At 67.2% G+C, this 226656-nt stretch carries 209 protein-coding genes, 7 tRNA genes, 2 pseudogenes and 1 riboswitch (2 of these 219 running past the window's edge); of the genes and pseudogenes, 138 read left to right on the top strand and 80 right to left on the bottom strand.

Annotation, left to right across the window (positions count from 1 at the left end):
- On the bottom strand, positions 1 to 1299 hold the start of the coding sequence (gene gyrA, locus KF780_08785) for a DNA gyrase subunit A (GenBank protein ID MBX3561896.1). It extends 1425 nt beyond the left edge of the window; only the first 1299 of its 2724 coding nucleotides appear in the window; it begins with the start codon at positions 1297 to 1299; its stop codon lies beyond the left edge, outside the window.
- Positions 1300 to 1614: 315 nt separating this feature from the next.
- Between gyrA and KF780_08790 the strand changes: the two genes are divergently transcribed.
- The 3 genes from KF780_08790 to KF780_08800 all read left to right on the top strand — a co-directional run bounded on the left by KF780_08790 (position 1615) and on the right by KF780_08800 (position 5906).
- A complete protein-coding gene (locus KF780_08790) occupies positions 1615 to 2832 on the top strand; it encodes a hypothetical protein (GenBank protein ID MBX3561897.1) in 1218 nt (405 codons plus the stop codon).
- Between the two features lie 58 nt (positions 2833 to 2890).
- Positions 2891 to 4165, top strand: coding sequence for a hypothetical protein (locus KF780_08795; protein ID MBX3561898.1), 1275 nt, complete (start codon positions 2891 to 2893; stop codon positions 4163 to 4165).
- Between the two features lie 106 nt (positions 4166 to 4271).
- The gene (locus KF780_08800) at positions 4272 to 5906 is read left to right on the top strand and encodes a HAMP domain-containing histidine kinase (protein MBX3561899.1); all 1635 of its coding nucleotides are present in this window, start codon (positions 4272 to 4274) and stop codon (positions 5904 to 5906) included.
- Positions 5907 to 5918: 12 nt separating this feature from the next.
- Here KF780_08800 and KF780_08805 read toward each other — a convergent pair.
- The 4 genes from KF780_08805 to KF780_08820 all read right to left on the bottom strand — a co-directional run bounded on the left by KF780_08805 (position 5919) and on the right by KF780_08820 (position 10114).
- Positions 5919 to 5995: transfer RNA gene (locus KF780_08805), tRNA-Pro, on the bottom strand.
- A 99-nt stretch (positions 5996 to 6094) separates the two neighbouring features.
- Positions 6095 to 6169: transfer RNA gene (locus KF780_08810), tRNA-Ile, on the bottom strand.
- A gap of 60 nt (positions 6170 to 6229) precedes the next feature.
- A complete protein-coding gene (locus KF780_08815; protein ID MBX3561900.1) occupies positions 6230 to 7612 on the bottom strand; it encodes a M20/M25/M40 family metallo-hydrolase in 1383 nt (460 codons plus the stop codon).
- Positions 7613 to 7669: 57 nt separating this feature from the next.
- Positions 7670 to 10114, bottom strand: coding sequence for a S9 family peptidase (locus KF780_08820; GenBank protein ID MBX3561901.1), 2445 nt, complete (start codon positions 10112 to 10114; stop codon positions 7670 to 7672).
- A gap of 103 nt (positions 10115 to 10217) precedes the next feature.
- Between KF780_08820 and ettA the strand changes: the two genes are divergently transcribed.
- Entirely contained in the window at positions 10218 to 11891 is a 1674-nt protein-coding gene (ettA, locus tag KF780_08825; GenBank protein ID MBX3561902.1) for an energy-dependent translational throttle protein EttA, read from the top strand.
- A gap of 7 nt (positions 11892 to 11898) precedes the next feature.
- Here the strand turns inward: ettA and KF780_08830 are convergent, their stop codons facing one another.
- From KF780_08830 to KF780_08840, 3 genes are all read right to left on the bottom strand, one after another.
- On the bottom strand, positions 11899 to 12654 hold the full coding sequence (locus KF780_08830; GenBank protein ID MBX3561903.1) for a hypothetical protein: 756 nt from the start codon (positions 12652 to 12654) through the stop codon (positions 11899 to 11901).
- A 71-nt stretch (positions 12655 to 12725) separates the two neighbouring features.
- Positions 12726 to 13139 carry a PIN domain-containing protein gene (locus KF780_08835; protein MBX3561904.1) on the bottom strand — a complete coding sequence of 138 codons (414 nt, stop codon included), beginning with the start codon at positions 13137 to 13139 and terminating at the stop codon, positions 12726 to 12728.
- Positions 13139 to 13387, bottom strand: a complete 249-nt coding sequence (locus KF780_08840; protein MBX3561905.1) for a hypothetical protein — start codon at positions 13385 to 13387, stop codon at positions 13139 to 13141. Before KF780_08840 ends, KF780_08835 begins: the two co-directional genes overlap by 1 nt.
- Positions 13388 to 13512: 125 nt before the next feature.
- Between KF780_08840 and KF780_08845 the strand changes: the two genes are divergently transcribed.
- Complete coding sequence (locus KF780_08845; protein MBX3561906.1) at positions 13513 to 15324, top strand: gamma-glutamyltransferase family protein; 1812 nt, start codon at positions 13513 to 13515, stop codon at positions 15322 to 15324.
- Here KF780_08845 and KF780_08850 read toward each other — a convergent pair.
- Both KF780_08850 and KF780_08855 read right to left on the bottom strand, forming a co-directional pair.
- Positions 15318 to 15755: a GNAT family N-acetyltransferase gene (locus KF780_08850; protein MBX3561907.1), complete on the bottom strand. Its 438-nt coding sequence runs from the start codon at positions 15753 to 15755 to the stop codon at positions 15318 to 15320. The two genes, KF780_08845 and KF780_08850, sit on opposite strands and share 7 nt — an antisense overlap.
- A gap of 2 nt (positions 15756 to 15757) precedes the next feature.
- Positions 15758 to 16477 (bottom strand): NYN domain-containing protein, encoded by a 720-nt coding sequence (locus KF780_08855; GenBank protein MBX3561908.1) that lies wholly within the window; start codon positions 16475 to 16477, stop codon positions 15758 to 15760.
- Between the two features lie 128 nt (positions 16478 to 16605).
- Between KF780_08855 and KF780_08860 the strand changes: the two genes are divergently transcribed.
- From KF780_08860 to KF780_08870, 3 genes are read left to right on the top strand one after another with little or no spacing between them, the layout of a single operon-like run.
- The gene (locus tag KF780_08860; GenBank protein ID MBX3561909.1) at positions 16606 to 17793 is read left to right on the top strand and encodes a hypothetical protein; all 1188 of its coding nucleotides are present in this window, start codon (positions 16606 to 16608) and stop codon (positions 17791 to 17793) included.
- A gap of 35 nt (positions 17794 to 17828) precedes the next feature.
- Positions 17829 to 18920 (top strand): DUF2336 domain-containing protein, encoded by a 1092-nt coding sequence (locus tag KF780_08865; protein ID MBX3561910.1) that lies wholly within the window; start codon positions 17829 to 17831, stop codon positions 18918 to 18920.
- Positions 18917 to 20284 carry a HAMP domain-containing histidine kinase gene (locus KF780_08870; GenBank protein MBX3561911.1) on the top strand — a complete coding sequence of 456 codons (1368 nt, stop codon included), beginning with the start codon at positions 18917 to 18919 and terminating at the stop codon, positions 20282 to 20284. The genes KF780_08865 and KF780_08870 overlap by 4 nt, the downstream gene beginning before the upstream one ends.
- Positions 20285 to 20290: 6 nt before the next feature.
- Here the strand turns inward: KF780_08870 and KF780_08875 are convergent, their stop codons facing one another.
- The 3 genes from KF780_08875 to KF780_08885 are packed head-to-tail and all read right to left on the bottom strand — an operon-like array spanning position 20291 to position 23393.
- On the bottom strand, positions 20291 to 20674 hold the full coding sequence (locus KF780_08875; protein MBX3561912.1) for a GFA family protein: 384 nt from the start codon (positions 20672 to 20674) through the stop codon (positions 20291 to 20293).
- A 4-nt stretch (positions 20675 to 20678) separates the two neighbouring features.
- Positions 20679 to 21962 carry a citrate synthase gene (locus KF780_08880; protein MBX3561913.1) on the bottom strand — a complete coding sequence of 428 codons (1284 nt, stop codon included), beginning with the start codon at positions 21960 to 21962 and terminating at the stop codon, positions 20679 to 20681.
- Between the two features lie 3 nt (positions 21963 to 21965).
- Positions 21966 to 23393, bottom strand: coding sequence for a glutamate--tRNA ligase (locus KF780_08885; protein MBX3561914.1), 1428 nt, complete (start codon positions 23391 to 23393; stop codon positions 21966 to 21968).
- 11 nt (positions 23394 to 23404) lie between these two features.
- On the opposite strand from KF780_08885, the pseudogene KF780_08890 reads away from it, so the two are divergent.
- Positions 23405 to 25588: pseudogene (locus KF780_08890) on the top strand (ComEC/Rec2 family competence protein).
- Here the strand turns inward: KF780_08890 and lexA are convergent.
- The 3 genes from lexA to KF780_08905 are packed head-to-tail and all read right to left on the bottom strand — an operon-like array spanning position 25572 to position 28813.
- Positions 25572 to 26222, bottom strand: a complete 651-nt coding sequence (lexA, locus tag KF780_08895) for a transcriptional repressor LexA (GenBank protein ID MBX3561915.1) — start codon at positions 26220 to 26222, stop codon at positions 25572 to 25574. The pseudogene KF780_08890 and the gene lexA sit on opposite strands and share 17 nt — an antisense overlap.
- 55 nt (positions 26223 to 26277) lie before the next feature.
- Positions 26278 to 26856, bottom strand: coding sequence for an aminodeoxychorismate/anthranilate synthase component II (locus KF780_08900; GenBank protein MBX3561916.1), 579 nt, complete (start codon positions 26854 to 26856; stop codon positions 26278 to 26280).
- A 10-nt stretch (positions 26857 to 26866) separates the two neighbouring features.
- Positions 26867 to 28813 (bottom strand): peptidyl-prolyl cis-trans isomerase, encoded by a 1947-nt coding sequence (locus KF780_08905; GenBank protein ID MBX3561917.1) that lies wholly within the window; start codon positions 28811 to 28813, stop codon positions 26867 to 26869.
- 117 nt (positions 28814 to 28930) lie between these two features.
- Here KF780_08905 and tpiA point away from each other — a divergent pair, with 117 nt between their 5' ends.
- The 3 genes from tpiA (at position 28931) to KF780_08920 (ending at position 31874) form a co-directional block, all read left to right on the top strand.
- Positions 28931 to 29680, top strand: coding sequence for a triose-phosphate isomerase (gene tpiA / locus KF780_08910; GenBank protein MBX3561918.1), 750 nt, complete (start codon positions 28931 to 28933; stop codon positions 29678 to 29680).
- A gap of 75 nt (positions 29681 to 29755) precedes the next feature.
- Positions 29756 to 30142, top strand: a complete 387-nt coding sequence (secG, locus tag KF780_08915; GenBank protein ID MBX3561919.1) for a preprotein translocase subunit SecG — start codon at positions 29756 to 29758, stop codon at positions 30140 to 30142.
- Positions 30143 to 30236: 94 nt separating this feature from the next.
- Positions 30237 to 31874, top strand: coding sequence for a CTP synthase (locus KF780_08920; protein ID MBX3561920.1), 1638 nt, complete (start codon positions 30237 to 30239; stop codon positions 31872 to 31874).
- Between the two features lie 229 nt (positions 31875 to 32103).
- Here KF780_08920 and KF780_08925 read toward each other — a convergent pair whose 3' ends face one another.
- Entirely contained in the window at positions 32104 to 32700 is a 597-nt protein-coding gene (locus KF780_08925) for a helix-turn-helix transcriptional regulator (GenBank protein ID MBX3561921.1), read from the bottom strand.
- A 589-nt stretch (positions 32701 to 33289) separates the two neighbouring features.
- On the opposite strand from KF780_08925, the gene KF780_08930 reads away from it, so the two are divergent.
- The 5 genes from KF780_08930 (at position 33290) to KF780_08950 (ending at position 39011) form a co-directional block, all read left to right on the top strand.
- Positions 33290 to 33832: a hypothetical protein gene (locus KF780_08930; GenBank protein ID MBX3561922.1), complete on the top strand. Its 543-nt coding sequence runs from the start codon at positions 33290 to 33292 to the stop codon at positions 33830 to 33832.
- A 120-nt stretch (positions 33833 to 33952) separates the two neighbouring features.
- Positions 33953 to 34609: a hypothetical protein gene (locus tag KF780_08935; protein MBX3561923.1), complete on the top strand. Its 657-nt coding sequence runs from the start codon at positions 33953 to 33955 to the stop codon at positions 34607 to 34609.
- 184 nt (positions 34610 to 34793) lie between these two features.
- Positions 34794 to 35543 (top strand): fimbria/pilus periplasmic chaperone, encoded by a 750-nt coding sequence (locus KF780_08940; GenBank protein ID MBX3561924.1) that lies wholly within the window; start codon positions 34794 to 34796, stop codon positions 35541 to 35543.
- Position 35544: 1 nt separating this feature from the next.
- Positions 35545 to 38058, top strand: coding sequence for a fimbria/pilus outer membrane usher protein (locus tag KF780_08945; GenBank protein MBX3561925.1), 2514 nt, complete (start codon positions 35545 to 35547; stop codon positions 38056 to 38058).
- Positions 38055 to 39011 (top strand): hypothetical protein, encoded by a 957-nt coding sequence (locus tag KF780_08950; GenBank protein MBX3561926.1) that lies wholly within the window; start codon positions 38055 to 38057, stop codon positions 39009 to 39011. Before KF780_08945 ends, KF780_08950 begins: the two co-directional genes overlap by 4 nt.
- A gap of 19 nt (positions 39012 to 39030) precedes the next feature.
- Here the strand turns inward: KF780_08950 and KF780_08955 are convergent, their stop codons facing one another.
- Positions 39031 to 39459: a hypothetical protein gene (locus KF780_08955; GenBank protein MBX3561927.1), complete on the bottom strand. Its 429-nt coding sequence runs from the start codon at positions 39457 to 39459 to the stop codon at positions 39031 to 39033.
- Between the two features lie 940 nt (positions 39460 to 40399).
- Between KF780_08955 and KF780_08960 the strand changes: the two genes are divergently transcribed.
- The 17 genes from KF780_08960 (at position 40400) to KF780_09040 (ending at position 62269) form a co-directional block, all read left to right on the top strand.
- Positions 40400 to 40924 (top strand): hypothetical protein, encoded by a 525-nt coding sequence (locus KF780_08960; GenBank protein ID MBX3561928.1) that lies wholly within the window; start codon positions 40400 to 40402, stop codon positions 40922 to 40924.
- A gap of 72 nt (positions 40925 to 40996) precedes the next feature.
- A complete protein-coding gene (locus KF780_08965; protein ID MBX3561929.1) occupies positions 40997 to 41701 on the top strand; it encodes a hypothetical protein in 705 nt (234 codons plus the stop codon).
- A 125-nt stretch (positions 41702 to 41826) separates the two neighbouring features.
- Positions 41827 to 42594 (top strand): molecular chaperone, encoded by a 768-nt coding sequence (locus KF780_08970; protein MBX3561930.1) that lies wholly within the window; start codon positions 41827 to 41829, stop codon positions 42592 to 42594.
- Positions 42595 to 42845: 251 nt separating this feature from the next.
- Positions 42846 to 45200, top strand: a complete 2355-nt coding sequence (locus tag KF780_08975) for a hypothetical protein (GenBank protein MBX3561931.1) — start codon at positions 42846 to 42848, stop codon at positions 45198 to 45200.
- Between the two features lie 557 nt (positions 45201 to 45757).
- Entirely contained in the window at positions 45758 to 46126 is a 369-nt protein-coding gene (locus KF780_08980) for a hypothetical protein (protein ID MBX3561932.1), read from the top strand.
- 146 nt (positions 46127 to 46272) lie between these two features.
- Positions 46273 to 46647 carry a hypothetical protein gene (locus KF780_08985; GenBank protein MBX3561933.1) on the top strand — a complete coding sequence of 125 codons (375 nt, stop codon included), beginning with the start codon at positions 46273 to 46275 and terminating at the stop codon, positions 46645 to 46647.
- 379 nt (positions 46648 to 47026) lie between these two features.
- Positions 47027 to 48331, top strand: a complete 1305-nt coding sequence (locus tag KF780_08990; GenBank protein MBX3561934.1) for a proline--tRNA ligase — start codon at positions 47027 to 47029, stop codon at positions 48329 to 48331.
- Entirely contained in the window at positions 48328 to 49578 is a 1251-nt protein-coding gene (locus KF780_08995) for a lipoprotein-releasing ABC transporter permease subunit (protein MBX3561935.1), read from the top strand. Before KF780_08990 ends, KF780_08995 begins: the two co-directional genes overlap by 4 nt.
- Positions 49571 to 50242: an ABC transporter ATP-binding protein gene (locus KF780_09000; protein ID MBX3561936.1), complete on the top strand. Its 672-nt coding sequence runs from the start codon at positions 49571 to 49573 to the stop codon at positions 50240 to 50242. The genes KF780_08995 and KF780_09000 overlap by 8 nt, the downstream gene beginning before the upstream one ends.
- Positions 50243 to 50325: 83 nt before the next feature.
- Positions 50326 to 53814, top strand: a complete 3489-nt coding sequence (gene dnaE, locus KF780_09005; GenBank protein MBX3561937.1) for a DNA polymerase III subunit alpha — start codon at positions 50326 to 50328, stop codon at positions 53812 to 53814.
- Between the two features lie 39 nt (positions 53815 to 53853).
- On the top strand, positions 53854 to 55437 hold the full coding sequence (locus KF780_09010) for a long-chain fatty acid--CoA ligase (protein ID MBX3561938.1): 1584 nt from the start codon (positions 53854 to 53856) through the stop codon (positions 55435 to 55437).
- An 84-nt stretch (positions 55438 to 55521) separates the two neighbouring features.
- On the top strand, positions 55522 to 56694 hold the full coding sequence (locus KF780_09015; protein MBX3561939.1) for a GNAT family N-acetyltransferase: 1173 nt from the start codon (positions 55522 to 55524) through the stop codon (positions 56692 to 56694).
- Complete coding sequence (locus KF780_09020; GenBank protein ID MBX3561940.1) at positions 56691 to 57545, top strand: cupin-like domain-containing protein; 855 nt, start codon at positions 56691 to 56693, stop codon at positions 57543 to 57545. Before KF780_09015 ends, KF780_09020 begins: the two co-directional genes overlap by 4 nt.
- A complete protein-coding gene (locus tag KF780_09025) occupies positions 57542 to 58516 on the top strand; it encodes a polysaccharide deacetylase family protein (protein MBX3561941.1) in 975 nt (324 codons plus the stop codon). The genes KF780_09020 and KF780_09025 overlap by 4 nt, the downstream gene beginning before the upstream one ends.
- 60 nt (positions 58517 to 58576) lie before the next feature.
- Positions 58577 to 59626: an extracellular solute-binding protein gene (locus tag KF780_09030; protein ID MBX3561942.1), complete on the top strand. Its 1050-nt coding sequence runs from the start codon at positions 58577 to 58579 to the stop codon at positions 59624 to 59626.
- Between the two features lie 89 nt (positions 59627 to 59715).
- Positions 59716 to 61230, top strand: a complete 1515-nt coding sequence (locus KF780_09035; protein MBX3561943.1) for an iron ABC transporter permease — start codon at positions 59716 to 59718, stop codon at positions 61228 to 61230.
- 7 nt (positions 61231 to 61237) lie between these two features.
- Positions 61238 to 62269: an ABC transporter ATP-binding protein gene (locus KF780_09040; GenBank protein MBX3561944.1), complete on the top strand. Its 1032-nt coding sequence runs from the start codon at positions 61238 to 61240 to the stop codon at positions 62267 to 62269.
- Between the two features lies 1 nt (position 62270).
- Here the strand turns inward: KF780_09040 and KF780_09045 are convergent, their stop codons facing one another.
- The gene (locus KF780_09045) at positions 62271 to 63866 is read right to left on the bottom strand and encodes a M20/M25/M40 family metallo-hydrolase (GenBank protein ID MBX3561945.1); all 1596 of its coding nucleotides are present in this window, start codon (positions 63864 to 63866) and stop codon (positions 62271 to 62273) included.
- Positions 63867 to 64037: 171 nt separating this feature from the next.
- Between KF780_09045 and KF780_09050 the strand changes: the two genes are divergently transcribed.
- From KF780_09050 to clpP, 5 genes are all read left to right on the top strand, one after another.
- Entirely contained in the window at positions 64038 to 64292 is a 255-nt protein-coding gene (locus tag KF780_09050) for a hypothetical protein (protein ID MBX3561946.1), read from the top strand.
- Between the two features lie 93 nt (positions 64293 to 64385).
- Positions 64386 to 64470 (top strand) — tRNA-Leu (locus KF780_09055).
- Between the two features lie 63 nt (positions 64471 to 64533).
- The gene (gene tig, locus KF780_09060) at positions 64534 to 66042 is read left to right on the top strand and encodes a trigger factor (protein ID MBX3561947.1); all 1509 of its coding nucleotides are present in this window, start codon (positions 64534 to 64536) and stop codon (positions 66040 to 66042) included.
- Between the two features lie 75 nt (positions 66043 to 66117).
- Entirely contained in the window at positions 66118 to 67035 is a 918-nt protein-coding gene (locus KF780_09065) for a glycosyltransferase (protein ID MBX3561948.1), read from the top strand.
- 91 nt (positions 67036 to 67126) lie between these two features.
- Complete coding sequence (gene clpP / locus KF780_09070; protein MBX3561949.1) at positions 67127 to 67765, top strand: ATP-dependent Clp endopeptidase proteolytic subunit ClpP; 639 nt, start codon at positions 67127 to 67129, stop codon at positions 67763 to 67765.
- Positions 67766 to 67903: 138 nt separating this feature from the next.
- On the opposite strand, the gene KF780_09075 is transcribed toward clpP, so the two are convergent.
- Positions 67904 to 68155: a hypothetical protein gene (locus KF780_09075; protein ID MBX3561950.1), complete on the bottom strand. Its 252-nt coding sequence runs from the start codon at positions 68153 to 68155 to the stop codon at positions 67904 to 67906.
- Positions 68156 to 68351: 196 nt separating this feature from the next.
- Between KF780_09075 and vsr the strand changes: the two genes are divergently transcribed.
- Positions 68352 to 68804, top strand: a complete 453-nt coding sequence (gene vsr / locus KF780_09080; GenBank protein MBX3561951.1) for a DNA mismatch endonuclease Vsr — start codon at positions 68352 to 68354, stop codon at positions 68802 to 68804.
- Positions 68773 to 69729 (top strand): HNH endonuclease, encoded by a 957-nt coding sequence (locus tag KF780_09085; GenBank protein MBX3561952.1) that lies wholly within the window; start codon positions 68773 to 68775, stop codon positions 69727 to 69729. The genes vsr and KF780_09085 overlap by 32 nt, the downstream gene beginning before the upstream one ends.
- Before the next feature lie 29 nt (positions 69730 to 69758).
- On the opposite strand, the gene KF780_09090 is transcribed toward KF780_09085, so the two are convergent.
- The gene (locus KF780_09090; protein MBX3561953.1) at positions 69759 to 70535 is read right to left on the bottom strand and encodes a DNA cytosine methyltransferase; all 777 of its coding nucleotides are present in this window, start codon (positions 70533 to 70535) and stop codon (positions 69759 to 69761) included.
- 727 nt (positions 70536 to 71262) lie between these two features.
- On the opposite strand from KF780_09090, the gene clpX reads away from it, so the two are divergent.
- Together clpX and KF780_09100 are read left to right on the top strand one after the other, a co-directional pair.
- On the top strand, positions 71263 to 72528 hold the full coding sequence (gene clpX / locus KF780_09095; protein MBX3561954.1) for an ATP-dependent Clp protease ATP-binding subunit ClpX: 1266 nt from the start codon (positions 71263 to 71265) through the stop codon (positions 72526 to 72528).
- 53 nt (positions 72529 to 72581) lie between these two features.
- Complete coding sequence (locus KF780_09100) at positions 72582 to 73652, top strand: ionic transporter y4hA (protein ID MBX3561955.1); 1071 nt, start codon at positions 72582 to 72584, stop codon at positions 73650 to 73652.
- Here KF780_09100 and KF780_09105 read toward each other — a convergent pair.
- The 3 genes from KF780_09105 to KF780_09115 form a co-directional block, all read right to left on the bottom strand.
- A complete protein-coding gene (locus KF780_09105; GenBank protein ID MBX3561956.1) occupies positions 73625 to 76690 on the bottom strand; it encodes a DUF3857 domain-containing protein in 3066 nt (1021 codons plus the stop codon). The two genes, KF780_09100 and KF780_09105, sit on opposite strands and share 28 nt — an antisense overlap.
- Positions 76691 to 76833: 143 nt before the next feature.
- On the bottom strand, positions 76834 to 77607 hold the full coding sequence (locus tag KF780_09110; protein MBX3561957.1) for a hypothetical protein: 774 nt from the start codon (positions 77605 to 77607) through the stop codon (positions 76834 to 76836).
- Between the two features lie 5 nt (positions 77608 to 77612).
- Positions 77613 to 78128, bottom strand: a complete 516-nt coding sequence (locus tag KF780_09115; protein MBX3561958.1) for a hypothetical protein — start codon at positions 78126 to 78128, stop codon at positions 77613 to 77615.
- A gap of 173 nt (positions 78129 to 78301) precedes the next feature.
- Between KF780_09115 and lon the strand changes: the two genes are divergently transcribed.
- The 7 genes from lon (at position 78302) to KF780_09150 (ending at position 83047) form a co-directional block, all read left to right on the top strand.
- Positions 78302 to 80710, top strand: coding sequence for an endopeptidase La (lon, locus tag KF780_09120; GenBank protein ID MBX3561959.1), 2409 nt, complete (start codon positions 78302 to 78304; stop codon positions 80708 to 80710).
- Positions 80711 to 80851: 141 nt separating this feature from the next.
- Entirely contained in the window at positions 80852 to 81127 is a 276-nt protein-coding gene (locus tag KF780_09125; protein ID MBX3561960.1) for an HU family DNA-binding protein, read from the top strand.
- Between the two features lie 83 nt (positions 81128 to 81210).
- Positions 81211 to 81285, top strand: a tRNA-Val gene (locus KF780_09130).
- Positions 81286 to 81297: 12 nt separating this feature from the next.
- Complete coding sequence (locus KF780_09135; protein ID MBX3561961.1) at positions 81298 to 81615, top strand: DUF167 domain-containing protein; 318 nt, start codon at positions 81298 to 81300, stop codon at positions 81613 to 81615.
- A 62-nt stretch (positions 81616 to 81677) separates the two neighbouring features.
- Positions 81678 to 81827 carry a hypothetical protein gene (locus KF780_09140; GenBank protein MBX3561962.1) on the top strand — a complete coding sequence of 50 codons (150 nt, stop codon included), beginning with the start codon at positions 81678 to 81680 and terminating at the stop codon, positions 81825 to 81827.
- A gap of 64 nt (positions 81828 to 81891) precedes the next feature.
- Positions 81892 to 81968, top strand: a tRNA-His gene (locus KF780_09145).
- Between the two features lie 29 nt (positions 81969 to 81997).
- Positions 81998 to 83047, top strand: a complete 1050-nt coding sequence (locus KF780_09150) for a Glu/Leu/Phe/Val dehydrogenase (protein ID MBX3561963.1) — start codon at positions 81998 to 82000, stop codon at positions 83045 to 83047.
- Here the strand turns inward: KF780_09150 and KF780_09155 are convergent.
- On the bottom strand, positions 83044 to 83919 hold the full coding sequence (locus KF780_09155; GenBank protein MBX3561964.1) for a DMT family transporter: 876 nt from the start codon (positions 83917 to 83919) through the stop codon (positions 83044 to 83046). The genes KF780_09150 and KF780_09155 overlap by 4 nt on opposite strands.
- A gap of 116 nt (positions 83920 to 84035) precedes the next feature.
- Between KF780_09155 and ccmC the strand changes: the two genes are divergently transcribed.
- Genes ccmC through KF780_09190 form a run of 7 tightly spaced genes read left to right on the top strand, consistent with a single transcriptional unit; the run spans position 84036 to position 88883 of the window.
- Positions 84036 to 84758: a heme ABC transporter permease CcmC gene (ccmC, locus tag KF780_09160; protein ID MBX3561965.1), complete on the top strand. Its 723-nt coding sequence runs from the start codon at positions 84036 to 84038 to the stop codon at positions 84756 to 84758.
- Positions 84755 to 84886, top strand: a complete 132-nt coding sequence (gene ccmD, locus KF780_09165) for a heme exporter protein CcmD (protein MBX3561966.1) — start codon at positions 84755 to 84757, stop codon at positions 84884 to 84886. Before ccmC ends, ccmD begins: the two co-directional genes overlap by 4 nt.
- On the top strand, positions 84883 to 85320 hold the full coding sequence (gene ccmE / locus KF780_09170; protein ID MBX3561967.1) for a cytochrome c maturation protein CcmE: 438 nt from the start codon (positions 84883 to 84885) through the stop codon (positions 85318 to 85320). The genes ccmD and ccmE overlap by 4 nt, the downstream gene beginning before the upstream one ends.
- Complete coding sequence (locus tag KF780_09175) at positions 85317 to 87275, top strand: heme lyase CcmF/NrfE family subunit (protein ID MBX3561968.1); 1959 nt, start codon at positions 85317 to 85319, stop codon at positions 87273 to 87275. The genes ccmE and KF780_09175 overlap by 4 nt, the downstream gene beginning before the upstream one ends.
- Entirely contained in the window at positions 87272 to 87802 is a 531-nt protein-coding gene (locus KF780_09180; GenBank protein MBX3561969.1) for a DsbE family thiol:disulfide interchange protein, read from the top strand. Before KF780_09175 ends, KF780_09180 begins: the two co-directional genes overlap by 4 nt.
- Complete coding sequence (locus KF780_09185) at positions 87799 to 88209, top strand: cytochrome c-type biogenesis protein CcmH (GenBank protein ID MBX3561970.1); 411 nt, start codon at positions 87799 to 87801, stop codon at positions 88207 to 88209. Before KF780_09180 ends, KF780_09185 begins: the two co-directional genes overlap by 4 nt.
- Entirely contained in the window at positions 88209 to 88883 is a 675-nt protein-coding gene (locus KF780_09190; protein MBX3561971.1) for a tetratricopeptide repeat protein, read from the top strand. The genes KF780_09185 and KF780_09190 overlap by 1 nt, the downstream gene beginning before the upstream one ends.
- Before the next feature lie 10 nt (positions 88884 to 88893).
- Here the strand turns inward: KF780_09190 and ald are convergent, their stop codons facing one another.
- Entirely contained in the window at positions 88894 to 89994 is a 1101-nt protein-coding gene (ald, locus tag KF780_09195) for an alanine dehydrogenase (protein MBX3561972.1), read from the bottom strand.
- Positions 89995 to 90119: 125 nt separating this feature from the next.
- Here ald and KF780_09200 point away from each other — a divergent pair, with 125 nt between their 5' ends.
- The 3 genes from KF780_09200 (at position 90120) to KF780_09210 (ending at position 93094) form a co-directional block, all read left to right on the top strand.
- Positions 90120 to 90572, top strand: a complete 453-nt coding sequence (locus KF780_09200; protein MBX3561973.1) for an Lrp/AsnC family transcriptional regulator — start codon at positions 90120 to 90122, stop codon at positions 90570 to 90572.
- 111 nt (positions 90573 to 90683) lie between these two features.
- The gene (locus KF780_09205) at positions 90684 to 92594 is read left to right on the top strand and encodes a potassium transporter Kup (GenBank protein MBX3561974.1); all 1911 of its coding nucleotides are present in this window, start codon (positions 90684 to 90686) and stop codon (positions 92592 to 92594) included.
- The gene (locus tag KF780_09210) at positions 92591 to 93094 is read left to right on the top strand and encodes a 2'-5' RNA ligase family protein (protein MBX3561975.1); all 504 of its coding nucleotides are present in this window, start codon (positions 92591 to 92593) and stop codon (positions 93092 to 93094) included. Before KF780_09205 ends, KF780_09210 begins: the two co-directional genes overlap by 4 nt.
- A 207-nt stretch (positions 93095 to 93301) precedes the next feature.
- Here KF780_09210 and KF780_09215 read toward each other — a convergent pair whose 3' ends face one another.
- A complete protein-coding gene (locus tag KF780_09215; protein MBX3561976.1) occupies positions 93302 to 93724 on the bottom strand; it encodes a DUF3775 domain-containing protein in 423 nt (140 codons plus the stop codon).
- A gap of 174 nt (positions 93725 to 93898) precedes the next feature.
- On the opposite strand from KF780_09215, the gene KF780_09220 reads away from it, so the two are divergent.
- Positions 93899 to 93975: transfer RNA gene (locus KF780_09220), tRNA-Met, on the top strand.
- On the opposite strand, the gene KF780_09225 is transcribed toward KF780_09220, so the two are convergent.
- On the bottom strand, positions 93954 to 95195 hold the full coding sequence (locus tag KF780_09225) for a hypothetical protein (GenBank protein ID MBX3561977.1): 1242 nt from the start codon (positions 95193 to 95195) through the stop codon (positions 93954 to 93956). The two genes, KF780_09220 and KF780_09225, sit on opposite strands and share 22 nt — an antisense overlap.
- A gap of 85 nt (positions 95196 to 95280) precedes the next feature.
- Positions 95281 to 95466 (bottom strand): hypothetical protein, encoded by a 186-nt coding sequence (locus KF780_09230; GenBank protein MBX3561978.1) that lies wholly within the window; start codon positions 95464 to 95466, stop codon positions 95281 to 95283.
- Between the two features lie 158 nt (positions 95467 to 95624).
- On the opposite strand from KF780_09230, the gene KF780_09235 reads away from it, so the two are divergent.
- On the top strand, positions 95625 to 96002 hold the full coding sequence (locus KF780_09235) for a helix-turn-helix transcriptional regulator (GenBank protein MBX3561979.1): 378 nt from the start codon (positions 95625 to 95627) through the stop codon (positions 96000 to 96002).
- A gap of 71 nt (positions 96003 to 96073) precedes the next feature.
- Here the strand turns inward: KF780_09235 and KF780_09240 are convergent, their stop codons facing one another.
- Positions 96074 to 96577 (bottom strand): hypothetical protein, encoded by a 504-nt coding sequence (locus KF780_09240; GenBank protein MBX3561980.1) that lies wholly within the window; start codon positions 96575 to 96577, stop codon positions 96074 to 96076.
- Here KF780_09240 and KF780_09245 point away from each other — a divergent pair.
- Positions 96576 to 96833, top strand: coding sequence for a hypothetical protein (locus KF780_09245; GenBank protein MBX3561981.1), 258 nt, complete (start codon positions 96576 to 96578; stop codon positions 96831 to 96833). The two genes, KF780_09240 and KF780_09245, sit on opposite strands and share 2 nt — an antisense overlap.
- 143 nt (positions 96834 to 96976) lie before the next feature.
- Positions 96977 to 97603 carry a lysozyme gene (locus KF780_09250; protein ID MBX3561982.1) on the top strand — a complete coding sequence of 209 codons (627 nt, stop codon included), beginning with the start codon at positions 96977 to 96979 and terminating at the stop codon, positions 97601 to 97603.
- Positions 97604 to 97643: 40 nt separating this feature from the next.
- Here the strand turns inward: KF780_09250 and hppD are convergent, their stop codons facing one another.
- On the bottom strand, positions 97644 to 98714 hold the full coding sequence (hppD, locus tag KF780_09255) for a 4-hydroxyphenylpyruvate dioxygenase (protein MBX3561983.1): 1071 nt from the start codon (positions 98712 to 98714) through the stop codon (positions 97644 to 97646).
- A gap of 146 nt (positions 98715 to 98860) precedes the next feature.
- Here hppD and trxB point away from each other — a divergent pair, with 146 nt between their 5' ends.
- Entirely contained in the window at positions 98861 to 99841 is a 981-nt protein-coding gene (gene trxB, locus KF780_09260) for a thioredoxin-disulfide reductase (GenBank protein MBX3561984.1), read from the top strand.
- Here trxB and KF780_09265 read toward each other — a convergent pair.
- From KF780_09265 to KF780_09280, 4 genes are read right to left on the bottom strand one after another with little or no spacing between them, the layout of a single operon-like run.
- A complete protein-coding gene (locus KF780_09265) occupies positions 99829 to 100629 on the bottom strand; it encodes a hydrolase 1, exosortase A system-associated (GenBank protein ID MBX3561985.1) in 801 nt (266 codons plus the stop codon). The two genes, trxB and KF780_09265, sit on opposite strands and share 13 nt — an antisense overlap.
- Positions 100614 to 101231, bottom strand: a complete 618-nt coding sequence (locus tag KF780_09270) for a hypothetical protein (protein ID MBX3561986.1) — start codon at positions 101229 to 101231, stop codon at positions 100614 to 100616. Before KF780_09270 ends, KF780_09265 begins: the two co-directional genes overlap by 16 nt.
- A gap of 53 nt (positions 101232 to 101284) precedes the next feature.
- Positions 101285 to 101557: an acyl carrier protein gene (locus tag KF780_09275; protein MBX3561987.1), complete on the bottom strand. Its 273-nt coding sequence runs from the start codon at positions 101555 to 101557 to the stop codon at positions 101285 to 101287.
- A gap of 43 nt (positions 101558 to 101600) precedes the next feature.
- On the bottom strand, positions 101601 to 102605 hold the full coding sequence (locus KF780_09280; protein MBX3561988.1) for a GNAT family N-acetyltransferase: 1005 nt from the start codon (positions 102603 to 102605) through the stop codon (positions 101601 to 101603).
- Positions 102606 to 102655: 50 nt separating this feature from the next.
- Between KF780_09280 and KF780_09285 the strand changes: the two genes are divergently transcribed.
- From KF780_09285 to KF780_09340, 12 genes are all read left to right on the top strand, one after another.
- On the top strand, positions 102656 to 104161 hold the full coding sequence (locus KF780_09285) for an acyl-CoA ligase (AMP-forming), exosortase A system-associated (GenBank protein ID MBX3561989.1): 1506 nt from the start codon (positions 102656 to 102658) through the stop codon (positions 104159 to 104161).
- The gene (locus tag KF780_09290) at positions 104158 to 105393 is read left to right on the top strand and encodes a pyridoxal-dependent decarboxylase, exosortase A system-associated (protein ID MBX3561990.1); all 1236 of its coding nucleotides are present in this window, start codon (positions 104158 to 104160) and stop codon (positions 105391 to 105393) included. The genes KF780_09285 and KF780_09290 overlap by 4 nt, the downstream gene beginning before the upstream one ends.
- A 168-nt stretch (positions 105394 to 105561) precedes the next feature.
- Positions 105562 to 106200, top strand: coding sequence for a polysaccharide export protein (locus KF780_09295; protein MBX3561991.1), 639 nt, complete (start codon positions 105562 to 105564; stop codon positions 106198 to 106200).
- A gap of 41 nt (positions 106201 to 106241) precedes the next feature.
- The gene (locus KF780_09300; protein ID MBX3561992.1) at positions 106242 to 107771 is read left to right on the top strand and encodes a chain-length determining protein; all 1530 of its coding nucleotides are present in this window, start codon (positions 106242 to 106244) and stop codon (positions 107769 to 107771) included.
- A 7-nt stretch (positions 107772 to 107778) separates the two neighbouring features.
- A complete protein-coding gene (locus tag KF780_09305; GenBank protein ID MBX3561993.1) occupies positions 107779 to 108756 on the top strand; it encodes a P-loop NTPase in 978 nt (325 codons plus the stop codon).
- Positions 108743 to 110437 (top strand): hypothetical protein, encoded by a 1695-nt coding sequence (locus tag KF780_09310; protein MBX3561994.1) that lies wholly within the window; start codon positions 108743 to 108745, stop codon positions 110435 to 110437. The genes KF780_09305 and KF780_09310 overlap by 14 nt, the downstream gene beginning before the upstream one ends.
- A 25-nt stretch (positions 110438 to 110462) precedes the next feature.
- Positions 110463 to 111536 carry an XrtA-associated ATPase gene (locus KF780_09315; protein ID MBX3561995.1) on the top strand — a complete coding sequence of 358 codons (1074 nt, stop codon included), beginning with the start codon at positions 110463 to 110465 and terminating at the stop codon, positions 111534 to 111536.
- A gap of 8 nt (positions 111537 to 111544) precedes the next feature.
- Complete coding sequence (locus KF780_09320) at positions 111545 to 112390, top strand: DUF3473 domain-containing protein (GenBank protein ID MBX3561996.1); 846 nt, start codon at positions 111545 to 111547, stop codon at positions 112388 to 112390.
- Positions 112387 to 113421: a FemAB family PEP-CTERM system-associated protein gene (locus tag KF780_09325; protein ID MBX3561997.1), complete on the top strand. Its 1035-nt coding sequence runs from the start codon at positions 112387 to 112389 to the stop codon at positions 113419 to 113421. The genes KF780_09320 and KF780_09325 overlap by 4 nt, the downstream gene beginning before the upstream one ends.
- Positions 113418 to 114629: a TIGR03087 family PEP-CTERM/XrtA system glycosyltransferase gene (locus tag KF780_09330; protein MBX3561998.1), complete on the top strand. Its 1212-nt coding sequence runs from the start codon at positions 113418 to 113420 to the stop codon at positions 114627 to 114629. The genes KF780_09325 and KF780_09330 overlap by 4 nt, the downstream gene beginning before the upstream one ends.
- Complete coding sequence (xrtA, locus tag KF780_09335; GenBank protein MBX3561999.1) at positions 114626 to 116155, top strand: exosortase A; 1530 nt, start codon at positions 114626 to 114628, stop codon at positions 116153 to 116155. Before KF780_09330 ends, xrtA begins: the two co-directional genes overlap by 4 nt.
- A gap of 4 nt (positions 116156 to 116159) precedes the next feature.
- Positions 116160 to 118106, top strand: a complete 1947-nt coding sequence (locus tag KF780_09340; protein MBX3562000.1) for an amidotransferase 1, exosortase A system-associated — start codon at positions 116160 to 116162, stop codon at positions 118104 to 118106.
- Here KF780_09340 and truA read toward each other — a convergent pair.
- The gene (gene truA / locus KF780_09345; GenBank protein ID MBX3562001.1) at positions 118048 to 118797 is read right to left on the bottom strand and encodes a tRNA pseudouridine(38-40) synthase TruA; all 750 of its coding nucleotides are present in this window, start codon (positions 118795 to 118797) and stop codon (positions 118048 to 118050) included. The two genes, KF780_09340 and truA, sit on opposite strands and share 59 nt — an antisense overlap.
- Complete coding sequence (fmt, locus tag KF780_09350) at positions 118794 to 119699, bottom strand: methionyl-tRNA formyltransferase (protein ID MBX3562002.1); 906 nt, start codon at positions 119697 to 119699, stop codon at positions 118794 to 118796. The genes truA and fmt overlap by 4 nt, the downstream gene beginning before the upstream one ends.
- 231 nt (positions 119700 to 119930) lie before the next feature.
- Between fmt and recR the strand changes: the two genes are divergently transcribed.
- Positions 119931 to 120527: a recombination mediator RecR gene (gene recR / locus KF780_09355; GenBank protein ID MBX3562003.1), complete on the top strand. Its 597-nt coding sequence runs from the start codon at positions 119931 to 119933 to the stop codon at positions 120525 to 120527.
- Positions 120528 to 120558: 31 nt separating this feature from the next.
- Entirely contained in the window at positions 120559 to 121101 is a 543-nt protein-coding gene (def, locus tag KF780_09360) for a peptide deformylase (GenBank protein MBX3562004.1), read from the top strand.
- Positions 121102 to 121260: 159 nt separating this feature from the next.
- On the opposite strand, the gene KF780_09365 is transcribed toward def, so the two are convergent.
- Positions 121261 to 121764, bottom strand: coding sequence for a hypothetical protein (locus KF780_09365; protein ID MBX3562005.1), 504 nt, complete (start codon positions 121762 to 121764; stop codon positions 121261 to 121263).
- A 110-nt stretch (positions 121765 to 121874) separates the two neighbouring features.
- Here KF780_09365 and rmuC point away from each other — a divergent pair, with 110 nt between their 5' ends.
- On the top strand, positions 121875 to 123203 hold the full coding sequence (gene rmuC / locus KF780_09370) for a DNA recombination protein RmuC (GenBank protein MBX3562006.1): 1329 nt from the start codon (positions 121875 to 121877) through the stop codon (positions 123201 to 123203).
- A gap of 2 nt (positions 123204 to 123205) precedes the next feature.
- Here rmuC and KF780_09375 read toward each other — a convergent pair whose 3' ends face one another.
- Genes KF780_09375 through KF780_09410 form a run of 8 tightly spaced genes read right to left on the bottom strand, consistent with a single transcriptional unit; the run spans position 123206 to position 129009 of the window.
- Entirely contained in the window at positions 123206 to 123883 is a 678-nt protein-coding gene (locus KF780_09375) for an META domain-containing protein (protein ID MBX3562007.1), read from the bottom strand.
- On the bottom strand, positions 123880 to 124677 hold the full coding sequence (locus KF780_09380; protein ID MBX3562008.1) for an RNA methyltransferase: 798 nt from the start codon (positions 124675 to 124677) through the stop codon (positions 123880 to 123882). Before KF780_09380 ends, KF780_09375 begins: the two co-directional genes overlap by 4 nt.
- A gap of 3 nt (positions 124678 to 124680) precedes the next feature.
- Positions 124681 to 124947 (bottom strand): HPr family phosphocarrier protein, encoded by a 267-nt coding sequence (locus KF780_09385; protein MBX3562009.1) that lies wholly within the window; start codon positions 124945 to 124947, stop codon positions 124681 to 124683.
- Positions 124947 to 125354, bottom strand: coding sequence for a PTS sugar transporter subunit IIA (locus KF780_09390; protein MBX3562010.1), 408 nt, complete (start codon positions 125352 to 125354; stop codon positions 124947 to 124949). Before KF780_09390 ends, KF780_09385 begins: the two co-directional genes overlap by 1 nt.
- Positions 125355 to 125410: 56 nt before the next feature.
- Entirely contained in the window at positions 125411 to 126325 is a 915-nt protein-coding gene (gene rapZ / locus KF780_09395) for an RNase adapter RapZ (protein ID MBX3562011.1), read from the bottom strand.
- Positions 126322 to 126765: an HPr kinase/phosphatase C-terminal domain-containing protein gene (locus KF780_09400; protein ID MBX3562012.1), complete on the bottom strand. Its 444-nt coding sequence runs from the start codon at positions 126763 to 126765 to the stop codon at positions 126322 to 126324. The genes rapZ and KF780_09400 overlap by 4 nt, the downstream gene beginning before the upstream one ends.
- Positions 126762 to 128261, bottom strand: coding sequence for a sensor N-terminal transmembrane domain-containing protein (locus tag KF780_09405; protein ID MBX3562013.1), 1500 nt, complete (start codon positions 128259 to 128261; stop codon positions 126762 to 126764). Before KF780_09405 ends, KF780_09400 begins: the two co-directional genes overlap by 4 nt.
- 40 nt (positions 128262 to 128301) lie before the next feature.
- Complete coding sequence (locus KF780_09410) at positions 128302 to 129009, bottom strand: response regulator transcription factor (GenBank protein MBX3562014.1); 708 nt, start codon at positions 129007 to 129009, stop codon at positions 128302 to 128304.
- Between the two features lie 150 nt (positions 129010 to 129159).
- On the opposite strand from KF780_09410, the gene KF780_09415 reads away from it, so the two are divergent.
- From KF780_09415 to KF780_09430, 4 genes are all read left to right on the top strand, one after another.
- Positions 129160 to 130797, top strand: coding sequence for a phosphoenolpyruvate carboxykinase (locus KF780_09415; GenBank protein ID MBX3562015.1), 1638 nt, complete (start codon positions 129160 to 129162; stop codon positions 130795 to 130797).
- Positions 130798 to 130870: 73 nt separating this feature from the next.
- A complete protein-coding gene (locus KF780_09420) occupies positions 130871 to 131329 on the top strand; it encodes a hypothetical protein (protein MBX3562016.1) in 459 nt (152 codons plus the stop codon).
- A gap of 49 nt (positions 131330 to 131378) precedes the next feature.
- A complete protein-coding gene (locus KF780_09425) occupies positions 131379 to 131522 on the top strand; it encodes a hypothetical protein (GenBank protein MBX3562017.1) in 144 nt (47 codons plus the stop codon).
- Positions 131523 to 131586: 64 nt separating this feature from the next.
- A complete protein-coding gene (locus KF780_09430; GenBank protein ID MBX3562018.1) occupies positions 131587 to 131901 on the top strand; it encodes a hypothetical protein in 315 nt (104 codons plus the stop codon).
- 138 nt (positions 131902 to 132039) lie between these two features.
- Here the strand turns inward: KF780_09430 and KF780_09435 are convergent, their stop codons facing one another.
- Complete coding sequence (locus tag KF780_09435; protein ID MBX3562019.1) at positions 132040 to 132510, bottom strand: NfeD family protein; 471 nt, start codon at positions 132508 to 132510, stop codon at positions 132040 to 132042.
- Positions 132510 to 133478, bottom strand: a complete 969-nt coding sequence (locus tag KF780_09440) for an SPFH/Band 7/PHB domain protein (protein MBX3562020.1) — start codon at positions 133476 to 133478, stop codon at positions 132510 to 132512. The genes KF780_09435 and KF780_09440 overlap by 1 nt, the downstream gene beginning before the upstream one ends.
- 78 nt (positions 133479 to 133556) lie before the next feature.
- On the opposite strand from KF780_09440, the gene KF780_09445 reads away from it, so the two are divergent.
- The 7 genes from KF780_09445 to KF780_09475 all read left to right on the top strand — a co-directional run bounded on the left by KF780_09445 (position 133557) and on the right by KF780_09475 (position 140413).
- On the top strand, positions 133557 to 134366 hold the full coding sequence (locus tag KF780_09445) for a CoA ester lyase (GenBank protein MBX3562021.1): 810 nt from the start codon (positions 133557 to 133559) through the stop codon (positions 134364 to 134366).
- 78 nt (positions 134367 to 134444) lie between these two features.
- Positions 134445 to 135029 (top strand): hypothetical protein, encoded by a 585-nt coding sequence (locus KF780_09450; protein ID MBX3562022.1) that lies wholly within the window; start codon positions 134445 to 134447, stop codon positions 135027 to 135029.
- Between the two features lie 299 nt (positions 135030 to 135328).
- Positions 135329 to 136843: a M28 family peptidase gene (locus tag KF780_09455; protein ID MBX3562023.1), complete on the top strand. Its 1515-nt coding sequence runs from the start codon at positions 135329 to 135331 to the stop codon at positions 136841 to 136843.
- 5 nt (positions 136844 to 136848) lie between these two features.
- Positions 136849 to 138303: an IMP dehydrogenase gene (guaB, locus tag KF780_09460; protein ID MBX3562024.1), complete on the top strand. Its 1455-nt coding sequence runs from the start codon at positions 136849 to 136851 to the stop codon at positions 138301 to 138303.
- A gap of 95 nt (positions 138304 to 138398) precedes the next feature.
- Positions 138399 to 138662 carry a hypothetical protein gene (locus KF780_09465; protein ID MBX3562025.1) on the top strand — a complete coding sequence of 88 codons (264 nt, stop codon included), beginning with the start codon at positions 138399 to 138401 and terminating at the stop codon, positions 138660 to 138662.
- A 15-nt stretch (positions 138663 to 138677) separates the two neighbouring features.
- Positions 138678 to 139862, top strand: a complete 1185-nt coding sequence (locus KF780_09470) for an RsmB/NOP family class I SAM-dependent RNA methyltransferase (GenBank protein ID MBX3562026.1) — start codon at positions 138678 to 138680, stop codon at positions 139860 to 139862.
- 29 nt (positions 139863 to 139891) lie between these two features.
- Positions 139892 to 140413: a tetratricopeptide repeat protein gene (locus KF780_09475; protein ID MBX3562027.1), complete on the top strand. Its 522-nt coding sequence runs from the start codon at positions 139892 to 139894 to the stop codon at positions 140411 to 140413.
- On the opposite strand, the gene rsmA is transcribed toward KF780_09475, so the two are convergent.
- The 4 genes from rsmA to KF780_09495 all read right to left on the bottom strand — a co-directional run bounded on the left by rsmA (position 140410) and on the right by KF780_09495 (position 146003).
- Positions 140410 to 141261, bottom strand: a complete 852-nt coding sequence (gene rsmA, locus KF780_09480; protein MBX3562028.1) for a 16S rRNA (adenine(1518)-N(6)/adenine(1519)-N(6))-dimethyltransferase RsmA — start codon at positions 141259 to 141261, stop codon at positions 140410 to 140412. The two genes, KF780_09475 and rsmA, sit on opposite strands and share 4 nt — an antisense overlap.
- A complete protein-coding gene (pdxA, locus tag KF780_09485; GenBank protein MBX3562029.1) occupies positions 141234 to 142313 on the bottom strand; it encodes a 4-hydroxythreonine-4-phosphate dehydrogenase PdxA in 1080 nt (359 codons plus the stop codon). The genes rsmA and pdxA overlap by 28 nt, the downstream gene beginning before the upstream one ends.
- Positions 142225 to 143553 carry a peptidylprolyl isomerase gene (locus KF780_09490; protein MBX3562030.1) on the bottom strand — a complete coding sequence of 443 codons (1329 nt, stop codon included), beginning with the start codon at positions 143551 to 143553 and terminating at the stop codon, positions 142225 to 142227. The genes pdxA and KF780_09490 overlap by 89 nt, the downstream gene beginning before the upstream one ends.
- Positions 143554 to 143618: 65 nt before the next feature.
- Positions 143619 to 146003: an LPS-assembly protein LptD gene (locus tag KF780_09495; GenBank protein ID MBX3562031.1), complete on the bottom strand. Its 2385-nt coding sequence runs from the start codon at positions 146001 to 146003 to the stop codon at positions 143619 to 143621.
- Between KF780_09495 and KF780_09500 the strand changes: the two genes are divergently transcribed.
- Positions 145962 to 147440 (top strand): leucyl aminopeptidase, encoded by a 1479-nt coding sequence (locus KF780_09500; GenBank protein ID MBX3562032.1) that lies wholly within the window; start codon positions 145962 to 145964, stop codon positions 147438 to 147440. The two genes, KF780_09495 and KF780_09500, sit on opposite strands and share 42 nt — an antisense overlap.
- Before the next feature lie 78 nt (positions 147441 to 147518).
- On the top strand, positions 147519 to 147941 hold the full coding sequence (ndk, locus tag KF780_09505) for a nucleoside-diphosphate kinase (GenBank protein MBX3562033.1): 423 nt from the start codon (positions 147519 to 147521) through the stop codon (positions 147939 to 147941).
- A 133-nt stretch (positions 147942 to 148074) separates the two neighbouring features.
- Here the strand turns inward: ndk and purN are convergent.
- Both purN and purM read right to left on the bottom strand, forming a co-directional pair.
- A pseudogene (gene purN, locus KF780_09510) lies at positions 148075 to 149060 on the bottom strand (phosphoribosylglycinamide formyltransferase).
- Entirely contained in the window at positions 149053 to 150159 is a 1107-nt protein-coding gene (gene purM, locus KF780_09515; protein MBX3562034.1) for a phosphoribosylformylglycinamidine cyclo-ligase, read from the bottom strand. The pseudogene purN and the gene purM overlap by 8 nt, the downstream one beginning before the upstream one ends.
- Positions 150160 to 150234: 75 nt before the next feature.
- Here purM and KF780_09520 point away from each other — a divergent pair, with 75 nt between their 5' ends.
- Genes KF780_09520 through KF780_09535 form a run of 4 tightly spaced genes read left to right on the top strand, consistent with a single transcriptional unit; the run spans position 150235 to position 155717 of the window.
- Positions 150235 to 151431: a heavy-metal-associated domain-containing protein gene (locus tag KF780_09520; protein ID MBX3562035.1), complete on the top strand. Its 1197-nt coding sequence runs from the start codon at positions 150235 to 150237 to the stop codon at positions 151429 to 151431.
- A 4-nt stretch (positions 151432 to 151435) separates the two neighbouring features.
- On the top strand, positions 151436 to 152059 hold the full coding sequence (locus KF780_09525; protein ID MBX3562036.1) for a chromosomal replication initiator DnaA: 624 nt from the start codon (positions 151436 to 151438) through the stop codon (positions 152057 to 152059).
- Complete coding sequence (locus tag KF780_09530) at positions 152059 to 154242, top strand: RNA degradosome polyphosphate kinase (protein MBX3562037.1); 2184 nt, start codon at positions 152059 to 152061, stop codon at positions 154240 to 154242. Before KF780_09525 ends, KF780_09530 begins: the two co-directional genes overlap by 1 nt.
- Positions 154243 to 154253: 11 nt before the next feature.
- Positions 154254 to 155717 (top strand): Ppx/GppA family phosphatase, encoded by a 1464-nt coding sequence (locus KF780_09535; protein ID MBX3562038.1) that lies wholly within the window; start codon positions 154254 to 154256, stop codon positions 155715 to 155717.
- Here the strand turns inward: KF780_09535 and KF780_09540 are convergent, their stop codons facing one another.
- Both KF780_09540 and rnd read right to left on the bottom strand, forming a co-directional pair.
- Positions 155718 to 156005 (bottom strand): hypothetical protein, encoded by a 288-nt coding sequence (locus tag KF780_09540; GenBank protein MBX3562039.1) that lies wholly within the window; start codon positions 156003 to 156005, stop codon positions 155718 to 155720. It abuts the gene before it with no gap.
- The gene (gene rnd, locus KF780_09545; protein ID MBX3562040.1) at positions 156002 to 157183 is read right to left on the bottom strand and encodes a ribonuclease D; all 1182 of its coding nucleotides are present in this window, start codon (positions 157181 to 157183) and stop codon (positions 156002 to 156004) included. The genes KF780_09540 and rnd overlap by 4 nt, the downstream gene beginning before the upstream one ends.
- Positions 157184 to 157288: 105 nt before the next feature.
- Here rnd and aspS point away from each other — a divergent pair, with 105 nt between their 5' ends.
- Both aspS and KF780_09555 read left to right on the top strand, forming a co-directional pair.
- The gene (gene aspS, locus KF780_09550) at positions 157289 to 159070 is read left to right on the top strand and encodes an aspartate--tRNA ligase (protein MBX3562041.1); all 1782 of its coding nucleotides are present in this window, start codon (positions 157289 to 157291) and stop codon (positions 159068 to 159070) included.
- Between the two features lie 165 nt (positions 159071 to 159235).
- Complete coding sequence (locus tag KF780_09555) at positions 159236 to 160027, top strand: polyphosphate kinase (GenBank protein ID MBX3562042.1); 792 nt, start codon at positions 159236 to 159238, stop codon at positions 160025 to 160027.
- Here the strand turns inward: KF780_09555 and greB are convergent.
- Positions 160015 to 160497, bottom strand: coding sequence for a transcription elongation factor GreB (gene greB, locus KF780_09560; protein MBX3562043.1), 483 nt, complete (start codon positions 160495 to 160497; stop codon positions 160015 to 160017). The genes KF780_09555 and greB overlap by 13 nt on opposite strands.
- 153 nt (positions 160498 to 160650) lie before the next feature.
- The gene (locus KF780_09565; protein MBX3562044.1) at positions 160651 to 162636 is read right to left on the bottom strand and encodes a lytic transglycosylase domain-containing protein; all 1986 of its coding nucleotides are present in this window, start codon (positions 162634 to 162636) and stop codon (positions 160651 to 160653) included.
- Between the two features lie 130 nt (positions 162637 to 162766).
- Between KF780_09565 and dapA the strand changes: the two genes are divergently transcribed.
- From dapA to KF780_09595, 6 genes are read left to right on the top strand one after another with little or no spacing between them, the layout of a single operon-like run.
- On the top strand, positions 162767 to 163642 hold the full coding sequence (dapA, locus tag KF780_09570) for a 4-hydroxy-tetrahydrodipicolinate synthase (protein ID MBX3562045.1): 876 nt from the start codon (positions 162767 to 162769) through the stop codon (positions 163640 to 163642).
- Positions 163642 to 164124: an SsrA-binding protein SmpB gene (gene smpB, locus KF780_09575; GenBank protein ID MBX3562046.1), complete on the top strand. Its 483-nt coding sequence runs from the start codon at positions 163642 to 163644 to the stop codon at positions 164122 to 164124. Before dapA ends, smpB begins: the two co-directional genes overlap by 1 nt.
- Positions 164117 to 164677: a DUF2062 domain-containing protein gene (locus KF780_09580; GenBank protein ID MBX3562047.1), complete on the top strand. Its 561-nt coding sequence runs from the start codon at positions 164117 to 164119 to the stop codon at positions 164675 to 164677. Before smpB ends, KF780_09580 begins: the two co-directional genes overlap by 8 nt.
- Positions 164635 to 167055 carry a response regulator gene (locus KF780_09585; protein MBX3562048.1) on the top strand — a complete coding sequence of 807 codons (2421 nt, stop codon included), beginning with the start codon at positions 164635 to 164637 and terminating at the stop codon, positions 167053 to 167055. The genes KF780_09580 and KF780_09585 overlap by 43 nt, the downstream gene beginning before the upstream one ends.
- Positions 167056 to 167114: 59 nt before the next feature.
- Entirely contained in the window at positions 167115 to 167474 is a 360-nt protein-coding gene (locus KF780_09590; GenBank protein MBX3562049.1) for a response regulator, read from the top strand.
- Between the two features lie 19 nt (positions 167475 to 167493).
- A complete protein-coding gene (locus KF780_09595) occupies positions 167494 to 168324 on the top strand; it encodes a hypothetical protein (GenBank protein MBX3562050.1) in 831 nt (276 codons plus the stop codon).
- Between the two features lie 627 nt (positions 168325 to 168951).
- Here the strand turns inward: KF780_09595 and KF780_09600 are convergent.
- Positions 168952 to 169467, bottom strand: a complete 516-nt coding sequence (locus KF780_09600; protein ID MBX3562051.1) for a phosphoribosyltransferase — start codon at positions 169465 to 169467, stop codon at positions 168952 to 168954.
- Entirely contained in the window at positions 169467 to 170486 is a 1020-nt protein-coding gene (locus KF780_09605) for an adenosine deaminase (protein MBX3562052.1), read from the bottom strand. The genes KF780_09600 and KF780_09605 overlap by 1 nt, the downstream gene beginning before the upstream one ends.
- Before the next feature lie 153 nt (positions 170487 to 170639).
- Between KF780_09605 and recA the strand changes: the two genes are divergently transcribed.
- Positions 170640 to 171710 carry a recombinase RecA gene (gene recA / locus KF780_09610; GenBank protein ID MBX3562053.1) on the top strand — a complete coding sequence of 357 codons (1071 nt, stop codon included), beginning with the start codon at positions 170640 to 170642 and terminating at the stop codon, positions 171708 to 171710.
- A gap of 41 nt (positions 171711 to 171751) precedes the next feature.
- Here the strand turns inward: recA and KF780_09615 are convergent, their stop codons facing one another.
- Complete coding sequence (locus KF780_09615) at positions 171752 to 173071, bottom strand: multidrug effflux MFS transporter (protein ID MBX3562054.1); 1320 nt, start codon at positions 173069 to 173071, stop codon at positions 171752 to 171754.
- A gap of 32 nt (positions 173072 to 173103) precedes the next feature.
- Here KF780_09615 and KF780_09620 point away from each other — a divergent pair, with 32 nt between their 5' ends.
- Complete coding sequence (locus KF780_09620) at positions 173104 to 173727, top strand: glutathione S-transferase (protein ID MBX3562055.1); 624 nt, start codon at positions 173104 to 173106, stop codon at positions 173725 to 173727.
- A gap of 81 nt (positions 173728 to 173808) precedes the next feature.
- Complete coding sequence (locus KF780_09625; GenBank protein MBX3562056.1) at positions 173809 to 175077, top strand: dicarboxylate/amino acid:cation symporter; 1269 nt, start codon at positions 173809 to 173811, stop codon at positions 175075 to 175077.
- Positions 175078 to 175081: 4 nt separating this feature from the next.
- Here KF780_09625 and KF780_09630 read toward each other — a convergent pair whose 3' ends face one another.
- Entirely contained in the window at positions 175082 to 177106 is a 2025-nt protein-coding gene (locus KF780_09630; GenBank protein ID MBX3562057.1) for an elongation factor G, read from the bottom strand.
- Between the two features lie 155 nt (positions 177107 to 177261).
- On the opposite strand from KF780_09630, the gene alaS reads away from it, so the two are divergent.
- Positions 177262 to 179922 (top strand): alanine--tRNA ligase, encoded by a 2661-nt coding sequence (alaS, locus tag KF780_09635; protein MBX3562058.1) that lies wholly within the window; start codon positions 177262 to 177264, stop codon positions 179920 to 179922.
- On the opposite strand, the gene KF780_09640 is transcribed toward alaS, so the two are convergent.
- Positions 179919 to 181694 carry a cation:proton antiporter gene (locus tag KF780_09640; protein MBX3562059.1) on the bottom strand — a complete coding sequence of 592 codons (1776 nt, stop codon included), beginning with the start codon at positions 181692 to 181694 and terminating at the stop codon, positions 179919 to 179921. The two genes, alaS and KF780_09640, sit on opposite strands and share 4 nt — an antisense overlap.
- 74 nt (positions 181695 to 181768) lie before the next feature.
- Positions 181769 to 182992 carry an NADP-dependent isocitrate dehydrogenase gene (locus KF780_09645; protein ID MBX3562060.1) on the bottom strand — a complete coding sequence of 408 codons (1224 nt, stop codon included), beginning with the start codon at positions 182990 to 182992 and terminating at the stop codon, positions 181769 to 181771.
- A 126-nt stretch (positions 182993 to 183118) separates the two neighbouring features.
- Here KF780_09645 and KF780_09650 point away from each other — a divergent pair, with 126 nt between their 5' ends.
- The 14 genes from KF780_09650 (at position 183119) to fabZ (ending at position 196566) form a co-directional block, all read left to right on the top strand.
- A complete protein-coding gene (locus KF780_09650) occupies positions 183119 to 183859 on the top strand; it encodes a phosphatidylserine decarboxylase (GenBank protein MBX3562061.1) in 741 nt (246 codons plus the stop codon).
- Positions 183856 to 184734: a CDP-alcohol phosphatidyltransferase family protein gene (locus KF780_09655; protein ID MBX3562062.1), complete on the top strand. Its 879-nt coding sequence runs from the start codon at positions 183856 to 183858 to the stop codon at positions 184732 to 184734. Before KF780_09650 ends, KF780_09655 begins: the two co-directional genes overlap by 4 nt.
- A gap of 247 nt (positions 184735 to 184981) precedes the next feature.
- Positions 184982 to 185410: a hypothetical protein gene (locus KF780_09660; protein ID MBX3562063.1), complete on the top strand. Its 429-nt coding sequence runs from the start codon at positions 184982 to 184984 to the stop codon at positions 185408 to 185410.
- A 168-nt stretch (positions 185411 to 185578) separates the two neighbouring features.
- Positions 185579 to 186337 carry a 30S ribosomal protein S2 gene (rpsB, locus tag KF780_09665; GenBank protein MBX3562064.1) on the top strand — a complete coding sequence of 253 codons (759 nt, stop codon included), beginning with the start codon at positions 185579 to 185581 and terminating at the stop codon, positions 186335 to 186337.
- A gap of 143 nt (positions 186338 to 186480) precedes the next feature.
- Positions 186481 to 187425 carry an elongation factor Ts gene (locus KF780_09670; protein ID MBX3562065.1) on the top strand — a complete coding sequence of 315 codons (945 nt, stop codon included), beginning with the start codon at positions 186481 to 186483 and terminating at the stop codon, positions 187423 to 187425.
- Positions 187426 to 187524: 99 nt separating this feature from the next.
- Positions 187525 to 188241: a UMP kinase gene (gene pyrH, locus KF780_09675; GenBank protein MBX3562066.1), complete on the top strand. Its 717-nt coding sequence runs from the start codon at positions 187525 to 187527 to the stop codon at positions 188239 to 188241.
- 18 nt (positions 188242 to 188259) lie between these two features.
- Entirely contained in the window at positions 188260 to 188817 is a 558-nt protein-coding gene (gene frr / locus KF780_09680; protein ID MBX3562067.1) for a ribosome recycling factor, read from the top strand.
- Between the two features lie 5 nt (positions 188818 to 188822).
- The gene (locus KF780_09685) at positions 188823 to 189566 is read left to right on the top strand and encodes an isoprenyl transferase (GenBank protein ID MBX3562068.1); all 744 of its coding nucleotides are present in this window, start codon (positions 188823 to 188825) and stop codon (positions 189564 to 189566) included.
- Positions 189563 to 190429, top strand: a complete 867-nt coding sequence (locus tag KF780_09690; GenBank protein ID MBX3562069.1) for a phosphatidate cytidylyltransferase — start codon at positions 189563 to 189565, stop codon at positions 190427 to 190429. The genes KF780_09685 and KF780_09690 overlap by 4 nt, the downstream gene beginning before the upstream one ends.
- Positions 190426 to 191586, top strand: coding sequence for a 1-deoxy-D-xylulose-5-phosphate reductoisomerase (locus KF780_09695; protein ID MBX3562070.1), 1161 nt, complete (start codon positions 190426 to 190428; stop codon positions 191584 to 191586). Before KF780_09690 ends, KF780_09695 begins: the two co-directional genes overlap by 4 nt.
- The gene (rseP, locus tag KF780_09700; GenBank protein ID MBX3562071.1) at positions 191583 to 192713 is read left to right on the top strand and encodes an RIP metalloprotease RseP; all 1131 of its coding nucleotides are present in this window, start codon (positions 191583 to 191585) and stop codon (positions 192711 to 192713) included. The genes KF780_09695 and rseP overlap by 4 nt, the downstream gene beginning before the upstream one ends.
- A gap of 141 nt (positions 192714 to 192854) precedes the next feature.
- Complete coding sequence (bamA, locus tag KF780_09705; protein MBX3562072.1) at positions 192855 to 195455, top strand: outer membrane protein assembly factor BamA; 2601 nt, start codon at positions 192855 to 192857, stop codon at positions 195453 to 195455.
- A 113-nt stretch (positions 195456 to 195568) separates the two neighbouring features.
- A complete protein-coding gene (locus KF780_09710) occupies positions 195569 to 196093 on the top strand; it encodes an OmpH family outer membrane protein (protein ID MBX3562073.1) in 525 nt (174 codons plus the stop codon).
- A complete protein-coding gene (fabZ, locus tag KF780_09715; GenBank protein MBX3562074.1) occupies positions 196093 to 196566 on the top strand; it encodes a 3-hydroxyacyl-ACP dehydratase FabZ in 474 nt (157 codons plus the stop codon). The genes KF780_09710 and fabZ overlap by 1 nt, the downstream gene beginning before the upstream one ends.
- On the opposite strand, the gene KF780_09720 is transcribed toward fabZ, so the two are convergent.
- From KF780_09720 to KF780_09735, 4 genes are read right to left on the bottom strand one after another with little or no spacing between them, the layout of a single operon-like run.
- Entirely contained in the window at positions 196556 to 197233 is a 678-nt protein-coding gene (locus KF780_09720) for an ABC transporter ATP-binding protein (GenBank protein ID MBX3562075.1), read from the bottom strand. The two genes, fabZ and KF780_09720, sit on opposite strands and share 11 nt — an antisense overlap.
- The gene (locus KF780_09725; GenBank protein ID MBX3562076.1) at positions 197230 to 198198 is read right to left on the bottom strand and encodes an iron ABC transporter permease; all 969 of its coding nucleotides are present in this window, start codon (positions 198196 to 198198) and stop codon (positions 197230 to 197232) included. Before KF780_09725 ends, KF780_09720 begins: the two co-directional genes overlap by 4 nt.
- Positions 198195 to 198968, bottom strand: a complete 774-nt coding sequence (locus tag KF780_09730) for an ABC transporter substrate-binding protein (GenBank protein ID MBX3562077.1) — start codon at positions 198966 to 198968, stop codon at positions 198195 to 198197. The genes KF780_09725 and KF780_09730 overlap by 4 nt, the downstream gene beginning before the upstream one ends.
- Positions 198958 to 200814 carry a TonB-dependent receptor gene (locus KF780_09735; protein ID MBX3562078.1) on the bottom strand — a complete coding sequence of 619 codons (1857 nt, stop codon included), beginning with the start codon at positions 200812 to 200814 and terminating at the stop codon, positions 198958 to 198960. The genes KF780_09730 and KF780_09735 overlap by 11 nt, the downstream gene beginning before the upstream one ends.
- Before the next feature lie 95 nt (positions 200815 to 200909).
- Positions 200910 to 201078: riboswitch (cobalamin riboswitch) on the bottom strand.
- Positions 201079 to 201183: 105 nt separating this feature from the next.
- On the opposite strand from KF780_09735, the gene rpmE reads away from it, so the two are divergent.
- Positions 201184 to 201414, top strand: a complete 231-nt coding sequence (rpmE, locus tag KF780_09740) for a 50S ribosomal protein L31 (protein ID MBX3562079.1) — start codon at positions 201184 to 201186, stop codon at positions 201412 to 201414.
- Complete coding sequence (locus tag KF780_09745) at positions 201415 to 201951, top strand: GNAT family N-acetyltransferase (GenBank protein ID MBX3562080.1); 537 nt, start codon at positions 201415 to 201417, stop codon at positions 201949 to 201951.
- Here the strand turns inward: KF780_09745 and KF780_09750 are convergent.
- Both KF780_09750 and KF780_09755 read right to left on the bottom strand, forming a co-directional pair.
- Positions 201948 to 203051, bottom strand: a complete 1104-nt coding sequence (locus tag KF780_09750; protein ID MBX3562081.1) for a CoA transferase — start codon at positions 203049 to 203051, stop codon at positions 201948 to 201950. The two genes, KF780_09745 and KF780_09750, sit on opposite strands and share 4 nt — an antisense overlap.
- On the bottom strand, positions 203051 to 204241 hold the full coding sequence (locus tag KF780_09755) for an acyl-CoA dehydrogenase (protein ID MBX3562082.1): 1191 nt from the start codon (positions 204239 to 204241) through the stop codon (positions 203051 to 203053). The genes KF780_09750 and KF780_09755 overlap by 1 nt, the downstream gene beginning before the upstream one ends.
- 150 nt (positions 204242 to 204391) lie before the next feature.
- On the opposite strand from KF780_09755, the gene KF780_09760 reads away from it, so the two are divergent.
- Complete coding sequence (locus KF780_09760) at positions 204392 to 205261, top strand: pirin family protein (protein ID MBX3562083.1); 870 nt, start codon at positions 204392 to 204394, stop codon at positions 205259 to 205261.
- 56 nt (positions 205262 to 205317) lie between these two features.
- Here KF780_09760 and KF780_09765 read toward each other — a convergent pair.
- Positions 205318 to 205407: transfer RNA gene (locus tag KF780_09765), tRNA-Ser, on the bottom strand.
- A gap of 116 nt (positions 205408 to 205523) precedes the next feature.
- On the opposite strand from KF780_09765, the gene KF780_09770 reads away from it, so the two are divergent.
- The 9 genes from KF780_09770 (at position 205524) to mazG (ending at position 214001) form a co-directional block, all read left to right on the top strand.
- A complete protein-coding gene (locus KF780_09770; GenBank protein ID MBX3562084.1) occupies positions 205524 to 206570 on the top strand; it encodes a lytic murein transglycosylase in 1047 nt (348 codons plus the stop codon).
- Positions 206571 to 206600: 30 nt separating this feature from the next.
- Positions 206601 to 207776 (top strand): D-alanyl-D-alanine carboxypeptidase, encoded by a 1176-nt coding sequence (locus KF780_09775; GenBank protein ID MBX3562085.1) that lies wholly within the window; start codon positions 206601 to 206603, stop codon positions 207774 to 207776.
- A complete protein-coding gene (gene tmk / locus KF780_09780; protein MBX3562086.1) occupies positions 207773 to 208396 on the top strand; it encodes a dTMP kinase in 624 nt (207 codons plus the stop codon). Before KF780_09775 ends, tmk begins: the two co-directional genes overlap by 4 nt.
- Positions 208393 to 209415 (top strand): DNA polymerase III subunit delta', encoded by a 1023-nt coding sequence (locus tag KF780_09785; GenBank protein MBX3562087.1) that lies wholly within the window; start codon positions 208393 to 208395, stop codon positions 209413 to 209415. The genes tmk and KF780_09785 overlap by 4 nt, the downstream gene beginning before the upstream one ends.
- 43 nt (positions 209416 to 209458) lie before the next feature.
- On the top strand, positions 209459 to 211018 hold the full coding sequence (gene metG / locus KF780_09790) for a methionine--tRNA ligase (protein MBX3562088.1): 1560 nt from the start codon (positions 209459 to 209461) through the stop codon (positions 211016 to 211018).
- Positions 211019 to 211022: 4 nt separating this feature from the next.
- The gene (locus KF780_09795) at positions 211023 to 211796 is read left to right on the top strand and encodes a TatD family hydrolase (GenBank protein ID MBX3562089.1); all 774 of its coding nucleotides are present in this window, start codon (positions 211023 to 211025) and stop codon (positions 211794 to 211796) included.
- Positions 211796 to 212560, top strand: coding sequence for an MBL fold metallo-hydrolase (locus tag KF780_09800; protein ID MBX3562090.1), 765 nt, complete (start codon positions 211796 to 211798; stop codon positions 212558 to 212560). The genes KF780_09795 and KF780_09800 overlap by 1 nt, the downstream gene beginning before the upstream one ends.
- On the top strand, positions 212557 to 213162 hold the full coding sequence (locus KF780_09805; GenBank protein ID MBX3562091.1) for a TIGR02281 family clan AA aspartic protease: 606 nt from the start codon (positions 212557 to 212559) through the stop codon (positions 213160 to 213162). The genes KF780_09800 and KF780_09805 overlap by 4 nt, the downstream gene beginning before the upstream one ends.
- Before the next feature lie 77 nt (positions 213163 to 213239).
- Positions 213240 to 214001 carry a nucleoside triphosphate pyrophosphohydrolase gene (mazG, locus tag KF780_09810; protein MBX3562092.1) on the top strand — a complete coding sequence of 254 codons (762 nt, stop codon included), beginning with the start codon at positions 213240 to 213242 and terminating at the stop codon, positions 213999 to 214001.
- A gap of 152 nt (positions 214002 to 214153) precedes the next feature.
- Here the strand turns inward: mazG and hflX are convergent, their stop codons facing one another.
- The 5 genes from hflX to dusB form a co-directional block, all read right to left on the bottom strand.
- Complete coding sequence (gene hflX, locus KF780_09815) at positions 214154 to 215470, bottom strand: GTPase HflX (GenBank protein MBX3562093.1); 1317 nt, start codon at positions 215468 to 215470, stop codon at positions 214154 to 214156.
- Positions 215467 to 215964, bottom strand: coding sequence for an RNA chaperone Hfq (gene hfq, locus KF780_09820; protein MBX3562094.1), 498 nt, complete (start codon positions 215962 to 215964; stop codon positions 215467 to 215469). Before hfq ends, hflX begins: the two co-directional genes overlap by 4 nt.
- Before the next feature lie 82 nt (positions 215965 to 216046).
- The gene (locus tag KF780_09825; GenBank protein MBX3562095.1) at positions 216047 to 217438 is read right to left on the bottom strand and encodes a sigma-54-dependent Fis family transcriptional regulator; all 1392 of its coding nucleotides are present in this window, start codon (positions 217436 to 217438) and stop codon (positions 216047 to 216049) included.
- Between the two features lie 5 nt (positions 217439 to 217443).
- Positions 217444 to 219594, bottom strand: a complete 2151-nt coding sequence (locus KF780_09830; GenBank protein MBX3562096.1) for a HAMP domain-containing protein — start codon at positions 219592 to 219594, stop codon at positions 217444 to 217446.
- 183 nt (positions 219595 to 219777) lie between these two features.
- A complete protein-coding gene (gene dusB / locus KF780_09835; protein MBX3562097.1) occupies positions 219778 to 220776 on the bottom strand; it encodes a tRNA dihydrouridine synthase DusB in 999 nt (332 codons plus the stop codon).
- Between the two features lie 63 nt (positions 220777 to 220839).
- On the opposite strand from dusB, the gene KF780_09840 reads away from it, so the two are divergent.
- Together KF780_09840 and KF780_09845 are read left to right on the top strand one after the other, a co-directional pair.
- Positions 220840 to 222000 (top strand): bifunctional 2-C-methyl-D-erythritol 4-phosphate cytidylyltransferase/2-C-methyl-D-erythritol 2,4-cyclodiphosphate synthase, encoded by a 1161-nt coding sequence (locus KF780_09840; GenBank protein ID MBX3562098.1) that lies wholly within the window; start codon positions 220840 to 220842, stop codon positions 221998 to 222000.
- Positions 221997 to 222530: a CinA family protein gene (locus KF780_09845; protein ID MBX3562099.1), complete on the top strand. Its 534-nt coding sequence runs from the start codon at positions 221997 to 221999 to the stop codon at positions 222528 to 222530. The genes KF780_09840 and KF780_09845 overlap by 4 nt, the downstream gene beginning before the upstream one ends.
- Here KF780_09845 and KF780_09850 read toward each other — a convergent pair.
- Positions 222476 to 222952, bottom strand: a complete 477-nt coding sequence (locus KF780_09850) for a type II toxin-antitoxin system RatA family toxin (protein MBX3562100.1) — start codon at positions 222950 to 222952, stop codon at positions 222476 to 222478. The genes KF780_09845 and KF780_09850 overlap by 55 nt on opposite strands.
- A 5-nt stretch (positions 222953 to 222957) precedes the next feature.
- A complete protein-coding gene (gene lipA, locus KF780_09855) occupies positions 222958 to 223893 on the bottom strand; it encodes a lipoyl synthase (GenBank protein MBX3562101.1) in 936 nt (311 codons plus the stop codon).
- A gap of 65 nt (positions 223894 to 223958) precedes the next feature.
- On the opposite strand from lipA, the gene KF780_09860 reads away from it, so the two are divergent.
- Positions 223959 to 224594, top strand: a complete 636-nt coding sequence (locus tag KF780_09860) for a carbonic anhydrase (GenBank protein MBX3562102.1) — start codon at positions 223959 to 223961, stop codon at positions 224592 to 224594.
- 271 nt (positions 224595 to 224865) lie between these two features.
- Here KF780_09860 and KF780_09865 read toward each other — a convergent pair whose 3' ends face one another.
- On the bottom strand, positions 224866 to 225480 hold the full coding sequence (locus KF780_09865; GenBank protein MBX3562103.1) for a peptidylprolyl isomerase: 615 nt from the start codon (positions 225478 to 225480) through the stop codon (positions 224866 to 224868).
- Between the two features lie 9 nt (positions 225481 to 225489).
- Positions 225490 to 226656, bottom strand: the 3' portion of a protein-coding gene (locus tag KF780_09870; protein MBX3562104.1) for an amino acid permease. It continues 243 nt past the right edge of the window; only the last 1167 of its 1410 coding nucleotides appear in the window; its start codon lies beyond the right edge, outside the window; the stop codon is at positions 225490 to 225492.

The following is a 226656-nucleotide window of genomic DNA, read 5'->3' on the forward strand; positions in this document are numbered from 1 at the left end:
CGCCTCGACCAGGCGGATATAGGGTGCGATCTCGGCGATCGGCCATTCGCGGGCGAGCAGGGCGGCGCGCGCCTCGGCGGGGGAGGCGGAGCCGCGGATGATGCGCACCACCTCGTCGAGATTGGTGACGGCGATGACGAGGCCGAGCAACAGGTGCGCCCGGTCGCGCGCCTTGGCGAGCTCGAACTTGGCGCGGCGGGTGATGACCTCCTCGCGGAAGCTGACGAAGCTGGCGATGATGTCGCGCAGGTTCAGCGTCTCCGGCCGGCCGCCGCGGATCGCGAGCATGTTGGCCGGGAAGGAGGATTGGGCCGGAGTATGCCGCCAGAGCTGGTTCAGCACCACCTCGGGCGTGGCGTCGCGCTTCAGGTCGATGACGATGCGCACGCCGTGGCGGTTCGATTCGTCGCGGATGTCGCTGACGCCCTCGATACGCTTGTCCTTGGCGGCCTCGGCGATGCGCTCGACCAGGCCGGACTTGCCGACCTGGAAGGGAATGGAGGTGAGCACGATCGAGCGGCGGTCGCCCCGGCCTTCCTCGATCTCGTGGCGGGCGCGCATCATGATCGAGCCGCGCCCGGTCTGATAGGCGCTGCGGGCGCCGGCCTGGCCGAGGATCAGCGGCCTGGTCGGGAAATCCGGGGCCGGGACATGCTCCATCAGCCCTTCGACGGTGATGGCGGGATCGTCCATATAGGCCTTGCAGGCGCTGATCACCTCGCCGAGATTGTGCGGCGGGATGTTGGTCGCCATGCCGACCGCGATGCCGCCCGCGCCGTTGACCAGCAGGTTCGGGAAGCGCGCGGGCAGGACCTGCGGCTCCTCGCGCGAGGCGTCGTAGTTCGGCGTGAAATCGACCGTGTCCTTATCGAGATCGTCGAGCAGGGTCATCGCGACCCGGTTGAGCCGCGCCTCGGTGTAGCGCATCGAGGCGGGCGGATCGGGATCCATCGAGCCGAAATTGCCCTGGCCGTCGATCAGCGGCACGCGCAGCGACCAGTCCTGGGTCATGCGGGCAAGCGCGTCGTAGATCGCGCTGTCGCCGTGCGGATGGTAATTGCCCATCACATCGCCGACGATCTTGGCCGACTTGCGATAGGCGCGCCCGGCGACGAAGCCGCCTTCCTGGCAGGCGTAGAGGATGCGCCGGTGGACCGGCTTCAGCCCGTCGCGCACGTCCGGCAGCGCGCGCGCGACGATCACCGACATCGCGTAATCGAGATAGGACGTCTTCATCTCGTCGACGATGGAGACGGGGGAAATATCGGAAGGTTCGATGGTCGGCGGTACGCTGGCCAAGTTTCGGGTTCCTGGATCGGTGGGACATGGGTAAGGCGCGTCACGCGCCAGCGAAGGGCGACCCTAGCCGATGGCACCGGTGGACGCCACCCCGCGCGTGCGCGCGTGCGCGCGAGGAGATTCGGCAGCCCAGCCCTTCCCCGGATCGCCAGCCGCCTGTTTTTCCCGGGCTTTTCGCCTTGGCGCGGTTCAAGCCGGGTTCATTGCCCGCCCCCTAGCAAGCCCGGGCCGATAACGGTAGAAGCCGGCCCCCGAGGCAAGCGTCCGGCGGGGATTCGCGCGGGTGAAAACGCACTGTTCGAGGAGAGCCCACCGATGACCGTTTCGAGGATCGCGCTGGCCACCCTGCTTGCCGCTTCCGCCGCGCTGGTCCCGCCCGCCGTCAATGCGCAGAGCCATGCGTTCACGGTGACGCAACAGGAAAATGCCGCGCTCCAGGCGCTCCAGACCGCTGCCGCCGGCGCCGACCGGGCCGCGCAGGACGCCGCTCTGGCCGCGGCGCGCGCCGTCGCGCAGAGCGCCTCGGCACGTTATGCCGTCGCCAATTACCAGTTCCAGATCGGCCGCACGCGCGGCGACGGGCAGATGCAGAACCAGGCGATCGACGCCCTGGTCGCCAGCGGCGTTCCGCAGGGCGCGGAGCTGGCCAGCCTGCTCGCCGCCCAGGCCAGCCGCACCTACAGCGCCAACGATTTCCAGGGGACGGACCGGCTGCTTGCCCGGGTCGTCGAATTGCAGCCTAACAATGCCGCGGCCATCGCCGATTATGCACAATACAAGGCGCGGATTGGCGATCGCGCGGCGGCGGTGGCCTTGTTCCAGCGTGCGATCGAGGCGCAGCAGGCCGGCGGCCAGGCGGCGCCGGAAAGCTGGCACCAGCGCGGCCTGGCGCTGGCCTTCGACGGGCGGCTCGCGCCGCAGGCGCTCGCGCTCGCGCGCGGGCTGGTCGCGGCCTATCCGACCCGATCCAACTGGCGCGATGCCCTGTACGTCTATCGCCAGCTCGCCGCCGGCGATCCGGCGCTGGAGCTGGACATTCGGCGCCTCGCGCGCGCCAGCGGCGGTGTCGCGGGCGAACGCGACATATTGGAGACGGTGCGGGCGTTCGACAGTGCCGGCATGCCGGGCGAGGCGAAGGCGCTGCTCGACGAGGCGGTGTCGCGCACCATGCTCGACGCCAGCGAGGCGCAGGTGCGTCAGCTCGTCACCAGCACCACGCGCACCGCGACCCAGGCGCGCGCCGGCCTCGCCCGCGCGCGCACGCAGGCTCTGGCCGCCGAAACCGGCGCCGCCGCGCTGGCCGCCGGCGACGCGCATTACGGCTTCGGCCAATATGCCGAGGCCGCCGAACTCTATCGCGCCGCATTGCAGAAGGGCGGTGGGGATCCGAATCTCGTCAACACGCGCCTGGCCGCCGCGCTCGCGCTGGCCGGCCAGCGCGCCGAGGCCGAGGCCGCGCTGGTCGCGATCACCGGCCCGCGTGCCGAGCTGGCGGGCTTCTGGACCACCTGGCTCGCCCGCCCGCCCGCATGATGGGACGGAACCGGAATGATCGCAGCGCGTAGCTTCGCGCATAAGGAGATTGCCGCAAATGAAAATGCCGAAAACCACGATCGCAGTCGCGGCCGCGCTTGTCGCGGCTGGGGCCTTCGTCCAGTTCTCCGCCGACGCTCAAGGCCTCAAGATGCGCGACCGCGAAAAGCAAGAGCGCGGCAAGGCGCAGGGGCAGCCCCGGCTTCCCAACACGACGCGCGCGGAAAACGAGGCGATTCTGCCGCTGTATCAAGCCGTTCAGGCGCAGGACTGGACGGCGGCACGCGCCGCGGTCCCGGCCGCGCAGGCCGGCGCCGAATCCCCGGCGAACCGCTATCTGGTCGGCCAGCTCATGCTGAACACGGGGCGTGGCGCGGAGGACGCGCGGCTTCAGGCGCAGGCTGTCGATCAGATGGTCGCCAGCGGCGGGGCGCCGGCGGAGCAGATCGGCACTTTGCTCAATGTCCAGGCAGATCTTGCGATCCAGGCCCAGAACTGGGCGGCGGCGGAAGCGCCGCTGACGCGGTTGCTCGCGAGCGATCCCAACAATGTCCAGCGGATCACGACGCTTGCCCAGGTCAAGCTGCGGCTCAACCGTGGCGACGAGGCGCAGGCCTTGTTCCAGCGCGCGCTGGATGCCTCGACCGCTAGCGGCCAGGCCGCGCCGGAGGACCTGTATCGCCGGCTGCTCGCGACGGCCTATGAAGCGCGGCAGCCGCGACAGTCGATCGATCTGTCGCGTCAGCTCGTGCGGGCCTATCCGAACACGACCAATTGGCGCGATGCTTTGCTCATCTATCGCCAGCTCAGCAATATCGACGGCGCGCTGGATCTGGATTCCCGCCGCCTGATGCGGGTTGTGGGCGCTCTGGAGAGCGAAGCCGATTATGTCGAGTTTGCCGATCAGCTCAGCCGCGCCGGCCTGCCGGGCGAAGTGAAGGCGGTGCTCGACGACGGTGTGGCGCGTGGCAAGCTGCCTGCGGGCGGCCCGCATGCCGAGTTGCTGACGCGTGCCAACGGCCTCGTCGCGGAAGATCGCGCGGGGCTCGCCGGCCAGCGTGCCGCCGCGCTTGCCAGCGCCGAGGTCCGCCCAGTCCTGGGCCTTGCCGACGCTCTCGCGAGTTACGGACAGTTTGCCGAAGCGGCCGAACTCTATCGCGCCGCGCTGGGCAAGTCGGGCGCGGACGCCAATCTCATCAATACCCGGCTCGGCGCCGCGCTGGCGCAAGCGGGGCAGCGTGCCGAGGCCGAAGCGGCGTTCCGGGCGATCAGCGGTCCGCGGGCCGAGCTGGCCGCGTTCTGGCTGCTCTGGCTGGAGCGTCGCCCCGGCTGATCGGCGCTTCCCGGCCCGTCGCAAATCGGGACGGGCCGGATTGCGCTCTTCCCCCGCTCTCGCGGTCCGGCTACTTCCGATGACGGCCGACAAGAGCGGATGGGGTATGCGTTACGACGACAGGATCGCGACGGTGCTGGCGCAGCCGGCCGACCGGCCGGACCGGATTGCGGCGCATTGGCGGCAGCTCGTCGATCTGCTTGCGCAGGGGCAGGGCGATTCGGAAGAAACGCTGTCGCGGCGCGCCTTCGCTTTCCTGCGTGAACGGCGTGGCGCGGTCGATCCGGCCCTGCGCCGCCGCGTCGCCGAAACGCTTGCGGGCCGCCGTGTCGCGCCCGATCTGGTCGCCTGTTTCGCCGAGGACAGCCCCGCCATCGCTGCGCCGCTGATCGCTGGCGCGCGGCTGACGACGGACGAATGGCTGGCGTTGCTGCCCAGGCTAGCGCCGCCCGCCCGCGCCCTGCTTCGCCATCGGCGGGATCTTCCCGCCGAAATCGTCCAGGCACTGGCCGCGTTCGGCCCCAGCGATTTCGCGCTTGAAGGTGGCATTGCGATGGCGCCCGCCGCCCAGGACCGCGGCGATTCGCAGATTCGCGAACTGGTGGCGCGGATCGAAGCCTATCGGCGTCAAAAGGAAGCGATGCCCCCGCCCCCCGTCGTTCCCGCATCCCCCGCCGCGATTGACCAGTTTCGCTGGGAATCGACCGCCGACGGCACGATCCGCTGGATCGACGGCGCACCGCGCGGTGCGCTGATCGGACAGACGATCGCAACGATCGCCGGTCCCGGCCAATATGGCGTGGACGGACAGGCTGCAGGTGCGTTCGAGAAGCGCGCACCGTTCCGCGACGCCCGTTTCCGAGTGGCGGGGGAGGGATCGGCGGCCGGCGACTGGCGCATTTCGGGCGTACCCTTCTTCGAACCCGCGCGCGGGAGCTTCTTGGGCTATCGCGGCACCGCGCGACGGCCCCGGCTGGACGAGATCGCCAGCAGCCCGGCGGCCGGCGGTGTGTTCGGCACGCATTTTCCCGCCGACGCGCTGCGCCAGCTCATTCATGAGCTGCGCACGCCGCTGAACGCCATCATCGGCTTTTCGGAAATGATCGAGGGCCAGTATCTCGGCCCGGCCGCCACCAGCTATCGCGGTCGTGCCGCCGATATCATGAGCCAGGCGCGACGGTTGCTTTCGGCGGTGGACGATCTCGACACGGCGGCGCGGATCGAATCGCACCGGCTCGACATCGACGACAGCGCCGTCGACGCCGCCGCGTTGCTCAACCGGCTGCATGAATCCTATGCACGGGTGGCCGCCGCCCGCAGCGCTCGCCTCGCGCTCGACATCGCGCCGGACCTGCCGCTCGCATCCGTCGCCCCGGCTGCGGCCGAGCGGATGATCGCCCGCCTGCTCGCCGCCACGATCGGTCTGGCGAGAGAAGGCGAGGAGATCGCCACGGCGCTGGTGCCGGCCGCGCGTGGGGAACGGATCGTGCTGCGCCTGTCGCTCGATCGCCCCGGGGCGATCGCGGATATCGCGGAAACCGAGCTGCTCGATCCCGGCTACAGCCCCGATGGCGACTGGCCGGCCGCGCCGGTGCTGGGGCTCGGTTTCGCGCTCAGGCTGGTGCGCAACCTTGCCGAAGCAGTGGGCGGCGCGCTCGACATCGGCGCGGCACGCATTGCGCTCGATCTGCCGGCGCTGATCGAGGAGCCGGCCGATGCCGAAGGCGCAGGCGGCGCCTGATCCGGCGTGAAATGGTCGGGGAGACAGGATTCGAACCTGCGACCCTCTGCTCCCAAAGCAGATGCGCTACCAGGCTGCGCTACTCCCCGATCATCGGACCAAAGTGGTACTTTGGCCCGGGGCAGGAAGGAAGCAGAAAGGGCGCCCTTCGCTTCCCTCGATCGAAGTGTCGTTTCGATCGAAACTTCTGGTGGGCCCGGCAGGATTCGAACCTGCAACCAAGCCGTTATGAGCGGCCGGCTCTACCGTTGAGCTACAGGCCCGTCCCGAAGCCGGCGCCGCGATAGCCGAGCGGGCAGCGCAACGCCAGCCCACGCCCGTCTTCAGCGCGGGCCGGGGTGCTCGATCGCTTCCGGCGCGTTGGCGACGGCGGCCAGCATCGCCGTCCAGGCGGCGACCTGCTGGCGCAGCTGTTCGGGATCGACCTTGTCGAGCGTGTCGTCCGGCGTGTGATGATAATCGAAATAGCGGCTGCCGTCCGGAGAAAGGTCGATGGCGGCGAAGCCGGCGCGCGCCCAGGCGCCGAGATCCGCGCCGGCGCCGGCGGGCTGGCGGCCGCGCACGATGCCGAGCGGAGCGATCAGGGCGGCGACGCGATCGGCAAGCGCGGCATTGGCGGGCGCCAGATTGAACTGCGCGCGCCAGACCCGGTCCGCGCCGAAATCGGATTCGGCGACCAGCACGACATCGCCCGCCGCGCTGTGCCGCGCGAAATAGGCCGCGCCGCCATGCACGCCGGTCTCCTCCGCGCCGAACAGGACGACGCGGATCGTGCGGCGCGGCTGGCCGGAGCGCATGATCCGGTGCGCGGCCGCGGTGGTGATGGCGACGCCGGCCGCATTGTCGAAGGCACCGGTGCCCAGATCCCAGCTGTCGAGATGGCCGCCGATCAGGATCACGCCGGCGTCGGGATCGCTGCCCGGCACTTCGGCGACGACATTGCCGGACTGGCCCCGCCGTTCGCGCGGCGTCAGCGTCAGGCGCAGCTGGACCGGCTGGCCGCGCGTGAAGATGCGCGCGAGCTGATCCGCGTCCGGATTGGCCAAAGCGGCGGCGGGGATGGCGCGCACGCCTTCGGGCCAGTTGGTGCCGCCGACATGGGGATTGCGGTGATTGTCCGTGCCGATCGAGCGGATGACGGCGCCGACCGCGCCCTTGGCGGAGGCGACGGCGGGGCCGCGAAAGCGCGCCTGGCCATATTGGCCGTAGCTCGATCCGTCCTGGGTGCGGCTCATGTCGTGATCGATGAAGACGATCCGTCCCTGCACGATCGCGTCCGGGGCGGCCTCCAGATCGGCGAGGCTGTCGAAACGGACGACCTGCGCCTCCAGACCGCCGCGCGGCGTGGCGGCACTGTTGCCGAGCGCGGCGAGCACCAGCGGCTGCGGGAAGGGGGCGATGATCTCGGCCCGTTCCTCGCCCCGCTCCCAGACGGGCAGATCGAACGGCTCGACCCGGACATTGGAAAAGCCGAGCGCGGTGAGGCGCGCCACCGCCCACGCGCGCGCGCGCGCTTCGGCCTCGGTACCGGCGAGACGCGGGCCGATCTCCGTAGTCAGCCCCTCCATGAGCTCCCAGGCGAGATCGTCCCGCAACGCCTGATCGCGCAGCGTCGCGGCCGGATCGGGCGCGGGCGGCGGAGGGATGGCGGCGGCGGGCGTGAGCGAGAGGGTGGCGGCGAGCGCGAGCGTAAGAAGCTTTTTCATGTGGCAAGGCTTAGGACGTGGCCCGCCCCTTGCCAATGGTCGCTCCGACGAAGGCGGTCAGGGCGCCGACGAAGGCGCGTCGCTGCCGCGCAGGTGCAGGTCCAGCCAGCGGTTCATCTCCCATAGCGCGTGGCCGACCGACTCTCGCGCCCGATAGCCGTGCGCTTCCAGCGGCAGGACGACATAGCGGGTCGTGGCGCCATTGCCCTTGAGCGCCGCGTAGAAGCGTTCGGTCTGGACCGGGTAGGTGCCTGTATTGTCGTCCGCCTCGCCGTGGATGAGCAGGATCGGCTCGTTGATCCGCCGGACATGGGTGAAGGGGCTCATCTCCGTATAGGTCTCGATCGCCTCCCAATAGCTGCGCTGCTCGGCCTGGAAGCCGAAGGGCGTGAGCGTGCGGTTATAGGCGCCGGAGCGGGCGATGCCGGTGCGGAAGATGTCGCTGTGGGCGAGCAGGTTGGCGGTCATGAACGCGCCGTAGCTGTGGCCGCCGACCGCGATCCGGTCGCGGCTGGCGACGCCGCGCGCCACCACGGCGTCCGCTGCGGCCTGGGCCGAGGCGACGAGTTGCTCCACATATGTGTCGTTGGGCTCGGCGCCGTCGCGGCCGACGATCGGCATGGTCGGATTGTCGAGGATCGCATAGCCCTGGGTGAGCAGGAAGAGATGGCTGGAGCCGCCCGGCCGCACGAAGCGGTTGGCGGTGTCGACCACCTGGCTGGCGACGGCCGCGTCGGTGAACTCGTTGGGATAGGCCCACATCAGCAAGGGCAAAGGCCCGTCGCGCGCCGCGTCATAGCCGGCGGGGAGATAAAGCGTGCCGCTCAATTGCACGCCGTCGGCGCGGGTGTAAGTGATCAGCTCGCGCTGCGCGTCGGCGAATTGCGGCGCGGGATCGGGGAAGCGGGTGAGCTGGATCGGTTCGCCGCCGCCGATCGTCCGCAGGAAAAGGTTGGACGGATCGGTCCGGCTCTCGCGCGCCGTCAGCAGGCGTTCGCCACTTTCGTCGGCCAGTGCGACGACCGATTCATGCCAGGGCATCTCGCTGCGCCACAGGATGCGCGATTCGCCGTTGCCGAGGTTCATCCGGGCGAGGAAGGGTAAGGCGCCTTCCCGGGTCGCGCCGGGCGCGGTGAGGAAGATGCCGCTGCCGTCCGGCGTGAAGTGGAGCACGCGGTGGCCGGTGGGCGTTGGGCGCGTCACCGGCGCGCCGGGATCATTGTAGCGGTCCTGGAAATTGCGCTGGAGCAGCAGGCGCAGCTCGCCGGGCCGCGAGGGATCGGCGGCATGACGCGTCTCGCGCCGGTCGTTCCACCAGCGTGAGAAGATCAGCGCGAAATCGTCCCGGCCCCAGGCGATGCCGGCATAGCGATCGGCGAGGTTGGCGAGGATTTGCGGGGCTCCGGTGAACGGCGCGTCGAGCGTATAGATGCGGTCGCGCACCGCCGCCTCCCGGCGGATGTCGCCGCCGTCCTGCGCTTCGGCCCAGGCAAGTGTCGCCGGCCGGTCGGCGCGCCAATGGACGTTGCGCGGGCCGGGCGCCACCGCGTCGAACTGGGTGGGGATGTCGTCGCGCAGCGGCAGGTCCGCGACGCGATGCGTCACGCGGCCGTCGAGATCGGTCACGAAGATTTCGGTCGGGAACAGGGCCGCCGGCACGACATAGGAGAAGGGTCGCTTCACCCGGGTCTGCAGGATGTGCCGTCCGTCCGGCGACAGCGTCGCGCCCATCACCAGCCCCGGCGCGCCGATCGTGCGCGCGCGGCCGCCGTCGACCGGCACAAGCGCGAGCTGGCTGGTGAAATAATGATCGAACAGCGCCTCATCATTCCGGTTGGCGAGCAGGTCCTGATAGGTGCGCACCGGCGCGGCGCGGCCGGCATTTTCCTGGACGATCGGGCCCGACGGCGCCGTCGCGTCCGCCGGGGCGGAACCGCGTCCGGTCGGGACGAGGCGGACCAGGATGGCGCGGCTGTCCGGCGTCCAGTCGATCCCGGTGCCGAATGCGGCGTTGACCTGCGGCCCCGTCAGCCGGCGCGCGCGGCCGGTCGCGACCTCGGCAACCCACAATTCGAGGCCGCCTTCCGCGCCGCGCAGCATGGCGAGGCGCGATCCGTCCGGCGACCAGCTCGGCGCCAGAAAGCGGAAGCTCGCGGGCAAAGCGACGTCGCGGGTCTGGCGGGTGGCAAGGTCCTGGAAGGACAAAGCGGTCAGCCAGCCGACCCGGCTGTTCGCCGGGCCGTTGTTGCGCGGATTGATCCGGTAGCCGGCGAGGTGGAGCTGCGGCTCGGCCAGCTCGGCGATCGGCGGCAGATTTGAGCGGCCGAGCAGCGCGATATGGGCGCGCGTCGGACTGATCGAGGCGGTCGGCGTCGGCGGCGCGTCGAGAATCTGCGCGATCGGCGCGGGCGGATCGCGATAGGGTTCTGCGGCGTCCTCGGTCTGGGCATGGGCGGGAAAGGCGATGGCGAGCGCGGCGAGCGCGAGCAGGGTCCGTTTCATGATCGCAACGCTATTGATCCCCACCGGGTTTGCCAATCCCGGGCCGGGGCACTAGGTAAGCCGCAATTCCGCCGACATCACCATTTTCGGAGAGCAGCGACCCATGGCCGCCCAGTACGCCTTCGTCATGAAGGACATGACCAAGACCTTTCCCGGCGCCCCGAAGCCGGTGCTGAACAACATCAACCTGCAATTCTATCAGGGCGCGAAGATCGGCATCGTCGGCCCCAACGGCGCCGGCAAATCGACGCTGATGAAGATCATGGCGGGGATCGACAAGGAATTCACCGGCGAGGCCTGGCCGGGCGAGAACATCACCGTCGGTTATCTCCCGCAGGAGCCGCAGCTCGATCCCAGCAAGACCGTGCTGGAGAATGTCAGGGACGGCGCGCGCGAGACAGCCGACATGGTTGAGCGCTTCAACGAGATCAGCGCATTGATGTGTGAGCCGGACGCCGATTTCGATGCGCTCGGCGCTGAGATGAGCGAGCTTCAGGACAAGATCGACGCGGTCGATGGCTGGACGCTCGACAACCAGCTCGAGCTCGCGATGGAAGCGCTGCGCTGTCCGCCGTCGGACGCGTCCGTCGCCAATCTTTCGGGCGGCGAGAAGCGCCGGATCGCGCTTACCCGGCTGCTGATCCAGAAACCGTCGATCCTGCTGCTCGACGAGCCGACCAACCATCTCGACGCGGAGAGCGTCCAGTGGCTGGAGAGTCATCTCAAGGAATATCCGGGCGCGGTGCTGATGATCACCCACGACCGCTATTTCCTCGACAATGTCGTCGACTGGATTCTCGAGCTCGATCGCGGAAAGTACTTCCCCTACGAAGGCAATTATTCGACCTATCTGGAGAAGAAGGCCAAGCGGCTCGAGCAGGAGGACCGCGAGGAATCGGGTCGCCAGAAGGCGATCAAGGACGAGCTCGAATGGATTCGGCAGGGCGCCAGGGGCCGCCAGACCAAGTCCAAGGCCCGTATCGCCCGGTTCGAGGAGCTGGTCGAAGCGCAGGAGAGCCGCACGCCGGGCAAGGCGCAGATCGTCATCCAGGTGCCCGAGCGCCTCGGCGGCAAGGTCATCGAGGTGAACAACATCTCGAAGGCCTATGGCGACAAATTGCTGTTCGACAATCTGTCCTTCACCCTGCCGCCCGGCGGCATCGTCGGCGTGATCGGCCCGAACGGCGCCGGCAAATCGACCCTGTTCAAGATCATCACCGGCGTCGAGCAGCCCGACAGCGGCACCGTCGATATCGGCCACACCGTTCACCTGGGCTATGTCGACCAGAGCCGCGATCACCTCAACGACAAGAACAACGTCTGGGAGGAGATTTCGGACGGGCTCGATTACATGAAGGTCAACGGCCACGACCAGTCGACCCGCGCCTATGTCGGTGCGTTCAACTTCAAGGGCCCGGACCAGCAGAAGAATGTCGGCAAGCTGTCTGGCGGCGAGCGCAACCGCGTCAACATCGCCAAGATGCTGAAGCGCGGCGGCAATGTCCTGCTGCTCGACGAGCCGACCAACGATCTCGACGTCGAAACGCTGGGCGCGCTCGAGGAAGCGATCGAAAATTTCGCGGGCTGCGCCGTGGTCATCAGTCACGACCGCTTCTTCCTCGACCGCCTAGCGACCCACATCCTCGCCTTCGAGGGCGACAGCCACGTCGAATGGTTCGAAGGCAATTTCGAAGCTTATGAGGAAGACAAGATTCGGCGGTTGGGGCCCGAGGCGGAGCGTCCGCACCGTGTGACGTATCGAAAGCTGACGCGGTAGCGGTACGCTAAGCAGCCTTATTTCGGGTTCTTAGAGCTTTCATAGATGACATGATAAGTTCTTCAACTGCACGAAAATACGCTTCGATCTGGTCTATCGGGACACCTGCTGCTGTCGCTGAAACGTGTCGAGTATCGTGTAAGTCTCCTATCAGGATCAATTCATGCGTAAGGGCATTTCTTGTTTTAAAGAGATCGTCGAGAGCACTCTCACACTCTGACGGCATCGAGAAATTTGGCATGTAGAATTGTATCATCTCTTCAAAACGTTTGACTCTCCTTTCGTTTGGAATTGATCGCTCCCAACTCCTCACTGACCTTCGTACGTCTCGTGGATCCCGAATATCCTTCGGCTTGCGTCCACTTAAAATACGAGTCACTTCGCCTGTGTCATCGAGATAGCGCTTATAGGTCGCTATCAGTGTTTCGACGTAGTTTTCTGCCAAATCCGCTAAGCAAATGATCGTACGACGCTTTACGGTTTCAAAATCGAGCTTGCGTTCCCTAGAAGAAACATCTTCGTATGTTTTGATGTCTGCATACCATTTTTGAAGAGTCTTCTTAGTATGGTCATCCAAGGTCTTCGCTGGCCCGGCCCAAGCCAGAAGGAAAAGTCCCTCTAGATTCGAAGCCATATATATCGAGCGGATGCAGAGAAAATGATGCATCCGTTCATTGGTCACCAAATCGATAGCTCGAGCCATGGCCCGCTGCAAAGCGTTGACCAAGTCCAGAGCTATTTTTTCCTCGCCACGAGTCGTCACCCAACCGATTCAACGGCTGACTATGGAACATGTCAAGAACAAAAATGGCTGGATGGCGTGATCATAGCCGTTCAAAGGAACGGATTCTCGATCCGAACGCCGTTCACCACCTGTTCGTGGTTGAGATCCTCCGAATAAAGGAGGTCGCAGCCCTGTGCCTTGGCGGCGGCGATGATCGCGCTGTCCCAGTAGGACAATTTGTGGCGCCGGCGGATGTCCACGGCATCGACGAACAGCGCCAGCGTCATATCCTGCACCGGCCGGCGGCAGAGCAAATCGATATAATCGAAGATCGCCGCGTCGGTCAGCGCGCGGCGGGCGCCGCCGCGCGTCGCATTGACGAAGAATTCCTGCAAAACCTGCACCGAGCAGGACCAGTCCATCCGCGCGATCAAATTTTCGGCGATGCGCTGCTTGCGCTTCTCGTCGGGATGAATGCCGATGGCATAGAGCAGGATATTGGTGTCGAGGAACGGGCGCGGCATCAATGGCGACGATCGTGAACCTCATCGCGCGACAGGCGATCCGCGGCACGGAAGCCGGCGGGCACCTGCTTGCGCAACTCTTTCAGCCGTGCGCGGACATCGGCCTCCGAAAGTCCTTCTTCATTGCGTTCGGCCTCCGCAACTAGCAATTCCCGTACCAGCGCCGACAGGGATGTGCCGAGCTCCGCCGCGCGGATGCGGGCGCGGCGATGGGTTTCGTCGTCGAGGCTGATGGTGACGTTCTTCATGCGATTCACAATATCACAGTTTCACGGAAACACAAAGATACGAAGGCCGCGCCGCCGCCGGCCTTGGTTGTCAAATGGCGGGCAGAGTCTAGGGTTCGGCCAAACCGACATCAGGGGAGATTCGCATGCGCCGTCGCACGTTCATCGCCGCCGCGCCTTTGGCGGCGGCCGGGCTTGCCGTGAAGGCGGGGGCGCAGGCGTCCGGTCCGGCATCGGTGCCGCGCTACCAGCCGGCGGGCGAGGAGAGCTTCGCGCGTCCCGATGTCCATGCCGGCGACCGGCCGCTGGGGGCCACCTTCGCCTCGCGCTCGGCGGTCTATGGCCGCAGCGGCGCGGCGGGGACGGCGCATCCGCTGGCGACGCAGGCGGGGATCGACATATTGAAGGCGGGCGGATCGGCGGTGGACGCGGCGATCGCGATCAACGCCTGCCTCGGCCTGCTCGAGCCCACCGCTTGCGGCATCGGCGGCGACATCTACGCGCTGCTTTGGGATCCGGGCGAGCGCAAGGTCGTGGGCCTCGCCGGCTCCGGCCGCTCGCCGCGCGGGCTCAGCCTCGACACAGTGCGCGGCCGGGCGCGGAGCGACGGGACGCTGCCGCCTTATGGCGCGGTCACCGTCTCTGTGCCGGGCGCGGTGGACGGCTGGTGGACGCTGCATCAGCGCTATGGGCGGCTGCCCTGGGTGGACCTGTTCCAGCCCGCCATCGCCCATGCCGAGGAAGGCGCGCCGGTGCCCGACGTGGTGAGCTTCTACCTGCGCCGCGCCATGGCCAATTTCGTCCGCCGGTCGAGCGAGATCGAGGAGATCGACAATGCCCGCGCCGTCTGGGGCGAGGGGGCCGGGATCGGCCAGGTTTTCCGCAATCCGCAACTGGCGCACACCTACCGGCTGATCGCCGAGGGCGGTCGCGACGCCTTTTACGACGGCGAGATCGCGCGCACGATCGACGCCTATTTCCGCCGCATCGGCGGCTGGCTGACGCGCGAGGACATGGCGGCGCACCGCTCCCAATGGTCCGAACCTTTGACCACCGATTATCGCGGCGTCACCGTCCACGCGATCGGCGCCAACACGCAGGGCGCGGCGACGCTGCAACTGCTCAACATGATCGAGCATTTCGACCTGCGCGCCGAAGGCTTCCAGTCGGCCCGCGCCATCCATCTCCAAGCCGAGGCCAAGCGCCTCGCCTATGAGGACCGGGCGCGTCATTATGCCGATCCGGATTTCGCGAACACGCCGTTCGACTGGCTGGTGTCCAAGGACTATGCCGCCCAGCGCGCGCGGCTGATCAGCCCGAACCGGATCAATCCGGACGTCCAGCCGGGCAACGCGCCGGGCCGGGGCGACACCACCTATTTCTCCTGCGCCGATCGCTGGGGCATGATGGTGTCGATGATCCAGTCCAATTTCCGCGGCATGGGCTCCGGTCTGGTCGCCGACGGGCTCGGCTTCATGTTCCAGGACCGGGGCCAGCTCTTCTCGTTGCAGGACGGGCATCCCAACATCTACGCGCCGGGCAAGCGCCCCTTCCAGACGATCATCCCCGGCTTCGCGACGAAGGACGGCGCGCCCTGGCTCTCCTTCGGCGTGATGGGCGGCGACATGCAGCCGCAGGGGCAGGCGCAGATCATCGTCAACCGCGTCGATTACGGCCTCGACGTGCAGGCGGCGGGCGATTCCCCGCGCTGGCACCATGAGGGGTCGTCGGAGCGGATGGGCGAGGATTCGCCCGGCCTCGGCCCGCTCGGGCGACTCAATTTGGAAACCGGCGTGCCGGCGGCGACGCGGCAGGCGCTGGCCGACATAGGCTGGCCGGTGGGCGTCGAGGGCGGCTACGGGCGCTATCAGTGCGTCGAGCACCGGATGAGCGGCGCGGAGCGCGTCTATGCCGCCGGCAGCGAGATGCGGGCGGACGGTTGCGCGCTCGCTTACTGAAGCGGGTAATCGTAGCGCAGGAAGCCCTTGAAGCGCGCGACCCGGTCGTAGAGCATGCGCGCCGTCAGATTATCTTCCTTGGTCAGCCAGTAGCAGGCCGCCGCGCCCCGCTCGCGCGCGGCAGTGCCGACTGCGTCGATCAGCGCCCGCGCCACGCCCTTGCCACGCTGGTCCGGCGCGGTGAACAGGTCCTGCAGATAGCAGGTCTCGCCGCGCCAGCTGTGCGGATGGAAGAGATAATGCGTGAATCCCGCCATGCGCCCGTCGATCCGCGCGCCGAGGCCAAGCACCTTATCACCCGCCATCAGCAACGCCCAGGTCCGCGCATAATCCTCGTCCGGAATGGGATCGGCGTAGAAGTCCTTGTAGCCGCGCGCCAGCGCCTCCCATTCGGCCCGGTCGTCCGCCCGCAACGGCGCGATGTCGACCATGGTCAGCGCAGCCGCTTCACATAGGCGGCGCCGCCCTCGCGCCGTTCGACCTGGAAATTGGGGATGGCCTCGATCATCTCGGCCAGCCGCGAGAAGCCGTAGCTGCGCGCGTCGAAGGAGGAGCGGTTGCCGGCCAGCTTGCCGACTTCGGAAAGGCTGGCGAAGCCGCGCTCGTCCCGCTTGGCGTTGCGCCAGGCTTCGCCGAGCACCTGGACCACGGCAGGGTCGATCTCGTTATGCTTGTTCGCCGCCGTCTCGGCCGGTTGCTCGCCGCGCGGCAAGGCGGAGACGTCGATGAAGCGGGTGCAGGCCTGGCGGAAGCTTTCCGGCGTCTTGGTGGTGCCGAAACCGTAGACCGGTACGCCGTCCTGGCGGATGCGCATCGCCAGCGGCATGAAATCGCTGTCGCTCGACATGATGCCGAAGCCCTGCACATGGCCGCGATAGAGAAGATCCATCGCGTCGATCACCATCTTCATGTCGGTCGCGCTCTTGCCCTTGGTCACGTCGAACTGCTGCTGCGGCTCGATCGCGTGGCGGTGCGTCATCGCTGCCCAGCCCTTCAATGCGGGCTTCTGCCAGTTCCCGTAGGCGCGCCGCACATTCACCGTGCCGAGCTCGGCCAGCACGGTCAGCACCGGATCGAGCGAATCGGGCGAGGCATTGTCCGCGTCGATCAGCAGCGCGACGTTGCGCGCCCGGTTCGAATTGTCGTCGGCCATCCGATACTCCTGCGTCGCGCCGAGCGATAGCATAGCCATGCGGCAAGTCGAGTTCGCCCGACCGCCTGCACGGTGCATGTGGCGTGAAAACATCGTAGGAGGACGGTCCCCTTGACGAGGATTTCATATTGGCCCTGGCCGCCCTGATCGCCGCCTATCACGACTCCGCCGAGCCAAGCGTGCTTCGCGCGACGCTGCCGCTGGCCGGTCGAGCGGTGGTCGAACGACAGGCGCGGCTCGCTTATGCCGCTGGGGCGACGCGGATCGTCGTACTGGTCGAACGGATGCCGCCGGGCCTCGCGGCCGCGCTGGACCGACTGCGGCGCGAGCGCGTGCCGGTCGAGATCGCGCGCGGCGCGGAAGAGGCGGCGGAACTTGTCGACCCCGACGACCGGTTGCTGCTGATCGCGGACGGCGCCATCGCCGACGGCAGCCAGCTGCGGCGGCTGGCGGAGGGGGAGGGATCGGCGGTTCTCACCGTGCCCGACAGCCTGTTCGGCGAGCTTTACGAGCGGATCGACGGCAGCTCGCGCTGGAGCGGGCTGGCGGCAACGGATGGCGCGATGCTGCGCGACACCGCCGCGATGCTGCGCGACTGGGATCTGCAATCGACGCTGCTACGCCGCGTGCTGCAGGCCGATGCCAGGCATCTCGCCGCCGATGCGCCGGTCGCGATCGTGGATTCGATGGACGATATCGCCGTCGCCGAACGGCAGATCCTGGAAGGCGCGCGGACGACCGAAGGCGGCTGGGCGGCGCGGATGTTGGCACCGCTGGAGCGCGGCGCCACGTTTCTCGTCATGGGCGCACCCGTCCGATCGGCGGCGGCGGGATATGCGAGCGCCGCGCTGATCGGGCTGGGCGCCGCCGCGATCGGCTGGGGCTGGCTGTGGACCGGGTTCGCCGCATTGCTGCTCTCGACGCCGCTGGAAGGGATCGCGCTCAGACTCGCGCGGCTCAGGATGCAGCCGGGCGCGCGGGAAAGCTGGTGGCGGGCGGTGCTGTCGCCCTTGTCCGGCGGAGCGCTCGTCGCGCTCTCCTATCAGCTTGCCGCCACGCATGGCTGGGGAATGATCCTGCTGGCTTTCGTCACGCTTGCCTTTCTGATCGCGGCATCGGTCGAAACGGAGGGAAGAAGCCCGCGCGGGAGCATGATGCTGGCGGAACGAATTGGCATGACCTGGCTGATGCTCCCCTTCGCCATTTTCGGCGCTTGGCATGCCGGCTTGGCCGCCCTGCTCGCCTATGCCGCCGGAACCTTTTTCTGGGTCCAGCGCGAGGCCCATCGCAAGCCTCCCGCACCGCTTCAGGATTAGCAGCGCTTTAACCCTGTCCGCGCTAGACATTTTCGATGGCCGAGCCCGGAGCGACGACGCAGGGAAAACGGAGCGACGCCGCGCGCCTGTTGCTGGCCGCGGCGCGCGAGCGCTTTGCCGTGGCCGCGACCGATCTGCTGCTGCCAGATCGCGCCCGGCTGACCGAATGGCAACGGCTCACCGCCTCCTCCCTGCTCAGCCGCCTCGTCGTCTCGATCGAGGACGACTTGCGGACGCGCCTCGCCCGGCGCTTTGCGGATCAGGACGCGCTCCATGCCGCTCTGTCCTCCGCCCATGTCCCGATTGCCCTGCCGATCCTGGAACGCGCCCAGGCGCTGCGCGATGCCGAGCTGACCACGATCCTGGTCCGCCGGGTCGAGGAGCACCGTTTCTGGCAGGCCGGCGCACCGGGCGGCGCCGACGATTATCTCTTCCAACTCGTGCGCGATGTCGACGAGGCGCTGGCCGCCGAAGCGATGGAGCTGGTCATCGCGCGCAGCCGCCGTTTCGACCGGTTCCAGGAACCGGTGCTCGCTCAGGTCGAGCTGCCCGCCGAGATGCAGCACAAGCTGGTCTGGATCGTCGCCGCCGCCCTGCGGCACTACATCGTCCAGCACCATCACGCGCTGGCCGTGGATGCCGCCGTCGAGGAGGCGGCGAGCGCCGCGATCGCCGGCTATGACGAGGGCGCCACGCTGGAGGCGCGGGCGCTGCAGCTCGTCCGCCACATGCACAGGACCGGGCGGCTCGACGGCGACGCGCTGGCGCGGATGATCGAAGGCGGCATGCTGCCCGTCTTTCTCGCCGGCCTCGCCACCCTGTGCGGCCTCGATCTGGCCGCCGCCTGGGAAGTGCTGTCCGATCCGCGCGGACGGGGTCCCGCCTTGCTGCTGCGCGGCGGCGGCGTGGACCGGCAGGACGCCGCGCGCATCCTGCTCGCGCTCAATGCGCGTGGGCCGTTGCTGTCCGGCGCGGAGGGCGATGCCGCCGCGTCGCAGCTCGAGCTTTACGACACGATGGACCGGCCTTCCGCGCAGGAGGTTCTGCGGCTGTGGCAGGCACATCCCGCCTATCGCGCCAGCGTCGCGCGCCTGTCCACCCGGGCGCGGACGGGAGAGGCGGCATGAGCGCCGATGCGGACGAGCGGCCGGTCACCGGCCGCGTCGATGCCGACGGGCGGCTGATCGCGGCCGATCCGCCGCTCGCCGCCTTGCACGAGCGCGCCGGCGGACGCGAAGGCGGTCCGCTATCGGTGCCGCAGATCGCCGCGCTGGCGCGGCTGGCCCGGCGGCTCGGCATCACCGTCTCGCGCGCCGCCATCGCCGCCGACGGCGATCACGACATCGACCTGTGGGTCCGCGCCGCGCCGGAAGGCGACGAGATCGCCCTGTCGATCACCGGCTGGGCCGAACGCGCAGCGCAGTCCGGAGCGCCGGCCATCGCACCGGTACGAGAGGCGGATTTCGATCGCGCCCAGGCGGACTGGACCTGGGAAACGGACGACACGCTGCGGCTGACCGCGCTGCCGGCGGCGGCCGCCACGGCGATCGGACGCCCGGCGGCCGAACTGGTCGGCAAGCAGCTCACCCGGCTGTTTCGTTTTCTGGAAGGCGCGGACGGCTCGCTTCCTATTCTCGCCGCGCTTGCGGGCCATACGCGCTTCGACGGCCAGGTCGCGGAGCTGCGGGCCGGGCGCAAGGGGCGCTACCGCCTGTCCGGCGTGCCGCTGATCGACGGCATGGGCCGCTTCGCGGGCTTTCGCGGCACTGCTTTCAGCCTGCGCGCCGGAGAGGAAGAGACGCCGGTAGCGCCGCCGCCGGATAACAAGGCGTTCGGCGAGCGACTGGACGCCGCCTTGCGCGCGCCGCTCGCCGATATCGTCGACAATGCCGAGCGGCTGCGCGCTCAGCCCGACGGGCCGCTGCGCAGCGACTATGCCGGCTATGCCGACGACATCGCGACCGCAGGGCGCCATCTGCTCGCTCTCGTCGGTGATCTGGTCGATCTCCAGGCCATCGAGCGCACCGATTTTACGCCCGAGGCGGAGGCGATCGACCTGGCCGATATCGCCCGACGTGCCGCCGGGCTGCTCGCCGTGCGCGCCGCCGACACCAAGGTGCGGATCGACGCGCCGGATGCGGACGAAATGCAGCCGGCCACCGGCGATTTCACCCGCACGCTCCAGATCCTCGTCAACCTGATCGGCAATGCGGTGCGTTACACACCGGAAGGTGGGCAGGTCTGGGTTCGGGTCGAACGGGAGGGCGATCTCGCCTTGGTCGTCGTCGCCGACCAGGGCAAGGGCATCGCGCCGGAGGATCAGGAGCGCATCTTCGGCAAGTTCGAGCGGGTGGACCCGACGGAACCGGGCGGCACCGGCCTCGGCCTCTACATCGCGCGGCGTCTCGCCCGGGCGATGGGCGGCGACCTCGGCGTGGACAGCGCGCCGGGGCAGGGCGCGCGCTTCACGCTGACATTGCCCGCAAGCTAGCCGAGCCTATCTTTCGTTCTGCGGCAGGCCGTCCGTGATATCGTAATAATCGCCTTTCTCGGCGACGAAGATATGCAGGGCGAGCTTCGTGTCCGTTGGCGCATCGAACGCGCCCATCGCGACCGCGATCTTCTCCCGTCCGGCCGCGTCCCAGAACAGCGACGAGCCGCATTGCGCGCAAAAGCCGCGCCGGACGCGCTCCGACGACTGGAACCAGGTCAGCTTGTCCGCGTCGTCTGCGATGGTCAGCGCATCGCGCGCGACGTCCGTCGAAATCCAGTAATGACCGGATTGGCGGCGGCACTGCCGGCAATGACAGGCAATGGAGGGAGGCAAAGCGTGCGCGACGGTGAACGCAACCGCGCCGCAGAGACAGCTGCCCCGGTGCATCGGATCAGCGCTTCTCCACCGGCACGAATTCGCGCTGGGCGGGGCCGGTATAAAGCTGGCGCGGGCGTCCGATCTTCTGCTCCGGATCGGCGATCATCTCGTTCCACTGCGCGACCCAGCCAACGGTGCGGGCGAGCGCGAAGAGGGCGGTGAACATCGTCGTCGGGAAGCCGATCGCATTGAGGATCACGCCCGAATAGAAATCGACGTTCGGATAGAGCTTCTTCTCGATGAAATAATCGTCGCTGAGCGCGATCCGCTCGAGCTCGCGGGCGGTGTCGAGGACGGGATCGGAGATGCCGAGATCGTCGAGCACCTCGGTCGCCGTCTTCTGCATAACCTTCGCGCGCGGATCGAAATTCTTGTAGACCCGGTGGCCGAAGCCCATCAGGCGGAACGGATCCTCCTTGTCCTTCGCGCGGGCGATATATTCCGGAATCCGCTCCGGCCGGCCGATTTCGCGCAACATGTTGAGCGCGGCCTCGTTCGCGCCGCCATGGGCCGGACCCCACAGGCAGGCGATGCCGGCGGCGATGCAGGCGAAGGGATTGGCACCCGAGGAGCCGGCGAGGCGCACCGTCGAGGTGGACGCGTTCTGCTCGTGATCGGCGTGAAGGATGAAGATGCGCCGCATCGCATTCTCGATCACCGGATTGACATCATAAGGCTCGGCCGGGACGCCGAAGGTCATGCGCAGGAAATTGCCGGTGTAGCTGAGGTCGTTCTGCGGATACATGAACGGCTGGCCGATCGAATATTTGTAGGCCATCGCCGCGATCGTCGGCATCTTCGCGATCAACCGGTGCGAGGCGATGATCCGCTGCTTGGGATCGGTGATGTCGGTCGAATCGTGGTAGAAGGCGGAAAGCGCGCCGACCACGCCGCACATGATCGCCATCGGATGCGCGTCGCGCCGGAAGCCGCGATAGAAGGTCGCGAGCTGCTCGTGCAGCATGGTGTGGCGGGTGATCGTATGGGTGAAATCGTCGAGCTCGCCCTGGTTCGGTAATTCGCCGTAGAGCAGAAGATAGGCGACTTCCATGAAGCGGGCATGTTCGGCCAGATCGTCGATCGCATAGCCGCGATGGAGCAGGATGCCGGCATCGCCGTCGATATAGGTGATTTCCGAGCGGCAGGAGGCCGTCGAGGTGAAGCCGGGATCGTAGGTGAAGACGTCGGCCTGGCCGTAAAGCTTGCGGATGTCGACGACGTCGGGACCGACCGTTCCGGACATGACCGGCGTGTCGAAGCTCTTGTCGCCGATCGTGAAGCTGGCCTTGTCCGCCATGGTCTATTCCTTCCCCATTTGGTCGGCGATCCGCGCGAGGCTTTCGTCCCGCCCGAGCAGCGCCAATACGTCGAATATGCCCGGCGATGTCGCCCGGCCGGTCAGCGCCGCCCGCAAGGGCTGCGCCACCTGGCCCAGCTTCACGCCTTCGGCCTCGGCAACCTCCCGCACCGCCTGCTCCGTCGCCTCGGCCGTCCAGTCCCCCAATGCGGCGAGCGCGGCATGGACGAGGGCGAGCAGGTCCCGCGCCGCGCCTTCTAGCAAAGCGGTGGCCTTCTCGTCCATGACCAGCGGACGCGGCTTGAACAGGAAGAGAGCGCCATCCGTCAACTCGTTGAGATCCTTGGCGCGCGGCGTCAGCTGCGGCATCGCCGCGGCGAGCAGATCGATGTCGCTGGCGTCGAGTCCGCGGCCCAGCGCGCCTTCGATCCTGTGATCGACCAAGGTGGCGAGCCGGCGCGGATCGGCCTCGCGCAGATAATGGCCGTTCAGATTTTCCAGCTTCTTCATGTCGAAGCGCGAGGGCGAACGTCCCACCTGCGGAAGATCGAACCAGCGCACGGCATCTTCGCGGGCGATGATCTCCTCGTCGCCATGCCCCCAGCCGAGCCGCAGCAGATAGTTGAACACGGATTCGGGCAACATGCCGAGCTCGTCGCGATAGGTTTCGACGCCCAGCGCACCGTGGCGTTTGGAGAGCTTGGCGCCGTCCGATCCGTGGATCAGCGGAACATGGGCATAGGTCGGCTCCGGCCAGCCCATGGCCCGGATGATGCCGAGCTGGCGGAAGGCGTTGTTGAGATGATCATCGCCCCGGATGATGTGGGTGACGCCCATGTCGTGATCGTCGACGACGACGGCGAGCATGTAGGTCGGTGTGCCGTCCGAGCGGAGCAGCACGAAATCGTCGATCTCGGCATTCTGGACGGTGACTTCGCCCTGCACCTGGTCGTGGACCGTGGCGGCGCCCTCGCGCGGCGCGCACAGGCGGACGACGAAGGGCTGGTCCTCCGGCCCGTCGTCGCGGTCGCGCCAGGGGCTGTCGATCCGGAACGGGCGCCGCGCCGCCTGCGCGGCCTCGCGCTGGGCGGCCAGCTCCTCGGCGGTCATCCAGCAGCGATAGGCGTGGCCGGCGGCGAGAAGCTGGTGCGCGACCTCGGCATGGCGCTCCGCGAATTTCGACTGGAAATACGCATCGTCGTCCCAGTCGAGGCCGAGCCATTTCATGCCGTCCAGGATCGCGTCGATCGCCGCCTGGGTGGAGCGCGCCTTGTCGGTGTCCTCGATCCGCAGCAGGAATTTGCCGCCATGACGGCGCGCGTAGAGCCAGTTGAACAAGGCGGTGCGCGCGCCGCCGATATGTAGGAAGCCGGTGGGCGAGGGCGCGAACCGGGTGACGATGGTGCTTGCGCTCACGCGGCGCTTCTCCAAGGATGGGCCGCATGGCGACCGGGGAAGGAGCGGCCCCTAGCATAGCCGATGCGCCGCGACCAAGGGCGCGCGCATTCCCATGGCCGCGCCCGGGCGGCTGGCTCGAATCCCGTTTCGACGCCGAGCGCGACCAATTGCCGCTCTGGCTGCCGGTGGGGATGCTCGCGGGCATCTCCTTCTGGTTCTGGCTGCCCACCGAATCCGGGCGAATCGCCTATATCATCGCGGCCGTCGCCGTGGCGCTCGGGCTGGCCGCCACGGCGGGCGCGAGCCGCTGGGGCCGGGCGACGGCGATCTTCGCGCTCGCCACGGCGGTTGGCGCCGCCCTGATCTGGTGGCAGGCGGAGCGGGTCGCCGCGCCCCGGCTGGAGCGGCCCGGCCTGATGACCTTCACCGCCACGGTCGAGGCCGTCCAGGCGCTCGCCGCGCCGCGCCCGGCCACCCGCCTCGTGGTCGCGCCGGAGGGCGAGGGCATGCCGGCCCGGCTGCGGGTGACGATCCGCGAGGGGCAGGAGCCGGCGGGTCTCGCGCCGGGCGCCCGGGTGCAAATCCGCGCCTGGATGATGCCGCCGGCGCCGATGGCCGTGCCGGGCGGCTATGATTTCGAGCGCGCCGCCTGGTTCCAGCGGATCGGCGGGACCGGGCGGGCGCTGGAGGTGCGCGTCGTCGCCCCGCCCGCCGCGCGCGGCTGGCAGGCCCGCTTGGCCGACTGGCGCCAGCGGCTCGCCGCCCATATCCGCGCGCGGCTCGACGGGGCGGGGCAGGGCGGCATCGCCGCCGCGCTCGCCACCGGCGACCAGCTCGGCATTCCCGAGGCGGATGCGGAGGCGATGCGCCGCTCCGGTCTCGCCCATCTGCTCTCGGTCAGCGGCCTGCACCTGACCGCCGTGGTGGGCGCGGCGATGCTGCTGACGCTGAAGCTGTTGGCGCTGAGCCCGGCGCTGGCGCTGCGGCTGCGCCTCGTGCTGATCGCGGCCGCCGTCGGGGCGCTGGCGGGGATCGCCTATACCTTGCTGACCGGCTCGGAGGTGCCGACGGTGCGCTCGTGCATCGCGGCCCTGCTGGTGCTCACCGGCATCGCGCTCGGCCGCGATGCACTCACCTTGCGGCTGGTCGCGACCGGGGCGCTGGTCGTGCTGTTCCTCTGGCCGGAATCGGCGGTGGGGGCGAGCTTTCAGATGAGCTTCGCGGCGATGGTGGCGATCGTCGCGCTGCACGAGCATCCGCGCATCCAGGCCCTGCTCTCGCGCCGCGACGAAGGCGGGCTGGCCAAGACGGGGCGCGTCCTGCTCGGCCTCGCCCTGACCGGCCTCGCGGTCGAGCTGGCGTTGACGCCGATCGCCCTGTTCCATTTCCACAAGGCGGGACTCTACGGCGCCGCTGCCAATGTGATCGCCATTCCGCTCACCACCTTCGTCATCATGCCGCTGGAGGCGCTGGCCTTGTTGTTCGATCTGGCCGGGCTGGGCACGCCTTTCTGGTGGCTGGCCGGCAAGACGCTCTCGCTGCTGCTCGGCCTCGCTCACGCCACCGCCAACGCGCCGGGCGCGGTCGCCCTGCTCCCCGCCATGCCGCGCGGGGCCTTCGCGCTGATGATCGGCGGCGGGCTGTGGCTGTGCCTGTGGCGGACAGGCTGGCGACGCTGGGGGTTGGCGCCGGTCGCGGCCGGCGCGCTCTGGGCGTTGGCGACACCCACCGCCGATCTGCTCGTCACCGATGACGGGCGCCACCTCGTGCTGCGCGGCGAGGATGGCCGCCTCGCGATATTGCGTCCGCGCGCCGGCAGCTATGTGCGCGACACTTTGGCCGAGATTTCCGGGGCGCCGCCCGATTTCCTCGATTTCGACGAATTGCCCAATGCGGCGTGCAGCGCCGACCTGTGCGCGGCGAACATCGATCGCGACGGGCGGCGCTGGCGCATCCTCGCCACCCGCAGCCGCCATTTCGTGCGCTGGGACGAGATGGTGCGCGCCTGCGCGGCGGCCGATATCGTCGTCTCCGATCGCCGCCTACCGCGCGCCTGCCAACCGCGCTGGCTGCGCGCCGATCGTGATCTGCTGCGCCGGACCGGTGGCCTCGCCATCACGTTCGGCGAACGTCTCCGAGTTGCCAGCACGGCGGCGATGAGCGGCGAACGGCCGTGGCGGACGGTTCGGCCGTTCCGGCCGCGTGGAGCGGTCAGTAGCGGCGCAGCAGCCCCGCCAGCCGGCCCTGGATCTGCACTTGCTCCGGCCGGTAGCGCTGCGGATCATATTGCCGGTTGGCCGGATCGAGCCGGATCATCTGGCCCTCGCGGCGGAAGGTCTTGAGCGTCGCTTCCTCGTCGTCGATCAGCGCGACCACGATCTCGCCGTCGCGCGCCGTCTCCTGCCGGCGGATCAGCGCATAGTCGCCGTCGAGAATGCCTTCCTCGACCATCGAATCGCCGGCCACTTCCAGCGCATAATGCTCGCCAGGGCCGAGCAACGCGGCAGGGACGGGCAATGTGTCCGTGCCCTGCAGCGCCTCGATCGGCGTGCCGGCCGCGATCCGGCCGTGCAGCGGGATGTCCAGGATGTCGTTGGCGGCGCGGGGCGGCGCAACCGGAACACTGGCGTTCGCCGCGGCGGGCCGGACGTCCGGCATCTTCAGCACCTCGAGCGCCCGCGCCCGGTTGGGCAGGCGCCGGATAAAGCCGCGCTCCTCCAGCGCCGATATGAGCCGGTGGACGCCGCTCTTCGACTTGAGATCGAGCGCCTCCTTCATTTCCTCGAACGAAGGCGAGACGCCACTCTCGGACAGCTTGGCGTTGATGTAGAGAAGCAGTTCCTGTTGCTTGCGAGTCAGCATCCGGGTTCTCCCGAAAGAACGTATACGGAACGTGTAAGGAACGCTTCGTCAGGTGTCAAGCGGCGGCGGCGAGGTTCAGGAAATTGCGCAACAGCGTATGGCCGTGCGCGCTGGCGATGCTTTCGGGATGGAACTGGACGCCGTGGATCGGCAATCCGCGGTGGCGCACGCCCTGGACGGTGCCGTCCGGCGCGGTCGCATTGACGATCAGCGCATCGGGGATGCTTTCCGGTGCCAGAATCAGCGAATGATAACGCGTCGCCGGAAAAGGCGAGGGCAGACCGGCGAAGACGCCGCTGCCGTCATGCACGATATCGGAAACCTTGCCGTGCATGATCGCCGGCGCCCGCGCGATCGCCGCGCCGAAATGCCGCCCGATCGCCTGATGGCCGAGGCAGACGCCCAGCAGGGGGCGTCGTGCCGTGGTGCAGGCCGCGACCAGATCGAGCGAAATGCCGGCCTCGTCCGGCGCGCCCGGCCCCGGCGAGATCAGGAACGCCGCCGCGCCGCTGGCCAGCGCCTCCGCGGCACTCAGCGAGTCGTTGCGCGCGACCCCTACCTCGGCGCCGATCTCCTGCAGATAGTGAACCAGGTTCCAGGTGAAGCTGTCATAATTGTCGATGACGAGGATCACCCGGCCGGGCTCATTGCTGCGCATTCCCCGACAGCCGGGCGCGCATCCGGGCGATCGCATCGGCATTGCGCTCGACCCGGCTGCGCGCCTCGACGGCGCGGGCGAATTGCTGGGCGATCTCCTCGGCGGCCGAACCGGAGAATTCGGCGCGCGTGGTGGCGATCAGCTCCGGCCGGTCGGCGGCGTTGCCGGGGGTGCGCGTCGCATGGTGGACGACGAACCAGCCCGCGTCGTTCGGTGCCGCGACAAGCCGCGCGCGGCCTTCCGGCAGGCTGAACAGGGCGAGCAGCGGCGGTGGCACCTGCTGGGCGCCCTGGCTGATCTCCAGGCGCTGCATGTTGACGGCCTGGGGTGTTGGCAGGCGTGGCTGCGCGGCGGCAAAGGCGGCGGCCGGCGCCGTGCCGCCGTTGATGCGATCGACAATGCTCTGCGCGATCTGCCGGGCGCGGACGAGGGCGCGTTCCTGCACCAATGCGGCGCGCACTTCGTTCTGGATCTGCGCCAGCGGCGGCGGCGCGGCCGGGATCACCCGCTCGACGTCAACGAGGGCGAAGCGGTTCTCGCCTTCCAGGGTTTCGATTGCGGGCTCGGGGTCGTCGGCGTCGATCTCGAATGCTGTGCGCAACAGCGGCGCGAGGCCGGGCGGGATCGACCAGACCTGGCCGGGCACCTGGCCGTTCGCGGTGATCGGCGGGGTGGTGATGAGATTGAGGCCGTTGGCGCGAGCCACTTGCTCGACGTTGGCGCCGCCGGAAATGCCTTCTTCGATGCGTTGGATCAGCACATTCATCAGGTCCGCGCTCTTGCGCTGCTCGATCGCCTGGGCGATTTCGGCCCGCACATTTTCGAGCGGGCGGGCCGCGCTGCGCTCCACCGCTTCGACGCGCACGACGTGGAAACCCAAGTCCGAACGGATCGGCCCCGCCACGGCGCCCTGTTCGGCGCCGAATGCCGCGCGCGCTACTTCGGGAGACGTCTCGCCGGCAAACTGTTCCTGGGTGCGACTGGGGAATGTGATGTCGCGCGCGCCGAAGCCGGCCTGGGAAGCGGCGTCGGCGAAACTCGTCCCGCCGCGCACCCGCTGGACGAACGCATCCGCCGTCGCCTGGTCCTGGAGCACCACCTGCTGGAGCGAGCGCGTCTGGCGCGGGCCGAACTCGGCCTGGTTGTCGCGATAATATGCGGCGATCTCGGCATCGGTCGCGCTGGCGCGCGCGGCGATCAGATCCGGGCTGATCATCGCGAAGCGGACCACGCGCCGCTCGGGAATGGAAAAGCGCGCGCGGTTACGTGTGTAATAGGCTTGAATCTCCTGCGCCGACGGCGCGATGCCTTCGGCCAGCAACTCGGCGGGAACGACGCCGATCGTACCGGTTCGACGTTCCAGCAGCAGGTTGGCATATTCGCGAGCAATGCCCTCCGGTGCGCGCGCGCCGATCGCCACCGGGCCCAGCAGCTGGCGCTGCATCAGCGAGCGGGCGAGGTCGTCGCGCAACTGGGCCTCGGTGATGTTCTGCGACTGGAGCATTTGGCGGAAGGTCGCATCGTCGAACTGGCCGGTGAAATTGCGGAAGGCCGGGATGTTGACGATCTCGCGATCGACCATGCGCTGCGAAACGACCAGGCCCTGTCTGCCGCCGAAGGCCTGGATCGCCTTGCCGATGATGAGCTGGTCGAGCATCGCATCGAACGCGCCCATCTCCAGGAAGGTCGCCATGTCGAGCGTCGGCTGCTGCTGGCGGGCCTGGGCGAACTGGCGGTTGATGAGGTCGTTGAGCTCGGTTTCGCCCACCGGCCTGCCGTCTACGCGGGCGATGCGGTCGCCGCTTCCGCCGCCGGCGAGGCCGCCCATGCCCCCCATGCCATCGGTGCCAAAGCCGGTGACGACCATCGCGCCGAGAGCGAGCGCCAATATGGCGGCCATGGTCCAGGTGCGAACTTTGCGGGAAAGGGCCATTTTTGATCCTGAAGAAGACTGTTCGGCGCGCTCAATAGAAGCAGGGCGTGGCGGGGGCAAGCTTGGCACCGGCCCGCGCGCTTGCTAGGCGCCCCATCAACCAGCAGGGAATTCGAAATGGACCTCCGCCGCAAGCTCGTCGTCGGCAACTGGAAGATGAACGGGAGCATCGCCCAGTTGGGGGAGCTTGCGGGTATCACCGAGGCTGCGCGCGAGTCGGGTGGCGTGGATGTCGGCATCTGTCCGCCCTTCACGCTTATCGCGCCCGCCGTCACCCGATCCGGCGGTCTGATGATCGGCGCGCAGGATTGCCACGCGAAAGAGAGCGGCGCCCATACCGGTTGCGTGTCCGTTGCGATGGTGAAGGAGGCAGGAGCCCGCGCCGTCATTGTCGGCCATAGCGAGCGCCGGGCGGACCAGCACGAGAAAGATGGCGAAATTCAGCTCAAGGCGGAGGCCGCGCTGGCCGGCGGGCTGCTCACGATCGTGTGCGTCGGCGAAAGCGCGGCGGAGCGCGAAGCTGGCCGCCATGTCGAGGTGGTGCGGTCGCAGCTCGCCGGTTCGCTTCCCGACAATTGGGAGGATGGCGAGCTGGTCGTCGCCTATGAGCCGGTCTGGGCGATCGGCACTGGCAAGGTCGCGACGCCCGCCGATGTCGCGGAAATGCACGCGGACATCCGCGCCGCTCTGGTCGCCCGCCATGGCGAGCGCGGCGGGCGGGTGCGCATCCTCTATGGCGGCTCGGTCAAGGCCGACAATGCCGCCGAGCTGTTTGCCGTGCCGGACGTGGACGGCGCGCTGGTCGGCGGGGCGAGCCTCACCGCCGACGCCTTCGTGCCGATCGTCGAAGCCGCCGCGCGCAGTTGAACCGACGCGCCCGATCGACTAGATCGCGCGCCGACCCTGATTTCCCTTTCGCGAAAGACCGCTCTCATGTCCGGCCTGTTCACCTTCATCCTGATCGTCCAGGCGTTCGTCGCCCTCGCGATGATCACGGTCATCCTGATGCAGCGTTCGGAAGGCGGCGGCTTCGCCGGCGGCGGCAGTCCATCGGGCCTGATGACAGCGCGCGGCGCATCGGACTTCCTCACGCGATCGACCTCGATCCTGGCGACCGTGTTCGTCGTGCTTTCGATCGTCCTGGCCGGTCTCGCCGCCAATACCGGCGGTCCGCGTACCATCGATCCGAATCTCGCCCGGCAGGCTCCGGCCGCCCCGGTCCAGCCGCAACAGCCGTTCACGCTGCCCGGCGCCGCGCCGCAGGGCGCTCCGACCGACCAGGCCCCTGCCGCGACCAATCAGGCGGGTGGCGTTCCGATCGCGCAATAAGCTTATTGACCTGCAAGCCTCGCGAGGACGGCGCAAATAAAATCGATTCGGCGGCTTGCCCGAATCCGTTCCGTCCGCTTAAGCCCATCCTCCCATGGCGCGGTTCATTTTCATCACCGGCGGCGTGGTCTCATCGCTTGGCAAGGGTCTCATGGCGGCGTCGCTCGCGGCGCTGCTGCAGGCGCGCGGCTTCAAGGTGCGGCTGCGCAAGCTCGATCCCTATCTCAACGTCGACCCGGGCACGATGTCGCCCTATCAGCACGGCGAAGTCTATGTGACGGACGACGGCGCCGAAACAGATCTCGATCTCGGCCATTACGAACGCTTCACCGGCGTGCCGGCGCGGCAGAGCGACAACGTCACCTCGGGGCGCGTCTACCAGGGCATCATCCAGCGCGAGCGGCGCGGCGACTATCTCGGCGCCACTGTCCAGGTGATCCCGCACGTCACCAACGCGATCAAGGAGTTCATCCGCGCCGATGTCGAGGACGATCTCGATTTCATGATCTGCGAGATCGGCGGCACGGTGGGCGACATCGAATCGCTGCCGTTCATCGAGGCGATTCGCCAGTTCCGCAACGAGGCGGGCAGGGGCGAGACGCTCTCCATCCACACCACGCTCGTTCCCTATCTCGCCGCGGCCGGCGAACTGAAGACCAAGCCGACCCAGCACAGCGTGCGCGAGCTCACCAGCCTGGGCATCCAGCCGGAGATCCTCGTCTGCCGCACCGAGCATCCGTTGCCCGACTCCGAGCGGGCCAAGATCGCCCTGTTCTGCAATGTGCGGACCGAGGCGGTCATCCCCGCGCTCGACGCGCCGAGCATCTATGCGGTGCCGGCGCAATATCACGCGGCGGGGCTCGATTCGGAGGTGCTGCACGCCTTCGGCATCGAAGATGCGCCGGCGCCCGATATGGCGCGCTGGGCCGATGTGCTCGACCGGTTGTTCAATCCGGAAGGGGAGGTGACGATCGGCGTCGTCGGCAAATATGTCGGCCTGCAGGACGCCTATAAGAGCCTGACCGAGGCTTTGGTCCATGGCGGCATGGCCAATCGGGTGAAGGTCAACATCAAGTGGCTCGACGCCGAACTGTTCGAGCACCCCGAGGCGGAGATCGCCGCGACGCTCGAGCCGATGCACGCCATCCTCGTCCCCGGCGGCTTCGGCACGCGAGGCAGCGAAGGCAAGATCGCCTCCGTCCAGTTCGCCCGCACCCGGGGCGTGCCGTTCTTCGGCATCTGCCTCGGCATGCAGATGGCGTGCATCGAGGCCGCGCGGAACACGGCCGGTATCGAAGCCGCCAATTCCACCGAATTCGGCGAGACGCCCGAGCCGGTCGTCGGCCTCATCACTGAGTGGATGAGCGCCGAGGGGTTGCAGAAGCGCGAGGCGACCGGCGATCTGGGCGGCACGATGCGGCTCGGCGCCTATGCGGCCAGGCTCGACGGCAACAGCGTGGTGCGCTCGATCTACGGCGCCGACACGATCAGCGAGCGGCATCGCCACCGCTACGAGGTCAACGCCCGCTATCGCGACGCGCTGGAAGGCGGCGGCCTGGTGTTCAGCGGCATGAGCCCGGACGGCGAGCTGCCCGAGATCGTCGAGCGGCCGGACCATCCCTGGTTCGTCGGCGTCCAGTTCCACCCGGAGCTGAAGTCCAAGCCCTTCGATCCGCACCCGCTCTTCGCCAGCTTCATCGAAGCGGCCGTGAAGCAGTCGCGGCTGGTCTGACGCCGAAGGCAACGGCGAAGCGACCAATTCGCCCGGCGAACCGAGCGCGACCCCGTGAAAACCCGATATTGAGGCGATCCGCCCCGGCGGCTAGCGTTATGGAACGAAACGGGTTTCTTCCCCATTTCGTGCCGGACGGGATATCAGGGGGTGAAGGCGCGTCTCCAAACCAGCGCCGATCTTCCTCCCGTCCGGATTGCGATTGCCCTGCTTTCGATTCGCTTTTGCGCTAAAGGCGGAAAGGCCTGATGCGCGCAAACATGGCCTCGCGCGAGGCGACGCCCATCTTGTTGTAGAGACTGCGGATGTGCGAACGCACCGTCTCAATGGACAAGTCCTTGGCTTCCGCGATCGCCTCGGCATTCAGTCCGTCGGCCATGTTCAGCAGGATGCGGTGCTCGGCCGGCGTGAGCTGAAACGCGCGCTCGAGATCGGCATAATGCGGTCGGAAGCCGGCGCCGCTGCGCAGGAAAGTTAGCCCCACCCGGCCGGTTTCGCCGCTTTCAGCCGCGATACGCCGGGCGCGCAGCAGCAGATGGCCGTCGCCGTCGCGGGTGGAGAGCGCGAGCGTCGAAATTGCTCCGTCGCACTGCTTCACGAAGGCGGCGAGCTCCGCCTGATGCGCCCGCTCGTGCACGACCAGCAGGCCGTCCTTCAGCTCGAGATCGGTGCCTTGCGCGAACTCTGTGCGGGCCGCCGCATTGGCCCAGACGAGCAGGAGATCGTCCGTGCAGATCAATCGCGGCTGTTCTTCGCACTCCATCCAGGCGAGCGCCAGCAGAGCGGACGCCATCGCGTCTTCCCCCTCCTTATCCAGCTCGCCCACCGATTACGCTCCCCCAAAGTCCGAGCGGGCGATACCCCGCAAGCCGGCTTTCCCATCCAGATCGCCTTGCAGAAATTCGAAAATCCCGGGCATGTCAATTTAAACCAAAGGTCGTGGCGGGAACGAAACAAAGAGCCTTTCCGACGAAGAAGCCGCTGTGGATAACATTGCACCGTCAAGCATTTCCTTCGCTTTTTCCGAATGACTCCGCCGTTGTTCGTGGCAAGGTTCGGACGGGCATTGTGTCATTATCGGACACCCCCTTTCTTCATGGCCGAAAATAGGCCGTGGCGTTAACTTTCCTATCTACCCGACATTTGTCCAGTTCCTTCAAAACACAGCAAAAAATCTTTGCTAAAGTTAAGCTAAATCTTATCAAATCCCCAATATGGGGGATGCCAGCCGGCGCCATTTGGATTTACCCCATGGCCTCCTTCGGGGGAGGCGAGTCGGATGAGGCCTTTTCCCCTGAGGCCCGTGTCATCTGGTCTTATTGGAGACGGACCAGGTCGGCGCGGTACGGATGGGGAAGAAGCCTATGGCCCGCGTTTTCGGCCTGCTTGCCTTTGCTTGCGCAGCCTCGATCGCGATGACCCCCGCCGTTGCGGGCGGAACGCCGCGTGGAGACCCTCTACGCATCGAGATTTCGGCACGGATCGCGGAACGGTGCGGGCTTTCAGCCGTCAACGGTCAAGCGCGTGCGCAAGGACGCCTCGACCAGACCGAATCTCTCCAGCTCGCATTCAATGTCGATTGCAATTCGCCCTTCCGGATCGGCGTGAATTCGGCTCATGGCGCGATGCGCCTCGCTACGGCGAACCCACGCGACAGCGGTACGGACGGCCAGGGTTTCTCGATCGAAAAGGGTTATGACGTCGCCCTGCTGGTCGCCACCGATAATGGCGCGATCGACGGCGGCACCTGCCATTCCAGCGCATTGACCGGCAGGGACGGGCGGTGCCGTTTTTACGGCGCCCGGCCCGGTCAGGGTATTTCCTCGGGCCGCGACATCGCGATCGGCCGCACCGGTTCGTTGACCGTGAGTTGGCGGGGCGGCGACGATGGCGGCCCGCGCCGCGCGGCCGGCAACTATCAGGATTTTCTCACCGTCGTGATCGGACCCAGGACATGATCGGGTGAGGATGTGACAGCTTTGCGCGTGGCCAAGGCGTGGGTCGCTGAAATTGCGCGCGATTTGGGGGAACCGGGTCCCTTGAAAACCGGCAGTGATAAAATGTGAAGGAGGATGACGATGAAGAAGTTTTTGATGGCCGCAACGGCCATTGCCGCCATGACCACCGCCACCCCGGCCCTGGCCGACGGTGACAATACGGGCATGGACCAGGAAGTTTTCACCATCAACGGCGTGAACCCGCCGAAGTGCAACCTGGAAGCGACCAGCTATGCCGTGAATCTGCCGGCCAACGTGATTTCCGACAATGACGGTTTCGCGCGCACCGACGTTTCCGCGTCGATCGCGAGCGGCCTCAATGCGCTCGGCATCAACGCCTGGTGCACCGGCAACAAGAACAAGATCAACGCCTATCGCACGGCGCTGACCTCGAGCAACACCGGCACGCAGGTCAACGGGTTCAACACCGCGCTGATCTGGGACGTCACGATGACGATCGCGGGCGCGGTCCGCAGCGATGGCTTCGGCTCCACCGAAGGCACCGCCGACGGCATCGGCAACGGCCCTGGCTTCGGCGTCGGCAGCGGCCTCACCGTGGGCAGCTTTGGTCCGAGCGGTCTCGGTGCTCCGGTGACCTTCGCTCAGGAGCTCCCCTCGGCGGCGGTCAGCGCTGCGTCCGGCTCCGGCCCGCGCTCGAGCTTCTCCGAGGATACCAACCGTCTCGCCGCCGGCAATTATTTCGGTACGCTGACGGTCGAGATCACTCCGGGCGTCTGATCCGGCCTATATCCGGGGCGGGTTCGCCCGCCCCGGATTCTTTTCGCAGCTTTCGGCGTGTTCGTCTTTTTGCGCTTTTTCACGGTTCAATGACCGGCCGCGAAATAAGATTGTATATGAAGCCGTTATGCCCGATAATTTGTTTCAGGGCCGTAAGAGAGCGAGGGGGAAGATGCTGAGGAAGATGCGCCGGTTCGCGGCGTGGGTTTTGCTTCCCGCCGCGATCTCCATTTCCACCGTTCCCGCCACCGCGACCAGCGTGCAACCTGTCGTCGTCGACTTGCAGCCGGCCGGCCGGCAGATGTCGCAGATCGTCACCGTCCAGAACACCTTCGCGACGCCGCTTCCTGTCGAGCTCAGGGTCCAGCGCGCCGGCTATTCGGACGAAGGTGTCCACGGCACCGGTGAAGAGACGGACGATCTTCTGGTCTTCCCGCCCCAGGCGCTCATCGAGCCCGGGCAATCGCAGTCTTTCCGCATCCAATATGTCGGCGATCCGGACCTCAGGCAGAGTCGGCACTATTTCGTGACCGTGGCCCAGCTCCCGGTGCGCATGGCGGAAGGGGAGTCCGCAGTTCAGGTGCTCTACAATTTTCAGGTCGTCGTCGGGGTCAGCGTGCCGGGCGTGCGGCCTGCGCTGAACATCGTCAGCTCGGAGGTTTCGACTGAAGGGGACGGCCAGCCGCGACTTGTACTCAATATCGAGAACAGCTCGGCCAATTATGGTTATCTTTCGGAAGGCTCGCTTCGCATTGTGCAGCGTGATGCGAACGGCCAGGAAGTGTTCCGCAGGACTCTCAACAACGAGGAGATCGTCCAGGAGATCGGCTATGGCCTTGTCGGCGCCGGGCAGACGCGCCGCATCCTGACGACGCTAGTTTTGCCGCAGTCGGGGGGGACCGTTGAGGCGCAATTCACGCCTGCGCGGCGATAGCATGAGGACAAGGCTGTGCCTCGGCACGTCGCTGTCCCTGGCCTTGGCCAGCCTCCTGCTCCACGCCTCACCGGCCATTGCTCAGGAAAATGAGTCCGGCAACGACAGTTCGGCTTCGACCGAACCGCCGCAGCCATCCGCCGCGCGCGCGCGCCTGAATCCGACGGGTCGGGATATCAGCCTGACGGCGCCGATCCGCGACGGCGCCTTCATTCTCGGTGAAATCGATTTCATCCTCGGCGCGGACGACAGCCTGAGAGTCAATGCGCAGCGCCTGCTGACCGTGCTGCTGCCCGCGCTCGATGCCGCGCGCGGCGAGGAACTGGTCGCGCGGCTGTCCACGCCCGGATATGTGACGGCCGAAGAACTGGCCGCGCTCGGCTATGCCGTCCGCTATGTTCCCGCGACGATCAGCCTGGAAATCAACATTCCTGCGGAAGCGCGGACCCGGCGGCAGCTCAGGCTGACACGGTTCGGCGACGAATTCATCGGTGAGGCGGACCCCCCCGCGGGCTTCGCCGGCTATATCAACTTTCGGACCTTCACCGACTATCAGTGGAATGGCCCCAATTCGGGCTTTTCCGGACCGACCGCACTGATCGACAGCGCCTTTCGCTATCGCAATTTCGTGCTGGAGAACGAAGCGACGCTGCGCCTGAGCGGCTTCGGCAGGACGTTCGTGCGGGAAGGAACGCGGGTCGTTTACGACGATCGCAACTGGCTCGCGCGCTGGACGGCGGGCGATCTGAGGCCGATCAGCCGCGGTTTTTCGGGAACGAGCCAGATGCTCGGCGCGTCGCTCGTGCGCATCTATTCCGTGCTGGAGCCGCAGCGCAACGTCCAGCCGCGCGGCGACCGTAATTTCACGCTGACCCGGCCCTCCACGATCGAGGCCGTCATCAACGGCCAGTCGATCCGCCGGATCAGGCTTGATCCTGGCACATATGACCTGCGCGATTTTCCGTTCGTCCAGGGCGCCAACAATGTCCAGATCATCGTCGAGGACGATGCCGGCGGCCGTGAGGTCATCGAATTTTCGGCCTTCTTCGACCGCACTCTGCTGTCACCGGGATTGACCGAATTCGGCGTGTTCGCGGGTTTTCGTTCGCGCCAGTCGAACGGCCAGCGCGCCTACGACTTCGACGAGCCGGTCGCGTCGGGTTTCTTCCGCCGCGGCATCACGGATCGGTTGACAGCGGGCGGCAACTTCAATGCCGGTCGCCGCGGCGCGGTAATCGGCGGCGAGATCGTGGCCGCGACGCCGCTCGGCACGCTCGGCGCGGATCTCGCGTTCAGCAAGGTCGATGATATCGGCACGGGCTTCGCCTTCAACACCAGCCTGCTCTACGCGTTCAGCGGCAGCCGTTCACTCGGGCGTTCGGTTGGGTTCACGGTGGAGCATCGCAGCCGCAATTTCGCCAATCCGAACGAACTGGTCGCCGACAACCGTTTCGCCTGGGATCTGTCGGTCTCCTATTCGCAGGCGCTCGATCAGCGCCAGTTCGTCGCGGTGACCGGGCAATATTCGATCGCGCGCGGCATTTTTCAGGACGAGAAATCGGTCCGGGTCAATTACGGGTTCCGCGTCAACCAGCGGCTCAACCTCACCGCGGAAGCGACCTATGAGGACCGGGCCTTTTTCGGCCGCGAATATGGTGTGCGGGTTGGCCTTATCGTGCGCTTCGGGCCGCGCTCAAGCGGGACGGCGGAATATGATTCCCGCTTCGGCCGGGCGCGCGTGGGCTATCAGACATCGCGGGGTGACGGTGTCGGCGCTTGGGCGGCATCGGGCGAAGTCAGCGTCGGCGAGGACGATGTCGGCCTCGATGGCAATGCGACCTATTATGCCAATCGCGCCGAGCTGGGACTCAATCATGCCTCGATCTTCGATATTTCCGGTCGCAGGCTCGATGCCCAGCGCACCTCGGTCCGTCTCGGCACCGCTCTGGTTTTCGCCGACGGCAATTTCGCCTTGTCGCGGCCGATCTATGACAGCTTCGTCATGGTGCGGCCGCATCCGACGCTGGGCGACGCGACCGTCTACATCAATCCGCAGGAAGACAGTTACACGGCTCGCTCCGGTACGCTCGGCCCTGCTGTCGAACCGAACCTGTCCGCCTATATCGAGCGCGTCGTGAATTTCGACGTGCCCAATGCGCCGATCGGCTATGATCTCGGCCGCGGCAATGTCCGCGTCTTCCCGCCTTATCGCTCCGGCTATTTGGTGACCGCCGGTTCCGACTATTCGGTTACCGTCGTCGGCACCTTGCTCGATACCAACGGTCAGCCGGTCAGCTTGCTCGCCGGCCGCGCGATTGAGCTCGCCGAGCCCGATCGGCCCGCGATCACGGTCTTTACCAACCGCACCGGCAGGTTCGGCATCGCCGGCCTGCGTCCGGGCCGCTGGCGCATCGAAATGCCTACCCAGCCCGCCACCTTCGTCATCATCGATGTGCCGGATGGTGAGCGCGGCGTGTTCCGGGCGGGCGATGTTCAATTGGGAGAGGGTCAATGAGGGTATCTATCGCCGGTGCCGCGCTGCTCGCCTGCGTTTGGACCGCTCCCGCCCTGGCGCAGAGCCGATGCGCCGAGTTTCAGGTGATCGGCAACGGGCCGGGCGGGGACTATAACCCGTTCAATCCGGTCAGCGCGCAAGACAATTTCGATATTCGCGTCGAAGGTCTCAACGACAGTGTCGCGCGGGTGAAATTCCTCCTCGTCGATACCGCCTTGGGCGCGAACGGCCCCGGTATCGGCGCGCAGGGCCCGGCCGAATATGACATAAGCTGGCTGGAGGATACGACCCGGCAGGTTTTCGTGACCGGCAACGAGCTGTTGAATCCCAATAACGGCGCCGAAGCGCGCGTGTCGGGCCGGCGCAATGTCGATTTCGTTCGGATGCGCCTGACCATTCCGCGCGGCCAGCCGTCTCTTGCGGGCGTGCATCGCGAGAATCTGATCGTCCGCTATCAGTGCTTCAACAGCGCCGGCGCTCCTGTCGGCGCGCAGCAGGAACAATTGCGTCCCGTCGAGGTTCGGGTCGAAGTTCCGCGGTTCGCGTCCGCCTATATCGGCGGTATCGGGCGCACGCGCGGCCGCATCGACTTCGGTCGGATCGGACCCGATGTTGCGGAGCTTTCGCGCCGGATCTCGGTCACGGCATTGAGCACCGTGCCCTATGAAGTGCTTGTCGAGAGTGACAATGACGGTGCGCTCAGGCGCCGTCGCGGCGACGAGGACGGGATCGGCTACCGCATGGCTTATGGCGGTGCGCAAGTCGGGTCGGGGGACCGGCTCATCTGTCCGACCACGCCCGCGCCGATGGGAGCGGTGAACGATTTCGAAGTGACCCTCAATCGCGATGATGTCGCGAGGCTGCCGGCAGGCGATTATTCCGACGTCGTCACGCTGACATTCAGCCCGCGCGACGTGTTCAGCCCCGGAGCATGTTCGCCACGGCGCCGGTAGGGCCGGATGGCCTATTGAATCAGTAGAGCGTGCCCTTGGGCTCGATGCGGAAGGACAATGCTCCCGGGCCTGCCATGTCACCGAAATTCAGGCTGACCTCGCTCGTCCGGAAGTCAGGGCGGTTCGAATCGACGAGAATGGTCTCGTTGCCGCTCGAAAGCGGGGTTTCAACGCCGTCGACCGAAACCGTCGCGCCGTTCAGGCCCGCCGGATGCTGCATGACCACCCGATAGCCGTCGATATTGTTGCAAAGCTGCTGCATCTGGCCGAGCTGGATCACGGCCCCGTTCGCAACCGTGGGCTGATTGAACTGCACGCGGCAGACGGTCCGGACGGTGCCCCGAATGTTGATCGAAGCATTTTCCGACGAAGCGAAGGCTGCGCCTTGGCCGCCTATAGCGATAAGGGCTCCGATCATGGCGAAAGCGGCGAGCTTGAGATGTTTCATGACTGTTTTCCGTCCCGTTTCGGGGCGGTTTACAGCGCAAATATTAAAAAACCTCTGACGAGCAACACCGCATTATTCATGGTATAACAGGCGTGTAATTATACGGTTAATACGGTATTATTCGTTTTGCGCTCGCAGATCTCACGTTTTGACTCGGGCCTCGCCGAGGCGGCCAGGACATGATTGAGGTGACCGTGCGATGGCTCGGAAGATCGAGCCGGGGCAGGGATGGAACCGCGTGTCTTCTCGCTAAAGCTTAAAACCGGTGAGCATGGCATCGACCTGGTGGATTAGGTTGGGCGAGGGATGGCGGCGTGGCCTGAAATTCGCAGCCTGACGCGGCGGCAAAGACCAGGGTGGGCGCAGTAAGCCCCTGTCCGTGCTCGCTGCTGCTGTATTACAGGACGTTGGAATCATCCGGCCCGAATGCCGGAACCGCCATGCCTTGAGGCAGACGCATCAGCTTTTTGAAATTTGAGAATAGAGACCATATAAACTTAAGAGAAATATTGTATCGCATGTGAAATAAATTCACTAATAACCGAGTGAAATATTTACGATACTGGCTGATCGACTAAGAACTTCGTTGCCGTATCCGTACATCCCTATCAATGTAATTCGCAAGGTTTCAGGGCTTTTTGTGCCATTATCGGACAACGTTCTTCACTCTTCGTGAGGGAGCGCTTGCTGCAATAGCCATTCCATCCTCCAAAATTCGTCCACCTCCTTCAAAACACGAATAAAAACCTTTGTTAAAGTTTAGCTAAATCTTACATAATCCCCAATATAGGGGATGCCAGCCCGGTGCAGATCGCTCTAGGTTTTGGCTTCCTTCGGGGGGAGGCGAGTCGAGGGCGGCCACCAAACCCCGAGGCGCGTCGGTCGGTTCCTATTGGAGACGGAACCGCCGAAGCGTGACGTGTAACGGGGGAAGAAATCCATGCGATTTGGAGGGGTGGCGTTTGTCGCGCTCTTGCTTTGCGCGCCCGCGATGGCTGCGGAAATCGAGAATGCGCAGTCCCTCGACATTGCCGTTCGCGGCAGAGTCGTCGAACGCTGCACGTTGGCCGATCTCCCCGATGTCTCTTTCGGCGACATAAGCCGGCCCGGCCTCGGCTTTTCCACGCATGTCGGATTGAGCTGCAACGTTCCGATCAATGTGACGATCCGGTCTCAAAATGGCGGCCTGGCGAACGAGCTGATGCCGACCGGGCAGGGGCCATATGCCGGCACGCTTCCTTATGCGCTGCAGGTGAGGTTGCCTGTCCGCACGCCGGAACGCGGAGTCGTTTCTCAAAGATTCGCCAGCCGCGATCTGGTCGCGGGGCAATCCATTTCCAGTGCCGGCGGCATCGCCGTGGACGGCATGTCGCTCACCATCGCGCTCGGTTCGCCCGGCCGCGAGGCAGGTTTGCTCGCTGGCCGCTACGGCGAAGTCATCGAGATCACCGTGACTCCAGGCTGAGGGAGTGAATCAGGCGGCCAAACTCATTCGCCTGCTCAGCACTTTTCAAGAGTTATCCAAGGAGGAAGTGTAATGAAGAAGATCGGTACCATTGCCCTTTTGGCGGCGAGCATGCTCGCGGCGACCTCGGTGTCCGCGCAGACGCACAATGTCGGCAATTTCGGACCCGGCGCGGCGTTCCCGGGTGGCCCGTCGCTCGCGTTCAATGCCAATATCGGCATTCCGAACGATTCCTCGGCGGCCACGCCGACAGTGACGACGGCTTTCACCCTGACGGGTTCGGTCGCGCGCGATTGTTCCTATCACCAGGGCAATTCGCCGACCCACACGATCCCGCTGGGCGCGATCGGCGTTCTCAATTCGAACAATGAAGTGCCGACGCAGCTGTTCAACCAGGCCGGCAATTTCAGCATCGAGATCACGTCGACCTCGGCGGGCTGCAACTTCGCGAACACCGTCGAAGTCACCAAGGTCAACGGCGTCAGCGGCCTCGTGAACAGCGCGGCTGGCGGTTACGACACCAACAACTTCACCGCCAACATTCCGTACCGCGTCCGCGTGGGCATCCAGGAAGCCAGCACCAACACCACGGCCCCGGCCGCCGGTGGGTACCAAACCTGGACGGTGGCCGAGAATCAGGGCAGCGATTACCGGACCTATGGCGCGTTCCGTTCGCGCATCATCATGCACGCGCAGGTGGATGCCCAGAGCAAGGGTCTCGTCGCCGGCACCTACAGCGATACGATCCGTATCGAGCTTCGCGCGGATGCCATTTAAGTGAAATGAGATGCGAGGGGGGAGGGTTTTCCCTCCCCCCTTTCATTATTGTTTAGGCACTGGGTTCCATGGCTATGTCGGTGCGTATCTCCGTTTTCTCCCCCTTCGCCCGGCTCCTTGGGTGGATGAGCTTTGGGCTGGTTCTCCTGGCGCTTTCGACGATTGCCTTTGCGATGCGCGTGTCGCCGATGATCATCGAGATGACCTCGACCGGCACCGAGAGTTCCGCGCGTCTCGAAGTGCAGAATTTGAACCAGACCAGGCTCGCCTATGACGTGCGAGTCTATCGAATCACCTATGACGAACAGGGCGGTGTCACCGAAACGCCCGCCGACGAGGACTTCCTGATCTTTCCGCCCCAGGGCGCGATCCCGCCCGGCGGACGCCAGGTGATGCGTCTGCAATGGGTGGGCGAGCCCAACCTGCGCGCCTCCCAGTCTTATTATGTCGCCGTAAACCAGTTGCCGGTGCAACTGGATCCCGGCGCGACTCCCGAAGACGTCAGCGGTCAGCTTCAGATCGTCTATACGATGAAGGCCCTGGTCGTGGTCGCGCCTCCGGGCGCCACCCCCATGGTCGAGGCCGCCGCTGCGCGCCCGATCGACTATCGGCCACCGGCCCCGGAAGGGGTGCCCCCGCCGCCGACCGTGCCGGGTGTCGAGATCACGTTGCGCAATACGGGCAACCGCCATGCCATGATGGCGGGCCTCCGCTGGGTCATTGACGGGACCTCGGAAAGCGGTGAGCCGCTTCAGCAGATCTTCACGCCGGAAGAACTCAACCGCTTGATCGGGGTCGGCTACCTGGCTCCGCTCGATGGAACCAGGACATTCCGCCTGCCTGTCGAGACTGCGTTCGGCTCCGGCCCGATCCGGGTCCGTTTCGCGAGGTGAAACGAGGCCGCTTGCTTGTGTCCGGAATACTCTGCCTGGCCGGGGCGGAGATGGGCTACGCGCAAACAATAGTGCCGCTTCCCGGCGGGCGCCCGTCCGGCGATTCCGGGCGGCCCGAGCAGGAACGGTCGTTGCCTCCGGCGGCATCGGGCCCCGTAACTGCACCCTCGGCTGCGGCCGGGCAACTGCCCCCTGTCCCGCTCGGCCCGCACGGACGCCCCGACATCAATCCCTATGAACGCGACATCAGCATGACGGTGCCGCTCATGTATCGGAACCGCAGTCTTGGCGACATGCCCATCCGGCTGACATACGATGACCGCCTCTTCGTCGAGTCTGCGGGGTTCCTGCGACTCATCGGTCCGCTGCTCAACGAAGCCGCACGCGTGGACATGACGCAATTCCTGGTTTCGCGGGACACTTTTTCGCCGGCGGATCTCGAAGGCCAGGGCGTCGCGCTGGTCTATGATCCATCGACCCTCGCGGTCGTCGTGCTCAATGTCGATCCGGCACGTCGCGCTGTCGAGCGGTTGTTTGCGCCGCCGACGGGGGACGACGAAACGCCTGATTTTCTGCCGGCGCGCTTTTCGGGCTATCTCAACTTGAACGTTTTCCAGCTCTGGAACTGGGACGAGGGGCAGAACGATCCACCGTCGATGAACCTCAACGGCGCGATGCGCCTGGGTGGCTTCGTGTTCGAGGGCGACGCCTCGTTTCGATCGGAGACCGGCGTGACGTCCAGCGGCTATCGTTTCGACCGCAACTATGCACGCCTCGTTTATGATGAACCCGCCCGCTTCCGCCGCTGGTTGCTGGGCGATCTTACGCCCGAGGTGAGGGGCCAGCAGGGTTTCGTCCAGATGGGCGGCGTGGGCGTGCTGCGCGCGCGGCGGCGCTTCAATGATTTCCGTTCCGCCATCCTGCAGGGCAACCGCCAGCTGGTGCTGCAGCAGGATTCGAGCGTCCGGATCATACGCAACGGTGTCCTGTACCGCGAGCTTCAGCTGGACGCGGGGTCGTATGATCTGAGCACGCTGCCGCTGATTACGGGCAGCAATGATGTCCGTATCGAGGTGCGGGACGGCGGGGGCGCTGTCCAGCTCATCAATTACGAAGCCTATCTCGATCCGATCGATCTGGAACCCGGCGATTACGAATATGCCGCCTATGTCGGGCCGCTCGGTCGTCAGTTCGGCGGATCTCCGAGTTATGACGGGCCGCTCGCCTTCACCGGATTCTTCCGCAAGGCGTTCGTCGATCGTCCCGCGATCGGCGTCGGCCTTCAACTGAGCGAGCAGGTCCAGAACGTCACCGGGCAAACCCAATTCATATTGCGCAATGGCGCGCGGCTTCTGGTGGATGCCGGCCTCAGCCGCTCCAGTCAGGCGGGAATGGGGTATTCGGGGGGCGTGGCTTACGATCAGCTTTTCGATCGTGGCGGCCTGATCGATTCCTTCTCGATTCGCGCCGATTATCTTTCGCGGGATTATGCGCTGCTCGGCAACGCTTCCCCGCAGAATTCGACCGAGTCCAGCATTACCGTTCAATATGCGCGGGCATTCACCCGTGAGTTGAACCTCGTGGTGAGTGGCTCTTATGTCGTGCAGCGCAATCGGGAGGACAGCTATCGCCTTTCCGCATTGGCCAGCTATTCCATCAATCGGCAATGGAGCCTGCGCGCGGGTGTGGAATATTCCGAATCGCCGGCCTTTTCTCGCGGGGGCGGTTTCGGCGCCACTGTCGCGCTGGTCTATCAGCCGGATTATCGCACCCGGGCCGAAGCGCGGTATCGGAGCAATACCGACAGCGCCTTTCTCGCATATCTTCGGTCTGGCTCCGGACGTATCAACAGTGCCGGTTATGGCGCGACGATCAGCCGTGAACAGGACTTCATCAACGCTTCCGGATTCGTCGATTTCACCGCCAATCGTTTCGATGCGTCCGCGAGCCACACTGTTTCCGGCCGGAGTTTCGATACGTTCGGGGCCGCGAACACCACGACCCTTCGGATCGGAACGACGCTGGCATTCGCCGACGGCGCTTTCGCGATCGGTCGGCGCATCTCCGACAGTTTCGCGATCCTCACCCCACACCCGACCTTGCGGGGACGCTCCGTGGTGGCGGGGGAGTCGGTCGAGGACAATGTCTTCATCAGCGCCGGCGGTGCGTTGGGCGGAGCGCTGAACAACGTGTTGAGTTCCTATGTCACGCAATCCATTCAATATGATGTCCGTGATCCCCCTGTCGGTTACGATATCGGCCCGGGCGTATATCGGGTGAAACCGGCTTATCGGAGCGGCTATCATCTGCGCATCGGCACGGATGCCTATGTCACGGCTCTCGGGACGCTTTTCCGCGCGCCGAACGAGGCTGCGCAACTTCTGGGTGGACGAGTCGTCGACATGTCCGACCAGAATGCCGAGCCTAGCCCGTTCTTCACCAATTCCGCTGGTCGTTTCGCCGTCAGCGGCCTGCGGCCCGGCAGGCGCTACCGGGTAGAAATCTATCGGGGCGGCGATATCCTGCCCGTTTTCGAATTCGAGGTCCCGGCGGACAATGACGGGTTGGTTAACCTTGGCAATGTAGTGCCCCCGGCGAGGAATTAGAGGGCGGTCCCATGCGACACAGATACTTATTCGCAATCATTCTGGCCGGGTGTTCTTCGATGACGATCGCTCAGTCCGGTGCCGACACAAGCGATCGGGGCTGCAGGCTGAGGATCGACACCGGCTCGTCGAACTGGGTCGTGCGCGGTTACGATCCGTTCGACAATGCCGCTCCGCTGGGGTCCTACAGCGTCACCTTCATCAATGAAGGGCGGGGCACCTGCAATTTCACTCCGATCTTTCGGCTCGACAACGAGCCTTTCGGGCTGTCGAGCGGGCGGGGCATGCGCGTGCCTTACGGGCTGTTGGATCTCCGTTCGGATATGATCGTCACTCCGGCGTCGGGCCGCACGGAGCGCTCGCTCATGCGGAGGTTCATTTCTCTTGCCGCGAACGAGCAGAAGAATGTCCAGTTTCAGTTCACCGTACCGATCGATTATCTGAGAGACGATGGCGAATTCCTTCAAAATATCTTGCTCGAAGCCGAGCAAGCCGACGGCACGGTGATCGCGGGGCGCCCGCTGGTGTTAGGCGTGAACGTCCTGCCCTCGGCGCGTATCGGCCTTTCCGGCGCGTTCGAGGTCTACGGGGGCCAGGTCTCGGTCGATCTCGGCCGGCTTGAGCCCGGCGTGGCACCGGTGCCGCTCCAATTGCGTGTCCAGAGCACGCGACGCTATCGGATCAGCGTGCAGTCCCTACATAACGGCAATTTGCGACTGGGCGACTCGAACTGGACGGTGCCGTATCAGGTCTCGGTCGGAGACCGCACTTTCACGTTGACGGGCGGTGCCACCGAACATCTGTTCGGCAGTGGCAACGGGTATCGCCGCGAATCCTTGCCGCTGTCGTTCATCGTCGGCCCCACGAACGAGCGAAGGGCGGGGAGCTATTCGGATGTGGTGTCAATTGCGGTCGCGCCACAATGATCTTCTTCAACGCCTGTGCGGCTTTCCGCCTGAATTAACCTTACTCGCAAACCATGACTTAAAATCACTTTGGTTAAGCTTCCCGCGAACGAAAGTTGGGGGGCGTCATGGTTCGCAACGCCGCGGCTGCCATATGTATGCTGGGAATGGTTGCGGTCGGGACGCCGGTGCGTGCTCAGACCGCGGCACATAATCTGCGAGTGACGGTGCCCGTCACCTGTGAGGTCAGCTACCGGCCTTCTCAATCGAACGCTGCGACGGTTGGCCCGGTGATGCTCGGGCATCTGAACGAATATTGCAATGCCGCGCGCGGCTATGAGTTGATCGTGCATTATGCTCCCGGCACGCTCCGCGGCGCCGTACTTGCGGTCGGGGGCGATCAGGTCGTCCTGAACGGTTCGGGAGAAGCGGTGATCAGCAGGGCGGCGGGCGCGCGGAGCCGCAATCGGGAACTGCTCGCCCAGCCGGGTAATGCCGGTTTCGATACGGACCGCCTGAGTTTCCGCGTCCTGCCTCTCTGATCGAGCGCAGCTACCAAGGTATCAGGCCCAAAACACAAGTGCCCGGGCGTTTCCGCCCGGGCACCCGTGGGACGGCTCGCGCCGTCCACCCCCTTGTGACGCTGCGGCCCGCGCGCTCGTCCCACCTCGCAAGGGTTGAGCGGGGCCGTAGCCTCCCCGAACCAGGCTTAAGTCCTTGGTTGCGTGGGAAGAGGCTATGCTCCCCTGCCTGTCTTGTCATCGCTCTATCGGTCACCGCGGCCCTTTTGCATCGCCGCTGTGGCCATCCGGCCACAGGCCGCCGGCCCGCCCCGCGGACGATCCCGCCATTGCGGATATCGAGCACGGACCCTAGAGGTCGGCTTCGTTCGTCCGCCGTTTCGAAAAGCCGTTTCCGCCTATGCGCCTGTCCCGCTATTTCCTGCCCGTCGCCAAGGAGACGCCCGCCGACGCACAAATCGTCAGCCACAAGCTGATGCTGCGCGCGGGCCTCATCCGCCAGACCGCCGCCGGCATCTATGCCTGGTTGCCGCTCGGCCATCGGGTGTTGAGGAAGATCGAACGGATCGTGCGCGAGGAACAGGATCGGGCCGGCGCGGTCGAATTGCTGATGCCCACGATCCAGTCGGCCGATCTGTGGCGGGAATCCGGGCGCTACGACGCTTACGGCCCCGAAATGCTGCGCTTCACCGACCGGCACGAGCGCGAGATGCTGTACGGGCCGACCAACGAGGAGATGATCACCCAGATCTTCCTGGGCTCGGTCAAATCCTATCGCGATCTGCCGCGCACGCTCTACCATATCCAGTGGAAGTTCCGCGACGAGGTGCGGCCGCGTTTCGGCGTGATGCGCGGCCGCGAATTCCTGATGAAGGACGCCTACAGCTTCGATCCTGACGAGGCCGGGCTGAAGGCGAGCTACGAGGCGATGTTCGTCGCCTATCTGCGCACCTTCGCGCGGCTCGGCCTGCAGGCGGTGCCGGTCAAGGCGCCGACCGGCCCGATCGGCGGCGATCTCAGCCACGAATTCCACATCCTCGCCGACACCGGCGAAAGCGCCGTCTTCTACGACGCGGCGCTGGAGGACATCTCGCGCGAGGAATTGCTGTCCGCCGACGCCTCGACGATCGCGAAGCTCACCTCTCTCTATGCGATGGAGGAGGAAGAGCACGCTAAGGTCGCCGATTGCCCGGTGCCGGCCGATCGGCTGCGCCAGCGGCGCGGCATCGAGGTCGGCCACATCTTCGCCTTCGGCACCAAATACAGCGCGTCGATGGGCTTTGCCGTGCAGACCGCCGACGGCGGGCAGGCCCACCCGCAAATGGGCAGCTACGGCATCGGCGTCTCCCGCCTGATGGGCGCGGTCATCGAGGCCAGTCATGACGAGGCCGGGATCGTCTGGCCGGAAAGCGTGGCGCCGTTCCAGGTGGGGCTGGTCAACATGCGCTCCGACGATGCGGCCTGCGCGGCGGCGTCGGACGATCTCTATGCGAAGCTGACCGACGCTGGCGTCGAGACGCTCTACGACGACCGCGATGAGCGCGGCGGCGCCAAGTTCGCGACGATGGATCTGATCGGTCTGCCCTGGCAACTCGTCGTCGGCCCGCGCGGACTGGCGAACGGCATGGTCGAGCTGAAGCGCCGCGCGACGGGCGAGCGCGAGGAACTGAGCATCGAGAGCGCGCTGGCGAGGCTGACCGCGTGATCCTCTCCCGCTACGAGCGGATGATCGCCCGGCGCTATCTGATGCCGGGCAAGGGCGAGGGCTTCATCTTCCTGGTCGCGGGGATCAGCCTCGCGGCGGTGATGCTCGGCGTCGCCGCGCTCATCATCGTGATGAGCGTGATGAACGGCTTTCGCGCCGAATTGTTCGACAAGGTTGTGGGGCTCAACGGCCATGCCGTGATCCAGGGCTATGGCGGCCGGCTCGACGATTGGGAGCCGATCCTGCAGCGGACGCGGCAGACACCCGGCGTGGTCGCCGCAAATGCGCTGATCGAACAGCCGCTGATGGCGAGCAACCAGGGGCGGGTGGAGGCCATATTGCTGCGCGGCGTGACGCCCGAGGACATGGCCGAAAATCCGGTGCTCAACGGCAATGTGCTGGCCGGATCGCTCGCCAATGTGCGACCGGGCACCGACAATGTCGCGATCGGCTCGCGGCTCGCCGAATTGCTCGGGCTCGATATCGGCGGATCGATCACGATCATCAGCCCGCAGGGGCGGGTGACCCCGTTCGGCACGATGCCGCGCATCGTCGACTATCGCGTCGCGGCCATTTTCGAGGTGGGCCTCTACGATTTCGATCGCGCTTTCGTCGTCATGCCGATGGAGGAAGCGCAGAATTTCCTGATGATGGGCGATGCCGTCGGCATGATCGAGGTCGAAACGACCGATGCCGACAGGGTGCAGGATATCCTCGCCCCCGTCGCGCGGACCCTGGGGGGCAGGGCGGTCATCAACGACTGGCGATCGATGAACTCGGCCCTGTTCGAAGCGCTGCAGGTCGAGCGCGTCGTGATGTTCGTGGTGCTTTCGATCATCGTCCTCGTCGCCGCGTTCAACATCCTCTCGGCGCTGGTCATGCTGGTGCGCGCGAAACGGCGTGACATCGCGATCCTGCGCACGATGGGCGCGACCCGCGCCGGCGTGGTGAAGGTATTCATGATGGTGGGGCTCACCATCGGCGTGCTCGGCATCATCGCCGGCTTCATTCTCGGCATGCTGGGGCTGCATTACCGCCAACCGATTGTGGATTTCTTCCAGCGACTGACCGGCCGCGAGTTGTGGGACCCGACGGTTCGCTTCCTGACCGAGCTGCCGGCCAAGACCGATCCGGTGGAGGTCGCCGCGATCGTCACGATTGCGCTCGTCCTCACCTTCCTGGCGACGATCTTCCCGGCCTGGCGCGCGTCGAAGACCGATCCGGTGCAGGTGCTGCGCTATGAGTGACGCGCTCGCCGTAATCGACCTGAGGCGCAGCTTCACCCAGGGCGGCGCCACGATCGACGTGCTGCGCGGGGTGAACCTCGCGGTCGCGCCGGGCGAGATCGTGGCTTTGCTCGGCCCCTCCGGCTCGGGCAAGTCGACTTTGCTGCAGGCGGTCGGGCTGCTCGAGGGCGGCTTCGATGGCTCGATCCGCATCACCGGCGAGGAGGTCGCCACGCTCGACGATGCGGACCGCACCCGCGTCCGGCGCGAGACCCTGGGCTTCGTCTATCAATTCCACCATCTGCTGCCGGATTTCTCCGCGCTGGAGAATGTCGTGCTGCCGCAGCTCGTGCGGGGCGCGCCTCGCGCCGATGCCGATGCCCGCGCGGAAAGCCTGCTCGGCACGCTCGGCCTGAGCCAGCGCCTCACGCACCGCCCGGCCCAGCTCTCCGGCGGCGAGCAGCAGCGCGTCGCCGTCGCCCGCGCGCTCGCCAACCGTCCGGCGCTGGTGCTGGCCGACGAGCCCACCGGCAATCTCGACGAGCATACCGCCGACGTCGTGTTCGCCGAATTCCTCCATCTCGTGCGCGAGGAGGGCAGCGCCGCTCTGGTTGCCACCCACAACGAACGCATCGCCGCCAAGATGGACCGGGTGCTGCGGCTCCATGATGGAGTGCTCGAATAGCCCAACCTGCCGTATGACGGAAAGCTGTGGACGAAACCGGCCGGGGGGTTCCCCGACTCGCCCCCGGCGCCCATAGTCCTTCCATGTCGTCCGCGCCTTACGTCCCGCTTCGCAACTTCTCCTGCTACACGATGCTGGAAGGCGCGATCGATCCGAAGGCGATCGCCAAGCAGGCGAAGCGGCTCGATTTTCCCGCCGCCGCTTTGGTCGATCGCAACGGGCTCTACGCCGCCATGCCGTTCACGGAGGCTTGCCTCGGCGAAGGCGTGCAGCCGATCGTCGGCACGTTGCTTGGGGTGGCGCGGCCCGGAACGGCGGAGGGCAAACCGCCGGTCATCGACTGGCTGGCGCTCTATGCGCAGAACGAGGCCGGCTATGCCAACCTTTGCGCTCTGGTGTCCGAAGCGCATCTCGGCCGCCCGGTGGAACAGGAGGCGCATGTCGCGCTCGATGCGTTGGAGGGCCGCACGGAAGGCCTGATAGCGCTTACCGGAGGCGGGGAAGGGGCGCTGGCCCGGTTGCTCGCCGAAGGCCAGAACGCGGCCGCCGAAGCGGTCGCCGACCGGCTGGAGGCGCTGTTTCCAGGCCGTCTCTATGTCGAGCTCAGCCGACGCGGCGATCCGGTCGAGCAGGCGGCGGAAGCGGCGCTCGTCGAGCTCGCTTATGCACGCGACCTGCCTTTGGTCGCGACCAACCCGGCCGCCTATGCCGAGGCGACCTTCCACGGCGCGCATGACGCGATGCTGTGCATCGCCCAGTCCAGTCAGATCGCGCGGGACGATCGCACCCGCTCCTCGCCCGAGGCCTGGATGAAGCCCGCCGCCGACATGCGGGCTTTGTTCGCCGATCTGCCCGAGGCGATCGACAATAGCTCCGTGGTCGCGATGCGCTGCGCCGTCGGCGCGCCGCAGCGCAAGCCGATCCTGCCCAGCATCGCCGGCGACACCGACGCCGAGGCCGAGCAGCTTCGTCGCGACGCCCGCATCGGGCTGGCCGCCCGGCTCGAGCTCTGCGACGATCTGACCGAGGCCGACCGGAAAGCCTATTTCGAGCGTCTCGCTTACGAGACCGACATAATCGTCGACATGGGCTTCGCGGCTTATTTCCTGATCGTCGCCGATTTTATCAAATGGGCGAAGGAGCAGGACATTCCGGTGGGCCCCGGCCGCGGCTCCGGCGCGGGCTCGGTGGTCGCCTGGGCGCTCACCATCACCGATCTCGATCCGCTGAAACTCGGCCTGCTGTTCGAACGCTTCCTCAATCCCGAGCGCGTGTCGATGCCGGACTTCGATATCGACTTCTGCGAAACCCGGCGTGGCGAGGTGATCCGCTACGTCCAGGAGCGTTACGGGGCCGACAAGGTCGCGCAGATCATCACCTTCGGAAAACTCAAGGCCCGCGCCGTGCTCAAGGACACCGGCCGCGTGCTGCAAATGCCCTACGGCCAGGTCGACCGGCTCGCCAAGCTGGTGCCCAACCATCCGACCGATCCGTGGACGCTGGAGCGCGCGCTGAACGGCGTGTCCGAGCTGGCGGCGGAGTACAGGAATGACGCCGACGTGCGCCGCCTGTTCGATCTGGCGCGCAAGCTGGAAGGCCTGCCGCGCCACAGCTCGACCCACGCCGCCGGCGTGGTGATCGGCGATCGCCCGCTTGATCAGCTCGTCCCGCTCTACCGCGATCCGCGCTCGGACATGCCGGTCACCCAGTTCGACATGAAATATGTCGAGGCGGCGGGGCTGGTGAAGTTCGATTTTCTTGGTCTCAAGACGCTCTCGGTGCTGCGCAAAAGCGTGGCCCTGCTGGCGAAACGCGGCATTGCGGTCGATCTCGACCGGCTGATGCCGTGGGACGATCCGGAGGTCTATGCGTTGCTCCAGCGGGCGGATACGGTGGGCGTGTTCCAACTGGAATCGGAGGGCATGCGCCGTACGCTGGCCGCGGTGAAGCCGAGCAATTTCGGCGACATCATCGCGCTCGTCTCGCTCTACCGGCCCGGTCCGATGGACAATATCCCGATGTTCGGCGACCGCAAGAACGGCCGCGCGCCGATCGAATATCCGCACCCGCTGCTCGAGGACGTGCTCAGGGAAACCTATGGCATCTTCGTCTATCAGGAGCAGGTGATGGAGGCAGCCAAGGTTCTGGCCGGCTACAGCCTGGGCGAGGCCGATCTGCTGCGCCGCGCGATGGGCAAGAAGATCAAGGCGGAGATGGACGCGCAGCGGGAGCGCTTCGTCACCGGTTGCGCGGCGAACGACATCGGCCGGGCGAAGGCGAACGAATTGTTCGACTTGATCGACAAGTTCGCCGGCTACGGCTTCAACAAGAGTCACGCGGCAGCCTATGCTCTGGTCGCTTACCAGACCGCCTGGCTGAAGGCGCATCATCCGGTCGAATTCTTCGCCGCCTCGATGAGCTTCGACATCCATCTGACCGACAAGCTCGCCATCTTCGCCGACGACATGCGCCGGCTGGGGATCGAATGCCTGCCGCCGTCGATCAATGCCAGCGAGGCGGATTTCAGCGTTGAGGCGTCGGGGAACGGCCATGCGGTGCGCTACGCACTCGGCGCGCTCAAGGGTGTAGGCGAAAAGGCGATGGAGCAGCTCGTCGCCGAGCGCCGCGCCGGTGGGCCGTTCCGCGATCTCGACGATCTCGCCGCGCGGATCGATCCGCGCCTGCTCAACCGCCGCCAGATCGAAAGCCTCGCCGGCGGCGGTGCGTTCGACGGGCTCGCCGAACGATGGTCGGCCTTCGCCGCGGCCGAGACGATCCTCGCCGCCGCCTCCAGCGCGGCCGAGGCGCGCGAGAGCGGGCAAGGCGGTTTGTTCGGCGAAGGCCCCGCAGCGGTCGCGCCGATCCGGATGCCGCCTTGCGAGACCTGGACGCTGGCGCAGACCATGGCGGCGGAAAAGGAGAGCTTCGGCTTCTATTTCTCCGCTCATCCGGTCGACAATTACCGCCATCTCGCCGAGGCGCAGGGCGCGCGCAGCTTCCTGCAACTCGTCTCGCTGCCGGCACCGGCGGATGGCGGGCGCAGCCCCGGCCGGATGGCCGCCTTGGTCGAAGACACACGTTGGCGCACTTCGGCCAAGGGACGGCGTTACATGATGGCGACCCTGTCCGATCCCTCCGGTCAGTTCGAGGCGACGATCTTCGACGACATGGTCGCCGAACAGGTCGCCAATGCCGCCAAGGCCGGCACCTGCGCTCTGCTCGACGTCGAGCTCGACCGCCGTCCCGGCGAGGAGACGCCGCGCGTCACGATCCGGACGCTGCAAAGCCTGGAGAACCTGTCCAAGCGCACCCGACTGCGGCTCGAGGTGGAGGTGGCGGACGTGGCCGCCGTGTCCGCGCTCGCAGACGCGCTGACCGGCGACCGGGGAGGGGGCGGTGAGGTGCGGCTGAAGGCGAGCATCGATGGGGCCGAAGCCGAAATCCTGCTCGGCTGCGATTTCTCCGTCGATGCCGAGCTCGCGGCACGGATCGAGCGTGTGCCGGGCGTGCTCTTAGTCAATCTCGCGCTGGCCGATCGGGCTTCCCCGGCACGGCTTGCGCTCGTCGGCTGAGGCAATAGACTGACCCCGATGTGAATTGGGGAGAGGGCGATGCTGGGCACGATGCAGGATTTCGAGCTGCGGGTTCCGCGGCTGCTGGATCATGCCGAGCGCGAGCATGGCGCCCGCGAGATCGTCAGCTACTGGGCGGACGGCACGATGACCCGCACGAGCTGGGCTGGAATCGCCCGCGACGCGCGCAAACTGGCGCAGGCGTTGGAGAAACTGGGGGTGAAGCCGGGGGAGCGGGTCGCGACGCTGGCGATGAACCACAGCCGCCATCTCGTCGCCTGGTATGGCGCGATCGGCATGGGCGGCGTGATCCACACTATCAATCCGCGCCTGTTCGACGAACAGCTCGCCTACATCGCCAATCATGCGGAGGACAAAGTCCTCTTCTACGACAAGATGTTCGAATCGATCGTGGAGCGGCTGAAGCCGCAATGGACGACGATCGACCATTATGTCTGCTTCGACGACGGGGCGTTCGAAGCGCTGATCGGCGCGGAGGACGGCCGTTATGCCTGGGTGGAAGGGCCGGAGCGCGAGCCGTGCATGCTCTGCTACACGTCCGGCACCACCGGCCATCCCAAAGGCGTGCTCTACACGCACCGCTCCAGCGTCATACACGCATTGGCCGAGATGCAGCCGGCGGTGTTCGATCTCGATTCCACCGCCGTCGCGCTGCCGGTCGTGCCGATGTTCCATGCCGCCGCCTGGGGGCTACCTTTCGCGGGCGCCGCTGCGGGGATCAAGTTCGTCTATTCGGCGGTCAACGATCCCACGGTGCTGTGCACCTTGATGAACGAGGAGAAGGTGACGCACTCCGCCGGCGTGCCCACCGTCTGGCTCGCCATGTTCCAGTATATGGACGCGAGCGGAAAGCGGCCCGAGCATCTGAAGATCGTCACGATCGGCGGCTCGGCGGCACCGCGCGCGATGATCGAGCGGATCATGAAGATGGGCGTGCGGGTCAACCATGCCTGGGGCATGACCGAAACCTCGCCGATCGGCACGATGGGCGCGCCCAGCTACGATTGGGACGATCTGTCGTTCGAGGAGCAGGTCGATCTCACCTGCCGGCAGGGGCGGGTGCCGTTCGGCGTCGAGCTGCGCGTGATCGGGCCGGACGGCGAGGTGCTGCCGCGTGACGGCGAATCCTCCGGCAATCTCCAGATCCGCGGTCCCTGGATCATCCGCCGCTATTTCAAGGCCGATGCCGACGCCGCCGATGCGGACGGCTGGTTCGACACGGGCGATGTCGCGGTTCTCCATCCGGACGGTACGATGCAGATCACCGACCGCTCAAAGGACGTCATCAAGTCGGGCGGCGAATGGATCAGCTCGGTCGATCTCGAAAATGCCGCGGTCGGCTGCGCGGGCGTCGCCGAGGCCGCCGCGATCGGCGTCCATCACCCCAAATGGGACGAACGGCCGTTGCTGCTGGTCATCCGCAAGGAGGATTCGGGCGTGAGCGCCGACGACATCCAGGCGCATCTTGCGAATCACGTCGCGAAATGGTGGCTGCCGGACGAAATCCTGTTCGTCGACAGCCTGCCGCACACCGCGACCGGCAAGCTGCTCAAGACCGCCTTGCGCGAGCAATATCGCGATCACCGGCTCGTCACGGCTTAACGATCGGCGGCCGTCCGTCCCATAACGGGGCAGCCGTTTTCGCCGCTAGATTTCGTTTACCACCGGGCGTTTACGCCCACGCGCATGTATCGGGCGGGACGCATCGCGACATTGGCGGAAACGACGCAGGCCAGCGTCGCCCGATTCACGCCCGTGCCCGATTCCGCCGAGTTGCGCGCCTTCGTCCATGACGGCATCGATCCGCGCCTGGCGCGCGACTGGGCGGCGCTGGCCGGACAGGCATCGGAACCGAATGGATTCGCCGAGCACTGGTTCGTCGCGGCTTCGCTGGCGACGCTGCGCGGCGGGCGCGACGTGCGGATCGTCGAGGTCCGGCGCGGCGGCGCGATGATTGGCGTGATGCCGATCGCGATCGAGCATCGTTACGGGCGCCTGCGTGTCCGTTTCCTGCAGAATTGGTGCCATCATCACAGCTTCCTCGGTACGCCGCTGATCCGCGCGGGCGAGGAAACCGCGTTCTGGACAGCACTGCTCGACCTTCTCGACAGCGCGGATTGGGTGCCGGGCTTCCTGCATCTGCGTGGGCTGGTCGAAGACGGTCCCGTGCATCGCGGCCTGATCGCGGCACGGCCCGGCGCGGCGACCGTCCACCGCGAAGCCCGCGCGCTGCTGTGCAGCGAGCTGTCGCCGGCCGCCTATTACGAGCAGGCGGTGCGCCAGAAGAAACGCAAGGAGCACCGCCGCCTGCGCGCCCGGCTGGCCGAACAGGGTGCATTGCGCGCCCATATCCTGGGCGATGGGCGCGCGCTTCATGCATGGGCCGACGCCTTTCTCGCGCTCGAACGCGCCGGCTGGAAGGGTCGGGCGGGCAGCGCGCTGGCCTGCGCGGTCGATACGGAGGGCTTCTTCCGCGATGCGCTGGCCGGCGCCTGGGAAGCGGGGCGGCTCCAGTTCCTGCGGCTCGACCTGGAGGGCAGGCCGATCGCCATGCTGGTCAATTTCCTGTGCGCGCCGGGCGGTTTCTCGTTCAAGACCGCGTTCGACGAGGCCTATGCGCATTTCTCGCCCGGCGTGCTGCTCCAGATCGAAAATCTGGGCAATCTCGGCCGGCCCGACATCGCTTGGATGGACAGTTGCGCGGCCGAAAATCACCCGATGATCGAGGGCCTGTGGCGGGAGCGGCGCGTGCTCGCGCGCGTCACCGTGCCGCTCAAGGGCACGCGTCGCGCCGCGACGTTCCGCGCCTGCCGCGTGATCGAAAGCAGCTGGGCGCTGGCCAAGAGGGCAGGGCGATGACCGCGTTCGGCGCCGGCGCGCGCACCGCTTTGTCCGCGGCCTATCCGGAGATGCCGGTGCTACTCGATCATGGCCTGGCCGGCCATCCGCTGCTGACGCTCGATGTGCTGGCCGGGCTGGCGCAGCGCATCCGGCCCGTCGATGTCGAATATAATCGCGCCGATCTGCCGGTCGGCATCGACCCCGCAGACACGCCCGCCAACGGCCTCTCCGTCGCGCGGACGATCCGCGAGATCGAGCAATGCGGTTCCTGGATGGTGCTGAAATTCGTCGAGCAGGATCCGGCTTATCGCGCCTTGCTCAACGAGACGCTCGCTTTGCTGGAAGAGAATGTGCGCCCCGCCACTCGCGCGATGCTGAAGCGCGAGGCGTTCGTCTTCATCTCCTCGCCCGGCGCCGTCACGCCGTTTCACTTCGATCCCGAGCACAACATCCTGCTCCAGATCCGGGGCACGAAGCGCATGACAATCTTTCCCGCCGCCGACGAGGCGCTGGTGAGCGGCGCGGCGCATGAGGCCTTCCACGCCGGCGGTCACCGCAACCTCGTCTGGCGCGACGAGTTCGCGGCGAAGGGCGCGGCGTTCGATCTGGCGCCGGGCAAGGCCGTCTACGTGCCGGTCAAGGCGCCGCACTGGGTGAAGAACGGGCCGGAGGTGTCGATCTCGCTTTCGGTCACCTGGCGCAGCGAATGGAGCTATCGCGAGGAATATGCGCGCGCCATGAACGCGATGCTCCGCCGCGCCGGCCTGAGCCCCGCCGCGCCGGGCCGCTATCCGCGCCAGAATCGTGTGAAGTCCTTCGGCTGGCGCGTCATCGACAAGGCGCGCCGCACGCTGGGGGGCAGAACATGACCCAGCCCGAACTGGTCGTCGTCGTCGACACCGAGGAGGAATTCGACTGGAAGAGCGATTTCTCGCGCACGGCGACCGCGACGCGATCGATTCCCGCCCAGGCGCGCGCGCACGAAATCTACGACCTTTACGGTGTCGTGCCGACCTATGTGATCGACTATCCGGTCGCGACGAACCCTGAGGCTGTCGCCTTCCTGCGCGGCCTTGCCGATGCCGGCCGGGCGGAGATCGGCGCGCATCTCCATCCCTGGGTCACGCCGCCGCACGATGAAGAGGTGACGCGGCGCAACTCCTATCATTGCAACCTGCCGCCCGAGCTGGAGCGCGCCAAGATCGCGGCGATCACCCAGGCGATCCAACGCGGGTTCCGCGTGCGGCCGACCGTGTTCAAGGCGGGCCGCCACGGCTTCGGGCCCGGTACGGCGGCGGCGCTGGCGGAACTCGGCTATCGCGTCGATTGCTCCATGGTCCCGCACACCAGCTATACGGCGGACGGCGGCCCTGATTTCCGGCGCGTGCCAGAGACGCCGCACTGGCTCGATGAAGAGGCCGGCCTGCTCGAAATACCGATGAGCGTCGGCTATTTCGGCGCGCTGCCCGGGCTGGGCGCGAAGGCGGACTGGCTGTTCGATCATCCCCGCGCGGGGCGCCTGCATCTGCCCGGCATCCTGGCGCGCACCGGCATCGTCTCGCGCACCCGGCTGACGCCCGAAGGCGTGCCGGTTGCCGAGCAGTGCCGGCTGATCGAGGCGATGCTCCGGCGCGGCCGGCGCACCTTCACGCTCACCTATCACAGCCCCAGCCTGGCGCCCGGCAATACGCCCTATGTCCATGACGAGGCGGGGCTGTACGCCTTTCTCGGCCGGATCGACGCGGTGCTGCGCTTCTTCCGGGATTCGGTCGGGGGGCGCTTCACTACCTTGAGCGAAATCCACGCGCGCTGTACGGCGGAAGGCCGGCAGGCGGCATGAAGCTTCTTGCGAACGCTTCGCAATAGCCCTAAGGCGATTCGCCGAAGGGAGAATATACGGATGAAACCCAGCGCGATTCTGGCCGCCTGTGCCGGCCTCATCATGCTCGCCGCGTGCGGCACCGGCGATGCCGGCAACAACAGTGCCCAGGCCGGCAGCGGGGAGGTCAATCTCTACACCGCCCGCCATTATGACAGCGATCAGGCGCTCTATGATCGTTTCCAGCAGGAGACGGGCATTCGCGTCAACGTGATCGAGGGCCGTCCGGACGAGCTGGTCGCGCGCATCCAGAGCGAGGGCGAACGCAGCCCCGCCGATCTCTTCGTCGCCGCCGATGCCGGCGCCCTGTGGCGCGCGCAGCGGGCGAACCTGTTCCAGCCGGTTCAGTCCGAAACCCTGAACGCCGCCATCCCGGCCAATCTGCGCGAACCTGCCGGCAACTGGTACGGCTTCATGCGCCGCGCCCGCGTCGTCGCCTATGACAGCGCGCGCGTCCGGCCGGAGGAAGTGGACAGCTACGAGAAGCTCGCCACGCCGCGTTTCCGGGGCAAGATCTGCGTGCGTTCTGCCGACAGCGTGTACAATCTCTCGCTGCTCGGTGCGCTCATCGAGGCGTGGGGCGAGGAGCGGGCCGAGGCCTGGGCGCGCGGCATTGTCGCCAACATGGCACGTCAGCCGGAAGGCGGCGACCGCGATCAGATCCGCGCGGTCGGCGCCGGCGTTTGCGAGGTCGCGATCACCAATTCCTATTATTATATCCGCATGGCCAATGGCGACGATGCGCGCGATCGCGAGATCACCCAGCGGGTCCGGCTCGGCTTCCCGAGCCTGGACGGGCAGGGGGCGCATGTGAACGTCTCGGGCGGGGGCGTGCTGGCCCGCGCTCCGAACCGCGACAATGCCGTCCGGCTGCTCGAATTCTTCGCCTCGGCGGATTCGCAGCGACACATCTCGGCCAACAACAACGAATATCCGGCCTCGCCCAATGTCGAGGCGCCGGAGCCGGTGGCGGCCCATGCGAACTTCACCGCCAATCCGATGTCGGTGGCGGCCTTCGCGGCTCGCCAGCCGCAGGCCCAGTCGATCATGAGCCGCGTGGGCTGGCGATAAACAGCGCTGCTCTGACGGACGCCGCCGCGCCTTGGGCGCGGCGGTGGTCCCCCGGCCTGCTCCCGACGCTGGCCGCGCTCGCCGCCTTCGTGGCGGCGTTGCCGCTTCTCGGCGTCATCTGGGCGGCCTTTTCCGGCGAAACGGCGGACATCGCCGGCCGCGATGTGCTGCGCTACGCCGCGACCTCGGCCTGGCTGGCGCTGCTGGTCGGCGCGATCACCGCGCTCCTCGGCTCGATCGCCGCCTGGCTGGTGGTGATGCACCGCTTTCCGGGCCGCGACATCTTCGCCTGGGCGCTGGCGCTACCACTGGCGGCACCCGCCTTCGCACTCGCTTATGCCTATGGCGACCTGTTCGACGTGGCGGGGGAATTGCGCATGTGGATGCGCGCGGCATTGGGCTTCGACATGCCGTTCGAGATGCGGACCATATCCGGCGCGGCCTTCGTCCTCTCCTGCGCCTTCTATCCTTATGTCTATCTCGCCATGCGCGCGGCCTTCCTCAACCAGTCGGTCACGGCGCTGGAGGCGGCGCGGACACTCGGCTGCACGCAGCGCAGTGCCTTCCTGCGCGCCGCCATGCCGCTCGCCCGGCCCGCGCTCGCCGCGGGTGTGGCGCTGGCGGTGATGGAGACGCTCGCCGATTATGGCGCGGTCCAGTTCCTCGCCGTGCAGACGCTCACCACCGGCGTGGTGCGGGCCTGGTCGGTCTATGGCTCGACCGCCTCGGCGGCGCAGTTCGCCTTGCCTTTGCTCGGCGCGGCGGCTTTGCTGCTGTGGATCGAGCGGGCCGGGCGCAGGGGCAGGGGTTATGAAAGCGCCAATTCGAAATGGCGCCCGCTCCCCGTCACACCGCTCCCGCCGGCCAAGGCGGTTTTGGCCAGCCTGTTCTGCTTCGCCTTGCTCTTCTTCGGCCTGTTGCTGCCCTGCGGCTGGCTGCTCTGGAGCTCGCTCGACGTGGCGCCGCAATGGCCCCGGCTGATCGACGCGGCGACCCATTCGGTGACGTTGGGCGTGGCCGGCGCGGTCGTGACCGTAACCCTCGCCACCGCCTTGGCGTTGGGCGCGGCGCGGCTCCCGCTCGCCGCGCGCGTCGCCAGCCTCGGCTATGCGACGCCGGGTGCGGTGATGGCGATCGGCCTGCTCGCGCCGGCCGCTGTCATCTGGCGCCTTACGCCCGGCACATCCGGCTTCGCGGTCGGCATCGGTCTGCTCATCTACGCCTATTCCGCCCGGCTGATGGCCGCCGCGCTGGAGCCGATCGACGCGGGCCTCTCCAAGGTGACGGCCCGCATGGCCTGGGCCAGCCGCACGCTCGGCAAGGGCCCGGCCGCCACCGCCTGGAAGGTGCAGCTTCCCGTCGCGCGCGGTGCGCTGCTCACCGCCGGCCTCGTCGTCTTCATCGACGTGCTGAAGGAATTGCCGGCGACGCTGATCCTGCGCCCGTTCAATTTCGACACTCTGGCGGTGATCGCCAGCAATTACGCGCTGGACGAGCGGCTGCCCCAGGCTGGCTGGCCCTCGCTCATCATCGTCGGTCTCGCGCTGCCGGCGGTGATCTGGCTGACGCGCAAGATTGCCATGTCGCGCCCCGGCGCGGCATAGGCGGCCCATGACCGTTTCGCCGCCGCCCATATTGGACATCCGCGCCGTCACCCGCGCCTATCCAGGGATCGTCGCGCTCGATGCCGTGTCGCTGGGGCTGTGTGCGGGGCGGATCACCTGCCTGCTCGGCCCGTCCGGCTGCGGCAAGAGCACCTTGCTGCGCCTGCTCGCCGGGCTGGAGCCGGTGGATGCGGGAGAGATCGAGGCGGCGGGCCAGCTCATCTCCGCGCCCGGCCGCACCGTCCCGCCGGAGGCCCGCAATATCGGCCTGGTCTTCCAGGATTTCGCGCTCTTCCCGCATCTCGATGTCGCACAGAATGTCGCCTTCGGGCTGGACGGTATGGACCGCAAGGCGCGCCGTGCCCGCGCGCTGGAGCTGCTCGATCGCTTCAAGCTCGCGCACCGCGCCGATGCCTGGCCGCACACCTTGTCCGGCGGCGAGCAGCAGCGCGTCGCCATCGCGCGCGCCTTGGCACGCGAGCCGTCGGCCCTGCTGCTCGATGAGCCCTTTTCCGGCCTGGACGGCGATCTCAAGGCGGAAGTCCGCCATGTCGTCCTGTCCGGTCTGCGTGCCGCGAAGGCCGCGATCCTGATCGTCACCCACGATCCGGAGGAGGCGATGCTGGTCGCCGACGATCTCGCCTTGATGTCCGCCGGCCGCCTGCTCCAGGCCGGCAGCCCGGAGCATTGTTATCTCAACCCTGCATCGCTCGCCGCCGCGCGGCTGCTGGGGCCGGCCAATCTCGTGCCCGCCGAGGTGAGGGCAGGGATGGCGCGCTCCCCGTTTGGCGAACTGTCCGCCCCGGACGCGCCGGATGGCCCGGCCACATTGATGATCCGCCCCGAAGCGCTGGGCATCGCCGGCGAAGGTGTCGCCGTGATGGTCACGGAGGTGCATTTCGGCGGCGCCTTCCACGAAGTGACGGTGGAAGCCGAAGGCGTCGCCGTCACGCTGCGCCATATCGGCCCTGACGTTCCCGCTGCGGGCCCGGCGCGTGTTGCGATCGACCCGGCGCGGGCCCGGCTGCTGGCCGGCTAGATTATTCCGCCGCCGGCGCGAACGGGCTGTCGGCGTTCCAGCGCGGCGCCGCCGGCGCGTCCGCGATTTCGCGCGCGATCAGGTAATTGAGCCGCACGAAGCGCGCCCCGGCGTCCCAGTTGAACGGCAGGTTCAGATCGTCGTTCACGCTGTGATATTCGGTGGAAAGAAAGTGCCTGAACCGCTCGGCGCCTTCGCCGCCGAAGCCGGTCATCAGGAACACGGACGGCACGCCGGCTTGCACGAAGCGATAATGGTCGGAGCGGGTGAAGATGCCCTGTTCCGGCATCGGGTCGGGAATGACGCCGACCTGCATCCGCGTTGCGGCGCGCGTCACCGTCTCGCCCATCGTCGAATGTTCGGCGCCGAAGGCGATCACGTCGGAGAAATCGTAGGTCAGCACCGGCATGTCGAGATTGACGACGCCGACGATGCGTCCGTCGACGATCGGGTTGTGGACGAGGTAATTGGCACCGATCAGGCCGATCTCCTCGGCCGTCACCGCTGCGATCAGGATCGGGCGGCGCGGGCGGTTGGCGGGGTCGGCCATGGCGCGCGCGACCTCGATCAGGGTCGAGACGCCGGTCGCATTGTCCATCGCCCCATTGCGGATCAGATCGGCATCCTCCGCATCGCCCTCGCGCCGGGCGCGCACGCCCAGCCCGTCGAGATGGGCCATCAACAGCACATATTCGTTCGCGAGGGCGGGATCGTTGCCCGGCAGGACGGCGACGACATTGGCGCTTTCGAATCGGCTCTGCGTCCCTTCGGCCCGTTCGGCGCGCACGTCCTGACTGAGCGCGAAGCCGCGCGGCCGGGCGCCACGGCGGCCGGCCTCGCGCATCACCTGTTCCAGCGAACGCCGCGCGCCCTGGAACAAGGCCGTCGCCGCATCGCCCTCGGCGGTCGCGCCGAAGCGCAGGCCGTCGCTTGAGAAAGGCCGCCCGTCGGCGCCGACCCAGCTCACGCTCGGCCGGCCGGCCGCACCGACCAAGGCGCGCCACGGGAAGGTCCGGATGTCGCCAGCCGTGCGGATCGTGATCATGCCCACCGCCCCGCGCGCGGCCGCCATGCGCGCCTTGCCGGAGCTGAGATGCGCGCCGACGTCGCTGGCCGTGCCGGCGGGATAGCCGCTCAGCGCCACCACCACCTTGCCGCGCACGTCCAGTCCCGCATAATCGTCGAAGCCGATGCCGGGCGCATCGATGCCGTAGCCGACGAACACGGCCGGCGCGGTCAGGTCGAGCGCAGACGTGTCGGCGCTGGCGCGGATCAAGATGTGGCTGCCCTGGTCGAAGGTCCGTCCGCCGATGGTGAGGCGCGGCGTGCCGGCGAGGCTGGAGCGGACGAACTGGATATTCTGGAACCAGCCGCCATTCGCGCCCGGCCGCAAGCCCAGCCCCTCGAACTGTGTCGCGACATAATGGGCCGCGATGTCGTAGCCGCGCGTGCCGGCCTCGCGTCCTTCCAGCAGGTCATTGCCCAGGAAAGCAACATGGGAGCGGAAGGCCTCGGCGGTGAAGACCGGTTCTTCGGCCGCGGCGGAAACGGAAAGCGACAGCGCGGCGAAACCGACGAGCAGGCTCTTGAAATGCATGAAACGGATCCCCCGGAACTGGTGTGGCATTGGCCTAATGCACTTGGGCGGAGCTTGCAACGCCGTCGCCAAGCTGAACGCCCGCCAACAGCGCCAGTCAGCTTCTGTTCAACCCATCTATGGAAAACAACGTTTCGTCGCACGGTGAACCGCGACAAGGGAGTAAGAACGATGTCGGTCTCGATCTTCGGAAAGCGTGGCAAGGCCCATCTCAGCGATCCTGCGCTGCGCGGCTATCACGTCGTCTATCGCGAGAACGAGGTGAACCATTGCCCCGGCTGCGGCCGTTCGCACTGGTATGTCGGCCGGCTTTCGGCGGAATGCGGCTTCTGCGGCACCGCGCTGCCGCGCATCGAGGGCATGGCGATTGGTGCCGGCCTGTTCCGCGTCATGCGCCGCCCGGACGAACTCGCCCAGGCCGCCTGAGCATTGCCCCTTGAAGCCGTTGCCGCACGCTCGCGGCAACGGCGCTTGCCCTCTGTGTCATCGCTGCTATAGACGCCGCCTTGCCGGCCTCATGCGGGCGTGGCGGAACTGGTAGACGCGCCAGGTTTAGGTCCTGGTATCGAAAGATGTGGGGGTTCGAGTCCCTTCGCCCGCACCAGCCTTCCGTCATCGCCCCGCCCGAAGGCGCCGCCACAAGCTGACATGAAGGTTTGATTTCGAGATGCAGACTGTCGAGACGTTGAACGAGGGCCTGAAGCGCGCCTATCGGCTCACCATTCCCGCCAAGGACATCAATGCGCGCGTCGATGCCGAGCTGAAGTCGGTCGCGCCGCAGGTCCGGATGCCCGGCTTCCGCCCCGGCAAGGTTCCGGCCAACCTCATTCGCAAGATGCACGGCCCCGCGCTCGAGCAGCAGGCGCTGGAGAACGCGGTGCAGGACGGCGTCCAGAAGCTGATCGCCGAGCAGAAGATCCGCCCCGCCATGCAGCCGGCCGTGTCGCTGGAAGAAGGTGGCGAAGGCAAGGACGCGGTCGTCACCGTCGAGGTCGAGACGCTGCCGGACGTGCCGGAAGCGAAGCTGGACGGACTCAAGATCGATCGGCTGACCGTTCCCGCCTCCGATGCGATGCTGGACGAGGCGGTCGCGCGGCTGGCCGAGGGCCAGAAGAGCTTCGATCCGGCCCCGGCCGCGCGCAAGGCGGCGACCGGCGATCTCGTGATCATGGACTTCGAGGGCAAGGTCGACGGCGAACCGTTCGACGGCGGTAAGGGCGAGGGCATGTCGATCGAGCTCGGCTCGGGCCGACTGATCCCCGGCTTCGAGGACCAGCTCGTCGGCGTGAAGGCCAATGACGAGACCCAGGTGAAGGTCACCTTCCCGGACGAATATCCGGTCGATTATCTGAAGGGCCGCGAGGCGGTGTTCGACGTCGTCGTGAACGAGGTGCAGACGCCGCGCCCGTTCAAGGCGGACGACGCTTTCGCCCAGTCGATGGGCCTGGAGGGGATCGCTCAGCTGCGCGAGCTGCTGAAGGGCCAGGTGGAGCAGGAGCTGAACGGCCTTACCCGCACCCACATGAAGCGCCAGCTGCTCGACCAGCTCGCCGCGTCCCACGATTTCCCGGTGCCGGAATCGATGGTCGAGGCCGAATTCGATCAGATCTGGCGCCAGCTCGACCATGAGGCGGGCCACGAGGAGGATCCCGCCGCCGCGCGCGCCGAGATGGAGGCCGAGAAGGACGAGTATCGCGCCATCGCCGAGCGCCGCGTGCGTCTCGGCCTGCTCCTGTCCGAGATCGGCCAGCAGCGCGGCGTGCAGGTCAGTCCGCAGGAGATGAACCAGCTCGTCATGCAGGCGGCGCAGCAATACAAGCCGGAGGACCGGCAGCGCTTCGTCGAATATGTCCAGGGCACGCCGATGGCCGCCGCCCAGCTGCGCGCGCCCCTGTTCGAGGACAAGGTGGTCGATGTGCTGTTCGAAGGCGCCGAGATCACCGACCGCGAAGTGACCCGCGATGAATTGCAGGAAGCGATCGAGGCCGAGGACGGCCATGTCCACGGCCCGGGCTGCGGCCACGATCATCACGATCACGGCGCCAAGTCCAAGAAGGCGGCGGCGAAGAAGCCGGCCGCCAAGAAGGCCGCGCCCGCCGAGGACAAGGCGGAAAAACCCGCCAAGGCTCCGGCCAAGAGGACTCCGGCGAAGAAGCCGGCCGCGAAAAAGGCCTAACCAGGAATTAACCCTCCTCCGTCATGGAGGAGGGGATTTCCGGGGGGATCGGCATTGGCTCAGCAGCAACCACGCATCGCCGTCCTGCTCCCCTGCTACAATGAGGAAGCGGCGATCGCGCGCACCGTGATCTCCTTCCGCGCCGCGCTGCCCGACGCCGTCATCTACGTTTACGACAATAACAGCTCGGACCGCACCGCCGAGGTCGCCGCCGCCGCCGGCGCGATCGTCCGCGCCGAGAAGATGCAGGGCAAGGGCCATGTCGTGCGCCGCATGTTCGCCGATGTGGAGGCCGATATCTATGTGATGGCCGATGGCGACGCCACCTACGACGCCGCCGCGGCGCCCGCTCTCGTCGCCAAGCTGGTCGACGAACGGCTCGACATGGTGGTCGCCGCGCGCCAGTCGGAAGTGGAGGAGGCCTATCGGCGCGGCCACCGGCTCGGCAACCGGCTGTTCACCGGGCTCCTGGCGCGCCTGTTCGGCCGCAGCTTCACCGACATCTTCTCCGGCTACCGCATCTTCTCGCGCCGTTTCGTCAAGTCTTTCCCAGCCTTGTCGGCGGGCTTTGAGACGGAAACCGAGATCTCCGTCCACGCGCTGGAGCTGGCCATGCCGGTCGGCGAGGTGGTGACGGCCTATGGCGCGCGGCCCGAAGGCTCGGTGTCGAAGCTCTCCACCTGGCGCGACGGCTGGCGCATCGCGAAGACGATCATCCATCTGTTCCGGCTGGAGCGACCGGTCCTCTTCTACGGCTGGATCGCGGTCCTGCTCGGCCTGGCCGCGCTGATCCTCGCCGTCCCGCTCGCCATCACCTACGCGCAAACCGGCCTTGTGCCGCGCTTCCCGACCGCGATCCTCGCCACCGGCCTGACGCTTCTCGCCGCCTTGAGCTTCTTCACCGGCCTCATCCTCGACACGGTGGTGCGCGGCCGCCGGGAAGTCCGCCGCCTCCACTATCTCGGCCTGCCGGGGCCGGGCGGGGAGGGCTGACCGGCCGGAGCGCATCGTCGGGGCTTGAACCTTCGCGCCAATGCTCCGATGTTCGTCACGGCAACCTTCGAAACGGGAATCTCACTCCATCATGGACCATCAGGACATCGCCGCCGGGCTCGTGCCCATCGTCATCGAGCAGTCGAATCGCGGCGAGCGCAGCTTCGACATCTATTCGCGGCTGCTGCGCGAGCGGATCATCTTCGTGACCGGCGGGGTCGAGGACCATATGGCCTCGCTGATCACCGCCCAGCTCCTCTATCTGGAGAGCGAGAATCCCAAGAAGGACATCTACATGTACATCAACTCGCCGGGCGGCGTCGTCACGGCGGGCATGGCGATCCATGACACGATGAACTACATCCGCCCGCGCGTCGGCACGGTCTGCATCGGCCAGGCCGCCTCGATGGGCGCCTTCCTGCTCTCGGCCGGCGAGCCGGGCATGCGCGTCGCGCTCACCAATGCGCGGATCATGATCCATCAGCCGTCGGGCGGCGCGCAGGGCATGGCGACCGACATCGAGATCCAGGCCAAGGAAATCCTGCGCATCCGGCACCGGATGAACGAGCTGATGGCCCATTATACCGGCCAGACGATCGAGGAGATCGAGAAGAATGTCGAACGCGACAAGTTCTTCTCGGCCCCCGAGGCCAAGGCGTTCGGCCTGGTCGACGAGGTCTTCGACAAGCGCCCGACCCCGGCGGACGAGGAAACGGCGAAGGCTGCCTGAAGTCCGAAGGACCGGACAGTGCGGGGTACTGTCCGAGGCTGCCTGAAGCCGTTTGCGAAAGCCGCGTGAAGTCCGAAGGGCCGGACAGTGCGGGGTACTTCCGGCGCGGTTTTGGCCGTTTGCGAAAGCGGCCTGAGGTCAGTCTTCGGCGGGGCCGAGCCGCTCCAGCTCGGCGTCAAGCCTCGCCGTCAGCGCGGCGGCATCGAGCGGCGTCAGCTTCTGCGCCAGCACGTTGAAGGTGCGGACCTTCCAGCCGAGCAGCCGGGCGCTCCACGGATGCGTTTCCGCTCCGGCCAGAGCCTCGATCGTCTCCATCATCTCGGCCCGCGCCGCCGTGTCGCTGGAGCGCGGCGGCGGCGCCGGCAGCTCGCCGAACAGATCGTACTGCATCGACAAACACTGGATCACGGTTGGCGCAGGCGATCAACATCTGCATTCAGCCGTTCCAAAGGTTCCCACAGTCCATTCCCGGCGGCTGGTTTCTGCACCGCTTGCGGGCGCTCTGAAGCGAACTCTATGGCCGAAGGGTAATTGGGAAGGTTGTTTTAATTGCGTAATCCATACGCACCCTCAATTGGAGCGAGCTGTGGCAGACCGAATTAGCCCCGAGGTCCGAAGCGCCAATATGTCCCGCGTTCGGGGGCGTGACACGAAGCCGGAAATTCGCGTTCGCAGTCTGCTACACCGGGTTGGCTACAGATTCCGGCTTCATCGCCGCGACTTGCCCGGTCGTCCTGACATTTTCCTTCCGAAGCATCGCCTGGCGGTTTTCGTACACGGGTGCTTCTGGCACGGGCATGAAGGGTGCAGGCGCGCCAAGCTGCCCGACACTCGCCCCGAATTCTGGGCGGCTAAGATCGCCGGGAACCGCGCGCGTGACGCCCGCGCCGTCGAAGCACTGGCGGTGCTGGGCATCGCGTCCGTGACACTTTGGGAATGCCAGCTTAAGGAAGACGACGCGATCATCGCAAGGATCAGGGAAGTGACGAGGCGGAGCACGGGGGCGCATGGCGAGAAGACCGAGACAACAGGCACCTGACGACATTCGCCGCCGCCTGATCGACCTTTTGACGAACTTCGAACGGCACCTTCAGCATTCGGAGTTGCGTGTTCAGGTTCGGGAACTAATCCCGGCCAACCACCTGCTTCGTGATCTCGGCGCCTCGCTCTTACCGGACGGGGTCCAGCTTTCGGCGCGAGATCGCATTCTTGCCTATCTTCGGCGCTTCCCGGCCGTGGTGATCGACGGCGACGAACTTATGATTGTCGCCGGGATCAGCGAATATGCCCGGCGCATCCGAGAACTTCGCGTGCAAGAGGGATGGCCGATCTTGTCCGGCGTCACGGCGAACGAGCTTCGCGACGCCGGCGAGGAAGAAAGGTTGGAAGGGGAAGACCCGCTACCTCGCCTTCGCCCCGATCAATATGTGCTCATGGAAGACCGCCAGGACCGCGACGCGGCATTCCGATGGAACCGCGCCAATCAAATCCGGCGGGGCAACGCCAGCGTCCGCAACAAGCTTTTGCAGTTCTTCAGGGAGAATGTCGGACAGCGGATCACGTCCGAAGAGCTTCGCTACGTCGCGGGCAACGTCACCGAATGGGCGCGGCGGACGCGCGAGCTCCGAACCGAAGAAGGCTGGCCGATTATCACCCGCAACACGGGCGATCCCTCATTGCCCGTCGGCGCCTATGTCCTGGAGCGCGACGAACAGGCGCCGCCGCACGACCGGCACATTCCCGAGCTGGTCCGCCGCGAAGTCATGCAGCGCGACAATTGGTCCTGTCGTTGGCGCGGGTGCGGATGGCCGCACGGCTTCCCGCCAGCCGATCACCGTTTTCTGGAAGTCCATCATATCGAGCAGCACGCGCACGGCGGCGCGAATGAAGCCGACAATCTTGTGACGCTGTGTAACCTGCACCATGACGAAACGCACAGAACGGGCGCGCTCGACCTGGGATAATCAGACGGAGCCGCGCATCTTGCCTCGGCCTACCTAACCGCTGCTGCCTTAACTGAACTCACCTCGATAGCTCGAATATGGGCCAAAAGCTGACGCCCGATCAACTCAGTATAAGCTGGCGGGATAGCTTCATTGATCTCACCCTTGGTCATCCAATCGATTCCCATGGCGTCCCTCGCGGCTGCCAACCGGCAGTTCCCCCCTCCGGTGACCTGAACGAAATCCGTCCATTCGTTGGTCTTACCGAAATGCGACTTGCGCTTGTCGAAGGTATGAACCTTGGGGTGTTTTTTGTGCGGCGGAGCGACAATCGAAAAGTTCGCTTCAAACAGACGATGCCGGATCACCCTAAGCCCCGGGAACATTGTGCCGCACAACACAACCGGGTTAAGCAACGGCGATCCTTCGACATTCTCGATGACATAAGGACGGCCGGAAGCGACCAGCATCTCCCGAACCGGTTCGATCAATCGCGGCCATTCGTGACCATTACCATTGCGCTTCGCCAAGTCCGAATAAGACTGACAAGGCGGTGAGGCGTGGATCGCATCAAAGGACGCGATGAATTCGGGATCGAGCTTCATCGCGTCGGCTCTGATGAAGGGGAACGGGAAGCGAGGACGGTCCACTATGTCCACGCCCACGATGTCGAAACCGGCTCTGTGATAGCCGACGGCAGCACCCCCAGCGCAACAGAACAAGTCCAACAATCTGGGCTTTCTCTCGGACTGCGAACTAGGTTCACGACTGAGGTGGGACCCCAGCTCCGTGACAGTTGCCTCGCCCCCATGGAATTCTGCCTTCATAGGCCGTGACTTTTGACGTGCAGACTCGTTAGGGTCAACCGTTCCGTGGAGGCGTTTGTCGCACTTCTGTGGATATCTCGTGGGCGTAGGTTCGTTCTGCATACAAGATGCTGTGTGCGACAGCGGGAAGCTCCGAATTAGATCGAGGGTCGAAATCACGTATCCGGGTGGGGATGCCACCCCCAGTTCCCAGTCCCGGACTGTATCTGTAGCCGCTCGAAACGAGGCTGCGATCTCTTCAAGAGTGAACCCGGCCTCGGCCCTGAGCTTTGCGAAATGCAATGTCTTCATTTTTCAGACGATAGCATAAGCGGACAAAGAGAACAAATACGGAACTTTGAGCTGGCGGCCTAACCGACGCGCCTCTGAGTCGAACGAACCGGACAGGCTTCAAATGTAGGATTTCGTATGTCACCCTCGCTCCGTGCGAGTCTCGATGTTGCCTGTCCTGAGCCCGGCCGAAGGGTCCGTTTGGTTTTCCTCTTGCTCCCACGTGCTCGCCATCCCGGAAGCGCCTGAAATATGTGCACGAGTGCGAACATTGGGAACATTCGCTGCCGTTCCCCTCCGCCGCGCCCCCTTGCGCCCCGCTTATGTCGGGGCCACATCGGGGCCGTGGGCGGCGCGGGGCCGCCCGATTAACGTTTAGGCCATTGTGCCGGTGTAGATTTCCGGTCAGGATATACGGCTGAACCTGAAGGAGCGGGGCGAGGCCCCAAGAGACTGTATGACCAAGCTTTCCGGCGGCGATTCCAAGAGCACCCTCTATTGCTCGTTCTGCGGCAAGTCGCAGCATGAGGTGAGGAAGCTTATCGCCGGCCCCACCGTGTTCATCTGCGATGAATGCGTCGAGCTGTGCAACGACATCATCCGCGAGGAGACCAAGTCGGCGCTGGTGAAGACCCGCGACGGCGTCCCCACGCCGGCGGAGATCTGCAAGCATCTCGACGATTACGTGATCGGGCAGGACCGCGCCAAGCGCGTCCTCTCCGTCGCGGTCCACAATCACTACAAGCGGCTCGCCCATGGCGGGAAGACCGGCGAGGTCGAGCTGTCCAAGTCGAACATCCTGCTGGTCGGCCCGACCGGCTGCGGCAAGACCCTGCTCGCCCAGACGCTGGCGCGGTTGCTCGACGTGCCCTTCACCATGGCCGACGCCACCACCCTCACCGAGGCCGGCTATGTGGGTGAAGATGTCGAAAATATCATCCTGAAGCTCCTCCAGGCCAGCGACTACAATGTCGAGCGGGCGCAGCGCGGCATCGTCTATATCGACGAGATCGACAAGATCAGCCGCAAGTCGGACAATCCCTCGATCACCCGTGACGTGTCGGGCGAGGGCGTCCAGCAGGCGCTGCTCAAGATGATGGAGGGCACGGTCGCCTCCGTCCCGCCCCAGGGCGGGCGCAAGCATCCGCAGCAGGAGTTCCTGCAGGTCGACACGACCAATATCCTGTTCATCTGCGGCGGCGCCTTTGCCGGCCTGGAAAAGATCATCGCGGACCGGCTGCAGGGCAAGTCGATCGGCTTCGGCGCCTATGTCGCCGCGCCCGAGGAGCGGCGTACCGGCGAGGTGCTTCGCCAGGGCGAGCCGGACGATCTGCTGAAATTCGGCCTGATCCCCGAATTCGTCGGCCGCCTGCCGGTGATCGCGACGCTCGAGGATCTCGACACCGAGGCGCTCGTCCAGATCCTGCAGGAGCCGAAGAACGCGCTGGTCAAGCAGTACGGCAAGCTGTTCGACATGGAGGATGTGAAGCTCAGCTTCACCGACGAGGCGCTGGTCGCGGTCGCCAAGAAGGCGATCGAGCGCAAGACCGGCGCGCGCGGGCTGCGCTCGATCCTGGAGAATATCCTGCTCGACACCATGTTCGATCTGCCGTCGATGGACGGGGTCGATGAGGTGATGATCGACAAGGATGTCGTCGCCGGCACCAAGGAGCCGGTGCGCGTCTATGCGGCGAAAGAGGAGAAGGCTGGCGACGCGGCGTGACGGAAGAGGTCATCGTCCCGCCCGCCGTTAAGCGCCGCATCCTCGACCGCGCGATGCTGCCGCTCTGGTCGCTCGCCCTGCCGGCGCTGGGCCTGCTCGCTTTGGTCGGCAATATCGCCAAGCTCGGCACGCCGGGCGTGCTCGCGGCGAGCGCGATCCTGATCGGCTGCGTGCTCGCCGCCGTCCACCATGCCGAGGTGGTGGCGCACAAGGTCGGCGAACCGTTCGGCACGCTCGTCCTCGCCATCGCGGTCACGGTGATCGAGGTCTCGCTGATCGTCTCGCTGATGCTGTCCGATTCCGGCGACGCCTCGACGCTGGCGCGCGACACGGTGTTCGCGGCGATCATGATCATCCTGAACGGCATCGTCGGCGTCTGCCTGCTGGTCGGCGGCGTGCGCCATCATGAGCAGCGCTTCATGCTGCGCGGGGTCAGCGCCGCTTTGTGCGTGCTCGCCGCCATGGCGGTGCTCAGCCTGGTGCTGCCCAATCATCTGACGAGCGTGCCCGGCCCGGTCTTCTCGGCATCGCAGCTCGTCTTCGTCGCGATCGTCTCGCTGACCCTCTATGCCACCTTCGTGCTCGTGCAGACGGTGCGCCACCGCGACTATTTCCTGCCCGAGGGCGCGGGCGATCTGCCCGCCGACGCCCATGCCGAGCCGCCGATGCTGTCGCAGACCTGGATCGCCTTCGGCCTGCTGCTGGTCGCCCTGGTCGGCGTCGTGCTGCTCGCCAAGGCGCTGGCGCCGACGGTCGAGGCTGCGGTCGGCGCGGCCGGCCTGCCGCTGGCTTTCGTCGGCGTGGTGATCGCCGCGCTCGTGCTGGCGCCGGAAAGCCTCGCGGCGGTCAAGGCGGCGCGGCGCAACCGTCTCCAGACCAGTCTCAATCTCGCATTGGGTTCGGCGCTGGCGACGATCGGCCTCACCATCCCCACCGTCGCGATCGTCTCGCTGACGATGGGCTGGGACCTGCATCTCGGCATCGACAACAAGGGCTTGACCCTGCTCGGTCTTTCCCTGTTCGTCTCGGTGATCTCGCTGGGAACCGGGCGCACGACCGTCCTCCAGGGCGTCGTCCACCTGATGATCTTCGCCGCTTATCTGTTCGTGACGATCGTCCCCTGATCGGCCGGGTCCTGGTCCGCCGCATGGGCCAGGCCGATCCGGACGAACAAGGCATCGATGTCGAACGCATGGCGCCGCGCCGTGGCGAAATCCCGGGCCGCGCCATCCGCGTCACCGCTTTCCGCGCGGGCCAACGCGCGGCCATAATAAGCGTGGGCGGCATAAGGCTGATAGCGCAGTAACGTGTCGAAATCGCGGATCGCGGCCGACCAGCGCCGCAGCCGCAAATGGACGAGCGCCCGAGCCGATGACGCTTCCTCATGATCCGGCTCGGCCTCGAGGGCCTCGTTGCAATCGCGCAGCGCCCGCTCGATCGCGAGGTTCGCCCATGCCCGGATCCAGCAGCGCATGGCGAGCATGCGTACCGCACCGGCATAGCGGCGCAGATGCGCGTCGGCGGCGGCAAGCGCCTCGTCCGTTCGGCCCATGAGCGCGAGCATGCGGGCGTGATCGACCGGCGCCTCCCCGCCGCTTGCCTCGGCGAGCACTCCCATCATGCCGAGCGCGGCATCATAGGCACGCGCGGCTTCCTCCGTGCGTCCGAAGCGGACGAGCAGATCGCCCTTCGTGATCGCGAACATGAAATTGCCGGGATCGCTCGCCAGTGCGGCGTCGATCGCTTCCAGCGCCTCGTCGCGGCGATCCTGGTGCGCCAGTATCCGCGCGCGGCGTGAAAGGGCATAAGCATGTCGCGGCTCTTCGCGGAGCATCACGTCGATATCGGCGAGCGCCTCGTCGAGCTGTCCGAGCTGTTCGCGAGAGTCGATCCGCAACCCGGTCGTGAACATATTGCCGGGATCGAGCTCCAGCGATCGCGTGAGGCTGGGTATCGCCGCTTCGGGCTGGTCGCGCCGTAAGTTCAGGAAGCCCAGTCCCTGATGGACGACGAAGTCCTCGTCGTTCAGCCGCTGGGCCGTGGTCAGCGCCCGCTCCGCCTCGTCGAGGCGGTTGAGGTGGATGAGCGCGATACCCCGATTGGCGTGCGGCCTGGCCCAGTCGGGCTGCTGGCGGATCGCCTGATCGAAATCCGCCAGCGCTGCCTCCGTCCGTCCGGCGCCCATCTTCTCGTAGCCGGCATCGACCAGCCGCTCCGCCGACGCGTCCGGCTCGACCCGCGCCGGCGCGCTGGGCCGGGCGCCCACGCTGATCGGCGCGCGCAGATAGGCGGCATCGTTGCGTATCCGTTCGATCTCGGCCAGGTCGGCGCGGGCCTGGCTGGCGCTGACCTCGCGGGCGATACGCTGAAAGGTGGAGCGGGCGACAGCGCGGCCGCCGGCAAGCTCGATCCGGCGCGCGATGCGAACGCCGGCGACGATCCGGTCGAAGCTTTCGCCGTCGATCGAATAGCCGCGTCCGTCATTGGGCAGGATCATCGTCTCGGTACCGGCCAGATGATCCGGAATCGCGAACGTGAACGGCGCGTCGCGCCACGGCCCTTCGCGCCGGTCGAGATTGACGGTCCAGCTGATCGTGTCGTTGCCGAAGCGGTAACGGCGCGACAGGGCACCGGGCGCCGGCCGGAAAGTCAGTCGCGCGCGGGCCTCCACGATCACGGTGAAGCTGCCGGCCTCCTCGTCATCGCGCAGGTCGACCGATACGATCTCGACATCCTGGCCCGGCAGGTCGCCTTCGTTCTCGCGATAATGGCGCAGAAACGCCTCCCGGCCGATCTGCGACAATGCGGCGCGCATCGCGGTCGCGGAATCGCCGCGGAAGAGCATTTCGAAGCGGGTCGGGGTCAGATCGTCGAAACCCTGCGATGCGTCATAGGTGATGTTGGTTTCGACCAGCGCAAGCCGGGGTGGCGCATAGGCGATGGCCTGCAGCTCGGCGCCGGCCTCGCTGAGCGGCAGTCCCCACGCATAGGGCGCGGACGCCAGGTCGTGAAGGTCGCGATCGCCGCTGCGCGTGCCGTCCAGCCAGTAGGTCGCGTCGCCGATCCGCGCGCGCACGATGACATGGTTGAACAGGATCATCTGGGGGAGTCGCTCGTCCATTCCGTCGCCGGTGATGGTATTGACGAGCACCGCGTCGGCCTCGATGCCAAGGCCGTGCAACAGGGCGAGCAGCACCGCCGTCTTGCCCTTGCAATCGCCATAGCGGCGAATCCAGGTCTGGTCGGCAGTGGCGGGCAGATAATTGCCGTCGCCCAGCGTGACCGCGAAATAGCGCACCTCGTCCTGGACGAGGCGCAGCGCCGCCATAGCCCGCGCCGCCGGATCCTCGCTCGCGGCGGCGATCCGCTCGATCTCCGGCCGGAGCCGAGAATTGGGAGAGAGCTCCGCCGCGCGCGCATAATGGGGGGCGAGCTGGCTGCTGATCTCCGCCCAGTCGCGATAGCCGCTCACCTGCAGCAGCGCCGGCAGCATGAAGCGGGTCGGCGCCTGATCAGGAGGCTGATCGCCTTCGGCATCCATCAGGTCGAGAACGAGTTCGGTGCCGTGTCGCGTGCGCCGCGTCCGGGCCTGCTCCATCATCCCGGTGGCGCGCCAGCGGATGTCGATGTCCGGTCCCCAGATCTGGCGGACATGGAAGCGCCGGACCGGAGCGCCATGGGCCATGGCGAACGCGTTCTCGCCCCTCAGGGGCAGTGCGCCGGGGTGGCGGCGCAGCGTGAACGCGACATGGAGCACGTCGCCGACAGTCAGGCCTTCCGCTTGCATCATGGCGGTCAGCACGCCGTCCAGCATGGCGGATTCCAGGTTGTTCTCGCGGCGCAGCACCGTGAATTCATGCCCTTCCGCGAGGAGGTCGATCACCGTGCCGCGGCGCAGGATGTGCACTTTGTGGATGATGAGTTCGACATGATCGGGCTGCCAGGGCAGGCTGATATTTCCCAACGCCTGCAAACCCTGGCTGTTCTGAATTAGCACCGCCATTTCGGAATGATGCTCGTGGCGGTGCGCTTCGTATCGGCTCTGACTGGCGATCAACAGCGCCTGGAAGGGCCGGTCGGCGAGCGCTGGATTGGGATCGGGAATGGCAACGGTCTCGACCCAGTCGCCGGCGGGCGCGATGCGCGGCGTCGAATTGGCCACGGCTCTGTCGGCCAGGCACAAAAGCGCCAGAAAAACGAGCAATACCCGCACGAATCCCCCCTTCGATTCGCGTCAGGATGCCAAAAACGGCGGCGAATTCAAATCTATCGCGCGACTGATCCGGCGTTAGCGTGCGCGAAGATTTATTTGCCGCCGCGCGTGGCTTGCTGAACCGATGGCGACTGCTGCTGTGTCGCGCTTGGCGCGGCCCCGCCGGTCCACGGCGTCGTGGCCACATTGTAGCGGTTGATTTCCTGCTGGGTGAGGCAGCGACGTGTTTCCCTATTCCTGCCGTCGGAAACGGCGCTGACCCGGTACATGACCTCGGTCAGCAGGTCGCGGGAAATCCCCATCCGGATCAGGAAGGCATTGTCTTCGCTGGCGAGCAGGGCGGATCGCTGCTCGATCTCGCCGATCAGGCCGATCGTATTCTCCTCGCCCTGCGCGACCTCGCTGCGGATCACGTCGCGGTTGCCGGTATGCGTGAACATGTGGACGATGAACTGTCCGCCATTGTCCACATAGCGGATGATCCCGCCCATGAAGAGGAAGTTGCAGGCCGAGAAGCAGGCCCAGCCGTTCGGGATGCGCGTGGGGATGCCGGATTCCCGGATCAACCTTCCGGCCTGGTTGCCGACCTGGGCATTGCCGCCGGGCGAGCGCAGCCACAATTCTTCCGCCTCGGGATGAGCGTTGAGCGCGGCCTGAAGACGCGGCAGCAGGCCGTCGTCGATCGCCCCCTCCGCCAGCAGCACGTTGCGCCCGTTCACCTGCTGCGGCGTGAAGCGCATTTCCCGGTAATTCGACCAGTTCGGGTTCTGCGGACAGGTCGGGTTGTCCGGGTCGCGCTGCGCCATCGCCGCCTGCGACGTGGCGAGTGCGGCGAGGGCGAGTGCGGACGCGAACTTGCGGAACATTAGGATCAGACGCGCACGTAGCGGGTCGATGGCGGGCGGCGGCACATGCGCTTGGGCGCACGCGTCTCCTCGCCATCGACGATGACGATGTCGGTGACGGTCATGCAATCGCCGCCGCCGGCCTCCTGCTCCTGCGCCGTGACGACCGACTGGCCGGTCACGCCGGGGCGCGTTTCGCTTTGCCAGGCCACGGTCGTGCCCACGCCGCCGCGGATCGCCTCGTCGGTCGCGTCCGCCGCCTTTTGCTGCTCGCACTGATCGAGAAGGGCTGCGATCGCTTCGCCCAGCATTTCCGCTATCGGAATGTTGTTGGCCAGCATCCCGGCGACACCGCCCATGCGTCCGCCAAGGCCGCGGGCCATGCCGCCCAGCATGCCGCCGATGCCGCGGCCGCGCTGGCGCGCCTGGGCATTGGGCTGGCATTGGGCGCTTGACCCCTGGACAGCGAGAGCGGGTGCCGCCACCGGTATCGTCACCGACGCAAAGGCCAGCGGCACAGCGATAATCAAGGCGCGAAACATCGGCCAAACTCCCCCATCACCAAGAAGCATAAAATTCTAGACCCCGGCCCAAGGGGGGTCAATCGCAAAGCGCCCCTTTCGCCCACGTTAACGCGGCTTCATTGATGCCGCGCTATAAGACGCCCATATAGGCGCGAACGACCGGGTCCGATGACCCGGCTTTTGGAGCTTGCATGACCGAAACCTATCCTGTTCTGCCGCTGCGCGACATCGTCGTTTTCCCGCAGATGATCGTGCCGCTTTTCGTCGGCCGCGACAAATCGGTGTCGGCGCTGGAAAGCGCGATGGCGGCGGACAAGTCGATCTTTCTCGTCGCCCAGCTCGATCCCGCGGAGGACGATCCGGATCGCGACGCGCTCTACGATCTGGGCGTCGTCGCCACCGTCCTCCAGCTGCTCAAGCTGCCGGATGGGACGGTGCGCGTGCTTGTCGAAGGTCGCGAGCGCGGCATGTTGCAGGCCCTGCGCCCGGAGGAGGGGCATCTCGTCGCCGATGTGAGCCCTGTCCTCGTCCCGGTGGCCGAGGGCGCGGAAGCGCAGGCGCTGATGCGCTCGGTTGTCGAGCAATTCGAGAATTATTCCAAATTGAACCGCAAACTGCCGGCCGAAACCGCCGTGCAACTCGGCCAGATCGAAGAGCCGTCCAAGCTGGCCGACGCGGTCGCCGCGAACATCAACATCAAGGTTTCGGACAAGCAGGCGCTGCTTGCCGAGCTTGATGCCGTGCGCCGGCTGGAAATGGCCTTCGCCTTCATGGAGGGCGAATTGGGCGTGCTCCAGGTCGAGAAGAAGATCCGCAGCCGCGTCAAGCGCCAGATGGAGAAGACGCAGCGCGAATATTATCTGAACGAGCAGTTGAAGGCGATCCAGCGCGAGCTGGGCAATGCCGGCGAGGAAGGCGACGGCGACGAGCTGGCGGAACTGGCTCGCAAGATCGAACGCACCAAATTGTCGAAGGAGGCCAGGGGGAAGGCGCAGGGCGAATTGAAGAAGCTGCGCGGTATGGCGCCGATGTCGGCCGAGGCGACGGTGTCGCGCAATTATCTCGACGTGCTGCTCGGCCTGCCCTGGGGCAAGAAATCGAAGCTCAAGCACGACATCGCCGAAGCCGAACGCATCCTCGACGAGGACCATTATGGCCTGGAGAAGGTCAAGGACCGGATCGTCGAATATCTCGCCGTCCAGGCGCGCACCAACAAGCTGAAGGGTCCGATCCTGTGCCTGGTCGGCCCGCCAGGCGTCGGCAAGACCTCGCTCGGTCGCTCGATCGCCCGCGCGACGGGCCGCGAATTCGTCCGCCAGAGCCTCGGCGGCGTGCGCGACGAGGCCGAGATCCGGGGTCACCGGCGCACCTATATCGGCTCGCTGCCGGGCAAGATCGTGTCGAATCTCAAGAAGGCGGGGACGTCCAACCCGCTTTTCCTGCTCGACGAGATCGACAAGCTCGGCCAGGATTTCCGCGGCGATCCGGCTTCGGCCCTGCTCGAAGTGCTGGACCCGGAGCAGAACAGCAAGTTCCAGGATCACTATCTGGAGATCGATTACGATCTTTCAGACGTGATGTTCGTGACGACCGCCAACTCTTTGAATTTACCGCAGCCTTTGCTCGACCGAATGGAGATCATCCGGCTCGAAGGCTATACCGAGGACGAGAAGGTCGAGATCGCCAAGCGCCACCTGCTGCCCAAGCAGATCGAATCGCACGGCCTGAAGGAAAGTGAGTTCGCGTTGACCGAGGACGGGCTGCGCGCCCTGATCCGTCATTACACCCGCGAAGCCGGGGTGCGCACGCTGGAGCGCGAGATCGCGAAGGTCGCGCGCAAGGCGCTGCGCCGCATCCTCGAAGGCAAGGCCGAGACGGTCGAGGTGACGCCGGACAGTCTCGGCGACTTCGTCGGCGTCCGGAAGTTCCGCCACGGGATGAGCGAGGAGGAGGACCAGATCGGCGCGGTCACCGGGCTGGCCTGGACCGAGGTGGGCGGCGAGCTGCTCACGATCGAGGCGGTCACCGTTCCCGGCAAGGGCCAGATCCGGACGACCGGCAAGCTCGGCGAGGTGATGCAGGAATCGGTGCAGGCCGCATTCTCCTTCGTGCGGGCACGGGCACCGGGCTATGGCGTGAAGCCGAGCCTGTTCGCGCGCAAGGACATCCACGTCCACCTGCCCGAGGGCGCGGTGCCCAAGGACGGCCCTTCGGCGGGCATCGGCATGGTCACCGCGATCATCTCGACGTTGACCGGCATCGCGGTGCGCCGCGACGTGGCAATGACCGGCGAAGTGACCCTGAGAGGGCGCGTGCTGCCGATCGGCGGCCTCAAGGAGAAATTGCTGGCGGCGCTGCGCGGCGGCATCACCAAGGTGCTGATCCCGGCGGAGAACGAGAAGGACCTCGCCGAGATCCCGGCCAATATCAAGGAAGGGCTGCAGATCGTCGCCGTCTCCCATGTCGACGAGGTGCTGGTGCAGGCGCTCGCCCAGCCGGTCGTGCCGATCGAGTGGACCGAAGCGGACGAGCTGGCCGCTCTGCCCCCGGCAGAGCTGGCGCCGGGCGGCGAGGGAGCCGGTCGATCGGTCCATCATTGATCGCGCGCCGCTTCGCGATTGTGTCCCGAAGCGGCGCTTTTCTTTGCGGCGGCGCCTCTTTTCTTTGACTCGCGCCCGCCCCGTGGCATTAACTCCCGAGGCGCGCCGCGCCGCGAGTCATCGAAAAACAGGGGTTCGGGAATGAACAAGCAGGACCTGATCGGCCATGTGGCGGAGCTGACCGGCCTTGGCCGGGGGGATGCGTCGCGCGCGGTCGAGAGTGTGTTCGACACGATCACGCGGGCGCTGCAGCGCGGTGACGAGGTGCGCCTGGTGGGCTTCGGCACCTTTTCCTGCTCGCGCCGCAAGGCTTCCACGGGGCGCAATCCGCGCACCGGCGAGCCGATGCAGATCAAGGAATCGACCCAGCCCAAATTCAAGCCCGGCAAGGGCCTGAAGGATGCCGTCAACGGCTGACGAGGCGCTGGACAGGGGCGGGAGGCGCGGTTATGGCGCCCGCTCCGCTTCGGCCCGCCACACCGGAGCAGCTTTTCAGGCGTGGGCGCGTAGCTCAGTGGTAGAGCACCGTGTTCACACCGCGGGGGTCGCAAGTTCAATCCTTGCCGCGCCCACCACGCCTTCCCGTCATGACTGAATCGCCGGTCACGCCGGATGGCGATGGCGTTCGTCTCGCCATCCGGGTCACGCCGCGCGCGAAGCGCAGCTGCATCGCCGGCTCGATCGCTGACGCGGACGGGCGGGCGATGCTCGCGGTCCGGCTTGCCGCCCAACCGGTCGATGGTGCGGCCAACAAGGCGCTGATCGCGCTGCTCGCCGAGCTGACCGGGCTGCCGAGATCGGCCATATCCATCCTTTCCGGCGAGAGCGGTCGCCGCAAGATCGTGCGACTTGCCGGCATCGATGCCGAATCCGTCTCGCGCCGTCTTGAAAGCGGCCCGGATTAACGCGGCGGTGCTGGCCGTTCCCCAATCGGTCACATATTTCAGCGATATTCCGGGGAAGGGACATGACCGACGACCGCATCTATTATGCCCGCAGGGCCGAGGAAGAGCGCGCCGCCGCCGCGCGGGCGCGCAGCGAAGCCGCCCGCCGCATCCATCATGAGCTCGCCGATCTTTTCGCCGCCCGGCTCGCCGAGCGGGGAGAGCATGCCTGATCGAGCGTCCCTTGACGCTGGGGCGCGCCCGACCTAGGTGCGCAGCCGCATCCGCTTATGCATGGCGATCGTAGCTCAGCTGGTTAGAGCATCGGTTTGTGGTACCGAGGGTCGCGGGTTCAAGTCCCGTCGATCGCCCCATTCCTTTTGAACCTGCACAGGACCGATCGATGGATTCGCTCTGGGATTTTCCCGATTTCGACGCGCATGAATTTGTCCATTTCGTCACCGACCGGGAAAGCGGCCTGAAGGCGATCGTCGCGGTTCACTCCACCCATCTCGGCCCCGGCGCGGGCGGCACCCGCTTCTGGCATTATGCCAAGTCCGGCGATGCGGTCGCCGACGCGCTGCGCCTGTCGCGCGGCATGAGCTACAAGAACGCGATGGCCGGCCTGCCGCTGGGCGGCGGCAAAGCGGTGATCCTCGCCGACGAGGCACGGACCAAGACGCCGGCCATGATCGCCGCCTTCGGCCGCGCCGTGAACGGGCTCGGCGGTCGTTACGTCACCGCCGAGGATGTTGGCATGAGCGTGGCCGACATGGTCGAGATCTCGGAGCGGACGAAGTTCGTCGCGGGCCTGCCTGTCGCCGAGGGGAGTGTCGGCGGCGATCCCGGACCGCACACCAGCTATGGCGTGTTCCTCGGCGTCAAGGCGGCGGTGAAGCGCGCCTTGGGCAAGGACAGCCTCGCCGGCCTGCACATCGCCATCCAGGGTGCTGGCAGCGTCGCTTCGGGCCTCGCGCGCCGCGCGGCGGCGGAAGGTGCCCGGCTCAGCATCGCCGACATCGATGCCGAGCGCGTTCAGGCGCTGGCGAACGAGACGGGCGGTACGGTCGTGTCCGTGGACGAGATCATGACGGTCGCGGCGGACGTGTTCAGCCCCAATGCGCTGGGCGCGATCCTGACCGAACAGTCGATCGCCGCCCTCAACGTGCCGGTCGTGGCCGGCGGCGCCAACAACCAGCTCGCGACACCGGCGGATGGCGATCGGGTGCAGGCACGCGGCATCCTCTATGCGCCGGATTACGTCATCAATGCCGGCGGCATCATCAACGTCTCGACCGAATATCTGAAAGACGGCGACGAAGCGGAGGTGCGCCGCCGGATCGAGGCGATCCCGGGCCGGCTCGAGGAGATCTGGACCGAAAGCGCCGCCACCGGCCGCAACCCGGCCCGGGTCGCCGATGCGATGGCGAACCGGCTGATCGGCCGCGGCTAGAGCGATTCGGCGGGCGGCTTTTCGCGCCCCAGCCGGTGCTCGCGATAGAGGGTGTAGAGGCCGCTCGCGATGATGATCGCGGCGCCGATCCAGGTCGCCGCCGGCGGACGCGTGTCCCACAGCAGCCAGCCGAGCAGCACCGCCCACAAGAGCTGGGTATAATCGAACGGCACGACCACAGCGACCGGCGCGGTGCGCAGCGACGAGGTCAGGAAGAGCTGCCCCATGCCCCCGGCGAGGCCGATCGCGGCGAGGATTGCCCATTCGCGCCCGTCATGCGCCTCGGCGAAGAAAGGCATCAGCGCGCCGGTAACGACCATCGAGAAACCGGTGAACCAGAGCACGGTCGTCGGCACGCTCTCCGTTCGGCCCATCGAGCGGATCGTGATCGTCACCGCCGCCACGCCGAGCGCGGCAAGCAGCGCCAGCGTCAGCCCGGCCGCCGGTAGCGTGCCGCCGCCCGGCTGCATGACGATCAGCACGCCGATGAAGCCGAGCGTCACCGCGCTCCAGCGATAGCGGCCGACCGGCTCACGCAGGATCAGGGCGGACAGCATCACCGAGAAAAGCGGCGCGACGAACCCGATCGTCGCCGATTCGGCGAGCGGCAGGAAGGCGAGCGCGGAGAAAGCGAGCAGCATCGTGCCCAGCCCCAGCATACCGCGCGAGACGTGCAGCAGCGGCCGCCGCGTGCGCCATGCGCCGAAATTGCGGGTGATCGCCATCCAGGCGATGAGCGGCGGCAGGCCGAAGGCGAAACGGTAGAAAGCCAGTTCGACCACCGCGATGCCCGCCTCGTGGCCCAGCTTGATCGCGGCGGCCATGAGACCGAAGCATGTCGCTGCGCCGAGGCGGAGCGCGATCCCGAGCATCGGTGACTGGCGGGGCGGGGTCGTGTCGATCATGCGCGCGGCCGTCCTGCCCCCGCCGCAGTCGCCGCGCAAGGCGCTTCCCCATGCGAAAGGGCTTCGCTACACAAGGCGCGAGCATGCACGTTTACGCGAATCCGGCCCGTTTCCTCAAAATCGCCCGTCCCCTCACGGCCTGGTTCGGCTGGATCGGGGCGGCGCTGATCGCCTGCGCGCTCGTTTACGGGCTGCTGCTCGCCCCGCCCGACTATCTGCAGGGCGAAAGCGCGCGCATCCTCTACATTCACGTCCCCGCCGCCTGGCTGGGCATGGCGGGCTGGACCGGCATTGCGGTGGCGAGCCTCATGCAGCTCATCTGGCGCCACCCGCTCGCCGCCGTTGCGGGCCGCGCGCTCGCGGTGCCGGGCGCGGTCTTCACCTTCGTTTGCCTCGCCACCGGCTCGCTCTGGGGGCGCCCGACCTGGGGCACCTATTGGGAATGGGACGGGCGGATGACCTCGATGCTCGTCCTGCTCTTCCTCTATCTCGCCTATATCGCGCTGGCGGGTGCCGAGAAGGAGAAAGGCGGGGAGGGCCGGATCACCGCGATCTTCGGCTTGGTCGGAGCGATCAACCTGCCGATCATCCGCTATTCCGTCGTATGGTGGAACACGTTGCACCAGGGACAGAGCATCGACATCGTTCAGGGCCGTTCCTCTATCGATGCGTCCATGCTGTGGCCGCTGCTCGCCTCCGCGCTCGGCTTCACCTTGCTGTTCGGCGCGATCGTGCTGATGCGGATGCGGGCCGAGCTGGCCCGCGCAAAGCTGGAGGCGCGGATGCGCCGGATGGCCGCGTCATGAACCACTGGCCCTTCATCATCGCCGCTTATGCGCTCGCCCTGACCGCGGCCGTCGCCTTGACCTGGTGGAGCTGGACGGCGATGCGACGTGCCGAAGCGGAGGTCGATCGATTGAGGCAGGATCCGTGAAGCGGAAGAATCAGCGGCTGATCCTTCTCGGTCTCGCGGCCGTGGCCGTATTCGGCGCGATCCTGCTCGCCATGTCCGCGATGCGCGATCAGGCGGCTTTCTTCTACGCGCCGGCCGATGTGGCGCGCAAAGGCCTGCCGCTCGATCGGGCGGTGCGGATCGGCGGCATGGTGAAAGGCGGCTCGATCCAGCGCCAGCCGGACGGCCTCACCATCCATTTTCTCGTCGGGGACGATACGGACGCGACCATCCCGGTACGCTTCACCGGCATCACGCCGGAGCTGTTCCGCGAGAATAGCGGCGTGGTCGCCGAGGGGCGTTTCCAGCCGGACGGCAGCTTCGTGGCCAGCGAAATCCTCGCCAAGCATGACGAGAATTACATGCCGCCTCGGCTCGGGCCGCAAGGTCAGCACAGGACGGACACGCTCGGATGATCGCTGAAGGGGGGCTTGCGGCTTTGTGGCTGGCGGCGGCGCTGTCGCTGCTGCAGCTTTTCCTTGGCATCGCCGCGCTGAGGCCGGGCGGCGCGCATCTGCTGCGCGTCGTACGTCCGCTGGCAGTGGCGCAGGGCCTGCTCGCCGCGCTCGCCTTCCTGATCCTCATCTGGCTGTTCCTGCGGACGGACTTGTCGGTCCAGCTCGTCGCCGCCAACAGCCATTCGGCCAAGCCTTGGCTCTACAAGTTCGCCGGTGCCTGGGGGAATCATGAAGGCTCGATGCTGCTCTGGGTGACGGTGCTCGCCGTCGCCGGCGCCGCCGTGGCCCTGCTCGAACGGCGGCTGCGGCAGGACACTTTGATCGCGACCCTGGCCGCGCAGGCGGCGATCGCGCTCGGCTTCTACGCCTTCCTGCTGATGGCCTCGAACCCGTTCACGCGGCTGAGCCCCGTGCCGGTCGAAGGCAACGGGCTCAATCCGCTGCTCCAGGATCCCGGCCTCGCCTTCCATCCGCCGACACTCTATTTCGGCTATGTCGGCATCTCGATCGCCTTCTCCTTCGCGGTCGGCGCGCTCGTCACCCGCGACGTCGGCCCTGCCTTCGCCCGCGCGATGCGGCCCTGGATCCTCGCCGCCTGGGTGTTCCTCACCATCGGCATCGTTGCCGGCTCCTACTGGGCCTATTACGAGCTGGGCTGGGGCGGCTGGTGGTTCTGGGATCCGGTCGAGAACGCCTCGCTGATGCCCTGGCTCGCCGCGACGGCCCTGCTGCACAGCGTCACCGTGCTTGCCACCCGCGACGGGCTGCGCGCCTGGACGGTCATGCTGGCGGTCGTCGCCTTCTCGATGTCGATGATCGGTACCTTCCTGGTCCGCTCGGGCATCCTGACCAGCGTCCACGCCTTCGCCGTCGATCCGCAGCGCGGCGCGTTCATCCTCGCCCTGCTCATCCTCTATATCGGTGGCGCGCTGGCCCTGTTCGGCCTGCGCATCGGCACGGTGAAGGAAGGCTCGCAATTCGACATGGTGAGCCGCGAAGGCGCGCTCGTCGCCAACAATCTCCTGCTCACCGTGATCCTCGGCATCGTGTTCTTCGGCACGCTCTATCCGCTCGCGGTCGAGGCGGTGACGGGCGAGAAGCTTTCGGTCGGCCCCCCCTATTTCAACACCGCCGCCGGTCCGGTCGCGCTGGTGCTGGTGGCCATCATGGGCGCCGGTGCGCTGCTGCGCTGGCGCAGCGACCGGGTGAAGGCGCTGGGTAACCGCATCTTGATACCGGTCCTCGTCGCCGCCCTTGCCTTCGCCGCTTTGCTCGTCTTCGCGCCGGATGCCGGTATGCTGCCGCTGCTGGGCCTTGCGCTTGCGCCGGGCGTCGCCGCCGCCAGCGTCGCGCCGCTCTGGAAGCGCAACCTGCGCCGCACGCCGATCTTCATCTACGGCATGGTAATCGCCCATCTCGGCATCGCCGTCAGCATGGCCGGCATGGCCAGCGAGAGCGCTTTCACGAAAGAGACCCTGGTCGCCGCCAGCCCCGGCCAGATCGCCCATGTCGGCGATTTCAGCGTCCGTTTCGACAGCGTGGAACCGATCGCCGGGCCGAACTGGACTGCGGTCGAGGGCCGCCTGACCGCGCGGCGCGGCGAGAATGGCCGGGAATTCCAGCTGCGCCCCCAGGCGCGGATGTTCTCTTCGCCGCCGACGCCGACCAGCGAGGCGGCGATCACGACGCACTGGGATGGCCAGCTCTACGTTGCGCTCGGCGAGGAGGATGAGCAGGGCCGCTGGCAGGTCCGGCTATGGTGGAAGCCGTTCGTCACCCTGATCTGGTTCGGCGGCATCATGGTCGCGCTGGGCGGCCTGCTGTCGCTGGTCGGCCGGCTGCGGCGCGAGCGCAAGATCGCGCCCAGGACGGATGCGGGCACCCGGGCCGATCCTGAGGCGGTGTCGGCATGAAGCGGGGGTTCATCATCTGGGTGCCGCTGGCGCTTTTCGTCGGCTTCGCGATCATCTTCGCGATCGGCCTCTACGCCCCGGTGGCGCGCACCGTGCCCTCCGCTCTCATCGGCCAGAGCGTGCCCGAATTCGAGCTTGCCGGTGCCCTGCCGGGACGGCCCGGCCTGTCGAGCGGGTCGCTGCGCCGGGGCGAGCCGCGTGTCGTCAACATCTTCGCGAGCTGGTGCATTCCCTGCCGGGCCGAAGCGCCGCAGCTTGAGGAACTGGCGCGGCGGGGCGTGCCGATCGACGGCATCGCGGTGCGCGACCGGCCGCAGGATCTCGCCGCCTTCCTCACAACTTATGGCGATCCCTTCGCGACGATCGGCGCGGACAATGACCGGCGGGTGCAGCTCGACCTGGGCTCGGCGGGCGTGCCGGAAACCTTCGTGATCGACGGGCAGGGCATCATCCGCCACCAGCATATCGGCGCGATCACCAGTGCCGACGTGCCGGCCATCCTCGCGGCCTGGGAGGCGGCGCGATGAGGGCGCTGCTGCTCGCCCTCGCTTTCGTGGCATCTGCCCCGGCACTCGCCGATTCGCTGATGCCGGCGGCGGAATATGCGAACAAGCAGCTTCCCGACGCGCGCCAGGAGGCGCAGGCGCGGGCGCTGATGGACACGATCCGCTGTCTCGTCTGCCAGGGCCAGGCGATCGGAGACAGCGACGCGGAAATGGCGGGCGACATGCGCGCGCTGATCCGCACTCGCATCCAGGCGGGAGAGAGTCCCGAGCAGATCCGCGCCTGGCTGGTGTCGCGCTACGGCAATTGGGTCACCTACGATCCGCCGCTCGACGCGATGACCTGGCCGCTCTGGGCGGCGCCGCTGCTGCTCGTCCTGTTCGGCCTGTGGCTGGTGCGCGGCCGCTTCAAGCGCCGGAGGAAAGGCTGATGGGCTGGGCGGTCATGATCGGACTGGCGCTGGTCGTCGCGGCGGGGCTGTGGCGCTTCGTCGGCAGGGACAAGGGCGTGTGGCAGTTCATCGGTGCAGCCCTGTTGCTGGCACTGGCCGGCTATGCCTGGCAGGGGCACCCCGATCTGCCGGGCAGCCCGAAGCCGCCGCCGGCGCGCATATCCCAGGACGACAGCGAATTCGCGGCATTGCGCGAGGATATGCTCGGCCGCTTCGATCGCGCCGCCGCCTGGCTGACCATCGCCGAAAGCTATCAAAGGCGCGGCGACACGCGCGGCGGGGCCCAGATCCTCAAGAGCGCGCTGCGCGAATCGCCGGACAATGCCGATCTGTGGGTCGGCCTCGGCAATGCGCTGGTCGTCCATGGCGACGGGATGATGAGTCCGGCCGCGCAGCTCGCCTTCCAGCGCGCCCAGCGGCTGGCGCCCGATCATCCCGGCCCGCGCTTCTTCTACGGCCTCGCGCTCGCCCAGGGCGGAAATTTCGATCAGGCCGAGCAGATCTGGCGCCAGCTTCTGGCCGAGGCGCCGGAAGGCGCCGAATATCGCACGACGATCCAGGAGCGGCTGAACGCGCTGCAGCAGGCGCGCATGATGGGCCAGATTCCCGCCCAGGGCGCGCCGCCGGCACCCGCGGCACCGCCGGCGCAATGAGTTCCGGCGCTCAGGCCGCTTCGAAAGGCAGGCCGAGCGCGTCGGCGACGGCCTGGTAGCGGATCTTGCCGCCCGACACGTTGAGCCCGTTGGCGAGGTGCGGATCGGCCTTCATCGCCGCCTCCGCACCCAGATTGGCGAGCTTCAGCGCGAAGGGCAAAGTGGCGTTGTTGAGCGCGAAGGCCGAGGTCCGCGCCACCGCGCCCGGCATGTTGGCCACGCAATAATGGATCACCCCGTCGATCTCGAACACCGGATCGCTGTGCGTGGTCGGCCGTGACGTCTCGAAGCAACCGCCCTGGTCGATCGAGATGTCGACCAGCACCGATCCGCGCTTCATCGTCTTCAGCATGTCGCGCGTCACTAGCTTCGGCGCGGCGGCGCCCGGGATCAGCACCGCGCCGACCACGACCTCCGCCTTCTTGATCGCATGGGCGATGGCCGCCTTGGAGGCATAGGCGGTCTTGATCTGGCTGCCGAAGAACATGTCGAGTTCGGCCAGCCGGGCGTTGGAGATGTCGTAGATGGTGACGTCGGCGCGCATGCCGACCGCCATCTGCGCGGCGTTCACGCCGGCGATGCCGCCGCCCAGGATCATCACCCGCGCCGGCGCCACGCCCGGCACGCCGCCGAGCAGCACGCCGCGGCCGCCTTGCTCCTTCTCCAGATAATGCGCGCCGACCTGGATCGACATGCGGCCCGCCACTTCGCTCATCGGCTTCAGCAGCGGCAGCGAGCCGTCGCGAGCTGTCACCGTCTCATAGGCGATGCAGGTCGCGCCGGACGCCATCAGGCCCTTGGTCTGCTCGGGGTCGGGCGCGAGGTGGAGATAGGTGAAGAGCAGGTGGCGCGGTTCCAGCATCGCGATCTCGCTCGCCTGCGGCTCCTTCACCTTCACGATCATGTCCGACTTGGCGAAGACCTCGGCGGCATTGGCGCCGACCGTCGCGCCGGCATCGACATAATCCTGATCGGAAAAGTCGATGCCCGTGCCGGCCTTGGTCTCGACCATCACCTCATGGCCGGCGGCGACCAGTTCGGCGACCGAGGCGGGCGTCAGGCCGACGCGATATTCATGGACCTTGATCTCTTTCGGCACCCCGACGCGCATCGTTCGTCTCCCAAAACGGCTGTGGCGCACGACAATAATCCAAACCGGCCGGGAAAGGTTTGCGAAGACATTGCCTCATATGGCGCTTCATGCGATTATATTGCGCGATGCCAAGTCAAATCGGGATGAACGTGAACATCGACGCGATCGATCGCAAGATTCTCGATCAGCTGGCCAGGGATTCCAATCTGACGAGTGAGCAGCTCGGCGCGTTCGTCGGCCTCTCGCCATCCGCCGCGCACCGGCGAGCGAGGGCGCTGGAGGAAGGCGGTCTCATCCTGGGCTATCGCGCCCGGCTGTCGGTCGCCGCGCGGGGACATCCCTCGACGGTGTTCGTCTCCGTTACCCTGGTCGATCAGCGCCGCGCGACGATGCAGGCGTTCGAGGCGGCGCTGGCCGAGACGCGCGAGGTGGTGGAAGCGCATCTGATGAGCGGCGAATCGGACTATCTGTTGAAGGTACTGGTCCGTGCCGACGACAGCTATGAGCGGCTGCACCGGGAAATCCTGTCCGCTCTGCCCGGCGTCCACCGCCTGATCACGCAGTTCACGATCAGGACATTGGCGTCGCAGGCATGATCGACCCGCACAATCCCATTGCGGGGGCGGGGGCACGGTGATAATGCGCGCGCCTTCTTGCGCCTGGCCGGGCGCGCAGAAAGGACGTCGGACGTTTCGCGTTCCTGACCGATGAGCGACAGCAGCACATCCGCAACCGCCGGGGCGCCTGACGCCGGGCATCATCCGCAGGCCGGGACGCCCGTGCTGACGCTGGCCGCGCTCGGCGTGGTCTTCGGCGATATCGGCACCAGCCCGCTCTATGCGATGCGCGAGGCCTTTGTCGGCCATCATCCGCTGGCCGTCGATCCCGCCCATATCCTGGGCGTGCTCAGCCTCATCTTCTGGTCGATGATCCTGATCGTGACCGTCAAATATATCGCCTTCGTGATGCGCGCCGACAATAAGGGGGAGGGCGGCAGCCTCTCGCTCCTCGCGCTCATCACCCGTTCGATCAGCCCGGGGCAGCGCACGTTCGGGCTCGTCCTGCTCGGCGTGCTGGCGACCGCGCTCTTCTACGGCGATTCGATGGTGACGCCGGCCATTTCGGTGCTCTCGGCGGTAGAGGGCTTGGCGATCGTCGACCGCCATTTCGAGCCGCTCGTCCTGCCGATCGCGATCTTCATCATCGTCGCTTTGTTTGCCGTCCAGTCGCGCGGCACGGCGCGGATCGGCAAGCTGTTCGGGCCGGTCATGCTGGTCTATTTCCTGGTGATTGCCGGGCTGGGCATCATGAATGCCGTCCGTGCGCCGGAGGTGCTGAACTTCCTCAATCCCTGGTGGGCGCTGAATTTCTTCATCATCGACGGCTGGCTCGCCTTCCTGGCGCTGGGCTCGGTCGTGCTGGCCGTCACCGGCACCGAGGCGCTCTATGCCGACATGGGCCATTTCGGCCGCAAGCCGATCACTTTGGCCTGGCTGTTCGCGGCCTTGCCCTGCCTGATGCTGAACTATGTCGGCCAGGGCGCATTGCTGCTCACCGATCCGGGCACGGCGGAAAATCCCTTCTTCCGGATGGCGCCCGACGAATGGCGGCTGCCGCTCGTCATCCTCGCCACCGTGGCGACGATCATCGCCAGCCAGGCGATGATCACCGGCGCCTTCTCGGTGACGCAGCAGGCGGTGCAGCTCGGCTTCCTGCCGCGCATGTCGATCCGCCACACCAGCGCCAGCACGGCGGGCCAGATCTACATCCCCGTGGTGAATTGGGGCCTGCTCGTGATGTGCATCCTGCTCATCCTCGGCTTCCAGTCGTCCAGCAATCTCGCCGCCGCCTATGGCGTCGCGGTGACCGGCACGATGTTCATCACGACGATCATGCTGGGCGTGCTGGTGTTCAAGGTCTGGAAGTGGAACCCGATCCTCGCGGGCCTGTTCTTCGCGACCTTCCTGGTCATCGACCTCGCCTATTTCGCGTCGAACCTGACCAAGATTCCCTATGGCGGCTGGTTCCCGCTCGCGGTCGGCATCGTCATCTTCGTGCTGCTCACCACCTGGGCGCGGGGGCGGCGGCTGATGATCGACCGGATGAACGAGGGCGCGATGCCGGCCAAGGTCTTCATCAAGTCGGCCGCCGTCAGCGCCGCGCGCGTGCCCGGCACGGCGGTCTTCATGACCACCAATCCGGACGGCATTCCCCACGCGCTGCTGCACAATCTCAAGCACAACAAAGTGCTGCACGAACGGGTGATGCTGCTCACCGTCCGGATCGAGGACGTGCCCTACGTCTCCGCCAAGAAGCGCTTCGAGGTGAACGATCTCGGCAGCGGCTTCTATCGTCTGATCCTGCGCTATGGCTTCATGCAGGAGACGGACGTGCCGGCGGCGCTTGCCAATGTCGAGCGATGCGGCCCGGAATTCAAAATGATGGACACCAGTTTCTTCCTCGCCCGCCAGACCCTGCTCGCCTCGTCGCGGCCGGGCATGGCGATCTGGCGCGAGAAGCTGTTCGCCTGGATGCTGCGCAACGCGGAAAGCGCGATGGAATTCTTCAAGCTGCCGCCCAATCGCGTGGTGGAGCTGGGCTCCCAGGTGGAAATCTGAGCGGGCCGATCATCGTCACGGCCTTGTTCGGCCCGGGCGACGACGGCTGGCTCCAGCAAGTGCGGCGCGAGCATTATCCGCCCGAGCTGAACCGCGTGCCGGCGCATCTCACCTTGTTCCACCATCTGCCGCCCAGCCTGGAGGCCGAGCTGTCCAGCCGTCTCTCCGCCGCCGTTGCCGCGCCGCCGCCGGAGGCAATGATCGCCGGCATCGCCGATCTGGGGCAAGGCACGGCGTTCCGGGTCGAAAGCGACGCGCTGGTCGAGATCCGGGCGATGCTGGCCGAAACCTTTCACGGCCTGCTCATGCCGCAGGACGAGGCGCCATGGTGGCCGCACATCACCGTCCAGAACAAGGTCGGGCGGCGCGAGGCGAAGGCGCTTCAGCAACGCCTCTCGGCAAGCTTCGCGCCGCGCCCGCTGGCCATTCGGGCGCTGGCATCCTGGCGCTATCGGGATGGTCCGTGGGCACCGCTCAGGGTTCATCCGTTCCGGCGCTAGCGATGGCGTCGTGCCGGCCAGGGCAGGAACTTGGAATGTAGGATTTCTTCTGAGACCATAGCGGCGACTCGGAGCGCACGCATGATCCATGCTATATTCCTTCGCCTGTCCCGCTTGTTCCGTCCGGACCGCGCTTGGGCAGGGGGCTTGCTCCCCGACGTGGCGTCAGGTTCGTCAACTTCCGCGCCGGCCCCGATCGGTCCGCTGCTAATCCATCTGGCCGATCCCGTCGCAGCTATAGTCGAACGCCGCCAGCCCGGCATCGAGATAGCCGGCGAGCAGCGGCATGTCGGTGAGCTCGTCCATCCGTTCGTCCGGGTTGAGCGCACCCGCTTCCTCGAACGCCTCGTCCCATTCGCTCGCATCGTAGGTGCCGCGCCCGACCCAGGCGAGCGCCAGCACTTCGGCGAGCTGGTCCTCGGCGAGGTCGTCGAGCAGCGCCTGGACCTCCTCCTCGACGCTGTCGTTGAGTTCGTCCTCCAGCACGGAGAGCGCCTCGCCGCCCTCGTCGTCATAATCGTCGACCTCGTCGGCGTCCGCGTCGGGATCGGCGGCGGGAATCTGCGCCTCCAGCTCGCGGGCACGCAGGATCAGCCGGCACAGGGTTTCGAGCGGGGTCAGCAATTCCATGGCCTGTCTCCATCGGACTGTCGTCGAAACACGGCTGGGCGCGGCGGGTTCCGGCGCGCGACGGGCACGCGACGAAGGGTTGAAATAGCAGGCTCACCGCGCCAGTTGACCGGTGCCCCGGCGCTTCCTATAGCGCCGCGACGCCTTGCCGGGCCACGGCAATCGCGGGAACGGGGCGGAGTAGCTCAGCTGGTTAGAGCAGCGGAATCATAATCCGCGTGTCGGGGGTTCAAGTCCCTCCTCCGCTACCATCCCCCTCCGGTTCGACCCGCTCGATATAGCCTGCCGCCCAGAGCGCGCGGATCAGCGCGCCGGGGTCGGCGCAGTTGAGGTCGCCCTGGGCGAAGGGCGCGCCGGACAGGGCGATTTCGAGCGCGGCGCCGTCCTCCACTTCGAATCCCGTGTCTCCGCCCGGGCCGATCAGCACCATCTTGCCGCCGTCGCCGGCAATGTTCCACGGCACGAAGCGCCGCCGCCGCCAGCGGTCGCCGGCATCGATCGGGCGCCGGGAGCCCGCGATCACGCCGCCAATATTGGGCCGCCGCGCGCGGACGAAATTGTCGGCGAGCAGATCGAAGGCGCCGTCCATGCTCGCCTTGCCGGCGATCAGCTTCATCAGCCGGTCGAAATGCGCCTGCGCGCCGGCTCGGTCGAAATCGCGCGCGGCGAAGCCGGCGGGGAGCGAGCGGCGGAAATCGGGCTCGTCCAGCGCCAACTCGGACACCGCCTCCAGCACCAGATCGGCCCAGGTCTTGGTGATCAGGCCCACCGTGATGTGGAGCGAAGGCTCGTCGCCGACATTCTCGGCATCGTGCATCAGCCCGCGCGGCAGGTAGAGGCAGTCGCCGGGGCCAAGCGTGAACTCCTGGGTGGGATCGCCGGTCTCGTGCCGGCCGAGCTCGAATCGCTCGCCGCGATAGGGCGTCTCGACCGGCGTGCCGTACAACCGCCAGGCCTTCGACCCCGAAATCTGCAGCACGAACACGTCGTGATTGTCGTAATGGGGCGGGAAGCCCTGATTGGCGGTGCCGTCCTCGCTGCGCGGGGTCAGGTAGACGTTGGTCTGGATGTGGCAGGTGAAGACCTCCTCCAGCGCGCGGCAGAATTCGCCGAGGCCGGGGAGCGAATCGTGCAGGTGCGGCAGGATGATGGTGGCGCCGCGCAGATATTCCTCGGCGACGGCGATCCGGCTCACCCGGCCTTCCTCGTCGACATAATCGTCGCGCGAGATGCGGTCGCGATGATTGGTGAGGTCGACCATGCCTTCGCGCAGGTCGGCGCTGGCGATGAAGCGATCGAGCTTGTCCAGGGTGAGCAGGCCGGCATAGCGGTCGGGCTCGCCCCGTATGCCGATCATCGCCGCGCGCTCGTAATGATCGGCCATGAAGGCTTCGCGCGACAATGGCGCGATCAGGAAGCCGAGCGCGTCGTCTTCCCAGCGCGGCGCACGATCGGTGCTCGCCTTCCGCAATGCCTCTCCACTCATCATCGCCCCCCGTTGCGGTTGCAGTCTATCGGCGATGATGCGGCCCCGGAAGCGAGGATTTTCCGGGGGGTCATTGGGAGGTCGGCGGCTTGTCTTCGTCGCGATAAGGGACGAGCGCGGATTCGAGCACGCGCAGGCTCGCCGCCTGATGCGGCGTCAGCGCGCGTCGATCGAGGGCGTCGCGAAAGGTTGCCAGCACGGCTTGCGCGGACGCCGCGAGCAGAATTTCGCGTGCCAGATAATGCGGCGGATTCACTACTCGCCTCGCTCCGCCGCATCGACTTGTGTCATGCGGCGCGAACTGCATTTCGGCGAGACAAGAGGGCGGTTCATATGCGATGCGATCCGCAAGCGGGATTAAGCGATCAGTTCATCGCTTTCCGATGAACTGTCAAGCGGAGCTTTTCAAAACAGATGAATTTCGGCGCGCGACTGGCTGAAGAACGCAAGCGGCTGGGCCTGAAGCAGGCCGATTTCGCCGATCTTGTCGGTACCGATGTCCCGAAGCAAAGCCTGTACGAGAATGACCGGCGGGAACTTCGGGCGGATTATCTTGCCCGTCTTGCCCATGCCGGCGTCGACATCGTCTACATTCTGACCGGGCAACGCGGCGGCGGCGATTTGCTTGGGGAGGGCGCGAGCGAATTATTGTCCGCTTACCTGGCATTGCCGCCGGAATTGCAGGGTGCGCTGCTCAATCTCGCGCGTTCCCTCAGCACCCAGTTGCGCGATCGGCCATCGCCCACGCTGCATGCGCGCCATGCGGGGTTTCGGCCAGGGGATTACGCCTAGCACGATCGCGCAGATCGGGCGCAAGGCGCGCGCGGACGGGCGGTTGGGCCGTGCGTCCGCGCGCCACGATGTCAGTTCGCGCCGCCGTCGCCGGTCAGCTGGCTCTGCAACTCGGCCAGGGTCGCGCCCACGATGAGCCCGTTCGGGGCGGCCGCGACGGCGGCACGCGGCAGACGGACCTGCTGCCCGCTGATCTGAACGGTCAGCGTTTCGTCGTCGAGCGCCTCGACCTGGCCGATGACGGCGCCTTCCCGGTCGTGCAGGGTCGCGCCGACCACGAACGCCTGCTGCGCCTGGGCGAGCATCTGATCGACCTGCGTGTTGAGCTGGTCGCGGGTCAGGCCGATCAGGGCGGCCTCCTCGGTCACGGCGAACGAGCTGGCGGGCAGGCGGACTTCGTGCCGGTCCGTGCGTAGCAGGACGGCGTCGCCCTCGATGGCGGTGATCGTGCCGACCGGGCCGCCGTCCGGGTCGGTGACCGGTGTGCCGACGCTCAGCGTCTGCGCCGAGACGGCGGCGGGCAGGAGAAGCGCCGCCGAAAGGGCGGTGGCGGCGAACAATTTGCGAAGCAGCATGAGTGACTCCCGAGAGGATGAGGATGATGCGTGGACCGGCGGGCCGGCGAGGGTCATCGCAGTGGTGCGGTGGCAAAGCACCCCTGTTCCCGGCGGCAAGGTTAACAAGGTCGGCGCGGGCTATGCAACCCGCTTTGCCGATCTCGGGCGAGTCGGGTTTGCCGGTGACGAGGCGGCGGGTGCTGCAAAGGCAGGGGAATCGGCCCGCGCCATGCAAGAGCTGAGCGGCGGTCATTCCCGTTATCTGAAGCAATAAGCAGGTCAGCGATAGAGAAGTGAAAGTAATGATCCGAAAAAGATCAGGTTCGTTATCGTGAATGTTGACTTTTCATTGGTTCGGTTGGAAGCTTTGTCCGTGCAGACCATGTGACCATGGTTTTCGCCTCAGGAGCGCGAAAGATGACAACGGCCGATCGTATCGCCAAGGCGCTCCGCGGCATCGCGCCGCAGGGCAAGCTGTTCGCCGAAGACGTGCCGCTGATCGATCAGCTCGCGGTGAACTGGGACGCGAGACCGGCCTCCGCCGTTCCGGCCCCGGTCGGCGGCGGGCCGCCGGGCCTCGGCCCCACGGAAAAGGCGGTCGCGATCATCAAGGAGTTCGAGGGGCTGCATAAGCTTCGTCCCGACGGTCGGGTCGAGGCTTATCCGGACCCGGCGACCGGCGGCGCGCCGTGGACGATCGGTTATGGCGCGACCGGTTCCGATGTCTGGCGCGGCACCATCTGGACGCGTGCTCAGGCCGAGGCGCGGTTGGTCGCCGATGTGAACCGCTTTGCGAGCGGGGTGGCGGACCTCGTCGGCGGCGCGGCCACCGCGCGCCACGAATTCGACGCGATGGTGAGCCTCGCTTTCAATATCGGACTCGGCAATTTCGGGCGTTCGACGCTTCTGAAGAAGCACCGGGCCGGTGACAAGGCTGGCGCGGCCGCCGAATTCGCGAAGTGGAACAAGGCGGCCGGCAAGGTGATGGCGGGCCTTACCCGGCGGCGGGCAGCGGAGGCCAGGCTCTACAAGGGGCAGACATAGGCGCTGGCGCTATACCGGCAACCGTTCGCAACCGGCTTGTTCAGGCCTCTTCCTTGGCCGGCAGCACGCCGCGGCGGATCTGGTCGAGCTCGATCGATTCGAACAGTGCCTTGAAATTGCCCTCGCCGAAACCGTCATTACCCTTGCGCTGGATGATCTCGAAGAAGATCGGCCCGACCATGTTCTCGGTGAAGATCTGCAGCAGCAGGCCCTCGCCGGTCTCGGGCGATCCGTCGATCAGGATGCGGCGCTTGCGCATCTCGTCCACCGAATGGCCGTGGCCGGGCAGGCGCTTGTCGATCATGTCGTAATAGGTTTCCGGGCTGTCCTGGAACCGGATGCCGTTGGCGCGCAGCGCATCGACCGTCGCGAAAATGTCGTCGGTCGAAAGCGCGATATGCTGGATGCCTTCGCCTTTGTATTCGCGCAGGAATTCCTCGATCTGGCTGTGCTCGTCCTGGCTTTCGTTCAGGGGGATGCGGATCTTGTCGTCCGGCGCGGTCATCGCGCGGGAGAGGAGGGCGGTCTGCTGTCCCTCGATGTCGAAATAGCGGATCTGGCGGAAGTTGAAGATGCGCTCGTAGAAGCCGGCCCAGTGATCCATCCGCCCGCGATTCACATTGTGGGTGAGATGGTCGAGCGTGTGCAGGCCGACACTGTTGGCATCGCGATGGGCGCCCGGCACCGGCTCGAAATCCGTGTCGTAGATCTGCTCGGCGCCATAGCGATCGACCAGATAGAGATAGGAGCCGCCGATCCCCTCGATCGCCGGAATGTCGAGCTCGCCGGGACCGCGCGGCATTTCGGCGGGAATCGCGCCGCGCTCGACCGCCATGCGAAACGCCTTGCGGCCATCCGCCACGCGAAACGCCATGCCGTTGGCAGAGGGGCCGTGGGCGGCACGGAACTCCGCCGGCTGACCCGCCTTTTCCATGTTGAGGATGAAATTGATGTCGCCCTGGCCGTAATGGCGGACATTTTTCGATTTGTGATCGCCCAAATGGGTGAAGCCCAGCTTCACGAACAGGTCGGCCAGCGCCTCCGGATCGGGGCTGGTGAACTCGACGAACTCGAAGCCGTCCAGGCCAAGCGGATTTTCACGGGCGGTCATGTCGAAGCCTCTCAAGCGCATACAGGGGCGAACGGCCCGGCCTTTACACCCGCGCCCGCCGGGCCGCAAATGCCGGTTGCGCCCGCGCGCACCGCCTCCTACGTCCGGGCATATCCCTCGCTTTCGTGCTTTTCGGAAAGACATTCATGGCCGCGACCCATTCGACCCGCATGCTCATTCTCGGTTCCGGCCCGGCCGGGCTCACCGCCGCCATCTATGCGGCGCGCGCCGGCCTGGCGCCGATCGTGGTGCAGGGGATGCAGCCGGGCGGCCAGCTCACCATCACCACCGATGTCGAGAATTATCCGGGCTTCGCCGACGTCATCCAGGGCCCTTGGCTGATGGAGCAGATGCAGAAGCAGGCCGAACATGTCGGCGCGCGGATGGAATGGGACCACATCGTCGACATCGACCTGTCCCAGCGCCCGTTCCGGATGACCGGCGACAGCGGCACCGTCTATCTGGGCGACACGCTCGTCATCGCCACCGGCGCGCAGGCGAAATGGCTGAACCTGGCGTCGGAGGAGCGGCTGAAGGGGAAGGGCGTCAGCGCCTGTGCGACCTGCGACGGCTTCTTCTACCGGGGCAAGAAGGTGATCGTGATCGGTGGCGGCAACACCGCGGTCGAGGAAGCGCTCTACATGACCAATCACAGCCATGACGTCACCCTGATCCACCGCCGCGATCACCTGCGCGCCGAGAAGATCCTGCAGGACCGGCTGTTCGCCCACCCGAACATCAAGGTGCTGTGGAATCGCGAGGTCGCGGAATTCATTGGCGAGGGCACGCCGGAGGGGCTGGTGGCCGCCGACCTGCGTGATACCCAGACCGGCGAGATCGAGCGGCTGGACATGGACGGCGCCTTCGTCGCGATCGGCCATGTCCCGGCGACGGAATTGTTCAAGGGCAAGCTCGATCTCGACGCGGACGGCTATATCCCGGTGACGCCCGGCACGGCGCGCACCGCGATTCCCGGTGTTTTCGCCTGCGGCGACGTGATGGACAAAACCTATCGCCAGGCCGTCACCGCGGCCGGCACTGGCTGCATGGCGGCGCTGGATGCCGAGCGTTTCCTGGCCGAAGCCGATTTCGAAGCGGCCGAAAGCCGCGCGCTTCAGGACGCCTGAACGCCAAGCCGCCGCAGCGCATCGAGGATCGCGGCGGCGAGCGCGGCCTCGTCGCCGGGCCGCGCGAAAGTGTGGGAATCCGAATCCAGTTCCTGAATATCGATATTCAGGCCATTGAAACCGTTTGATTTCATTGCCGAACGCGCAGCGATGGCGGTGGCATCTCCGGTGGCAAGGATGACGCAGGTGGGCAGGCGATGGCGGCGCAGCGCCGCCGCCGTTTCGGCCGCGAGCGTCGCATCTTCCCGCTGGAACAGCCGCGCGATGCCGCGCCACAGCTTGCGCAGGTCCACTGCGCCGCCGAGTAGTCTTTTCCATCCGTCCAGGCTCAGCAGCCGATCCCGATAATGCGCGCGCACCGCCGCGGACGGCGGTGCGTCCGCGCTGGCCTCGACCAGCCAGGGATTGACCAGGATCAGCCCGTCCAGCCCGATCGCATCGCCATGCAGCGCCAGCGCCGTCGCCCCGTCGCACAGGCCGAAGCCGAACAGGCGCTGGAGCGCGGAGGCCTCGCGGCGAAACGCGGTGGCGGCGGCGATCAGATCGGGCCGACTGCCGCGATAGCCCGGATCCTCACCTTCGCTGTCGCCGACGCCGCGACGATCGAAGCGAAAGGAAGGTATCTCCTGTTCTGAAAGCATCTTAGCGAGTCTTTCATACATTCGGTGCGAGCCGATCCGGCTCTGGCTGCCGCCCGTCGCCATCAGCAGGCCGATCGTGCCGCTGCCCGCATCGAGCGTGGCGCCGAGCGTCGCGCCTTCGCAGGAGAAGGTCAGGAGGCGGCGCATTGCGCGTGCCATGCGGCGATGTCCGCCGCCATCGCCTCGGCCAGTGCCGGCGCCGTGCCGGGCTCCGATCGCCGCCACAGAGCCGGACCGGGAAATTTCACGTCGGCCGGCCCCGCATCGCTCGCCAGCCGGGCGACCCGCAGCGGCTCCTGCGCGAACGGCCTGGCGTCCTGCAGCCGGCCGCGAATGTCGGGGTCGGGCGCGTAGCCGGCCCATTCCACCCCCGCGAGGCCGGCCCGGACCATGTCGCGCGCCAGAGTGGCGCCCTCGACCGGGGCGAGCCGCCACCAGCCGACCGCTGCCGCCATGTCGTCGATCAGCGCGCCGCCGCGCAGCGAAGCCGCCAGCGGCGCCCGCCCGGAGCGCGTGTGCACATATGCAGCCGCGGCGATGACGTCATGCCGCCAGCCGTCCCACCGCGCCGCCGCCAGCGCCGCTTCGCTCTCGCCCGTCCCGGCCAGGTCGGGCAGCCAGCAGCCGAAGCCGCGCGCCGCCAGCGCGCGCATCGTCGCGGCGATCAGCGCGCGGGTGCGGTTCAGCTCCTCGAAGAGCGGCGCCACGAACAGGATCGGCGGCGCCTCGGCCGGCCCGATCCGCATCATCCATTCCTCGCCTGCCTCGCTCCCGTAGGTCTCGTAGGCGAGGCCGGCGCCGATCACTGCAGCGCCTTGGTCCGGACGAAGGAGAGGAGCGATCCGAAGGTCTCCAGCATGTCGGCATCGACCTCGTCATCCTCGATGGCGATGCCGAGCCGCTCCTCGAGCTCGGTCAGCAGCCCGGCCACCGCCATGGAATCGAATTCGGGCAGCGCGCCGAACAAGGCGGAGCTTTCGTCGAATGCCGCGACCCGCTTCTCCGGCAGGCCGAGCACGTCGACCAGCACCGCGCGCAGCGTGATCTCGACCTCTTCCCCGTCGCTTGCGGCCAGATTCACGTCGGAAAATCCTTACTGCCCCCGAAACGGGCTGCGCCTAACCGCTTCGCCAGCGCCCTGCAAGCGCCGAGGCCGCATCGCGCGCCATGGCGGCAAGGCCCCGCAGGGAGCGGCGGTCATAGGCGGCAAGGTGCCAGAGCATCCGCCGCTCGCCCATCCAGTCGGCCTTGTAGGGCTCGTCGCCGGTGCCGTAGTCGACCCTGTTCACCCGGTCTCGGTCGAGCACATGGCGGAACATCGCCTCGGTCAGGATCGTGCCGGGCGACAGCGCCCTGGCGTCTTCGGCATAAGCCAGCTTGTGGATCGTCGCCTCATCATTCTCGACCAGCCAGAGCTGCGCCGCGACCGGGGTGCCGTCCTTATAGGCGAGGCCCAGCCGCAAGGCGCCGGCCGCGCCTTCCTGCTCGGCGAGCGCGCGCAGGAACGGGAAGGAGCCTTCCTCGGGCTTCCAGCTGGCGCGATAGACGGCCTCGTAATCCGTCCAGGCGGCGGCATCGAAGTCGTCATGGACGCGCACCTCCAGCCCCGCCGCCTTCGCTTTGCGGCGGAAGGTATTGCGCAATCTGGCCGGGCGCGTGGCCCAATAAGCGACGAAATCCATGCCGGCCGTGTCGATCCGCCAGTTCGCCTTGCCGGGCCGCATCCGCACCGCCCAGCCGGTGCGCTTCAGCCCCGCCGCCAGAGGCTCGGGCCGCTCGATCGGACCAAGGTCGAGGCAAGCAATGTCTTGTTTTCGCAAGTCTTTCGCTAATGACGTCATGACGTCATCCCGCTCCGACCCGACAATTCCGACGCGCAGCGCATACCAGTTCGCATAGGCCATGGCGGCATGGCCTTTCGCCGCCAGGAACAGCCAGGCGCGCCCATCGCCTTCGCCGGCGCGGATCGCCAACAGGCGCCCGGGCGGCGGGCAATGGGCTGCCACGAGCCGGAACCAGTCCAGTCGCTCGAACAGGCACGGGCGCGCGGCACGGTCCAGCGCGCCGCCCGCATCGCGCGCGACCTCGTCGAGATCGTGGAAAAGCCCTATATTAACCGCCACCGCTTTATGCCCTCTTGCCGCCGGCCTATCATGGCGGCGTTTAAGCGAGAATGAAGGTGCCGGATCCGACGCCCCGCCCGCTCGATCATCTGACGCTGCGCGGGGACCGCGGCGCGCCGGCGCTCGTCATGCGCGAAGGCACTTTGGACTATGCGGGGCTGGAGGATGCGGTGGCCATGCTGGCCGGTGGATTGAAGGCGAGGGGACTTGCCGCCGGCGAGCGGATCGCGAGCTGGCTCCCCAAGACCCGCCTTGCCGCCTTGCTGCCGCTCGCCGCGGCACGGACTGGGCTGATCCATGTGCCGATCAATCCCTTGCTCAAGCGTGCTCAGATCGCCCATATCCTCGCCGATAGCGGTGCGCGACTGCTGCTCAGCGGTGGTGCCCGGATCGCTTCGCTGGAGCCGGGCGACGTGCCGGAAGGCTGCGATGTGCTGGACGAGGCGGGGAGCGCGGCGTTGTCCGACCATACGGATCGCCTGCCGCCATCCGGCCACGATCCCGAAGACCTCGTCGCCTTGCTCTACACATCGGGTTCCACTGGCCGGCCCAAGGGCGTGATGCTGAGCCACGCCAATCTCTGGCTCGGCGCGATCGGCGTGGCGCATTATCTGCGGCTGACGCCGGACGATCGCGTGCTCGCCGTGCTGCCCTTCAGTTTCGATTATGGCCAGAACCAGTTGCTGTCGGCCTGGGCGGCGGGCGGCTGCGTGGTTCCACTCGATTATCTCGCCGGCAAGGATGTGATCCGCGCGGTGGAAACCCATAAAATCACTACATTGGCGGGCGTTCCTCCGCTGTTCGTGCAGCTTGTCGAGACGCCCTGGCCGCTGGCCGCGGCGCTGTCGCTGCGGCGGCTCACCAATAGCGGCGGCAAGCTGCCGCCCTCCGTGATCCGCCGGATGCGCGAGCTCTTTCCCGCCGCCGACATCTATTCGATGTACGGCCTGACCGAGGCGTTCCGTTCGACCTTCCTGGAACCCGCCTTGCTCGACGATCATCCGGACTCGATCGGCACGGCGGTCCCCTTCGCCGAGATTCTGGTGGTCGGCCCGGACGGCGTGGAGGCGACGGAGGGCGAGCTGGTCCATGCCGGCCCGCTGGTCGCGAAAGGCTATTGGAACGATCCGGAGCGTACCGCCGAGCGTTTCAAACCTGCGCCCGCCAACTCGGCCTATGGCGGTATGGCGGTGTGGTCCGGCGACAGGGTGCGCAAGGACGATGAAGGGCTGCTCCATTTCGTCGGGCGCGAGGACGGGATGATCAAGACCTCCGGCAACCGCGTCAGCCCGACCGAGGTGGAGGAGGCGGCGATCGCGTCGGGATTGGTAACGGAAGCCGTGGCGCTGGGCGTACCCGATCCGCGGCTCGGCGAGGCGATCGCGCTGATTGTGCGCCCCGACCGGCGGGGCGAGGAAGGTGCCTTGCGCGCGTATCTCAGACGCGAATTGCCCAATTTCATGCAGCCGGGGCCGATCCTGTGGCGCGACGACCTGCCGCGCAGTCCGAACGGCAAGCTCGACCGCGTGGCATTGAAGGCGGAGCTGATGGCATGAGCAAGCCGATGGGCCCGATCCCGCCCGGCTTCGCGGCGGATACGGACGGCATGCTGCTGATCGGCGGCCGCCGCGCCGATGCGCTTGTGGCCGAGGCGGGGGACACGCCGCTCTTCGTCTACGATCTCGCCATGATCGATGCCCGGATCGCGCGCTTTCGCGCCGCCTTTCCCGGAATCCACCTTCATTATGCCCTGAAAGCAAACCCTTATCCGCCCTTGCTGCGGCATATGGGCGATAAGGTGGACGGTGTGGACCTCGCTTCGGGCGGAGAATTGGCCATCGCTCGTGAAGCGGGGATCGATACGGCGGCGACCAGCTTCGCGGGCCCGGGCAAGCGCGACGCCGATCTGGAAGCGGCGATCGGCGCCGGCGTCACGCTCAATCTGGAGTCCGAAGGGGAGGCGGACCGCGCGCTGGCCATCGCCGGACGCCTCGGCATCCGTCCGCGCCTGGCCGTGCGGGTCAATCCGGATTTCGAGATCAAGGGATCGGGCATGCGGATGGGCGGCGGCGCCAAGCCCTTCGGCGTCGATGCCGCGCGGGTGCCGGCGCTGGTACAAAGGATAATGGCGGCGGAGGCCGACTGGCGCGGCTTCCACATCTTCGCCGGCTCGCAGGCGCTGAGCGCCGAGGCATTGATCGAGGCGCAGCGCGCCACGCTGGCGCTTGCCGCGGAGCTGGCGAAGGAGGCTGGCGCCGCGCCCCCGCTGGTCAATCTCGGCGGCGGCTTCGGCATCCCCTATTTTCACGGCGAGACCGCGCTCGATGCGGAAGCGATCGGCGGCGAACTTATTTCAGTTCTAAGAAATCGATCACAAATTATTGAAAATACGCAATTTGCTATTGAACTTGGCCGCTGGCTGGTCGGCGAATCCGGGGTCTATCTGACCCGGATCGTCGATCGCAAGCAGAGCCACGGCAAGACCTTCCTTGTCGTCGATGGCGGCATGCACCACCAGCTCGCCGCCTCCGGCAATTTCGGCCAGGTGGTGCGCCGCAACTATCCCGTCGCCATCGCCTCGCGCTTCGGCGCCGCGCCGGAGGAGGAGGCGAGCATCGTCGGCTGCCTGTGCACCCCGCTCGACCGGCTCGCCGACGATGTCATGCTGCCCGCCGCCCGCCCCGGCGATCTCGTCGCCATCTTCCTCGCCGGCGCCTATGGCCGCACCGCCAGCCCGCAGGCCTTTCTCGCCCAGCAGGCGGCACGCGAGACGGTCGTCGGCGGTTAAGGCTTGCCCGGCCCGCGTCCCGTTCTGGGACGTGGCCCAAAAGCCCCTTGTTCCTAACCGGAATTTTACCTCTTCCCACCATAGCGGGGCGTTGAAATCCCGCGCCTCGGGCGGTCCCGCTCAGGGACGCCGGGGAACGGCTGAAAAGCCCTGTGAAGAGGACCGAAGATGCGCCCGTCCCTGACGACCTGCCTGGCCTGCCTGATCGCCGTGTCGATAAGCGGCTGCACGACCACCGGGGGGAATGGCGCCAGCCTGCCGCCGGCCAGCTTCGTCGGCGCCGCCGATGTGGCGGGGGAAAGCTACCAGATCGGCGCGCTTGACGAGATCACCGTCTTCGTCTGGCGCAATCCGGAGCTCGGCGCGCGCGTCCAGGTCCGGCCCGACGGGCGGATTACCACGCCGCTGATCAGCGACCTGGTCGCGGTCGGCAAGACCCCGGCGCAGCTCGCCGAGGACATCCGCACCGTGCTCGCCGAATATATCCAGGACCCACTCGTCTCGGTCATGGTCGATCGCCCGCAGGGCACGTTCGCGCAGCAGATCCGCATCGTCGGCGCCACCGAGCGGCCGGCGGCGATCCCCTATCGCGCCAACATGACCCTGCTCGACGCGATGATCGCCGTCGGCGGCCTCTCCGAATATGCCGCCGGCGATCGCGCCCGGCTGGTGCGCACCGATCGCGAGAGCGGCCAGCAGCGCGAATATGATCTGCGCATCGCCCGCCTGCTGCGGCGCGGCGACGTCAGCGCGAACGTCCGGCTCGAGCCGGGCGACGTGATCATCATTCCCGAAAGCATGTTCTGATCCGGCGTGCCCGCCGATCCCAGCGAGGACGATAGCCGCCGATGGACGGACTTTACGAGCAGATCAGGATCATCCTGCACCAGGTCTGGCGCCGCCGCTGGCTGGCGCTGGGCGTCGCCTGGGGCGTCGCGCTGCTCGGCTGGCTGGTGATCGCGCTCATTCCGCCCAGCTACGAGGCGAAGGCGCGGCTCTTCGTGCAGGTCCAGTCGATCCTGCCCACCCAGGTCGGCATCGCGCCCAACGACCAGCAGGGACAGCTCCTGCGCCTCAAGCAACAGTTGACCTCGAACGACAGCCTCACCCGCGTGGTGCGGCAGACCGACCTCAACACCCTCGTCGCCAGCGACGCGGACATGGGCGGCATCGTCTCCGCGCTGCGCCAGCGGATCGAGATCACCGCCCAGCCGGACGGGTTGATCGAGATCAAGGCGCGCTCGAACATCTCCAGCTTCTCCAACGGACAGAATGCGCGCACCGCCGCGGCCACCGTCCAGGGCCTGATCGACCAGTTCACCGCCCAGAACCTGTCCGGCGACGGGCGCGAGGCCGGCCAGTCGCTCGAATTCCTCGACGAGGAGGTGCGCAACCGCGAGACCGCCCTGCGCGAGGCCGAGCAGCGCCGCGTGCTGTTCGAACAGCAGTTCATGGGCCTGCTCCCGGGCGAAGGCTCGATCGGCCAGCGCATGTCGGCTGCCCGCGCCGAGCTCGACAATCTCCAGCAGCAGATCGCCGCCGGCCAGGCCGGCGTGAACGCGATGCGCGGTCAGCTCGCCGCGACGCCCACCAACCTGCCCGGCGAAGCGGGCGGCGGCGGTTCGGCCAGCGGCCAGATCGCGGCGCTGGAGGGTCAGATCAACCAGAATCTCGCCCGCGGCTGGCGCGAGGAGCATCCGGACATTCAGGCCGCGCGCCAGCAGATCGCCCGGCTGCGCCCCTATGCCCAGGCCGAGCAGCGCGGCGGCACGCCCACTGCCACCAATCCCAGCTACATCTCGCTGCGCGCCATGCTGTCGGAGCGCGAGGCGCAGCTCGCCGCCTCCACCGCGCGGCGCAACCAGCTCCAGTCCGATCTCGCCCAGCTCTCGGCGCGTCAGTCGTCCGAGCCCGGCGTCGCCGCCGAACAGGACCGGCTGAACCGCGACTATGAGGTGATGAAGCAGCAATATGACCAGCTGCTCGCCAATCGCGAGCAGGTCCGGCTGCGCGGCGAAGTGGCGACGCGGACCAGCCCGCTCAACATCCAGGTGATCGAGCCGCCGAGCGTGCCGGGCGTGCCCGCCGCGCCGGATCGGCCGATTTTCCTCACCGCCGTGCTGATCCTCGCGCTCGGCGCGGGCGTCGGCGTCGCTTTCGTGGCCGGACAGCTTCAGACGACCTTCCCGACCCAGAACCGGCTCGCCGACGTCACCGGCCTGCCAGTGCTCGGCACCTTGTCCGAAGTGGTGACTCCGGCGGAGCGGGCGGACCGGCGCAAGCGCCTCGCCTGGTTCGGCGGGGCGGGGGCGGCGCTGGCCGGCAGCTATGCGCTGCTCGTCCTCGTCGAATTCTGGCAGCGCGGCGCGGGGGCGTGAGGGCGACATGACCAAGCACAGCCCCCTCTCGCTGATCGAGCGCGCCGCCGAAGCCTACGATTTTGCCGCTTTGCTGCGGGCGCCCCAGGCGCCGGCGCCGGCGCCGGAACTCGTCGCTCCCGTAGCGGACGAGATTGTGGACGTGGAGCCCGAAGAGGTGCTGCTGCTGGAAGAGCCCGTCGAGACCGATCCCGCGCCGCGGCCCGCCCGCTTGCCCGCTCTGGTCCACGCCGCGCCGGCCGGCGAGCTCGCCGCGATCGACCGTGCCGCGCTGGCCGAGAAAGGCTTCATCCTCCCCGACGCGCCCGTCACCGGGCTTGCCGAGGAATTCCGGCTGGTGAAGCGCCAGCTCCTCGCCGGCATCGACCGCCGCGTCTCGCTGCCGGAGGAAAAACGCCGGACGGTTCTGATCTCCTCGGGCCAGCCGGGCGAGGGGAAGAGCTTCTGCGCCACCAATCTCGCGCTCAGTCTGGCGGGCGAACGCGATGTCGAGGTGCTGCTGATCGACGGCGACGTCTCGAAGCCCGACATCCTCGCCACCCTGGGCATCGCCGCAAGCGGGCCGGGCCTGGTCGATGCGCTGGCCGATCCCGCCGCCGATCCGGAGGGTTTCGTGATCCGCACCGACGTGTCGGGGCTCTCGGTGCTGCCCGCCGGGCGCAAGGCGAACAACGTGCCGGAGCTGCTCGCCTCGGACCGCACCCGCGACGTGCTGGCCCGGCTGGCGGCGGCGCATCCGCACCGCGTCATCCTGTTCGATTCGCCGCCGGCCCTGATGGCGTCCTCGGCCGCCGTGCTCGCCGGCCATGTCGGCCAGGTGCTGGTCGTGGTCCGCGCCGATCGCACGACCGAGGCGGACCTGCGCGAGACGATCGCAATGCTTTCCGCCTGCGATCATGTCGGCCTGTTGCTCAACGGCGCGGCCCTGTCGCTCGGCGGCCGGCGCTTCGGCGCCTATGAAGGCTATGGCGATGGCGAGGACTAGTCTCTCCATCCTTCGCCGGCTGGCACTCGCATTCGGCCTCGCGGTCGCGGCGACGACCGCGCCGGCGCAGGGCGTCTCCTACGATCCGCCGCCGGTTCAGGCGTCCGATCCGCAGGCCGCTTCGGACGCTGGCGAAGCCGCACCGTCGCGTGAGCGCCAGCGGCCGCGCCGCTCCCGCGCCGAGGTGCGGCCCTATCTGGAGGTCGCGCAGATCGTCACCGCCGAGCTGAATGGCGGCGACGTCTTCACCTATACCAGCCTCGCGGCCGGCGTGGACGGCCGGATCGAGACGCGGCGGGTGCACGCCCAGGCGAGCTATCGCTACCAGCGCAACATCGAATGGGGCGGCAATGGCGCCGATCAGGACACGCATAGCGGCCTCGCCATCGTCAACGCCGATATCGTGCCGGGCCTGCTCCAGTTCGATGCCGGCGCGCTCGCCGCCCGCACCGGCGGGATCGGCCGGGCGCTGGGCGTCACGCCCCGCGATTCGTCGGTCGAAATCTACAGTCTGTTCGCGGGCCCGACGCTCTCGACCCGGATCGGCCCGGCGGCGCTCAACGCCGCCTACCGGATCGGCTATGTCGCGGTGGACGACGACACGCCCTTCGGCGCCTTCCGCGATCAATATGACGATGCGATCGCCCACAATCTCAGCGCCAGCATCGGCATAGGGCCCGGGCGGTTGCCCTTCGGCTGGACGCTCGCCGGCGGTTATGCCCGCTCCGACAATGGCGGCCCGTTCGATCAGCGATTCGAGGGCGTCTATGTGCGCGGCGATATCGTGCTTCCGGTCGGCCCGACCTTGGCGCTTACTGCAGGCGTCGGTTACGAGGATCTGCGCGCCGACCAGTTCGACATCGCCCGCGATGCCGACGATCTGCCGATCCTGACGCCCGACGGCGTGCCGATCGCCGATCCGAGCCGGCCGCGCCTGCTCACTTATGACATCGATGGCCTGATCTACGATGCCGGCCTGATCTGGCGTCCCACGCCCCGCACTGAATTGCAGGCGCGCGCCGGCCGTCGCTATGGCGGCACCACCATTCTCGGCACCTTCCAGCACCGCTTCAACCGCACCTATGGCGTGGCGGCGGCCGTCTTCGATACGGTCGAGACGTTCGGCAGTTCGATTATCAATAATATCAGTAATTTGCCGACAGATTTTGATATCGTGCGTAATCCATTCACCGGCAATATCGGCGGCTGCGCGTTCGGCGCCGATCCGGGCGCGGGCCTGTGCTTCGATCAGTCGCTCCAGTCGGTCCGCTCGACCAGCTTCCGGGCGCGGGGCGCGACGATCCTCGTTTCCGGCAATCGCGGTCTGTGGAGCTTCGGCGCCGGCGCTTCCTATGTCCATCGCCGCTATGCGCGGCCCAGTGACCCCGCGTTCGACATTTTCGGCGCCGTCACCGACGAAAGCTTCGGCCTCTACGCAACCCTGGGCCGCGAGCTCAGCCGCACCTCGGACCTCACCTTCGATGCCTATGCGAGCTGGTTCGACAGCGATCTCGCCGGGTTCGAGGGCATCTTCAGCATCGGCGCCACCGCGACCTACAGCCGTCGGCTGCTCTACGATCGGCTGCAGCTGATCGGCGCGCTCGGCCTCTATCACACCAGCAGCGGCGCCAATGACAGCATCGTCGCGAACGGCCTGATCGGCCTTCGCTACACTTTCTAAAGCCTGGGGAGGCTAGGGAACGCCCATGTATACCGAGCATTTCGGCCTGACCGGACAGCCCTTTCAGCTGACGCCCGACGCACGTTTCTGGTTCGAAAGCCGCACCCATCGCAAGGCGATGGCCTATCTGGGCTATGGCATCGCGCAGGGCGAGGGCTTCATCGTCGTGACCGGCGAGATCGGCGCGGGCAAATCGACGCTCGCCGCCCATCTGACCGCGACGATCGACCGTGCCCGCCTCAACGTCATCGCGCTCGTCTCCACCCAGGTGGAGGGCGACGATCTGCTGCGTCTCACCGCGCAGGGCCTCGGCCTCGACGTGCGCGGCGTGGAGAAGGCGGCGCTGATCGCGGCGGTCGAGCGGCGGCTGGCCGAAGAGTCCCGCGCCGGCAAGCGCACCTTGCTGATCGTCGACGAGGCGCAGACGCTGACCGTCTCCGCGCTGGAAGAGCTGCGCATGCTCTCCAATTTCCAGAGCGAAGGCCGCGCGCTCGTCCAGATCCTGCTGCTCGGCCAGCCCGAATTCCGCGACAAGCTCGCCTCGGCCGGGCTCGAGCAGCTGCGCCAGCGAGTCATCGCCACGCATCATCTCGATGCGATGGGTGCCGACGAGGTCGAAACCTATATCGGCCATCGCCTCGCTCTGGTCGGCTGGCAGGGACAGCCCGATTTCGCCGCCGATGCCTTCCCGGCCATCCATGCCGCGAGCGGCGGCATTCCCCGCCGGATCAACCAGCTCTGTCACCGGCTCATGCTGCAGGCCGCGGTGGAAGGCACGCCGCTCGTCACCGCCGACACGGTCGCCGCCGTCCTCGCCGATCTCGGCGCCGATGCCGCGCCGATCCGGGGCGAGAGCGGGGTGCTGCCGCTGCGCGCTGCGAAGCCCCGGCTGGTTGAGGACACGCCAGCCTCCGCGCCGGAGCCCCAAATTGTGCAGGTGCCGGTCGCCGATCCCGCGCAGGAGCGCCGCATCGCCGCGCTGGAGGCGCAGCTTGCCGAGCAGGAGCAGACGCTGCGCCGCGTGCTGACCCTGCTCGTCGAATGGGTCGAGACCAACAACCGCAACGCGCCCGCGCCCTATCGGTCGAACGCCGCCTGAGGAGCGCCATGCGCAATGCCCTCTCCGTCGATGTCGAGGACTGGTTTCAGGTCGGCGCCTTCGAAGGCGTGATCGACCGCGCCGACTGGGACGCGCTCCCGCGCCGGGTCGAGGCCAATACCGATGCCGTGCTGGCACTGTTCGACGAAGCGGGGGTGAAGGCCACGTTCTTCACGCTTGGCTGGGTCGCCGAGCGTCATCCGGCCCTCATTCGCCGGATCGCCGAGGCAGGTCATGAGATCGCCAGCCACGGGCTCGATCACAAGCGCGTCTTCACGATGGATGCCGATGGCTTCCGCGCCGACATCGCCCGGGCCCGCCAGGCGCTCGAAGATGCGTCCGGCCAGAAAGTCACCGGCTACCGCGCGCCGAGCTTCTCGATCGACGCGCGTACGCCCTGGGCGCATGAGGTGCTCGCGGAGGAGGGCTATGCCTATTCCTCCTCCGTCGCGCCGGTCGCGCACGATCATTATGGCTGGCGCGAGTCGCCCCGTTTCGCCTGGCGGCCCGTGGATGGCGCCGAGCTGATCGAGCTGCCCGTCACCACCGTGGACGTCGCGGGCCGGCGCATGGCGGCCGGGGGCGGGGGCTTCTTCCGGCTGCTGCCCTACGGCTTCTCCAACTGGGCGGTGGGCCGGGTGAATCGCGCCGAAGCGCGCCCGGCCATCTTCTATTTCCATCCCTGGGAGATCGATCCCGCCCAGCCGCGCGTCGCAAATGCGCCGCTGAAGTCGAAGCTGCGCCATTACACCAATCTCTCCGTTATGCGCCACAAGCTCCTGAAACTGCTTCATTCTCATGCCTGGGCACGCACCGACGAAATCGCCGCGGCGGAACGGGCTCGGCTGCCGTGAACGCCCATGCGCCCCTGGCCGCGCCGGTCGTGCGGATCGCCGATCCCGCCGAGCCGGCGCTGGAGGCGTTCGTCCGTGCGCATGCCGACGCGACGCCCTTCCACCTGCCGCAATGGAGCCGTGCGATCGAGGCGGGAACGGGCCAGCGCGCGCACCTTCTGGTCGCCGAACAGGACGGCGCGATCCGTGCCTTCCTGCCGCTCAGCGAAATCCGCTCGCCTCTGTTCGGCAGCCTGCTCGCCTCCGCCGGCTTCGGCGTGGACGGCGGCATCCTCTCGTCGGACCCTGCCGCGTCGCGCCTGCTGGCCGAGGAGGCGGTGAAGCTGGCGGGGCGGCTGGACTGCCCGGCGATCGAGCTGCGCGGCGGCACGCCCCCCGCAGGCTGGCGGGTCAGCGAAGGCACTTATGCCGGCTTCGTCCGCGATCTCCCGAAGGGTGACGAGGCGATCCTGAAGGCGATCCCGCGCAAGCAGCGCGCCGAGGTGCGCCGGGCATTGGGCTTCGACCTAGAGGTGACGATCGGCCGGGATGTGTCGACCCATCACCGCATTTACGCCGAAAGCGTCCGCAATCTCGGCACGCCCGTTTTCCCGCGCAGCCTGTTCGAAGCCGTTCTCGATGCTTTCGGTGAAGAAGCTGATATCCTGACGGTTTCGAAGGACGGCAAGCCGCTCGGCAGCGTGCTCAGCCTCTATATGGGCGGCACCGTCTATCCCTATTGGGGCGGCGGCGCGCATGAAGCCCGCGCGGCGCGCGCCAACGAGCTGATGTATTATGCCTTGATGTGCCACGCCGCCGCGCGCGGCTGCACGCGCTTCGATTTCGGCCGCTCCAAGACCGGCACGGGCGCCTTCGCCTTCAAGAAGAACTGGGGCTTCGAGCCGCAGCGGCTCCGCTACGCCCAGTGGGGCGACGCGCGTGACGCCAATCCGCTCAGCCCCAAATACCGGCTCCGGATCGCGCTCTGGCGCCGCCTGCCGCTCTGGCTCGCCAACCGAATCGGTCCGCATATCGCGCGGGGGCTGGGATGAGCCGGGACATCCTCTTCCTCGCCCACCGCATCCCGTTCCCGCCGGACCGGGGCGACAAGATCCGCTCCTGGCACATTCTGCGGCATCTGGCCGGGCTGAGCCGGGTCCATCTCGCCTGTTTCGCCGACGACGAAGCGGACGCCGCCCGCCTGCCGGCTCTGCGCGAGGCTTTGGCCGGGGCGCTTGGCGAGGCGCATGTCGAAATCCGCCGCACCGGCAGGGCCGCGGCCGGCGCCCGCGCTTTGGTCGAGGGCAAGCCTGTCTCCCTCACCCTGTTCGACAGCGCCGATCTTCGCGCCTTCGTCGATGGACTGCTCCGCGCCGGCCGGATCGGCACGATCTTCGCCTTTTCCGGCCAGATGGCGCAATTCGTCCCCGATCCCTGCCCGGCGCGCTTCGTGATGGATTTCGTCGACATGGATTCGGCCAAGTTCGCCTCCTATGCCGAAGCAGGCGGCCCGATGCGCTGGGTCCACCGGCGCGAGACGGCAAAGCTCTTCGCCTTCGAGCGCGCCACCGCCGCGCGGGCGGATGCGTCCCTGTTCGTCAGCGAGGCGGAGGCGGCCCTGTTCCGCGCCCGCACCGGGCTTCCGCACATCGCCGCGCTCTCCAACGGCATCGATCTCGATGCTTTCGATCCCAGGGCCGACTTCGCCCGGCTCGCCGCGGCCGAAGCGGGGCAGGGGCCGATCCTGCTCTTCACCGGCCAGATGGATTATCCGCCGAACATCGACGCCGTGCGCTGGTTCGCGCGAGAGGTGCTCCCCCATGTGCCGGGCCGCTTCGTCATTGCCGGGCGCAATCCTACGGCCGAGGTTCGGGCGCTGGCCGGTCCGCGCGTCTGTGTCACCGGCGCGGTGTCGGACATGCGCGCCTGGCTCGCCGCCGCCGACATCGTCGTCGCCCCGTTGCGGATCGCGCGCGGCATCCAGAACAAGGTGCTGGAGGCGATGGCGATGGCCCGGCCGGTCGTCGCCAGCCCGGAAGCCTTCGAGGGAATCGAAGCCGAGCCCGGCCGCGACCTGATCGTCGCGGACGGGGCCGAGGCGATGGCGGCAACGATCAACGACCTGCTGGCCGCCCCCGAAACCGCCACGAAGCTCGGCGTATCCGCCCGCAAGCTGGTGGAAACGAGCTATTCCTGGAACTCCCGCCTCGCGCCGCTCGCGGACATCGTCGCGCCGCATGGCCGGAAGGCCGCGGCATGACGCTCGCCTGGCCAGCCCCGCAAGCCGCCGCTGCGCCTTCCGCCTGGCGCCGGCACCTGATCGCGCTCGGCCTCGTCTGGACGGGGCTTCTGGCTCTGTTCCATGCCGACGCGGCGGACATGGTCGCGATCTGGTGGAATGCCTCCACCTTCAATCATTGCCTGCTGATCCTCCCGATCATCGCTTGGCTGGTCTGGCAGCGCGCGCCGGGCCTGCGCGAACTGACGCCCTCCGCCTGGCTGCCGGGCCTATTCTGGCTCGCTCTCGGCGGCTTCGGCTGGCTGCTGGGCGAAGCGGGCGGCGTCGGCCTCGCGCGCCATGCCGGTTTGGTGCTGATGCTGCAGGGCGCGGTGATCGCCTGTCTCGGCAAGTCCGTTTCGCGCGCGCTCGCCTTCCCGATCTTCTACGCCTTGTTCCTGATCCCGGCGGGCGAGGAACTGGTGCCGGTGCTACAGCTGATCACCGCCGATATCGTCATCTTCCTCCTCGGCCTGGCCGGCATCCCGGCCCATATCGAGGGTATCTTCATCACCACCCCGGTCGGCCTGTTCGAGGTTGCGGAGGCCTGTGCGGGGGCCAAATTCCTGATCGCGATGGCGGCGTTCGGCGCGCTCGCGGCGAATGTCTGCTTCCGCTCCTGGCCGCGTCGGATCGCCTTCATGGCCGTCTCGCTGATCGTCCCGATCCTCGCCAACGGCGTGCGCGCCTTCGCCACCATCTACATCGCGGAGCGCACGGGCAGCGTCGAATTCGCCGCCGGCATGGACCATGTGATCTATGGCGGCATCTTCTTCGCCATCGTCATCGGCCTGATCCTGGCCCTCAGCTGGCGCTTCTTCGATCGCGGCGTCGGCGACTCCTGGTTCGACCCTGCCGAACTCGCCGAAGCGCCCGGCCGCACCCCGCTTGCATTCGCCGCCGTCGCCGCGCTGGCGCTCGCCGTCCTGCCGGTCGCCTGGGCCTCGGCGGTCTCGGCGGGCGGCGTGCGCGATCTCCCCGCGACCTTCGCACTCCCCGACATTCCCGGCTGGCAGCGTGTGGGGACGCGGGGCGGCACGCCCTGGCGCCCCAATTTCACCGGCGCCGATCGCTTCGCCATGGCCCGCTATCGCGACGCGCAGGGCCGCGAGGTCGATCTCGCCGTCGCCGTCTTCACCCATCAGGACGAGGGGCGCGAGCTGGTCGGCTTCGGCCAGGGCGCGGTCGCGCCCGGCGGCGCCTGGACCTGGCTTTCGGATGCGCCCGCTCCGCCGGACGGACGCGCGGAGCGGATCGCCTCGCACGCACTGGTGCGCGAGGTCGCGAGCTTCTACCGCGTCGGCGATATCGTGACGGGGAGCGGCATGAGGGTGAAGCTGGAGACGATGAAGGTGCGCCTGATCGGCGGCCCCCAACGCGCCGTGGCGCTGGTCGTTTCCGCGTCCGCGCCGGCCGGCGGCATCAGCCCGCGCCCCGCGATCGACGATTTCCTCGCCGCGCTCGGCCCGATAGCCCCGCTCGCCGATCGCCTGGCGGGGCTGGACTAGGCCCATGTGCGGCATCGCCGGCATCTTCCATCCGGACGTCCCTAAGCCCGTCGATCCGGCGCGGGTCGAGGCGATGACGGACATGCTCGTCCATCGCGGGCCGGACGGCTCCGGCATCTGGACCGCGCCGGGCGTGGGCTTCGGCCACCGCCGCCTCGCCATCATCGACCTCACCGACGGCGGCGCGCAGCCGATGCTGACGCCCGACCGCCGCGTCGCCATCACCTACAATGGCGAGATCTACAATTTCCGCGAAGTCCGCGCCGTTCTGGAAGGGAAGGGGCATCGTTTCCAGAGCGAGAGCGACACCGAAGTCATCCTCGCCGCCTGGCGGCAATGGGGCCCGGATTGCCTGTCCCGGTTCAACGGCATGTTCGCCTTCGCGCTCTACGATGCCGATCAGGACGCGCTGTTCCTCGCCCGCGACCGGCTGGGCGTGAAGCCGCTCTACCTCGTCCAGCTCGCCGACGGCGCGATCCTGTTCGCGTCCGAGCTGAAGGCGTTGCTCGCCCATCCGGGCCTGCGCCGCACGCCCGATCCGCAGGCGATCGAGGATTATCTGGCTTATGGCTATGTCCCCGACGACACATCGATCGTCGCGGGTGTGCGCAAGCTGCCGGCCGGGCATTTCCTCCATATCCGGCGCGGCAAATCGATCCCGAATCCGGTGCAATGGTGGGATGTCGATTTCTCCAGCCCCGACCGCCGCTCGGCGCGGGTGCTGGGCGAGGAGCTGGTCGAGCGGCTGCGCGAGGCGGTGCGCTCGCGCATGGTGGCGGACGTGCCGCTCGGCGCCTTCCTTTCGGGCGGGGTGGACAGCTCGGCCGTGGTCGCCTTCATGGCCGAAGCCAGCCGCGGCGCGGTCGAGACCTGCGCGATCGGCTTCGACGCGGCCGAACTGGACGAGACGGCCCATGCCGCCCGCGTCGCGGAGCTGTTCGCGACCAGCCACCGCAGCCGCACCGTCGCCTCCGCCGATTTCGGCCTGATCGACATTCTCGCCGAGGCCTTCGACGAGCCTTTCGCCGACGCCTCCGCCTTCGGCACCTACCGCGTGTCCGAGCTGGCGCGCGAGAAGGTGACCGTCGCGCTCTCCGGCGACGGCGCGGACGAAGCCTTCGCCGGCTATCGTCGCTACCGCCTGTTCCGGGGCGAGGACCGGGCGCGCAGCCTCCTGCCCGGCCCGCTGGGGCGGTTCGCGGGGCGGCTGGGCGATGTCTATCCCAAGCTCGACAATGCCCCGCAATTCCTCCGCGCCAGGACGACGCTGCAGGCGCTGAGCCGGTCGAGCGGCGAGGCCTATGCGATGGCGGTCGGCGTCACGCCCGAAGCGATCCGCCGCGCGATCTTCACGGCGCCGCTGCACGGCCACCGCGCCGAGGATCGCTATGCCCGCGCCTTCGCCGATGCGCCCGCGAACGACGCGCTCTCCCGCGCCCAATATGCCGATCTGAAGATCTGGCTGCCCGGCGACATATTGACCAAGGTGGACCGCGCCTCGATGGCGGTCAGCGTGGAGGCGCGCGAGCCCCTGCTGGATCACCGCCTGATCGAGTTCGCCGCCAAATTGCCGCCCCGGATGCGCCTGCGCGGCGGCACCGGCAAATGGCTGCTCAAGCGCGTGCTCGGCGATCGCCTGCCGGACGAGATCCTGCACCGGCGCAAGATGGGCTTCGTCACGCCCATCTCCGAATGGCTGCGCGGCCCGCTCGCCGACCGGGCCGAGGCGATCGCGCGCAGCCCCGCTTTGCTGGAGACCGGCTGGTTCGATGGCGAGGCGATCCGCCGCCTGTCGGAAGCGCACCGCGCCGGCCGCGCCGAACATGGCCGCACGCTCTGGCAATTGCTGATGCTGGAGAAATCCCTCCAGCGCGTCTTCGGGCTGGGCGAGGTCAGCGCTCGCCCGGATAGCTCGCCTCGGCGAAATAAAGCCCGTCGGGCGGCGCGTTGAAGCCCAAGGCGGCGCGGTCGGCGGCGTCCAGCGCCGCCTTGAGGTCCGTCTTGTCCCATTTGCCGCGCCCGACCAGCTCCAGGCAGCCGACCATCGATCGCACCTGATGGTGGAGAAATGAGCGGGCCGCCGCCTCGATCTCGATCACTTCGCCCAGCCGCCGCACGGTCAGTCGGTCCAGCGTCTTGACCGGGCTGTCCGACTGGCAGTGCGCGGAGCGGAACGTCGTGAAATCATGTTTCCCGACAAGCACCTGCGCGGCCTTGTTCATATCGTCCGCATCCAGCCAGACCGGCACGCGCCAGCCTTTGCCGGCCTCCAGCGCCAGCGGCGCGCGGCGATTGACGATGCGATAGACGTAGCGCCGCCCGATGCAGGAGAAGCGGGCGTGGAAATCCTCGTCCACCTCCTGCGCGGCGAGGATCGCGACGGGCAAGGGCCGAAGCTTCGCATTGGTCCCGTCCGCCAGCCGGAAGGCGGTGATCGGCTTGTCGATATCGACATGCGCCGTCATCGCCAGCGCATGGACTCCGGCATCGGTCCGTCCCGCCGCGTGGAGCGTGACCTGCTCATGCGTGATCGCGCCGATCGCCTCCTCGATCGCCTGCTGGACCGACGGGCCATGCGCCTGCCGCTGCCAGCCCATGAAGGGCCGCCCGTCATATTCGACGGTGAGACGGAACCGCGTCACCAGAGCACCGCGCCCGGCGGGATCGAAAAGCCGCGCAGCAATTCGGACGGCACCATCGCGCCCCGTCCGGCCCGTTGCACGAGCGTGGGACGGATCGCGCCGCCGTTGCAGCCGATCGTCAGGGCCATGTCGAGCACGTTGGCCGCTGCTCCGAACGCATCGACGATATCAGCCGCAAGTACCTTGATTCGCTCATTTCCATATTCGAAATAGGCGCCCGGCGCGGGGTTGAAGGCGCGGATCTGCCGCTCCACTTCATCGGCGGGGCGCGAGAAATCGAGCCTGGCCTCGGCCTTCTCGATCTTCGCCGCATAGGTCACGCCTTCGTCGGGCTGCGGCTCCGGCACGATCTCGCCGATCCGGTCCAGCACGTCCACCATCAGCGCCCCGCCCATCCCGGCCAGCTCGGCGGTCAGTTCGCCGGCCGTCTTGCGGTCCACGTCCGTCTCGCGGCGCGCATAGACCGGGCCGGTGTCGAGCCCCTTCTCCATGCCCATGATGCACACGCCCGTCCGCTCGTCCCCGGCGAGGATGGCGCGGTGGATCGGCGCGGCCCCCCGCCAGCGCGGCAGCAGCGAGGCATGGACGTTGAGGCAGCCGTGGCGCGGCGCCGCCAGCACCGGCTCGGGCAGGATCAGCCCGTAGGCCGCGACCACCGCGACATCGAGGTCGAGCGCCGCAAAGGCCGCCTGGGCGTCGGCATCGCGCAGCGTCACTGGCGTCATGACGTCAATCCCCGCCACCTCCGCGCGCCGCTGCACGGGGGAGGGGAGCAGCGCCTTGCCGCGCCCCGCCCGGCGCGGCGGCTGCGTATAGACGGCCGCGATCTCATGCCCCGCGTCGATCAGCGCGTCGAGCGTCGGCACGGCGAAGTCCGGGGTTCCCATGAAGGCGATACGCATGGGAGCGCTCTAGCCGATCCTCCCCGGTACGGGGAGGGGGACCGTGGCGCGTAGCGACATGGTGGAGGGGCCGGCTCGGACTCCCTCGACCCCTCCACCGTGCTTCGCATGGTCCCCATTGGCAGGTCGATCGTGCCCCCGGCGCGATCTTGGACTGCCGGGGGCAGTCCAACCTGCCAATCCGTACCGGGAAGGATTGCAGCCCGCTGCGCATCTCAATATCTCCGCCTCATGGCATCTCCCGAGATCGAGGCGCTCACCCAGGCGCTGTCCCGCCTGCCGGGGCTCGGCCCGCGTTCGGCGCGGCGCGCGGTGCTGCATCTCATCAAGCGCCGCGAAAGCGCGATGACGCCGCTGCTGCGCGCGCTGGAACAGGTGAACGAGAGGCTCGCCACCTGCACGACCTGCGGGAATGTCGATACCACCGATCCCTGCGGCATCTGCGCCGATCCGCGCCGCGACGCGCGCCTGCTCTGCGTGGTGGAGGAGGTGTCGGACCTCTGGGCGCTCGATCGCTCCCGGCTCTTTCCCGGGCGTTTCCACGTCCTTGGCGGCCGTCTCTCCGCGCTGGAGGGCGTGCGGCCCGAGGACCTCAATATCGACCGCCTGATCTCCCGCGTCGCCGCCGGCGGGGTGGACGAGGTCGTGCTGGCGATGAACGCCACGCTGGAGGGGCAGACCACCGCCCACTATCTGGCCGAGCGCCTGGAAACCTGGCCCGTCCGCATCACCCAGCTCGCCCACGGCCTGCCGGTCGGCGGCGAGCTCGACTATCTCGACGAGGGCACGCTGGCCCAGGCCTTGCGCGCCCGCCGCCCGGTCGCTTGAAGGCGAGGGCAAAAGCCCTTATTTCCGGCCCATGGCCATTCTTCCGATCTACGAGACGCCCGATCCGGTGCTGCGTCAGATTTCCTCGCCGGTCGAGGAGATCAATGCCGAGCTGCAAACCCTGATCGACGACATGTTCGCGACCATGTACGCGGCGCCGGGCATCGGCCTCGCCGCGATCCAGGTCGGCGTGCCGAAGCGGCTGCTCGTGATCGACCTGCAGGAGCCGGAAGAAGAGGATGGCGATCCGGTCAAGGATCCGCGCGTCTTCATCAATCCGGAAATCCTCGAAGAATCGGAGATCACCGTGCCCTACAATGAGGGCTGCCTCTCCGTGCCCGATCAATATGCCGAGGTGATGCGCCCCGATCGGGTCCGCGCCCGCTGGCAGGACCGCGACGGCAAGGTGCATGAGGAATGGCTGGACGGCCTGCTCGCCACCTGCCTGCAGCACGAGATCGACCATCTGAACGGCGTGCTGTTCATCGATCACCTCTCCCGTCTGAAGCGGGACATGCTGCTCAAGAAGCTGGTAAAGGCCCGCCGCGAAACCGCCACCCGCCGCGCGGCCTGATCCCAACCGCCATTCCGGCGAAGGCCGGAATCGGTCTTTCTTCCTTCGTGTTCTTCGCGCCTTCGCGTGAACCAAATATCTTACGCGAAGACGCGAAGGCGCGAAGAAGAAAGGAAAATGTAACCGGGCTCCGGCTTTCGTCGGAATGATGGGTGGGCCTCACGACCCACAATAGACCAGGCCATTGCCCGCCACGCTTTCCGATTCAAACAGCATCGCGCCCGCCGATTCGGCGAAGCGCAGCCGGATCGTGTCGCCCTGCTCCGGCCCTTCCGCCGTGCAGCGCGCGGCGATGTCGTATCCGCCCTCCACCGGCGTCACGTCGCGGAAGGTGCAGACCGAGCCCGCCGGCGTCTCCATCCGGTCCGCCGTGAAGCGCCAGGCGGCGCTCTCGCATCCCCGCACTTCGGTCGCCCAGCGTCCCACGAAACGCAGCGCCCGGTCGTCCGGGGGCAGGGCGCCATAGCCTTCCGGCTGCGCCATGTGATTGCGCGCCCCGGCGAGCTGGTCGAGCGCCAGCGAGTCGTCGATATTCGCCGCCGGCGCGTCCACCGCCTCATCGGCGGCTGGCTGCTCGTTCAGCGGCGCGGTCTCCGGCGCCTGCCGGCAGCCGGCGAAGGCGAGCATCGTGGCGGCAAGCAAGGCGAGTCGCGGTGAAGTCATGGCGTCTCCTGACGCGTTCCGAACGGCTTTTCCACAACATGTGTTCCCCGCCGCTTGAGAGGCGGTGCGGATTGGGCTAGGTTCCCATTTCGTTCCGTTTCGGAGGATGTGTGGAGCCGTTCGTCGTCATCCTGCTGATCGCGGCTGGCTTGGCGGTCGGGCTGGCGCTCGGCTGGTGGGTCGGCGGTGGCCGCGCCGGCGCGCTGGCCGAGGAGCGCGGCAAGGCGTCCGAGCTGCTGCGGATGACGCTGGACGAGGTGACGAAGGAGCGCGACGCGGCCAGGCAGGAATTGTCCGGCCTGCAGGCCGATGCCCGCAATTTCGACGCGCGGATGAAGGAACTTCTCGAAGCGAAAGAATTGCTTGCGGCGCAATTCAACGAAATCGGCTCAAAATTGCTCGGCGAGGCGCAGCAGCAGTTTCTGGCGCGCGCCGAGGAGCGCTTCGGCCAGGCCGGCGAGAAGAGCGAGGAGAAGCTGAAAGCCTTGCTCCAGCCGGTCGAGGCGACGCTGAAACGCTATGAGGACGGGCTCACCAAGGTCGAGAAGGAACGGGTGGGCAGTTACGAGGCGCTGCGCGAGGCGGTGACCCTGCTTCATGCCGGCCACAGCCAGGTACGCGACGAGACGCGCAACCTCGTCAACGCGCTGCGTTCCAGCCCCAAGGCGCGGGGGCGCTGGGGCGAGCAGAGCCTGAAGAACGTGCTCGAACAGGCCGGCCTGTCGCAATTCGCGGATTTCCAGACCGAGGTGTCGGTCGATACCGGCGACGGGCGGCTGCGGCCGGACGTGATCGTGCGGCTGCCGGGGGGGCGCAAGCTGATCATCGACGCCAAATGCTCGCTCAACGCCTTTCTCGACGCCAGCGAGGAGATCGACGAGGCCGTGCGCGCCGCCCATCTCCGGAAGCATGTCGGCTCGATCCGCAATCACGCCCAGCAGCTCGGCGCCAAGAACTACTGGGAGCAGTTCGGCGACGCCGCCGACTATGTCGTCATGTACATTCCGGGCGAGCATTTCCTGACCGCCGCGCTGGAGCAGGACGATGCGCTGTGGGATTGGGCGTTCGAGCGGCGCGTGCTGCTCGCCACCCCGACCAATCTCGTCGCCATCGCCCGCACCGTCGCCAGCGTCTGGCGGCAGGAGCGCCTCGCCGAGGAAGCGGCGGAGATCGCCCGGCTGGGCAAGGAGCTCCATTCCCGCCTCGCCACCATGGGCGGCCATGTCGCCCGCATGGGCCGCAACCTCGAGCTGGCGACCGGCGCCTACAACGCCTTCGTCGGCAGCCTGGAAAGCCAGGTGATGACCCAGGCCAAGCGCTTCGAGACACTGGAGGTGTCGAGCGGCGCCAAGGAGATCGAGGCGCTTCCCGTCGTCGAAGCCGCGCCCCGTCCGCTAGCCAAGCTCGTCACCGACGAAACCGACGAAGCCGCCGAATAAAGCTACATCGCCCGTCGCGCCCGGATCGTGCCGGCGGCGCCGGTCAGCTCCAGCATGTCGCCGGCGGGAAAGCCGATCCGCACCGGACCGCTGACGATCTCGCCGAAGCGCCGCTCGTGCGTCATACCGGGGCCGGGGCACGCCATCCGGGTCATCGCCAGCCCGCCCACGGTCAACGTCTCGCCGTTTTGCCGATAGCCGCCCGAAAAGCGGTTGCAGCCGGCCCGGCCGCTGATCCGGTCGCCACTGAAAGAGAGGTGGTAAAGCTCGCCCGACACGCCCTCGCCGCCGATCTCGACGATGCTCCAGTTGGTGCCGGCCAGGGTTTCGGGCGGCAGCGGCTCGCCGCCGCAGCCCATCAAGGGCGGCTCCGCGCCCTCGAAGGCGACGCGCACCGAATCGGGATAGGTGAAGTCGCTCATCCCGTCGCTGCACGGGCCGGGGCTGATATCGACGGTGAAGGCCGCGCTTTCGTAACGCCGGCCGGCCCCGAACGGGCGCGGCGCCGGCGCGGGGACATCGACCCTGGGCTGGTCCAGCCCTTCATAGACCATCCGGCCGCCGCCGATCGTCACCGACCAGAAGGGCTCGGTGCCGCGCGCGCGATAGGGTTCGCCGTCGTCCGCTGGCGGCACGGTCGCGCAACCGGCGAGCAGCAGACCCAATGCAATCATCCTCATCCGCGCCTCCACTGGTTGATCACCTCATAGGCCATCACTGCGGTCGCCACGGCGGCGTTGAGGCTGTCGGCCTTGCCCAGCATCGGCATCTTAACGAGCAGGTCGCATTCCTGTTCATACGCGGCGGGCAGTCCCGCCTGCTCGTTGCCGACCAGGAGGAAGGTGGGCGGCGCATAAGCCGGCGCCTGATAGTCCTGTGTCGCCTTCAGGCTGGTGCCGACGAGCTGGCCCGCCCCGCCGCGCAGCCAGGCCACAAACTCGCCCCAGCGCGCCGCCGCGATCCGCTGGGTGAAGAGCGCGCCCATCGACGCGCGCACCGCCTCGACCGAGAAGGGATCGGCGCAATCGTCGATCAGGATCAGCCCGCCGGCGCCGGTCGCGTCGCCGGTGCGCAGGATCGTGCCGATATTGCCGGGATCGCGCAGTGCCTGGGCGACGATCCAGAGCGGCGCGGCGCTCCGGTCGATCGCCGCCAGCCCGGTGTCGAACGCCCGATAGGCGCCGACCGCGGCCTGCGGATTCTCCTTGCCGGAAATCTTGTGGAGGATGTCCGCGTCGGTCTCGATCGCCATCCCCCCGGCCGCTTCCGTCTCGGCGATCAGCCGGTCGAGCAGGGGATGGCCCGCCTCATTGAAGAACAATATCTCGGGCAGCCGCCCGGCCTCGCGCGCTTCGGTCAGGATGCGCAGTCCCTCGGCCAGGAACAGCCCTTCGCGCCGCCGGTTCTTCTTGTCCCTGAGGCCCCGGGCCTGCTTGACGATCGGGTTGGAGAAGGCGGTGATCCGCCGGGGCATGATCTAATCCTCGCCGAACTTGCTCTCGACGAGCGCGGTCAGCCGCGCCACCGCCAGCTCGGCACCCGGCCCGATCGCCACGATCCGGATCGAATCGCCCATCGCCGCGCCCAGCATCATCAGCCCCATGATCGACGTGCCGCACACCTTGGCGCCGTCCTTCTCGACCTCGATATTGGCGTCGATCTCGGCGGCGAGGGTGACGAACTTCGCACTTGCCCGGGCATGGAGGCCGCGCTTGTTGCGCAGTTCCACGACGCATTCGGCCATCAGGCGGCAGCCTCGCCCAGCACTTCGGAGGCGACGGAGATATATTTGCGCCCGGCCTCGCGCGCGGCGGCCACGGCGGCTTTCACGTCCATCGTCTTGCGCGCGCCTTCCAGCCGGATCAGCATCGGCAGGTTCACGCCGGCGATCACCTCGATCTTCTCGCTTTTCATGAGCGAGATGGCGAGGTTGGAAGGGGTGCCGCCGAACAGGTCGGTGAGGATGATGACGCCGTCGCCGCCGTCCACCTTGGCGATCGCCTTGGCGATGTCCTTGCGCCGCGCCTCCATGTCGTCGTCCGGACCGATGCAGATCGGCACGATCCGCTCCTGCGGGCCGACCACATGCTCCATGGCGACGATGAATTCGGACGCAAGCTTGCCGTGCGTCACCAGCACCAAACCGATCATTATGTCACCTTGAAAGCGGTCGTCCGCTCGGGTCCCTGACGAATGTTCAAACCGAATCAGCCTTTCGGCGACCGCTCGATGCCGTCGCGCGGCGGCGTATCGAGGTCGCGGTGGTCCAACGTGGGCGAAAAACCCGCCGCGCGCAACCGTGCCGCGACTCGCTCCGCCACATGGACCGATCGATGTCTCCCGCCGGTACAGCCGAACGCCGCCGAAACATAGGCCTTCCCCTCGGCCCGGTAACGGGGAAGCAGGATCAGCAGCAGCTCCTCGATACGCGTCAGCGCGTCCTCATAGGCCGCGTCGCCGGCGATGTGGTCGGCCACCGCCTGGTCCAGCCCGGTCAGCTCGCGCAGCGCCGGCTCCCAGTGCGGATTCCGCAGGAATCGCATGTCGAAGACGAGATCGGCGTTGCGGGGCAGGCCGCGGGCGAAGCCGAAGGACTGGATGGTCAGCGTCGGCGCGGCGGCCGCATCCCCGAAGCGGTCGCGGATCTGCTGGTTGAGCATGTTGGCGGCGATGTCTGTGCTGTCGATGACATGATCGGCCCAGCGCTTGAGCGGCGCCATCATCTCGCGCTCCTCGGCGATGCCGTCGGCGATCGGCCGGTCGGGCGCAAGCGGGTGGCGGCGCCGCGTCTCGGAATAGCGGCGCAGCAGTTCGTGCGTCTGGCATTCCAGATAGAGCGTTTCGATCGAATGGCCGCGTTCCTTGCCGATCCGCTTGATCTGGCCGACGATCCGCTCGGCGCCGAAGCCGCGGGTGCGGCTGGCGAGGCCGATGGCGAGCGGCCGGCGGTCGTCGGCGCCGGCGGGCAGGGGCGCCGCCAGCAGGTGATTGAGCAGCGACAGCGGCAGGTTGTCCACCGTCTCCCAGCCCATATCCTCCAGCGCCTTCAGCACGGTCGATTGGCCGGCGCCGGACATGCCGGTGACGAGCAGGATGCGGGTCGGGTCGGCGCTGCGGGTCATTCCGGGTCGAGCCCGAACAGGCGCAGCGCCGCCTCGACCTTGATCGGCGCGGAGGATTCTAGGGCGGCCAGAGCGATCACCGGTATGGCGATCCCCGCGAGCGTCCGCGTCTCGCCGGCTTCGGGCAGCCGCTCGGCGTCACGGTCGAGATCGACGATCAACCCCACCCGCACGTCCTCGTCATTGGGAAAATCGAGCAGCCCGACGCCGCGCACCTCGATCTTGCCGGCGATGTTGGGCGGCGCGGTGGCGACCAGTCGGCCGTCCAGCCGGCGCACGATCGTGTAATCGTCGCTGACCAGCCGGGCGCCGCGGTCGATCAGGCGCAGCGCCAGATCGGATTTGCCCTTGCCGGAGCGGCCGGCGATCAGCACGGCGCGGTCGCCGATCGCGACCGCGCTGGCATGGACGGTTTCGGAGGATAGGGTCGGCGTCCTCATGGCGCGGCTCCCGGAAAATGGACCACGAAGCGCGCCCCGCTGCGCCCGTCGTGGCGGTCCTCGACCGCGATGCGTCCGCCATGACCCTCGACAATCGCCTTGGCGATGGCAAGGCCCAGGCCGGAATGGCGGCCGAAATCCGCATCCGGACGAATGGAATGGAAGCGGTTAAAAATCGCCTCGCGTTGTTCCGGAACCACGCCCGGCCCTTCGTCCTCGACGCTGAGCGCCACTTCGCCGCCGGCGCTGGCGGCGCGAATCTCGACCAGGCCGCCTTCGGGTGAGAAGGAAATGGCGTTATCGACCAGATTGTCGATCAGCCGGGCGAGCCGCGATTCGTCGCCGGACACCAAAGCCGTGCCGGCCCGCGGGCGGGCGAAGGCAATCGCCGCGCGTCCGCCGGTCCGCTCGTCCCAGACCGGCAGCAGGGTCTCGATCAGCCTGCCGAGATCGACCGGCTCGAAGCGCGCGCGGGATAGTTCGGCGTCGAGCCGCGCCGATTCGGCGATGTCCACGATCAGCCGGTCGAGCCGTCCCACATCGTCGCGGACGACGTCGAGGAGCCGGCGGCGCAGCTCCGGATCGTCCACCCGCTCCAGCGAATCCACCGCGGAGCGCAGCGAGGCGAGGGGGTTCTTGAGCTCGTGCGTCACGTCGGCGGCGAAGGCGTCGGTCGCGTCGATCCGCTGGCGCAGCGTCTGGGTCATGTCGGCCAGCGCGCGGGCGAGGAGGCCGATCTCGTCGCGCCGTGCGGGGAGCACCGGCACGTCCACTTCGCGCGCGCGGCCCAGCCGGACCCGGTGCGCGGCCAGCGCCAGCGCCCGCAGCGGATTGGCGATCGTCCGGGCCAGGAAGCGCGACAGCAGGATCGACAGGATCAGGGTGCCGAGCAGCACCAGGCCGAGGTCGAAGCGCTCGGCGCGCACCGCGCGGCGCACGTCGCGGGCATTGACGGTGAACAGCAGTACGCCGTCGCCTTCGATCCGCATCGCGGCGCTGAGATAGGGGGTGCCCTCGGGCGCCCGGCGGATCCGGGTTTCGACGGCGCCGGATGCCAGTGTTGCCCGCGCTTCCGGCCAGGCGGCCAATTCGTCCGTCGCCGCCTCGATATAACGTTCCGGCCGCTTCGCGCGGACGATCGCGTCGAAGCCGTTGTCGAGCGCGCGCGCCACGGTGCGCAGCATTGGCTCGCCCGCCGTCTCGCGCAATTCGTAGGTCGGCGCCGCCCCGGTCCAGCTATCCTCGCGCTTCTCCCCGGCGGCGTCATAGACGCGCAGCCGCGCGCCCGCGTCGGCGCCGATCCGGACGAGCAAGGGCTGCCAGGTCTCGCGCGGAGCGACGCGCAGCATGTGCGCGATCATCACCGTTTCCGATCGCACCTGGTCGGACCGGGCCTGGATGAGCTGGCTGCGGAAGCTGTCGAGATAGAAGAGGCTGCCGGCGATGATGACGATCGCGAAGATGTTGACCGCCAGGATGCGTTGGCGGAGCGACAACCGCCGCGACCAGCCGAGCTTCGGCGGCGGGCGCGGGTCCTCATTCCTCGGCAAAGCGGTATCCGACCCCGTAAAGCGTTTCGATCGCCTTGAACTCTCCGTCGACGGCGCGGAACTTGCGGCGCATCCGCTTGATATGGCTGTCGATCGTGCGGTCGTCGACATAGATGTCGTCCTGATAGGCGATGTCCATCAGCTGGTTGCGCGATTTGACCACGCCGGGACGCTGCGCCAGCGCCTCCAGGATCAGGAATTCGGTGACGGTCAGCGCGACTTCCCTGCCTTGCCAGCGCACCCGGTGGCGGGCCGGGTCCATGACCAGGCGACCGCGCGCGATCTCCTCGGCGATCGGCTCGTCCTCGCCGTCCGGCGCGGCGGCGCGCGCCTCGGTCCGGCGCAGCACCGCCCGGATGCGCGCCAGCAGCAGGCGCTGGGAGAAGGGCTTGGCGATATAATCGTCGGCGCCCATGGCGAGGCCCAGCGCCTCGTCCAGCTCCTCGTCCTTGGAGGTGAGGAAGATGACCGGGAAGTCGCTCTTCTCGCGCACCCGGCGGAGCAGCTCCATGCCGTCCATCCGGGGCATCTTGATGTCGAACACGGCCAGCTCGGGCGGGTTCTCGACGAGCGCCTTCAGCGCCGCCTCGCCGTCCGAATAGAGGCGCGTGACGAAGCCCTCCGATTGCAGCGCGACGGACAGGGAGGTGAGGATGTTGCGGTCGTCGTCGACCAGCGCGATCGTTGTCGACATTGCGGCCTGCTTTTCCTCCCCGCCGGGCTTTACGCGAGCCCGCTTCGGCGCGCTACCCTTTGACGCTGCGCGCCCCCTCCGCTATGGCGCGCCGCACAGCGAAGTGCTCCCCCGGGGAGCCGAATTCTTGCGTAAACAGGAGAAGTTGAGGTGGCCAATCGGGTCCCGTCTTTCGATCTGCATTATCAGGGTATCGACACGTCCGCGGTGCTGAACTGGAATCTCGGCACCGCCCAGCTCGTCGAGCAGGCGATCGCGCGCGGCGAGGGCGTGCTGGCCAAGGACGGCCCGCTGGTTGTCGCCACCGGCAAGCACACCGGCCGCTCCGCCAAGGACAAGTTCACGGTCCGCGACGCCGAGACCGAAAACACGATCTGGTGGGACAATGCGAAGGCGATGACGCCGGATCAGTTCGCCGCGCTCAAGGCCGATTTCATGACCGCGCTGGACGGCAAGGACACGCTCTACGTCGCCGATCTCCATGGCGGCTCGCAGCCCGAGCATCGCGTGCGCGTGCGCGTCATCAACGAGCTGGCCTGGCACAATCTCTTCATCCGCACCCTGCTGGTCCGCCCCGAGGCCGATGAGCTGCCCGGCTTCGAGCCGGAATACACGATCATCGATCTGCCCAGTTTCCAGGCCGACCCCGCCCGCCACGGCACGCGCTCCGAAACGGTGATCGCGGTCAACCTGACCGAGCGGCTGATCCTGATCGGCGGCACCGCCTATGCCGGCGAGATGAAGAAGTCGGTCTTCGGCATCCTCAACTACAAGCTGCCGGTCGAGGGCATCATGCCGATGCACTGCTCGGCCAATATCGGCCCGGACGGCGACACCGCCGTCTTCTTCGGCCTGTCGGGCACCGGCAAGACGACGCTGAGCGCCGACGCCAGCCGCACGCTGATCGGCGACGACGAGCATGGCTGGTCGGACACCGCGGTCTTCAATTTCGAGGGCGGCTGCTACGCCAAGATGATCCGCCTCTCGCCGGAGGCCGAGCCGGAAATCTACGCCACCACGAAGCGTTTCGGCACCGTGCTCGAAAATGTCGTGATCGATCCCGATACCCGCACCCTCGATCTCGACGACGCGACCCTCGCCGAGAACACCCGCGGCGCCTATCCGATCGACTTCATCCCCAATGCCTCCGAAGCGAATATGGGGCCGGTGCCGAAGAACGTGATCTTCCTCACCGCCGACGCCTTCGGCGTGCTCCCGCCGATCGCGCGGCTGACGCCCGATCAGGCGATGTATCACTTCCTCTCCGGCTACACCGCCAAGGTCGCCGGCACCGAGATCGGCGTCACCGAGCCGGAGGCGACCTTCTCGACCTGCTTCGGCGCGCCCTTCATGCCGCGCCACCCCAGCGTCTACGGCAATCTCCTCAAGGAGCGGATCGCCAAAGGCGGGGTGAAGTGCTGGCTGGTCAACACCGGATGGACCGGCGGCAAATACGGAATCGGCAGCCGCATGCCGATCAAGGCGACCCGCGCGCTGCTCAACGCCGCGCTCGACGGCAGCCTCAACCATGTCGCCTTCCGCACCGATCCCAATTTCGGGTTCGAGGTGCCGGTGAGCGTGCCGGGCATCGACGCGGCGATCCTCAATCCGCGCGACACCTGGGCCGACAAGGCCGATTACGACGCGACGGCGGCGAAGCTGGTGAAGCTCTTCACCGACAATTTCGCCCGTTTCGAAACCCATGTCGACGCCGGCGTCCTCGCCGCCGGCCCGACCGGCGACGCGGCGGCCGAACAACAGACCAGGGAACCGATGCCCGCCGCCTGAGCCCCGCAAGACCTCATTCGAAGGAGCGTGCCGGCCCGGTGCCGGCACGCTCCTTTTCTTTTGGAGACACGCCATGAGCGACCACGAACCGCGCCTGTTCGCCTCCGACGACGCCATCCGCCGCCTCGGCGCGGCGATGCTCGCCTGCACCCTGCCCAAGACGGAATGGACCCACGAGGCCCATCTCGCCACCTGCGCCTGGTTGATCCTCGAACGGCCCGACATCGTCCCGGAACGCGATCTGCCGCACCTCATCCGCCGCTACAACGAAAGCGTCGGCGGCGTGAACGACGCGGCGCAGGGCTATCACGAGACGATCACCCAGGCTTTCGTCATTGCCGTCCGCACCTTTCTGGCGCGCAGCGGGGAAAGCGGCCTCGCCCATCGCGTCAACGCGCTCCTCCGCGCCGACGAAGGCCGCCGCGACTGGCCGATGCGTTTCTACAGCCGCGGCCTGCTCTTCTCGACGAAAGCGCGGCTCGGCCGGGTGGCGCCGGATTTGGCAAGCCTGCCCGAAACCGTCCCGGCTTGAAATCCACCCGTATTACTACTATAACACACCTCATCGAAAGGATGAGGCCATGCTAGAGAATCCAGTTGCCAGGCGCACCGCCATCGCCGCCGGGATCGGCGCGCTGATCGCCATTCCCGTGCCGTTCGTCGGGCCGATCTTCGGCGCGCTGGTCGGCGCCGGCTACGGCTATTTCACGGCGAAACAGCGTTGACGTCGCCCGGCGGCACGAAAGCTGCTAGTCTTCGCTTCCTCATGCAGTGTGGAGGGAGCGTATCATGACCAATATGTTCGAGCAGATGTTCGGCAATCTCGGCAATGTCGAGGAGCTGGCCGCCCGGGTCGGTGTGTCGCCGGAGCAGTTCCAGGGTCTCGCCCAGTCGCTCCAGGGCCAGCTCGCCGCCGGCACCGGCCATGCCGAGGCGCTGCAGGCGATGGCCGCGCAGCACGGCCTGTCGCTGGAAAGCCTGCAGGGCGTCTTCGCCGAGGGCGGCGCGCTCGGCGGCCTGGGCGCGATGCTCGACCGCGACGGCGACGGCAATCCGCTCAACGACATCGCCGGCTTCGCGCAGAACCTGTTCAAGCGGAGCTAGGGCTCGATCAATCTCTTTGAATCGTCACCCCGGACTTGATCCGGGGTCCACCTTCTTTTGCCGGGACCGGAGAGAAGAAGGTGGATGCCGGGTCAAGCCCGACATGACGGGAAAGGGGCAGGCAGCAACAGGCAGGTTCTAAGCGCCCCCGTCCGCCGGCGGCAGTGCCGGCACTGGCACGACATCCAGGCAATTGCCCTTGACGCCGGTCACGCGCACCCGCGCGCCGGCCGGGGTGTCGGCGCCGCGCGCGGTCCACACACTGTCGCCGATCCGCACCCGGCCCTGGCCGCCGCGTATCTCGGTCACGACCTCGAACTCCTGCCCGATCAGCCGCGCGACCGGATCGTTGATGTGGAGATCGTCGGCGAGCGAGGCCTTGTGCTCGTAATAGCGCCGCCCGCCGATCACCGCGACGGCGGCGAGCATGCTGAACAGGACGAGCTGGATCGGCAGGCCGAGCGGCAACAGTGCGACGACGATGCCGGTCGCCGCCGCCGCCGCCGCCAGCCACACGAGGAAAACGCCGGGCGCGAAGATTTCGAGGATGCCGAGCAACGCCGCGCCCAGCAGCCACCACCAATGCGCGCCGAGCCCGCCCAGGTCCATCAGCCATTCCCCTCGAACGGACCGGTGCGCCGGGGCGCTGGGGTGCGGGCGGGGGGGGCATCGCCTTTGCCCAGCGCGTCGCGCGCGATCTCGCCGATCCCGCCCAAAGTGCCGATGAGCTGCGTGGCCTCGACCGGGAACAGGATCGTCTTGGCATTGGGCGATCGGGCGAACTCGCCGACCGCCTCGACATATTTCTGCGCGATGAAATAGTTGATCGCCTGGGCGTTGCCGCTGGCGATCGCCTCGGACACCATCTGCGTCGCCTTCGCCTCGGCCTCCGCCTCGCGCTCGCGCGCCTCGGCGTCGCGGAAGGCGGCTTCGCGTCGGCCTTCGGCCTGCAGGATCTGGCCCTGCTTCTCGCCCTCGGCGCGCAGGATTTCCGACGCGCGCAGGCCCTCGGCCTCCAGGATCGCGGCGCGCTTCTCGCGCTCGGCCTTCATCTGCCGCGCCATGGCGTTGACGATGTCGCCGGGCGGGCGGATGTCCTTGATCTCGACGCGGTTGATCTTGACGCCCCAGGGCGTCGTCGCGTGATCGATCACGTCGAGCAGCCGCGCGTTGATCTCGTCGCGCTTGGACAGGGTCTCGTCGAGGTCCATCGATCCCATCACGGTGCGCAGGTTGGTGGTCACGAGGTTCAGGATCGCGTTGTAGAGGTCGCTGACCTCATAGGCCGCCTTGGCCGCGTCCAGCACCTGGAAGAAGACGACGCCGTCGGTCGAGACCATGGCATTGTCCTTGGTGATGATCTCCTGCCCCGGAATCTGGAGCACCTGCTCCATCATGTTGACCTTGCGGCCGACGCGGTAGACGATCGCCGGATAGAGATTGAGCCCCGGCGCGGCGACGGCGGTGAAGCGGCCGAAGCGCTCGATCGTGTATTGATAGCCCTGCCGCACCATCTTCACGCTGGCGAACAGCCAGAGGATGATGAACAGGGCGAGGATGAAGAACACGAATTCCATGCGATTCCTCCCACCGCTGATCCCGTTATCATGTAGATAATGGCGCCAGCATCCAAGCGGAATCGAAATGGGGGAAAGATGAACGCGAAGGATCCTGGCCTGTGCCGCTCGCTGCTGTTCCTGCCGGCCTCCAATGCCCGCGCGATCGAAAAGGCGCGGACGCTCGCCGCCGACATGGTGATCCTCGATCTCGAGGACGCGGTGAAGGCGGAAGACAAGGCATCGGCGCGCGAGGCCGCGATCGCCGCCACCGCCGAAGGCTTCGGCAACAGGATGGTGGCGGTCCGCGCCAATCCGATCGAAACCCGCGATTTCGGCGAGGACGTGGTGGCGCTGCGCCGCTGCGCGATCGATTTCATCGTGCTGGCCAAGACGGAAAGCGTCAAGCAGGCACATGACGCCGCCTGGCTGATCGGCAAGCCGGTGCTGGCGATGATCGAAACGCCCAAAGGCGTGATCGACGCCGCCGCCATCGCGCCGGTGACGAGCGGACTGATCGCCGGCACCAACGATCTCGCCGCCGGCCTGCGGATGCCAGCCGGTGCCGGGCGCGGCGGCTTGGTCTATGCCTTGCAGCGCATCGTGCTCGCCGCCCGCGCCGCCGGCGTCGCCGCCTTCGACGGCGTCTACAACAAGCTGGAGTCCGACGCGGGCCTCGCCGCCGAATGCGCCGAAGGCCGCGCCTGGGGCTTCGACGGCAAGTCCGTCATCCATCCCAGCCAGATCGACACGGTCAACCGCGCCTTTGCGCCGACCGAAGCCGAACTGGCCGCCGCCCGCCGCCTCATCGAAGCCGCCACCGGCGGCGCCGAACGCCACGAAGGCCGCATGATCGAGGCGATGCACGTCGATCAGGCCAAGGCGATGATCGCGAAGGCGCGGGGGTAGGCGAGGGACGGCGGCATTGTCCGTTATGGGTGGAAAGCGGACGTTGAATGGCCCTGCTACGCGAGCTAGCATCCTGGGATGCTTCATCTCTTTCACACCGTGCTTCTCGTCGGGTTCAGCACGGTAGCTGTCCCTAACGAACGCAGCGGGACTCGGCAGGAGAATTCGGTCGTCCACGTTGGAGGCACGTATATCGCTGAGACCACGCTCTCCTTCAGCAACGTTCGACTCGCCATCGAGGAAACGCTGACAAATCTCGCGCCATTGCGTTCGAACCGTGTCCTCACCTTAACGTCACCGGCGGGCCAGCAACGGCGAATTCCCTTGTCGTCGCTTTCAAACGGTGGCGGGGGTATGAACCTCTATGCCCTGCAAGATGGCTACATTCTGCTTGGCGAGAATGACTGTATTGCGCTGAACGATATCACACTTGAGACCCGCTCCTGCCTCTCGCGCGAAACCGAAACGGGGGTCGATCAGAGGTGTGAAGCACATCGCCAACCGGATGGTGTTCTTGGACAAACCTCAAATGGGCACTGGCCTATTTATCTTGGCCGGTTCGATTGGATGAATGGCTACGATCCACCCGACGGGCGCTTCTCCTACGCTCTTCGATACCAGACTCTTGAGAGCGCATTGGAATCTCTTCCCGACTGTTCGTGAGCATCTAAACGTCCGCAACGGGTCGAAAATCGACCTTCCGCCCACCGCTTCCAATGTAGGAAATGCTCTGTCACGCTTGCCCCGAATCGGGGTCCCGGCCTCGTTTCGTCGGCTCTTTGAAATCTTCGGTCCGACGCGCGCCATCGGCGCCCCCGCCAAAACACCCCTCACCCTGTCAACTTTGTCAACTTAACACTCTGCACGCCCGCTGGCGCACGGCGCGTTTTCGCCGTGAATTTCGGCTTGTGGGTGTCCTCCGAATCGCTTGCCACTCCGCCGCACTCTCCTTAAGCAGCCGCATGTTTGCCAAGCTGATCCGCGCCAGCGCGCCGCTCGCCCTTATCCTCGCCGCCACCGCCGCTCCGGCCCAGAGCGACCGCCCGGTCACGCCCGCAGAGCTGATGCGCCATATCGAGCGGCTCGCCAGCGACGAGTTCCAGGGGCGCGCCCCCGCCACCGAGGGCGAGCGCCTGACCACCGCCTATATCGTCGAGCAGCTCCAGTCCCGCGGCGTCGAGCCGGCCGGGGAGGGCGGCACCTGGTTCCAGCCCGTCCGCCTGGTCGAGCGCGCCGCCGGTTCGCACAGCCTGAGCTGGACCGCGAACGGCCGCCTTGTCCCGTTCGGAGAGGACGAGATCATCCTGCTCGGCCGCGAGGCGCAGGAGCGGATCGCCGATGCGCCGGTGATCTTCGCCGGCCATGGCGCGCGCTTGCCGGATCGCGGCATCGATCAGCTCGCCGGGGTGGATGTGCGCGGCGCGGTCGTGCTCATCATGCTCGAAGGGCCGGACGTACCCGGTTTCCCCTCGCTCGCCGAGCGGCGCCAGGCGGTCAGCGACGCGGGTGCGGCGGCGGTCATCGCCATCGCCGGGGAGGACATTCCCTGGGCGACGGTCCGCCGCGTGATGGGCAGCCAGGCCGCGACCCGGCTCGATGCGACCCCGGTCCCGGCGATCACCGGCGCGATGCCGATCTCCGCCGCCCAGCGCCTGATCGCGGCGGCCGGCGGCAATCTGGAGCGGCTGCTCAACGATCAGCCCGGCTCCTCCTTCCGCGCCTCCGTGCTGCCGCTGCGCGCGACGATCGAGGTGACGACGCGGGTGGAGCGCTACACGACCAACAATGTCGTCGGTCGCCTGCGCGGCAGCGGCGATACCAATGAGAGCATCGTCTATCTCGCTCATTGGGACCATCTCGGCATCTGCCGCCCGGAGGGCGAGGCGGACAGGATCTGCAACGGCGCGGTCGACAATGCCTCGGGCATCGCCGCCCTGATCGAGATCGCCGGGCGCCTTTCCGCCCGGCCCCGCGCGCCGCGCGACATCCTGTTCCTCGCCACCACGGCGGAGGAGCTGGGCCTGCTCGGCGCCGAGCATTTCGCCACCCATCCGGTCGTGCCGGCCGCGTCGATCCAGGTGGCGATCAACATGGACACGATCGCCATCCACCCGCTCGGCGAGCCGGTCGCGGTGATGGGCCGGGGCATCGCGCCGCTCGACACCGCGATCGACGCTACGGTGGAGGCGATGGGCCGCCGGCTCGACGATGACGACGAGGCCAATGCCCTGATCCGCCGGCAGGACGGCTGGGCCTTCACCCGCAACGGCATCCCGGCGATCATGGTCGGTGGCTCCTTCTCGAACATGGCCTTGCTCGGCGCCTTCCTCGAAGGGCCCTATCATAAGCCCGCCGACCAGCTCGGCGGGCGGATCGTGCTGGAGGGGGCGGCGGAGGACACCAGCCTGATGGTGGCGCTCGGCCGCCGCCTCGCCGATCCCGCTCACTATCGCCGTCCGGCGGCGGGGCAGGAGTAAGGATCATGGACATCCGCCTCGGCCTCACCTTCGACGACGTCCTGCTCCAGCCGGCCGAATCTTCGGTCCTGCCGAGCCAGGCCGACACAAGCACCCGGGTGACGCGCGGCATCGCGCTCAACATTCCGATCCTCTCCTCCGCGATGGACACGGTGACCGAAGCCGACATGGCGATCGTGATGGCGCAACTGGGCGGGCTCGGCGTCCTCCACCGCAACATGGAGGTGGAGGAGCAGTTCGCCGCCGTCCGCGCCGTGAAGCGCTTCGAAAGCGGCATGGTGGTCAATCCGATCACGATCCGCCCGGATCAGACCCTCGCCGAGGCGCAGGAGCTGATGGCGCGCAACAAGATCTCCGGCATCCCGGTGACGGAGCCGGGCGGCAGACTGGTCGGCATCCTCACCAACCGCGACGTGCGCTTCGCCGAAAATCCGCGCCAGCCGGTGTCCGAGCTGATGACCAGCGACAATCTCGCCACGGTCGGCCCCGGCGTCAGCCAGGAGGAGGCCCGCCGTCTGCTTCACCAGCGCCGGATCGAGAAGCTGCTCGTCGTCGATGCGGACGGCCGCTGCATCGGTCTCATCACCGTCAAGGACATCGAGAAGGCCGTCACCTATCCGAACGCGACCAAGGACGGCGCGGGCCGCCTGCGCGTTGCCGCCGCGACCACGGTCGGCGACACCGGCTTCGAGCGCAGTTCGGCACTGATCGACGCCGAATGCGACCTCATCGTCATCGACACCGCGCACGGCCATAACAAGGACGTCGCCCTCGCTGTCGAGCGGATCAAGCGCGCGTCCAACGCCGTGCAGGTCGTCGCCGGCAATGTCGCGACGGCCGAAGCCACCAAGGCGCTGATCGGCGCGGGCGCGGATTGCGTGAAGGTCGGCATCGGCCCCGGCTCGATCTGCACCACCCGCGTCGTCGCCGGCGTCGGCGTGCCGCAATTGACCGCGATCATGGATTGCGCCGAGGAAGCGGCGAAGTCGGGCACGCCGGTCATCGGGGATGGCGGCCTGCGCACGTCTGGCGACATCGCCAAGGCGTTGGCCGGCGGCGCGTCTGCGGTGATGGTCGGCTCGCTGCTGGCGGGGACCGAGGAAGCGCCGGGCGAGACGTTCCTCTATCAGGGCCGCGCCTATAAGAGCTATCGCGGCATGGGCAGCGTCGGTGCGATGGCGCGCGGCTCGGCCGATCGTTATTTCCAGCAGGACATCAAGGATCAGCTCAAGCTGGTGCCGGAGGGGATCGAGGGGCAGGTCGCCTACAAGGGCCATGCCCGCGATGTGATTCACCAGCTCGTCGGCGGCGTGAAGGCGGCGATGGGCTATACCGGTGCGGCGACGATCGCCGATCTCCAGCAGGCGAAGTTCGTGCGGATCACCAATGCCGGCCTGCGCGAAAGCCACGTTCACGACGTCACGATCACCCGCGAGGCGCCCAACTACCCCTCGCACTAACCATCCTCTTGCCTTTCGCCCGGGGATGGAGGAGCCTCGACAGGTCCATTTCGGGGGAGATTGGTGACATGCGGGGCTTAGTGCCGCTTGCGGCAATGGCTGCGTTGATCGGCTGCTCCGGCGGCATCGCCTCGGCCACTTGCGAAGACGTCGCCGCGCGCGCCGTCGAGATCGCCGCCTCCGAACCGATCCAGATCCGCTCGACTGCCGACCCTCGCGAAATCGCGCGCACCCCGGCCGATTTGCGCTGCACCGCCAGCGCGGTTCTCAGTGACGAACGCGCCACGACGCTGTACCTGCGCGCCTATGATGACAATGGCAGTCTCATGGTCGCCTATCAGGAGCATCCGTTCGACTGAGTTTCGGAGTCGGCGATGACACCGGCCGCGCGCGCCCAGGCGGCGATCGAGCTGCTCGACGAAATCGTCATTGCCGCCCGCGAAGGCGGCGCGGCCGCCGATACGCTCGTCCAACGCTATTTCAAGACGCGCCGCTATGCCGGATCGAAGGACCGCCGCGCGGTCCGCGATCTCGTCTACCGTGCGATCCGCCGCGCCGGCGATCGCCCCGAATCGGGCCGCGCCGCCCTGCTCGGCTTCGCCGCTGTCGAGCCCGATCTGCTGACTGTGTTCGACGGCTCGCCCCACGGTCCCGCGCCCGTGCGGGAAGGCGAGGCCGCGGCGCCCGCCTCTGTCGTGCCCGCCTGGCTCGCCGGCCGGTTCGATCCGGCGCTGGGCGCGGGCGAATTGCCGGCTCTGCTCGAACGCGCGACCCTCGACCTGCGCGTGAACCGCCTGCGGGGCACCCGAGAGGAAGCGCTGGCGGCCATGCCGGAAGCCGAGCCGACACCACATTCGCCGCTGGGTCTGCGTCTTCCGGAAGGCTTTCAGGTGGAGCAATCCGAAAGCTGGGCATCAGGCCTGGTCGAAGTTCAGGACGAAGGCAGCCAACTCCTGTGCCTGGTCTGCGATGTCCGCCTCGGCATGACGGTGATCGACCTGTGCGCGGGCGCCGGCGGCAAGACGCTCGCGCTGGCCGCCGAGATGGCGGGAGAAGGACGGCTCGTCGCGTCGGACACCGATCGCGCCCGCCTCTCGCGCATGGCGCCTCGACTGGCGCGCGCGGGCGTCGGCATCGTCGAGACGCGGCTGCTCGATCCGGGCCGCGAATCGGCGGCGTTCGCCGATCTCGCCGGGGCGGCCGATCTGGTGCTGATCGATGCCCCCTGCTCGGGCAGCGGCACCTGGCGCCGCAATCCGGAAACGCGCTGGCGCCTGACGCCGGAGCGTTTGGAACGGCTCGTCGCGCTTCAGGCACATCTTCTTGATATCGGCGCGGAACTTGTCCGTCCTGGCGGCCATTTGGTCTATGCGGTCTGTTCGCTGCTGACCGAAGAGGGGCGCGATCAGGCCGCGAAATTCGAAATGCGTCGTTCAGCCTTCGTTCGGGACTTGGGCCCCATGAATGCAGGACGCGCCGCCGGCGCCGGGCACCTGCTCAGCCCCGCCGCCGACGGCACGGACGGCTTTTTCGTCGCGCGCTGGCGGTGCCCATGCTAGCCTTGCCGCGACCGGGAATGGAGTATCTGATGCGCCTCATGCCGATTGCCCTCACGATCGCCGTCGCGGCGGCCACGATCGCCGCTGCCGGCCATGGCCAGCGCGCCGACGACCAGATCGACCCGCGCTCGGCGGCGATGGTTGAACAGGCTCGGACATTGTCTGCCGCGGGCCGATACAACGAAGCGATCGACCTACTCGAAACCGCGCTCGCCATCGATCCGGGCAATCGCGGCGCTTATGTCCAGCTCGGCCGTGTCGCTCAGGCGCAGCGGCTGCCGGGCAAGGCGATCCGGCTCTATAGCGATGCGCTCCGGCTCGAGCCGAATGACGTCAACGCGCTTGCGGGACAGGGCGAGGCCTATGTCCAGCGCGGCGCGGTCGATCGCGCGCGAACCAATCTCGAACGCGTCCGCTCTCTGTGCCGCGCGCCTTGCGCCCAGGCCGATCAGCTCGCCGCCGCAATCACGCGCGGCCCGCCCGCCGAAGTCGTGCAGGCGCAGCGCCCCGAGCCGCCGGCGCCGCCCGCCGTTCAGCCGCGCGGCAATTAGGCCGCGATCAGCCGCGCCAGCGCGACGAAATCGGCGACGTTAAGCGTCTCCGCGCGCCGCTGCGGATCGATGCCGAGCTGCTGGAGGGCATCCAGCGCCCCCGGGACACTCTTGAGCGACTGGCGCAGCATCTTGCGGCGCTGGCCGAAAGCGGCGGCGGTCAGGCGCTCCAGCATCTCCGCGCGCACCTCCGGCGGCGCTGCTGCGGGCACGATATGGACCACCGCCGACATGACCTTGGGTGGCGGCACGAAGGCGGAGCGATGCACTTTCATCGCCAGTGTGGCGGTCGCACGCCACTGGGCGAGAACCGCGAGGCGGCCATAGGCGCCCATGCCCGGCTTCGCCACGATCCGCTCGGCCACTTCCTGCTGGAACATCAATGTCAGCGATGTCCACCATGGCGGCCAGCTTTCGCCGCCGAGCCAGCGCACGAGCAATGCGGTCCCGACATTGTAAGGCAGATTGGCGACGATATGGGCGGGACCGACAGCTGCGGCCTCGTCGATCGCCAGGGCATCGCCCTCGATCACACTGAGCCTTCCGTCTGCCGCGTCGCCAAGCTCCGCCAAAGCGGGCAGGCAGCGGCGGTCGCGCTCGACCGCGACGACCTCGGCGCCGGTGCGCAGCAAGGCGCGGGTAAGTCCGCCGGGGCCCGGCCCGACCTCATAGACTCGCGCACCAGCCAGCGGGCCAGGCACGCGTGCGATCCGATCCAGCAAGTGCTCGTCGAGCAGGAAATTCTGGCCGAGCGCCTTCGACGCGGCGAGCCCGTGGCGCGCGATCACTTCGCGCAGTGGCGGCAATGGATCGAGCGCCTTCACGCCGCGGCGAGGCGGCCAGCACATTCTCCGGCGGTGCGGATCGCCGCGATCATCGCGCCCGGATCGGCGACATTCTTGCCGGCGATATCGAAGGCGGTGCCGTGATCGGGCGAGGTGCGCACGATCGGCAGGCCGAGCGTGACGTTGATGCCCTCGTCGAAGTGCAGCGTCTTCAGGGGGATCAGCGCCTGATCGTGATACATGCACAGCGCCATGTCGTAACCGGCACGGCGATGGGCATTGAACATGATGTCGGGTGGGTGCGGCCCCGTCACTTCGAAGCCTTCCTCGCGCAGCCGCTCGATCGCGGGCATGATGATGTCGATCTCCTCGCGGCCGAGCGCGCCGTTCTCGCCCGCATGCGGGTTGAGCCCGGCGACGGCGATCCGGGGCGCGTCGATGCCGAACTGGCGCTGCAGCCCGCGCGCGGCCGCACGGCCCTTGGCCACGATCCGCTCGGCCGTGAGCACCGCCGTCACTTCGGCGAGCGGGATATGCGTGGTGACGGGAATGACGCGCAGGGTCGGCCCGGCGAGCATCATCGCGACCAGCTCGCCCGCCACACCGCAGCGTTCGGCGACGAATTCGGTCTGTCCGGGATGAGTGAAACCGACTGCGTAGAGCCGGGTCTTGGAAACGGGTCCGGTGACGAGGCCCGAAGCCGCGCCCGAGCGGGCCAGGCCGACCGCGAGCTCCAGCGCGTCAAGCGCGTTGCGCGCGCCGATGAGATCGAGGCTGCCGGGCGGCGCGGTCGAATCGGCGACGCGGATGATCGGCAGGGCCTCGTCGAACAGCGTCATGGCTTCGGCCGGGTCGGCGATGACGGCGATCGGGCCGTCCCATGCCGCTTCGACCGCGCCGACATCGCCGACCGCGAAAAAGGGAGGCAGCGCTTCCTCGGCGCGACGCGTCCAGCTCTTGGCGATAACCTCTGCGCCGATGCCCGCCGGATCGCCCAGCGAAACCGCGAGCGGCGCCGGCAAGGACTCAGCGATAATCGACCACCGCGTCGCGCCTGAGGTCGCGCAGATAGCGCTGCGCCCGGCGGTTGACGCGCTCCTCGTTGATCTGGGCATAGACCTGATCGAAGCTCGGCCCGCCGGCGGCTTCCGGATCGTCGCGACCGCACAGGACGAGAACGTTGATCCGCTCGGTGGATCCGAACGGCGGCGTCGCCTGGCCGATATTGAGATCGAGCAGCATCTGCTGAAGCTGCGGCGGCAGTTCGCGTACGCGCACTTGGTCGTTGGAGATCAGCTCGGCGCCGATCGACGTTGCGGTCTGCGTCGCGGCACCGCAGCCGCCCATCGACTGGGTGGCCGTGGCGAGCTGGTTGGCGCGGGCCTGGGCCTGCGCCTCGCTCGTCCCTGCAGGGTTCGTCACCGAAATCTGCATCAGACTGAGCATCGCATCGCGGGGGTCGGCGACGAGAATCTGACGGCTGTCGGCCAGCGCGACGATCGAGAAGCCGCCCGGCAGCGGAACGGGATCGCTGATCGCTCCGACCGGCATTTCCTGGACCAGCCCGGCGAGTTCCGGCGGAAGCTGCTCCACGCGCACCCAGCCGAGATCGCCACCGACGGCAGCTGTCGATGCTTCGGAAAACTGCCGCGCATAAGCCTGGAAGGAGGCGCCGGCGCGAATCTGCTGGACGATGCGCTGCGCGTTGGCGCGTGCTTCGGCGGCGGTTTCGGGAGTGGAGGAGATGAAAATCTCAGCGACTCGATATTCGGCGGTCCCGCGCGAGGCGTTGAGCCGGTCGATCACCGACTGAACCTCGTCGTCGCCGACCGTGACGAACGGCTCGATATTGCGCCGCTGCACCCGCTGCCAGGACAGCTCGCCGCGAATCTGCCGCTTCAGCGAGCGTTCCGACGAGCCGATCGAACGGAGATAGGCGGCGAAATTCTGCGGTGTCTGGTTGAAGCCGCCGGCGAAGCGGGCGAAATACTGGTCTACGTCGCGTTCCTCGACGGCGACTTCCTGTTGCCGCGCCGCTTGGATCTGCAGCGTCTCGTCGATCAGGTTGCGGAGCACCTGGGCGCGCACCCGCTGAAGCTCCTCGGGCGGAAGCTCGATGCGGTTGGACGCGACGATCAGCGCCAGGCGATGATCGATGTCGCTTTCGGTGATGACCTCGCCATTGACGATCGCGGTCGCCTTGCGCACGCCGGGCTGCACATTGCCGACGAACTGCACATTGTCGGGGATATCGAGACCGGCGATGCCGGGCTGATTCTGGGCCGCCGCAACCACCGAGAGCAAGGAGACGGCCAATATCGCGGCCGCCCTTGGGAACCTACCGAGCTTCATCATTCCTCCAGTGAGCGCAGGCTTCGATCCTGCCCGTTCCATGCTGAACCAAAGCTTAGCGCCGTTCTTTAGCGGCCGAGATTGCGCAACGCCACCCGGATGAGGAAGGTGTTGCCGCGCCGCGCGTCGCCGGTCGTCTCATAGTCGCGCCGCCAGGTCAGGCCAAGCTCGATACATTCGTCGTCATAGAGAATGCCGATGCGGTGGCGGACCGGATCGAAGCCGTCCGATTGGGACAGCGGATCCTCCTGCCGGTCGGTCAGGTCGATCACCGCCGATCCGAAGATCGACCAGTAACGCGCGAATCGCACCCGCCCGCCGAAACGGATTTCCTCGCGGTCGCGCAGGTCCTCGATCCCGGGGTCCACATCGCGGTCGAGCCGCAAATAGCCGATCGTCGCATAGGTCTGGCGCCCGCCGACCGTGGCGTCGATCTCGTTGCGCCTGATGCTGAGGCTTTCCTTGTCGAGCCGGAAGCGATGGACGAGATTGACGCGCCGGCCGATGCGCAGCGTCGTGCGGCCGACAATGTCGGAGAAGCGGTCGGAAAGGCCGGTGCCGATCGGCAGGATGCTCTCGCGCGTGCTCAGCCGGTAGCTCTGGCCGATATTGGTGCGGACCGCGATGCCGGGCAGGTCGAAAGCCCAGTCGGCGCCGTAAGTGATGCGCACGCCGTCCTCCCAGCGGTCATGGCCGGGGAAGCGATTGAGCGCGAACAGGTTGGAATCCTCCAGATCGACGGCGCGCGCGTCCTCGTTGGGGATGTCGAGATTGTCGGTCGCCGGCGAGGCGACGAACTGGAGGCGCGGAGTCAGCCGCTGGGTGCCGCCGAGAAACGTGCCGATGAAAGGCCATTTGAGATCGGCCGCGACCGCGCCGATGAAACGGCCGCTCCATCCCTCCGTGCCGCGATAAAGCTCCGTCTGGGTGAGCAGGGTGTCGTTGGCGTGATAGACATCGCTGCGCGCGAAAGCGGTGAGCACCAGTTCCTGGCCCCAGGGCAGGATGTCGCGACGTTCCCATTCGGCGCTGGCGAAGGCGCGCTGCGTGTCCTGGCCTTCGGGGCGCAGGATGGAAAGGCTGTTGACCCTTAGCTCGAAACGCCCGCCGGCCCATGGATCGGCGAGCCGCCAGCGCGCGTCGATCGCCGGCAGCGCGATCGGCTGCTGCCCCTCCACATCGGTGACGCGCAGGCCCTGGAACGCCCAGCCTGCAATCGAGACATAGCTGTCCGTCCCGATCCGCTCGACCTCGATCATCGAGCGCAGCCGGTCGTCCCGCGAGATATCGTAGCGGCGCATGAAGGTGCGGTCGGTGGCGTAGCGCCCCGCCGCGGTCACGCTCCATTGCGGGTTGAGCTGCCAGCGGCCGCTGCCTTCGATATAGCCGCGAAAACCGCGATCTCCCTCAGGATCGGGCAAATTCGGATCGATCGCGAGGCGCGATCCGAAGGTGCCGTAACCGTGCAACTGGAAGGCGCCGCGCCGGGTGAGCTGGCGATATTCCGCCTCCAGCATCGGGGCGACCTCGGTATAGATGTGCGGCGTGAGGGTGAGATCGCGGTTGGACGCGAAGCGTAGATAATAGGGAACGCTGATCTCCAGCCCGTTCAGCCGGTCGTAGCGGATTTCCGGAACCAGCACGCCGCTGCCGCCGCCTTGGCTCCCGTCCGGGTGCGACAGGCCGGGCAGGCCCAGGATCGGAGTGCCGAACAGGTTGAGCGTCGCACCTTGATAGCTGATCCGGCGGCGGACGGGATCGTGGGTGACGCGCACTGCATTGATCTGCCAGGTCGGTGCCTTGGGGCAGCCCTCGGCATCGACGACCGCGCAGGGCGTGTAGGCGGCCCGGTTCAGCGTCGTGATACCGTTCTCGCGCCGCGCCTCTATCGCGGCGAGCCGACCGCCGTCGGCCAGCACGAGCAGCAGATTTTCGATCACGCCGTCGCGCAGATTGTCTTCGAGCAGCACGCTGTCGCCATAAGCGACGTCGCCGCCCGGGCTGATCAGCCGGACATCGCCGCCGGCGCGCACCTCCCCGCTGGTCCGGTTCCAGGTGACGGTGTCGGCACGCAGATTGTAGCCTTCGCGGTTCATCCGCACTTCGCCGGCGGCGGTCACCAACTCGCTGTCCTGATCATATTCCAGCCGGTCTGCGCTGAACGCGACCTGGTCGGGCGCGGCGGCGCTGGCCGGAGCCGGCGGCTCCTGCGCCCAGCCGGCGCAAGGCAGGCCGAGCAGCAGGGGCAAGGCGGTCCGGCAGATGGTTCGAAACGTCGTCACAAAATCCCGCTGCCCTGGCCCGAGCCCAGTGTCCTGAAGGCGCCCCAGCCTATTGCACCTGCGCCCGCTCCCTGCAATGGCGGGTCTATCCGGCCACGCAAACGGCCGTCTTGGGAGATTTGTTTCGTGATTCAGGTCAGTTTCGCCGCCGCGCGACCGAAAGGCGCCCATGCACTCGCCATTCCCGTCCGGGGCGAAGACATGCTGCACGACCGGCTGCAGGGCTTCGACGACGCGGCGCGGACATTGGCCACCCGCTCGGCCGAGGCGCAACGCTTCGAGCGCGAAGTCGGTGCGATCGCCGAGACCTTTATCGACGAGAAGGACGCCGCGCGGCGGCTGCTGCTCGTCGGCCTCCGCGGCAAGAGCGACGAGGCGGGCCTGTATGAGCGCGTCGGCGGCGCACTCACCGCCCGGCTGCTCACTTCGGGCGAAACGAAGCTGGTGATCGACCTCACCGGCCTGTCCCTCGACGCGCGCCAGGCGGCGCGGCTCGCCTTCGGCGCCGCGGCACGCTCGTGGCGCTACGACATCTACCGCACCAAGCTCGGCCGCAAGCAGCGTCCGACGCTCGCCGAAGCGATCATTGTCGGTGGGCCGGAGGGGGTGAAAGCCGAGTGGGCGCATCTGTCCGCCGTTCTGACGGGCCTCGATCTCACCCGCGGCCTCGTCACCGAGCCGTCCAACATCGTCTTCCCGCAGACGTTCGTGGAGCGCGTCCGGGCCTCGTTCGACGGGATGGGCGTCGAGATCGACGTGCTCGACGAGAAGCAGATGGCGAAGCTCGGCATGGGGGCGCTGCTCGGCGTGGGCCAGGGCTCGGTGCGTCCGCCCCGGCTGCTGGTGCTGCGCTGGAACGGCGGTGTCAAAGGCAAGAAGCCCGTCGTGCTGGTGGGGAAGGGGATCACTTTCGACACCGGCGGTATCTCGATCAAGCCCGCCCAGGGCATGGAAGCGATGAAATGGGACATGGGCGGCGCCGGCGCCGTTGTGGGGGCGCTGAAGGCGATCGCCGGGCGCAAGGCGAAGGCGAACGTGATCGGCGTCTGCGCGCTGGCCGAGAACATGCCGGACGGCAATGCCCAGCGTCCCGGCGATGTCGTCACCTCGATGTCCGGCCAGACGATCGAGGTCATCAACACCGATGCCGAAGGCCGCCTCGTCCTCGCCGACGCGATGACCTGGGCGCAGCGCGAGTTCAAGCCCGAGGTGATGATCGACCTCGCCACCCTGACCGGGGCGATGATCATCAGCCTGGGTCACGAGCATGGCGGTCTGTTCTCGAATGACGACGGCCTTGCCGCCGGCCTCACCGCCGCCGGCCTCGCCAGCGGCGACAAGGTCTGGCGCTTTCCGATGAACGACGCTTACGACAAGATCATGGACTCGCAGATCGCCGACATGCGCAACAGCGCGTCGCGCGACGCCGGTTCGATCACCGCCGCCTGCTTCCTCCAGCGCTTCGTCGAGGAAGGCGTCAAATGGGCGCATCTCGACATTGCCGGCATGGTCTGGGCCGACAAGCCGGGCGCGCTCTTCGACAAGGGCGCCACCGGTTACGGCGTGGCCCTGCTCGACCGTTACATCGCCGACAATCACGAAGGCTGAAGCGGCTCTTGCCCTTGCGGCGTGCCCTCTCTAGAGAGCCGCCGCAACATTCCTTCCAGACACGGAGTTTCTCGGGCCATGGCCACGACGCGCACCTTCTCGATCATCAAGCCGGACGCGACCCGGCGCAACCTCACCGGCGCGGTCACCGCCAAGCTGGAGGAGGCCGGCCTGCGCATCGTCGCCTCCAAGCGCATCCACATGACCAGGGAACAGGCCGAGGGTTTCTACGGTGTCCACCGCGAGCGCCCCTTCTTCAACGATCTGGTCGCCTTCATGACCTCCGGCCCGGTGGTCGTGCAGGTGCTCGAGGGCGAGGACGCCGTCGCCCGCAACCGCGAGGTGATGGGCGCGACCAATCCCGAGAACGCCGACGCGGGCACGATCCGCAAGACCTTCGCCGAATCGATCGAGGCGAACAGCGTCCACGGTTCGGACAGCGACGAGAATGCGAAGATCGAGATCGACTTCTTCTTCACGCCGGAAGAGATCGTCGGCTGACCTCCTTTCCTCCCCGGCATTTGCCGGGGAGGGGAACCATCCAAAGGATTGTGGAGGGGTAACTTTCAGGCCTTCGCCAACCCCTCCACCAGCTTCGCTGGTCCCCCTCCCCACGAAAGCATGGGGAGGAAATTCAGAAGCCCCGCATCTCCGCCAGCCGCCTGGGCGCGACCATCGCCCAGCTGCTCTCGATCCGATCCGCGACATGGTCCCAGTCGACCGTCTCGCCGTCCAGCTGGATGCCGATCCAGCCCGACGGCGCCAGATAGGCCGGCCGGTAATAGAGGTCCGGATCGGCCTCGATCAGCATGTCCTGCTCCTCCGCGCCGCCGGTCTTCACCGCGACGGACGTGATGTCGTTGGCGTGATGATCGTGCAGGAACCAGGCGAAGATTCTGCCCTTGTCGATCAGGAAGACCGGCTGGCCGTGCGAGATTTTCTCCGCCGCGCCCGGCAGGGAAAGGCAGATCGCACGCACCCGCGCGTAACAGGCGTCTCGATCGGGGCTCATGCCACATCCTCCTGTTCGATTGCGTCGCCGCGCAGCAGGCGGCAATAGGCGTCCAGCGCCTGCGGATAGAGTCCGTGCTCCGCTTCCAGCACGCGCGCGGAAAGGCTGTCGGCATCGTCCCGCGGCTGGATGCGAACCCTGGACTGGGCCAGGACTGGGCCGGAATCGAGATCGTCGGTCACGATATGGACCGAGCATCCGCCATATTCGTCCCCCGCCAGCAAGGCGCGCCGATGCGTGTCCAACCCCTTGTGCAGCGGCAGCAGCGAGGGATGGACGTTGAGGATGCGATCCGGCCAGCGCGCCACGAATTCCGGCGACAGCAGCCGCATATAGCCCGCAAGCGCGACCAGGCCGATCTCATGGGCCTCCAGCGCCTTGTCCAGCTCCGCGTCGTAATCGGCGCGGGCCATCCCCTTGTGGCTCATCGCCCAGGTCGGAATGCCCAGCCGTTTCGCCGCGACCAGCCCGCGCGCGCCGGGTACGTTCGATGCGACCAGCGCGATGTCATAAGCCCGGTCGGGATCGCGGCGCTTATATTCCGACAGCGCGACCATGTTGGAGCCGCGCCCGGAGATCAGCACCCCGATCCGGATGCGTTCAGCCATGATGGGTGGCGGCCCAGTCGCTCCGCGCGCTCCAGGTCTCGGCGTTGCCGGTTATGGTGCAGCCCTTCGCACCGGCTTCGACATGACCGATCGCGAAGACGGCTTCTCCAGCCTGTTCAAGCTGCTGTGTGACATCGTTCACATTCTCTTGCGATACGATCAGCGCCATGCCGATGCCGCAGTTGAACGTGCGCGCCATCTCCTCGGGCTCGATATTGCCCTGCGCCTGGAGGTAGGCCATCAACCGCGGCTGCGCCCAGGCACCGGCATCGATCCGGGCATGGAGATGGTCCGGCAGCACGCGCGGGATATTTTCCAGCAGTCCCCCGCCGGTGATATGGGCGAGCGCGGAGATCCTGCCGGCGCGGATCGCCGGCAGCAGCGGCTTCACATAGATGCGCGTCGGCGCCAGCAGCGCCTCGATCAGCAGCATGTCCTGGTCGAACAGGGCCGGGCGATCGAGCTTCCAGCCCTTGTCGGCGGCGAGCCGGCGGACTAGCGAAAAGCCGTTGGAATGAACGCCGGACGAGGCGAGCCCGAGGATCGTGTCGCCCGCCTTCAACTTGTCGCCGGTCAGCTGCTCGCCGCGCTCGACCGCGCCGACGCAGAAGCCGGCCAGGTCGTAATCGCCCGGCGCGTACATGCCCGGCATCTCCGCCGTCTCGCCGCCGATCAGCGCGCAGCCCGCCTGCTTGCAGCCCTCGGCGATCGAGGCGATCACCGCTTCGGCCAAGCCCGCCTCCAGCTTGCCGGTGGCGAAATAGTCTAGGAAGAAGAGCGGCTCGGCGCCCTGCACGATCAGGTCGTTGGCGCACATCGCCACCAGATCCACGCCGACGCCCTCGTGCCGGCCGGAGTCGATGGCGAGCTTCAGCTTGGTGCCGACCCCGTCATTGGCCGCGACCAGCAGCGGATCGGCATAGCCCGCCGCCTTCGGATCGAAGAAGCCGCCGAAGCCGCCCAGCGAGGCATCCGCCCCCGGCCGGGCCGTCGCCCTGGCGAGCGGCGCGATCGCCTTCACCAGCGCATTGCCGGCGGCGATGTCGACCCCGGCGCCGGCATAGGTATAGGGCTTCTGATTGTGCGTGCGGTTCACCATGAGCCGCGCCTAGCCACAACAGGCTTGGATTTCCACGCCCAACTCGCCAAAAAGGCGCCCGTGAAGCGTTCCCATATTCTTCTCGCCCTCGCGATTCCGCTCGCGCTCGTCGCAATCGGCGGCGGGGCGAGGCTGATCCATGCCCAGCTGGACGGCGCCGACCGGGGCATCGCGCCGATCGATTCGACCAGCAATTTCGAGGTGATGGGCGTCGAGGTGGACGTGCGCGCCGCCAGCGGCGAGGCCGCCCGCGTCGAAGGCTGGCGCCGGGCGCAGCGCGAAGGCTGGCGGCTCCTGTGGTCGCGCACCACCGGCCGGCCCGTCGCGCAGGCGCCGAATCTGTCCGAATCGGTCCTGAACTCGATCGTCAGCGGCATCATCATCGATTCCGAGCAGATCGGGCCGACCCGCTACATCGCGCGGCTCGGCGTGCTGTTCGATCGCGCGCGCACCGGCCAGATGCTCGGCGTCGAGGGGCTGCAGCGCCGCTCCGCCGCGATGCTGGTCATCCCGGTGCTGAAGACCGGCGGCAGCGCCTACAGCTTCGAGTTCCAGAACGACTGGCAGCGCGCCTGGGCCGAATTCCGCACCGCCGGCAGCCCGATCGACTATGTCCGCACCTCCGGCACGGGCATCGATCCGCTGCTGCTCAACCTGTCGCAGACCGGGCGGCGCGGGCGCGGCTGGTGGCGGATGATCCTCGATCAATATGGCGCCGCGGACGTGCTGGTGGCCGAGCTGGACCTGCGCCGCCTCTATCCCGGCGGTCCGGCGCTCGGAGTCTTCACCGCCCGTTTCGGCCCGGACGGCGACGTGCTGGGCAGTTTCCGCCTGCGCGCCGACAACGGCCAGCAGGTGCGCGCGATGCTCGACGAGGGCGTGCGCCGGCTGGACGCGCTCTACACGCAGGCGCTGGAGCAGGGGCGGCTGCGCCCCGATTCCAGCCTGGTGATCATCGAGCCGGCGGTCCAGCGCGAGATCGAGGAGATCGTGCCGGACGAGCCGATCGCTCTCCCCGTTCCGGTCGGCCCCACGACGACTTTCAACGTCCAGATCGAGACGCCCGATGCCGGGTCGGTGCAGGGCGCGGAGCTGGCGGTCAGCCGGGTCGGCGGCGTGACCTCCGCCGTCACGACCAGTCTCGCGCTCGGCGGCACGTCGGTCATGCGCGTCACCTATGCGGGCGATGCGGCGGGCTTCCAGGCGGCGCTGGCGGCGCAGGGCTGGCGGGTGCAGGTGCTGGGCGGCAACACCGTCCGGATCTCGCGCTAGGCGCATGGGCCTCAATCAGATCGCGCTGCCGCTCGACTGGCCGGTGGCCGATCGGGAGGAGGATTTCCTCCTGTCCGAAGCCAATCGCGCCGCCTTCGAGCATCTCGCCCGCTGGTCGCTCTGGCCGGTCATGGCGACGCTCGTCACCGGGCCGCGCAAGTCGGGCCGCAGCCTGCTCGGCCGCATCTTCGTGCGCAAGACCGGCGGCCGGCTGTTCGACAATGCCGAGGATCATGACGAGGAGGCCCTGTTCCACGCCTGGAACGATGCCCAGGCGCGCCGCAAGCCGCTGCTGATCGTCGCTGCCGCGCCGCCGCCCGCCTGGGAGGTCGCGCTGCCCGACCTCAAATCGCGCCTCGCCGCCACGCCCCATGTCGCGCTGGGCGCGCCGGACGACGCGCTGCTCGGCGATCTCGTCGTCAAATTGCTCAACGACCGGGGCATCGTCACGCCGTCCGATCTCGCCGACTATCTGGTCCCGCGCGTCGAACGCAGCTATGTGGCGGCCTTGAAGATCGTCGATCTTCTCGACCAGGCCATGCTGTCGCATCATCGTCGCATGACCGTGCCAATGGCGAAAAAGGCACTGGAGGAGGCCGGAATGATCGGCCGCGCAAGAGGACGCTGATGCAACCCGCCGCGACGCCCGCCAACGATGCCGATCCGGCCGCCGCGCCGACCCCCGATTCGACCGGCGACACGCGCCGTTATTTCAACCGGGAATTGTCCTGGCTCGCCTTCAACCGCCGCGTGCTGGAGGAGGCGTGCAACGAGGCGCATCCCTTGCTGGAGCGGCTGCGCTTCCTCTCCATCTCCGGCAACAATCTCGACGAGTTCTTCATGGTGCGCGTCGCGGGCCTCAAGGCGCAGCAATTGCTCGGCGTCGAGGAGCCCTCCGTCGACGGCCTCACGCCCGCCCAGCAGCTCGCCGCGATCGCCGACGAATCGAACGCGCTGACCGCCAGCCAGCAGGAGGTCTGGCGGCACCTGCGCGGCCTGCTGCGCGACTCCGGCTTCGCCGTGCTCGGCGAGGACGAGATCACGGGCGAGGACGCCGCCTGGCTCGACGATCATTTCCGCGACCATATCTTCCCGGTCCTCACGCCCCAGGCGATCGATCCGGCCCATCCCTTCCCGTTCATCCCCAACAAGGGCTTCAGCCTCGTCTTCGATCTGAAGCGCCTGTCGGACGGCGCGCCGATCCAGGAGTTGTTGATGGTGCCGGCGACGCTGCCGCGCTTCGTCCGCCTGCCGGGGGAGGCGGCGCGCTATATCGCGATCGAGCGGCTGATCCGCCGCCAGGCGGCGATGCTGTTCCCCGGCTACGAGATGCTCGGCGGCGGCGCCTTCCGCATCATCCGCGACAGCGACATCGAGATCGAGGAAGAGGCGGAGGATCTCGTCCGCTTCTTCCGCTCGGCCATCAAGCGCCGCCGGCGCGGCCGCGTCATCCGGCTGAAGCTGGAGGCGGACATGCCGGACGACCTCGTCGCCCTGGTCCGCGACGGCCTCGACGCCAGCGAGGCTTTGGTCTTCGAATCGACCGGCTTCCTCGGCATCGCCGATCTCGCCATGCTGGTCGACGAGGACCGCGCCGACTTGAAGTTCCCGGCCTTCTCCGCCCGTTTTCCGGAGCGCATCCGCGAATATGGCGGCGACTGCTTCGCCGCGATCCGGGCCAAGGACATCGTCGTCCACCATCCCTATGAGAGCTTCGACGTCGTGCTCGCCTTCCTGCGCCAGGCGGCCGAGGACCCGGACGTGGTGGCGATCAAGCAGACGCTCTACCGCGCCGGCAAGCAGTCGGCGGTCATCAACGCCCTGATCGCCGCCGCCGAGGCGGGCAAATCCGTCACCGCCGTCGTGGAATTGAAGGCCCGCTTCGACGAGGAGCAGAATTTGATGTGGGCGAGCGCGCTGGAGCGCGCCGGCGTGCAGGTCGTCTACGGCTTCATCGAATGGAAGACGCACGCCAAGATGTCGATGGTCGTGCGGCGCGAGGAGGGGAGCTACCGCACCTATTGCCACCTCGGCACCGGCAATTACCACCCGATCACCGCGAAGATCTACACCGACCTCAGCTACTTCACCGCCGATCCGCGCGTCGGCCGCGATGTCGCCCACGTCTTCAACTACATCACCGGCTATATCGAGCCGCGCGGGCTGGAGCTGATCGTGATGTCGCCCAACGACATGCGGGCCCGGCTGGGCGATCTCATCGATCGCGAGATCGGCAATGCCCGCGCCGGGCGGCCGGCGGCGATCTGGGCGAAGATGAACTCGCTGGTCGATCCCGCGATCATCGACAAGCTCTACGAGGCGAGCGCGGCCGGCGTGGAGATCGACCTCATCATCCGCGGCATCTGCTGCCTGCGCCCCGGCGTGCCGGGCCTCTCCGAGAATATCCGGGTCAAGTCGATCGTCGGCCGCTTCCTGGAGCACAGCCGCATCTGGTGCTTCGGCAATGGCGGCGAGCTGCCCAATCGCGAGGCGGAGGTCTGCATCTCATCGGCCGACTGGATGCCGCGCAATTTCGACCGGCGGGTCGAATATGCGCTGCCGGTCGGGAACGACACGGTTCATGCCCAGATCCTCGATCAGGTGATGGTCGCCAATATCATCGACACCGAGCAGAGCTGGCGGCTGCGGGCGGACGGCAGCTATGAACGGCTCGTGCCCGGCGTGGACGGCAAGCCGTTCAACCTGCATCATTATTTCATGACCAATCCGTCTTTGTCGGGCCGCGGAGCCGCTGGCCATGGCCGCGGTGCCTATCCCCAGAAGCTGCGTCTTCCGCGCGGCCAGCAATAGGCGTACCGGTCATGTATGCCCGCGCGCCGGTCGCGATCATCGACATCGGCTCCAATTCCGTGCGCCTCGTCGTCTATTCTGGCGCGACCCGCATCCCGTCGATCATCTTCAACGAAAAGGTGATGGCGGGCCTCGGCCGCGACATGGGCGAAACCGGCGCGCTGGGCGAGGAGGCGCAGGCGCGGGCGCTGCGCGCGCTCGATCGCTTCCGTCTGCTGACCCAGCAGATGGGTGTGGTCCGCACCCGCACCGTCGCCACTGCCGCGGTGCGCGAGGCTTCGAACGGTGCCGCTTTCCTCGACGAGGTGCGCGCAATCGGTCTCGATCCGCTCGTCCTGGCCGGCAAAGAAGAGGCGCGCATGGCCGGACTTGGCGTTGTTTCCGCCATTCCAGATGCCGATGGCCTGGTCGGCGATCTCGGCGGCGGCAGCCTGGAGCTGGTGGCGGTGGCGAAGCGCAAGGCGAAGCGCGCCGCGTCTTTGCCGCTGGGTGTGCTGCGGCTCGATGCACTGGTCGCGGAAGGCGATGCCGCCTTTGCGAAGAAGGTCGGCAAGGCGGTGGCCGCCGCCGGCTTCGCGGACAAGGGGGAGGGCAAGCCGCTCTATCTCGTCGGCGGCAGCTGGCGCGCGCTCGCCCAGTTCGACATGGCGCTGGCCGATCATCCGTTGCCGATCACCCATCAGCACGCGATGCTGCCCGGCCGTCCCGCCACGCTGGCCGAAGCGTTGCGTAAGCTCGGCCCTGACGGCCTGCGCGATTTGGCGTCGGTCTCGTCCTCACGCATCCCCAGCCTGCCTGTCGCGAATTGTCTGCTGACCGCTTTGGTCGATGCGTTGCGGCCCGCCGCGCTCATCGTCTCCAGCTTCGGCATCCGCGAAGGGCTGCTCTATGACGAGCTCGATCCGGCGCAGCGCACCCGCGATCCGCTGATCGAGGCGGCGCGCGAGGCCGGGGCGGGGCTGGGCCGCTTCGCACAGCATGGCGCTCTTCTCGATACCTGGATCGCGCCGGCCTTCGACGACAGCCCGCGCCAGGCGCGCCTGCGCCTTGCCGCCTGCCTGCTCTCCGACATCGCCTGGGCCGCGCACCCCGATTTCCGGGCCGAGCGCGGCATCGACATGGCGCTGCACGGCAACTGGGTGGCGATCGACGCGCCGGGCCGGGTGATGCTGGCGCTCGCCTTGTTCCGCGCTTTCGGCGGCGAGCGCGACCTGCCTTATCCGACGATCGCCGCCTTGTGCACGCCGGAGGAGTTGACGCGCGCCGGGCTCTGGGGCCTGGCAATGCGCCTCGGCCAGCGCCTCAGCGGCGGAGTCGCGGCCGGGCTGGAGCGCAGCCGCCTCCATCGCGACGGCGCGACCCTGGTGCTGGAAATGCGGCGCGACGATGCCGCGCTGATCGGCGAATCGGTCGAACGCCGCCTGCGCGTCCTTGCCGGCGAGCTCGGCCTGGACGCGGAGATCAGGGTCGGCTGATCAGCCGCAGGTGATCCGCTCGATCCGCCCGCGCGCGTCGATATGGATGTTCAGCCGGTCTTCGCGATAATCCATCGTCACCGCGTCGCCGGGGCGAATCCAGCGCAGGGAGCGCGAATTGCTGCGCGCCAGCGCGTCGGCGCCCACTTCGCTGGACGGTTCGCGGCCGACCAGGTTCTGCACCGCATCGGCGTTGCAGCGATAGCTGGGCTCGGGCGCGGCGGCATCGTCGGTCGTGACGCAGGCGGCGGTGCCGATCAGGGCGAAGGCGGCGATGGGCAATTTCATGGGGTGGGCTCCGTTTCGGTTCGGGTCATGGCCAGTTTTCCCCCCTTGATCGCGAAGGCCAGCCGGCCTTCCACCAGGTCCAACGCATCGCGGCCGAATTCGTCGAACCGCCAGCCTTCGAGAATCGCGAGCCCGTCGCGTCGCCCCGCCGCGAGCAGTTCCAGTTCTTCCGAGCGCGCCACCAGCCGGGGTGCGACATTGCTTTCCCGCGCGCGAATCTTGAGCAGCAGCTTCAGCAAATCGGCGACCAGGGCGCCTTCGCGTCCCAGACCGGGGCCGCGGTCGTCGCGGGCGGGCATCTCGTCGGCGGGCAGAGGTTCCGCCAGTTCCAGCGCATCCATCATCCTGGAGCCGATATCGTTCGCCTTCCACGCCGCCGAAAGCCCGCGCACCCGGCCCAGCGCGTCCTGGTCGGCGGGCGGGTGCATGGCGATGTCCGCCAGCGTTTCGTCCTTCATGATTCGCCCGCGCGGCAGGTTCTTGGATCGCGCCTCGATCTCGCGCCACGCCGCCAGCCCCTTCAGCCGCCCCAGCACTTCCGCCTTGCGGCTCTGGATTTTGACCTTCTTCCAGGCGAGGTGCGGATCGTTGATGTAATTGGTGGGGTCGGCAATGCGGTCCATCTCCTGATCCAGCCACTGGCCGCGTCCCGTCTTCATCAGCCGATCCAGCATTTTCGGGAACAGCTCGGCGAGGTGGGTGACGTCGCCGATCGCATAGTCGATCTGGCGCTTGTCGAGCGGGCGGCGCGCCCAGTCGGTGAAGCGCGCGCCTTTGTCGAGGCTGCGCCCGAGCAGCGATTCGACCAGGTTGGAATAGCCCACCTGCTCGCCGAGCCCGAGCGCCATCGCCGCGACCTGGGTGTCGAAGATCGGGAAGGGGGTGCCGCCGGTCAGGTTGACGATGATCTCGATGTCCTGGCCGCCCGCATGGAAGACCTTGAGCACCCTCTCGTTGTTGACGAGCAGCTCGAGCAGGGGCGCGAGATCGATGCCCTCCGCCTTGGGATCGATTGCGGCGGCCTCCTCGCTATTGGCGATCTGGAACAGGCACAGATCGGGCCAATAGGTGTTCTCGCGCATGAACTCGGTGTCCACGGCGACGAAGTCGGATTTGGCGAGCCGGTCGCAGAGCTTTTCGAGGGACTCGGTGTCGGTGATGAGCGGATGAATCTGCATTGGCGGCCCTCATAACGGCGCCGCGTCGCTTGACAAAGCGCCGCGAGTGACGCGAAGCGCCTCGTCACGCACTTTTCCACATAAATCGAACCTCGAAAGCCACTGATGCACGCCTATCGCACCCACAATTGCGGCGAACTCCGCGAAAGCCATGTCGGCGAAACCGTTCGTCTGTCCGGTTGGGTCCATCGCAAGCGCGATCATGGCGGCGTGCTCTTCGTCGATCTGCGCGACCATTACGGCCTCACCCAGATCGTCTGCCGCGCCAACAGCGAAGCGCTGAAGGTGCTGGAGCATCTGCGCGTCGAGTCGGTGGTGACGATCGACGGCGAAGTGGTGGCGCGCGGTCCCGAAGCGACCAATCCGAATCTGCCGACCGGCGCGATCGAGGTGGTCGCCGATGCCGTGACCGTCCAGTCCGCCGCCGAAGAGCTGCCTCTGCCGGTCGCCGGTGAGGCCGAATATCCCGAGGATATCCGCCTGCGCTATCGCTACCTGGACCTGCGCCGGGAGCGGCTGCACGCCAACATCCTGCTACGCTCCAACGTGATCAGCTCGATCCGCCGCCGGATGATCGACCAGGGCTTCACCGAGTTCCAGACCCCGATCCTCACCGCCTCGTCCCCAGAAGGCGCACGCGACTATCTCGTCCCCTCCCGCGTCCATCCCGGCAAGTTCTATGCGCTTCCCCAGGCGCCGCAGATGTTCAAGCAGCTGATCATGGTCGCCGGCTTCGATCGCTACTTCCAGATCGCCCCCTGCTTCCGCGACGAGGACGCCCGCGCCGATCGCTCGCCCGGCGAATTCTACCAGCTCGATTTCGAGATGAGCTACGTCACCCAGGACGACGTGTTCGAAGCGATCGAACCGGTGCTGGCCGGCGTGTTCGAGGAATTCGCGAACGGCCGCGCCGTCACTTCGGCCGGCCAGTTCCCGCGCATCCCGTTCCGCGAGGCGATGCTGAAATACGGCTCGGACAAGCCGGACCTCAGGAACCCGATCCTGATCTCCGACGTGTCGAAGCATTTCGAGGGCTCGGGCTTCGGCCTGTTCGCCCGCATCGTCGAGGGCGGCGGCGTGGTCCGCGCCATTCCGGCGCCGAACACGGCGGAGAAGAGCCGCAAATTCTTCGACGACATGAACGATTGGGCGCGCTCCGAAGGCCATGCCGGCTTGGGCTACATCACCCAGAAAGGCGGCGAGCTGGGCGGCCCGATCGCCAAGAATCACGGCGAGGCGGCGACCCGCAAGCTCATCGCCGAACTGGGCCTCGGCCCCGATGACGGCATCTTCTTCGCCGCCGGCAAGGAAGGGCAGGCGGCCAGGCTGGCCGGCGCGGCGCGCACCCGCGTCGGCGAGGAGCTGGGCCTGATCGACGAGAGCCGCTTCGATTTCTGCTGGATCGTCGATTTTCCGATGTTCGAATATGACGAGGACGCGAAGAAGGTCGATTTCAGCCACAACCCCTTCTCGATGCCGCAGGGCGGGCTGGAGGCGCTGGAGACGAAGGACCCGCTCGACATCCTCGCTTTCCAGTACGACATCGTCTGCAACGGCGTGGAGCTTTCGTCCGGCGCGATCCGCAACCACCGGCCGGACATCATGTACAAGGCGTTCGAGATCGCCGGCTACACGCAGGCGGACGTGGACACGAACTTCGCGGGCATGATCAACGCCTTCAAGTTCGGCGCCCCGCCGCACGGCGGCTCGGCCCCCGGCATCGACCGCATCGTCATGCTGCTCGCCGGCGAACCCAACATCCGCGAGGTCGTCCTCTTCCCGATGAACCAGAAGGCCGAGGACCTGATGATGAACGCGCCGGGCGCCGTGACGGCCAAGCAACTCCGCGAGCTCAACATCCGCATCGTCGAACAGGCTAAAACCTAATCCCAAAACCGTTCGGGCTGAGCTTGTCGAAGCCCTGTCCTTTCTTCAAACATGGCGGAAAGAAGGACAGCCCTTCGACAATGATCAGGTGCGAATGTACCCCGTACATTCGCAGCCATGCCGGGGGCATGGCGGCCTGATCATCAGGGCGAACGGAGTGGGTTCATGTCGATCGATCTCAAGGACTACGAAACCGGCGCCAAATATGACGGCGACTACGACGCCGATCTGAAGGCGTTGCAGGAGCGCATCTCCCGCCTCTTCGTCGCCGCCGACATCTACAGGAAGAAGGCGATCGTCGCCGTCGAGGGCTGGGACGCGGCGGGGAAGGGCGGGGCGATCCAGCGCCTGACCGCGACCTGCGATCCCCGATCCTACAAGGTCTGGCCGATCTCGGCGCCGAGCGCGGAGGAGAAGGCGCGCCACTATCTCTGGCGATTCTGGACGCGGCTGCCGGAGGCGGGCGAGGTCGCGATCTTCGATCGCACCTGGTACGGGCGCGTCCTCGTCGAGCGGGTCGAGGGCTTCGCGACCGCGGCCGAATGGAACCGCGCCTATGACGAGATCAATGAGTTCGAGGCGCAGCTCGCCGCCGATGATACCGTCCTGATCAAGCTCTTCTTCCACGTCACCCAGAAGACCCAGGACAAGCGCCTGAAGGAGCGGCTCGAAGATCCCTGGAAGCAGTGGAAGGTCGGCCCCGACGATTTCCGCAATCGCGCCCGCCGCGCCGATTATCTCGACGCGCTGGCGGACATGTTCAAGCGCACTGATACGCGCTGGGCGCCCTGGACGGTGATCGACGGCAACAACAAGAAGGCGGCGCGGATCGCCGCGCTCACTCATGTCGCGGATCGTCTCTCGGCCGTGCTGCCCGCCAAGCCGCCGCCCGTCCGTCCCGAACTGGCACGGATCGCCGAGGAGGGGTTCGGCGCGAGCCCCAATCAGTCCGGATAGCGGATCGCCATCACCTCATAATCCTTCGCGCCGGCGGGCAGGACGACGCGGCGCACATCGCCCACCGCCGCGCCGCGCACCGCGCGGGCGATCGGGGAATGCCAGCTTACCCGCCCGGCGGCGGCATCCGCCTCGTCCTCGCCGACCAGGGTCAAGACCCGCTCATTGTCGTCCTCGTCGGCCAGGGTGACGGTCGCGCCGAACCAGGCGCGGCTCCTGTCCTCCTGTCGCGCCGGGTCGATCACCTTGGCCGCCTTCATCCGCCGAGCGAGGAAGTTGATCCGCCGGTCCACCTCGCGCAGCCGCCGCCTGCCATATTGGTAATCGGCATTTTCCGACCGGTCGCCATTGGCCGCCGCCCAGGCGATCGTCTCCAGCAGCTTCGGCCGCTCGCCCGCGAACAGGGCCTCATATTCCTCGCGCAGCCGGCGAAAGCCTTCAGGGGTGATATGGTTGGGCCTGTCGGTCATGGCGCTCCATTATCGTCATTCCGGCGAAAGCCGGAATCCATCTTCTTTATCCCTTTCCTCCGCGTCTCTGCGTGCACTAAATTATGGTTCGCGCAGAGATGCAGAGATCGCAGAGAAGAAAAGATGGATTCCGGCTTTCGCCGGAATGACGACTTACCTGAGCGCCTGGCGGCCCAGATAATAGGACACCCGGCCCTGCGAGCGGCTGCCTTCCGGGTTCATCAGGTCGTAGATCATCGCATTCTCGACGACCCGCTGCACATAGTTGCGCGTCTCGGAGAACGGGATGTTCTCGATCCACTCCAGCACGTCGGCGTCGGGCAGGCGGGGATCGCCGTTGCGCTGGATCCACTGCGGCACCCGGCCCGGCCCGGCATTGTAGGCGATGGCGACGAGGATGATGTTGTTGCCGAAGCGCTCCATCAGCATGTTGAGATGGGCGCTGCCGAGCAGGATATTGTAGTCCGGGTCCTCGGTCAGCCGGCCGAGATTGTAGGGGACGCCGACGCGACGCGCCTCGATCTGCGCGGTGCCGGGGATGAGCTGCATCATACCGCGCGCATTGGCGGAGCTGACCGCGCTGCGCTCGAACGAACTTTCCTGCCGCATGATACCGTGCGCGGGCGCCCAGTGATTGCGATAAGCGGGCGGGATAGTCACTTCCGGGAAGGCCGCGCGCGAATAGAAGCTGGCGCCGCCGGAGCGCGCCTCGCGCGCCGCCCAGACGCCCATGTCGAGCCGCCCGATCGAGCGGCCCAGCTCGGCCGCGATCTCGCGCTCGCGATTGGTGTCGAGGCTGCTGGCCAGCGCGCGCACGAACAGGCCCTGATCGTTGCGGGAACCGATCGCGCCGAGGTGCCGGATCGCCTGGACGAGCGGCCGCCGGTCGAATTCCTGGCGCTCGGCGGCGGTGGCCGGCGTGGCGGGCGGCGGCGGCGGCGGCGTGCGCCCCAGCCGCTCCAGCGCGAGCAGGCCGTAAAATTGGTCGGGGCTCGATGCCGCTTGCTCGAACCAGGCATTGGCTTGATCGGTGCGCCCGCCCTGCGCCGCGACGCGACCGGCCCAGTAGAAGCCCTTGGCCCGGGTCTGCGGCGATTGCGCCGCGCGGCCATAGCGGTCGAACATGCCGGCGGCGTCGGCGGGACGGTTGATCCGCCGCGCCGCCTGGCCGGCCAGCCAGGTGAGATCGGTATATTTGTCGCGCTCGGCGAAGGAGCGGGTGCTGATGTCCGTGCCGGCCGGGAACAGGTCGTCGACCTGGCTGGCGATATTGTAGGCCAGTGTCCATTGCCGGTCGTTGGCGGCGCCCCGTGCGATGGCGAGCGCGCTGTCCATGAACTTGGCCGGATTGGCAGGCAGGCTGCGCAGCCGGCGCGGCTGAGCGAGCCATTCGCGCGCGCCTGACGAATTGCCGGTCTCGCGCAGCCAGGCGGCGCGGTCGATGACGAAGCCGGGATCGGCGCTTGCCGCCTCCCGGTCGAGCGCCGCCACGCGCGAGGCGGCGTCCGCCGCGCGATTCTGCATGGCGAGCCGCGCCTCGAACATCGGCCGCCGCGCCGCCGAGCCCCAGGCGATCGCCCGCGCGGCGGTCTGCCGATCGCCGTTGCTCAGCAGCGCGTCGATGCGCCGGTCATGATCCTCAGGCGTGAAGCCGCCCGAAAAAGCGCCGAGCAGACGTTGCTCGTCGGTTTGCGCCATCACGCCTTCGGTCCAGGCGGTGCGCGCCGCGGCCAGCGCCTCGTCGCGCCGTCCGGTGGCGAGCAGGGCCAGCGCGCGCTGGGCGTGGCCGCTGGCGGTAAGTGGCGGAAAGACGTCGAAAAAGCGCAGCACCTCGGCCGGAGAGACGGCTTCGGCCGAAAGCCGCCGTTCGGCGCTGCGCCTGAGGCCCGCTTCTCCCGGCCAGCCGCGATGCGAAACGAGGAAGGAGGCATAGGAGGAGAAGGGCAGGGAATCGCTTTGTCTGAGGCTGCTCCAGCGCGCGACCGAAGAGGCGATCGCACTGGACGGGGCGGGCGCGGATTGCGTCGCGGCGGCCATCCGGGCGATCGGCGCGGCAGGCGCGGGTTTCGGCGCCTCGCGTGTCGTCACAGTCCCGATCGAACTCGCCGCCAACGCGCCGGCCGACGCGCCGAGCAGCATTATGATGGCGGCTCCCTTATGCATGCTGGACAGAATGACGCCCCCCTCCTTATCAGGCGATGAACATCCCGCGGACATTCTTCATGCGCCTCCCTAGGCCATGCGCCGCTGCGGGGTGAAGGAGGCAGTCATGTTCAAGGGGTCGATCCCCGCCCTGGTGACGCCATTTCGCGACGAAGCGTTCGACGAGGCCGCGTTTCGCGATCTGGTGGAATGGCAGGTCGCCGAAGGCAGCCACGGTCTCGTGCCCTGCGGGACGACCGGCGAATCGGCGACCTTGAGCGCCGACGAGCATCGCCGCGCGATCGAAGTCTGCGTCGCCCAGGCGGCGGGCCGGGTGCCGGTCATTGCCGGCTGCGGCGCGAACGATACCGCCCATGCCATCGCGCTGACCCGCGCCGCGAAGGCCACCGGCGCCGATGCCGCGCTCCATGTGCCGCCTTATTACAACCGGCCCAATCAGGAGGGCATCTACGCCCATCTCGCGGCCATTGCCGAGGCGACGGACCTGCCGATCCTGCTCTACAACGTGCCGGCGCGCACCGTCACCGACATCGCGGTGGAAACGATGGCGCGGCTGGCCCGCATCGCCAATGTCGTCGCGGTCAAGGACGCCACCGGCAATCTCGCGCGCGTCTCCGCCCAGCGCCTCGCCTGCGGCGACGATTTCGTCCAGCTTTCCGGGAATGACGACATGGCCCTGGGCTTCATGGCGATGGGCGGGCGGGGCTGCATCTCGGTCACCGCCAATGTCGCGCCGCGATTGTGCGCCGATTTCCAGGATGCCTGCCTCGAAGGCCGCTGGGGCGACGCGCTGGTGCTGCAGGACCGGCTCTATCCTCTGCACGCGGCCTTGTTCACCGATGCTTCACCCGGACCGGTCAAATATGCGCTCAGCCGTGTCCGCCCCGATTTTCCCTCCGCCCTGCGCCTGCCGATGACGCCGCCCTCGCCCGCGAGCCGTGCCGCCGTCGATGCGGCGCTGGCCCATGCCGGCCTTTCCTGATGGCCCGGCCGCGCCCCCTCGAGTTCGACAAGCAAAAGGTGGTCGCCGAAAACCGGCGCGCGCGCTTCGATTATGCGATCGAGGACAAGTACGAGGCCGGCATCGCGCTGACCGGCACCGAGGTGAAGAGCCTGCGCTTCGGCGAGGGCTCGATCGCGGAAAGCTATGCCGAGGTGAGCGAGGAGGAGGTTTGGCTCATCAACGCCAACATCCCCGAGTTCAGCCACGGCAACCGCCACAATCACGAGCCGAAGCGGCCGCGCAAGCTGCTGCTCAATCACCGCCAGATCGCCAAGCTGCACGGCGCGGTGGCGCGGCAGGGCATGACGCTCGTCCCGCTTTCCATCTATTTCAACGCTCGCGGCCGCGCGAAAGTGGAGCTGGCGCTGGCCAAAGGCCGCAAGAGTCACGACAAGCGGGAATATGAGAAGGAAAAGGACTGGAAAAGGGAGCAGGGCCGCCTGATGCGCCAGCATGGTTGACCGCATCGGCCGCTGGATCGCGCGCAACAGCCCGAACCGCGAAGAGCTGGCGAAGAGCCGCTGGCTGAAGCCGTTCGGCCAGCGCGTCCTGCACAGCGAATTCTGGCGCTTCACCCGCCGGTCTGTCCCGCGCGGCGTCGGCGTCGGCCTGTTCGTCGGCATCTTCGCGCTGATCCCGGGCATCCAGATCATCGGCGCGGCGCTGATGGCGGTTCCTTTCCGGGCGAACATTCCGGTGGCGGCGGCGATGACCTTCCTCACCAATCCGGCGACGACGCCCTTCCTCCTGGTCGCTTCGATCTGGGTCGGCAACAAGCTCGGCTTCCACGCCGACATCGCCTCGCTCCAGGCGCTCTATAGTGGCGGCGCCAGCATCGGTGACTGGTTCCGCTGGGCGTTGTCCGACGCCGCGCCGGCGGTGATCTCCGGCCTGTTCATCATCGCCTTCGTCTCGGCGGTGGCCGGCTGGCTGGTTTCGGGCTGGATCTGGCGCTGGTGGCAGGGACGCAAATGGCGTCGCCGCGCGCTGCGCCAGCCGAGCGAGGCGCCGTGAGCCAGGCCGCCGGGGCGCGGCGGGCGTGGGACGCGCCGCTGTTCGCGCTGGCGGCGCTGGCCTCCGCCGCGCTCCTGCTCTGGGCGGTGGGCGACCCTCTTTTCGCCGGCGCTTTCCTGGCCGGGCTGGCCGGCATTGGGAGCGCGCTCTTCCTGCTCGCCCGGCCGCGCGCCGCGTCCGCAGAAGTGGCGGCCGAAAGCGCGCCCGACATCGCCCTGCTGCGCGCCGCGCTCGATGCGGCGGGCGAGGAGCGGGCGCTGGCCTTCACCGATCCCGCCGGGCGGCTGGTCTGCGCCAATGCCGCCTGGGGGCAGTGGTTCGGCCCCGGCACGGCGCCCTCCGCGCTGGCGGGCGAGGCGGGCGAGGCGCTGGCCGCGACCGCCCGCGCCGCGCGCCGCGACGGGGTCGCGACGGTGGAGCCGATCCGGATCGCGGGGCGCGAACTCGATGGCGAAGCGGCATGCGTTGCGGGCGAGGGCGACCTGCTGCTCTGGCGACTGCGCCCAGCCGGCGTGACCGACATCGCGGCCGAGGCGAACCGCCTGGCCGGCGGCGAGGCGGGTCGGCGCGCCGGGGCGGCCGGGCTGATGCTCGTCCTCGCCGACGCCGAGGGCCGGATCCGCGCCGCCAATCCCGCCTTCACGCTGCGCGCCGGCGCGGAGGAGGGCGAGACGATCGAGGGCAGCGGGCTGGCCGCGCATCTCGTCGCCGGCGAGAACGGCCTGTTCCGTTTCGCCGCCGAGGGCCGCGGCGGCCCGCCGCTGCGCATCGTCCAGATCGCGCTCGGCGACGCGCCCGACACGGCCTCCGTCTTCCTGCTGCTCGACGAGTCACCCGCCGCCGCGACCGGCGAGGAGACGGGTGCGCAGATCCACGCCTTGCTCGACACGCTGCCGCTCGGCCTCGCGCTGGCCGACACGGACGGGCGGCTCGCCTTCGTCAACAAGGAATTCCGCAAGGCCGCCGGCTTGGGCCCCGCCGAGCAGCCCGCCTGGCCGAGCGATCTGGTGGTGGAGGAGGACAAGGCGGCCGTCTCCGATGCGGTCCGCCGCTTCGGACGCGGCCGCGCGCTTTCGGGCGATCTCGCCGTCCGGCTGCGCACCAATCCGGAGGAGCCGGTGGCGATGACGGTCGCCGGCGCGCGCGGGCTGGGCAATGCCGCCGTGCTGATCAGCCTCAAGGACAATAGCGAGGAGGCGCGCCTGAAGCGCGAGATCGCGCAGGCGACGAAGATGCAGGCGGTCGGCCAGCTCGCCGGCGGCGTCGCCCACGATTTCAACAACATCCTGACCGCGATCCTGGGCACCTGCGATCTGATGCTGATGCGCCATTCGCCCGGCGACAGCGACTATGACGATATCCAGCAGATCCGCTCCAATTCGAACCGCGCCGCCAATCTCACCCGCCAGCTCCTCGCTTTCTCGCGCCAGCAGACATTACGCCCCCAGGTCCTCCAGCTTCCCGACGTGGTCGCCGAGGTCTCGCACCTGCTCAACCGCCTGCTTGGCGAGCGGATCGTTCTGCAGGTCAAGCATGGCCGCAATCTCGGCCCCGTCCGCGCCGATCCCGGCCAGCTCGAGCAGGTGATCGTCAATCTCGCCGTCAACGCCCGCGACGCGATGGTCGCCAAGGGGCCGGACGGTGGCACGCTCACGCTTCAGACCTTCGCCGTCTCGGCCGAAGAGGTGCGCCGGATGGGCACCGACATATTGCCGATCGGCGATTATACCGGCCTCAAGGTTTCCGACACCGGCACCGGCATCCCGCCATCGATCCTGAACAAGATTTTCGAGCCCTTTTTCACCACCAAGGAGGTGGGGAAGGGGACGGGCCTCGGGCTCTCCACCGTCTACGGCATCGTCAAGCAGTCGGGCGGCTTCATCTTCGCCGAATCCAAGCCCGGCAAGGGCACCGCCTTCACCATCTATCTGCCCGTCCACCGCGCCCAGCCCGGCGAGGCCAAGGCCAAGCCCAAGGCGAAGGAGAAGGCCGGCGAGGTGTGGGGCAGCGGCACGATCCTGCTGGTCGAGGACGAGGTGATGGTCCGCGCCGTGGCGGAGCGCGCGCTGGCCCGCAACGGCTACAACGTGCTCACCGCCGAAAATGGCGAAGCCGGGCTGGAGATCCTCGCCAGCGAGCCGAAGGTCGATCTGATGATCTCCGATGTGGTAATGCCGACGATGGACGGCCCCACCACCGCGCGCGAGGCGCGCAAGACCCATCCGGACCTGCCGATCCTGTTCATTTCCGGCTATGCCGAGGAGCAGTTGCGCAAGTCGATCGACATTCCCAACGTCTCCTTCCTGGCCAAGCCCTTCTCGGTCCAGGATCTGGCCGAAACGGTGCGCGAGGTCCTGGAGGCGGCGCGCGCCGGCTAGCCCCCGGGCGGACGCAAATATTTCTTTTCCTTTGCGAAACAGACGCTAAGCCGATGCTTATGGAGAGTGGGCGTTCGATCCTCATCGTCGAAGATGAGCCGCTGATCGCGATGATGCTCGAGGATTTCCTCGAATCGCTGGGCCATGAGGTCGTCGCCACCTGCGGCACGCTCGACGAGGCGCTCGGCCATGCCGATGCCGGCGCGTTCGACGTCGCGATCATCGACGTGCAGTTGAAGGACGGCGAACGGGTCTGGCCGCTGGCCGATCGCCTCGCCGATGCGGGCAAGCCCTACGTGCTCGCCACCGGCGGCCATGTCGAGCCGCCGCCGCCGCGCCACGCCCACGCCCCCGTGCTCGCCAAGCCCTACACGATCGACGCGATCGAGCCGGCGCTGACCGAGGCCTGCGGGGATTAAGCGGGCGGCGGGCGCGAGAGTGAAGCGGCGCGCGCGCTGGATGTGGTGGCTGCTTCTCCCCGCCGGGCTCTACCTTCTCATCCTCATCGCGCTGTTCTTCGTCCAGACGGCGATGCTGTTCCCGACGGGGCAGGTGAGGCCGCCGGGGCCGCTACCGGCAGACGCCGAGCGATTGACCGTGGCCGCCGCGTCCGGCGAGCGGCTGCACGGCATCCATGTCCCGCCCGCGATGCCGGCCGGAGAAAGGCTGCTCGTCATCGGCTTCGGCGGCAATGCCTGGAACGCCGAGGCGATGGCCGCCTATCTGCACGATCTCTATCCACAGGCGGATATCGTCGCCTTCCACTATCGCGGCTATCGCCCCAGCGAGGGCACGCCCGGCGCGGCGGCCCTGCTGGCGGACGCGCCACTTGTCCTCGATGCCGCGCGCGAGCGCATCCGCCCGGCGCGCACCGTCGCGATCGGCTTCAGCGTCGGCAGCGGCGTCGCGGCCAGCCTCGCCGTCCAACGCGACCTCGACGGCCTGATCCTCGTCACGCCCTTCGATTCGCTGGGATCGGTCGCAGCCGGGCAATATCCCTGGCTACCGGTGCGCGCGTTGCTGATGCACCGGATGGAGCCCGCCGCCGATCTCGCCGGAACGCGGGTGCCGGTCGCCATCCTCGCCGGCGCGCGCGATACATTGATCCCCCCGGCGCGCACCGATGCGCTGCGCCGCGCCGTTCCGAATCTGGTCTTCGACCGCACCCTCGCCGGCGCGGGTCATAACGATATCTACGACCGCGCGGAGTTCCAGGCAGCCATGCGCGAGGCGCTGGAACGCATATCGCGAACCGATATCCCCTCATGACCGGCGATGCGACGCAACCCTATCTGACAGAGGATTTCCTGCATTGGAAGCGAGGGGCGGGAGGTCTGCATTTGACCTTGTCCGGGCCTACTTATCTTGATCGCGACCATAGTGTGCTTCGCCTTCGCGTCTTAAATCGTCCAAAGTGCGCCCGTCTGCTGGCCGTATATATGGACTCGCTGCGGGAGCATCTGCCGGGCAGCGCGAGAGCCTTCCTCTCTCCGGTTGCGGCAAGACGTTGAAGTTGCCAAGCGTGTTGCGTCTCAGCATCCAGCGACGTTCACCAAGATCGGTCCGATAATAAGTGTGCTGAAGGGTTAAGACAGTGATTGGCCCCAAGGGCGCCGCACCTTGGCGAACACGCCGAACATGCAAATCAATGATCCACGGCCACCTCATAATGATGCAGTCGGGACCGCAATCACGCATGACCGTAGGAATCTGCGCCATGATTGTAGCCGAGACTTCAGCATCGAAACATTCTTGTTCCGGAGCGTTGACGCTAGCACTAGCCGCCGGAGCTAATAGCCCTCCGCACAAGACAAACAGAATCTTGATCCGGCTAATTGGCATTGATGGACTGTATATTTCTCTACGTTCGCTTTCTGCCCATAGCGGACCGATGGATCAGGCGATCCGCTCCGGCATCGCCGCCGCGTCCGCCTCCAGCGACGTCTCCGGCGCCACCGCTTCCCACGGAAACACGAACCAGTCCTTCGTCTCCGCCCGGTCGATGATGCGGGCGCGGTAGTCGACGCGCTGGCTGGAGCGGATATTGTCGATGAGGGTGGCGAAGCGGATGCTGCCCGGCGTCGCGCCCGCCGCCGCCAGATGATCGCGCAGCTTGCCGATCGTCGCGCCGCTGTCGTTGATGTCATCGACGAACAGCAGGGTCTCGCCGGCGCGGGTCCGTGCAGCCAGCCGTTCCAGCGCGCCCAGCGAGAAATCGTGGACATTGGTGCTGTGATCGACCGAGAGGCTGGGCAGCCCGGTCGCGTGGCTGAGGAACACCGCCGGCACCAGCCCGCCGCGCCCGATCCCGATCAGGAAGGCGGGCATCCAGGGATCGACCGCGATCTGGGCGGCGAGCGCCTTCACGTCGGCGACGAACTGGTCGTGGCTGATGGGCGTGAAGACCGGCATCAGTGCGCCGCCTCATAGGTGTCCACCGCCGCGACATGGCGCTCGATCTGGTCCTGCGGCAGGAAGGATCCGGTGAAGCTGTTGCGCGCCAGCGTCGCCAGCTGTGCCTTGTCCAGCCCGCGCGCCGCCGCCACCGCTCGGTAATTCTCGCCGACATAGCCGCCGAAATAGGCCGGATCGTCCGAATTGACCGTCGCCTTCAGGCCGAGCGCCAGCATCCGGTCGATCGGATGCGCGTCGATCGACGGGCAATTGCACAATTTCACGTTGGAAAGGGGACAGACGGTGAGCGTCATGCCCATGTCGGCGAGCCGCGCGGTCAACGCCGCATCCTCCAGGCTGCGATTGCCATGGTCGAGCCGGTCGATGTGAAGGATATCGAGCGCTTCCGTCACATATTCGGGCGGTCCTTCCTCCCCGGCATGGGCGACGCGCTTGAGGCCCAGCGCCGCCGCCGCCGCGAACACCCGGGTGAATTTGGAGGGCGGATGGCCGAGCTCGGAGCTGTCGAGGCCGACCGCCGCGATCCTGTCGAGCCACGGCTTCGCCTGCTCCAGCGTGGCGAAGGCGGCCTCCTCGTCCAGATGGCGCAGAAAGCAGAGGATGAGCTTGGAGGTGAGGCCATGCCTGGCCTCTGCATCCGCCATCCCGGCGAGCAGGCCGCGCATCACCGTGTCGAACGGGATGCCGCGATCGGTATGGGTCTGCGGATCGAAGAAGATCTCGGCATGGACCACCCCGTCCGCCGCCGCGCGATCGAAATAGGCGGTGGCGAGATCGCGGAAATCCGCCTCGGTGCGCAGCACGTTCGCGCCCTGATAATAGATGTCGAGAAAATCCTGGAGATTGGAGAAGCTGTAGGCGGCGCGGACGTCCTCGACGCTGGCGAAGGGGATGTCCACGCCGTTGCGTTCGGCCAGCGCGAACATCAATTCGGGTTCCAGGCTGCCTTCGATATGGAGGTGCAGCTCCGCCTTGGGGAGGCCGGCGATATAGGCGTCGAGATCGGGATCGGGCATGGCGCGAATGTCTCGCCTGGCGCGCCAAACGGCAAGCGTTCTTTTGTTCCTTTTGAAAGCCCAAAGTTCTCCTCTTGTTCTACGGGAACATTTCAGATACATAGCTTCTCACGTTGATCGTCGCGCACGGACGCAATACGGGAGGGTCAGGCCATGGTGGCATCGCTTCAAGTCGTTTCGGACAGGACTGCAATGGATTCCGACAAGCAGAAAGCTCTCGACGCCGCGCTGGCGCAGATCGACCGCGCCTTCGGCAAGGGGAGCGCGATGCGCCTCGGCTCGCGCGAGGCGATCGAGATCGAGACGATCTCCACCGGCTCGCTCGGCCTCGATATCGCGCTCGGCATTGGCGGTCTGCCGCGTGGCCGCGTCGTCGAGATTTACGGGCCGGAAAGCTCGGGCAAGACGACCCTGGCGCTGCACGCCGTCGCCGCCGCGCAGGCGGCGGGCGGGGTCGCCGCCTTCGTCGATGCCGAACATGCGCTCGATCCGGTCTATGCGAAGAAGCTCGGCGTCGATATCGACAATCTCATCGTCTCGCAGCCCGATACGGGCGAGCAGGCGCTGGAGATCACCGACACGCTGGTCCGCTCGAACGCGGTCGATATCCTGATCGTCGATTCGGTCGCCGCGCTCGTGCCGCGCGCCGAGATCGAGGGCGAGATGGGCGACAGCCATGTCGGTCTCCAGGCGCGGCTCATGTCGCAGTCGCTGCGCAAGCTCACCGGCTCGATCTCCAAGTCCAAATGCCTGGTCATCTTCATCAACCAGCTGCGCATGAAGATCGGCGTGATGTACGGCAATCCCGAGACGACCACGGGGGGCAACGCGCTCAAATTCTACGCCTCGGTCCGGCTCGACATCCGCCGCACCGGCCAGATCAAGGACCGCGACGAGATCGTCGGCAATGCGACCCGCGTGAAGGTCGTGAAGAACAAGCTCGCGCCGCCGTTCAAGCAGGTCGAGTTCGACATCATGTATGGCGAGGGCGTGTCGAAGATGGGCGAGGTGCTCGATCTTGGGGTCAAGGCCGGCCTGATCGAGAAATCCGGCGCCTGGTTCTCCTACGATTCGATCCGCATCGGCCAGGGGCGCGAGAATGCCAAGGCCTATCTCAGGGAAAATCCGGAGGTCGCGGAGCGGATCGAGAAGGCGATCCGCGGCCGCACCGATGCGGTCGGCGAGGCGATGATGACCGGCCCGGACGCCGAGGACGATTCCTGACGCGGCAGGGAAGGCAAAGCTGTTCTTGGACTAACTTTTGACTAACCTTTGGCGGATTCCCGCGGATCTTGCCCGAACAGCCGGCCGCGTTCCGTCACCACCAGGATGACGAGCGCGGTCGCGCCGAGCAGGAAGTAGCCGGCGACCATCGGGATCACCGTCCCGTCGAAGCTCTGGCCGATCGCGACGCCGATGCCGGCGCCGGCGATCGTGGTGATCGTGCCCTGCACGGACGAAGCGGTGCCGGCGACATGGCCCATCGGTTCCATCGCCAGCGCGCCGAAATTGGCCGAGGCGAGGCCGAAGCAGGCCATGATCAGGCTCTGCATGACCACGAACAGCGCCAGTTCCTCGCCGATCTCGGCGGTCACGAGATGGACGAACGAGAAGAGCGTGAACAGGATGATTCCCATATGGGCGATCCGCCGTGTCCCGATCCGCTCGACGAGGCGCGAATTGAGCCAGGAGGTGAGCGCCATCGGGCCGGCGACGCACGCGAAGATCAGGGCGATCAGCTCGGGCCGGCCGAAGACGTCGAACACGATCTGCTGGACCGAATTGATATAGCCCATCAGCGCGCCCAGCATCAGCGCGAAGGCGAGCGTGTAGCCGAGCGACTGGCGGTTGGCGAGCGTGTCGCGGACGCCCCCGAGGATCGCGGCGAGCGAGAGCGGCCGGCGATATTCCGGGTGCAGCGTTTCGGGCAGCCGGATCAGCGACCAGAGCAGCATGACCGCCGCGAAGATGGCGAGACCGAAGAAGATCCAGCGCCACGGCGCGATCATCAGGGTGAGCTGGCCGAAGGCCGGCGCCAGCACCGGCACGATGAGGAAGACGAGGAAGACCAGGCTCATCAGCCGCGCCATCGCCGCGCCCTGGTAGCGGTCGCGGATGATCGAGACGGTCAGCACCCGGGTCGCCGCCGCCGCCGCGCCCTGCGCCAGTCGTGCGGCGAGCAGCAAGGTGAAGCTCGCCGCCGCCGCGCTGGCGACGGCGAAGAGGATGTAGAGGAGCAACGCGCCGACCAGCACCGGCTTGCGCCCGTAGCGGTCGGCGAGCGGCCCATAGATGAGCTGGGTTGTGCCGAAGCCGATCACATAGAAGGAGATGACGAGCTGCCGGTGATTCTCGCTCGCCACGCCGAGCGCCTCGCCAATGGCGGGCAAGGCGGGCAGCATCGCGTCGATGGCGAGTGCGTTCAGCGCCATCAGCCCGGCCATCAGCGCCACGAACTCCCGGAAGCCGGGGCGCGGCGCGGGTTCGGCGGCAGGGCGCGTGTCGGTCAAGCGGCTGGTCCGTCGGCTGGCCCGGAGCGCCGGAAAGGCGTTCCGTGCGGCGTTCCCTATTGCCTGCCTCGCCATTATGGAAGTCGCATCACCAGCGGAGCCTCACCATGATCGTCGTCCACCATCTCGAAAATTCCCGCTCACAGCGCGTGCTCTGGCTGCTCGAGGAGCTCGGCATGGATTACGAGATCGTCGGCTACGCGCGCGATCCCAAGACGATGCTCGCGCCGCCCCAACTCGCCCGTGTTCATCCGCTCGGCAAGTCGCCGGTGATCGAGGATGACGGCCGCGTTGTTGCCGAGACCGGCGCGATTGCCGAATATCTGGTGGAGAAGGCGGAAGGCCGTCTCGGCCCGCCGGCCAATCGCGAGGCGGTGCTGCGCTATCGCCATTTCCTCCATTATGCCGAAGGCTCGATGATGCCGCCTTTGTTCGGCCTGCTCATCGTCAAGCGCCTCGGCCTGCTCGGCCGCCCGGCGCGCGCGCCTTTGCTGAAGATGTTCGGCCGACATCTCGACTGGCTCGAATCGGAGCTCGCGCAAAGGCCATGGTTCGCCGGCGACGAATTCACCGCCGCCGACGTGATGATGAGCTTCCCGCTGGAGGTCGCCCGGGTCCGCGCCGGGCTCGATGTCGCACGCCCCAATTTGATCGACTGGCTGGAGCGCATCCATGCGCGCCCCGCTTATGCCGAGGCGTTGCGCAAGGGCGGCTCCTACGCTTATGCGTGAGCCCAAGGCCGCAGCCATGTCGGCCACGACAGGGAGACCGACATGACTGAAGAGGGCCGCCGCGTTCCGTTGCAGATGAAGATGCTGATCGGTTTCCTGGTCGGCCTGGTGGCCGGCCTGGTCGTGCACATGACGCAGCCCGGCGCGGGCTGGGTCGAGACGGTGACGACCTATGTCACCGGCCCGATCGGAACGATCTTCCTCCGGCTGCTCTTCATGCTGGTCATCCCGCTGCTCTTCTCCGCGCTCGTCTGCGGCATCGCCGAAATGGGCGACGTGCGCGCGCTGAAGCGGATCGGGCTCAAGACCCTGTTCTTCACGGTATTGCTGTCCAGCATCGCGGTCGTGCTGGCGCTGGGCGTGGCCAACATCTTCCAGCCCGGTGCGGGCGTCGATCCGGTGCTCGCACAAAGCCTGCTCGCCCAGGGCGGCGAGCGCGCCGGCCAGATCATCAACATCAACGCCGAGGCGCCGTCCGGCATCAACGCCTTCCTCAACATCATCCCGAACAACGTCGTCGCCGCCGCCGCCGCCAACGACATCCTCGCCGTGATGTTCTTCGCGCTGGTGTTCGGTATCGGCCTGCTGCTGGTGAACACGCCCGCCGCGAACAAGCTGCAGGACGCGATTCAGGGCATTTTCGACGTCACGATGAAGCTGATCGGCATCGTCATCCGCCTCGCGCCCATCGCCATCGCCTGCTTCATGTTCAATCTCGCCGCCGTGTTCGGCTGGGATCTGCTGGTGCGGCTCAGCGCCTATGTCGGCGTGGTGCTGCTCGCGCTCGGGCTGCACATGTTCGTCGTCTATCCGCTGGCGCTGCAATTCCTCGGCCGCATGTCGCCGATCGCCTTCTTCCGGGGTGTGCAGGAGGCGATGGTGGTGGCCTTCTCGACCGCCTCGTCCAACGCCACCTTGCCCACCGCGCTGCGCGTCGCCGAGAACAATCTGAAGCTCCCCGCGCGGGTGTCGCGTTTCGTCCTCACCATCGGCGCTACCGCCAACCAGAACGGCACCGCGATCTTCGAGGGTGTCACCGTCCTGTTCCTCGCCCAGTTCTTCGGCGTCGAGCTGACCATCTGGCAGCAGGTGACGGTGCTCCTGATGTGCATCCTGGGCGGTATCGGCACGGCGGGCGTTCCCGCCGGCTCGCTCCCCGTGGTGGCGTTGATCCTCGCCATGGTCGGCGTACCGCCGGAGGGGATCGGCCTCGTCCTGGGCGTCGATCGTTTTCTCGATATGTGTCGCACGACGCTCAACGTCACCGGCGATCTCACCGCCGCGGTGGTGGTATCGCGCGGCGAGGAAGAGGAGGGGGCACCGCCACCCGCGACGGCGCCCGCCTCCTGATCGCTCAGGCCGGCTCCAGCTCGCGCTGGACAACCTTCTCGGCCAGCGTGCCGTTCAGCTCGGCGAGGTGGTCGAACGCCGCCTCGTAGCTGGCGAGACCCTGGCTCAGCGAGCGCAGCTCCGCGTCGAAGCCCTGCATCTCCGCCTCGGGAATCAGGGCCTCGATCCGGTCCCAGCGCGACCAGCCTTCGCGCGGCTCCATGCCGAGCATCTGGCCGCGCCGGCTGGCGATCGCCGAGGTGACGCGCGAGCTGGCCGTGCCTGGCGTGAACACGGTCACCTTCATCACCGGCTCCAGCAGATGGGCGGCGGCCTGTTCCAGTGCTTCCGACATGCCGATCCGGCCCGCCGTGCGGAAGGCGATCTCGGAGCTGTCGACGCTGTGATAGGAGCCGTCGACCAGCACCGCCTCGACATCGACCACCGGAAAGCCCAGCGGCCCTTTGGCCAGCGCGTCGCGCACGCCCGCCTCGACTGCTGGAATCCACTGTTTCGGCACGACGCCGCCCGAAATGCGCTCGGAGAATTTGAACCCGCTGCCCGGCGGCAACGGCTTCACCTCCAGCACCACGTCGCCGAACTGGCCATGGCCGCCCGACTGCTTCTTGTGCCGGCCGCGCTGCGTCACCTGCTTGCGGATCGATTCCTTGTAACCGACAGCAGGCGCGCGCGAATCGACCGCGACGCCGTAACGCCGTTTCAGCCGATCGAGCGTCACCTTCAGATGCTCGTCATTGACGCCGCGCAGGCGCGTCTCGTGCATCGCCTCGTCCTGTTCCCAGGTTAGCGCATTGTCCTCCTCGGTCAGCTTGTGGAGCGCGGTGGAGAGGCGCACATCGTCCTTGCGGTCCCGGGTCGCGATGGCGAGCGCGTAATTGGTGATCGGCGCCGTCGTCGCGAACCGGCCTGGCGCCTTGCCGGCCGCCAGCCAATCGCCGGCGCCGATCTCGTCGAGCTTGGCGATCGCGACCACGTCGCCGGCCTTGGCTTCGGCCAGCTTGGCGGTCTTGTCACCCTGCAGTGCGAACAGCGTGCCCACCCGCGCTTCGGAACCCTCGCTGGTCGCCAGCTCCGCGCCTTCCTTGAGCGCGCCGCCGAACACCCGGGCGTAACTCAGCCGCCCCATCGCTCCGCCATGGCTGACCTTGAAGACAAAGGCGCAATTGCCCGATGCGCCGAGCCGCTCGGCCGCCGCCGCCGGGGCCGGGGTCTCGTGCCGTAGCGTCTTCATCAGCCGGCGGATGCCCTGGCCGTTCGCTGCCGAACCGAACAGGACCGGCACGATCTGCCCCGCGCCGGTCTCCCTGGCGAGATCGTCGAACACGGTCTGTCGATCCGGCACCTCGTCCATCAGGAGCTGCTCGAGCAGCGCATCGTCATGGTCGGCGAGCTGCTCCAGCATATGATTGCGCTCGGACGCCTCGCGATCGGCGAGGTCGGCGGGTATCTCCTTCTGCTCGGAGGCCTGGCCGGGCCGGTAATAATAGGCCCGCTCCAGCGCGATATCGACGAAGCCGGCCACCTTCTCGCCGTCCCGGATCGGGATCCAGCGCGCGATCAGCGGCGAGGCGCTCATCGGCTGCAGCGCCTCCAGCAGGCCCTGGATCGAGCCACGCGCCTGGTCGATCTTGTTGACGAAGATCATGTGCGGGACGCCGAGCGCTTCCAGCTGTCGCAGCGCCGGCTCGGCGAGCTGGGCGCGGTCCGCCTCGGGATCGACGACGACGATGGCGAGGTCCGCCGCCGCCATGCCGAGTCCGGCGTCGGCGGCAAAGCCGACCGAGCCGGGCCCGTCGATCAGCGCATAGCGGTCGCCCATATAATCGTAATGCATCAGGTTGAGCTCAGTGGAGCCGCCGCGGGCCCGCGCCTCCGGGCTGGCATCGCCCACGCTGGTGCCGTCCGCGACCGATCCCTGGCGGGAGGTTGCGCCGGCGGCAAAAAGAAGGGCCTCGGCGAGGCTGGTCTTCCCAGCGCCGCCAGGCCCGACGAGCGCGATGGTTCTGGTGCCGGCAGCTCTATCGGGCATGATCGTCTCCTTCGTCCGCTAACGCGGTCCGCGAGAAGACGCGGCCGCGCGTCTTGTGGAAACCTTCAGCCTCTGCCTCTTTGCGGCGAAGTTCAAGGGGGAAGGCGGGGTTTCGTCGCTTGCCGCGCCGCAGCACGTCGCTTACATCCCGCCCCATGACATCGACCAACGACATCCGGCGCGGATTCCTCGACTATTTCGCTCGGGAGGGACACCATGCGGTGCCCTCGGCGCCGTTGGTACCGCAGAACGATCCGACGCTCATGTTCGTCAACGCCGGCATGGTGCCGTTCAAGAACGTCTTTACCGGCCAGGAGACGCGGCCTTACTCGACCGCCGTGTCCAGCCAGAAATGCGTGCGCGCCGGCGGCAAGCATAACGATCTCGACAATGTGGGTTATACCGCGCGGCATCACACGTTCTTCGAAATGCTGGGGAATTTCTCCTTCGGCGATTATTTCAAGGATCGGGCGATCACGCTCGCCTGGGATCTGCTGACGAAGGAATGGGGCCTGTCGCCGGACCGGCTGACCGCCACCGTCTATCATACCGACGATCAGGCCTTCGATCTGTGGAAGAAGATCGCCGGCCTGCCGGACGAACGGATCATCCGCATCCCGACCAAGGACAATTTCTGGGCGATGGGCCCGGACGGCCCGTGCGGCCCCTGTTCGGAAATCTTCTACGATCATGGCGACAATATTCCGGGCGGCCCGCCGGGCAGCCCGGACGAGGACGGCGACCGCTTCGTCGAGATCTGGAACCTCGTCTTCATGCAGCACATGCAGGAGAACGACGTCATCGTCGGCGATCTGCCGCGCCCGTCGATCGACACCGGCATGGGGCTGGAGCGCGTCGCCGCCGTGCTGCAGGGCGTCCATGACAATTACGACACGGACACGTTCAGGGCGCTGATCGCCGCCTCGTGCGAACTGACCAGGACGAAGGCGGAAGGGCCGACCCAGGCCAGCCACCGCGTCATCGCCGATCACCTCCGCTCGGCCGGCTTTCTGATCGCGGACGGCGTACTGCCGTCGAACGAGGGCAGGGGCTATGTGCTGCGCCGAATCATGCGCCGCGCGATGCGCCACGCCCATCTGCTCGGCGCGCCTGAGCCGCTGATGTGGCGGCTGGTGCCGAGCCTCACCGCCGAGATGGGCGCGGCCTATCCCGAACTGGTCCGTGCCCAGCCCCTGATCGAGGAAACGCTGAAGCTGGAGGAGACGAAATTCCGCCAGACGCTGGTCAACGGCCTCAAGCTGCTCGACGAGGCGACGGCGGACATGGCGGCGGGCGCGACCCTGCCCGGCGCCACCGCCTTCAAGCTCTACGACACCTACGGCTTTCCCTACGATCTTACCGAGGATGCGCTGCGGGCGCAGGGCTATGGCGTCGATCGCGCCGGCTTCGATGCGGCGATGGCCGAGCAGAAGGCCGCCGCGCGCGCCGCCTGGAAGGGCTCGGGCGCCAAAGCCAGCGAGGATGTGTGGTTCGACATCGCCGAGGAGCTCGGAGCGACCGAGTTCACCGGCTATCTTGGCCATGACGGCGACGGCCAGGTGGTCGCCATCGTCAAGGATGGCGCCCGCGTGGAGAAGGCCGGGACGGGCGACAATGTCGTCATCTTGACCAACCAGACGCCCTTTTACGGCGAAAGCGGCGGCCAGATCGGCGACACCGGAAAGATCACATCGGACAAGGGCTTACAGGCGGAAGTTGAGGAAACCTCCAAGCCGCTCGGCAAGCTGCACGCGCATCAGGCCGCGATCCGGGCCGGCGAGATCGCGGTGGGCGATACGGTACATCTGGCCGTGGATGCCGCGCGCCGCTCCAAGGTTCGCGCCAATCACAGCGCCACCCATCTGCTCCACGCCGCGCTGCGCAAGCGGCTCGGCGATCATGTGACGCAGAAGGGCAGCCTGGTCGCGCCCGACTATTTCCGCTTCGATTTCTCGCACCCCAAGCCGCTGACCCGCGAGGAGATCGAGCAGGTCGAGGCGGACGTGAACCGCTATATTCGCGAGAACGAGCCGGTCGGCATCCGCCTGATGAGCATCGACGATGCGCTGGAGGCGGGCGCGATGGCCCTGTTCGGCGAGAAATATGGCGACGAGGTCCGCGTCCTCTCGATGGGCGTCGAGGGCGACAAGGCCTATTCGGTCGAATTGTGCGGCGGCACCCATGTCGATGCGCTGGGCGATATCCAGCTCTTCAAGATCACCTCCGAAAGCGCCGTCGCCGCCGGCGTGCGCCGCATCGAGGCGCTGACCGGCGAGGCCGCCCGCTTGTGGTTCGTGAACCGCGAGGAGCGGCTCAAGGAAGCCGCCGCCGCGCTGAAGGCGTCGCCCGAGGATGTGCCGGCGCGTGTCGCCGCTTTGGTCGAAGAGCGCCGTCGGCTCGAACGCGAGCTGGCCGAGGCGAAGAAGGCGCTGGCATTGGGCGGCGGCGGCAAGACGGAAGCCGCCGGGCCGGAGCAGGTCGGCGGCCGCGGCTTCATCGGCCAGGTGCTGGACGGCATGGACCCCAAGCAGCTTCGCGGCCTCGTCGACGAGGCCAAGGCTCGCGTCGGCTCGGGCGTGGTCACGCTGGTCGCGGTCAATGACGGCCGCGCCACCGTCGCGGTTGGCGTCACCGACGATCTCGCCGGCTCGCTCAGCGCCGTCGACCTCGTCCGCAAGGCCGTGGAAGCGGTCGGCGGGCAGGGCGGCGGCGGCCGTCCCGACATGGCGCAGGGCGGCGGCCCGAGCGGCGGCAAGGCGGAAGCGGCGCTCGCTGCGGTGAAAAAGACGCTCGGCGAGGCGGCGGTCGCCGTTTAGGCGTCGCGCAGACGTCGGCCGAGCGTGGCCGGCTCCTGGTCGAGATCGCCCATCTCGCGGATGCGCTGGCGCATTTCGCCGCGCTTCTCGTGGATCGAGGCGATCACCGGGCCCATCGCGATGCCGAGATCGACGAGCAGCGCCTCGGAAAGTTGCAGCGAGGATTCCAGCGTCTCCGGTACCGCGTCGGTTGCCCCGGCGCGATAGAGCTCCGCCGCATGCTGCGCGTCGCGGGCGCGGGCGACGATGATGAGATCGGGGCACCAGCCCCGCACGCGTCGCACCAGCCGGACGGTCAGCACCGGATCGTCCATGGTGAGCACCAGCGCGCTGGCATGGCCGAGATTGAGCCGGTCGACCAGCTCGGGTCGCGAGACGTCGCCGAAGATGATCGGCAACCCTTCGCGCCGCGCCGCCGCGACGGCATCCACATCGGAATCGACCGCGACGTAGGAGCGCTCGTGCGCGTTCAGCATGTCTGCGACGAGCCGCCCGACGCGACCGAAGCCGATGATCACGACCGCCGGCGATTCCTGACCGGCGGCTGGCAAGGACAGCCCTTCGTCGGAATGGACATCGACGCGCCGCGCCGCCACCTGCCCGAGCTTGGCGAGCAGGGGTGTGATGGTGAGGCCGATCGCGGTCACGATCTTCCAGAAGATCGCCGCGTCGCTGGAAATGATGCCTGCCGTCGCGGCAGTCGCCAGCACGATCAGCGTGGTCTCCGACGGCGAAGCCATCACCACGCCGGCTTCAGCCGCAACCGCCGACCGCTTGCCGTAGAGCCGCATCAGCAGGCCGGTCACGACCGCCTTCACCAGCAGCACGCCGACCACCGCCATCAGGATGGCCGGCCAGTGCTCGGCGATGAACACCAGATCCACGCTCATGCCTACCGTGATCAGGAAGACGCCGAGGGCCAGCCCCTGGAAAGGCGCGGTGATGACCTCGACCTCGTCATGATAATCGGTCTCGGCGATCAGGATGCCGGCGACCAGCGCGCCGACGATCGGCGACAGGCCGACCGCGGCGGCGGCGAGGCTGGCGACGATGACGACGAGCAGGCTGGCCGCCAGGAACAGCTCGGGGCTCTTGGTCCGCGCGGCCTGCGCGAAGAGGCGCGGCAGCAGCAGGCGTCCGATGAACAGCATGGCGAAGATGACGAGCGCGCCGAGCACGAGCGTCGTGAACAGCCCTTCCAGCCCGCTGCCCGCCTGCGCGCGCGGCGCCAGCGCGCCCAGCGCGAAGATGATCGGCACGATCGCCAGGTCCTCGAACAGCAGGATCGCCAGCGCGGCGCGGCCGACTGGCGTGCTGGTATCGACGAGCTTGAGGACGAGCGCCGTGGAGGACAAGGCGAGGGCGAGGCCAAGCGCCACCGCCGCGGTGAGACTGTTGCCGAGCAGGGCGAGGCCGGCGCCGATCAAGACTGCACTGATGAAGAGCTGCGCCGCGCCGACACCGAAGACCAGCCGGCGCATGCCCCACAGGCGTCGGAACGACAGCTCCAGGCCCACCGAAAAGAGCAGCAGGATGATGCCGAACTCCGCGAAGGGCGCGATCGCCTCCTCGTTGGAGATGGTGACGAAGCGCAGCCAGGCGGCATCGCCGGCAAACTGACCGAGTCCGTTCGGTCCGACCAGTACGCCGATCAGCAGAAACCCGATGACCGGGCTGATCCGGATGCGGGCGAAGGCTGGGATGACGACGCCCGCCGCACCCAGAATCACCAGGGCGTCGCTGAAACCGGAGGCGCTGAATTCGCTGGCCATGCGCTGCTTATGCAGGATCGGGCGCGCTTGTCAGCAAGCGCGCCCGACTAGAGAGTAAAAAATTGCAGGCGGGGTCAGGCGGGCTGCGCCGCCATCGCCTTCTCCAGGTTGACACGCACCGCCTCGAAGAACTGCTCGGTCGTCATCCAACTCTGCTCGGGGCCGATCAGGATGGCGAGATCCTTGGTCATCTGGCCGCTCTCGACCGTCCGGATGCAGACCTTCTCCAGCGTCTCGGCGAAGCGGGTCACTTCCGGCGTACCATCGAAGCGGCCGCGATATTTGAGGCCGCCGGTCCAGGCGAAGATGGACGCGATCGGATTGGTCGAGGTCGCCTTGCCCTGCTCGTGCATGCGGTAATGGCGGGTGACCGTGCCGTGCGCCGCCTCGGCCTCGACCGTCTTGCCGTCCGGCGTGGTCAGGATCGAGGTCATCAGGCCCAGCGAGCCGAAGCCCTGCGCGACCTGGTCGGACTGCACGTCGCCATCGTAATTCTTGCACGCCCAGATGAACTTGCCGCTCCACTTGAGCGCGCTCGCCACCATGTCGTCGATCAGGCGGTGCTCGTAGACGATGCCGAGCGCCTTGAACTTCTCCGCAAACTCGGTTTCGTAAACCTCGGCGAAGATGTCCTTGAAGCGGCCGTCATAGGCCTTGAGGATGGTGTTCTTGGTCGAAAGATAGACCGGCCATTCGCGGGTGATGCCGTAATTGAGGCAGGCGCGGGCGAAATCGCGGATCGATTCGTCCAGATTGTACATGCCCATGGCGACGCCGCCGGCGGGATAATCGAACACGTCACGCTCGATCACCTGGCCGTTCGCGCCCTCCCACTTCATGCTGAGCTTGCCGGGACCGGGCACGACGAAGTCGGTGGCGCGATACTGGTCGCCGAAGGCATGGCGGCCGACGACGATCGGATCGGTCCAGCCAGGGATGAGCCGCGGCACGTTGTCGATCACGATCGGCTCGCGGAAGACGACGCCGCCCAGGATGTTGCGGATCGTGCCGTTCGGCGATTTCCACATCTGCTTGAGGCCGAATTCCTCGACCCGGGCCTCGTCCGGCGTGATCGTGGCGCATTTGACGCCGACGCCGTATTTCCTGATCGCCTCGGCGGACTCGATCGTGATCCTGTCGTCCGTCTCGTCGCGCTTCTCGATGCCGAGATCGTAATAGACGAGGTCGATGTCGAGATAGGGCAGGATCAGCCGTTCGCGGATCCACTGCCAGATGATGCGGGTCATCTCGTCGCCGTCGAGCTCGACGACGGGGTTCTTCACTTTGATCTTGGCCATGAGGCTGTGCGCTTTCTTCCCCGGTGTTGGTCTGCGAGAGGGGCTGTAGGCGGTGGCGTGGCATCGATCAATCCGCCAGCCGGCCTTTCGGTTGTCACGAATTTTCTCTCCGCCTAGAAGCGCCCCATGAGCTCCCTTGAAAAATCGGACGAGCCGACGACGCCGACCGTCCGCTACCGCATGCCCAGCGTTCACCCGGAGGGACGCAAGTTCGCCGTCATCGCCGGCGCGATCGCCTTGCTGTTCTGGTTCGTCATCGACTGGGACTGGCTCGGCTGGATCGCCGCCGGCGTCACCGTCTGGATCCTGAGCTTCTTTCGCGATCCCATACGCACCACGCCCACCGGGGAGGGGCTGGTGATCGCTCCCGCGGACGGGATGGTGACGATGATCGCCACCGTGCCGCCGCCGAAAGAACTGCTCGGGGAGGGCGGCCTGTCCGCCGATCCCGTCATTCGCGTGTCGATCTTCATGAGCGTTTTCGACGTACACATCAATCGCACGCCGATCGCCGGCACGATCCGCAACGTCGTCTATATCGCCGGCAAGTTCCTGAACGCCGATCTCGACAAGGCGAGCGAGCATAATGAGCGCCAGCACATCCTGGTCGAGGGCGAGGACGGCACGAAGATCGCCTTCACCCAGATCGCCGGGCTGGTCGCGCGGCGGATCGTCCCCTGGGTGAAGCCGGGCGACCGGGTGGTCGCCGGCCAGCGCGTCGGCCTGATCCGCTTCGGCAGCCGGGTCGACGTCTATCTGCCGGAAGGCACGTCGAGCCAGGTGCTGCTCGGCCAGCGCACCATCGCCGGCGAGACGGTGATCGCGAGGATCGGGGTTTCCGAGCTGATCGAAGGCGTCGCGCAATGAGCCTGCCGCCCGAGCGCGCGGGCGGCGGCATTCCCCTGCGTGCCGTGGTGCCCAATGCGGTGACGGCGCTGGCGCTTTGCGTCGGCCTGACCGGCGTGCGCTTCGCCATCGCTGGAGAGTGGGACAAGGCGATCTATGCGATCATCGCCGCCGCTGTGCTGGATGGGATGGACGGGCGGATCGCCCGGGCAATGAAAGGCCAGACCCGGTTCGGGGCGGAACTGGATTCGCTCTCCGACGTGATCGCCTTCGGCGTGTCCCCCGCGATCATCCTGCATCTATGGTCGCTGCAGTACTGGCCGCGATTGGGCTGGGTTTTCGCGCTAGCCTATGCCGTCTGCATGGCGCTGCGTCTCGCCCGCTTCAACGCCCGCATCGATGTCGAGGACCAGCCGCACAAATCGGCGGGCTTCCTGACCGGCGTGCCCGCGCCGGCCGGGGCTGGGCTGCTGCTGCTGCCGATCTTCCTGTGGCTGGCGAGCGGGCGGGAATGGACCTGGCTGCAGGATTACTGGTTGGTCGCGCCCTGGGCGGCCTTCGTCGCTTTCCTCGCCATTTCCAATATCGCCACCTTCTCCTGGACCTCGCTGCGCCTCAGGCGCAACGTCCGGCTGGAGGCGATCCTGGCGATCGCGCTGATCGGCGGGGCGATCTTTTCCGCACCTTGGCAGACGTTGAGTTTCATCGCGCTCGCCTATCTCGCGATGATCCCGTTCAGCATGGCGAGCTACGCGAAGGTCAGGCAGCAGCGCGCAACGGCGGCAGGCGGACCGGCGACACCCGTTCCTGCGCCGGACGTGCCGGAAGCTGCGCAGCCGAAAGCGGGGCGCCCGCTAAAGCGGCGCGCATCGTCGCCCAATTCTCCCTCAGAATGACCTCGGCCGCCATGCCGAGCCCCACGAGAAGACCGGAGAAGAACAGGATCGCAAACAGATGAGCCACAGTCTTATCCCCTGCTTATCCACAGCCGGGACGTCCGGCGGGAAGATTTTGTTCCCCTGCTGAGAGGGGACCAGGCTTATGTTCCTGTTTTGTTCTGCCGTCAAGAGCCATGCTCTGGCCTTGACGATATCCTCATGGCATGATTGCAAAGCAGGCTGTTGACCGGGGAGGGAAATGCCCATGCGCAAGATGTTGCTTGGCGCCGCTGCGCTCGTGATCGTGTCGGCCGGGAGCGCGGGCCTGGCCAGGGGCCAGTTCGTCGCCGTTCCGGACGGCGGCGCCGTTCTCGAAGGTGAGGGCGGCGTCAGCATCGCCCGCGACGGCGTCGATTTCTGGACCAGCGGCACGCCGGCGCGGCGCTTTCAGATCCTCGGCACGCTCACCGACAGCCGCACCGGCGCACTCTCCTCGGGCCAGGCGGTCGGCAGCCCGTCCCTGGCGCGTCAGGCCCGCGCGCTCGGCGCGGACGGCCTGATCCTGTTCGACCGGCAGGTCCGCGACGGCGGTCATGTCGGGGTCTGGAGCGGCGGCGATTCCCTGTTCCCGCTCAGCGGCTCGCGCGCATCCTCCACGACCACGACCTTCGTGGCCGTGCGCTATATTGATTGAGGCCGCGGCTTCCGCCTGAATGAGCGGGCGCGCCGCCCGGGGTTGATTTCCTCGGCGCGCGCCCTTAATTGCGCGCCCATTCCACATGCGGGGTCATCATACCGGTGCTCTCGGACCTGGTCCGGAGTTTCTCGGCCCCGCAGAGGTGTAACCGGAAGGAGAAAGATTATGGCGTCCACTGACGTCAGCATGCAGGCATTGCTCGAGGCCGGAGCGCATTTCGGCCACCAGACCCATCGCTGGAACCCCAAGATGAAGCCGTACATCTTCGGCGACCGCAACGGGGTGCACATCATCGACCTGTCGCAGACCGTGCCGCTCTTCGCACGCGCGCTCGATTTCGTTCGCCAGACGTCGGCGGCCGGCGGCAAGGTGCTGTTCGTCGGCACCAAGCGCCAGGCGCAGGATCCGATCGCCGAGGCCGCGCGCCGTTCGGGCCAGCATTTCGTCAACCATCGCTGGCTGGGCGGCATGCTCACCAACTGGAAGACGATCTCCAACTCGATCAAGCGCTTCAAGAGCCTCGAGGAGCAGCTTTCGGGCGAGACGCACGGCCTCACCAAGAAGGAAGTGCTGCAGCTCACCCGCGAGCGCGACAAGCTGGAGCTGTCGCTGGGCGGCATCCGCGACATGGGCGGCATCCCGGACGTGATGTTCGTGATCGACGCCAACAAGGAAGAGCTGGCGATCAAGGAAGCCAATGTGCTTGGCATCCCGGTCGTCGCGATCCTCGACACCAATGTGAGCCCGAACGGCATCGCCTTCCCGGTCCCGGGCAATGACGATGCCAGCCGCGCGATCCGTCTCTATTGCGACGCGGTCGCCGACGCGGTGCTCGCCGGCAGGCAGGGCGGCGCCGCGCAGCGCGGCGTCGATATCGGCGCGCAGGACGAGCCGCCGGCCGAAGCGGTGCTGGCCGAGGCCTGAGATAGAGGGAGGGGCGATCCCCCTCCCGTTCGTCCTGAGCCTGTCGAAGGACTGCCCTTTCTTTATGTTGAAGAGAAGGGCAGGGCTTCGACAAGCTCAGCCCGAACGGTTTATTTTTGCACGAACGCAAGAGGATATGAGACATGGCTGAGATCACGGCCGCGATGGTCAAGGAGCTGCGCGAGCGCACCGGCGCCGGCATGATGGACTGCAAGAAGGCGCTGGCCGAGACCAATGGCGACATGGAAGCCGCCATCGACTGGCTGCGCACCAAGGGCCTGGCCGCCGCCGCGAAGAAGTCCGGCCGCGTTGCCGCCGAGGGTCTGGTCGGCGTCGCCGTCCAGGGCACGGCCGGCGCGGTCGTCGAGGTCAACAGCGAAACCGACTTCGTCGCCAAGAACGAGCAGTTCCAGGATTTCGTGCGCAGCGTGTCACAGCTCGCGCTGACGACGGGCGAGGATATCGAGGCGCTCGGCAATGCCGCGCACCCGGCCGGCGGCAGCGTCAATGAAGTGCTGACCAACAATATCGCCACGATCGGCGAGAACCAGTCGTTGCGCCGCGCCGGTCGCGTCAGCGTGTCTGATGGCGTCGTCGTCTCCTACGTCCACAACGCCGCCGCGCCGGGCCTCGGCAAGATCGGCGTGCTGGTCGCGCTGGAGAGCGGCGCCGACAAGACGGAGCTGGAGACGCTCGGCAAGCAGCTGGCGATGCACATCGCGGCCGCCGCGCCGCTGGCGCTGAAGGGCGAGGATCTCGATCCGGCCCTGATCGAGCGCGAGCGCGGCATCGCCAAGGAGAAGGCGGCCGAGAGCGGCAAGCCGGCCGAGATCGTCGAGAAGATGGTCGAAGGCGCGATGGCCAAGTTCCGCAAGGAGAACGCGCTGCTCTCCCAGCTCTTCGTCATGGACAACAAGACGAAGATCGAGGACGTGATCGCCGCCGAGGGCAAGCGCCTGGGCGCGCCGGTCGCGCTCGCCGCCTATCTGCGTTTCCAGATCGGCGAAGGCATCGAGAAGAAGGAAAGCGACTTCGCCGCCGAAGTCGCCGCCGCGGCCGGCACCAGCAAGGCCGAGCCCGTCGCCTGAACTTATTCCTCCCCTGCATTTGCAGGGGAGGAATACTTGGCACCTTCGCCGCACCTGACTAAGGTGCCCGCGCTCATTGCCTCACCGAATGGAAACCCCATGACGCGCCCGCGCTTCAACCGCATCCTGCTGAAGCTTTCGGGCGAGGCGTTGATGGGCGAAGGCCAGTTCGGCATCGATCCGGACGCGGCCGCCCGGCTCGCCGGCGAGATCAAGGTCGCCCGCGAGGACGGCCATGAGCTGTGCCTGGTCGTCGGCGGCGGCAACATCTTTCGCGGGCTGGCCGGCGCCGCCAAGGGCTTCGACCGGGCGAGCGCAGATTATATGGGGATGCTTGCCACGGTTATGAACGCGCTGGCGCTGCAGAACGCGCTGGAGAAGATCGGCGTCGATACGCGGGTCCAGTCGGCTATTCCGATGGCGACCGTGTCCGAGCCCTATATCCGCCGCCGCGCCGTCCGGCACATGGAGAAGGGCCGGGTTGTGATCTTCGCCGCCGGCACCGGCAATCCCTTCTTCACCACCGACACCGCGGCCGCGCTGCGCGCCGCCGAAATGGGCTGCGACGCCTTGTTCAAGGGCACCAGCGTCGATGGCGTCTATACGGCCGACCCGAAGAAGGTCGCGGACGCGAAACGTTATGATACAGTGACTTTCAATCAGGTACTCGCGGACAATCTGAAGGTGATGGACGCCAGCGCCATCGCCCTGTGCCGCGACAACAATATCCCGATCGTCGTCTTCAACATCCGCGAGCAGGGCAATCTCGCCCGGGTGCTCGGCGGCGGCGGCGTGGCGACGATCGTCCAGAACTAAAAGGGAGAGGAAGAAGCCATGCCCGCTTACGACAAGGGCGATATCCAACGCCGCATGCACGGCGCGGTCGAGGCGTTGAAGCACGATCTGGGCGGCCTGCGCACCGGGCGCGCCTCTACGGCGCTGCTCGATCCGGTCACGGTCGAGGTCTATGGCGCGAACATGCCGCTCAACCAGGTCGCGACCGTGTCGGCGCCGGAGCCGCGCCTGCTCTCGGTCCAGGTCTGGGACCGGTCGAACATCTCGGCGGTCGAAAAGGCGATCCGCAATGCGGGCCTCGGCATCAACCCGATCACCGACGGGCAGAATATCCGCTTGCCGATCCCGGACCTGACCGAGGAGCGTCGCAAGGAGCTGGCCAAGCTGGCGCATCAATATGCCGAAAAGGCCAAGGTCGCCGTCCGCAACGTCCGCCGCGACGGCATGGACGCATTGAAGACCGATGAGAAGAAGAAGGAAATCAGCGAGGACGAGCACAAGCGCCTCGATGCCGAGGTGCAGAAGCTGACGGATGACGCGGTCAAGGAGATCGACGATATCCTTGCCGCGAAGGACAAGGAAATCCTGCAGAAGTGACGGCCATGCCGGCCAGCGCCGGATCCGCGACCGATGCCGTGGCGCCGGCTCCGGCCGTACCCCGTCACGTCGCCATCATCATGGACGGAAATGGCCGCTGGGCGAAGGCGCGGGGGCTGCCGCGCTCGGCCGGCCATCGCGCCGGCGCCGAGGCGGCACGCCGGGCGCTGCGTGCGGCGGGCGAGGCAGGGGTCGAATGCCTGACGCTTTACGCCTTCTCTTCGGAGAATTGGCGGCGACCCAAGGCCGAGATCGCCGATCTGACCGGTTTGCTCAGATATTATGTGAAAAAGGAGCTCAAGACACTTCTCAAGGAAGGCGTTCGCCTCCGCGTGCTCGGCGACCATAAAGCCTTCGAGACCGATGTGGCCGAGATGGTGGACGATGCCGTGGCCCGTACCGCCGGCAATAACCGGATGACGGTGGCGATCGCGCTGAACTACGGGTCGCGCGCCGAGCTGATCGGGGCGATGCGCAATCTCGCGGAGGATGTCGCGGCGGGGCGGCTCGCGCCCGGCGACATCGACGAGGCGCGGATCGACGCCTCGCTCGACACGCACGGGTTGCCGCCGCTGGACCTGTTGATCCGCACCTCGGGCGAACAACGCCTGTCCAATTTCCTGCTCTGGCAGGCGGCCTATGCCGAATTGCTGTTCGTCGACACGCACTGGCCGGATTTCGACGAGAATTCGATGCGCGCCGCCCTGGACGAATATGCCCGGCGCGAGCGGCGCTACGGGGGATTATGACCGCGCAGGACACTTCGCGCCCGGCTTCCGACCTCACCGTGCGCTTCGCCGCCGGCGTGGCGATGGCGGCTGTGGCCTTGCTCGCCATCTATCTCGGCGGTTGGCCTTTCCGTCTCCTGGTCGTGGCGGCCGCGGCGATCGCCTGGCTCGAATGGAACGCGATGCAGGGCGTCGCGCGGCCCTGGAGCTGGATCGGCGCAGGGATGATGGCGCTGTTCCTCCTCGCCGGCGCGGAATATCTTTTCCCGGCGGGGCAGATGGACGAGATCGTCACCGAGGACGGGGTCGGCATCCTCGCCATCGCGCCGACGAGCTTCGACCCGGTCTGGCAGGCATTGGTGGTCGCGCTCGCCATCGCGGCGCTGCTGGGCGCGGCGACGCGCCGCGTCCCGATAGCCTGGGGCTTCCTCTACATCGCGGTGCCGTCGTTCGCGCTGCTGGTGCTGAGCTGGGCTTGGTTCGGGCTTGTCCTGTGGGCGATGGTCGTCACCTGGGCGACCGACATCGGTGCCTATGCGGCAGGTCGCGCGATCGGCGGGCCGAAGCTCGCCCCGACTATCAGCCCGAACAAGACCTGGGCCGGGCTCGCCGGCGGCATCGCCGCCGCGGCTCTGTTCGGCTGGCTGGTCGCCTCGATGGAGTTGCTGGCGCTCGGCGCGCCTTTCCTTTGGCTCGGCGGCGCGATGGCGGTGCTCGCCCAGGCCGGCGATCTCTACGAGAGCTGGGAAAAGCGTCGATCCGGCATGAAGGACAGCGGCACGATCCTGCCCGGCCATGGCGGCGTGCTCGACCGGATCGATGGGCTGCTGCCGGTCGTGCTGGCCACTCTGGCGGTGCCGATGGCGGGGCTCTGGGTGGGATGACCCGCAGCATCACCATCCTGGGCGCGACCGGATCGGTCGGCCGCTCGACGCTCGACCTCGTCGCGCGCAACCGCGACCGCTTCGAGATCGTCGCGCTGACCGCGCGCAAGGACATTGACGGCCTTATCGAGCTGGCCGGGAAGTTCCGTCCGCAGCGCGCCGTGATCGGCGACGAAACCCATCTGCCGTGTCTCAGGGAGGCGCTTGCCGGCACTGGCGTCGAGGCGGTTGGTGGCGATCAGGCGATCGTCGAGGCGGCCGGCGCGGGGGCCGACTGGACGATGGCGGCGATCGTCGGCACGGCGGGCCTCAATCCAGTGATGCGCGCGCTCGAGGCGGGCGGCACGGTCGCGCTGGCGAACAAGGAATCGCTGGTTTCGGCCGGCGCGTTGATGATTCAAGCGGCCAAGGCGAGCGGCGCGACTTTGCTGCCGGTCGATTCCGAGCATAATGCGGTCTTCCAATGCTTCGACGCCGCCCGGCCCGAGGCGATCAGCCGCGTCATCCTCACCGCCAGCGGCGGCCCGTTCCGGACCCGCTCGCTGGACGAGATGCGCCGCGTCACGCCGGCCGAGGCGGTCGCGCATCCGAATTGGTCGATGGGTGCCAAGATCTCGGTCGATTCGGCGACTTTGATGAACAAGGGTCTGGAGCTGATCGAGGCCTTTCACCTGTTCCCGCTCGGCGCCGATGCCTTCGATGCCGTCATCCATCCCCAGTCGGTGATCCACAGCCTCGTCGAATATGTCGACGGTTCGGTGCTTGCTCAGCTCGGCGCGCCCGACATGCGCGTGCCGATCGCGCACACGCTCGCCTGGCCGGAGCGGATGGAGACGCCTTGCAAGCGGCTCGATCTGGTCGAAATCGCCCGCCTGGACTTCGCCGCGCCGGACCTGGAGCGGTTCCCCGCGCTCGGCCTCGCCAAGGCGGCGCTGGTCGCAGGCGGCGCGAAGCCGGCCATCCTCAATGCCGCCAATGAGATAGCGGTCGCATCTTTCCTTGAAAGCCGGCTCGGTTTCCTCGATATCGCATCGGTCGTGGGCGATGTTCTCGCCCGCTTCGACCCGCCGGCGCCGTCGTCGATCGACGCGGTGCTGGAGATCGATCGGGAAGCCAGGGGCGTGGCCACCGAAGTGACAGGAAAGTTCCGCAGTTGAACAGCCCCGGCATCTTCTTCACGATCATCGCCTTCCTGCTCGTCATCGGGCCGCTGATCTTCATCCACGAGCTCGGCCACTATTTCGCCGGCCGCTGGTTCGGCGTGAAGGCGGAGGCTTTCTCGATCGGCTTCGGGCGCGAGGTCACCGGCTGGACCGACAGGCGCGGCACGCGCTGGAAGGTCGGCTGGCTGCCGCTGGGCGGCTATGTCCGCTTCAAGGGCGACATGAATCCGGCCTCGCAGCCCTCGTCGGAGTGGCTGGCACTGTCGGCCGAGGAACGTGCCGAGACGTTTCAGGCGAAAGCGTTGTGGCAGCGCTTCATCATCGTCGCCGCCGGCCCCGCGATCAATTTCCTGTTCGCGATCCTGGTCTATATCGCGCTCTTCGCGAGCTACGGTCAGCCGCAGACGCCGCCCATCATCGCGGTGGTCCAGCAAGGCTCGGCCGCGGCGGCGGCGGGCCTGGAGCCGGGCGATCGGGTCCTGGCGATCGAAGGCCGTTCGATCCGTCGGTTCGAGGACATCGCCTCCTATGTCTCGATCCGCCCCGGTCAGCCGATGGCGATCGACTATGAGCGGAACGGCGACCGGCGCAGCCTCACGGCGACGCCCCAGTCGCTGGAAGTGGAGGACCGTTTCGGCAACCGCGCCCGCATCGGTCGCCTCGGTATCGGCCCGGGCGGCGTCGAGGTGGCCGCGCTGGCGCCGCACGAAGCCGTTTTCGCCGCCTTCCGCCAGACCGGCGACACGGTGAAGATGATGGTGGTGACACTCGGCCAGCTGATCAGGGGCCAGCGCTCGCTCGACGAAATGGGCGGGCCGCTCAAGATCGCCCAGTTTTCGGGTCAGCAGGCGAGTTTGGGCTGGCTCGATTTCGTGCTCTTCATGAGCCTCATCTCGATTAATCTGGGATTCATCAACCTGTTGCCAATCCCGCTGCTCGATGGCGGACACCTGTTGTTCTACATGATCGAGGGAGTGAGGCGTAAGCCGCTGAAGCCGGAAGCCCAGGAATGGGCGTTCAGGACGGGCCTCGCGGTGCTGCTGGCATTGATGATCTTCGTCACCTTCAACGACCTGGCCTCTTTTGGGCTCTTTACCAAGCTTGGCGGCTTGATCGGCTGATCATGATCGGGCAGGGCTGGCTGCGACCGAAATTGGCGGGCGGGTGGGCCGGCCCACAGAACAAAAAGGCGGGGACGCGTGACGTCTAACGAAGTTTTTCCCAACGGCCGCAAGCTTTGCGCCGCTCTGCTGTTCGGTACGATGCTCGGCGGGATCGCCGTCCCGGCCTTCGCCCAGGAAAGCGCGCCGCTGCCGCAGGTCGCCCCGCCCTCGCCGGCGGAGCCCCAGCGCACGATTCGCACCGTCACTATTCAGGGCAATCAGCGGCTCGAGCCAGAGACGGTGCTGTCCTACACCCAGCTGCGCGCCGGTGAGTCTTACACGCAGGAGCGCCTCGACGACGCGTTGCGCGATCTTTACGCCACCGAGTTGTTCGCCGATGTGACGATCGCCGGTGCCGATACCGGCGATCTCGTCATCCAGGTCCGCGAGAACCCGGTCATCAACCGCATCGTGCTGGAAGGCAATCGGCGGCTGAAGGACGACAAGATCGGCCCCGAAATCCGGCTCGCCCCGCGCCAGATCTTCACCCGTTCGCGCGCGCGCGCAGATGTCGCCCGCATCATCGAACTCTATCGTCGCCAGGGCCGCTATGCCGCGACGGTCGTGCCGCAGATCGTCCAGCTCGATCAGAATCGCGTCGATGTCGTTTTCGAGATCAACGAAGGTCCACGTTCGCGCGTGCGGCAGATCAACATCATCGGCAACGAACGATTCGGCGATCGTCGACTGGTCTCGGAGATGGCGACCCGTGAATCGGTGTGGTGGAACATCTTCAGCTCCTCCGACACCTACGATCCAGATCGACTCGCCTTTGATCAGCAGAAGCTGCGGCAATTCTACCTGACCCAGGGCTATGCCGATTTCCGCGTCGTCTCTGCCGTGGCGGAGCTGACGCCGGACCGGCGCGACTTCATCATCACTTATGTCATCGAAGAAGGCGACCGCTACCGTTTCGGCGATGTCAGTGTGCAGAGCGACATCCGCGAATTCCGGGGCGAGGATCTGCAGCGGACGCTGCCGATGCGCGCCGGCGACTGGTACAATGCCCGCCAGGTCGAGGACTCGGTCACCAGCCTCAACGAACTGGCCGGCCTGTTCGGTTACGCCTTCGCGGACGTGAGGCCGCGCTTCAACCGTAGCCGCGAAAACCTGACCATGGGCGTGACCTTCCAGGTCGCCGAGACGCCGCGTGTGTATGTCGAGCGGATCGACATTTCCGGCAACACCAACACGCACGACAAGGTGATCCGGCGCGAATTCCGCCTGGCGGAGGGGGATCCCTTCAACAATGTCCGGGTCCGCCGCTCGCGCGACCGCATCCAGTCGCTCGGCTTCTTCCAGGAAAACCTGGAAATCCAGCAGACCGAAGGTTCATCTCCGGACCGGGTCGTGCTCGGCATCGCCGTCGAGGAGCGGGCGACCGGAGAGCTCCAGCTTTCCGCCGGCTTTTCCAGCCTCGAACGCTTCCTGGTCGCCCTTTCGGTCCGCCAGCGCAATTTCCGCGGCCGCGGCCAGGAGCTGCGTGCCGGCATCAATTATTCGACCTATTCCAAGTCGATCGAGCTCGGCTTCACCGAACCCTATCTGTTCGATCGCAACATCGCGATCGGATTTGATCTGTTCCGCCGCGATCTCAACAGTTTCAACCTGCTGGGCAGCAACCGGCAGACGACCTATCAGGTGATCAGCACCGGCGGGCAGATCCGCGCCGGCGTACCGCTCACCGAAAATCTCAGCATGGCGCTGCGCTACGGCCTTTCCTATGACGAGGTCAGCCTCAACGAAGCGCTCTACTTCACCGACCCTGACGGCGCGGGCCCGTTGCCGCCGCAATGCGACCCGCTGCGCGCCAGCCGCTATCTGTGCGATTCGATCGGCAACCGGCTGACCTCCTCGGTCGGTTATTCGCTGCTCTACAGCACGCTCAACAACACGATCCGGCCGAGCAGCGGCCACCGGTTGCTGTTCAACCAGGATTTCGCCGGCCTCGGTGGCGATGTGACCTATCTGCGCACCCGCCTCAGTGCCGCGAAATACTGGAATGTCTTCAACAACTTCATCTTCTCGCTCAGCGCCGAAGGCGGCTATATTCGTTCGTTCGAGAATAGCGCGTCGAATGTCGATCCGTTGCGGATCAACGATCGCTTCTTCCTCGGCAGCCCGCAGATGCGGGGCTTCGACATCCGCGGCGTCGGCCCGCGCATCCAGCGCATCCCCTACGAGTTCGAATATGACGGGCCGACGGATACCTATAGCGACGTCCGCCTTTCGGAGGATCGGGACCGTATCCTCGACGACGCGCTTGGCGGACGCGCCTATTATCTTGGCCGTGCAGAACTGGAAATCCCGCTCGGCTCCGGGGCGCGCGACCTCGGTCTGCGGCCTTCGATCTTTGCCGATGTCGGCGCGGTATGGGGCGTTCGCCGTCCTGCGACATTCGACCTGGAGCCTGGCTCTCCACTCACGCTGAATGAGTGCACCTTCGAGGACGGCACGGTCACGACGATTCCCCGTCGTGAGTCGGCCTGCCCGGATGGATCGACCTTGACTCGCCTGGCCGCCGCTCCGTTCCGCGAGGTGTTCCTTGGCAATACCCCGCGGCCGCGCCTCTCCGTCGGTTTCGGCGTGAACTGGAACTCGCCATTCGGCCCGTTCCGTATCGATATCGCCAAGGCGCTGCTCAGCGAACCCGGCGATGACACCAAACTCTTCAGCTTCAACGTAGGGACTGCATTCTGATGAACAAACTCACTTTCGGGGCGGCCGCAGCTGCTTTCGCCCTCGCCATGCCTGCCGCCGTCCAAGCCCAGGCGCTTCCTTCCGCGGTTGTCGCGGTCGTCGATACCCAGCGTGTGCTCACCCAGTGCACTGCCTGCGTTGCCGCCAACCAGCAGCTCCAGGCGCAACGCCAGCAGCTCGAGCAGCGCGCGCAGCAGCTCAGCCAGCCGCTCCAGACCGAGCAGCAGGCGATTCAGGCCGCCGTAAACGCCTTGCCCCAAGGCGCGCAGCCGGACGCCGCGCTGCAGCAGCGTATCCAGGCCTTCCAGACCCAGACGCAGAACGCGCAGACCGAGATGCAGGGCCGCCAGCAGCAGTTCCAGCGTAACGCCAGCTATGTGCTGGAGCAGCTCGAAGGACCGCTGAACACGGCGATCACCCAGATCATGCAGCAGCGCGGGGCCACTATCGCCATGGACCGTGCCGCGACACTGGCGATCAATCCGGTGGTCGAAATCAGCGACGCCGTGCTCGCCGCGCTCAACGCTGCCGTCACCAGCGTCAATGTGAATGCGCCGCCACCGGCGCAGCAGCCCGCCGCCCAGCAGCCTGCCCAGCAGCAGCCGGCGCAGCAGCAGCGGCGCCCGACGGGCCGTTAATGGCTGACGATCCCAGCGCCGTCATCGGCCCGTTCGACATCCGGCGGGTGATGGCGGCGCTGCCGCACCGCTTCCCGATGCTCCTTGTCGACCGCGTCGAGGAGCTGGTCGTCGGCGAGAAGATCGTCGCGACCAAGGCGGTCACGATCAACGAGCCCTTCTTCGCCGGCCATTTCCCCGACCGGCCGATCATGCCCGGCGTGCTGATCGTCGAGGCGCTGGCCCAGGCGGCCGGCGTGCTCGCGGTCGAGACGCTGGGCCTATCGGGCACCGGCAAGCTGGTCTATTTCATGGCGATCGACGGGGTGAAGTTCCGCACGCCCGTCGAGCCCGGCGTGCTGCTCAGCCTCGAAGTCGAGTTCGTCCAGCGCCGCGCCACGGTCTGCAAGTTCGCCGGCCGCGCGCTGATCGCCAGCAAGCTCGCCGCCGAATGCAGCTTCACGGCGATGATCGCCGACCCCCCTAAGGGCTGACCGGCCGCCACCGGCCATCGGCCTTCTCGATCCCGAAAATCTTCGCGATGTGATCGCCGTCGAGGCCCTCGGCGGCGATCCGCCCCTTGTCCATGATCAGCACGCGGTCCGCATGATGCGCCGCCGCGTCGAGATCGTGCATCGCGATCAGCGCGGCGCGTTCGCCTTGCGAGACTTCGGCCCGGATCAGCTCCATCAGCCGGATCTGCCAGAGCGGATCGAGATTGGCGGTCGGCTCGTCGAGCAGCAGCAGTTTCGGCTTCGGCGCCAGCGCGCGGGCGATCAGCACCCGGCCGCGCTCGCCGGTCGAAAGCCGGTCCATCCGCCGGCCGAGCAGCGCGTCGAGCTCCAGCGCCTCGGGCGGGGCCTCGCCGCCGCCCAGCGCGATCATGTCCCGCGCCAGCAGCGGCCAGGCGAGATCGCGCGAGGCCGGCAGGTAGGTGAGAACGTGCGGCCGCCGAGCCGGCGGGATCAGGTGGGGATCGGCGCCGTCGATACGCACTTCGCCCGCCGGGCCGCCGAGCCCGGCAATGGCATGGAGCAGGCTGGTCTTGCCGCTGCCATTCGGGCCGACCAGGGCCACCAGCTCGCCCGCGCCGATATCGAGCGAGGCTTCGGCCAGCCGGCCCGGTAGCGACAGGCCGCGCGCCGCGACGAGCGCCGTCATGACGTCACCCGCCAGCGCATATGCGCGACCAGCCAGAGGAAGAAGGGCGCCCCCAGCATCGCCGTCACCACGCCGATCGGCAGCGTCCGCCCCAGCGGCGCGAGCCGGACGATGAGGTCGGCGGCGGTGAGCAGCAGCGCGCCGATCAGGGCGGCGGGCAGGATCGCCCGACCCGGATGCCCGCGCGTCAGCCGCCGGGCGAAGATCGGCGCGACCAGCCCGATGAACCCCACCGCCCCGCAGATCGCCACGCAGGCCCCCACGCCGAGCGCGGTCAGCACGATCACCTGCAGCCGGAGCGCGCGGATGTCGTGGCCCATCGATTGCGCCACCTCCTCGCCCAGCGCCAGCGCGTCGAGCGGCGCGGCGAGGCGCAGCAGCAGGACGATCACGGCCAGGGCGGGAATGCCCGCGAATGCCGCCTGCGACAGGCTGCGATCGACCAGCGAGCCCATCAGCCAGTCATAGGCGTCGTAGAAGGCGAAGGGGGAGGGGGCGAGCGCCAGCGCCAAAGTGGTCAGCGCCCCCGCCAGCGCGCTGATCGCAATGCCGGAGAGCAGCAGGGTCGCCGTCTCCGCCCGCCGCCCGGCCAGCAACAGCAACAGCAGCAGCGCGGCGAGCGCGCCGGTGACGGCGCCCGCCGCCAGCGCGAGCGGCGCGACGAAACCGAGAATATAGGCGGTGAACACCGCGCCCAGCGACGCCCCGCTGCTCGCCCCGGTGATATCGGGCGAGGCGAGGGGGTTGGCGAACAAGGCCTGGATCGCCGCCCCGGTCGCGCCCAGAGCCGCGCCGTAAGCGAGCCCGAGCAAGGCGCGCGGCAGCCGCAGCTCGGTCAGCAAAGCCCGTCCCAATTCAGCATCTTGCACGAAGATGCTCGCAAGATTTCCCCAGGGCAGCAGCAGCGAGAGCAGGAACGCCGCGAGCGCCGCCACCGCCAGCAGGAGCAGGGTCGGACGGCTCATCGCGCCAGCTCCCCGCGCAGCCGGACGATATCGTCGATCAGCAGCGGCCCCATGCAGGTCCAGCGCCGCCCTTCCGCCCGCACCGTCCGTCCGCCGCGCACCGCCCGGGCGAGGGGATGGCCGAGCCAGCGCTGCTGTCCCGAATATTGCCCGGCCCGGTAATCGCTGCGCACCAGTATCTCGGGCGGACGGGCCAGCAGCGTTTCCAAAGTCGCGCGGTTGCCCGGCAGCGCCCGTTGCCGCAGCCCGGCCAGTGCCAGCCATTGCGCGCCCAGCCCGTCGCCGGACATGCTGATCCCGCCGCCGCCGATCCAGATCGCCTCGCGCGGCCGCGCCGGGGCGCTGCGTTTCAGCGCGTCGATCCGCGCCAGCAGCGCCGCGCCCCGCTCCGGCCGTCCCAGAACACGCGAAACCTCGCTGACGCTCGCCTCGATATCGGCGAGGCGGGTGGGGAAGGGGAGGTCGATCACCCTCATCCCCAGCCGCTCGGCGATCCGCGTCCGGTCCCGCCCGCCGCCGCCCATGGTCAGCACCAGATCGGGGCGCAGTCCGGCGACGGAAAGCAGGCTGCCGTCATTGCGCGGATAGCGGCGCCCTTGTCGCCACAAGGGCGTCTCCGCCTCCTGGTGCGAGAGATGCGTGACCGAGACGATCTGCTCCGGCGCGCCGAGCATCAGCAACAGCTCGTCCGTGCACAGATTGAGCGAGGCGACGCGGGCCGGGGCGGCCGAAGCCGCCGCCGGCGCCGCCAGCGCCACGCTAGCGGCCAAGAGCGACGCGAAGCCCCGCATAGACCGTCGTTCCGGGCGTGTTGTACCCCACCACGTCCTGATAGTTCGCGTCGAACGCATTCTCCACCCGGCCGTAGAGCTCGAGCTGCGGCAGGATGCGATAGCCGACGCGCAGCGAGGCCAGCGCATAATCGTCCAGCGTCACGGTCGCGGCCGGAAACAGATCGAAATCCGTGTCCGTCCGCTTGCCGACATAAGCGATGCTGGCGCCCCAGCTGAGGCGATCGGCGGTGCCGAAGGCGATCAGATTGGCCGTGCCGCGCGGCCGGCGCACCTCGCGCACCAGCGCCGCGCCCGCCACGCGCTGCTCATCCGCGTCGAGCCAGGTGTAATTGGCGCTGAGGTTCAGCCATTCGGCGTGGCGGTAGCCGAATTCCACCTCGACGCCCTCGCGGTGGCTCCTGCCGTCGGCATTTTCGGTGCTGGAGAGGAAGGTGACGGAATCGAACACGTCGACGATCTCGTTCCGCAGCCGGTTGGAGAAGCCGGTCAGGCCGGCATTGAAGCGCCCGTCCGTCCAGCGCACGCCCGCTTCCCAGCCGCGCGAGCTTTCCGGCCGCAGGTCCGGATTGCCGACGAAGGAGCCGGGAAAGAAGCCGTAAAGGTCGAAAAAGGTCGGCTGGGCGATGCCCTCGCCATAGGCCGCGTGCAGCGTCCAGCCCGCCGCCGGGCTGACCAGCAAGGCGGCGCGGAACGTGGTCGCGTCGTCGAACCGGTTGAAATCGTCATGGCGCACCGCGACGTCGGTAACGACGCCCGGCACCCATTCGGCGCGCCACTGGCCGACGAAGGCGGTGTTGCGGCGCGAGCGATCCTGATCGGTGCCGCCGAAATATTGCGTGTCGCGGGCGCGGAAATCCTCTTCATTGTGGTCGACCGCCGCGACGATCAGGTGGCCGCCGATCCGCCGCGAGGCCTGGAGTCCGAGCGTCAGCCGGTCGCCGAAGGTGCCGTTGAGCGGAGTGGTGCCCAGCCGGTTGCGGTTGGCGCTGTCGAGATAGGCCGCTTCGGCGCGCACGCCCCAGCCGTCCCATTCGCCGGAGAACCAGCCGCGCACCGCGCCGATCCGGTTCTTCGTCTCGTCGAGCGTGTCGGCGCGCAGGAAGGTGAGGGGGTCGAAGCCGTCAAATTGGCTGGTACCCTCGATCCAGTGGCCGACCGCGCCGGCCTCGATGCCGCCGGAGCGGTAGACCGCCTTCAGGCTCGCCGCGAACGTCTCGAAGCCGTCGCGCTCGCCGTTCGCGCCGAACGAGTCGATCCCGTCGCTGCGCTGCCAGCCCGCCGAGGCGGTGAGCCCGACATCGCCGGTCTGCACCGCATAGCGGCCGAACAGGCGGCTGGTATCGAGGCTGCCATATTCGGCGTCCGCGACAAAACCGCGCGCGACGAAAGGGTCGGCGGTGCTCGCCGCGATCACCCCGCCCAGCGCTTCGGAACCCCAGAGCGCCGATTGCGGCCCGCGCACGATCTCCATGCGGGAGAGCAGATCGGTGGTCAGCAGCTCGAACCGCGCCTCGTTGCCCGCGGCCGGATCGTTGAAGCGGATGCCGTCGAGGAAGAGCAGGGTGTGGCTGGCCTCGGCGCCCCGGATGCGAAGCTGCGTCTGCGTGCCGCGCGGACCGGAGACGGAGACCGACAGGCCGGGCGACAGGCGCAGGATGTCAGCAGCCGTCGGAAGGGTCAGCGCCTCAAGCGTGGCCGTATCGAAGATGGTGGACGAAACAGCGGCCTCGTCGGCGGCGACCGGCTCGCGCGCGGCGGTAACGACGATCTCCGGCTCGGCCTGAACGACGGCGGCGGACAGGAGCAAAATGGATAGCGACATATGAACCTCCGTAAGACGACTCTCCATGTCGTCTCGGAGGAACCGCGCGGCCTTCATGCCATGCGGCGCCACGCACCGCTGGCTGGTCCCGGCCGGGCGCGGACGACGGCGAAGGCAGGTCTCCTGGCTCACGGCTCGGATGCTTCGTCATCCTTTGCGGATGGGAAGCTCGCCGCTTACAGTTGCGGGCACAGCGCCGGTTTCTCACCGGCTTCCCTTTTCACCGCCGTTTTGACAGGCGGCACCTTCACGGCGGGTGTCGTATTGCGGCGCAGCATGGCTTGTCAATCGCCGCCTCAACGGCTAGAGCGCGGGCTGCTTTTTCCAGAGGCTGGTCGGAACCAGCCAAAACCACGGAAGATCAATGATATGAAGACCGATACCCACCCCGATTACCACATGATCAAGGTGCAGATGACCGACGGCACCGTGTACGAGACTCGCTCCACCTGGGGCAAGGAAGGCGACACGCTGGCGCTCGAGATCGATCCCACCTCGCATCCGGCCTGGACCGGCGGCAACCAGAAGCTGCTCGACGCGGGCGGCCAGGTGGCGCGCTTCAACAAGCGCTTCGGCGGTCTTACCCTCGGCAAGAAGTAAGTGGCCGGGCGCGTCGCGCCGGTCATCGAAACGGATCGCCTGATCCTGCGCCCGTTCCGCGCGGGCGATCTCGACGCGCACGCGGCCGTGTTCGCCGATCCCGAAGCCTCGCGCTTTGTGGGGGGACAGCTGACCCGCGAACAGGCCTGGCGCGGCATGATGCTGCCGCCGGGCATGTGGGCGCTGGTCGGCTATGGCATCTGGGCGGTCGAGCGCAAACAGGACGGCTGCTGGATCGGCCAGGCCGGCTTCGGCGATTTCCAGCGGGAGATCGAACCGCGCCTTGGCGACTGGCCCGAAATGGCCTGGATCTTCGCCCCCGAAGTGCATGGCCAGGGCTATGCGGGCGAAGCGGTCGCCGCCGCCATCGCCTGGGGCGAACGGCATTTTCCGGGCAAGGATTTCAGCGCGATCATCGCACCGGAAAATCTGCCGTCGATCCGCCTCGCCGAGCGGTTCGGCTTCGAGCTGCGGCACGAGACGACCTACAAGGGCGAACCGATCCTGATCTTCATCCGGCCGACGCGCGGCGCTTAGCCTTCGCCCAGTTTCGGGCTGCCGCGTTCCGTCACCTGCCGTTTCCCGTCGATCACGATGGGGGAGGCGACGCCCGGCACGCCGTCCGCGTCGATCTTCATGCCGCGCGCGATTACCTGGGGGTCGGCGAAGACCTGTGCGACATCGTTGATCGGTCCGCCGGGAATGCCGCCGGCCGCCAGAGCCGCGAGGAATTCGTCCCGCCCGCGCAAAGCGATGAGCGGCGCCAGCTCGCTCTCCAGCGCCCCGCGGTTGCGCACCCGATCGGCATTGGTCGCGAAGCGCACATCCTCGCCCAGCTCCGGCCGGCCGAGCAGAGTGCACAGCCGCCGATATTGCCCGTCATTGCCGACCGCGACGATGACATGGCCGTCGGCGACCGCGAAGGTCTGGTAGGGCGCGATATTGGGGTGGGCATTGCCCATGCGATGCGGCGCCCGGCCGCCGATCAGATAGTTCATCGCCTGATTGGCGAGAACGGCGACCTGCACGTCGAGCAACGCCATGTCGATATGGCAGCCCGCGCCGGTCGCCTCCCGCCCATGCAGCGCGGCCAGAATGGCATTGGATGCATAGACGCCCGTGAAGATGTCCGCGAAGGCGACACCGATCTTCTGCGGTTCGCCGTCCGGATCGCCGGTCAGGTCCATGATCCCGCCCATGCCCTGAACCATGAAATCGTAGCCGGCGCGCGCCGCATAGGGCCCATCCTGCCCGAAGCCGGTGATCGAACAGTAGATGAGGCGCGGGTTGAGCGCCGACAGGCTGGCATAGTCCAAGCCATATTTGGCCAGCCCGCCCACCTTGAAATTCTCGATCAGCACGTCGGCGTCGCGGACGAGGTCGCGCACCCGTGCCTGGCCCTCGGGGCTCTCCAGATCGATGGCGACCGAGGTCTTGCCCCGGTTGCAGCTGTGGAAATAGGCGGCCGCGCCGTCGTCGGCGAAAGGCGGGCCCCAGCCGCGCGTGTCGTCGCCGGCGCCCGGCCGCTCGACCTTGACCACCTCCGCGCCGAGATCGGCGAGCAGCTGCCCGGCCCATGGGCCCGCGAGGATGCGCGCCAGCTCGACGACCTTCAGTCCGGCGAGCGGCTTGTCCATCAGAAGGCCGCCAGCCCCGTGATCGCGCGGCCGAGGATCAGCGCATGGACGTCATGCGTGCCCTCATAGGTGTTGACCGTCTCGAGATTCGACGCATGGCGCATGACGTGGAATTCGGCGGAGATGCCGTTGCCGCCGTGCATGTCCCGCGCCGTGCGCGCGATGGCGAGCGCCTTGCCGCAATTGTTGCGCTTGATCAGGCTGATCGTCTCGGGGATCAGCTCGCCCTCGTCGAGCCGTCGCCCGACCCGCAGCGCCGCCTGCAGCCCCAGCGTGATCTCGGTCGCCATGTCCGCCAGCTTCAGTTGCACGAGCTGGGTCGCGGCGAGCGGCCGATCGAATTGCTTGCGTTCCAGCGTGTAGAGGCGCGCCGCATGGAAACAGGCCTCGGCCGCGCCCATCGCGCCCCAGCCGATGCCGTAGCGCGCCCGGTTGAGGCAGCCGAACGGCCCGGCCAGCCCCTGCGCATGAGGCAACAGATTCTCCTCCGGCACCTCGACCCCGTCCATCACGATCTCGCCGGTGATCGAGGCGCGCAAGCTGAGCTTGCCCTCGATCTTCGGCGCGCTGAGGCCCTTCATGCCCTTTTCCAGGATGAAGCCCCGGATCTTGCCGTCATGCGCATCCGATTTCGCCCAGACGACGAACACGTCGGCAATCGGCGAATTGGTGATCCACATCTTCGCGCCGGACAGCAGATAGCCGCCGTCCACCTGCTTCGCCCGAGTCCGCATCGATCCGGGATCGGAGCCGGCATCCGGCTCGGTCAGGCCGAAACAGCCGACCCATTCGCCGCTGGCGAGCCTGGGGAGATATCTCTTCCGCTGCTCTTCAGACCCGTAGGCGTTGATCGGATGCATCACCAGGCTGGACTGGACCGACATCGCGGAGCGATAGCCGCTGTCCACCCGCTCCACCGCCCGCGCGATCAGCCCGTAGCTCACATAATTGAGCCCAGCGCCGCCATATTCGGGCGCGATCGTCGCGCCGAGCAGGCCGAGCGCGCCGAGCTCGTTCATGATCTCCCGGTCGAACCGCTCGTCCAGATAGGCGCTGGTCACGCGCGGCAGCAGCTTGTCCTGCGCGAAAGCCTCGGCGGTGTCGCGCACCATCCGCTCTTCGTCGGAAAGCTGCGCATCGAGCGCGAACGGATCGGTCCAGTCGAAGGGCAGGGGCTTGGGATCGGCCATTTCTTCCTCGTCTTTGTCTGTCCGCCGACTAGCCGCTCCGGCGACACGAGGGAAGGGCGGCGGCTTATGTCTTTATGTCGGTCGCCGCGCTTCCTATCTCGTGGGCAAGCGCGACGGGATGGTTAGCCCGCTCGCATGCGGAGAATGATCATGAACAAGGCGATCCTCGGCCGCTTCGGCAACACGTCCGGACATTGGGTGGGCGACGGCTTTCCCGTCCGCTCGCTCTTTTCCTACAATGAGCAGGGCAAGGACATCAGCCCGTTCCTGCTGCTCGATTATGGCGGGCCGTTCGTCTTCGCGCCGGCGATGAAGCCGCGCGGCGTCGGCCAGCACCCGCATCGCGGGTTCGAAACCGTGACGATCGTCTATGACGGCGAGGTCGAGCATCGCGATTCCGCCGGCAATGGCGGCATCATCGGTCCCGGCGACGTCCAGTGGATGACGGCGGCGGGCGGCATCGTCCATGAGGAATTCCATTCGAAGGCCTTCACCAGGACAGGCGGACCGTTCCGGATGGTGCAGCTCTGGGTGAACCTGCCGGCCGCCGACAAGATGGCGCCGGCCGGCTATCAGGGCATCCTCGACGCGGACATTCCCGCGGTCGCGCTGCCCGGCGATGCCGGCCGGGTGCGGGTGATCGCGGGCGCGCATGACGGCACGAGCGGGCCCGCGCGCACCTTCACGCCGATCAACGTCTGGGACGTGCGGCTGAACCGCGACGCCGACCTCTCCCTGGCCTTGCCGGAGGGGCACAATGCGATGCTGGTCGTCCTGTCCGGCCATGTCACCGTCAACGGCACGCAGCAGGCCGGCGAGGCGGAGGTCGTGCAGCTCAGCCGGGAAGGCGGCGGCGTCGACATCCGCGCCGACGGCGATTCCACCCTGCTGGTCCTCACCGGCGAGCCGATCGACGAGCCGATCTTCGGCTACGGCCCGTTCGTGATGAACAGCGAAGCGGAAATCCGCCAGGCGATCGACGACTATAATAGCGGCCGCTTCGGCACGATGGCCGCGTGAAATGGGAGCGGCTCGACCTCCGGGTCGAGCCGCATCCCTGTTCATCACCTTCGAAGTGGCGGATGGGGTGGGATTCGAACCCACGGTGAGCTTGCACCCACGCCGGTTTTCAAGACCGGTGCCTTAAACCGCTCGGCCACCCATCCGCACCTTTTGCCGCATAGCGGCGGCGCGACAATCCGTGCAAGCGGCGGGGCTTTCGGACCTTTCGCCATCATGCGCGCCCGTGCCATATAGGCAACAAGCGGAAGAGGGCGATGTGATGCGTATCAAGACGATCCTGACGGCGGCGATCCTGAGCGCGGGGCTGTCGCTGGCGGGGCCGCAGGTCCCGGCGCTGGCGCAGGGGAGCGGGCTCAGTCAGGCCGGCTTCGAAGCCTATCTCCCGAACCTGCGGGCCGAAGCGCAGCGGGCCGGAATCAGCCGCGCGACGATCGACCGGGTGTTCGGCGATCTCACCTTCTCCCCGCGCACGATCGAGCTGGATCGCGCCCAGCCCGGCGGCACCGGCGGCTCGAGCGCGGCGCCGCCCTTCGCGCCCTATCGCGCCCGTCACGTCGTCCAGAGCCGGATCGACCGCGGCCGCGAGCGCCTCGCCGCCAATATCAGCCGGCTGAACGAGATCGGCCGGCGCTATGGCGTTCCCCCCGAGGTGCTGGTCGCCATCTGGGGCAAGGAATCGAGCTATGGCAGCGTGATGGGCGATTTCGATCTGCTCAACAGCCTGGCCAGCCTCGCTTACGAAGGGCGTCGGCGCGAGCTCTTCACCCGCGAATTCGTCGCCACCTTGCAGATGATGGACCGGGGCTTCCCGCGCTCGGCGCTGAAGGGGAGCTGGGCGGGCGCCACCGGCCAGTCGCAATTCCTGCCTTCGGTCTATATCCGCCTCGCTGTGGACGGCGACGGGGACGGGCGCGCCGACATCTGGGGCAGCCAGGTCGATGCGCTGGCCTCGATCGCCAATTATCTGCGCAATGCCGGCTGGCGGCCCGGCCAGCCCTGGGGCGTCGCCGCGACCGTTCCGGCGGGACTCAACCGCGCGGGCATCGCCAACCGGCTGCGCGCACCGCGCTGCCCGGCCGTCCATGCCCGGCACAGCCGCTGGATGACGGTCGCCGAATGGCGCCGGCTCGGCGTGGTGCCGCAGCGCGGCATCCCCGACGATGCGATGGCCTCGCTGCTGGAGCCGGACGGGCCGGGCAACACCGCTTATCTGCTCACCACCAATTACCGGACGATCCTCGACTATAATTGCTCGAACTTCTACGCGCTGACCGTCGGCCTGCTCGCCGATTCGATCGGCCGCTAATCATTCCGTCTGCGAGAGTGTGACTGAACAATGATACGCAAGACTTTCATTCCCTTGGTTTTAATCGCCACACTGGGTCTGCCGGCCACGGCCGCGGCACCGCCTTTCGATACGGCCGCGCCGATCGCCTACATGATCGACCTGTCGTCAGGCGCGATGCTCTACGCCAAGGACGAAAATCGTCGCATCCCGCCCGCCTCGATGGCGAAGATGATGACGACCCATGTCGCCTTCGATCTGATCGGGAAGGGCGAGCTCGATCCCGAGCGGATGTGCACGGTGCGCCCGGAAACCTGGCAGCGTTGGCACGGGCCGCAGGCCGGCTCGACCATGTTCCTTTCGCCAGGCGAGCAGGTGAGCGTCAGCAATCTGCTGCACGGCATCGTCACTCTGTCGGGCAACGACGCGACGGTGGTGCTCGCCGAGTGCATTTCGGGCACGGAGGCCGCCTTCGTCGCGCTGATGAACCGCGAATCGCAGGCGATGGGCCTGGCCAATTCCCATTGGGGCAATCCGGTCGGCTGGCCGGACAATGGCGTCACCTACACCACCGCGCGCGATCTCGCGACCATGGCCGCCGTCACCATTCGCGAGCATCCCGAGCTTTATCGCGAATATTATGGCATGCGCGAATTCACCTGGGGCCGCACGATGGGCGCGGGCCAGCCGATCACCCAGGCCAACCGCAACCCGCTGCTCGGCCGGATTGACGGCGCCGACGGGCTCAAGACCGGCCACACGCAGGAAGCCGGCTTCGGCTTCACCGGCTCGGCCGAACAGAACGGCCGGCGGATCGTCATGGTCGTCGCGGGGCTGACCGGCTTCAATCAGCGGATCGAGGAATCGGTGCGCTTCATGGACTGGGGCTTTCGCGCCTGGCAATCGCGTCCGGTCCTGCGCCAGGGGCAGCGGATCGGCGAGGCGCGGGTGCAGCTCGGCGGCGCGTCCAGCGTCGGCCTGGTCGCGCCGCGCGATCTCGCCGTGACCTATCCCGCCGGCATGGGCCGTAACGTCAGCGCGCGGATCGTCTATGAAGGGCCGGTGCGCGCGCCGATCGAGCAGGGGCAGCATATCGCCGATCTCGTCGTCCAGGTCGGCGACATGCCGGCGACGACGACGCCCCTGGTCGCCGAGGCGGCGGTGGGCGAGGCCGGCTTCTTCCGGCGGATGTGGACCGGCCTCAAGGGCCTCATCGGTCTGGCGTGACGGCGCGTTTCGTCACGCTCGAAGGCGGGGAGGGGGTCGGCAAGTCCACCCAGCTCAGGGCGCTGGCCACGGCGTTGCGCGGACGGGGCCTCGACGTGCTCGAAACCCGCGAGCCGGGCGGCAGCCCGGGCGCCGAGGCGATCCGCAAGCTGCTGCTCGACGGCACCGAGGAACGCTGGCTTCCCGAGGCCGAGGCGCTGCTCTTCGCCGCCGCGCGCTCGGACCATGTCGCCCGCACCATCCGTCCGGCGCTCGGTGCCGGCAAATGGGTGCTGTGCGATCGCTTCCTCGACAGCTCGATCGCCTATCAGGGCGGCGCCGGCGAGCTCGGCTTCGAGGCCATCCGCGCGCTGCATGAGGTGGGCAGCAACGGCTTCCTGCCCGATCGCACCCTGCTGTTGCGGCTCGACGAGGGCGAAGCGGGGCGCCGCGCCGCCGCGCGCGACCAGGGCAGCGCGGACCTGATCGGCGCGCGCACCGACAGCTATCACCGCGCCGTCGTCGCCGCTTTCGATCGTCTCGCCGCCGAAAGCCCGGAGCGCTTCCGTATCGTCGATGCCGCCGGCGCGCCGGACGAGGTGACGGCGCGTCTCCTCGCCGCGCTGGAGGATCTGCTGTGACCGCCCTGTTCGGCCATGACGCGGCGGTTGCCGCCTTTCGCGCCGCGCTCGATTCCGGGCGCCTCCATCACGCCTGGCTGATCGCCGGGCCGGAAGGGGTGGGGAAGGGCAGCTTCGCCCGCGCCGCCGCCCGGCGCCTGCTCGCCGACGCCGCCGGCCCGCCGGTGCAGGCACCGGGGCTGGCGGTCGAGCCCGGCCATCCCACCGCGCGCCTGTTCGAATCCGGCGGCCATCCGGATTGGCGACTGGTCGAGCGCGAGGTCTGGAAGGGCGACCATATCGTCCCCAGGCATGAGCGGACCGGCAGCGAGGAGCTGGCACGCGGCATCAAGGTCCGCCAGATTCGGATGCTCGATCCGTTCCTGATGGTCCGGCCCACCATGTCGCGGGCGCGGGCGATCGTGATCGACGCGGTGGACGATTTCGAGCCCGGCGCGGCAAATGCGCTGCTGAAGGTGCTGGAGGAGCCGCCGGCGGATACGATCTTCCTGCTCGTCAGCCATGCGCCGGAACGCCTCCTGCCCACCGTGCGCTCGCGCTGCCGGCTCATGCGGCTCGGCAAGCTGGACGATGACGCCATGACGTCGGCCCTGCGCGCGGCGCTGCCCGATGCCGACGAGACGGAGATCGCCGCCCTGGTCGCGGCCGGGGACGGGGCGCCGGGCCGGGCGATCGACTGGCGCGGGCTCGACATCGCCGCTTTGGACCGGGAGCTGCTGGCGATCGTGCGAGAGGGCGATCCGGTCAATGCGCGTCGCTCGGCGCTGGCCCAGGCATTGTCCGCCAAGGCCGCCCAGCCACGCTACGAAGCCTTTCTGGCCCGCTTGCCCTCGCTGATCGCGGCAGAGGCGCGTACACGCAGCGGCCCGGCGCTGGCCGAGGCGCTGGCGCTCTGGGAACGGGCCGGCGCGCTCGCCGTCGCGGCGCGGCGCCTGTCGCTCGATCCGCAGAGCACTGTGTTCGAGCTGGCGGGGATGCTGGCCGCGCTCGCGCCGGAGCAGGGCCGGCGCGCCGCTTGACAGGGCTTTATCGCGCCCGGCAACCCCGCTAGGCGCTATGGCGATGCCAAAGCCTTTCTACATCACCACCGCGATCAGCTATCCGAACGGCAAGCCGCATATCGGCCATGCCTATGAGGCGATCGCGACCGACGCGATCGCGCGTTTCCAGCGGCTGAAGGGCCGCGACGTCTTCTTCCTGACCGGCACCGACGAGCATGGCCTGAAAATGGCCCAGGCGGCGCGCGAGCGGGATACCACGCCCGCCGCACTGGCCGAGGAAATGTCGTCTCATTTCCGTGCGATGGATGAGCGGCTGAACATCTCGTTCGATCGTTTCATCCGGACGACCGAGCTGGCCCATCACAAGGCCAGCCAGGCGATCTGGCAGGCGATGGCCGACAATGGGGACATCTATCTCGATCGCTACGAGGGTTGGTATTCGGTCCGCGACGAGGCTTATTACGACGAGAAGGAGCTCGTCACCGCGGATACCGGCGAGCGCCTGTCCCCGCAGGGGACGCTCGTCGAATGGACGGTCGAGGAAAGCTGGTTCTTCCGGCTGTCCGCCTATCAGGACCGGCTGCTCGCTTATTATCGCGACCATCCCGATTTCATCCGACCGGAAAGCCGCCGCAACGAGGTGATGCGTTTCGTCGAGGGCGGCCTGTCCGATCTCTCCATCTCGCGCACCAGCTTCGACTGGGGCGTGAAGGTGCCGGGCAGCGACGATCATGTCATGTATGTCTGGGTCGATGCGCTGACCAATTACCTGACCGGCGCGGGCTATCCGGACGATGCCGAGCGCTTCGCCCGCTACTGGCCGGCCGACGTCCATATCATCGGCAAGGACATCATCCGTTTCCACGCCGTCTATTGGCCGGCCTTCCTGATGTCGGCGGGCATCGAACTGCCGAAACAGGTGTTCGGCCACGGTTTCCTGCTCCACCGGGGCGAGAAGATGTCGAAGAGCCTCGGCAATGTCGTCGATCCGATCGATCTGGTCGATGCGTTCGGCGTCGATCAGCTCCGCTATTTCCTGCTGCGCGAGGTCACGTTCGGCCAGGATGGCGGCTACAGCGCCGAGGCGATCGTCGCCAAGGTCAATGCCGATCTGGCGAACAGCTTCGGCAATCTGGTGCAGCGGACTTTCTCATTCATTTCAAGAAATTGTGACGGAACTCTCCCGCATGGCGGCAAACCTGCCCCGGTCGATGCCGCCTTGCTGAAGGCGGTGCGCGACGCGGTGGCGCGCGAATTGCCGGAGCAGTTCGAGGCGCTGGCGCTGGCGCAGGGGATCGAGGCCTGGCTGCGCGCCGTCTTCGCCTGCAACCAATATATCGATGCCGAGGCGCCCTGGACGCTGAAGAAGACCGATCCGGAGCGGATGACCGCCGTGCTCGCCACGCTGTGCGCCGCGATCCGCGATCTCGCCATCGCGATCCAGCCGGTCATCCCGGCGTCGGCCGGCGCGGTGCTCGACATGATGGGCATTCCGGCCGGCGAACGCGATTTCGCCGCGCTCGCGGACGCGGAGGGCTATGCCCGCATCGCCGCGTCGGGCGCCACGCTGGTGCCGCCCAAACCTATCTTTCCCAGGCTGGAAGCGCCGGCGGAAAGCTGAGGACATGTTCGTCGATAGCCATTGCCACCTCAACTATAAGGGCCTGATCGAGGATCAGCCCGCCGTGCTGGCGCGGGCCCGGGCCGCCGGCGTCTCGCGGATGCTCAATATCTCGACGCGTTCGTCGGAGTGGGACGCGGTGATCGCGGTCGCCGAGCGCGAGGATGACGTCATGGCGTCGATCGGCATCCACCCGCACGAGGCGGACGCCCATCCGGACGTCGATACCGTCATGCTGGTCGAAAAGGCCAAGCATGCCAAGGTGATCGGCATCGGGGAAAGCGGCCTCGATTACTATTACGACCATTCGGACCGCGAACGGCAGCGGCGCAGCTTCCGCGCCCATATCGCCGCGTCGCGCGAGACCGGACTGCCGCTCATCGTCCACAGCCGCGATGCGGAGGAGGACACATACGAGATCCTCGCCGACGAGATGGGGAAGGGTCGCTATCCGGCGCTGATCCACTGTTTCACGGCGAGCCGGGATTTCGCCGACAAGGTGCTCGATCTCGGTCTTTATATCTCGATCTCGGGCATCGTGACGTTCAGGAACGCCCGCGATCTGCAGGAGGCGGCGCGCGCCATTCCCGCCGACCGGCTGCTGATCGAGACGGATTCGCCGTTCCTGGCGCCCGTGCCCCATCGCGGCAAGCCGTGCGAGCCGGCCTTCGTCGCGGACACGGCGCGCTTCCTCGCCGAGCTGCGCGGCGAGAGCGTCGAGCGGCTCGCCGAAACCACGACCGCCAATTTCCACGCCTTGTTCGCGAAGGCGATCTGATGTGGGTGCGGATCCTGGGCTGCGGCACCTCGTCCGGCGTGCCGCGGGTGGGGGACGATTGGGGCCAATGCGATCGGCATGAGCCGAAGAATCGCCGCCGCCGCGTCTCCATCCTGGTCGGTTACGGCAATGCCAGGATCCTGGTCGATACCAGCCCGGACCTGCGCGAGCAGCTCCTCGACGCGCGCGTGACCGATATCGAGGCGGTGGTGTGGACGCACGACCATGCCGATCATTGCCACGGCATCGACGATCTTCGGCAGCTCTATCATGCCCGCGGGCGGCCCGTGGCCGGCTATGCGCGCCCTTATGCGCTCGACAAGCTGAAGCGGCGCTTCGGCTATGCGTTCGAGGGGAAGGGCGGTTATCCGGCGGTCGTGACCGGCCATCTCCTCCCCGATCACATCAATCTGGGCGGCATTTCGATGCGCACGGTCGATCAGCCGCATGGCGAGATCACCAGTGCCGGGCTGCGCTTCGACGCGGGCGGGGTGTCGATCGGCTATTCCACCGATTTCAACAGCTTGACCGATCAGATGGCCTGTCTGTTCGAAGGCATCGACCTGTGGGTCGTCGATGCGCTGCGCCGCCGGCCGCATCCCACCCACGCCCATCTGGCGGACACGCTCGAATGGGTGCGCCAGCTCGGCGTCAAGCGCGCGGTGCTGACGCATATGGACAACAGCATGGATTACCGCACTCTGCTGGGCGAGCTGCCGCCGGGAGTCGAGCCCGGCTATGACGGAATGGAGGTGGAGCTGTGAACGGCGATCAGGCGGTCAGCGCCCTCTATCTGCTGCTCGTGCTCGTCCTGGTCGGCAGCGCGCTGATGGTACGGCGTATCCCGATCGCCGACGGGTTCAAGATGTTCGCCGGCTGGATCCTGATCTTCGCGGCGTTCTTCATCATCTTCACATTCAAGGACGAATTCCTCGTGCTTGGCGACCGGATGATGATCGAAGTACGCGGCGGTGCGGTCGAGCAGAAGGCAGGCGAAGGCGGCGAGTTGCGCGTCCGCCAGTCCGCCGATGGCCATTTCTGGGTCAATGCTGAGGTCAACGGCCGGTCGATGCGCTTCCTGATCGACAGCGGCGCCACGACGACCAGCCTGTCGCGTGCTTCCGCCCTGCGGGCCGGCGTCGAGCCGTCGGGGGGTTTCGGTGTGATGGTCCAGACAGCCAACGGCATGATCACCGTTGACCGCGGCCGCATCGAGAGCTTTCGCGTCGGATCGATTGAGCGTCGGAACCTGGCTGTGCACATTTCCGACGCGGCGCGGGACGACACGAACGTGATCGGCATGAACTTCCTGTCCTCCTTGTCCGCCTGGCGCGTAGAGGGGAGAATTCTGGTGCTGCGGACGTGACACGGTGGTGCTTTCCATGCTTCTCCCTGAGGGAGAGGTGAATATATTTTACATAATGTATATTATCGGACTTTATAATGCCTGAGAAAGAGGCCCCCCCCATCGCGCGGCTGCTGGCGATCATGGCGCGGCTGCGCGATCCGGCGACCGGCTGCGAATGGGACAGCGTCCAGACCTTCGAAACAATCGCGCCCTATACGCTCGAGGAAGCCTATGAGGTGGCCGACGCGATCGCGCGCGGCGATCTGGCGGACTTGAAGGACGAGCTTGGCGATCTGCTGCTTCAAGTCGTGTTTCACGCGCGCATGGCCGAAGAGCAAGGAAGCTTTGATTTTCAAGATGTTGTGACGGCGATTTCGGACAAGATGGAGCGCCGGCATCCGCATCTGTTCGGCCAGGCGGCCGAAGGCGGGCATCATATGTGGGAAGAGATCAAGGCAGAGGAGCGCGGAGCGAAGGTTGACAGGAGCGCGCTGGCCGGCATCGCTCTCGCCCTCCCCGCCCTGAAGCGCGCCGAGAAAATCCAGAAGCGCGCCGCGCGCGTCGGCTTCGACTGGCCGGACGCAGCCGGGCCGCGCGCCAAGATCGATGAGGAACTGGCGGAGATCGCGCAGGCCGAGAGCGACGCGGAGCGCGCCGCCGAAATCGGCGATCTGCTCTTTTCCGCGGTCAATTATGCCCGCCATCTCGGCGTCGATCCCGAAGCGGCCCTGCGCGATGCCAATGCGCGTTTCGAGCGGCGCTTTCGTAAAATGGAAGAAATAACTGATAAAACTATGAAAGATATGGATTTAGACCAGCTGGAATCGCTGTGGCAAGCCGCCAAGGCGAGGGTCTAGCCACGCTTTCAATGTAGGAAATCCTGTGTCACCCTGAACGGATGGCGCGGGATGCGGATCACTCCTTCGGCCTCGGCCGCTTCTTCCGGCTTTCGACGGTCGTGAACCCTGTTCGGGAGGGGCGGTGCCTCCCCCGCGTAGCGTCAGGTTCGTCAACTTCCAGCTCGGTCCCCACCCTGCTTGTGCAGGGCCCGGAATCGTTGCCAGTCGGCTTCGGAAAGGCGGACCACGAATCGGTTCTCCAGCCCTTCATAATCATGGCTCAGCACCTCGCCATTGGCGTGGAGCCAGGCGGCCAGCTCGCCGTCCGACGCCGGCACGACGATCGTGCGCGTTTGCGCGTCCTTGCGCAGCTTGGCGGAGAGCAGCGACAGGAGGTCGTCCGTCCCCGCCCCGGTCAAGGCGGATATCGCCGCAACATCCTCGCGCCGCGCCGCCTCGGCCTGCACCCGTTCGGCCCCTTCCCCGTCCAGCGCGTCGATCTTGTTCCACACCTCGATCCGCACCGACTCCCCCGCCCCGATCTCCGTCAGCACCGCTTCGACATCGGCGCACTGGGCGTCGCTGTCGGGATGGGAGATGTCGCGGACATGGACGATGAGATTCGCCGAGATCACCTCCTCCAGCGTCGCGCGGAACGCGGCGACGAGCTGGGTCGGCAGGTCGGAGATGAAGCCGACCGTGTCGGACAGGATCGCCTTGTCGAAGCCGGGCAAGGCGATCTCGCGCATCGTCGGATCGAGTGTCGCGAAGAGCAGATCCTCGGCCATCACCTCGGCGCGGGTCAGCCGGTTGAACAGGGTGGATTTGCCGGCATTGGTATAGCCGACCAGTGCGATCACCGGCCAGGGCGCGCGCTGCCGCCGGGCGCGATGCAGCGTGCGGGTGCGGGCGACCTGATCGAGCTCGCGCCGCAGCTTCGCCATCCGGTCGCGGATCATCCGCCGGTCGGCCTCGATCTGGGTCTCGCCGGGGCCGCCCAGGAAGCCGAAGCCGCCGCGCTGCCGCTCGAGGTGGGTCCAGGATCGCACCAGCCGCCCGGCCTGATAGTCGAGATGGGCGAGCTCGACCTGCAACCGCCCCTCCGCAGTCGCCGCCCGCTCGCCGAAAATCTCGAGGATGAGGCCGGTGCGGTCGATCACCTTGGCCTTGGTCCTGTCCTCCAGAGTCTTCTGCTGGACCGGTGTGATCGCGGCATCGACGATCAGCAGCTCGGCTTCGGCCTGCACGAGCGCCTCGGCGATTCGGTCGACCTGGCCCGACCCGAACAGGGTGGCCGGACGCGGAGCGCGCACCTTCAGGTGCAGCCGGTCCTCGACCGCGATGCCGATCGCTTCGGCCAGTCCCGCCGCCTCGTCCAGTCGTGCGGAGACATCGCGCCGCGCCTCGCCGCCCATGTCGGGCAATGCGATGACCGCCCGGGCGCCGCGCGCAAACTCTTCATCCGACCCCCGATTGAAAACGCTCAGGCGTCGCTCTCCTCGTCCTGCGATCCCGTCAGATCGACCGGGTTTTCGGGCTGTACGGTGGAGATGGCATGCTTGTAGACGAGCTGGCTGAGCCCGTCGCGTTCGAGCAGCATGCAGAACAGGTCGAAGGCCGCGACCTCCCCCTGGAGCATCACGCCGTTCACGAGGAACATGGTCACCGGCTCGCCCGATTTGCGCACGGCGGAGAGGAAAACCTCCTGCAGCAAAGTCGGGGCCTTCTTGCCCTGCTGCTCCTCGAACGCTTTCTGCAGCTCGGCGAGGTCGATCGGCTGGGCCGGCATGATCGTCGAGATCGCATGCTTGTAGATGAGTTGCGCCTGCCCGTCCCGGCGCAGCAGCACCGAGAAATTGTCGAACCAGGTGATGATCCCCTGCAGCTTGACGCCCTTCACCAGGAACATCGTCACCGGCGTCTTGCTGCGCCGCAGGCTGTTCAGGAACATGTCCTGGAGGTTGTTGACCTTGTCGGCCATATTCTTTCTCTCCCGGATCCGCCCCCAACGGACCTTGCTGTGTTGATTATCACGTCGCGGCGATACGCGCCACGCCGGGCGGTTACTGATCAGAACCCTCTCCGCGCGTATCACCAAGGCCGAGCGCCTTCAATTTCCGATGCAGCGCGGAACGCTCCATGCCGATAAAATTGGCGGTGCGCGAGATGTTGCCGGAAAAACGGCGAATCTGCACCTTGAGATATTCGCGCTCGAACGTCTCGCGCGCTTCGCGCAGGGGAGTTCCCATGATCGCCTTCACTGCCTCGCCCGGCGTGAGCTGCGCCTGATCGCTCAGGATTTCGGGTGGCAGCATGTCGATATCGATGCTGCCGATCCGCTCCCCGGGCGCGAGAATGATCGTCCGCTCGATGACATTGCGCAGCTGGCGGACATTGCCGGGCCAGTCATAGGTCTGCAGCGCCGCCATCGCATCGTCGGATATCGCCGGCGTCGCCACGCGCTGGTCGGATGCGTAGCGCGCCGCGAACTGGCTGACCAGCGCCGGAATGTCCTCACGCCGGTCGGCGAGCGCCGGCAGGTGCACCGGCACGACGTTGAGCCGGTAGTAGAGGTCTTCCCGGAAGCGGCCGGCGGCGATTTCGGCCGGCAGCTCGCGTGCAGTCGACGAAACGACGCGCATGTCGACCTTGACGGTCCGCTTGCCGCCGACCCGGGTGAAGCTCTGATCGGTCAGCACGCGCAGGATCTTGCCCTGCGTCGATACCGGCATGTCGGCGATTTCGTCCAGGAAGAGCGTGCCGCCATGCGCCTGTTCGAGCAGGCCCGGCCGAAAAAGCTCGCCCCCCTCCTCCACGCCGAACAATTCTTCCTCGACCCGTTCCGGCGTCATCCGCGCCGCGGTGACGACGATGAAGGGCGCGCGCGCGCGAGGGCTCCAATTGTGCATCAGTCGCGCCGCAACTTCCTTGCCGACGCCCGCCGGTCCGGAAATCAGTACGCGGCTGCCAGTCGCCGCCACGCGCTTGAGCGTCGCGCGCACATTGTTGATCGCCGCGCTGGCCCCGGTCAGTTCGGTTTCATGGCCGATCTGTTGGCGCAACGCTTCATTCTCGCGCTTAAGCCGTTCGGTTTCGGTGGCGCGCGTGACGAGGTGGACGAGGTGTCCGGCCTCGAACGGCTTTTCGATGAAGTCCACCGCCCCTTGCCGGATCGCTGCCACCGCGGTGTCGAGATTGCCGTGGCCCGAGATCATCAACACGGGCAGCGTGGGGTCACGTCGCTTGATTTCCTCGAGCAGTTGGAGTCCGTCCAGCTTGGATCCCTGCAACCAGACATCGAGCAATGCCAGCGAGGGCCGCCGATCGGCCAAGGCCTGCAGCGCTTCCATGCTGTTCGCCGCGGTGCGAGTCGAGAAGCCCTCGTCTTCCAGCACACCGGAAACGAGATCCCGAATGTCCTGTTCGTCATCGACGATGAGAATGTCCAAAGCCATATCAATCAGCCACTTGCCAAGCTATCTTCCGAATATCTGCTGGTCGTCACGCCGAGCCGCGCCAACGTGTCCACATCGAACTGGAGTCGCACCAGAGTGCCACCCCCCCCTGCGGCATCGGCGAACTCGATCTGGCCGAAATGCTCCTCGACGATTTTCTTGACGATGGCGAGGCCGAGCCCGGTACCCTTCGTGCGGGTCGTCATATAGGGTTCGGTGATGCGTCCTCGTTCGGCCGGCAAGCCGATACCGCTGTCGGCGATTTCGATCACCGCTCTTCCCTTCTCGACTCGCAGGGTCACTCCGATGCTGTCGCCGCCGGCTCTTTCTCCCTGCTCCTCGCGTCGCTGCTGAATGGCTTCGACACCGTTCTTGACGACGTTGGTCAGCGCCTGGCCGAGTAGCCGGCGATCGCAAACCAGCATGGGCGATGGGTCGGGTGCATCCAGCACGAAAGCGATGTCCGGGTGCGCGATCTCGTGGAGGAATAATGCCTGGCGCGCGACCTCGGTCAGCGGCTCTTCGCGGAAGGTTGGTTTGGGCATGCGCGCGAATGAAGAGAATTCGTCCACCATTCGCCTGAGATCGCCGACCTGGCGCACGATTGTGCCGGTCAGCCGTTCGAACGTCGCCGGATCGGACGTCACTTCGTCGGAATAGCGGCGCTGAAGGCGCTCGGCGGCGAGCTGGATCGGTGTCAACGGATTCTTTATCTCGTGCGCGATGCGCCGGGCGACGTCGGACCAGGCGGCGCGACGCTGATCGAGCAATTGCTCGGTGATGTCGTCGAAGGTGAGCACATGCCCCCCTTCGACCTTCACCGTCTTGAGCGCGAGCGTCCGCGGTTCACCGCCGGAGGAAAGCTGGATGACATCTTCGCGCTCCTCGGCGGCGAGCTGACGATCAAGCTCGGGCGCGAGATCGGCGAGCTTCTGGCCGACCGGACTTTTCCCGCCCGTCTTCAGCAGAGCCTCGGCCGAGCTGTTGATCAGCCTTACGACATGGTCGTCATCGACGGAGATGACGCCGGCCGTGACTCCCGAGAGCACGGCCTCGGTGAACGCGCGGCGGTTGTCGAGCTGGGCATTGGCGGCGACCAGCGCACCGGTCTGCTCCTCTATCTGCCGGGTCATCCGGTTGAAGGCGTTGCCAAGCGCTGCGATTTCGTCTCCGGTGTCGGATGGAGCCACCCGCGTGGACAGATCGCCTCCGGCAACGCGGCGCGCCGCATCGACGAGCTGGCCGACTGGACGGACCAGCCGATCGGCCAGCGTCAGCGCGATCCAGATCGCCAGCGCGACGATCAGCAGCGACAGCGCGAACAGGGCGACGTTGAAACGCAGCTGGAGATCACGCGACCGGTTGACCAGCGTCTCATAGTCCTGGAGCACGGCTCCGCCGCGCCGGAGCTGGCTCGCCAGCTCGGGTTCGAAGACCCTGGCAACATAGAGGTAGTTGCGCTCTCCGTACGGAAGGGCCACCACCGCCGCGAAGCGATCATTGTTGACGATCGGTACGGAACGGCCCGGCTGGATGCGCGCGAGAATCCGCGGATCGATGTCCCGGGCGAGATCCCGGTCATAGGGATTGACCAGCACCAGCGATTGAATGTTGTTGTCGGACGTCAGGCGGAACACCACCGCTTCGGACAGGTTGCGGACATAGAGCTGCCCCCCGATGGCCTGAGCGAAATTGATGCTGTCGATCGGGACTTCCTCGAGATATCCGGCAAGGTCGCCGCTCATGGTCAGCGCTTCAAGGCCGACGCGTTCCACTTCCCGATCGTAATTTTCCTGCGCCAGGCTGGCCGCGTTCTCCAACATCCCGCGCGCCCGGTCGGAGAACCAGAATTCGACGCCGTACTGGAAGAGCAGAGAAGCGAAAATCACCACCAGCAGCGTTGGTACGGCAGCAATGCCGGAGAAGATCGCGACGAGCCGAACGGGCAGCCGGCTCCTCATGCCGAGCCCGCTTCGTGCTGCGCGTCGCTTGGCGAGCCTTCGGGCGACGAGCACCATCAAGGCCATCGCCGGCACCAGGTTGGCCACCAGCAGAGTCGCGACCATCGCCGGCGTCAGTAAGGCGCCGGTCTCACCCTGTTGCCGGAATGTGAAATAGCTGATCGTCACTGTCGCGATCAGGGCGATCAGCGCCATCGCTTCGATCAGCGGAACGAAGGAACGACGGCGCAGCACAACCGCGAGGCGGCGCCGCCATCTGGCCCGGGCCCTGGAGGGAATCGCTGCGTCGGCGCTCACACTGAGGCTCTAGCACAACAATGTGGCCCAAAGAACACAGTCATTTTTCTGAAACCGCCTTCGCAGGAAGGCGTTTCGTTGTTAGGCGGCAGCCCTGCTTAGCCAAGGAGCGTAGAAATCGCGCAACATGGCGAGAGCGCGGACCGAATCGGGCTCCTTGTTGAACGCGTTGCGGAACTCCGCCGACCCGGGCAGGCCCTTCGTATACCAGCCGACATGCTTGCGCGCGCAATTGGCGCCGATCTGGGGGCCGTACAGCTCCAGCATCGCCTGATATTGCTCCGTGATCACGGCGAATTGCTCGTCGAGGCTCGGGTCCGGCAGGCGCTCGCCATGCTTCAGCCAGTGCATCGCCTGCCTGAGCAGCCAAGGCCGACCATAGGCGCCGCGACCGATCATCACTCCGTCCGCCCCGGACTGGGCGAGCGCGGCATCGACATCGTCGAGCGTGTTGATGTCGCCGTTGGCGATGATCGGTAGCGAGACCGCGTCCTTCACCTGGCGAATGAACGCCCAGTCCGCCTGCCCCTTGTACATCTGGCAGCGGGTACGGCCGTGGACGGTGATCATCCGCACGCCCAGATCCTCGGCGATCCGCGCCAGTTCCGGAGCGTTGAGACTGTCACGATCCCAGCCCATCCGCATCTTGAGCGTCACCGGCACGTTGACGGCTTTCACCGTTGCGTCAATGATTTGCGACGCCATCCTGAGATCACGCATCAGCGCGGAGCCGGCCTCGCCATTGACCACCTTTTTCACCGGGCAGCCCATATTGATGTCGATGATCGCCGCGCCGCGCTCCTCGTTGAGCTTCGCGGCCTCCGCCATCTCCTTCGGAGAGCAGCCCGCGAGTTGCATCGAGACGGGTTCTTCGCTCGGGTCCCACTCCATCTTCTGCAGCGACTGGCGCGTCTCGCGGATCGCCGCCTGGCTGGCGATCATCTCGGTGACGGTCAGACCCGCGCCAAACCGCTTCACGATCCGCCGGAAGGGCATGTCGGTCACGCCCGTCATCGGCGCCAGGATCACGGGCGTTTCGATGCGGACCGGACCGATCTGGATGGGCGCGAGGCGGCTCATGGCCGCGCGAAATAGGGTGAAAGGCGCTGGCGGGCAAGTTTCGGCTCCGCTAGGGACCGCCGCATGGCTTCCGGGGGCAAGACGATCGCACTGGTGGTGGCGGCGGGCAGCGGCGTCCGCGCCGGCGGCGAAACCCCCAAGCAATATCGCCGGATCGCCGGGCGCGCCTTGCTCGCCCACGCCGTTGACCGGCTGCGCCATCCCCGGATCGACGAGATACGCGTCGTTATCGGCGAGGGACAGGAGGCGCTTTATGTCGAGGCGATCGGAGCGCTTACCCTCCCCCCGTCCGTGATCGGCGGCGCGACCCGCCGCGAGTCGGTCTGGAACGGGTTGGCGGCGATTGCCGGCGACGATGTCGCCCATGTGCTGATCCACGATGCGGCGCGCCCTTTCCTGCCGGCCGAGGTGATCGACCGCTTGCTGGATGCGCTTGTCGAGGACGACGGCGCGGTCCCTGCCCTGCCCGTCGTGGACACCCTGGCGCGTGCCGACGCGGCTTTGGGGGAGACAGTGGCGCGCGACGGGCTGGTGCGGGTGCAGACGCCGCAGGCGTTTCGCTTCGATGCGATCCTGCAGGCCCATGCGGACTGGTCGGGCGACGAAGCGACCGACGATGCGCAGGTCGCGCGGGCGGCGGGGCTGTCCGTCGCCATAGTCGAGGGCGACTCCGCACTGGAAAAGCTCACCCACCCGGCCGATTTCGATCGGGCCGAGGTGCGGCTCGCAGCGGCGTGGAGCGTGCGTACCGGCCTGGGTTTCGACGTCCATGCGCTGGTCGCCGGCGAGGAGCTCTGGCTGGGCGGCCTGCTCATCCCGCACGACAAGGGACTCAAGGGCCATAGCGATGCCGATGTCGCGCTCCATGCGCTGACCGATGCGCTGCTCGGCGCACTGGGCGCCGGCGATATCGGCGATCATTTCCCTCCCAGCGACCCGCAATGGCGCGGCGCGCCTTCCTCCCGCTTCGTCGAACATGCCCGCGACCTGATCGTGGAAGCCGGCGGACGGATCGAGCATGTCGATGTCACGATCATCTGCGAAGCGCCCCGGATCGGGCCGCATCGGCAGGCGATGCGCGAGGCGATCGCCGGGCTGTTGCGGCTGCCGGTGTCGAAGGTTAGCCTGAAAGCCACTACCACCGAACGGCTCGGCTTCACCGGGCGCGGCGAAGGCATTGCCGCGCAGGCGGTGGCGACGATCCGATTGCCAGAGGATATATGACCGACGCGCCCGCCCGCCCGTATCTGCTACCGCAGGAACTGGTCGATCTCGCCCGGCGCGTGATCGAGGAGAATCGCGCCGCGGGCCGTCATGTCGCGGTGGCCGAGAGCTGCACCGGCGGGCTGGTCGCCGCCGCGCTGACCGAGATCGCGGGCAGCTCCGACGTGTTCGAGGCGGGCTTCGTCACTTATGCCAACGAGGCGAAGATGAACCTGCTCGGCGTCAGCTCCGAAGTGATCGAGACGTTCGGCAGCGTCTCGGTGGCCTGCGCCTGGGCGATGGCGCAGGGGGCTCTGGAGAAGAGCGGCGCCGATGTGGCGGTGGCGATCACCGGGATCGCCGGGCCGGGCGGCGGATCGGAGAAGAAGCCGGTCGGCACCGTCGTCTTCGCCCGGGCCGAGAAGGACGCGGGCACGGACGAGCCGGTCGCGGATCTCAAGGAATTCGGCGATCTCGGCCGGGCCGGGATCCGGCTTCAGGCGGCGCTCTGCGCGCTCGAATTGCTGCTGCCGGGGAGCCCGCGGCCGTAAAGTTCGTGCGCGCGCGCCTCGAAGGCGCCGATCATGCGCCGGAGCGCGGTATCGAACATCGTGCCGGCCAGCGCCTCGAACAGGCGGTTGCGGAAGGCGAAATCGACCTGGAAGTCGAGCAAGGTGCCGCCCTTCCCGTCCGGCCGGAAGCCCCATTCGTTATGGAGATATTTGAGCGGCCCTTCGATATAGTCGATCGCGATCGCGTGCGGCCGGTCCTTCTTCACGCGCGAGGTGAAGGTCTCCTTCAGCGCCTTGAAGCCGACCACGAGGTCGGCGACCATTTCCGTCTCGCTGTTCGAGCGGACCCGGGTCGCGGCGACCCAGGGCAGGAACTCCTGGTAGCGGCCGACATCGGCGACGAGATCGAAGAGCTGCTCCGGCGCGTAGGGCAGGTTCCGGGTTTCGGTATGGCGGGGCATCGGGCCTAGCCGGCGGCGACCGCCAGCTTCGCCTCGCGCGCGGCGCGCATCTTCTCGAAATCGTCGCCGGCATGATAGCTGGAGCGGGTCAGCGGGCTGGCGGCGACGAGGAGGAAGCCCTTGGCGCGGGCGATGGCGGCATAGGCGCTGAACGCCTGTGGCGTGACGAATTCCTCGACCCTGGCGTGGCGCGGGGTGGGCTGGAGATACTGGCCCATGGTCAGGAAATCGACGTCGGCCGAGCGCATGTCGTCCATCACCTGATGGACCTCGAGCCGCTGCTCGCCGAGGCCGACCATCACGCCGGACTTGGTGAAGATCGACGGATCGTGCCGCTTCACGCTCTCCAGCAGCCGCAGCGAGGCATAATAGCGCGCGCCGGGGCGGATCGTCGGGTAGAGGCGCGGCACCGTCTCCAGATTGTGGTTGTAGACGTCCGGGCGGGCCTGGATGATCTTCTCGACCGCCGCTTCCGACTTGTTGCGGAAATCGGGGGTCAGGATCTCGATCGTGGTCTTCGGTGTGTTGCGCCGCAGCGCCTCGATCACCTTCACGAACTGCATGGCGCCGCCGTCGGGCAGATCGTCGCGATCGACCGAGGTGATGACGATATGCTCCAGCCCCAGCTCCGCGGCGGCCGTCGCGACATGCTCGGGCTCCAGCGGATCGACGAGGCGCGGCATGCCGGTCTTCACGTTGCAGAAGGCGCAGGCGCGGGTGCAGGTATCGCCCAGGATCATCACCGTGGCGTGCTTCTTGGTCCAGCACTCGCCGATATTCGGGCAGGCCGCCTCCTCGCACACGGTGGCGAGGTTGAGGCGGCGCATCAGCGCCCTGGTCTGCATATAGCCCTGGCTGATCGGCGCCTTCACCCGGATCCAGTCCGGCTTGCGCTGACGGGGCCTCGCCGGCTGCGGCGGGATCGGATCGGCTTCGCTCATGGCGGCGAGATAGCGACTGTCGCGGCGACTTGCCACCCCTCCCCCTCTCCCGGTACGGGCGATGCATGAAGGATTTCGACACGCTCCTCGCTGGCTATCGCCGCTTCCGTCAACATGGCTGGACCGAACAGCGCGAGAAATGGGCGGAGCTGGCCGAAGGGCAGAGCCCGAAGGTGATGGTGATCGCCTGCTCGGACAGCCGGGTGGATCCGGCGCAGATCTTCGACGCGCGGCCCGGCGAGATGTTCGTCGTGCGCAACGTCGCCAACCTCGTCCCGCCCTTCGAGCCGGACAGCAATTATCACGGGGTGTCGGCGGCGCTGGAATTCGCGGTGACGCAGCTCGAAGTGTCCGAGCTGGTGGTGATGGGCCACGGCTTCTGCGGCGGCTGCGCGGCGGCGCTGACCGGGCAGTTCGACGATGCCGGGCACGGCGCCGGCCATTTCATCGCCCACTGGATCGAGATGCTGGCCGAGGCGCGCGGCCGCGTCCGCCGCAAATATCCGGAGATGAACCGCGCCGCCTTTCAGGAGATGGAGCTGGAGGGAGTGAGGCTCTCACTGGCGAACCTGCGCACCTTCCCCTGGGTCGCGGAGCGCGAGGATGCCGGGACGCTGAAACTGCACGGCGCCTATTTCGCGATCTCGGACGGGGTGCTGCACCTCTACGACCACGCGCTGGACCGGTTCGTGCTGGCCTGAGCGATTCGCGCGCGGAAGTTGACGAAGTTGACGCCACGTGCGGGGGCATCGCCCCCAGCCCGACGGGCCGAAGGGCTCCAAAGAGCCGCTCCGGCGCGAAAGGGCGACAGACTCGGGCATGCCGGGAGGGTGACAGAGCTTTTCCTACATTGGAAGCAGGTGGCGGGAGATCCGTTTTCGACCCGTTGCGGCTCTTCAGCCCCTCCCTTTCAAGGGAGGGGAGATTCATGGCCGCTTCTTGCCCATAACGGCCATTTACGATGGCAGTCCTCTATTCCGCCCGCCTAGCCGTCACGATCCGGATGCGCGGCTCCAGCATCTGGCCGCGCATGACGCCCTCGCCTTCGGTCGGCGAAGTGGGGGAGTCGAGGATGCGGCGGACAACGTCCATGCCTTCGACGACGCGGCCGAAGGCGGCGAAGCCGAGCAGATCGCCGCCGGCATTGGGGCCGGCATCGAGACCGACCATGCGATCGCCCAGGATGATGAAGAAATCGGCGGCGGCGGTGCCCGGCGTGGTGCGGGCGAGCGAGATGGCGCCGTCGGTGTGGGACAGGCCGGTCTGCGTGGTGGGTTCGTGCGCGATGGGCGGGAAGAGCCGGCGCGGATCGCGGACTCCGCCCTGGACCAGCCCCTCCTCCTCGCCGATCTTCATCGCGCGGTAGAATTCGGTGTCGTCCAGCCGGCCATCATCGATATAGCGCAGGAAATTGGCGGAGGTGACGGGCGCGCGCTCCGTTTCCACCTCGATCACGATGTCGCCGGCCTGCGTGGCCAGCACGATGCGGGCGGTTTCGGGCGCCGGGCTGGCCGCCGGCGCTTCGTCCTGCGCCAGCGCGGGCGCGGCGAGGCAGAGCAGAACCGACAGGCCGAGCGCGCGCAGCATCGGTCAGCCCTACGCCGATGCCCGGGTCAGCACGCTGCGTTGCTTGCCGTAGAGCAGATAGAGGATGAGCCCGACGACATGGGCGCCGAGGAACCAGATCTGCGTCTGCTGCGGCAGGCTGTAGATCAGATAGGCGCAACCGAGAATCGCGACGATCCCGACCGGCCAGGCGAAGGGCGTGCGGAAGGTGCGCGGCGCATCGGGCGCGCGGCGGCGCATGACCAGCATGCACAGGGCCACCGCGCTGAACGCCGTCAGCGTGCCGGCATTGGCGAGCGCTGCCAGCTCGGCGAGCGGGATGAAGCCGGCGAGGATGGCGACGATGACCGCCGTGAACAAGGTGATCCGCACCGGCGAGCCGCGCCCGGACACCTTGGCGAGCCGGGGCGGCAGCATCCCGTCGCGCGCCATCACGAAGAAGATGCGGCTTTGCCCGTAGAAGAAGGCGAGGATGACGGTGGGCAAGGCGATCACCGCCGAGACGGCGAGATATTGCGCGGCGAGCGGCTGGCCGATCTCGCGCAGGATGAGGGCCAGCGGCTCCGGGCTGTTGGCGAAGCGGGCATAAGCGATGGCGCCGATCGCGCAGGCGGCGACCGCCATATAGATGGCGACGCAGACCAGCATCGAGCCGACGATGCCGATCTTCAGGTCACGGCCGGGATTCTTGGTCTCCTCAGCCGCCGTAGCGATCGCATCGAAGCCGTAGAATGCGAAGAAGATGATCGCGGCGGCGGCCATGACGCCGACCTCCGCGCCGGGTGCGCCGCTCTTCGGGAAGCCGAAGGGCATGAACGGGTCGAAATTGGCGGCGTTGAAATAAGGCAGGGTGACGGCGACGAAGACGATGAGGGCGAGCATCTTCACCACCACGAGGATCGCGTTCACCGTCGCGCTTTCCTTCGTGCCGACAATGAGCAGGCCGGCGACAACGAAGATGATGAAGATGGCCGGCAGATTGACGATGCCGCCCAGCTCCGGCCCGCTCGACAGCGCCAGCGGGAAGCCGGCCCAGGCCTGCAGCAGCGGCGCGGCATAGCCGGACCAGCCCACCGCCACGGCGCTCACCACCAGGCTGTATTCGAGGATGAGACTCCACCCCACCACCCAGGCGAGCAATTCGCCGAGCACGACATAGGTGTAGGTATAGGCGCTGCCCGAGGCCGGGATCATCGT

Origin of the sequence: Sphingomonas sp., from assembly GCA_019635535.1 — a bacterium.
Classification (GTDB): Bacteria; Pseudomonadota; Alphaproteobacteria; order Sphingomonadales; family Sphingomonadaceae; genus Allosphingosinicella.

What these genes read in the sequence shown, in the direction of transcription:
- KF780_09240 (MBX3561980.1), bottom strand. Translation starts at nt 96,577, where the DNA reads ATGCTGCTTCGCAAATTGTTCGCCGCCACCGCCCTTTCGGCGGCGCTT.
- KF780_09525 (MBX3562036.1), top strand. Translation starts at nt 151,436, where the DNA reads ATGGGCCTCAATCAGATCGCGCTGCCGCTCGACTGGCCGGTGGCCGAT.
- KF780_08930 (MBX3561922.1), top strand. Translation starts at nt 33,290, where the DNA reads ATGACCCCCGCCGTTGCGGGCGGAACGCCGCGTGGAGACCCTCTACGC.
- KF780_09625 (MBX3562056.1), top strand. Translation starts at nt 173,809, where the DNA reads ATGCTGATCGGTTTCCTGGTCGGCCTGGTGGCCGGCCTGGTCGTGCAC.
- KF780_09465 (MBX3562025.1), top strand. Translation starts at nt 138,399, where the DNA reads ATGGCTGCGTTGATCGGCTGCTCCGGCGGCATCGCCTCGGCCACTTGC.
- KF780_08795 (MBX3561898.1), top strand. Translation starts at nt 2,891, where the DNA reads ATGAAAATGCCGAAAACCACGATCGCAGTCGCGGCCGCGCTTGTCGCG.
- KF780_08800 (MBX3561899.1), top strand. Translation starts at nt 4,272, where the DNA reads ATGCGTTACGACGACAGGATCGCGACGGTGCTGGCGCAGCCGGCCGAC.
- KF780_09135 (MBX3561961.1), top strand. Translation starts at nt 81,298, where the DNA reads ATGACTGAATCGCCGGTCACGCCGGATGGCGATGGCGTTCGTCTCGCC.
- KF780_09455 (MBX3562023.1), top strand. Translation starts at nt 135,329, where the DNA reads ATGTTTGCCAAGCTGATCCGCGCCAGCGCGCCGCTCGCCCTTATCCTC.
- KF780_08975 (MBX3561931.1), top strand. Translation starts at nt 42,846, where the DNA reads ATGACGGTGCCGCTCATGTATCGGAACCGCAGTCTTGGCGACATGCCC.
- KF780_08840 (MBX3561905.1), bottom strand. Translation starts at nt 13,387, where the DNA reads ATGAAGAACGTCACCATCAGCCTCGACGACGAAACCCATCGCCGCGCC.
- KF780_09075 (MBX3561950.1), bottom strand. Translation starts at nt 68,155, where the DNA reads ATGCAGTACGATCTGTTCGGCGAGCTGCCGGCGCCGCCGCCGCGCTCC.
- KF780_09435 (MBX3562019.1), bottom strand. Translation starts at nt 132,510, where the DNA reads ATGGACCTGGGCGGGCTCGGCGCGCATTGGTGGTGGCTGCTGGGCGCG.
- KF780_09045 (MBX3561945.1), bottom strand. Translation starts at nt 63,866, where the DNA reads ATGCATTTCAAGAGCCTGCTCGTCGGTTTCGCCGCGCTGTCGCTTTCC.
- KF780_09305 (MBX3561993.1), top strand. Translation starts at nt 107,779, where the DNA reads ATGACCAAGCACAGCCCCCTCTCGCTGATCGAGCGCGCCGCCGAAGCC.
- KF780_09140 (MBX3561962.1), top strand. Translation starts at nt 81,678, where the DNA reads ATGACCGACGACCGCATCTATTATGCCCGCAGGGCCGAGGAAGAGCGC.
- xrtA (MBX3561999.1), top strand. Translation starts at nt 114,626, where the DNA reads ATGACGCTCGCCTGGCCAGCCCCGCAAGCCGCCGCTGCGCCTTCCGCC.
- KF780_09320 (MBX3561996.1), top strand. Translation starts at nt 111,545, where the DNA reads ATGCGCAATGCCCTCTCCGTCGATGTCGAGGACTGGTTTCAGGTCGGC.
- KF780_09615 (MBX3562054.1), bottom strand. Translation starts at nt 173,071, where the DNA reads ATGGCGAGGCAGGCAATAGGGAACGCCGCACGGAACGCCTTTCCGGCG.
- rsmA (MBX3562028.1), bottom strand. Translation starts at nt 141,261, where the DNA reads ATGTGCTGGCCGCCTCGCCGCGGCGTGAAGGCGCTCGATCCATTGCCG.
- KF780_09650 (MBX3562061.1), top strand. Translation starts at nt 183,119, where the DNA reads ATGAGCTCCCTTGAAAAATCGGACGAGCCGACGACGCCGACCGTCCGC.
- KF780_08960 (MBX3561928.1), top strand. Translation starts at nt 40,400, where the DNA reads ATGCGATTTGGAGGGGTGGCGTTTGTCGCGCTCTTGCTTTGCGCGCCC.
- KF780_09530 (MBX3562037.1), top strand. Translation starts at nt 152,059, where the DNA reads ATGCAACCCGCCGCGACGCCCGCCAACGATGCCGATCCGGCCGCCGCG.
- lon (MBX3561959.1), top strand. Translation starts at nt 78,302, where the DNA reads ATGACCGAAACCTATCCTGTTCTGCCGCTGCGCGACATCGTCGTTTTC.
- KF780_08865 (MBX3561910.1), top strand. Translation starts at nt 17,829, where the DNA reads ATGGCCGAGCCCGGAGCGACGACGCAGGGAAAACGGAGCGACGCCGCG.
- KF780_09490 (MBX3562030.1), bottom strand. Translation starts at nt 143,553, where the DNA reads ATGATGAAGCTCGGTAGGTTCCCAAGGGCGGCCGCGATATTGGCCGTC.
- KF780_09215 (MBX3561976.1), bottom strand. Translation starts at nt 93,724, where the DNA reads ATGGAATTGCTGACCCCGCTCGAAACCCTGTGCCGGCTGATCCTGCGT.
- KF780_09685 (MBX3562068.1), top strand. Translation starts at nt 188,823, where the DNA reads ATGCCGGCCAGCGCCGGATCCGCGACCGATGCCGTGGCGCCGGCTCCG.
- rpmE (MBX3562079.1), top strand. Translation starts at nt 201,184, where the DNA reads ATGAAGACCGATACCCACCCCGATTACCACATGATCAAGGTGCAGATG.
- KF780_08855 (MBX3561908.1), bottom strand. Translation starts at nt 16,477, where the DNA reads ATGGCCGACGACAATTCGAACCGGGCGCGCAACGTCGCGCTGCTGATC.
- KF780_09655 (MBX3562062.1), top strand. Translation starts at nt 183,856, where the DNA reads ATGAGCCTGCCGCCCGAGCGCGCGGGCGGCGGCATTCCCCTGCGTGCC.
- KF780_08905 (MBX3561917.1), bottom strand. Translation starts at nt 28,813, where the DNA reads ATGGCCCTTTCCCGCAAAGTTCGCACCTGGACCATGGCCGCCATATTG.
- rnd (MBX3562040.1), bottom strand. Translation starts at nt 157,183, where the DNA reads ATGCAGATTCATCCGCTCATCACCGACACCGAGTCCCTCGAAAAGCTC.
- KF780_09150 (MBX3561963.1), top strand. Translation starts at nt 81,998, where the DNA reads ATGGATTCGCTCTGGGATTTTCCCGATTTCGACGCGCATGAATTTGTC.
- bamA (MBX3562072.1), top strand. Translation starts at nt 192,855, where the DNA reads ATGCTCGGCGGGATCGCCGTCCCGGCCTTCGCCCAGGAAAGCGCGCCG.
- KF780_09670 (MBX3562065.1), top strand. Translation starts at nt 186,481, where the DNA reads ATGGCTGAGATCACGGCCGCGATGGTCAAGGAGCTGCGCGAGCGCACC.
- KF780_08835 (MBX3561904.1), bottom strand. Translation starts at nt 13,139, where the DNA reads ATGCCGCGCCCGTTCCTCGACACCAATATCCTGCTCTATGCCATCGGC.
- KF780_09000 (MBX3561936.1), top strand. Translation starts at nt 49,571, where the DNA reads ATGAGTGACGCGCTCGCCGTAATCGACCTGAGGCGCAGCTTCACCCAG.
- KF780_09825 (MBX3562095.1), bottom strand. Translation starts at nt 217,438, where the DNA reads ATGGCTTTGGACATTCTCATCGTCGATGACGAACAGGACATTCGGGAT.
- tig (MBX3561947.1), top strand. Translation starts at nt 64,534, where the DNA reads ATGCAGACTGTCGAGACGTTGAACGAGGGCCTGAAGCGCGCCTATCGG.
- fmt (MBX3562002.1), bottom strand. Translation starts at nt 119,699, where the DNA reads ATGCGTATCGCCTTCATGGGAACCCCGGACTTCGCCGTGCCGACGCTC.
- KF780_08880 (MBX3561913.1), bottom strand. Translation starts at nt 21,962, where the DNA reads ATGGCGGACAAGGCCAGCTTCACGATCGGCGACAAGAGCTTCGACACG.
- KF780_09660 (MBX3562063.1), top strand. Translation starts at nt 184,982, where the DNA reads ATGCGCAAGATGTTGCTTGGCGCCGCTGCGCTCGTGATCGTGTCGGCC.
- KF780_08965 (MBX3561929.1), top strand. Translation starts at nt 40,997, where the DNA reads ATGAAGAAGATCGGTACCATTGCCCTTTTGGCGGCGAGCATGCTCGCG.
- KF780_09590 (MBX3562049.1), top strand. Translation starts at nt 167,115, where the DNA reads ATGGAGAGTGGGCGTTCGATCCTCATCGTCGAAGATGAGCCGCTGATC.
- KF780_08870 (MBX3561911.1), top strand. Translation starts at nt 18,917, where the DNA reads ATGAGCGCCGATGCGGACGAGCGGCCGGTCACCGGCCGCGTCGATGCC.
- KF780_09340 (MBX3562000.1), top strand. Translation starts at nt 116,160, where the DNA reads ATGTGCGGCATCGCCGGCATCTTCCATCCGGACGTCCCTAAGCCCGTC.
- KF780_09640 (MBX3562059.1), bottom strand. Translation starts at nt 181,694, where the DNA reads ATGGCCAGCGAATTCAGCGCCTCCGGTTTCAGCGACGCCCTGGTGATT.
- KF780_09245 (MBX3561981.1), top strand. Translation starts at nt 96,576, where the DNA reads ATGAGTGACTCCCGAGAGGATGAGGATGATGCGTGGACCGGCGGGCCG.
- KF780_09555 (MBX3562042.1), top strand. Translation starts at nt 159,236, where the DNA reads ATGTCGATCGATCTCAAGGACTACGAAACCGGCGCCAAATATGACGGC.
- KF780_09270 (MBX3561986.1), bottom strand. Translation starts at nt 101,231, where the DNA reads ATGATGCGGATCGGGCCGGCCGAGGCGCCGCCGATCCTGTTCGTGGCG.
- KF780_09605 (MBX3562052.1), bottom strand. Translation starts at nt 170,486, where the DNA reads ATGCCCGATCCCGATCTCGACGCCTATATCGCCGGCCTCCCCAAGGCG.
- KF780_09365 (MBX3562005.1), bottom strand. Translation starts at nt 121,764, where the DNA reads ATGACTTCACCGCGACTCGCCTTGCTTGCCGCCACGATGCTCGCCTTC.
- KF780_08985 (MBX3561933.1), top strand. Translation starts at nt 46,273, where the DNA reads ATGGTTGCGGTCGGGACGCCGGTGCGTGCTCAGACCGCGGCACATAAT.
- KF780_09015 (MBX3561939.1), top strand. Translation starts at nt 55,522, where the DNA reads ATGTATCGGGCGGGACGCATCGCGACATTGGCGGAAACGACGCAGGCC.
- KF780_09155 (MBX3561964.1), bottom strand. Translation starts at nt 83,919, where the DNA reads ATGCTCGGGATCGCGCTCCGCCTCGGCGCAGCGACATGCTTCGGTCTC.
- KF780_08970 (MBX3561930.1), top strand. Translation starts at nt 41,827, where the DNA reads ATGAGCTTTGGGCTGGTTCTCCTGGCGCTTTCGACGATTGCCTTTGCG.
- KF780_09330 (MBX3561998.1), top strand. Translation starts at nt 113,418, where the DNA reads ATGAGCCGGGACATCCTCTTCCTCGCCCACCGCATCCCGTTCCCGCCG.
- recA (MBX3562053.1), top strand. Translation starts at nt 170,640, where the DNA reads ATGGTGGCATCGCTTCAAGTCGTTTCGGACAGGACTGCAATGGATTCC.
- KF780_09085 (MBX3561952.1), top strand. Translation starts at nt 68,773, where the DNA reads ATGGCGAGAAGACCGAGACAACAGGCACCTGACGACATTCGCCGCCGC.
- KF780_09265 (MBX3561985.1), bottom strand. Translation starts at nt 100,629, where the DNA reads ATGCGCCGCCTCCTGACCTTCTCCTGCGAAGGCGCGACGCTCGGCGCC.
- def (MBX3562004.1), top strand. Translation starts at nt 120,559, where the DNA reads ATGGCCATTCTTCCGATCTACGAGACGCCCGATCCGGTGCTGCGTCAG.
- KF780_09690 (MBX3562069.1), top strand. Translation starts at nt 189,563, where the DNA reads ATGACCGCGCAGGACACTTCGCGCCCGGCTTCCGACCTCACCGTGCGC.
- purM (MBX3562034.1), bottom strand. Translation starts at nt 150,159, where the DNA reads ATGGTGAACCGCACGCACAATCAGAAGCCCTATACCTATGCCGGCGCC.
- KF780_09860 (MBX3562102.1), top strand. Translation starts at nt 223,959, where the DNA reads ATGAAGGATTTCGACACGCTCCTCGCTGGCTATCGCCGCTTCCGTCAA.
- KF780_09310 (MBX3561994.1), top strand. Translation starts at nt 108,743, where the DNA reads ATGGCGAGGACTAGTCTCTCCATCCTTCGCCGGCTGGCACTCGCATTC.
- ndk (MBX3562033.1), top strand. Translation starts at nt 147,519, where the DNA reads ATGGCCACGACGCGCACCTTCTCGATCATCAAGCCGGACGCGACCCGG.
- KF780_09645 (MBX3562060.1), bottom strand. Translation starts at nt 182,992, where the DNA reads ATGGCCAAGATCAAAGTGAAGAACCCCGTCGTCGAGCTCGACGGCGAC.
- ccmD (MBX3561966.1), top strand. Translation starts at nt 84,755, where the DNA reads ATGAACCACTGGCCCTTCATCATCGCCGCTTATGCGCTCGCCCTGACC.
- KF780_09050 (MBX3561946.1), top strand. Translation starts at nt 64,038, where the DNA reads ATGTCGGTCTCGATCTTCGGAAAGCGTGGCAAGGCCCATCTCAGCGAT.
- KF780_08950 (MBX3561926.1), top strand. Translation starts at nt 38,055, where the DNA reads ATGAGGGTATCTATCGCCGGTGCCGCGCTGCTCGCCTGCGTTTGGACC.
- fabZ (MBX3562074.1), top strand. Translation starts at nt 196,093, where the DNA reads ATGGCTGACGATCCCAGCGCCGTCATCGGCCCGTTCGACATCCGGCGG.
- KF780_09840 (MBX3562098.1), top strand. Translation starts at nt 220,840, where the DNA reads ATGGCTTCCGGGGGCAAGACGATCGCACTGGTGGTGGCGGCGGGCAGC.
- KF780_09100 (MBX3561955.1), top strand. Translation starts at nt 72,582, where the DNA reads ATGCTGCCGCTCTGGTCGCTCGCCCTGCCGGCGCTGGGCCTGCTCGCT.
- KF780_09250 (MBX3561982.1), top strand. Translation starts at nt 96,977, where the DNA reads ATGACAACGGCCGATCGTATCGCCAAGGCGCTCCGCGGCATCGCGCCG.
- KF780_09475 (MBX3562027.1), top strand. Translation starts at nt 139,892, where the DNA reads ATGCGCCTCATGCCGATTGCCCTCACGATCGCCGTCGCGGCGGCCACG.
- hfq (MBX3562094.1), bottom strand. Translation starts at nt 215,964, where the DNA reads ATGGCCGACAAGGTCAACAACCTCCAGGACATGTTCCTGAACAGCCTG.
- KF780_08955 (MBX3561927.1), bottom strand. Translation starts at nt 39,459, where the DNA reads ATGAAACATCTCAAGCTCGCCGCTTTCGCCATGATCGGAGCCCTTATC.
- KF780_09565 (MBX3562044.1), bottom strand. Translation starts at nt 162,636, where the DNA reads ATGCTGCTCGGCGCGTCGGCCGGCGCGTTGGCGGCGAGTTCGATCGGG.
- hppD (MBX3561983.1), bottom strand. Translation starts at nt 98,714, where the DNA reads ATGACCGCCCGTGAAAATCCGCTTGGCCTGGACGGCTTCGAGTTCGTC.
- KF780_08945 (MBX3561925.1), top strand. Translation starts at nt 35,545, where the DNA reads ATGAGGACAAGGCTGTGCCTCGGCACGTCGCTGTCCCTGGCCTTGGCC.
- KF780_09400 (MBX3562012.1), bottom strand. Translation starts at nt 126,765, where the DNA reads ATGAGGACGCCGACCCTATCCTCCGAAACCGTCCATGCCAGCGCGGTC.
- lexA (MBX3561915.1), bottom strand. Translation starts at nt 26,222, where the DNA reads ATGCTGACTCGCAAGCAACAGGAACTGCTTCTCTACATCAACGCCAAG.
- greB (MBX3562043.1), bottom strand. Translation starts at nt 160,497, where the DNA reads ATGACCGACAGGCCCAACCATATCACCCCTGAAGGCTTTCGCCGGCTG.
- ccmC (MBX3561965.1), top strand. Translation starts at nt 84,036, where the DNA reads ATGCACGTTTACGCGAATCCGGCCCGTTTCCTCAAAATCGCCCGTCCC.
- KF780_09385 (MBX3562009.1), bottom strand. Translation starts at nt 124,947, where the DNA reads ATGGCCGAATGCGTCGTGGAACTGCGCAACAAGCGCGGCCTCCATGCC.
- metG (MBX3562088.1), top strand. Translation starts at nt 209,459, where the DNA reads ATGCCAAAGCCTTTCTACATCACCACCGCGATCAGCTATCCGAACGGC.
- KF780_09540 (MBX3562039.1), bottom strand. Translation starts at nt 156,005, where the DNA reads ATGAAATTGCCCATCGCCGCCTTCGCCCTGATCGGCACCGCCGCCTGC.
- aspS (MBX3562041.1), top strand. Translation starts at nt 157,289, where the DNA reads ATGCACGCCTATCGCACCCACAATTGCGGCGAACTCCGCGAAAGCCAT.
- KF780_09770 (MBX3562084.1), top strand. Translation starts at nt 205,524, where the DNA reads ATGCGTATCAAGACGATCCTGACGGCGGCGATCCTGAGCGCGGGGCTG.
- KF780_09040 (MBX3561944.1), top strand. Translation starts at nt 61,238, where the DNA reads ATGACCGTTTCGCCGCCGCCCATATTGGACATCCGCGCCGTCACCCGC.
- KF780_09285 (MBX3561989.1), top strand. Translation starts at nt 102,656, where the DNA reads ATGAAGGTGCCGGATCCGACGCCCCGCCCGCTCGATCATCTGACGCTG.
- KF780_09775 (MBX3562085.1), top strand. Translation starts at nt 206,601, where the DNA reads ATGATACGCAAGACTTTCATTCCCTTGGTTTTAATCGCCACACTGGGT.
- KF780_08920 (MBX3561920.1), top strand. Translation starts at nt 30,237, where the DNA reads ATGGCGCGGTTCATTTTCATCACCGGCGGCGTGGTCTCATCGCTTGGC.
- KF780_09695 (MBX3562070.1), top strand. Translation starts at nt 190,426, where the DNA reads ATGACCCGCAGCATCACCATCCTGGGCGCGACCGGATCGGTCGGCCGC.
- clpP (MBX3561949.1), top strand. Translation starts at nt 67,127, where the DNA reads ATGGACCATCAGGACATCGCCGCCGGGCTCGTGCCCATCGTCATCGAG.
- KF780_09430 (MBX3562018.1), top strand. Translation starts at nt 131,587, where the DNA reads ATGACCAATATGTTCGAGCAGATGTTCGGCAATCTCGGCAATGTCGAG.
- KF780_09865 (MBX3562103.1), bottom strand. Translation starts at nt 225,480, where the DNA reads ATGCTGCGCGCGCTCGGCCTGTCGGTTCTGCTCTGCCTCGCCGCGCCC.
- KF780_09620 (MBX3562055.1), top strand. Translation starts at nt 173,104, where the DNA reads ATGATCGTCGTCCACCATCTCGAAAATTCCCGCTCACAGCGCGTGCTC.
- KF780_09725 (MBX3562076.1), bottom strand. Translation starts at nt 198,198, where the DNA reads ATGAGCCGTCCGACCCTGCTCCTGCTGGCGGTGGCGGCGCTCGCGGCG.
- KF780_09830 (MBX3562096.1), bottom strand. Translation starts at nt 219,594, where the DNA reads ATGGCGCTGATCGCCCTGATCGCGACAGTGACGATCAGCTATTTCACA.
- clpX (MBX3561954.1), top strand. Translation starts at nt 71,263, where the DNA reads ATGACCAAGCTTTCCGGCGGCGATTCCAAGAGCACCCTCTATTGCTCG.
- KF780_09125 (MBX3561960.1), top strand. Translation starts at nt 80,852, where the DNA reads ATGAACAAGCAGGACCTGATCGGCCATGTGGCGGAGCTGACCGGCCTT.
- KF780_09585 (MBX3562048.1), top strand. Translation starts at nt 164,635, where the DNA reads ATGGCGTCGCCGCGCGCTGCGCCAGCCGAGCGAGGCGCCGTGAGCCAG.
- KF780_09720 (MBX3562075.1), bottom strand. Translation starts at nt 197,233, where the DNA reads ATGACGGCGCTCGTCGCGGCGCGCGGCCTGTCGCTACCGGGCCGGCTG.
- KF780_08790 (MBX3561897.1), top strand. Translation starts at nt 1,615, where the DNA reads ATGACCGTTTCGAGGATCGCGCTGGCCACCCTGCTTGCCGCTTCCGCC.
- KF780_08820 (MBX3561901.1), bottom strand. Translation starts at nt 10,114, where the DNA reads ATGAAACGGACCCTGCTCGCGCTCGCCGCGCTCGCCATCGCCTTTCCC.
- KF780_09750 (MBX3562081.1), bottom strand. Translation starts at nt 203,051, where the DNA reads ATGGACAAGCCGCTCGCCGGACTGAAGGTCGTCGAGCTGGCGCGCATC.
- KF780_09850 (MBX3562100.1), bottom strand. Translation starts at nt 222,952, where the DNA reads ATGCCCCGCCATACCGAAACCCGGAACCTGCCCTACGCGCCGGAGCAG.
- KF780_09845 (MBX3562099.1), top strand. Translation starts at nt 221,997, where the DNA reads ATGACCGACGCGCCCGCCCGCCCGTATCTGCTACCGCAGGAACTGGTC.
- KF780_08990 (MBX3561934.1), top strand. Translation starts at nt 47,027, where the DNA reads ATGCGCCTGTCCCGCTATTTCCTGCCCGTCGCCAAGGAGACGCCCGCC.
- KF780_09795 (MBX3562089.1), top strand. Translation starts at nt 211,023, where the DNA reads ATGTTCGTCGATAGCCATTGCCACCTCAACTATAAGGGCCTGATCGAG.
- KF780_09630 (MBX3562057.1), bottom strand. Translation starts at nt 177,106, where the DNA reads ATGCCCGATAGAGCTGCCGGCACCAGAACCATCGCGCTCGTCGGGCCT.
- KF780_09295 (MBX3561991.1), top strand. Translation starts at nt 105,562, where the DNA reads ATGCGCCCGTCCCTGACGACCTGCCTGGCCTGCCTGATCGCCGTGTCG.
- mazG (MBX3562092.1), top strand. Translation starts at nt 213,240, where the DNA reads ATGCCTGAGAAAGAGGCCCCCCCCATCGCGCGGCTGCTGGCGATCATG.
- ettA (MBX3561902.1), top strand. Translation starts at nt 10,218, where the DNA reads ATGGCCGCCCAGTACGCCTTCGTCATGAAGGACATGACCAAGACCTTT.
- KF780_08845 (MBX3561906.1), top strand. Translation starts at nt 13,513, where the DNA reads ATGCGCCGTCGCACGTTCATCGCCGCCGCGCCTTTGGCGGCGGCCGGG.
- KF780_09735 (MBX3562078.1), bottom strand. Translation starts at nt 200,814, where the DNA reads ATGTCGCTATCCATTTTGCTCCTGTCCGCCGCCGTCGTTCAGGCCGAG.
- KF780_09290 (MBX3561990.1), top strand. Translation starts at nt 104,158, where the DNA reads ATGAGCAAGCCGATGGGCCCGATCCCGCCCGGCTTCGCGGCGGATACG.
- KF780_09180 (MBX3561969.1), top strand. Translation starts at nt 87,272, where the DNA reads ATGAAGCGGGGGTTCATCATCTGGGTGCCGCTGGCGCTTTTCGTCGGC.
- pdxA (MBX3562029.1), bottom strand. Translation starts at nt 142,313, where the DNA reads ATGCCCAGATCAACGAGGAGCGCGTCAACCGCCGGGCGCAGCGCTATC.
- dusB (MBX3562097.1), bottom strand. Translation starts at nt 220,776, where the DNA reads ATGAGCCGCCTCGCGCCCATCCAGATCGGTCCGGTCCGCATCGAAACG.
- KF780_08875 (MBX3561912.1), bottom strand. Translation starts at nt 20,674, where the DNA reads ATGCACCGGGGCAGCTGTCTCTGCGGCGCGGTTGCGTTCACCGTCGCG.
- lipA (MBX3562101.1), bottom strand. Translation starts at nt 223,893, where the DNA reads ATGAGCGAAGCCGATCCGATCCCGCCGCAGCCGGCGAGGCCCCGTCAG.
- KF780_09110 (MBX3561957.1), bottom strand. Translation starts at nt 77,607, where the DNA reads ATGTTCCGCAAGTTCGCGTCCGCACTCGCCCTCGCCGCACTCGCCACG.
- pyrH (MBX3562066.1), top strand. Translation starts at nt 187,525, where the DNA reads ATGACGCGCCCGCGCTTCAACCGCATCCTGCTGAAGCTTTCGGGCGAG.
- smpB (MBX3562046.1), top strand. Translation starts at nt 163,642, where the DNA reads ATGGCCCGGCCGCGCCCCCTCGAGTTCGACAAGCAAAAGGTGGTCGCC.
- KF780_09755 (MBX3562082.1), bottom strand. Translation starts at nt 204,241, where the DNA reads ATGGCCGATCCCAAGCCCCTGCCCTTCGACTGGACCGATCCGTTCGCG.
- tpiA (MBX3561918.1), top strand. Translation starts at nt 28,931, where the DNA reads ATGGACCTCCGCCGCAAGCTCGTCGTCGGCAACTGGAAGATGAACGGG.
- trxB (MBX3561984.1), top strand. Translation starts at nt 98,861, where the DNA reads ATGGCCGCGACCCATTCGACCCGCATGCTCATTCTCGGTTCCGGCCCG.
- KF780_09445 (MBX3562021.1), top strand. Translation starts at nt 133,557, where the DNA reads ATGAACGCGAAGGATCCTGGCCTGTGCCGCTCGCTGCTGTTCCTGCCG.
- KF780_09450 (MBX3562022.1), top strand. Translation starts at nt 134,445, where the DNA reads ATGCTTCATCTCTTTCACACCGTGCTTCTCGTCGGGTTCAGCACGGTA.
- KF780_08940 (MBX3561924.1), top strand. Translation starts at nt 34,794, where the DNA reads ATGCGCCGGTTCGCGGCGTGGGTTTTGCTTCCCGCCGCGATCTCCATT.
- KF780_09030 (MBX3561942.1), top strand. Translation starts at nt 58,577, where the DNA reads ATGAAACCCAGCGCGATTCTGGCCGCCTGTGCCGGCCTCATCATGCTC.
- KF780_09410 (MBX3562014.1), bottom strand. Translation starts at nt 129,009, where the DNA reads ATGTCGACAACGATCGCGCTGGTCGACGACGACCGCAACATCCTCACC.
- KF780_09205 (MBX3561974.1), top strand. Translation starts at nt 90,684, where the DNA reads ATGAGCGACAGCAGCACATCCGCAACCGCCGGGGCGCCTGACGCCGGG.
- KF780_09300 (MBX3561992.1), top strand. Translation starts at nt 106,242, where the DNA reads ATGGACGGACTTTACGAGCAGATCAGGATCATCCTGCACCAGGTCTGG.
- KF780_08815 (MBX3561900.1), bottom strand. Translation starts at nt 7,612, where the DNA reads ATGAAAAAGCTTCTTACGCTCGCGCTCGCCGCCACCCTCTCGCTCACG.
- KF780_09020 (MBX3561940.1), top strand. Translation starts at nt 56,691, where the DNA reads ATGACCGCGTTCGGCGCCGGCGCGCGCACCGCTTTGTCCGCGGCCTAT.
- frr (MBX3562067.1), top strand. Translation starts at nt 188,260, where the DNA reads ATGCCCGCTTACGACAAGGGCGATATCCAACGCCGCATGCACGGCGCG.
- KF780_09380 (MBX3562008.1), bottom strand. Translation starts at nt 124,677, where the DNA reads ATGCCCCGGCGGATCACCGCCTTCTCCAACCCGATCGTCAAGCAGGCC.
- KF780_09420 (MBX3562016.1), top strand. Translation starts at nt 130,871, where the DNA reads ATGAGCGACCACGAACCGCGCCTGTTCGCCTCCGACGACGCCATCCGC.
- KF780_09600 (MBX3562051.1), bottom strand. Translation starts at nt 169,467, where the DNA reads ATGCCGGTCTTCACGCCCATCAGCCACGACCAGTTCGTCGCCGACGTG.
- KF780_09025 (MBX3561941.1), top strand. Translation starts at nt 57,542, where the DNA reads ATGACCCAGCCCGAACTGGTCGTCGTCGTCGACACCGAGGAGGAATTC.
- KF780_09175 (MBX3561968.1), top strand. Translation starts at nt 85,317, where the DNA reads ATGATCGCTGAAGGGGGGCTTGCGGCTTTGTGGCTGGCGGCGGCGCTG.
- KF780_09090 (MBX3561953.1), bottom strand. Translation starts at nt 70,535, where the DNA reads ATGAAGGCAGAATTCCATGGGGGCGAGGCAACTGTCACGGAGCTGGGG.
- KF780_09425 (MBX3562017.1), top strand. Translation starts at nt 131,379, where the DNA reads ATGCTAGAGAATCCAGTTGCCAGGCGCACCGCCATCGCCGCCGGGATC.
- KF780_09800 (MBX3562090.1), top strand. Translation starts at nt 211,796, where the DNA reads ATGTGGGTGCGGATCCTGGGCTGCGGCACCTCGTCCGGCGTGCCGCGG.
- KF780_09190 (MBX3561971.1), top strand. Translation starts at nt 88,209, where the DNA reads ATGGGCTGGGCGGTCATGATCGGACTGGCGCTGGTCGTCGCGGCGGGG.
- KF780_09440 (MBX3562020.1), bottom strand. Translation starts at nt 133,478, where the DNA reads ATGGAATTCGTGTTCTTCATCCTCGCCCTGTTCATCATCCTCTGGCTG.
- KF780_09470 (MBX3562026.1), top strand. Translation starts at nt 138,678, where the DNA reads ATGACACCGGCCGCGCGCGCCCAGGCGGCGATCGAGCTGCTCGACGAA.
- KF780_09535 (MBX3562038.1), top strand. Translation starts at nt 154,254, where the DNA reads ATGTATGCCCGCGCGCCGGTCGCGATCATCGACATCGGCTCCAATTCC.
- dapA (MBX3562045.1), top strand. Translation starts at nt 162,767, where the DNA reads ATGTTCAAGGGGTCGATCCCCGCCCTGGTGACGCCATTTCGCGACGAA.
- dnaE (MBX3561937.1), top strand. Translation starts at nt 50,326, where the DNA reads ATGTCGTCCGCGCCTTACGTCCCGCTTCGCAACTTCTCCTGCTACACG.
- rapZ (MBX3562011.1), bottom strand. Translation starts at nt 126,325, where the DNA reads ATGACCCGCAGCGCCGACCCGACCCGCATCCTGCTCGTCACCGGCATG.
- KF780_09200 (MBX3561973.1), top strand. Translation starts at nt 90,120, where the DNA reads ATGAACGTGAACATCGACGCGATCGATCGCAAGATTCTCGATCAGCTG.
- KF780_09580 (MBX3562047.1), top strand. Translation starts at nt 164,117, where the DNA reads ATGGTTGACCGCATCGGCCGCTGGATCGCGCGCAACAGCCCGAACCGC.
- KF780_08850 (MBX3561907.1), bottom strand. Translation starts at nt 15,755, where the DNA reads ATGGTCGACATCGCGCCGTTGCGGGCGGACGACCGGGCCGAATGGGAG.
- ald (MBX3561972.1), bottom strand. Translation starts at nt 89,994, where the DNA reads ATGCGCGTCGGGGTGCCGAAAGAGATCAAGGTCCATGAATATCGCGTC.
- KF780_09760 (MBX3562083.1), top strand. Translation starts at nt 204,392, where the DNA reads ATGAACAAGGCGATCCTCGGCCGCTTCGGCAACACGTCCGGACATTGG.
- alaS (MBX3562058.1), top strand. Translation starts at nt 177,262, where the DNA reads ATGACATCGACCAACGACATCCGGCGCGGATTCCTCGACTATTTCGCT.
- KF780_09235 (MBX3561979.1), top strand. Translation starts at nt 95,625, where the DNA reads ATGAATTTCGGCGCGCGACTGGCTGAAGAACGCAAGCGGCTGGGCCTG.
- rpsB (MBX3562064.1), top strand. Translation starts at nt 185,579, where the DNA reads ATGGCGTCCACTGACGTCAGCATGCAGGCATTGCTCGAGGCCGGAGCG.
- KF780_09375 (MBX3562007.1), bottom strand. Translation starts at nt 123,883, where the DNA reads ATGAGGATGATTGCATTGGGTCTGCTGCTCGCCGGTTGCGCGACCGTG.
- KF780_09315 (MBX3561995.1), top strand. Translation starts at nt 110,463, where the DNA reads ATGTATACCGAGCATTTCGGCCTGACCGGACAGCCCTTTCAGCTGACG.
- KF780_09010 (MBX3561938.1), top strand. Translation starts at nt 53,854, where the DNA reads ATGCTGGGCACGATGCAGGATTTCGAGCTGCGGGTTCCGCGGCTGCTG.
- KF780_09390 (MBX3562010.1), bottom strand. Translation starts at nt 125,354, where the DNA reads ATGATCGGTTTGGTGCTGGTGACGCACGGCAAGCTTGCGTCCGAATTC.
- KF780_09115 (MBX3561958.1), bottom strand. Translation starts at nt 78,128, where the DNA reads ATGTTTCGCGCCTTGATTATCGCTGTGCCGCTGGCCTTTGCGTCGGTG.
- KF780_09495 (MBX3562031.1), bottom strand. Translation starts at nt 146,003, where the DNA reads ATGGGCGCCTTTCGGTCGCGCGGCGGCGAAACTGACCTGAATCACGAA.
- recR (MBX3562003.1), top strand. Translation starts at nt 119,931, where the DNA reads ATGGCATCTCCCGAGATCGAGGCGCTCACCCAGGCGCTGTCCCGCCTG.
- guaB (MBX3562024.1), top strand. Translation starts at nt 136,849, where the DNA reads ATGGACATCCGCCTCGGCCTCACCTTCGACGACGTCCTGCTCCAGCCG.
- KF780_08935 (MBX3561923.1), top strand. Translation starts at nt 33,953, where the DNA reads ATGAAGAAGTTTTTGATGGCCGCAACGGCCATTGCCGCCATGACCACC.
- KF780_09185 (MBX3561970.1), top strand. Translation starts at nt 87,799, where the DNA reads ATGAGGGCGCTGCTGCTCGCCCTCGCTTTCGTGGCATCTGCCCCGGCA.